Below are 223,600 nucleotides of genomic sequence, written 5' to 3' on the forward strand. Positions count from 1 at the left end.
CACCGCGATCCGCGCCGCCGGCGAGGCGATCATGGTCGACTACCGGCCGCTCGACGGACCCTACGAGGTCACGGCGCTCGGCGACGCCGGGCGCCTGCGGGCCGCCTTCGCCGGCTCGTCCGCGGACCGGCGGCTCGCGGCGCTGCGCGACCGGTTCGGGATCAGGTACGGCACGCGCCGCTCGGGCGCGCTGCGGCTGCCCGCCGCGGGCGCGTTCCGGCCGCGGTACGCCGTCCCCCGCGACGGGGGCGGCCGGTGAGCGGGGGAGGGGGGACCGGGGAATGATCGCGCTGATCGGGCTCGTCGTCGGCGTCACGCTGGGCCTGCTGATCCAGCCGGACGTGCCGCTCTGGCTCCAGCCCTACCTGCCGATCGCGATCGTGGCGGCGCTCGACGCCATGTTCGGCGGCGTCCGGGCCCGGCTGGAGGGGATCTTCGACGAGAAGGTCTTCACGGTCTCCTTCGTCAGCAACACCGTCATCGCCGCGCTGATCGTCTTCCTCGGGGACAAGCTCGGCGTCGGCTCGCAGCTGTCCACCGGCGTCGTGGTCGTCCTCGGCATCCGGATCTTCTCCAACGCCGCGGCCATCCGGCGGAAGCTGTTCGGCGCGTGACCGGCGGCGAGGCCACACGGCGCGACGAGGCGCCACCGGGCGGCGAGCAGATACCGGAGGACGAGCAGGCCCAGGAGGACGAGCAGGCCCGGGGAGAAGAGCAGGCCCAGGAGAAGGAGCAAGTCGGACCGGGGCCCGGAGGCCTGCGCGCCCTCGCCGATCTGCTGCGCCCGCGCGTCAGCCCGGGGCAGCTCGTCGGCGGGCTCCTGTGCCTGGTGCTGGGGTTCGCGGTCGCCGCCCAGGTGCGCTCGACCGAACGCGACACCACGTTCGCCACCGCGCGGCAGGACGAGCTCGTCGGCATCCTGGCTGACCTGGGCCAGCGCTCCGAGCGCCTGAGAGGCGACCTGCGCGACCTGGAGGAGACGAAGGCCCGGCTGGAGCGGGACGCCGAGGGCGGGACGGCCCTGCAGGAGGCGCGCGAGCGGGCGACCGCCTACGGCCTGCTCGCGGGCACGCTCCCGGCCGAGGGCCCCGGCATCGAGCTGCGCATCGACGATCCCGGCCGCGGGGTGAAGGCCCTCAACCTGCTGGACGCCCTGGAGGAGCTCCGCGACGCGGGCGCCGAGGTCATCCAGGTCGGCGACGTGCGCGTCGGCGTCGACACCCACTTCCTGGACGAACGCGACGGCATCCGCGCGGACGGCAGGCTCCTCACCGCCCCGTACCGGTTCCTGGCGATCGGCGACCCGCACACGATGACGACGGCGCTGGGCATCCCGGGCGGCCTCGTCCGCACGCTGGAGGGCGCCGGGGCCCACGTACTGATCACCCGGCGCGCGAAGGTGGCCGTCGGCGCGGTACGGTCTCCCTAGAGGGGACGGGGACGGTCGACCGACCGCCGGGCCGGGACGTCGTGATCGCGGCGGTCCGCGCGGCGGCATGGACCTGCGATCATCGGCGAATGTAGTTTGGTGCAGCCGGTTCACCGTTCCAGTTGACCCCTCGGGCAATACCCGCGTAAGTTGCGGCGACCGTCGTGTGAGCGGGCGGTGAGTTGGACCGTGGCCGGGGGCGGGTCCCCGGCGTGGGTTGGGTGAAGGATGCGCGTGGCGCAGGCGGTCCCCGCTACGGCGGGCGGTCCGCGGGCGGCACGCCGATGGTAGGAGGCCGAGCCGATCGATGCCGAGCGTCTACTGCACGCAGTGCGGTCACGCCAACCCGGATGATGCCCGCTTCTGCTCGAACTGCGGCACTCCGCTGAGGAGTTCGGCGCCGCCGCCTCCCCGGGAGTCGCCTGGCGAGTCCACGTCCACGATCTCCATCGGGGGGTTCGAGGCGCTGGACACCGACGCCGGCGCCGAGGAGCCGGTCGGGCCCGACCAGATGGCGATGGAGGCGCTCCCCCCGGGAACCGCGCTGCTCGTCGTCAAGCGCGGACCCAACGCCGGCAGCCGCTTCCTGCTCGACAAGGACCGCACGTCCGCCGGACGGCACCCCGAGAGCGACATCTTCCTGGACGACGTCACCGTCTCCCGCCGGCACGCCGAGTTCGCCCGGCAGGGCGGTGTGTTCTCCGTCCGCGACACCGGCAGCCTCAACGGCACCTACGTCAACCGGCAGCGGATCGACCAGGCCGGGCTGTCGGGCGGCGACGAGGTCCAGATCGGCAAGTTCCGGCTGGTGTTCCTGACCAATCCGGCCCACGGCTGACGGAACGCGGCGAGGTCGCGGCGAACGATGGGAGGGCCCTTGAGCGCGGAGCCGGCCCCGTCCCCGATGACCATCGGGGACGTCCTCGGGCTGCTCAGGCCCGAGTTCCCCGACATCACCATCTCCAAGATCCGCTTCCTGGAGTCCGAGGGGCTCGTCGAGCCCGAGCGCAGCCCGTCCGGCTACCGCAAGTTCGGCGAGGCCGACGTCGAGCGCCTGCGGTACGTCCTCACCGCGCAGCGCGACCACTACATGCCGCTGCGCGTCATCAGGCAGCACCTCGAGGCGCGCGACCGCGGCGAGAGCGTCCCGCCGCTCGGTGACCGCCGCCCCGGCCCCGCCGCGCCGGACCGGCGGCGCCCCCGCACGCTCGTGGCCGCCGACACCACCGCGCCGGACCCCGCCGTCCGGCTCACCCGCCGCCAGCTCCTGGACGGCGCCGGCATCGACGAGGCCCTCCTCGCGCGCCTGGAGGAGTACGGCCTCGTCCGCCGGACGGGCGCGCACTACGAGGGCGAGGCGCTGAACATCGCGCGCGTCGCGGCCGCGCTCGGCGAGTTCGGCTTCGAGGTCCGGCACCTGCGCGCCGTCAAGGCGGCCGCCGACCGGCAGGTCGGCCTGATCGAGCAGATGGTCGCGCCGCAGCTGCGCCGCCGCAGCCGCGGCGCGCACGAGCAGGCCGCCGAGACGGCGCGTGAGATCGCCGCGCTGTCGGTCCGGCTGCACGCCGCGCTGGTCGGCGCGGGTCTGCGCGAGAGCCTCGACCACTGATCGCGCGGCCGTGGAGGTTTTTGCCGCCCCCCGTGCGCCGCGAGCTGTCCGAGCCTGGGTGTACGTTGGCTACATGGTTCGGTCAGGAATCGATCCGCTGCACATGGTGATCGAGACAGCGAGAACCAGCAGGGAGCCGCAGTGAAGCAGATGGAGGTCGTCGGCGTCCGGGTCGAGATGCCCTCCAATCAGCCGATCGTCCTGTTGAAGGAGACGGAGGGCGATCGCTACCTGCCCATCTGGATCGGGGCGGTCGAAGCGACCGCGATCGCCTTCGCCCAGCAGGGGGTGCTGCCCGCCCGGCCCCTCACCCACGACCTGTTCCGCGACGTGCTGGACGCCCTGAGCGTCCAGCTCCGCACCGTCAACATCACCGCGCTGCGCGAAGGGATCTTCTTCGCCGACCTCATCTTCTCCAACGGCGTCGAGGTGAGCGCCCGCCCGTCCGACTCCATCGCCCTCGCCCTGCGCACCGGCGCCACGATCTTCGCCAGCGAGGACGTCCTGGAGGAGGCCGGCGTGGCCATCCCCGACGAGCAGGAGGACGAGGTCGAGAAGTTCCGCGAGTTCCTCGACACGATCTCCCCGGAGGACTTCGGCCGCGCCGGATAGGCCGCCCCCACGCCGGACGGGCCGCCCCTGCGCCCACCCCGAGGTGGGCGATTCCCGTGGCGTATGTCACTCTGGAGTGCGAGTTCATGCCATGGGGCGAATGGTCGCCCATTGCGCCGGACCTGGCGGTTTTTGCGGGGGAACCATCGGGGTATGGACTGCGTGGGTGGCGAAGGTGCGCAGTTTGCCCACGTGAAGCCGGTTCATCCGGGCATGCGACGCGCCGACGGTGAACGTTGACCACACCCTGACCGGCACCTACCGTGCTGGTGGAACACCCGTGGTGTAATTCGTCAAACCCCCTTGACGAACCGCCGCGGGATGATAGAAGCCGGAGGTCCGCGTGGCGGTGAGCAGCGGCGAGGGCAAGGCGACCCCCGACAGGCGCGTGGCGTCCCGCCGTGCCGGAGAGCAGGGTCTGCTCTTCGACACCCAGGTGTCGGTGCCGCCGGAGGATGTCGGCTACCGCGGCCCGACGGCGTGCGCCGCGGCGGGGATCACCTACCGGCAGCTCGACTACTGGGCCCGCACGAAGCTGGTCGAGCCCAGCGTGCGGTCGGCGCAGGGGTCCGGCAGCCAGCGGCTGTACAGCTTCCGCGACGTCCTGGTCCTGAAGGTCGTCAAGCGGCTCCTGGACACCGGCGTCTCGCTGCAGCAGATACGCACGGCCGTCTCCCACCTGCGCGACCGCGGCGTCCAGGACCTCGCCCAGATCACCCTGATGAGCGACGGCGTCAGCGTCTACGAGTGCACCTCGCCCGACGAGGTCGTCGACCTCCTCCAGGGCGGGCAGGGCGTGTTCGGCATCGCGCTCGGACGGGTGTGGCAGGAGGTGGAGGGCAGTCTGGCGGAGCTGCCCGCTGAACGCGCCTCCACCGGCGACGACGACCCCGCCGGACAGCACCACGACGAACTGGCCGACCGGCGGCGCGCCCGCCGCACCGGCTGAGGCCGGGCCTCAGAGCGCCTCCTTGCGCTGCAGGAAGGCGAACGCCCCCCACCCCGGCAGGACCGGCAGCCACAGCGTCAGGAGCCGGTAGAGCAGCACCGCCGACGTGGCCGTCTCCGCCGTCAGCCCCGAGATCGTCAACGCCAGCGTGAGCGCGCCCTCGACGGCCCCGAGCCCGCCCGGCGTCGGCGCCGCCGACCCGACCGCGTTGGCGGTGAGGAACACCAGCACCACCGTCGTCCACGGCAGCGACCCGCCGAACGCCCGGACCGACGCGTCGAGGCACAGCGTGAACGCCAGCGTCAGCAGCAGGGTTCCGCCCATCCCGGTGGACAGCTTCTTCGGCGACTGCAGCACGTCCACCAGGCGCGGCACCACGCCGGAGAACATGGCCCTCAGCCGGGAGGCGACCACCCTCCGCACCCGCGGCACCGTCAGCGCGAGCCCCGCGAGCAGCCCCAGGCCGAGCACCGCGAGGACGATCGTCCGGGACGGGGCCAGGTCCTGCGTCGCCTTCGCCGTCGAACCGGTCAGGAACCCGAACAGCACCAGCAGCAGGATGTGGGTGACCATCCCCACGAGCTGGGAGGCGCCCACGCTCGCGACGGCGAGGGCGGGCCGGACGCCCGAGCGCTGCAGGTAGCGCGTGTTGACGGCGACGCCGCCTACGGCCGCCGGCGCGACCAGCTTCACGAACGACGCCGCCAGCTGCACCAGGACCGTCCGCCACAGCGGCAGCCGCTCGGGGACGAACCCCATCAGCATGAACGCGGCGGCGACATAGGTGAGCGCCGCCGCCCCGAGGGCCGCCGCCACCCAGTGCCAGCTCGCCGTGGCCGCCAGACGGCCGATGTCCAGGCTCGTCACCTGCGGGATGACGATGTACGCCGCGACCGACAGCGCCACGATGCTGACGATGGTCCGGGGCCGGAACCGCTCCAGCTTGGCCGGGGGCGCCTCCGTCTCCGGCTTCAGCCGGACGATCTGCTCCCGGATGCGGGTCAGCAGGTCCTTGTGGCGCCGCAGCGCGGTGCGGGTCTCCCGCGACAGCGCCACCCGCTGGAGCAGCGGCACCGCCCCGCCGAGGGCCTCCTCGCCCAGCACCGGCGCCGCGGTCCGCACCGCCCGCTCCGGCCCCGTGCGCAGCGCCAGGGTCGTGAGCAGCTGCGCGAGGTCCAGGCGCAGCGCCAGGTCGCCGGCCGCGGTCTCCCCGGACCGCAGGTCGGTGAGGTAGGCGAGGCCGTCGTCGCCGACCAGGACCGCCTCGCCCTCCAGCCGCCGGTGCGCGAGCCGCCCCGCCTGCAGGGACCGGAACTGCCGCCACACGTCCGCCAGCAGCTCGTCGGTGACCTCCCCGTCGGGGACGTCCCCGAGCCGCCGCCCCGGGACGTGCTCGTAGGCCAGCAGCGCCGCCTCGGTGCCGACCTCGCACGTGCCGACGAGCCGCGGCGTCCGGGCGCCCGCGGCGTCCACCGCGTACGCCATCAGCGACTCCAGTTCCAGGGACCGGCGCAGCGACCGCAGCGTCCGCCCCGTCGTGGCGCCGCGCAGCCGCAGCAGCCGCCAGACCCGGTACAGCAGCCCGGCGGTCTGCTGGTCGCGGTCCAGGACGCGGACCTCGATGTCCCAGTCGCCGTGCGCCCCCCGGCCCGCCGGGAGCCGGGCGCCGTACCCGTCCTGGGGGCAGGAGGCGAGGGCGACGCCGTAGCGGCGGCTCTCGTCGGCGGCGTGCGCGTCGTCCAGGCGCGCCCCCCGCTGCGGGCGCAGGCCGAGCCGTTCGAGCGCGGCCACCACGGCCGCGCCGGACGGGCGCGGGTTCGGCGTCCCGACCGCGTAGAGGGTGCCGTGGCCGATGGCGCGGCCCAGCAGGTAGGTGGCCGCCAGCGCGGCGACGGAGGCGTAGGACGCGGTCAGCCCCGTCAGCGCCGCCAGCCCGATCATGGTCCAGGTCGCGGCCTGCCAGCGGGCGCGGCCCGCCATCCCGACCGCGCTGACGAACGCGATCACCGGGGCGATGTCGGTGTGCACCGGCGCGGTCTCGGTGCCGCCCCAGATCAGCGAGTCGAGCACGCCGCCCGGCGCGGCCCGCACCACCAGGTCGTCCAGGCCCACCGTGACGCCGAAGGCGATCATCGCGGCCAGCAGGGCGATCGCGACGCGCATGCCGTCCTTGTGGAACAGCCGCTCGATCGCGAACGCGATCGGGACGGCCAGCACCCCGAAGCTGGACACCAGCGTCGCCAGCGTCAGCAGCGGCCGCGGCGCGTGCGCGGTGCCCTGCGCGATGTCGGTCTGCAGGCCGTGGGTCGTCTGCTGCGCGATCGACACCAGCAGCATCACCGCCGCCAGCCCCACCACGGACGCCGCGAACCGGATGGCGTCGGAGGGCCGGCGGATCCGGTACGGCTGGGCGGGCTCGTCGACGGGCGCGGCCGCGGCGGCGCCCTGCGCCGGGCGCACCGCGCCGTCGTGGGTCTGTGTCACGCCGTACCGCCGCCCTGACCATCCGCCATCGTGATCAGCGTCCCAGACCCGGCGGCGCGCCGTCGAGTCGCGGGGCCGCCGCCGGGACGCGCGTCCATCCCGCAGCCTCATCTCCCCGCCCCCGTGCGGCCCGGAACCGTCGCGTCCCAGGTGAGTCAGCACATGGTACTCGCCGGTACGGCCCCGGCGCCCGGCGGCGCGGCCCCTTGCGGCGGGCCGGAACGACGTCGCGGACGCGCCTTTGGGTAGGGTTCGACCTAGGACATGCCGTCGACCCTGTGCGGGAGAGACCCCACGCCGCCAGCGTGGGGCGCCGAAGGGGCAACCTCCCCGGAACCTCTCAGGCAAAAGGACCGCGCGGGCGAGGCACCTCTGGAAAGCAGGCGCCGGTCCCCCCACGGGGGCGGGCGGCTCACCGAAGGGGAAACCCCGCCGCGCGGGTGAAGCTCTCAGGTGCCGATGACAGAGGGGGAGACCGGCCCGCCGGCCAGCGCCGGCGGCGCACCTGAGCGACCGCAGCAGCCAGGAGGCCCTCCATGACCGCCCAGTTCTTCGCCCCCGTGGCCGCGCCGCAGCATCCGCGGTCGGCGTTCGCCGACCGGCATGTGGGCCCCTCGCCGGACGACCAGGCGAGGATGCTGGCCGCCATCGGCTACTCCGGCGCCGAGGCGCTGATCGACAAGGCGGTCCCCGCCGCGATCCGCACGTCCCGGCCGCTGGACCTGCCGCCCGCGCTGAGCGAGACGGCCGCGCTGGACCGGCTCCGCGAGCTGGCGTCCCGCAACACCGTCCTGACGTCCATGATCGGGCTCGGCTACCACGGGACGACCACGCCCGGTGTGATCATGCGCAACGTGCTGGAGAACCCGGGCTGGTACACCGCCTACACCCCCTACCAGCCGGAGATCTCCCAGGGGCGCCTCGAAGCCCTGCTGAACTTCCAGACGATGGTGGGCGACCTGACCGGGCTGCCCGTCGCGAACGCCTCCATGCTGGACGAGGGCACCGCCGCCGCCGAGGCCATGGCACTCGCGCACCGCGTCTCCAGGCGCAAGGAGCCCGGGACGTTCCTCGTGGACGCCGACGCCCTCCCGCAGACGATCGAGGTCGTCCGGACCCGCGCGATCCCGCTCGGCATCGAGGTCGTCATCGCCGACCTGTCCGGCGGCCTCCCGGACGGCGACTTCTTCGGCGTGCTGCTGCAGTACCCGGGCGCGTCCGGCGCCGTCCGCGACCTGGAACCGGTCATCGCGCAGGCCCACGAGCGCGGCGCCAAGGCCGTCGTCGCGGCCGACCTGCTCGCGCTGACGCTGCTCCGCCCGCCCGGCGAGTCCGGCGCCGACATCGCGGTGGGCTCCGCGCAGCGGTTCGGCGTCCCCTACGGGTTCGGCGGCCCGCACGCCGGCTACATGGCGGTCGGCGAGGGCATCCAGCGCCAGCTCCCCGGGCGGCTCGTCGGCGTGTCCGTCGACGCGGACGGCGCCACCGCCTACCGGCTGGCGCTGCAGACCCGCGAGCAGCACATCCGCCGCGAGAAGGCCACCAGCAACATCTGCACCGCCCAGGTCCTGCTCGCCGTGATGGCGAGCATGTACGCCGTCTACCACGGCCCCGAGGGCCTGGCCGCGATCGCGCAGCGGACGCACCGCCGGGCCGCCGAGATCGCCGCGGGGCTGCGCGCCGGCGGCGTCGAGATCGTGCACGACTCGTTCTTCGACACCGTCCTGGCCCGCGTGCCCGGCCGCGCCGCCCAGATCGTCGCGGCGGCCCGCGAGCGCGGGATCAACCTGCGCCCGGACGGCCCCGACCGGGTCGCGATCGCCTGCGACGAGACGACGCTGCCCGAGCACGTCACGGCCGTGCTGGACGCGTTCGGCGCCGCCGCGGCCGGCGACGTCCCCGAGGCGTTCCCGGACGTCCTGCGCCGCGAGAGCCCCTACCTGACCCACCCCGTCTTCCACGCGCACCGCTCCGAGACCGCGATGCTGCGCTACCTGCGCAGGCTCCAGGACAAGGACATCGCGCTCGACCGCTCCATGATCCCGCTCGGCTCCTGCACCATGAAGCTGAACGCCACCGCCGAGATGGAGCCGATCACCTGGCCCCAGTTCGCCGACCTCCACCCGTTCGCGCCGCTCGACCAGGCGGCCGGCTACGTCGAGCTGATCGGCGAGCTGGAGGGCTTCCTCGCCGAGATCACCGGGTACGCCAGGGTCTCCGTCCAGCCGAACGCCGGCTCCCAGGGCGAGCTGGCCGGCCTGCTCGCCATCCGCGGCTACCACGCCTCCCGCGGCGAGGAGCACCGCGACGTCTGCCTGATCCCCTCCTCGGCGCACGGCACCAACGCCGCCAGCGCCGTCATGGCCGGGATGCGGGTCGTCGTCGTCACGTGCGACGAGGGCGGCAACGTCGACCTCGACGACCTGCGCGCCAAACTCGCCGCGCACGGCGACCGGCTCGCGGCGATCATGGTGACCTACCCGTCCACGCACGGCGTCTTCGAGGAGACGATCACCGAGGTGTGCGCGGCCGTGCACGAGGCCGGCGGCCAGGTCTACGTCGACGGCGCCAACCTCAACGCGCTCGTCGGCCTGGCCCGCCCCGGCGAGTTCGGCTCGGACGTCTCCCACCTCAACCTGCACAAGACGTTCTGCATCCCGCACGGCGGCGGCGGCCCCGGCGTCGGCCCGATCGGCGTCCGCGAGCACCTGGCCCCGTTCCTGCCCAACCACCCGCTGCGCGAGGAGGCCGGCCCCGGCACGGGCGTCGGCCCCATCTCCGCGGCCCCGTGGGGATCGGCCGGCATCCTGCCGATCTCCTGGGCCTACATCGCGATGATGGGCCCCGACGGCCTGCGCGCAGCGACCGAGGGCGCCATCATCGGCGCCAACTACCTCGCCGCCCGCCTCGCCCCGCACTACCCGATCCTCTACACCGGCCGCAACGGCCTCGTCGCGCACGAGTGCATCGCCGACCTCCGCAAGATCACCAAGGAGACGGGGGTCACCGCCGAGGACGTCGCCAAGCGCCTCATCGACTACGGCTTCCACGCCCCCACCCTCTCCTTCCCCGTCGCCGGCACCCTGATGATCGAGCCCACCGAGTCCGAGGACCTCGCCGAACTCGACCGCTTCTGCGACGCCATGATCGAGATCCGCCGGGAGATCCAGCGCGTCGCCGACGGCGGCTACGACGCCGACGACAACCCCCTCAAGAACGCCCCCCACACCGCCGCCTGCCTCGTCTCCGACGACTGGAAGCACGCCTACACCCGCGAGGAGGCCGCCTACCCCCTCCCGTCCCTCCGGGAGAACAAGTACTGGCCCCCCGTCCGCCGCATCGACCAGGCCTACGGCGACCGCAACCTCGTCTGCTCCTGCCCGCCCCCCGAAGCGTTCGAGGACTGAATTGGATTGTGGTTGTTCTGGGTGAGGCGCCTGGGGGCGCCTCACCCAGAACAACCACGTGCGATCGCTGTGTTTATTGCAGTGCTCTCCTCCTTCGGGCCTGGCGGCCCTCCATCGTCGGGCACCGCGTGCGATCGCTGGCATCGCTTCGACTCGCCTGGCGGCTCGCTGCGCGATCAGGTTCTCGCTTTGCTCGAACCTGCCTTCGGACGCGATCGCGGTGGTTCGGGTCGCTGGTGGCTTGGGGGTGGGCTGGGCGCCGTTCACGTCGTCTTGATGGTCGGCGATGATCGCGCGGGCCTGGGGGCCGCCGGTTGGGTGCTGTCGCGCGTGGCGCCGGGCTTGGCGGGGCGCGGGGGCGGCACGGGCGATGGATTTGTGATCTTGCTTGGGTTTTGGGTGTCGTCGCGGGACGGGGGCGGCGCGGATCGCTACGCTCTTTGCGGACCCCGACCCCCAGAGGGCAGAAGAGCGATGATCGAGTCTCCGGACGCGGTATCCGACGACGCGGCGCGACTGTGCGAGGAGGCCCGCGGCCTCGCCGAGGACGGTGAGGCCGAGCGGGCCGCACTGCTGTTCGAGAGGGTGCTCGCACTGGGCGACACCCCGTTCCGGGCGCGGGCGGCGCTGGGGCTGGCGGTCGTCCTCGACGACGCCGGGCACGTCGAGCGCGCCCGGGAGGCCGACCGGGCCGCGATCGCCACCGCCGACCCCGAGTACGGGCCGCGCGCCGCCTACCACCTGGCGCTCACCCACGAACGGGCCGGCGAGCAGGAGCGGGCGGCGCCCGCCTGGCGGGTCGTGGTCGACTTCGGCAACCCCGCCTACCTGCCGCCCGCCCACCTGGCCCTCGCCCGGATCGCCGACGACGCCGGCGACTTCGACACCGCCCGCGGCCACTGGGAGGCGGTGATCGCGACCGGGGACGCCGAGTACGGGCCGCCCGCCGCGCACGACCTGGCCCAGCGGCTGCTGGAGCGCGACGAGCCCGCCCGGGCCCAGCGAGCCCTGACCGCCGGGCTCAAACTGATCGACCGGGGCACCGACCCCTACGCGTACGGCAGGCTCGCCGTCGCGCTCGGCATCTCCTACCTCGACCAGGCGATCGGCGCGTTCGGCGCGGCGCTGGGGGAGGAGCCGACCGACCCGGAGGTCGGGCCGCTGGCCACCGAGCTGCTCGCGCGGACGCTGCCGCTGCGGGGGCGGGGCGCCGAGGCGGGCGAGGTGTGGCGGCGGGGGCTCGCCGAGCCCGGCACCGCCGGGCAGGTGCGGGCGCGGCTGCGCCGCGACTTCGGCGACTCCGACGACGACGGCGACCTGTGGTGGGAGCCGGTCGTCGAGCACGCCGTGTCCGACGGGACGCTCCCCGCCCTCGCCGGCGAGGCGTTCGGCGCCCTCGACCACATGTACGCGCTGCTCGCCGTCCGGTACGCCGAGCGCCGGGCGGGCGACGCCCGCGAGACCCTCGGCAGTGCCGTCCGGGTGCCGGGCGGCTACGCGTGGGGGCCGCTGCTGCACGAGAGCTTCGCCGAGCGGTTCCGCCTGGCGACCGGCTCGGCCGCCCCGGACCTGACCGAGGGCTAGGCGGTTTTTTCGCAGTCCCGGCCACTTCGCTCGCCTGGCGGCTCGCTGCGTGACCGTGCCTGGGCGAACGCGGCATCGCTTCGCGATCTGCCCGGTTCCGCTCGCCTCCGGCCTCGCTACACCGGGCAGTTCACGCGTTCGCGCGCGCTTCGAGACAGGCGCTAGCCGGCGATGGCGCGCTCGGCGATCACCTTGGTGATGCGGGCGCGGACGAGGTACTCGGTGGGGACGGCGTTGCGCCGCCCGAACTCCTCGGCCCGGTCGGCGCCCATGTAACGGCCGCCGATGACCGTCGCCCAGCGCAGCACCTCGTCCAGGTCCTCGACGAGGGACGCCTCGGCCTGGATCAGCACGTACGAGTACGGCGGCGTCTGGTCGTCGACGCACACGGACAGGCGCGGGTCGCGGGCGAGAACGCGGCCCTTGACGCTCTGGCGGCCCGTGTTGAACAGCAGGTCGTCGCCGTCGAGGACGAACCAGATCGGCGTCACGTGCGGCGTCCCGTCCTTGCGGGTCACAGCGGCCTTGCCCGTCCGGGTGCCCTCCATGGCGAACGCGCGCCACTCGCTGTCGGTCATCGTCTCCATAGGCCCAGTCTGCCGCACGGCCCCTCCGCGGCCGCCGCTACCGTGAGTCATATGAAGGTCGCGACGGTGCATGGGCCCGCCGAGGTGCTGCTGGACGAGGTAAAGGATCCGGCGTTCCTGCTGGTGCTGACGCACGGCTCGAACGGGGGAGTGGAGGCGCCCGACCTGCTGGCGGTGCGGGCGGAGGCGTTGCGGCTCGGCGGCGCCGTCGCGCGGGTGACGCAGCCGTTCCGGCTCGCCGGGCGGCGGGCGCCCGGCCCGGCGGCCAAGCAGGACGAGGCGTGGCTGGAGATCGTCGCGGTCCTGCGCGAGAGATTCGGGGACGTCCCGCTGGTGCAGGGCGGCCGCAGCAACGGGGCGCGGGTGGCGTGCCGGACGGCGGCGGCAGCCGGAGCGGCGGGCGTGGTGGCGCTGGCGTTCCCGCTGCACCCGCCGGGCAGGCCGGAGAAGACCCGCGTGGACGAGTTGCGGTCGGCGGGGGTGGAGGTCCTCGTCGTCAACGGCGACCGCGACCCGTTCGGCGTGCCCGCCCCCGTGGACGCGGCGGAGGTCGCGGTCCTGCCGGGAGAGCGGCACGACCTCGGCAAGGATCCCGCGGCGGTCGGCCGGGCCGTGGAGCCTTGGCTCAGACGTTGGACGGCCCGTCCGGTGCGGACGGGCCGGAAGTAGGGTCGCTCCGGGCCCGGTGCGGGCCCAGAGGCCGGTGGTGGGCGGGCGTGCCCCCGAGGATGATCACCCGTTTGAACTAGTCCCCCGTGGAGACCGCTCAAGCGGCGGACGTGGCCTGCGCGTCCGTCGGCCGGTGCGGCGCGATGACTCCCCCGTCGGGCAGCAGCTCACCGGTGTCCTCGAACAGCACGACTCCGTTGCACAGCAGGCTCCACCCCTGCTCGGGGTGCGAGGCCAGCGTGCGGGCGGCGTCGCGGTCGGGTGCGTTGTGGGAGGGACAGAGCGGCTGGTGCGGGCACATGGCGTGCCTCCGGTCTCAACTACTGGTCGGTCGTGGTGCTTTCCTGTTCTGACGCACCCCAGTGTGGAGTGGTTCGCCCCCACCGGCCATAGCCCGTTGGGACGGTTGTCCATTGGTACCGGAGTACCGGACGGATGTGATCCCTCCCACTCCGGGGTGCCACGCAGTAGCGTCCCGCCCGCGCGATAACGGACGAAGAACGACACGCCGCCGGAGCCTGAAACCCCTACGATGTTCGGCGGGGGAACGGGCTTTGCAGGGGTTGGGGGAGTGAGGCCGGTGCGGGTCGCGCTGTCCGTCGCGTGCTTCGAGGACGTGCTGTTCCCCGGCACCGCGAAGGCCGTGACCGTGCTGCTGGAGCGGCTCGGGCACGAGGTGGCGTTCCCGCCGGGGCAGACGTGCTGCGGCCAGTTCCACTGGACCGCCGGCTACCACCGCGAGGCCGCCGGGCTCGCCCGGTCCCACGCCGCCGCGTTCGAGGGCTGCGAGGTCGTGGTGGCGCCGTCCGCGTCGTGCGCCGCGACCGTCCGCGCCGACTACCCGAAGATCGCCCGGGCGGCCCGGGACCCCGGCCTGGCGCGCGCCGCCGAGGGCCTCGCCTTCTACGAGCTGACGGAGTTCCTCGTCGACGTCCTCGGGGTCACCGACGTCGGCGCGTACTTCCCGCACCGGGTCACCTACCACCCGTCCTGCCGGTCTCTGCGCACCCTCGGCGTCGGCGACCGGCCGGTGCGGCTGCTGCGCTCGGTGCGGGGCCTCGACCTGGTGGAACTGCCGTCCGCGGGGGAGTGCTGCGGGTTCGGCGGCGCGTTCGCGATGAAGAACGCGGACGTGTCGGTCGCGATGGTGGCCGACAAGGTCCGGCACGTCCGCGACACCGGCGCGGAGGTGGTCTGCGCGGTCGACGACTCGTGCCTGGCCCACATCGGCGGCGCGCTGTCGCGGCTGCGCGGCGGCGTCCGGACGATGCACCTGGCCGAGATCCTCGCGGAGACGGGGCCGGCGTGACGGCCTCCTCTCCGGGGACGACGCCGTCCTCCTCAGGCAGGAGCGGGCCCGTGCCGAGGCCGAAGTTCGCCGCCGCCGCGCGGCCGGAACTGGCCGACACCCGGTCACGCCGCAACCTGCGCGGCGCGACCGCCGCGTTGCGGGGGCGGGAGGCCGCCGCGGCGGCCGGGACCGCCGACTGGGAGGACCTGCGCGAGGCCGGGCGCGCCATCGGGGACGGCGCGCTGCTCGACCTCGACGCCCACCTGGAGGAGCTGGAGCGGGCCGTCACCGAGGCCGGCGGCACCGTGCACTGGGCGGCGGACGCGGCGGAGGCGCGCCTCGTCGTCACCGGCCTGGTCCGCGCCACGGGCGCCAAGGAGGTCGTCAAGGCGGCCTCCGCGACGACCCGGGAGATCGGCCTGAACGACGCGCTGGCCCGCGCGGGCGTGACCGTCCGCGAGACCGGCGTCGCCGAGATGGTCGTGCAGCTCGGCGAGGACGCGCCGTCCCACCTGCTGTCCCCGGCCGCGCACCGCGACCGCGCGGAGATCGCGGAGCTGCTCCGGCGGGCGGTCCCGGGCGCGGGGCCCGGCCTGGCCGACGATCCCGAGGCGCTGGCCGCCGCGGCCCGCACCCACCTGCGCGACCGCTTCCTGCGCGCCCGCGTCGCGGTCACCGGCGCGAACTTCCTGGTGGCCGAGACCGGCACCCTGGTCCTGCTGGAGTCCGAGGGCAACGCGCGGATGTGCCTGACGCTCCCCGAGACGCTCATCAGCATCGCCGGTATCGACAAGGTCGTCCCGACATGGGATGACATGGAGGTGTTCCTTCAGCTCCTCCCGCGCTCGTCGACCGGCGACCGGATGACCCCGTACGTGTCGTCGTGGACGGGCGTGACGCCGGGAGACGGGCCGCGCGCCTTCCACCTCGTCCTGCTCGACAACGGCCGCACCCGCGCCCTGGCCGACGAGGTCGGCCGCGCCGCCCTGCGGTGCATCCGCTGCTCCGCCTGCTCGAACGTCTGCCCCGTCTACGAGCGGACGGGCGGGCGCCCCTACGGGCCCGTCCATCCCGGCCCGATCGGCGCGGTGCTCACCCCGCTGACGCGCGGCGTGGAGAGCGCCGCCGACGCCTCGCTGCCGTACGCGTCCACGCTCTGCGGCGCCTGCGCCGACGTCTGCCCGGTGAAGATCGACATTCCGGACGTGCTGGTTCACCTGCGGGGGAAGGTGGTCGAGTCGCGCCGGCGGCGTCCGGTTCCGACGCCCGAGATGGCGCTGATGCGCGGTCTCGCCTGGACGATGGGCGACCCGCGCCGCCACGAGGCGGCGGTGCGGCGCGGGGTCCGGTGGGCGCGGCTGCTGTCGCGCGGAGGGCGGATCCGCCGCCTTCCCGGCCTGCTCGGCAAGTGGACCGAGGCCCGCGACCTTCCCGCGCCGCCGGCCGAGAGCTTCCGCGGCTGGTGGGACAGGACGCGCGCATGAGCTCGCGCGAGGAGGTGCTGCGCCGGGTCCGCGAGGCGCTCGGCGGGGCCCGCGGCACGAGTTCGCCGGTGCCGCGCGGCTACGCCCGGCGGCTGCCCGCGGCCGACGCCGAGACCCGGGCCGACGTCCTCGCGCTGTTCACCGAGCGGGCCGCCGACAACCGCGCGGCGGTCCGGCACGTCGCCGCGGACGAGGCGGGCACGGCCGTGGCGGCCGCGCTGTGGGGGCGGGAGGCCAAGCAGATCGTCGTCCCGGCCGACCTGCCCTTCGGGTGGCTCGCCGAGCTGGACGGCGTGCGGGCGCTGGCCGACGCCCCGGCTCTCGACCTCGACACGCTCGCCGGGTCGGACGCCGTCGTGACCGGCTGCGCGGTGGCCGTCGCGCAGACGGGCACGGTCGTCCTGGACGGCGGACGGGCGCAGGGCAGGCGGGCGCTCACCCTCGTCCCCGGCCACCACCTGTGCGTGGTGCACGCCGACCAGATCGTCGGAACGGTCCCGGAGGCGGTCGGGCGGCTCGACCCGGCGCGCCCGCTGACGTGGATCAGCGGGCCGTCCGCGACCTACGGCATCGAGACGGCGCGGGTCGAGGGCGCCCACGGCCCACGGCACCTGGAGATCATCCTCATCGAGGACTGACCGGTTCTAGCGCACGCCGCCGAGGACGACGCCGAGGCCCGCGCGGAAGCGGGCGTCCCAGTCGACCGCGCCGCCCTCGCCGCCCTCGCCGGAGGCGATCCGGGCGGCGGCGCCGTCCTCGGCGGTGCCGCGCACCTCGAGGGCCGCGTGGCCGATCACGTAGCCGAGCAGGGTGTGCGCGGCGACGGCCGCGGCGTCCTCGGCGACGCCGCCGCGGCGCAGCACCTCCCGCAGCGAGGCGAGGGTGGCGGTGAGCGCGGCCGGGTTGCGGCGCGTGACGACCAGCGGGAGGACGCCCGCGTGGGCCAGCAGGCGCTCGCGGTAGCCGCCCGCCCACGCCCGCAGGACGTCCTGCCAGCGTCCGGCGGCCGACGTGTCGGCCGGGGCCGCCGCGACGTGCGCGACCAGGCCGTCCAGGAGCTGCTCCTTGCCGCGGGGGAGGTGGTGGTAGATCGCCATCGCCTCGACCTCCAGCGCGTCGCCGAGGCGGCGCATCGTGAGGCGGCCGAGTCCCTGGCCGTCCACGATGTGCAGGGCCGTCTCGATGATCCGCTCGGTGGACAGCGGGGTGCGGTTCTGGGCGTTGATGCTGGGCTGCCTGACCATGAGGAGAGACCTTACTACGTAAAGGGCCGAAGCCGGGTGTCCGCCGCCACAACACGCCGGGACCCCGCGTACGCTTACCTCGATCGAACATTGCACGACCGTCGAGGGAGTACCGCCATGCCACTGGGCCGCCGGGTGAGCAAGGACGTCGCGGAGCCGTACGAGGCCGACCAGCGGCTGGCCGCCGAGTACGACGACCGGCTCGCGGCGGCGGGCGACGCGGAGCGGGCCCTGCGGGACGCGCAGGCGGCCGGCGCCGCCGAGCCGGAACTGGGCGAGCTGACGGTCGCGTTCGACAGGGCGATGACGGACGTGCTCGCCGCCGCCGAGGCGGCCGAGCGGGTCGCGATGGGCCCGAAGGTGTACTCGACGCAGGCGCAGGACGCCAAGACGCGCCGCGCCGCCGAGATCGCCTACCGCAAGGCCAAGGCGCGCCCGGCGGTGCGCCCGTGGACGGACGAGGTCGACCGGCTGCGCACGGCGCGCGAGGCGCACCGGCTGAGCTTCAGGACGCGGCCCGCGGCGAGCGTGTGAGCCGCCGCCGACGCGCGGCGACACAGCGTCACCGGGTGGCACGGGCCACCGAACTTTGAGAGTCTGCCCTCTCTGGGGAACGCCGGGGGTGCCCGCGCCGCACGTCGCGCCAGCGTGACGCGCGGCGGCACGTCCCGGCGGTGAGGGCACAGGGTGCTCTGGACGTTGGGGGATGTCACGTGGAGCGCACGCCGCCGGACCGGTGCCGCGTACTGGAGTCCTACCAGGACGGGGTGAAGGCGGTCCGCTCCCTGGCGGAGACCGTCGCGGACTGGGACGTGCCGACGCCCTGCGCCGACTGGCAGCTGATCGACCTGGCGGGGCACCTGCGGTGCGTCGCGGAGAACTTCCTGGAGTATCTCCAGGACGCGCCCGACAGCAGGCTGGCGAAGCTGTTCGCGCAGGACGCGGCCACGGCGGTGCTGATCAGGCAGCAGGCCCGGCAGAACGCGGCGGAGCTGGCGGTGCTGCCGCCCGAGCCCGGCCCGGAGCGGATCCTGGCGTTCGGGGTCTCGGCGGGGGCCTACGCCGACCTGCTGCCCGACATGTGGGACCGGACGCATCTGATCTACCGGGGGACCAAGTACACGGTCGGCGACCACGCGGGCGCGGCGTGCGTGGAGTGGCACCTGCACGCCTGGGACCTGGCCCGTGCGATCGGGGCCGACTACCGGCCGCGCGACCCTGACCTGCTGGTGTCGGCCTGGCACTGGGGCGTCCCGCACCTGCCGCTGGAGCCGGGGGACTCGTGGGAGGCGGTGCTGCGCTCCTCGGGCCGCTCGCCGCGGTGGCCGGACCCCTCGGAGGGGCCCGGCCGGGCGCGGCGGCGGCGTTCGGGGCGGCAGTCCTCCGTCAGACGCCCGCCGGCCTCCCCGGGCGGGGCCGCAGGTAGACCAGCCAGGTGAGCGCGCAGCACACGGCGTAGAAGGCGATGAACGCGACGTAGGCGCCGTCGCCCGTCCCGTAGGTCAGGAACGACTGCCGGAACACGATGTTGACCAGCACGCCGCCGAACGCGCCGACGGCGCCCGCGATGCCGATCAGCGCTCCGGCGAGGCGGCGGGCCTCGTGCTCGGCGGCGGCCGGGTCGCCGCCGGCCGCGACGCCGGCCTGGCCCTTCGCCCTGAAGATCGCCGGGATCATCTTGTAGGTGGACCCGTTGCCGAGGCCGCTGAAGGCGAACAGCAGCACGAAGCCGGTGAGGAACAGCGCGAGGGACCCCAGCCGCGAGGCGGTGAGCACGAGGACCGCCGAGACGGCCATCGCCACGAACGTCGCGAAGGTGACCCTCGCGCCGCCGAGCCGGTCGGCGAGCCACCCGCCGGCGGGGCGGATCACGGACCCGAGCGCGGGGCCGAGGAAGGTCAGGTAGGCGGCCTTGATCGGGGTGTCGAACTCGGCCTTGAACTGCACCTGCAGGACCTGGCCGAACGCGAAGCCGAACCCGATGAACGACCCGAAGGTGCCGATGTAGAGCACCGACATGATCCAGGTGTGGGCGTCCCCGCAGACGTCGCGCATGGCCCGCCTGTCGTTGCGGGCGTGCGCGAGGTTGTCCATGCCGAGCGCGGCGCCGAGGGCGGCGAGGACGATGAACGGGATGTAGACGCCCGCGACGAGGCCGGGGTGGTCCTTGCCCGCGGTGGCGAGGACGGCCAGCCCGACGAGCTGGACGACGGCGACGCCGAGGTTGCCACCGCCCGCGTTGATGCCGAGCGCCCACCCCTTGAGCCGCTGGGGGTAGAACGCGTTGATGTTCGCCATCGAGGACGCGAAGTTGCCGCCGCCGACGCCCGCGACGGCCGCCAGGACCAGCAGCGTGGTGAAGGAGACGCCGGGCTCGATGAGGACGGCGGCCAGCCCCGCCGGGACGAGCAGCAGCGTGGCGCTGAGGATCGTCCAGTTGCGGCCGCCGAACCGGGCGACGGCGAGGGTGTAGGGGATGCGCAGCGCCGACCCGATGAGCGCCGGGACGGCGGTGAGCGTGAACTTTCCGGCCGGGTCGATCCCGTAGGCGGGGCCGAGGAACAGCACGAGCACCGACCACAGCGTCCACACCGAGAACCCGATGTGCTCGGAGAAGATCGAGAACACGAGGTTGCGGCGGGCGGTCCGGGCCCCGCCGGCGGCCCAGAAGGCGGGGTCCTCGGGGTGCCAGTCGTCGATCCAGCGGCCCTTGCGCGGTCGGGCGCGCTCGGTTCGCGCGGCTTCGGTGGTGGCGGTCATCAGGCGGTCTCCTTGGGTCGCTCGGACGGCCCGACCGTAGGAATCCGGGGTTTCGCGCGTGTGTGACCGGTCATACGGCAGTGATAACTCCGCTGCACAGCGTGTCCCGCCCGCTGTGAGGCGCGGGTAGACCCGGGTTCGCCCGGGTAGGCACCGAAGGCGAGGCGGCGGGGGAACGGAGACGCTGACTATGGGAACCTGCGAGGTCTGCGGGAACGAGTACGCGATGGCGTTCGAGGTGCACGCGCAGGGCGAGGTGCACACGTTCGACTCGTTCGAGTGCGCGGTCACCAAGATGGCGCCGATCTGCGAGCACTGCCAGTGCCGCATCATGGGCCATGGCGTGGACGTGGGCGGGCACTTCTACTGCTGCGCCCATTGCGCCCACGCGGCCGAGCCCGAACGCGCCCGCACGATCCAGGACGCCGTGACCGTGTAGGGAGCGGTGTCTTCACACGCGTGGTGCGGGTGTAGGCGAAGGTGCCGGTGCGACCGCCCGGCCCGGGCTCAGGCGCGGGCGGTCCCGAACGCCTGCTCGCGGCCGTCCTCCAGGTAGACGGCGTTGCCGGCGGCCATGGCGCGGAGGCTGGGCTCCATCCGGCGCGACACGTGCGGCGGGGCGAGCTCGGGGACCTTCTCGGGAGCCACGAGGATGTGGTCGGACAGCTCCTCGGGCGGCAGCCGGATCGCCGCGATCTCCGCGCCGGTGATGGTGCCGCCGAACACGAAGACGTTCACCGCGTCGACGCCGTCGTCGCGCGGGGACCCCCAGTCGACGCAGGCCAGCCCGTGCAGCCGGGGGACGAGGCCGAGCTCCTCCTCGCATTCGCGCACGCACGCCGACAGCGGGGACTCGTCGGCCTCGATCACCCCGCCGGGCAGGAACCAGCCCTCGCTGTAGGTGGGCTTGACCAGCAGCACCCGCCCCAGGTCGTCCAGCAGCAGGGCCGCCGCGGCGCCGCGGGCCCGCGGCAGGGAGGCGTAGTAGGCAAGGTCGGGCAACATGCTCCGAGGTTAATTGTGATCACCCCGGGCCGGTTCCGGCCGCCGCGGGGCGGGGGCCGCATCCGTCCGCGGGATCGCCGGGCCACCGCGAATCCGTTCGGCAACCGGGCAAAAGGCAACGAATAGGCCATGACAGGGATCGACAACGCTTGACACGCGTTCGTCAAGGCGTGTCGCGATCCCGCGGGGCGAATCCTTGACATCGAGGGGCGTACGGCGTGAACGCCATTTAACGCCGGGGTCACACCCGGGACTCGGCGGCGAAACCGGGCACGCCGAGTCTCGGCGGATGGCCGCGACTCCCACGCACTGCCCGTACTGCGCGCTGCAGTGCGGCATGTCCCTGCACGACGGCGGCTCGGAGCCCCTGCGGGTGGAGCCGCGCGACGACGTGCCGGCCAACGCCGGCGGGCTCTGCCAGAAGGGGTGGACGGCGGCCGAGCTGCTCACCGTCCCCGACCGGCTGACCGCGCCGATGATGCGCCGCGGCCGGGACGCGCCGCTGGAGCCGTGCGGCTGGGACGAGGCCCTCGACCGGATCACCGCCGAGATCGGCCGGCTGCGCGGGCTGCACGGGCCGGACTCCGTCGCGGTGTTCGGCGGCGGCGGGCTGACCAACGAGAAGGCGTACCAGCTCGGCAAGTTCGCGCGGATCGCCCTCGGCACCTCCCAGATCGACTACAACGGGCGGTTCTGCATGTCGTCGGCCGCCGCGGCGTCCGGGCGGGCGTTCGGCATGGACCGCGGCCTGCCCGGCCCGGTCACCGACCTCGCGGCGTCCGGCGCGGTCCTGCTCGCGGGCGGCAACGTCGCCGAGACGATGCCGCCGTTCATGCGGCACCTGGCGCGGATGCGCGAGGGGGGCGGCGCCCTCATCGTCGTGGACCCGCGCCGCACCGCCACCGCGCGGCAGGCCGACCTGCACCTGCAGCCGACGCCCGGGACCGACATCGCCCTTGCCAACGGGCTGCTGCACCTGGCGCTCGCCGAGGGCCTGGCCGACGAGGAGTACATCGCGGCCCGCACCACCGGGTTCGACGCCGTCCGCACGGTCGCCAACGCCTACTGGCCCGACCGCGCCGAGCGCATCACCGGCGTGCCCGTGCCGCTGATGCGCGAGGCCGCCCGGCTGCTGGCCCGCGCCGCCCGCGCCCACGTCCTGACGGCGCGGGGATCGGAGCAGCACGCCCGCGGCACCGACACCGTCAGCGCCTTCATCAACCTGGCCCTCGCGCTCGGGCTGCCGGGCCGCGCGGGCTCCGGCTACGGCTGCCTGACCGGGCAGGGTAACGGGCAGGGAGGGCGCGAGCACGGGCAGAAGGCCGACCAGCTCCCCGGCTACCGCCGGATCGACGACCCGGAGGCCCGCGCGCATGTCGCCGGGGTCTGGGGCGTCGACCCCGGCGACCTGCCGGGACCGGGACGGTCGGCCTACGAGCTGCTGTCGGCGCTCGGCACCGCGGAGGGCCCGAAGGCGCTGCTGCTGTTCGGGTCGAACCCGGTCGTGTCGGCGCCCGGCGCCGCGGGCGTGGAGGAGCGGCTCGGCGCGCTGGACCTGCTGGTGGTGGCCGACTTCGTGCCGTCGGAGACCGCGCGGCGCGCCGACGTCGTCCTGCCGACCGCGCAGTGGGCCGAGGAGTCGGGGACGATGACGAACCTGGAGGGCCGGGTGCTGCGCCGCCGCCGCGCCGTCCGCCCGCCGGACGGCGTGCGCACCGACCTGGAGATCCTCGCCGCGCTCGCCGGGCGGCTCAAGGCGCCGGGGGAGTGGAGCACCGACCCGCGGGCGGTGTTCGGGGAGCTGCGCCGCGCCAGCGCGGGCGGCACCGCCGACTACTCCGGCATCAGCTACGAGCGGATCGAGGCCGAGGGCGGGGTGTTCTGGCCCTGCCCGTCGCCCGGCCACCCCGGCACGCCGCGGCCCTACCTGGACCGCTTCCCCACTCCGGACGGGCGGGCCCGGTTCGTCCCCGTCGAGCACCGCGGCGCCGCCGAGGACGTCGACGCTGACTACCCGGTGTACCTGACCACCGGGCGCGTCCTCGCGCAGTACCAGTCGGGCGCGCAGACCCGCCGCGTCCGCCGGCTGGCCGAGGCGGCGCCGGGGCCGTTCGTCGAGCTGCACCCCGACCTGGCCGGGCGCCTCGGCATCGAGGACGGCGCCGGCGTGCGGGTGGAGAGCCGCCGGGGCGCGGCCACCGTGACCGCCCGCCTGACCGGCGCGATCCGCCCCGACACCGTCTTCATCCCGTTCCACTGGGCGGGGGAGGGCCGCGCGAACCTGCTCACCAACCCCGCGCTGGACCCGGTCTCGCGGATGCCGGAGTTCAAGGTGTGCGCCGTCCGCCTGCGGGCCGTGGCGGAGGGGGACGGCGCCCCCGGCGCACGGTGAGCCCCTTTTAACACGGCGGTGACAAAGGAGACCCAACCGCGAAACCGCCCCTTCCGAGTATCGGACCACCGGACAGTTCCCCGCCAGGAGGTTGCCGCGCGATGACCACGACACCCGAAGCGACGATCGTCAGGGAGAGGGCGGGCCGCCCCGCGGCCCGCTGGTTCGACATCTGCTCCTACGCCGGCCTGACCCCCGAGCGGGGCGCCTGCGCGATGGTGGACGGCACGCAGGTGGCGATCTTCCGGACCTTCGACGGAGGCCTGTACGCGCTGTCGAACCTCGACCCTTTCAGCGGCGCCTGCGTGCTGTCGCGGGGGATCCTCGGCACCAGGGACGAGGCCCCGACGGTCGCGTCCCCCATGTACAAGCAGGTGTTCGACCTGCGGACCGGGGTGTGCCTGGACGATCCCCGGGTGGCGCTTCCGACCTTCCCGGTCCGCCGCTCCGGGGACCGGGTGGAGGTGGCGCTCACCGATGAGCACCGGCAGTGAGCCGCTGGCCGGGTTCGCCGTCGGCGTGACCGCGGCCCGGCGCCACGAGGAGCTCGCGACGCTGCTGGAGCGGCGCGGGGCGAGGGTCGTGCTGGCGCCCGCCATCCGCCTGGTCCCGCTCGCCGACGACGCCGAGCTGCTGGAGGCCACCCGGGCGTGCCTGTCCGGGCCGCTCGACCACGTCGTGGTCACGACCGGGATCGGGTTCCGGGCGTGGCTGGAGGCGGCCGACGGGCACGGCATGCGCGACGCCCTCATCGCCCGCCTGGCCGAGACCGACATCCTGGCGCGCGGCCCGAAGGCGCGCGGCGCGATCCGGTCGGCGGGCCTGCAGGAGCGCTGGTCGCCGGACTCGGAGGAGTGCGCCGAGGTGATCCGGCACCTGCTGGACCGGGAGCCGGCCGGGGCGCGCGTGGCCGTGCAGCTGTACGGGGAGCGCCAGCCGGAGCTGATAGCGGCGCTGCGCGCGGCCGGCGCCGAGGTGATCGAGATCCCGGTGTACCGGTGGTCGCGGTCGGAGGACTCCACGCAGCTGCGCCGCCTCGTGGGGCAGGCGGTCGCGGGCACGATCGACGCGATCACCTTCACCAGCGCGCCGGCGGTCGCCGCGACGCTCGCCGTCGCCGCGGAGGACGACCTGGAGGAGGCCCTGCTGGAGGCCATGCGCACCCATGTCGTGGCGGCGTGCGTCGGCCCGGTGACGGCGCAGGCGCTCACCGACCGCGGCGTCCCGACCGTCCAGCCCGAGCGCGCCCGGCTCGGCGCGCTCGTGCGGGCCCTGGTCGCCGACCTGCCGCGGCGCCGGTCGCGGCGGCTGTCGGTGCGGGGGTTCTCGCTGGAGCTGCGCGGGCACGCCGTCGTCCTGGACGGCCAGTTGCGGCCGATCGCGCCCGCGCCCATGGCGATCCTGCGGGCCCTCGCGCGGCGCCCCGGGCACGTGGTGTCGCGGGCGGAGCTGTGCGGGGTGCTGCCGGGCCGGCTCGCCGTCGCGCCCGGGATCAGGGACGCCTGGGCGCGGGAGGCGCGGCCCCGCGACGCCCGCCCGCAGGCGGACGAGCACGCGGTGGAGATGGCGGTGGCGCGGCTGCGGCGCGGCCTCGGCCGGCCCGGCATCGTCGAGACCGTCGTCAAGCGCGGCTACCGGCTGGCCTGCGACCCGCGGATCGCCGACCGGCTCCCGGCGGGCGCCGGTGGCTGAGGCCGGCGCCGGGCCGCCCGCGCTGCTCGCGGTGGCCCACGGCACCCGGGACCCGGCGGGGCCCGCGGTGGTGCGGGCGCTGCTGGACCGGGTGCGGGCGATGCGGCCGGGCCTGCGGGTGGCCGAGGCGTACGGCGAGCTGTCCGAGCCGTCGCTGGAGGAGGCGGCGGAGGGGCTGCGCGGCGGCCCGGTCGTCGTGGTCCCGCTGCTGCTGGCGCGCGGGTACCACGCGCTGATCGACGTCCCCGGCCGGGCCGGGAGCCTGCTGCCGGGGTCGGTGACGTCCCGGCCGCTCGGCCCGGACGCGCTGCTGGCCGGGGCGCTGGCCGCCCGGCTGGCCGAGCAGGACCGGACCTCGCCGCACCGCCGGGACGCCGTCGTCCTCGGCGCGGCGGGGTCCGCCGACCCGGCGGGCGCCGCCGACGTGCGCGCGGCCGCCCGGCTGCTGGCGCGGCGGCTCGGGCGTCCCGTCCCGCCCGGTTTCGTCGCGGCGGGAGGTCCGCCGCTGGACGAGGTCGTCGCGGGGTTGCGCAGAGGCGGCGCCCGCCGGGTCGCCGTGGCGTCCTACCTGCTGGCGCCCGGACGGTTCCACGACCGGATGCGGGCCTGCGGCGCCGACGTGGTCGCCGCGCCGCTCGGCGCGCACGGCGCGGCGGCCAGGCTGGTGCTGCGCCGTTACGACGAGGCGGCGCTGCCGCTCGAGATCCCGGCGCCGGTCCGCTGACCCGCCTCGTCCCGCCGGACCGGCCGCCCGTTCCCGTCCGGCTCCTCCGGCCGGAGCTGCGGGTCCGGGGCGCCGGTGAACCGTTCGTCGTGGTGGGCGAGGATCCGCAGCAGCAGATCCTTGAACAGGTGCGTCTCGTCGGGTGACAGCGCCTCGAACAGCGCTTCGTCGAGGCGGGCGCGGTCGTTCTGGCAGGCGCCGAGGAACAGCCGCCCGTTCTCGGTGGCGTCCAGCGCGTACCGTCGCCGGTCCTCGGGGTCGCGGCGGCGCACGACGTGCCCGGCCTTCTCCAGTGCGTCGACGATGCCGACGAGGTCGCCGGCGTCCATGCGCAGCCGCCCCGCGACCTGGCGCTGCGACAGCGGCCCGTGCCGCGCCACGCACGACAGGACCAGCAGGTAGGGCAGCCTCGGCTGCTCGGGGGACATCCGGGCGAAGGTGCGCCGCACCAGCCGCCCCGTCTCGAACAGCAGGTAGGTGGGCGACGCGTACAGGGGATCGGGCCGGTCCTCCACGACTGCTCCCTCGGGACTCTTGGCTGGTCCTATTTCTCTTGACCTGAGATATAGGTTACACCTACCGTTGGATAGTCCAAGATATGGGCGTTCGCCGCGTCGCGGAAGGAGGCCCCATGCCGGACGGGGGACCGGCCGTCGAGGTCGACGGCCTGACCAAGAGGTTCGGTGACGTGGAGGCCGTGCGGGGCATCGACTTCGCCGTGCGGCCGGGGGAGATCTTCGGCTTCCTCGGCCCGAACGGCGCGGGCAAGTCCACCACGATCAACATGCTGTGCACGCTGCTGCGCCCGAGCGACGGCAGCGCGCGGGTCGCCGGTTTCGACGTCGTGCGCGAGCGCGACGACGTCCGCCGCAACATCGGGCTGGTGTTCCAGGACCCGACGCTCGACGGCTACCTGTCGGGCGAGCAGAACCTGCGCTTCCACGCCGAGCTGTACGGGGTGCCGCGCTCGGTGACGGCCGACCGCATCCGGCAGGTGCTGGAGATGGTCAACCTGTGGGACCGGCGCGGCGACCTCGCGCAGACCTACTCCGGCGGGATGAAGCGCCGCCTGGAGATCGCGCGCGGCCTGCTGCACTCCCCGCGGGTGCTGTTCCTGGACGAGCCGACCGTCGGCCTGGACCCGCAGACCCGGGCGTCGATCTGGGAGTACATCCGGCACCTGCAGAGCGCCGAGGAGATCACGATCTTCATGACGACGCACTACATGGACGAGGCCGAGTACTGCGACCGCATCGCGATCATCGACTCGGGGCGGATCGTGGCGCTCGACACCCCCGAGGCCCTCAAGGCCGGCGTCGGCGAGGACCGGATCCGCATCCAGACCGCCGACGACGAGACCGTGATCGCCGCGCTGAAGGACAGGTTCGGGCTGGAGGCGGTCGTGTCGGAGGGCGCGGTCACGTTCTCGGTGGCCTCCGGCGAGGCGTTCGTCCCGCGGCTGTTCGCCGAGCTGAGCGTCCCGATCAAGTCGGTGAACGTGGCGCGGCCGTCCCTGGACGATGTGTTCATGTCCTTCACCGGCACCACGATCCGCGACGCCGAGGCCTCGGCGAGCGAAGGGATGCGCATGGCGATGCGCGCGAAGGGGAGGTGACGATGGCGAGCACGGCCGAGAGGGCGCCGGGCGCCGGGGTCGTCCGGGTCAGGGTGCCCGAGCGCGGCCTGCGGCGGGACCTGCGCGCCGTGAAGGTCGTCCTGCACCGTGAGCTGATCCGGTTCTGGCGCGACAAGCTGCGGATGGTTTCCGGGCTCGTCCAGCCGGTTCTGTGGCTGCTGGTGATGGGCACCGGGCTGTCCAACCTCATGGCCAGAAGCGGCGGCCCCGCGGGGACCGTCGACCTGAAGACCTTCATCTTCCCCGGCGTGTGCGCGATGTCGGTCATGTTCACCGCGATGTTCTCCGCCGGCTCGATCGTGTGGGACCGCGAGTTCGGGTTCCTGCGCGAGATGCTCGTCGCCCCGGTCAGCCGCGCCGCCATCGTCGTCGGCAAGTGCATCGGCGGCGCCGTGGTGGCGACCGCGCAGGGCACGGTGATCGTGCTGCTGGCGGGCCTGGCCGGGGTCCCCTACGACCCGGGGCTGATGCTGGAGCTGCTGGGCCTGATGTTCGTCGGGGCGTTCGCGCTCACCGGGTTCGGCGTCATGATGGCCGCGCGGATCAGCAGCATGCAGTCGTTCTTCGGCCTCATGCAGATGGCGATGATGCCGATGCTGTTCCTGTCCGGCGCCCTGTACCCGCTGAGCGGCCTCCCGGGGTGGCTGACCGTACTGACCCGGTTCAACCCGCTCACCTACGCCGTCGACCCGCTGCGGCACGCGGTGTTCTCCCGCCTCGACCTCTCGCCGGAGCTGATGCGGACGTTCGACCCGGGCGTCACGTGGGGCGGCTGGGTCGTCCCGATCTGGCTGGAGATCCTGCTCGTCCTCGGCATGGGCGTGGGGCTGATGGGCGTGGCCATCCTGGAGTTCCGCCGCGCCGACTGAGAAAACGCCGCCGTCACCCACCGTGATGAAGGATACTGGCCGCGTGCGCGACGCAGCGCACTCGGACGGATGCGAAGGGTGACGCGGACAACGTGAACGGGCACAGGACGATGTGGCGCGGGGCGGCGGCGACGGCCGCCGTCCTCGCGGCGGTGACGGGCGCGGCGGCGGTGGACGGACGGGTCCGCGCGCAGGCGGCGGACGGGGGCCGCCCGGCGGCCGCGGCGCAGGGGCTGCGGATCACGCGGTTCCTGGGGGAGCGGCGCCTGCCCCACATGGCGAAGTTCAGGGGCACCACGGTCGGCGGGCTGTCGGGCATCGACCGCGACCCGCGCACCGGGACCTGGTACCTGGTCTCCGACGACCGGTGGCGCTACGACCCGGCCCGGTTCTACACCGGCCGCCTGGCCATCGACCCCGCCACCGGCGCGTTCACCGGCGTCAGGATCACCGGGGTTTCCACGCTGCGCGGCCCGGACGGCCGCCCCTACCCCGCGTTCGGCAAGCCGGGGTCGGTCGACCCGGAGACGATCCGCTTCGACCCGCGTTCCCGGCGCGTCCTGTGGGGCAACGAGGGCGACCGCCCGGACGAGGCGCACCAGGGGATCCCCCTGGCGCCGATGTCGCTGCGGTGGGCGCGCGAGGACGGCCGGTACGCCGGGGCGCTGCCCCTGCCGCCGTCGCTGCGGCTGACCCCCGAGCACCGGGGGCCGCGCCGCAACGCCGGCATCGAGGCGCTGACGTTCACCCCGCACGGCGTCGCCGCGATGGCCGAAGGCCCCCGGTACGAGGACGGGGAGCCGCCGACCGTCCGGCACGGCGCCATGTCCCGCCTCACCCTGTGGGACCGCGCCGGGCGCGTGGCCGGCCAGTACGCCTACCCCGTCGACCCGCTCCCGGCCGCGCCGAAGCCGCCCACCGGCGCCGCCGACAGCGGCGTGTCGGAGATCCTCGCCGCGGGCGGCGACCGGTTCCTGGCGCTGGAGCGGTCCTGGCTGGAAGGCGTCGGCTACAAGGTCCGGCTGTACGAGTTCGACGTGAGGGGCGCCACCGACGTGCTGCGCCGCGACCGCCTCACCCAGGGCGGGCGGTTCCGCCCGGCGCGCAAGCGCCTCGTCGCCGACCTCGGCCGCTACGCCGCCCCCGCGCAGAACCTGGAGGCGCTGGCGTGGGGGCCCCGCCTGAAGACGGGGGAGTGCACGCTGGTGGTCGGCTCCGACGACAACTTCGACCAGCGCGAGGTCACCCAGTTCCTGGCGTTCGCCGTCCGGGGCTGCTGACCGTCCCCGCCGCGACGCGAAAGGGCCCGCGGGACCATGACGGTCCCGCGGGCCCTTCGCGTGCCGGGCGGACGGGTCAGACGGCGAAGTCCAGCAGCGGGCGGGCGTTGCTGGGGTGCCGCAGCTTGGACAGCGACTCCTTCTCCAGCTGCCGGATCCGCTCGCGGGTCAGGCCGAGGGCCTTGCCGATCTCGTCCAGGGTGCGCGGCGTCCCGTCGTACAGCCCGAACCGCATCGCCATGATCTTGGCCTCGCGCGGGGACAGGATGTCGAGGGTGCGGCGCAGCTGGTCGGCCATGAGCTGGCGGTCCACCAGCTCCGACGCCTCGGGGCTGTCGGTGTCCTCGATGAGGTCGCCGATGCGGGTCTCGCCGTCCTCGCCGATCGTGGAGTCCAGGCTGATCGGCTGGCGGCTGGTGCGCAGCAGCTCGCGGACCTGCTCGGGGCTCTTGTCCAGCTCGGCGGCCAGCTCCTCGGGGGTGGGCTCGCGGCCGAGGCGCTGGTGCATGTCGCGCTCGACGCGGCTCAGCTTGCTGAGCATCTCCAGGACGTGGACGGGCAGCCGGATCGTGCGGGCCGAGTCGGCGAAGCCGCGCTGGATCGCCTGCCGGATCCACCACATCGCGTAGGTGGAGAACTTGTAGCCCTTGGAGTAGTCGAACTTCTCGACGGCGCGGATCAGGCCGAGGTTGCCCTCCTGGACGACGTCCAGCAGCGACAGGCCGCGGTCGGAGTACTTCTTGGCGACCGACACCACGAGCCGGAGGTTGGCCTCCAGCATGTGGGCCTTGGCGCGGCGGCCGTCGGCGGCGACCCATTCCAGGTCGGCGCGCATGGCGGGGGACAGGTCCTCGCTCTCCAGCTTGTGCTCGGCGTACAGGCCGGCCTCGATGCGCTTGGCGAGGTCGACCTCCTGCTCGGCGGTGAGGAGCTGGCGGCGCCCGATGGCCTTGAGGTAGGTGTGGACGGAGTCGCCCATCGTGGTGGACTGGTCGTCCAGGTCGGCGGAGGTCTCCTCGGTCTCGACCTCGGTGACCTCGAACCCCTCGTCGACCGAGGCGTCGGCCTGCCCGCCCTGCCGCGCGGCCCTGCCGGGGGCGGCCTTGGCGGTGCTCTTGGCGGTGCCCCTGCGGGCGGCGCGCTTCCTGGCGGCGCCGGAGGCGTCCTGGGCGGTCTCCCCGCCTGCGTGGTCGGCGGCCGCGGCCATCTTGCGGACGGCGTCGGGCTCGCCCGCCAGACTGATGCCGGCCTCGGACAGCTCGCGCAGGATGGAGCGGCCCTGGGCCGGGCTGATCCCGGCGGTCTCGAAGGCCCCCCTCACCTCGTCGAGCGAGAGGCGCCCGTGGGCGCGGCCACGCTTGAGGAGGTCGTTGAGCGCGGGGCTCGGCGACTCCGTGAGCGGGGTCTCGACGGCGCTTCGCGGCATGGGGACACCCCCCTCCCTTCGGTGTGTGAGTGCGGCGCGGATTGTGTTCGCTCGTGGCGCACGCACTTAACGGAACGTCGCAGGACGGGCCTGTTGTTCCCGGCTCCGTCACCGGCAGCGTTCCGCCGGGGGATCGTGAAAGGAGCGATCCAGACGGTCGTGGTGCCCACGGCCAGCGGTTTCACACCGCCCGAACCGGTCCGATCTGACCTTACTTCGTAAAGGACTCCAGGCCGTGGCGACGTGAGAAAGACCACTACGCCTCCGAGTCCCTGGGCCGCAATGTCCGACCATAACGCGCGATGACGCGTTCGCGCAGCTCAGGGTCGTCGCGGGGAACGGGTTCGAGGAACACCTCGTCGATCTCCTCGTGCGCGTCGCGCAGCTCGCGGGCCATCCGGACGCAGGCGCGCTCCACCTCGGCGGCGCTGAGGGAGTCGCGGAAGTCGAGCCGGGCGCAGACCAGGACGCGGTCGGCGCCGAAGGTCACGGTGACGATGTCCACGACCCACTCGACCTCGTCCGCGCGGCCGAGGCGGGCGCGGACGTCGGCGACGATCCGCGGGTCGGCCTGCGATCCGATCAGCAGGTTCAGGTTGATCCGGCCGAGGACGAGCGCGACGGCGGTCAGCAGGACGCCGATGAGCAGGGAGCCCACACCGTCCCAGGTCGCCGATCCGGTGAGCTGGTGCAGGCCCAGCCCACCGAACGCGATCACCAGGCCGATGAGGGCGGCCGAGTCCTCCAGCAGGACGCTGATCGAGGTGGGCTCGTCGGTGCGGCGGATGTAGGCGCGCAGCGGCAGGTCCTCCTCCCGCGCGGCGGCCCGGACCTGCCGGACGGCCTGCTGCCACGAGACCGCCTCCAGCACGAACGCGACCGCGAGCACGGCGTAGCCGACGACCGCGCCGGACTCGGCGGCCCGCCGGTGCCCGGTGAGCGTCTCGATCCCCTGGTAGAAGGAGAACAGCGCGCCCATGCCGAAGATCGCGACGGCGACGAGCAGGGTCCAGATGTAGCGCTCCTTGCCGTAGCCGAGCGGGTGGCGGCGGTCGGCGGGCCGCCCGCTGCGGCGCAGCCCCACCAGCAGCAGCACCTCGTTGAAGGTGTCGGCGATGGAGTGCGCGGCCTCCGCCGCCATCGACGCCGACCCGGTGATCAGCGCGGCGACGACCTTGGCGACGGCGATGCCGAGGTTGGCGGCGAACGCGAGGGCGACGGTCAGCAGGCTCTCGTCCCGCGGTTCGCCGCCGTCCGGCCGCCCTTCGGTCCGCTGCCCGCCGCTCTGTGCCGCCATGGTCCGTCCTCTGCCCAGGTGGTGACCGAGCCATGCGCGGTACGGCCGCGCCCGCGATGCTCCGGCGTCAGTGCGCGCGAGCGCGGAGCCGGGCCCGGTCGGGCTTCCCGGACGCCAGCAGCGGGATCGCCTCCACCAGTTCCAGCTCGCGGGGCGCCGCGTGCGGGGGCATCGTCTCGCGGACGAACGCGCGCAGCTCGGTCAGCTCCGGCAGGCCGGACGCGGCGGGGACGACGACGGCGGTGACCCGCTCGCCCCACTCGGGGTCGGGGCGGCCGACCACGACCACGTCGCGGACCTTCGGGTGCCGCGACAGCACGGTGGCGATCTCGCCCGCGACGACCTTCTCCCCACCGGTGTTGATCACGTCGTCGAGGCGGCCGCGGACGCGGAGCCGGCCGTCCTCGACCGCGCCGAGGTCCTGGGTGAGGAACCAGTCGCCGTCGCGGACCCCGGCGGTCAGCTCGGGCCGCAGGCGGTAGCCGGTGAACAGCGAGGGGCCGGCGAGGCGGATCCGGCCGTCCTCCCCGACCGCGACGCGCATGCCGTCCAGCGGCGTGCCGTCGTAGACGCAGCCGCCGCAGGTCTCGCTCATCCCGTAGGTGGTGAACACGCGGGCGCCGCGCCCGCGCGCCTCGGCCAGCAGGCCGGGCGGGGCGGCGGCGCCGCCGAGGACGATGGCGCCGAGCCGCGCCAGGTCGGCGTCGGCGTCGAGCAGCCGGCGCAGCTGCGTGGGGACGAGCGAGACGTGGAACCCCTCGGCGGCCGCGACGGCGGCGGCGTCGAAGCGGGGGGCGATGACGGGGTCGGTTCCGGCGACGAGGGAGCGGACGAGGACCTGGACGCCGGAGATGTGGCTGGTGGGCAGGCAGCACAGCCAGCGGTCGCCGGGCCCGGCCTCGATGCGGGCGAGGGTGCCGGCGGCGGAGTGGCGCAGCGCGCCGGCCGTCAGCTCGACGAACTTGGGGGCGCCGGTGGAGCCGGACGTGGCGATGAGCACCGCCGCGTCGGCGTCGGCGGGTGCGTGCCCGCCGCCGGGGGAGTGCGGGGCGATGCCGCCGGCCGTCTCGACCGCGTCCGGCGCCAGGGCGTCCAGGAGGCCGCGCAGCGCGGCCTCGGGCAGGTCGGGGGGCAGGGGGCAGATCGCGGGGCCGCCGTCGAGGGCGCCGGCCAGGGCCTCCAGCAGGCGGGGGCCGGGCGGCAGGACGACGGCGTGCAGCGGGCGATCCATGATCTCATCAGCGTAGACGACCCCGCTGAACGCGTTCAAACGCGGGGCCGGTTGAATGGTGCCCGAGCGCCGCGCCCCCGGCCGCGGCGCGGTCGCCCCACGGAGAGGAAGACATGGTCTCGGAGCTGTTCGACGCGGACGCCTGGAAAGAGGTCGAGGGGTTCGGCTTCACCGACATCACCTACCACCGGGCCGTCGACCACGGGACGGTGCGGGTGGCGTTCAACCGCCCGGAGGTGCGCAACGCGTTCCGTCCCCACACCGTGGACGAGCTGTACCGTGCGCTGGACCACGCGCGGATGTCCAGCGACATCGGCTGCGTGCTGCTCACCGGCAACGGGCCGTCGAGCAGGGACGGCGGCTGGGCGTTCTGCTCGGGCGGGGACCAGCGGATCCGCGGCCGTGACGGCTACCGGTACGCCGAGGGCGAGACCTCGGACACGATCGACCCGGCGCGGGCGGGCCGGCTGCACATCCTGGAGGTGCAGCGGCTGATCCGCTTCATGGGCAAGGTCGTCATCTGCGTGGTGCCGGGCTGGGCGGCCGGGGGCGGGCACAGCCTGCACGTGGTGTGCGACCTCACCCTCGCCAGCCGGGAGCACGCGCGGTTCAAGCAGACGGACGCGGACGTGGCGAGCTTCGACGGCGGCTTCGGGTCGGCGTACCTGGCGCGGCAGGTGGGGCAGAAGTTCGCCCGGGAGATCTTCTTCCTGGGCGACGAGTACGACGCCGAGGCCGCGCACCGCATGGGCATGGTGAACGCCGTAGTCCCGCACGCCGAGCTGGAGACGACGGCGCTGGAGTGGGCCCGGAAGATCAACGGCAAGAGCCCGACGGCGCAGCGGATGCTGAAGTTCGCCTTCAACCTCGTCGACGACGGTCTGGTGGGGCAGCAGGTGTTCGCCGGGGAGGCGACGCGCCTGGCCTACGGCACCGACGAAGCCGCCGAGGGGCGGGACTCCTTCCTGGAGAAGCGCGCACCCAATTGGGCGCCTTACCCGTGGTACTACTAGGTGTTCTAGTGCACGGTGTGATCCGGATATGCCGTGATTAGACGGTCAGGTCAGGGGGTCGGCGGGTGCGGGTGTACTCCATCCCGATGCGGACGCGGTTCCGCGGCGTGACGCGGCGGGAGGGCGCCCTCGTGCGGGGCCCCGCCGGCTGGGGGGAGTTCTCGCCGTTCGCCGAGTACGGTCCGGCCGAGTGCGCCCGCTGGCTGGCCGCGGCCCGCGAGGCCGCGCGGGACGGCTGGCCCGAGCCCGTCCGCGACCGGATCCCGGTGAACGCGACGATCCCGGCGGTCGGTCCGGAGCGGGCCTTCGAGATGACCCGCGAGTCCGGCTGCCGGACCGCGAAGGTGAAGGTCGCCGAGCGCGGTCAGACCGACGCCGACGATCTGGCCCGGGTGGAGGCGGTCCGCGCGGCGATCGGCCCGGAGGGCAGGGTCCGGATCGACGCGAACGGCGGCTGGGACGTCGACCGCGCCGCCCGGATGATCCGGTCGCTGGACCGGTGGGAGCTGGAGTACGCCGAGCAGCCCTGCGCGACGCTGGAGGAGCTGGCGGCGGTGCGGCGGCGCGTGGACGTGCCGATCGCGGCGGACGAGTCGATCCGCCGCGCCGAGGACCCGCTGAAGGTGCGCGCGGCGGGCGCCGCCGACGTGGCGGTGCTGAAGGTGCAGCCGCTCGGCGGGGTCGCGGCGTCGCTGCGGGTCGCGGAGGCGTGCGGGCTGCCGGTGGTGGTGTCGAGCGCGGTGGAGACGTCGGTGGGGCTGGCGGCGGGGGTGGCGCTGGCCGCCGCGCTGCCGGAGCTGCGGTACGCCTGCGGGCTGGGGACGCTGTCGCTGCTGGAGGGCGATGTCGTGCGCGACCCGCTGCGTCCGGTGGCGGGGGAGCTCGAAGTGCGCCGGCCGGAGGTGGACGAGGAGGCGCTGCGCCGCTGGGAGGCGCCCGGCGCGTCCTGGCGGAGCCGGGCGCTGGCCGCCCAGGGCCATCTGGCCGGCCCCGCGGTGGTCGAGGTGGCTCCGTGAACCCGGCGACCGCGCTGGCGAGCGTCCTGGTCGACGAGCTGCAGCGCTGCGGGATGACCGACGTGGTGCTGGCGCCGGGGTCGCGGTCGGCGCCGCTGGCGCTGGCGCTGCACGCGGCCGAGGAGGCGGGCCGCCTCCGGCTGCACGTGCGGATCGACGAGCGGTCGGCGTCGTTCCTCGGGCTGGGCATGGCGAAGCGGTCGGGGCGCCCGGTCGCGCTGGTGTGCACGTCGGGCACGGCCGCGGCGAACTTCCATCCGGCGGTGGTGGAGGCGCACGAGTCGGGCGTCCCGCTCATCGTGATCACGGCGGACCGGCCGCCGGAGCTGCGCGACACGGGCGCGAACCAGACGATCGACCAGGTGAAGCTGTACGGGACGGCGGTGCGGTGGAGCACCGAGATCGGCGTCCCGGAGAACCGTCCGGGCATGGTGGCGTACTGGCGGTCGCTGGTGAGCCGCGCGTGGGGGCTGGCGCAGGCGCCCGTCCCCGGGCCGGTGCACATGAACGCGGCGTTCCGCGAGCCGCTGATCCCCGACGGCGACGAGACGTGGTGCGAGCCGCTGGACGGGGACGCGACCGGCGCGTGGACGAAGGTGCGTCCGGCGACCCCGGGGTCGGTGCTGCACGTTCCGCCGACGCGGCGCGGCGTCCTGGTGGTCGGGGACGGCGCGGTGAACGTCAAGCGGTACGTGGCGGCGGCGTCGATGGCCGGCTGGCCCGTGCTGGCCGAGCCGAACGGCAACGCCCGCTACGGCGATCACGCGCTGTCGTCGCATCACTTCCTGCTGGGCGTGCAGGAGTTCGTGGAGCGGCACCGCCCCGAGGTGGTGGTGACGCTGGGCAAGCCGGGCCTGTCGCGTCCGCTGTTGTCGCTGCTGCGCCGCGCGGAGGAGCACATCGTGCTGGCGCCGGACCTGGCGCACTGGCCCGATCCGGTCCGGTCGGCGACGCAGGTGGCGCCCGAGGTCGAGATCCCCGTGGTGTCGGGCGACGACGCGTGGCTGAAGTCGTGGCGGGCCGCCGACGCGGCCGCGGCCGCGGCGGTGGACGCCGTCCTGGACGCGGTCCCGGAGGTGAGCGAGCCGCGGCTGGCCCGCGACATGGTCGCGGCACTGCCGGGCGGGTCGCTGCTGTTCACGGCGGCGAGCATGCCGATCCGCGACCTGGACCAGGTGATGCGGCCGCGCCGCGGTATCCGGATCATGGCCAACCGGGGCGCCAGCGGCATCGACGGGCTGGTGTCGACGGCGATGGGCGCGGCGCTGGTGCACAGCGGCCGCTCCTACGCCCTGCTCGGCGATCTGGCGTTCCTGCACGACCAGAACGGCCTGATCATGGGTCCGCGGGAGCGCCGCCCCGATCTGGCGATCGTCGTGGTCAACAACCAGGGCGGCGGGATCTTCTCGCTGCTGCCGCAGGCGGCGCTGCGCGGCCCGTTCGAGCGGGTCTTCGGCACCCCGCACCAGGTGGATCTGGAGGCGGTCGCCGGCGCGCACGGCGTCCCGTACCGGCGGCTCACCGCGGCGGCGGACCTGCCGAAGGCGCTGGCGGGGGAGGGGTTGCGGATCATCGAGGCCCGCACCGACAGGGAAGCGAACGCGGCCCTGCACGCCGAGCTGCGCCAGGCCGCCCAGGCCGCCGTCCGCGACCTGCTCGCCTGAGCGGAGATCACCGCACGAAGGGCCGACGCCTCCGACCAGTACTTCAACCCTCAAATTACAATGTAAAGGCGTCGGGCTGAGAGCATCACCCTAATGATCCAGAACAACCACAAAAACCAGCGATCGCACCATCGCACGCACATCGGCCGTTGAGTTCTTCTGGACGAGACCGACTCGCCGACCTGCGGTTCGTGGGCCTCGTCGGGGAGGGGTGACGGCGCGGACCGTAGGGCCCGCCCGGCGCCCTCTATGTCGGCCGAGTGCGGTCGGCGCCGATAGCGACGCCGACGATCGTGCAGGGTTCGGTTCCGCGGTTGTACCAGGCGTGCCGGGTGCCGTTCTGGACGAGCACGTCGCCGGCCCGAAGGACCGTCCGCTCGCCGTCGTCGAGTTCCAGTGTGGCCTCGCCCGAGACGACCAGGACGTAGTCGATGCTGTCGGTGGTGTGCATCCCCGGCGCGCCGGGTTCGTTCGCGGCCATCGCGCCCGGCATCCGCCGTTCCAGTTCTTCCAGCGCCGCGGCCGTGTCGAGGTCCGCGGGCGGGATCGGCTCGCCCGGCGGCACCGTGTTGATCATGAAGCGTGAGCCGTCGCGGGGCGGGTACCACGACTCGGCGGGACGCGGTGAGCCGTCGTCGGGGAACGCGGGCCGCTCGTCCCGGCCCCACAGCCGGAAGAACGCGCATCCCGGCATCAGTTCCGAGGTGATGGGCTCGACGTCGCGATCGTCGACCACGCGGGCCCTGCCCTGCGCGTCGTGCCCGGTGACCACTCGGCGGACGGTCGTGTACTCCATTCGATCATTCCTTAGTACGGTGGCGTATGGATACTGCTGCGTATCAATACGCCACCGTATCCTCCGTTCCCGGGCCGGTCAATACGCTGGCGTATCCTGTGTCCCGTGGTGAACGAGTCGACCCGGCTTTCCGCCCAGGACTGGGCGCGAGCCGCGCTGAAGGCGATCGCGGACGGCGGGCTGGCCGCGGTCGCGGTCGAGCCGCTGGCGCGCACGCTCGGCGTGACCAAGGGCAGTTTCTACGCGCACTACCGGAACCGGGACGAGCTGATCGCGGCTGCGCTCACGGAGTGGTCGCGCGGCCACGGTGCGGACGGGCTCGCCGAGTTCGCGGCGATCACCGATCCGGCGCGGCGGCTGCGTGAGCTGCTCACCGTCGTCGTGCAGGCCGTCCAGCCGCTGGCTCCGTCGGTGCATCTGAGCCTGCTGGGTGATCGCAACGACCCCCGGGTCAGGGACGCGGTTCGCCGGGTGGACCAGGCCCGGTTGGAGCTCCTGGCCCGTACGTACCGCGAGCTCGGCCTGCCGCCGGACCGGGCGGCGTCGCGGGCGCGGGTCGCCTATGGGGCCATCCTCGGGCTGCAGCATCTGGCGCAGACCGATCCGGACGCTCCCCGTTCCGCCGTGCTCGCCGACGAGGCGGTCGCCGTCTTCCTTCCCTGACGGCGGTGCCCGCCGGGGGTCTCCGGGTCAGCCGAGGAGGCGCTCGCGGAGGGTGTCGGTGTCTTCGGTGGTCCAGCCGTGTCCGGAGAGCCACCCGATGGTGCCGCCGTGCTCCTCGTCGATGCGGGCGAGGAACTTCTCCATGATGGCCGCGTGGGGCTGGTGGGTGTCGGCCGGGCGGGAGTCGAGGTCGGCGGCGTAGGTCTCGCTGGCGCGGAGCCGGCCCAGGACGGCTTCGAGGCGTTCGCCGGTCTGGGCGTAGTCGGCGACGATCGCCTCGCGGGTGACGCCGGCGACGTCGAGGGCGAGGGCGCAGACGACTCCGGTGCGGTCCTTGCCGGCGGCGCAGTGGACCAGCGCGGCCCCGTCGGTGCGGGTCATGACGCGCAGGGCGGCGACGACGGAGTCGCCGCGGTCGGCGAGGTAGGCGAGGTAGTGGCCGGTCGAGCGGTCCTGCTCGGGGCCGTCGGACGGGCGTTCCTGCCAGGGCAGGGCCTTGGCGACGTCGGCGGCGACGTCGGTGTGGCGGCCGCCCTCGGCGAACAGCGAGAGCTGGTGGATCGTGACCGACGGCACGCGGGTGAGGGGGCCGGGGCCCTCCAGGCGTACTTCGGCGTCGCTGCGCAGGTCGATGACGTTCTTGAGGGCGTAGTCGTCGAGGAGGATCCGGACGTCGGTGACCGAGAGGTCCTGGAGGTTGTCGGAGCGCAGGACGCGCCCGAGCCGTGTGGCGCGACCGTCGGCCGTGGGGAGGCCACCGAGGTCGCGGGCATTGACGGCACCGTCCAGTTCGATCCACCGAGAGTCATCGTCCATGACTTGTGACCCTATATGGCTGCCCTGTCCGGACTTTGGCGCAGGGGCCCGGTGTGCCACGGGTGATCGACTTGTCGGATGACAGGGGCGGGTCGTACCGGGACCTGGGAGCCAGACGGTGAATGGCTCCACAGCGGGGTGACCCGGAGGCCTCACCGTCCGTAGCTTTCGAGGTGCCTTCTTCCGTGCGTTCCGCGCGAAGTTCCGCCCCCTGCTGAATGGAGTCTCCATGCTCGCGACCGTGTCCGCTCCGTCCCGGCCGTCCGAACGGTCGGTCGGCAGTGATTTCGCGCCGCTGGCGCGGCGCGTCCGCGGCAGCGGGCTGCTGGATCGGCGGCGCGGCTACTACGCGCGGGTGATCGGGTTGAACCTGGCGGCGACGGCGGCGCTGTGGGCCGCGGTCGCGTGGGCGGGGGACAGCTGGTGGACGGTCCTGCTGGGGATCCCGCTGGCGGTGCTGTCGGCGCGTACGGCGTTCCTGGGGCATGACGCGGGGCACCGGCAGATCGCGCGGAGTGCGCGGGGGAACCGGTGGCTGGGGTTGCTGCTGGGGAATCTGCTTCTGGGGATGGGGCACGGGTGGTGGAACGACAAGCACAACCGGCATCACGCTAATCCGAACCATGTCGGCAAGGACCCCGATGTGGGTGAGGGCGTCCTGGCGTGGACGCAGGAGCAGGCCGAGGGGAAGCGGGGCGCGCTGCGGTGGGTGGCGCGGCACCAGGCGGCGTTGTTCTTTCCGCTGCTGACGCTGGAGGGCGTGAATCTGAAGGTGGGGAGCCTGCTGTTCCTGCGGGGGCGTTCGCGGCGGGACCAGGTTCTGGAGGGTGGGCTGCTGCTGGTCCACGCGGTGGGGTATCTGGCGCTGGTGTTCGCGTTGCTTCCGGTGGGGCAGGCGCTGGCGCTGATCGCGGTTCAGCACGCGGTGTTCGGGGTGCACCTGGGTGCGGTGTTCGCGCCGAACCACAAGGGGATGGCGATGCCGGAGCCGGGGGAGCGGTGGGGGCACCTGCGGCGGCAGGTGCTGACGTCGCGGAACGTGCGGGGCGGTGTGGTGACGGACTGGCTGATGGGTGGCCTGAACTACCAGATCGAGCATCACCTGTTCCCGGGTGTTCCGCGGTGCAGCCTGCGGCGGCTGCGTCCGCTGGTGCGTGAGCACTGCGCGGCGGTGGGATTGCCGTACGCGGAGACGGGGCTGGTGGAGTCGTACCGGTTGGCGCTGGGGCACATGCGGGAGGTCGGGGAGCCGCTGCGTTAGGGCGGGCTATGCTCCGGGCCATGCCCGAGGGACACACGATTCACCGTCTGGCCGCCGAGCATCTGCGGATGTTCGGCGGTCTCGCCGTTGCCGCGTCGAGTCCGCAGGGGCGGTTCGCCGAGGGGGCGCGGTGGCTGGACGGGCGGGTGCTGTCGGAGGCGGACGCGCATGGCAAGCATCTGCTGCTGGGGTTCGACGATGACCGGACGCTGCATGTGCATCTGGGGATCTACGGCAAGTACGCGTTCGGGGAGGGGCCGGCGTCGGCTCCGGTCGGGGTGGTGCGGCTGCGGCTGGAGGGCGGCGGGTGGTACGGGGATCTGCGGGGGCCTAATACCTGCGAGCTACTGGAGCCGGGGGAGGTGAAGCTGCTGCGTGATCGGCTGGGGCCCGATCCGTTGCGCGGGGACGCCGATCCGGAGGTGGCGTGGTGGCGGGTCGGCCGGTCGCGGACGCCGATCGCGGTGCTGCTGATGGATCAGTCGGTGGTGGCGGGGCCGGGGAACATCTACCGGGCGGAGGTGCTGTTCCGGCAGGGGATCGATCCGCGTCTGCCGGGGCGGCGGCTGGGTGCGCGGCGGTGGGCGGCGTTGTGGGACGACCTGGTGGAGTTGATGGCGGCGGGGGTGCGTGCGGGGCGGATCGACACGGTGCGGCCGGAGCATATGCCGGAGGCGATGGGGCGTGCGCCGCGGGTGGACGGTCATGGCGGTGAGGTGTACGTGTACCGGCGGGCGGGGCTGCCGTGCCTGGTGTGCGGGACGGAGGTGGCGACGGTGGAGGTGGCGTCGCGGAATCTGTTCTGGTGTCCGGGGTGCCAGCCGCCGGCCGTGTGAGGGGGGACAGCCCCACTATTGATCTTGGGGTGTGCCTGATCGTGGGTGGTCGGGTGGCGGTTCTAGCGTTCGGTCATGACTTCGATTCTGCGAAAGCGCCTCGGTGTGGCGCTGGGTGTCGCCGCGTTGCTCGTCGCCGATGCGGCTCCGGCGGTGGCGCGTCCTGCTGGTCCTGTGGAGCGGTTGCGCCAAGACACCGAGGCGATTCGCGCTCTGGGCGTGAGTGGTGTTCAGGCCCGGGTGGTCGGGGCTGACGGGCGGGAGTCGGTCGCCGTGAGCGGGACCGCTGATCTGCGGACGGGGCGCCCGGTTTCTTCTGGCGGCTACTTCCGTATGGCGAGTACGTCCAAGACGCTGGTGGCGGTCGTGGTCCTGCAGTTGGAGGCCGAGGGCAGGGTCTCTCTGGACGACAGCGTCGACCGCTGGCTGCCGGGGGTGGTGCGGGGGAACGGCAACGACGGCCGCCGAATCACGATCCGCCAGCTGCTCCAGCACACCAGCGGTATCCACGACGATCTGCCCGGGTACACGACGCCGGGGGAGTACTACCAGCAGCGCTACGACGTCTACGAGCCCGAGGAGCTGGTGGCTCGTGCGATGGCTCATGCGCCGGATTTCCCGCCGGGGGAGGGCTGGGGGTATTCCAACACCGGGTACGTGCTGCTCGACATGGTCATCGAGAAGGTGACCGGGCGGCGCGCCCACCGGGAGATCGGGGATCGTGTCCTGCGGCGGGCGGGGATGGACCAGACCCGGTGGCTGGGGACGTCGCCGGTTTTGCCGCGGCCGCATGCCAGGGCGTACCAGCTCTTCGGTCCGGGTTCGCGGGTGGATGTCACTGATCAGGTCACGGTGGATTACGAGAACCTTTCGTGGGTGACGACCACGCGGGATGAGAACCGGTTGTTCCGTGCGTTGCTGGCGGGCCGTCTGCTGCCGGCGCGGCAGTTGGCGGAGATGAAGCGGACCGTTCCGGTGAGCGCGGAGGTTCAGCGGCTGTGGCCGGGGGGCCGGTACGGGCTGGGGCTGGTCGAGCGTCCTTTGAGTTGCGGGGGGACGTACTGGAGCCATGAGGGCGGGGACGGCGGCTACATCACGCTGAACGGGGTCACCGGTGACGGGAGGCGCAGCGCGGTGGTCTCGATGTCGGAGGCGCGGGGTGACGCGCTGGAGCACGTCGTGGAGCAGGAGGACGCGGCGAGTGCTCTGATCGACCACGCGTTGTGCGGTGGGGGAGCGGGTGCGGCGTGACCGGGGCTGTGGCCGCGGGTGCTCGTCAGTCCTCGTCGGGGGTGTAGCGGGCGGCGAGGGTGCGGGCGGTGGCGGCGATCATGTCGCGGAGGTGCGGGGGGTCGATGACCTCGACGTCGGCGCCGAGTTTGAGGAATTCGACGTGGGCGTGGCGGACGGATTCGATGGGGAGGGTGGCGTGGACCCAGCCGTCGGGGCCGGGTGGGGTGGCGGTGTCGAGGGCGGCGCGGGCCATGGTGGGCGGGAGCAGGATCTGGGTGCGGGTGAGGCCGTCGGGGGAGAGTTTGACGGTGGCGTGTTCCCGGTAGGCGTCGGCTTCGAAGCGTTCGGCGTAGGTGGCCCAGAAGGCGGCGAGGTCGAAGCCGTGGGGGCGGTCGAAGTGGCCGGGGAGGGCGCGCAGGGTGAGGACGCGTGAGACGCGGTAGGTGCGGGGGGCGGGTGCGGTGTCGGCGGGTGTCTCGGCGGTGCCGGTGCGGGGCGGGTCGCTGGGTGCGGGGCGGGCGATGAGGTACCAGGTGCCGGCCTTGAGGACGACGCCGAGGGGTTCGAGGTGGCGGGTGACCTGCTGGGGGCGGCGCCAGCGGCGGTAGAGCACTTCGATGCGGTGCTGGTTCCAGACGGCGTCGGCGATGGCGTGCAGGTGGGGGACGTCGTCGGGGGTGCGGAACCAGCCGGGGGCGTCGAGGTGGAAGCGTTCGCGGATGCGGGAGGCGCGGGTGCGCAGGTCGGGTGGGAGGGCGGCCATGAGTTTGAGTTCGGCGGCGAGGACGTCGCCGAGGCCGAGTTGGGAGGCGGGGCCGGGCAGGGCGGACAGGGTGAGGGATTCGGCTTCGGCGGCGGTGAGGCCGGTGAGGCGGGTGCGGTAGCCGCCCACGAGGCGGTAGCCGCCGTCGGGGCCTCGGTCGGCGTAGACGGGGACGCCGACGGCGCTGAGGGAGTCGACGTCGCGGTAGACGGTGCGGACGGAGACTTCGAGTTCGGCGGCCAGTTCCCGGGCGGTCATGCGTTCCCTGGTCTGCAGGAGCAGGAGGAGGGACAGCAGCCGGCTCGCGCGCATGGGTCCAGTGTGCCGGTAGGGGGTGCGGTGGTGGTGCGGGGGTCAGCCGTGCAGGGCGTACTGCATGGGGCGGAACTTGGTGCGGGCTTCGGCGAGTTCGGCGTCGGGGTCGGAGTCGGCGACGATGCCGCAGCCGGCGAACAGGCGGGCGCGGGTGCCGTCGATCTCGGCGCAGCGCAGGGCGATGCCCCATTCGCCGTCGCCGCGGGCGTCGACCCAGCCGACGGGGCCGGCGTAGCGGCCGCGGTCCATGCCCTCGAGTTCGCGGATGAGGTCCATGGCGGTGTCGGTGGGGGTGCCGCAGACGGCGGGGGTGGGGTGCAGGGCGGCGACGACGTCGAGGACGGAGCGGTCGGCGGCGAGGCGTCCGCGCAGGGGGGAGGCGAGGTGCAGGACGTTGGGGAGGGTGAGCAGTTCGGGTTCGTCGGGGACGGTGAGGTGGGCGCAGAGGGGGGTGAGGGCGTCGCGGACCATTTCGGCGGCGTAGCGGTGCTCTTCGCGGTCCTTGGCGGAGGTGAAGAGGCGTGCGGCGCGGGCCTGGTCGTCGGCGGGGGTGTCGCCGCGGGCGGTGGTGCCGGCGAGGACGAGGGATTCGATGTCGCCGCCGGTGCGGCGGATGAGGAGTTCGGGGGTGGCGCCGACCATGCCGGCGCAGGAGAAGGTGTAGCAGCCGGGGTAGCGGGTGGCGAGGCGCTGGAGGAGGACGCGGGCGTCGATGGGGGTGTCGGCGCGGACGGTGAGGTCGCGGGCGAGGACGACTTTGCCGAGGTGGCCGGTGTTGTCGGCGGGGCGCGGCGGGGGTGGTGCGGTGGTGTCGGCGGGGTCGGTGCCGGGGGCGAGGTGGCCGCGGCGGATGCGGTCGACGGCGGTGGCGACGGCGTGCTTCCAGGCGTGTTCGGGGAGGGCGCCGTCGCTCCAGCGCAGGCCGGTGGGGGGTTGGGGCGGGTTGGCGAGGGTGAGGGGGTCGGTGTCGTCGCCGATGGTGGTGAGCCAGGCGCGGCCGTCGCGGCGGCCGAGGATGCGGCGGGGGACGATGAGGGTGGAGTCGGGGGATTTGGGGTCGAAGCCGAAGGTGCCGAAGGCGACGGGTCCGGAGCCGGGGACGTTGACGGTGTCGTCGACGGCGGCGGCGCCGAACAGGTCGTGGAGCATGCGGGCGGCGGCGTCGAAGCGGTCGTGGCCGCCGGGGAGGGTGAGGCGGGCGGCTTCGCCCCAGCCGACGATTCCTTCGCCGTGGCGGATCCAGGCCAGTGCGGAGGGGTGTGGAAGCCGTGCGATGAGGTCGCCCGGGTCGGGGATCGGGGCGGTGCGGACGGTGAGTCGGTCCGGTGCTGTCACGGCGAGCTTCACGTGAGCCACTGTACGCCAGATTTGAACCTGTTCAAACGGGCGGGGTGGCGGTGGGTGGTGAGGTGTGCGCCACACCGGTCCCGGCGGGCGGCCGCGGGGTCTGGTTGCGCGTATGCCCGTCGGTCCCGTCCCCATGCGCGGGGACGGGACGCGGTGGCGCGGGGTCAGCGGCGGGCGGCGCCGGTGATCTTCCAGGCGGCGGGCAGCAGGCCGGCGGCCAGCAGGACCTTCAGGGCGTCGCCGGCCAGGAACGGTGTGACGCCGAGGTCGAGCGCCTTGGCGAGGTCGACGTGCAGGGCGGCCATCAGGTAGGGGACGCCGGCGGCGTACATGATGGCGGTTCCGGCGAGCATGGTGCCGACGGTGCGCAGCGGGGTGCGGTCGCCGCCGAGCTGGGCGAGGCGTCCGACGGCGGCGGCCGCGGCGACGAACCCGATGACGTAGCCGAGGGTGGGGAATCCGGCGCCGGAGGTGCCGTCGGTGAACCAGGGGACGCCGGCCATTCCGGCGAGCAGGTAGACCAGCATGCCCAGGCCGGCGCGGCCGAAGCCGAGGGCGGCGCCGGCGAGCAGGACCGCGAAGGTCTGCCCGGTGACCGGCACGGGGGTGCCGGGCAGCGGGACCGCGATCTGCGCGGCGATGCCGACGAAGGCGGCGGCGCCGATGACGAGCGCGGTGTCGCGGGCCAGCGAGCCGGGCAGCAGGTCGCCCAGGACGGCGGGACGCCGCCGGGTTGCGTGGGCAGTAGCCACAGATCCTCCCAAAACGGTTGTGTCAGGCCGAAACTTAGCGAACTGCCTGGCGGGGGTGGACGGCGCGGCCTACAGAAACGGGTGCCCCCGGTTTGTCGCCGCCCGCACGGCGGCGCCGGCGCGCCTCAGCCGGCGGCGGCGCGCGGGTCGCGGGCGAGGTAGACCACGTCGGGTTCGCCGCGCGGCACCGGGACGGGCCGGACCCGCACGGAGCCGAACCGGCCCCGCAGCAGCGCCTCGAACGCCGGTGCGGCGCCCGCGCTCCACACCGCGAGCACGCCGCGCGGCGTCAGCAGCGCGGCGAGGGCGTCCAGGCCGGTGGCGGCGTACAGGCGGGCGTTGCCGGGGGTGACGGTCCAGTCGGGGCCGTTGTCGATGTCCAGGCACACCGCGTCGAAGCGGCCCGCGCCCGGGGCGGTGACGTAGTCGAGGAGGTCGGCGCGCTCGACGGTGACGCGGGGGTCACGCAGGGCGTCCCGGGACCAGGGCCGCAGCGCGGTGGCGTGCCAGGCGATCACGGCGGGCTCGCGTTCGACGACGGTGACGTGCGCGACGTCGTCGCCGGTGAGGGCCTCGGTGAGGGAGAATCCGACGCCCAGGCCGCCGATGAGCACCCGCGCGGGTGCGCCGGGGCGGGCCGCGGCGGCGTCGAGGGCGGCGCGGACCAGCAGCCGCTCGGACTCGCCGTTGCGGGTGTCCATCAGGAACACGCCGTTGCTGATGATCTCGTAGTCGCCGTCCACGCGGCGCAGCACCAGCTCGCCGCCCAGGCCGGCGGCGCGCTCGACCACCGTCGCCGTGGCGTGTTCCCCGCGTGTGTCCGCAGCCGATCCCATGACCGCACCCTAGCCGCCGCGGGGCCCGGCCCGGGACTATCCCGGCCCGGGCCGGTGCGGGCCGGGGGCTGGGCGGGAAGGGCGGTGTCGGCTACGGTGCCGGGCATGCCCGAGATCGAACCGCCCGGCGGGCTGCTGCCGGGCCGCCGGATCCTGGTCGTCGGCGCGGGGACGCGCCCCAGCGACGATCCCGCCGCGCCGGTCGGCAACGGCCGAGCGATCGCGGTCGCCGCCGCGCGGGAGGGCGCGGCGGTCGCGTGCGCCGACGTCGACGAGCACGCCGCCGGGCAGACCGCGGCGATGATCGAGGCGGAGGGCGGCCGGGCATGCGTGGTGGCGGCGGACGTGGTCGACCCGGCGGCCTGCGACCGGGTGGTGACCCGGGCGGCCGAGGGCCTCGGCGGGCTGGACGGGGTGGTGTTCAACGCCGGGATCGGCATCGGGTACGGGCTGGCGGGCACGGCGCTGGCCGACTGGGACCGCGTCCTGCACGTCAACCTGCGGGCGCCGTTCCTGGTCGGCAAGGCGGCGATGCCGGCGCTGGAGGCGGGCGGGGCGATGGTGTTCATCGGTTCGCTGGCCGGGACCAAGCCGGGTTCGCGGTCCCCGTCCTATGACGCCTCCAAGGCGGGGCTGACCGGGCTGGTGCGCCACATCGCCGCCGAGGGCGCGCCGCGCGGCGTGCGCGCCAACGTGGTGGCGCCCGGCCTGATCGATACCGTGATGGGGCGCGACGCCTCCTCCGGGAACGGCGACCGCGACCGGGTCGCGGGCCTGATCCCCATGCGGCGGCAGGGCACCGCGTGGGAGGTCGCGGCCGTCGCGGTGTTCCTGCTGTCGGACCGCGCGTCCTACGTCACCGGGCAGGTCCTGCACGTCGACGGCGGCCTGTCCACCCTGCGCTGACCCTGGGGGAGCGGCATGAACGACACCCGTCGCGGGGGCGGGTCCGAGGAGGCGGACGGGGTGGCGCTGCGCCCGGTCGCCGAGGACGACCTGCCGCTCATCGAGCGGCTGCGCACCGACCCGGAGCTGGCCGGGCCGTTCCTGTGGGAGGGCTTCACCGATCCCCGCAGGTTCCGGCGCCGCTGGGAGTCCGACGGCATGCTCGGCGAGGAGACCGGGAACCTCGTCGTCGCCCGCGGCGCCGTGTTCTGCGGGATCGTGTCGTACCGGCGCGTGGCGACCACGGCGCGGGCGTGGTGCTGGAGCGTCGGCATCTCGCTGCTGCCCGAGGCGCGCGGCCGCGGCGCGGGGGCGCGGGCGCAGCGGCTGCTGGCCGAGTACCTGTTCGCGCACAGCCCCGCCCACCGGGTCCAGGCCGAGACCGAGACCGCCAACCTCGCCGAGCAGCGCGCCCTGGAGAAGGCGGGGTTCACCCGCGAGGGCGTCATGCGCGGCTGGAGCTTCCGCGACGGCCGGTACCGCGACGAGGTCCTGTACAGCATGCTGCGTTCGGACCTGCACCCGCCGGGGACGGCCCCCGGCTAGCGGGCGGGGGCGGCCTTCACGCGTCGTGGTGGCCGCGGAACGTCGCGCGGTAGGACGAGGGCGACACCCCGATCGCGGCGTGCAGGTGCCGGCGCAGCGACGCCGCGGTCCCGAACCCCGTCCGCTCGGCGACCCGGTCCACGGGCAGGTCGGTCTCCTCCAGCAGCCGCCGCGCCGCCTGCACCCGCTGCGCCGTCAGCCACACCTGCGGCGACACGCCCGTCTCCTGCCGGAACCGGCGCGTGAACGTCCGCACGCTCATCGACGCCCGCGCCGCGAGCCGCGCCAGCGTCACCGGCCGGTCCAGCCGCTCCAGCGCCCACGCCCGCGCCGCGCCCGTCGAGGAGACCCGCGCGGACCCTCGCGCCGGCGGCACCGGCAGCGCCGTGAACTGCGCCTGCCCGCCCTCCCGGTGCGGCGGCACCACCGTGCGGCGCGCCACGTCGCCCGCCACCGCCGCGCCGTGGTCACGGCGGATCATGTGCAGGCACAGGTCGATGCCCGCCGCCTCGCCCGCCGAGGTCAGCACCGCGCCCTCGTCGACGAACAGCACCGCCGCGTCGACCCGCACCCCGGGGAACGTCTCGGCGAGCCGGCCGCACGACAGCCAGTGCGTCGTGGCCCGCCGCCCCTCCAGCAGCCCCGCCGCCGCCAGCACGAACGCGCCCGTGCACACCGACGCCACCCGCGCGCCCCGCGCCGCGGCCGCCGCCAGCGCCCCCGGCACCGGCCCCTGCCCGGGACGGCTCTCGTCCAGCACGTGCGACGCCGGCACGACGATCGTGTCCGCCGCCTCCAGAGCCTCCAGCCCGTGCCGCACCGTCACCGCGAAATCGGCGTCCGCGCGCACCGCGCCGGGCCGCACGCCGCACGACACCACCTCGTACAGCGGCGCGCCTTCCGCCGACCGCGCCTGCCCGAACAGCTGGTGGACGATCCCGAGCTCCATCGGCAGCACGCCCTCGCGCACCAGCACCGCCACCCGGTGGATCCCGCCCGCCATGGCCCGATCCTTGCACACCATGGCCGACGGGCCACTCACCGCCGCGACCGCGCCACGGGCAGCATCGACACCAGACCGACCGACACACCGGGAAAGGAAGACGGCGCCGTGAACGTCCTGTGGATCTTCGCCCACCCCGAGGGCCGCTCCCTCAACGGCGCGCTGCGCGACCACGGCGCCGCCACCCTGCGCCGCGGCGGCCACCGCGTCCGCCACTCCGACCTGTACGCGATGGGCTGGAACCCCGTGGTCGGCCCCGCCGACTTCGGCCACGACCCCGCCGACCGCCTCATCGTCGGCGCCGCGTCCGAACGCGCCCACGCCGCCGGCGCCCTGGCCCCCGACATCCGCGCCGAACACGACAAGATCGCCTGGGCGGACGCGCTGGTCGTGCAGTTCCCCCTGTGGTGGTACGGGATGCCCGCCATCCTGAAGGGCTGGTTCGACCGCGTGTTCGTCCAGGGCTTCGCGTTCGGCGTCACCGGCGGCGACGGCCGCACCCTGCGCTACGGCGACGGCGGCCTGGCCGGACGCCGCGCCCTGGTCGTCACCACCGCCGGTGCCCGCGCCTCCGGCCTGGGCCCCCGCGGCGTGCACGGCGCCGCCGAGGACCTCCTGTTCCCCCTCCTGCACGGCACGCTGTTCTACACCGGCATGGACGTCCTGCCGCCTCTGGTCATCACCGGCGCGGACCGCGCCGGCCCCGCCGACCACGCCGCGGCCGCCGCCGCCCTGGACGCGCGCCTGCACGCCCTGCCCACCGCCGACCCCATCCCGTACCGCAGCGAGCACGGCGGCGACTACACCGGCGACCTCACCCTGCGTCCCGAACTGGCCCCCGGCCGCACCGGCCCCGCCGTTCACCGCCGCCCCTGCCCGGCCCGCTAGGCGGCCGGAGGGGACGGCCCCCGGCCGCGCGGGTGCCGGGTCCGCGACCCTGATATCAGGCGAAACGGGACGGTGAGGTATCACACGGGCGTCGGCGTTTCGTGCGTGGCATCCCGGCGCGTGCGTAACAATGGGCCGCTATGGCATGGCGATCCAGGACCCGGCAAGTGGCGGCGGCGTTGACGGCGGGAGCGTCGGCGGGCGCGCTCGCCGCCTGCGGCATCACCGCCTTCGGCGGCACGACCGGACGCGAGGACGGCCCCGCCCGCGACGGCGCCAGGGCCGAATGCCCGGGCGTCCCCGCCCCCGACGGCGCCAAGGGTCGCCAGCTGCGCGGCATGTGGATCGCCAGCGTCGGCAACACCGACTGGCCCAAGGACCCCAAGGCCTCACCCGCCGACCAGCGCGAGCAGTTCACCCGCCTCCTCGACACCGCCGCCGCGATGAACATGAACGCGGTGTTCGTCCAGATCCGCCCCAACTCCGACGCGTTCTACGACTCCCCGTACGAGCCGTGGTCGCAGTGGCTCACCGGCACCCCCGGCAAGAACCCCGGCTACGACGTCCTGGCGTTCATGCTCAAGGAGGCCCACGCCCGCAACCTGGAGTTCCACGCCTGGTTCAACCCCTACCGCGTGTCCCGCCACCACGACCTGAAGAAGCTGGCGCCCAAGAGCCCCGCCCGGCAGCATCCCGACTGGGTCCGCAAGTACGGCAAGGGCCTGTGGTACGACCCCGGCCTCCCGCAGGTCCGCGACCTCGCCACCAAGGCCGTCATGGACGTCGTCACCAAGTACGACATCGACGCCGTCCACTTCGACGACTACTTCTACCCCTACCCCGAGGACGGCGACTTCCCCGACGACGCCGCCTTCAAGGCCTACGGCAACGGCATGAAACGCGCCGACTGGCGCCGCCGCAACGTCGACACCCTCGTGGAGTCGCTGTCGGGCCGCATCCACGCCGCCAAACCCTGGGTCCGGTTCGGCATCAGCCCCTTCGGCGTGTGGCGCAACAAGAGCAGCGACCCCGACGGGTCGCCCACCGCCGCCCTGCAGAGCTACGACGACATCTACGCCGACACCCGCAAATGGATCAGGCAGGGGTGGCTCGACTACGTCACCCCCCAGTTGTACTGGCCCATCGGCGACGCCCGCGCCGACTACGCCGAACTCGCCCCCTGGTGGGCCCGCCAGGTCAAGGGCACCGGCGTGCAGCTCACCATCGGGCAGGCCGCCTACCGCGTCGGCGAGGACGCCACCTGGCGCAAGCCCGCCGAACTGTCGCGCCACCTCACCCTGAACGCCAAGTACCCGCAGATCAGCGGCGACGTGTACTTCAGCGCCTCCGACCTCGCCGCCAACCGCCGCGGCTTCGCCGCCCGCCTCCGCGACGACCACTACACCCGCCCCGCCGTCCCGCCCGTCCCCGCCCGCCGCGGCGGGCAGGCGCCCCCGCCCGTCCAGGGCACCACCGCCGCCCCCGCCACCGGCAAGGACGCCAAGAACGCCAAGGGCGTGAAGGTCACCTGGCGCGCCTCGCAGGGCGCCACCTCCTACGCCGTCTACCGCGTCGAGGGCGCCAAGCCCGGCTGCGCGCCCGTCGACCCCCGCCACCTCATCGCCGACGTCCGCGGCGGCGGCATCATCGACCCCACCGCCAAGCCCGGCCGCTCCTACACCTACTCCGTCACCGCCCTGGACCGCCTCCACCACGAAAGCCGCCCCGGCCGCGGCGCAACGGCCACCGCCCCCGAGGGATAATGATCATGCTCCGTGGGGAGGAACCTGACACCTGACCACCCCCCGGAGGTATGAAGCATGGCGCTGTCGATGGAGGAGCAGCGGATCCTCAGCCAGATCGAGATCCGCCTGAGAGAGGACGACCCGCGGCTGGCCCAGCGCCTCGCCCGCCTCGGCACCCCCCGCGGCCGCCGTGCCCGCACGATCGTCCTCGCAGCCGCCGCCGTCATCATCGTCCTGGCCGCGATCGGCGCCGGGATCGCCGCCGCGATCCTCTAGACCCGGCCCGGCCGGCCCGGCTCCCGTCCGCTCCCGCTCCCACCCCCGCTCGTGGCAGGTCCGGCGCCGCCCCACGCCCCGAGGCGACCGCGGAGGCGCACGCCGTCTCCGCGGTCGCCGCGACCCCGTCCGGCCGGATCAGCGGACGCGGTCGTAGACCAGGGCCATCTCACCCAGCTCGCCGGTCTCCCGGCGGCTGAGCGACCACCGGGTGGACGGCAGGCCGTCCTCGAACAGCCGCCCCCCGCCCCCGGCGATCTCCGGCAGCACCATCAGGTACAGCCGGTCGACGAGGTCGGCGGCCAGCAGCGGCTTGATCACGCTGGCGCTGCTGTTGACCAGGATGTCGCCCCCGCCCTCGGCCCGCAGCTCTCCGACGACGTCCGCGGCGGGCGCGTTCACCACACGGGTCCGTTCCCACGGCGCCTCCGCCAGGGTGGTGGACAGCACCACCTTCTCGGTGCCGACCAGCCACTCCGCATACCCGCGGTCGCGCGGATCGGCGCCGGCGTCCCCGGCGACCGCCGGCCAGAAACCCATGAAGCCCTCGGCGTTGCCCCTGCCCAGCAGCGCCGTCGTAGCGCCCTCGTAGATCCGGGTGAGATGATCGCGCGCCACCTCACTCGTCACATAAGGGACGAACATTCCGAAGTCGGCGGGGCCGCCGGGCCCGTGGTAGCGGCCGTCGAGAGTGAGGGCCAGGTTCGCGGTGACCTTGCGGCCGGTAGTGCCGGTCATTTCATGCTCCTTGCGTCATCGTCGTTTCCAGTGCCGTGCTCATCCGCGCCGTGCTCGCCCGCCGGCCCTGGATCCGCCGCGGCGAGGACCGCCGCGAGCCTGTCCAGGCTCTGCCCGAAGCCGATCTCGATGCCCGCGACGAAATCCGCGGACTCGACCGTGCTGCCGGTGATCCGGACCCGGGCGTCCAGGCCGGTGCCGTCGCCCTCGGGACGCAGGCCGAGCTCGACGTGGGCGGTGAAGGCCGCCTCCCCGTTCGGCAGCACCGGGGTGGAGCGGTAGCGCAGGCGCTCGCCCGGGCGTGCCTCCTCCACCACGCCCTCGGCGCGGCCGGCGACCGCGTCCACCCCGCCGGCGTCCTCGGCGTCGCGGTACTCCAGCAGCACCCTGCCGCCCGGGCGCGCCTCGAAGACGAGGGCCGACACCCGCAGGTCGTCCGGCGCCCACCAGTCCGCCAGCAGCGACGGCTCGGTGAGGTGCCGCCAGACCAGCCCGGGACGCCGCGGCAGCGACCGTGTGAAGGCGAACGCGCGGCCGTCGGCCCACCCCGCCTCCCGCGCGGCGAGCCGTTCCGCGCCGAGGGCGGCCCCGTAGCGGTCGAAGGTCTCGCCCGCGCCGCCGGGTCGGCCGGCGTCGTCGGCGAGGCGGCCGAGCGCCGCCGCCAGGTCGCGCAGCGGACCGGGCCGCAGCGCGTAGACGCGCCGCTGCCCGGCGCGCTGCGAGGTGACGACGCCGGCGCGCTCCAGCGTCTGCAGGTGCTTGGTCGTCTGCGGCTGCCGCGCGCCGGCGAGCCGCGCCAGGACGCCCACCGGCCGCGGCCGCTCGGCCAGCAAATTCACGAGCCGCCACCGGACCGGATCGGCCAGCGCACTGAGGATCTCCTCCATGCCCCGAAGCATTCCTCATGACGAATATTCTTGTCAAGGAATATTTGGTGCGAGGTGACGCCGACACGAACGAGGAGGCACAGGGGTGCGCGGTCAAGGAGGCACGGGCCGAAAGGGGCGAGGCCAGGGGGAGGGGAGGGCGTGCCGGGACGGCCTGCCGGGGGCGTGAACGCCAAAGGCCCCGGCGGGATCAACCCGCCGGGGCCTCGGCGTCAAGCCGGTGTGGTGGTCGCCTCACGGCGAAAGGCACAACGAAGCTCCAGCCCGGACCGCATGGGACCGGCGGTATTCCCCGAAGGCATCAGGTAGAGCCCGGGGGACACATGCCACACCGACGCACCCACTCTAGCGGCTCCGCGCCAGTGCCTCCTCCACCGCCACCCCGCACGTGAAGTTCACCTCACCCCGCGGTGAGGGTTGCCTGCGCCCGTGCACCACCCCGCCGGAAGAAGCGTCCACGCATATGAGTCGATGCGGGGAATACGGGGAGACCGGCCGGTCACCCCGCGGGGCCCCGCACACCGACCGCACACCGATCGGCGGCCAGACCCGGTACGGACGACCGGCACAGACGAGGAGACGGGTAGTGCGAACCACGGGGACGGGGACCACCAGGCCTGCGGGCGGCGGAACCGGAGAAGACGACGGCGGCGGCGCCACGGCGGTCTGGGACCTGGCCGCCGACACCCGCGCCGCGGCACGGGCCCGCGCGCTCACCCGCCGGTCGCTGCGCCGGTGGCGCGTCACCGGCACCGCCGACATCGACGACATCGTCCTTATCGTGGACGAACTGGTCACCAACGCCGTCGTGCACGGCACCGGGCCCGTCCACCTGGCCCTGCGCCTGGAGGCCACCCGGGCCGGAGTGCGCCTCACCGGCGAGATCGGCGACGCCGACCCCCGCGCACCCGGCGTCCCCGCCGGACCGCCCCCCGTCCTGGACTGGTCCGAGGCCGGCCGCGGCCTGCTCCTGGTCGCCTCCCTGGCCACCGAGTTCGGCGCCCGGCCCGCGCCGCCCGGCAAGACCATCTGGTTCACCCGCGACCTCGACCCCCTCGACACCCCCGCCCTCACCGCCGACGCGCCCGCCAGCTGACCCGACCGGGGGCCGGGGTCAGACCTGCAGGGGGCAGCGGTCCACCACCCACACCTCCTCCTCCCCGGCGCCGGGCGGCAGCGGCGGCTCGTCGGTGAGCCGGTCCAGATGCCACTCGATGTGGGCCAGCGGCCCCCGCCAGCCCGCCAGCAGATCGGCCAGCGGACGCGGCGGCCCCGGCGGCCCGTAGGGGCGCGGATCGGGCAGCTCGGCCTCCCACAGCGCGTCGTCGCAGCCGGCCGCCCAGTGCGCCACCGCCTCCAGCACCTGCTGCAGGTCGCGCGCCAGATCGCCCAGCGACCGCAGCGCCATCGCGTCCTGGATCATCCGCTCCCGCGCGTCGTAGGGCAACTCCCGCCCGAACGCCGGCGGGAACGGCGGAGGACGGCCCTCCAGCACCGGCTCCTCGCCCGTCGCCGCCGACCGGATCGCGGCCGCCTGCCACCGCGTCCACTCCGCCAGATGCCCCAGCACCCCCCGCAGCGCCGCCGCGCCCGACCCGCCGCCCCGGACCTCCGCGGCCGCCTCCCGCAGCCGCGACCGCACGAACTCCAGCCGGTCCAGCGTCCACGCCCGCGCCCGCGCCGCGGCCGCCGGGGCCCGCGGACCCGCCTCGGCCGCCGGGCGCGGCACCGGCACCCGCAGCGCCGCCAGCAGGTCGTCCAGGTCCCGCACCTCCGCGCCCCGCCCCGACAGCACCGCCGCCCCGATCCGGTCCAGCCGGAACATCCGCGGCCCGTCGCGCATGCGGCACCACCCCACCAGGTACTCCCCGTAGGGGGCCACGACCAGGCCGTGCGCCTCCACGTCGCGGAAGCTGCGCGCCCCCGCCTGGTCGGTGTAGGCCAGCCGCACGACCCGGCGGGCGCGGACCGCCTCGGCGAGCGTGTCGTGCACCGGGCCCAGCAGCGACCCCACCTCGCCCAGCGGCTCGCGCGCGGCGGGCTCCGGCAGCGCGTAGCCGCGGCCCTTGCGGGCCCGCACCGGCAGCCCGCCGTGCGTCAGCAGCTCCAGGTCGCGGCGCACGGTCCGCCCGCTGACCCCCAGCCGCGCCGCCAGCACCGCCGCGTCCAGCGGCTCGGGCGAGGCCGCCCGCAACTCCGCGACGAGCGCCAGCAGCCGATCCACGCGGTCCACGCACCCATCGTGACCCCGCCCGCGAGCGATTCACCCACCCGCAGGGGCTTAAAACCCTTACCGGCGCGGGGTTTCGGCCCCGCGCCGGGCGCGGGGCCGGCGCGGGGTCAGCGGCCCGACAGCTCCGCCGCCAGGCCCTGGAAGTCGGCCGCCGTCAGCGACAGCGCGCTGCCGATCGCCTGCGTGGCCTCCGCGCTGCCCAGATGCCGCGTCGCGGCCCGGTCCAGGTAGGCCTCCACGAGCCGCGCCCCGGCGAGCCGGCCCCGCGGGCGCAGCGAACCCACCTCGCGGTTCACCACCTCCCACGCGTCCGAACCCAGCCGCAGGCTGCGCTCCTCGGCCAGCAGCCGCACCAGCGCCGCGCGCGCCGGCGTCTCCGACAGGTCCGGCAGCCGCACCGCCCGCAGGTCCGTCACGAGTTCCGGCGACGCCGCCGACAGCTCTCCGACGCGGTCCGGCTCGCACGTGCCCAGCAGCGCCGTGTCGTTCACGCCCTCCAGCCGCGTCCGGTACAGCACCGACGCGTAGGCCGGGCCCTGAGACTCGTCCAGGATCAGCCCGTCCAGGCCGTCCAGCAGCAGGACGTGGCCCGCGTGCTCCTCCAGCGCCGCGCGCAGCCCGTCGGGACCGTGCTCGCGCAGGTCCTCGGCGTGGACGGCGTGGACCTCGCCGCTGGAGGCCTCCACCTCCGCCAGCGCCCGCGCCACCATCCGCGCCAGCCGCCGCTGCCCGCTGGAGGGCGCGCCGATCAGCAGCAGCGCCGGCGCCGACGCGCTCGACACCTCCTGCCCGCGCAGCCGCCGCGCCCACTTGCCGCGCCGCCGCACCTCGGTGACGACGCGCTCGATGTCGTCGGCGCCGCACAGGAACCGGACCCCGTAGGCCTCGGCGACCTGCGGGGCCTGCTCGGCCACGGGCGCGGGCGGCAGCGGGGGCGGCGGCTCGGGCACCGGGGCCGGGGGCGGCGGCAGATCCGCGTGCGGCGCGGGCGCCGGGACGGGGGAGGGCCGTGCGGGGGCCGGCGGCGCGTCGGATCCGGGCCACGCCGGGCCCGGGTCGAGCTGGGTGCGGAACGCGTCGGTGTCCAGCTGCGTCTGGTGCGGCTCCGACGGCCACACCGGCTCGGGGACCGGCTCGCTCACCGGCGGCCGCTCGGGGGCCCGGTCCTGCGCCGGGGCGGGCGGCTCGGGCGCCGGGGGAGGCGGGATCCGCGGCGGCGGCACGTCCGACCCGAACGGGTCCGGCGACGAAGCGGGCGGCGGCGGGGCGGGCTCGTGGCGGTGCTGGTCGGTGCGTTGCTGCTCGCCGTGGGGCAGGTCGGGCGGGCCCTGCTCGTGGCGGGAGTCCCGCTCCGGCTGCGACCCCGGCGGGGGCGGCGGCGTGTACCGGAAGGGCGGCTCCAGCGAGGCCGGGGCGGGCGGTTCGGGCGCGGCGGGCGGAGGCACCGGCGGGGCGGCCGGGGGAGGGGCGGGCGCCACCGCCGGCGGCGGGCCCGGGGCCTCCTGCGCCGGCTCGGGCACCGGCGCGACCGGCTGGTCGGCGCCGGTGGCGGCGCGCTCGGCGGCCATGTGGGCGCGGGCGGCCTTGATGATGTCCCACGCCGACAGCTCGTCGGTGGAGGGCGGGGTGTGCATCGCGGGGGACGTCAGCTCCGCCGCGACCGCCTGCGGGACCGCGAACCCCGTCGCCGGAGGCGGCACCTGCGCCAGCCGGCACCACGTCAGCCCGAGGGTGTAGCTGGTGGCCAGCAGCGCGGCGAGGGCGTCGGAGTCGTCGCTGCGCAGCGCGTCGGGAAGGCGCCCGTCGCGCGGCCACAGCGACCGCAGCGGGTTGGCCGGATCGGTCAGGACCGCCTGCAGCGTGCGGGCGCTGTCGGCGTCCAGCCAGTGCTGCAGCGCCTGCAGCGCGCCCGGCGAGGCCTGCAGGTCGGCGGCCAGCACCGCGATCCCGGCGCGGCGGACCTCGTCGTGGCTGCGTCCCGCCGCGGCCGGGCGCGGCCCGGTCAGCCCCGCGACGATCTCCTGCAGGTCGTACAGGGCCAGGCGCAGGTACTCCCCGGGCGCGGTGTCGCGGACCATCGGGGTGGCGAACTCGGCGGGGCAGCGGCGCCGCCACTCCTGCAGGATCGCCTCGGGCCCGTACCGGACGGTGGCCATGTCCTGGTTGACCATCCGCAGCGACGCCGCCGTCACCGCGGCCAGCGCGTCGGCGCCGGGGCGGAACCGCGGGTCGGCCTGGAGCCCGGCGGCGACCTCGTACATGACGCGGGCGATGTGCGCGGCGCCGCCGCCGTCGCCCGCGCCGAGCCGGTGGACGTAGTAGCCGGCCAGGGTGGCGAAGTCCGGCGGCATCATCCAGTGCAGGTGCTCGGCCGAGGTGGTCAGGAACGGGATGAACGACTCGATCAGGGGGTGCTCGGTCAGCACCACCGGGGACCCCGCGCACCACAGCAGCGCGCCCCACGCGGCGGCGACGGTGCTGGGCGTGCCGGGCTGGAACATCGGGTCGCGCTGGGTGAACTGCTGCGGGTTCACCGCCAGCGCGGTGGTCAGGGCCTGGGAGATGCGGGCGACGACGGCGGTGTCGGGGACGGGCCCGAGGAACCCCAGCGGCGCCACGCGCCCGGCCGACAGGTCCGGGCCGGTGGGGAACAGCTGCGGCGGGACGGGCGGCGTCCCGGCGCCCTGGGGCGCGGGGACGGCGACGCGGCGGTCCTCGAACTGCGCGGGGGGCGGGCAGGGGTGCCAGGTGCCGTCCAGGCCGCACCGGTACCAGCGTCCCCACGCGCCGTACAGCCACCACTCGCCGGCGCCCCACAGCATCCGCGCGGCGATCTGCGCCGCCCGGTCGGCCGGCTGGGCGCTCTGCCACCACGGTGAGGCCACCAGCTCGCGCACGTTGCCCTCGACCGAGGCGAACAGGTCGCCGCTCGGGCCCCCTCCGGTTCCGCCGGGCCCCGCCCCGGCCGACTGCCAGCTCATCCGGCGAATAGTAGTAGCAGCGGGCGTCGCGTCCGGCATCGCCCGCATTACGGGCCGGTATCCCGCCGTCGACGTGTAAGGAGCGTTATGGCAGGATGCTCATTAGCCCGCCGGGGAGCGGGCTCGGCGGCACACCGCACGACCCCGGGGGTGAGGATGGACGGCGCCGCACGGACCCGCGCCTGGGGCCTGGCCCTGGCGGTCCTGTCCTCGGTGTGCTTCGGCGCGTCCGGGCCGTTCGGCAAGGCCCTCATCGAGGCAGGTCTCAGCCCCCTGCAGGCGGTGTGGCTGCGCATCGCGGTCGCCGCGCTGGTCCTGGCGCCGCTGCCGTTCCTGCTGCGCGGGCGTGCCGCCGCCCGCGGCCTGCGCCCCCACCTGCCCGCCCTGGCCGTGTACGGCCTGACCGGCGTCGCCGGATGCCAGGCGTTCTACTTCGTGGCCGCCTCCCGCCTTCCGGTCGGGGTGGCGATCCTGCTGGAGTTCAGCGGCCCCGTCATCGTGCTGGCGTGGCTGCGGCTGGTGCGCCGCGCCCCCGTGCACCGCACCGCCGCCGCCGGCGTCGCGATCGCCATGGTCGGCCTCGCCCTGGTCGTGCAGGTGTGGACGGGGCTGTCGCTCGACCCGATCGGCCTGGCCGCCGGGCTCGGCGCCGCCGCCTGCCAGGCCAGCTACTTCCTCATCGTCGACCGGCTGGCCGGGAAGGTCGACCCCGTCGTCATCACCTCGGCCGGCGCCGTCGTCGCCGCGCTCGCCCTCACCGCGCTGGCCGCGCCGTGGACGCTGCCCTGGCAGGTGCTGCCCGCCCCGGTGCCCGTCGCCGGGCACGCCGCGCCCGGCTGGGCGCTGGTCGCCTGGATCGGCCTGGTCAGCACCGTCCTGGCCTACCTCGCCGGCGTCGCCGGGCTGCAGCGCCTGTCGGCGCAGGTCGGCGGCGCCATCTGCTACACCGAGGCCGTCGCCGCCGCCCTCATCGCCTGGGCCGTCCTCGGGGAGCGCCTCACCGCCGCGCAGATGGCCGGCGGCGCGATCGTGCTGGCCGGCGCCTACATCGCCCAGCGCGCCACCGTCGCCCACCCCGAGGTCCTGAACGCCGCCGCCGTCCCCGCGCACCGCCCGCCCGGCACCGCGCAGGGCGGCGGGACGAGCGGCGGGACGAGCGGCGGGACGGGCCCGCAGGCCCGGCCCGCCGCCCTGCCCCGGTGACCGGGCCGGGTCAGGCGTTCTCGCGGCGGAACCGGCGGGCGCCCAGCGCCACCGACGCCACCAGCAGCGCGACCGCCACCAGCGCCCCCTCCGCGACCGCCGCCGTCGCGTAGTCGCCCAGGAACGCCGCCCGCGCGGCGTCCACCAAGTACCGGAACGGCGTGAACCGCGACACCACGTCCAGCCACCCCGGCGCCAGGCTCATCGGCAGCAGGATCCCCGACAGCAGCATCAGCGGCAGCGTCACCGACGACAGGATCGGAGCGAACGCGTCCTCGCTGCGCGTGCGCAGCGCCACCACGTAGGACAGGGACGCCACGCTCACCGCCAGCGCCACCACCAGCGCCAGCCCGACGGCGATCCCGCCCACCGGGGCCCGCAGCCCCAGCGCCAGCCCGACCGCCACGACCACCGCGCCCTGGAACGCGACCACGACGGTGTCGCGCAGCACCCGCCCCAGCAGCAGCGCGGTCCGGCTGGCCGGGGTGACCCGCAGCCGCTCCACCACCCCCGACCGCAGGTCCGCGATCAGACCGAACCCCGCGAACCCCGCGCCGAACAGCGCCAGCTGGATCAGGACCCCGGGCACGAACACCTGCCAGGCGCTGCCCGCGCCGAACCCGCGCACGTCGACCAGGTCCGACAGCAGCGGCCCGAACAGCACCAGGTACAGCAGCGGCTGCACCGCGCCGAACACCACCGCGACCTTGCTGCGCAGCGTCTGCCGCATGGAGCGCAGGAAGATCAGGCGAGTGTCGGACGCGACCCGCCCGAGGGCGGCGACCCGTCCGGGCGCCGCGGCCCGTCCGAGGGACGCGGACTCTTCACAGGACGCGGACTCTTCACAGGACGCGGACTCTTCACAGGACGCGGACTCTTCACAGGACGCGGACTCTTCATAGGGCATGGGGGGACTCCTCGGTTCAGGCCGCGTCGCGCAGCGAGCGGCCGGTGACGGTGAAGAACACGTCGTCCAGCGTGGGACGGGCCAGGTTCAGCGACGCCAGCTCCACCCCCGCGCCGTCCAGCGCGCGGATCAGGGACATCAGCGCCGTCTCGCCGTCCTCGACGGTCAGGCGCAGCGTCCCGCCGGACACCGCGGCCTCGCGGACGGCCGGATGCGCCGCCAGCGCCTTGCGGGCGCCCTCGACGCCGGCGGCCTCGGCCAGCTCCACCGTGACGACGTCCCCGGCGACGCGGCGCTTGAGCTCGGCGGGCGTGCCCTCGGCGACGATGCGGCCCCGGTCGATGATCAGCAGCCGGTCGCACAGCGCGTCGGCCTCGTCCAGGTAGTGCGTGGTGAGGAACACCGTCGCGCCGTCCCGGTCGCGCATGGCGCGGATGTGGTCCCACAGGTTGCCGCGGCTCTGCGGGTCCAGGCCCGTGGTCGGCTCGTCCAGGAACAGCAGCGGCGGGCGGTGCACCAGCCCGAGCGCGATGTCCAGGCGGCGGCGCTGCCCGCCCGACAGCGACCCCGCCGGGCGCGGCTCCAGGCCCTCCAGGTCCAGCCGCGCGCACAGCTTCGCGATCCGCGCGGACCGGTCGCGCACCCCGTACAGGCGGGCCTGCAGGTCCAGCTCCTCGGCGACCGGGACGCCCGGGTCGGCGCCGCCGCCCTGCGCGACGTAGCCGATCCGGCGCCGCACCGCCGCCGGGTCGGCGCGCAGGTCGTGGCCGGCGACGGTCGCGGTGCCCGCCGTCGGTGCCAGCAGCGTCGTCAGCATCCGCAGCGTCGTGGTCTTGCCGGCCCCGTTGGGGCCGAGGAACCCGACGATCTCGCCGGGCGCGACCGACAGGTCCACGCCGCGGACGGCCTCGACCGTCCCGTGCCCGCCGGTGAAGGTGCGGGCGAGCCCGCGAGCCTCGATCACGTTGACCTCCCTCAGAACGATGGCCGCTAGCGTAACCCCAATTTTGCAGTCACACCAAGTTTTCAGTGACACCAGTGAAGGTATATTCCTGTGCATGGCTGAGGACCACGTCCCCGACGCAGCGCCGGAACTGGGACTGCGGGAACGCAAGAAGCGCGAGACGCGGCGCCGCATCGCCGACATCGCCACCGGCCTGTTCATGACCCGCGGGTTCGACAACGTCACCATCGCCGACGTCGCCCGCACCGCCGACGTGTCGGTCAACACCGTCTTCAACTACTTCAGGACCAAGGAGGACCTGTTCTTCGACCGGCAGGACGAGATCATCGAGGCCGCCGGGCGCGACTTCCGCGACCGCCGCCCCGGCGAGGGCGCCGTGGCGCTGTTCCGCCGCCGCTTCTTCGAGGGCCTGGACGCCCGCGCCCACCAGACCGCCTTCCACGAGGGCGCGGAGGTCTGGACCCGCACCGTCCGCGACAGCCCCGCCCTCATGGCCCGCCAGCGCGAGATCGGCCGCCAGGCCCAGGACCGCCTCGCCGACCTGCTCGCCGAGGCCACCGGCGCCGGCCCCGACGACATCGCCCCCCGCGCCGCCGCCGCCATGATCTTCGCCGTGCAGAACACGCTCGTCGAGCAGATCGCCGACCGCAAGACCGCGGGGGAGACCCTCCAGGAGATGGCCGAGGACGTCTACGCCGCCGCGGCCCGCGCCTTCGACCTGCTCGAACACGGCCTCGGCCACTACGCCGCCGCCCCCGCCGCCGCCACGGCCGGCACTCCGGACGACCCCCGGGCCGACCCCGCGGCAGGCGCCGGCGTCGAAAGCCCGGCCGCCGGAAATTGAGTGTCGGCCCACCGCAGATCATTCCTAGACTTCATGGTTGCGGAGGCCAACAACCATGGACACCCCCACGCTCCTTGCCCACCTGCACCACCACGACACGGCCCTGAGCCTGCCCCGGGGCGCCTGCCTGCGCTGGGACGACGCGGACCTGCACCGCGCCGCGCACACCGGCGACCCCGAGGGCTACGCCCTGCTCGGCCTGGCACCCGGCGTGCGGCCCTGGCAGCGCGCCCGCGTGCTGCTGCAGATCCTGGCCGCCTCCCAGGCCGGCCTGGACGACCGCGCCCGCGCCGTGCAGGCCCGCGTCGCCCGCGTCCTGACCCTGGGCCTGCCGCCCGCCCACGTCATCACCGTCCTGCTCGCGCTGCGGCGGCTGCGCGCCAACCACAAGCACACCACCCGCACCGCGCTGCGGTTCGTCCTGGAGCACCCCGCCGCCGACGCGCTCATCGCCGCGCGCCGCCCCGCCCTGCGCGACTGCTTCGAGCACGCCCTCGGCGCCGCCACCGCCCGCGGCTGCGCCGGCCGCATCGCCGGCGGCGACACCGCCTCGGACTACCTCCAGCGGCGCCTGCTGCGCTTCCTCACAGACCCCGCCGCCGCGCCCGCCCGCGTCCAGGCCCTCTACGACGCCGGCAAGGCCGCGGCCGCCACCCCGGGCGGCGACCACACCGCGGTGGGGGAGCCGGTGCTGCCCGTCGACACCGCCCGCCGGCGGCCCGCCACCATCACCGCCACCAACCGTGGCGACATCGCCGCCACCCTCGTCCACCTCTACCGGGGCGGGCCGTCCGAAGACCTCTACGCCGCCCTCGGCCGCTACGTCGGCGCCGCCGCCGCGGCGTTCCCCCGCTTCACCGGCACCGTCGCGCTCGTCCTGGACGCCTCGGCGTCCATGCGCGGCTACGGCGACCGCGAATGGGCCGCGCTGTCCCAGGCCGCCGCGCTGCGCATGGTGCTGTCGCAGGTGTGCGCCCGGCTGGAGGTCATCGAGACCGGCGGCGACGAACGCGCTCCCCGCGGCGCCACCGACCTCGCCACCGGCGTCCTGGACGCCCTGGGCGCCGGCCCCGACCTGGTCGCCGTCGTCTCCGACGGCTACGAGAACGTCTTCCCCGGCGACCTGGCCAGGGTCGTGGCGAGCCTGCCCGGCGCCGGCGTCACCACCCCCGTGGTGTTCTGCCACGCCCTGTTCACCAGCAGCGACGACCTGACGCTGCGGCGCCCCGCCCCGTCCCTGCCACAGCGCGGCTTCTGGCACCAGGACGACTTCGCCGAACTGCTGCCCTGGATGTTCGGGCACTGCGAGGCCGGCGCGCCCTGGCTGCGCGCCGCCCTGCACGACCGCCTGGACGCCCTCGACCGGCAGGCCGACACCCTCACCGCCCGCATCGCCGCCTGAACCGCCCACCCGCACCGGCACGCGCCGCGCCGCCCACACGCCCGCCCACACGCCCGCCCACACGCGACCCGCACGCCCTTTGCGTGCCCGCCGCACGCCCGCCGACACCGACCCGAAGGGAGCACCGCATGACCCAGATGACGGCGCTCGACACCCTCGTCCCCGGCCCCCTCAGCCTCGCCGGGCACCGCCTGGGCACCCCCCAGCAGGCCGGCGCGCTCACCATGGTGCCCATCTCCGGGCCCGCCCACCGCGGCTACGTCCCGCCTCGCACCGGACTCAAACTGACCCGCGTCGCCGGCTACGGGCAGGTCGAACTGTCCAACCGCGCCGACTCCGGCGTCGCCATCGTCCCCCTGCACATCGGCTACATCCAGGACCGCGCCCAGAACCACGCCCTGTGCCGGTCGGCGTTCCTGGCCCCCGGGCAGACCGTGCGCTTCGACGACGCCTGCTGCGTCCAGCAGAGCCAGGGCGGCCTCCTCAGCGAGCGCGACCAGTGGTTCTTCGTCCTGCCGCTGGAACTGCGCGCCCGCGCCCTGGACCTGCGCGGCGTCACCGGCTACAGCAAGCTGTGGGACGACATCGCCGCCCTCAACGCCCGCCACGGCCTGCCCCGCCGCGGCCACCTGGAGCAGATCCTGTCCCGCAAGCGGGCCGTGCTGACCCAGTTCCAGTCCCGGCTGGAACCGCAGCCCGCCCAGCTCGGCGCCCTGTTCTTCGTCTCCGGACGCTTCGCCGGCCTGGAGATCGCCCCCGACCCCCGCTACTTCGCCGAGATGTGGACCGCGCTGGTCTGCTTCGCCTACGGCGTCGCCGCCTGGCACGCCGAACCCGCCCCGCCCGGCCCCGGCACCGCCCCCTTCGACCTCGCCCCCCGCGACGGGACGCCCTACCAGGGGACGCCGTACCAGGGCGCCGGGCTCGCCGGGCTGCGCGCCGCCCTGGACCGCGACCGCTCCGTCCGCCTCACCGAGATCGGCGGCTGGCTCGCCGACGCCCCCACCGGCCCCGTCGAACTCCGCGAAGAGGAGCGCTACCTCGACGTGCGGCTGTCCACCGTCACCGCCCCCCACCTGGCCGGGCAGATCGTCACCGACGGCGACCGCACCGTCTACGCGTCCCTGTTCGCCCGCTGACCGCCCGCCCCCCTGCGGCGCCCCCGGCGGCGCCCCCGAGAAAAAAAGGGGTTGCCCCGGGGGCGCGGCGCCCGGTTGAATCAGAACCGCGGGAACTGTGCCGGGCGCGTCAGGCCGAAACCCGATTCCAAATCCGGGAAGACGCGCGATGCTCAAGACATCGTCAAGGCGAATGTGAACCTGACGAGGCGCCGGCCGCCTGTCCCGCCGTTCCGTCCAGGTAAGGCTCCAGAACCGACCTCACCTGCGGCGGCATCTCCTTCTTGGCCTTGGACGCCGGGTCGATGAACACGTGCCGCACCTCCCCGTCGGCGATCAGCCGCCCCGCCACCCGGAACACCGGACGCACGATCATGCTCGTCGTCCCCAGATGCGCCACCGGCATCGACACCTCCAGCAGATCGTCGAACCGCGCGCCCTCCCGGAAACGGATCCGCGCCTCGGCCACCACCAGGTCGTAGCCCTGCTCCACCATTCCCGCCCAGTCGCCGAACAGCGCCCGCCACATCTCCGTCAGCGCCACGTCGTAGAAGAACAGGTAATGGCCGTTGAACACCACCCCCTGCTGATCGCACTCGCTGTACCGGACGCGCAGCCGATGCGCGAAGATCTCACTCATACCCGGCATTGTGCACGCCGCCGGACGCGCCCGGGCGCCGCCGCCGCAGCACCAGCCACCGGCCGCCCAGCCCCACCGCGAACATCACCGCCCCCGCCAGCACCGACGTCCACGGCAACGCCGCCACCAGGACCACGCACCCGGCGGCGCCGAGCACGTTCAGCGCGCGCGGCCAGCGGCGGTCCCGCGCCGGCTGGGTGAACGCGCTCGCGTTGGCGACCGCGTAGTACACCAGGACGCCGAACGAGGAGAACCCGATCACCCCGCGCAGGTCCACCGCCGCGACCAGGCCGCACACCACGACCGCCACGGCGACCTCGGCGTGGTGCGGCACCCGGTACCGGGGATGCACGGCCGCCAGCCACCCCGGCAGATCGCGGTGCCGCGCCATCGCCAGCGACGTGCGCCCGATCCCGGCGATCAGCGCCAGCAGCGCCCCCAGCGACGCCAGCGCGGCGCCCGCCCGCACCACCGGCGCCAGCGCCCCGGCCCCGGCCGCCTCGACCGCCGCCGCCAGCGGCGCCGCCGCGCCCGCCAGAACCCGCGGACCCGCCGCCAGCAGCGCCGCCGCCCCCACCACCAGGTACACCGCCACCGCGATGAACAGCGCCACCGGGATCGCCCGGGGGATCGTGCGCTCCGGGTCCCGCACCTCCTCGCCCATCGTCGCGATGCGGGCATAGCCGGCGAACGCGAAGAACAGCAGCCCCGCCGCCTGCAGCACGCCGTAGGCGCCGCCCTCGCCCACCGCCGCCCACCCGCCCAGACGCGCCGCGCTCGCCTGCCCGCCCACCGCGATCCCCGCCACCACCACGGCCAGCGCCGACAGGCTGGCGACCACCAGCACCCGCGTGAGCAGCGCCGTCCTGGTCACGCCCCGGTAGTTCAGCGACGCCAGCGCCACCACGGCCGCCGCCGCCACCGCGCGGCGCACCCACCCGGGACCCGGCACCGCGTACGAGGCGAAGGTGAGCGCCATCGCCGCGCACGAGGCCGTCTTGCCCACCACGAAACCCCACCCCGCCGCGAACCCCCACCACGAACCCAGGCGCTCGCGCCCGTACACGTAGGTGCCGCCGGACGTCGGATACACCGCCGCCAGCTGCGCCGAGGCCACCGCGTTGCAGTACGCGACCACCGCCGCGACCACCAGCCCCACCAGCAGACCCGTGCCCGCCACCCGCGCCGCGGGCCCGAACACCGCGAAAACGCCCGCCCCGACCATCGACCCGAGCCCGATCAGCACCGCGTCCCCGGTGCCCAGCCGCCGCGCCAGCGCATCGCCACCATCGGACGCCCCGCCCGCGCCCTGTCCGTCCCCGCCAGGCCCGTCCCCGCCAGGCCTGCCCGCACCGGACGCCGCCGTCTCGGGCCCGCCCCGGTTCCGGCGCCGGAACGCCATCGCCCACCCCCGCCTATTCCATCAAACTCATTTGATGTATCGTCCGGGCATGGCGTCACCGAGTCAAGCCGCCCCGGCGTTCGTGCGGCTGGCCGCCCACCCGCTGCGCTGGCGGCTGCTGACCGCCCTGGCCGACGGCGACCTGCGCGTCCGCGAGCTCACCGACCTGGCCGCCGCGCCGCAGAACCTGGTCTCCTACCACCTGCGGCTGCTGCGCGACGGCGGCCTCGTCACCGCCGCCCGCAGCAGCCACGACGGCCGCGACAGCTACTACCGCCTCGACCTGGACCGCTGCGCCCACGCCCTCGCCGGCACCGGAGCCGCCCTGCACCCGGCGCTGCGATGCGCCCCCGCGCCGCCGCGGCTCTCCGAGGACCCCCGGTTGCCCGGCGGTCCCGAGGGCCGGGCGGCCCCGGCGGTGCTGTTCGTGTGCACGGGCAACAGCGCGCGCTCACCGATCGCCGAAGCCCTCCTGCGCCACCACTCCGGCGGCCGCGTCGCCGCGGCCAGCGCCGGCACCCGTCCCAAACCCGAGATGCACCCCCGCGCCGTCCAGGTCCTGCGCGAGCGGTACGGCATCGACATCTCCGGGCAGCGGCCCCGCCCCCTGGACGCCCTGCGCCGCCGCTTCGACCGCGTCATCACCCTGTGCGACAAGGCCCGCGAGGCCCGTCCCGGCCTCGGCGACCACGCGCGGCACGCCCACTGGAGCACGCCCGACCCGGCCGCCGCGGTGCCCGACGGGCTCGCCGCCTTCGGCCAGGTGGCGGCCGACCTCGACACCCGCGTCCGCCACCTGCTGCCCCTGCTCGCCCAGAACCCGCAAGCCGCCCAGACGACGGAGGCGCACCCATGACCGAACCCGAGAAGTACGCAGGCGTCCGCTACCTCGTCGACGACGTCAAGGCCGCCGTCGACTTCTACACCACCCACCTCGGCTTCACTCTCAACCTCGACGCGTCGCCCGCCTTCGCCGACGTCGTGCGCGGCCCGCTGCGCCTGCTGCTGTCGGGACCGGCCAGCTCCGGCGCCCGCGCCACACCCGCGGACGCGGCCGTCCCCGGAGGCAACCGCATCCACCTGATCGTCGACGACCTCGACACCGAGATCGCCCGGCTGCGCGGCGCGGGCCTGGCCTTCCGCGGCGACCTGGTCACCGGGCCCGGCGGCCGCCAGATCCTGCTCGCCGACCCCGCCGGAAACCTGGTCGAACTCTTCCAGCCCGCATAAGCATCGCTTCTGGAATCCAGAAGAATCATCTCTTGGACTTCTCGACCCGGGGTGACCACGATGGGAGGTGACAGCACACACGACCTGGGGGAATCCATGACGCAGTACGAGAAGGCCATGCGGCCCGAGGACATCACCCGCCTGTTCGTCGAACGGTCCAACGCCGGCGACGCCGCCGGAGTCGCCGCCCTCTACGAGCAGGACGCGGTCATGGCCTACCCGCCCGGCTCCCAGACCGTGGGACGCCGGGCCATCCGCGAACTGTGGGAGAAGGTCCTGGCCGCGCGTCCCCGCTTCACGCCCGAGGAGCCGCTGCCCACCCTGATCAGCGGCGACCTCGCCCTCACCTCCACCCCGCCCAGGGACGGCGCCGGAGCGCGCGCGCAGGTCGCCCGCCGCCAGCCCGACGGCAGCTGGCTGCGCGTCCTGGACCAGCCCGAGTTCGTGACGCCCCCCGGAACCGGCGCCTAGCACCCCGCCCAGATCGGATAGTCGACATACCCGCGCGCGCCGCCGCCGTAGTGGGTGCTCTCGTCGCCGCGCGCCACGGCATGGCCGAGCGCGAACCGCGCGACCAGATCGGGATTGGCGATGAACGGCCGCCCGAACGACACCGCGTCGGCGATCCCCGCCTCGACCACCGCGTTCCCCGACACCCGCCCGAACCCGTGATTGGCGACCAGGGCGCCGTCGAACAGCTTGCGGTAGCGGGCGAACTCCTCGAAGTCCGGCACCGCGCCCGGCCCGGCCACGGCCCGCCCGCGCAGGTGAAGGTAGGCCAGGGGACGGGTGGCGAGCTCCGCGACCAGGGCGTCGTAGGCGGCGAGCGTGGCCTCGTCGGCGGTGTAGGGGTAGCCGGCGCGGCGCGCCCGGGGCGAGGTGTCGTCCACGGTCCAGTACGGCGACAGCCGGACCCCGGCGCGGCGCCCGTCCCACGCCGCCGTCACCGCGTCCACGACCTCCAGCAGCAGCCGGCCCCGGTCGGTGCCGTAGGCGTCGGCGCGGCGGTTCAGGCGCGGGTTCAGGAACTGCGCGATCAGGAACGTGCCGTTCGCGGCGACCTCCACCCCGTCGAACCCCGCCCGCCGCGCCCGCGCGGACGCCGCGCCGTACTCGGCGACCGTCTCCTCGATCTGCGCGCGCATCATCTCCACCGGCGTGACCGTCGCCTTGGGGCCCGCCGCCGTCCACGACACCTCGCCAGGATCGACCGCCGAAGGCCCCGTGGGCCTCGCCCCGCCGCGGTGGTCGGGATGGGAGTGGGCGCCGGCGTGCCACAACTGCAGCACGATGCGCCCGCCCAGCGCGTGGACGAGCCCGGTGACGCGGCGCCAGCCCTCCACCTGCCGCTCGCCGAAGATGCCGGGGACGCCGGGGAACCCGACCGCCCCCTCGCCGACCCACGCCCCCTCGGCGACGATCAGCCCGGCCGTGGCGCGCTGCCCGTAGTAGGCGGCGTGCAGATCCGTCGGCGCCAGCCCGGGACCGGACGCCCGCGACCGCGTCAACGGGGCCATCACCACCCGGTTGGGCAGCTCCAGGTTCCCCAGTGCCACCGGCCGCAGCAGCGGCTGCCCGCCCGGCTCGCTACCCTCGTCATGTCGGACCATCCGTCCTCCCGCCGTCGCCGTCTCTCCGATGCCACGAAGCAGACGCAACACGGCACGGAAAGGTGACCGATGCACGACCGACTCGCCGAACGTTTCGAAGCGCACCGCCCCGCCCTGCGCGCGGTCGCCTACCGGATGCTCGGCAGCCCCGGCGAGACCGACGACGCCGTCCAGGAGGCGTGGCTGCGGCTCACCCGCCATGGCCCCGCCGGGATCGACGACCTGAAGGCGTGGCTGCGCACCGTCGTGGCCCGCATCTGCCTCGACATGCTCCGCGCCCGCACCTCCCGCCGCGAGGAACCCTACGGATGGCACTCGCCCGTCCAGACCGGCGACGGCGACCCCGAGACCGAGGCCGTCCTCATCGAATCGGTCGGCCGCGCCATGCTCGTCGTCCTGGACGCCCTCGGACCCGCCGAACGCGTCGCCTTCGTCCTGCACGACGTGTTCGCCGTCCCCTTCGACCAGATCGCGCCGATCGTCGAGCGCACCCCGGCCACCGCCAAGAAACTCGCCAGCCGCGCCCGCCGCCGCGTCCGCGGCGCCGACCGCACCGCCCTCACCCCCGGCCGCCCCGCCGTCCTGCGCGGCGCCGGCCCCGTCGCCCGCGAGATGCAGCTGTTCGGCCGCCGCGCCCGATACGCCGGACCCGCCCTCATCGGCGGGACGGTCGGTGCCGTCGTCGCCCCGCACGGCCGTCTCCTGCTCGCCCTCGCCGTCACCGTCCACGACGGCCGCGTCACCGGCTACGAGATGATCGCCGACCCCGCCCGCCTCACCGCCCTCCACATCACCGTCCCCTGACCGATTCCTACAAGACCGCGCCGCCCCACCCGTCCTACGTTGGCCCCATGAGCAGCGAACTCTCCGAACTGGTCAACGTGGGACCGGCCGTCGCCGCCCACTTCGACCGCATCGGCGTCACCACCGTCGCCCAACTCGAAGGCCAGGACCCCGTCGAGTTGTACGAGCGGATGTCGGCCGCCCACGGCCGCCGTCTCGACCCCTGCCTGCTCGACACCGTCATGTCCGCCGTCGACCAGGCCGAAGGAAGGCCCGCCCGCCCCTGGTGGGACTACACGCCCGAACGCAAACGCCTCCTCGCCGGCACCCGTCCCTGATTCCCCGCCGCGCGCCCGCGCCGGGGCCGTAGCCTGGAGGGCGGGAGCCTCACGAGGAGGTGCGGGCGATGCACCAGGAGACCACCGGCGCCCGACTGCGCGCCCTGCGCCGCTGGCGCGGCATGACCCTCGACCAGCTCGCCGGGCAGGCGGGGTTATCGAAGTCCTTCCTGTCCATGGCCGAACGCGGGCAGCGCAGCCTCGACCGCCGCTCCCACATCGCCGCCCTCGCCGACGCCCTCCACGTCTCCGAAACCGACCTCGTCGGCGGCCCCCACCTCGGCCCCGACCACGGGCAGTCCGACCCCCACGCCGTCATCCCCCCGATCAGGCTCGCCCTGCAGACCAACGACCTGAGGAACCCCGCCGTCGAGCGCGCCCGCCCCCTGCCGGAACTGGTCGCCGAGATGGCGCGCGTCGAGCCCTACCACCAGGCCTGCGACTACGTGCGCGTCGGAAACCTGCTGCCCGGCCTGCTGGACGAGTTGCACCTGCACACCGCCGACCCCGCCGACGAAGCGGCCCACCGCACCGCGCTGGAGACCCTCGTCGACGCCTGCGTCGCGGCCACCTTCACCGCCAAGGACCTCGGCTACCCCGACCTGGCCCACCTGGCGGCCGTTCGCGCCGAACAGGCGGCGACCGTCCTGGACGACCCCGTCCGGCGCGGCCAGTGCGACTTCCTGCGCATCCACACCATGCCGCGCGCGGGCTCCTGGGACCGGACCCTGCGCGCCACCGAACGCTCCGCGGACCGCCTGGAACCGCACTCCGGCAGCCGGCTCGGCGCCCAGGTTCTCGGCATGCTCACCCTGTCCGCCGCCCTGGCGGCAGCCGTCACCCACGACGCCGCACGCGCCACCGACTGGACGGCCGAGGCGGCCCGCCTCGCCCGGAGGATGCCCGACGCCCCCGACGAGAACTGGATGAGCTTCTCGGCCAGCAACGTCGGCGTATGGAACGTCGCGGTCAACGTCGAATGCGGCCAGCGAGGCGGTGCCGTCCTCGACCTCGCCCGCCGCGTCGACGAGACCAAGCTCTCCGGCAGGAAGGGCAGGCACGCCGCCTTCCTCGCCGACGTCGGACGCGGCCTGGCCCGCGACCGCAAGACCAAGGACCAGGCGATCCGCTGGCTCCGCCGAGCCGAGAACACCGCACCCCAGTGGATCCGCAACAGCACGCCAGTACGGGAATCGGTCGCCGTCCTGCTCAGCCAGGCCCGCACCGACGCCGGTGGCCGCGAGCTGCGCGGCATGGCGGCCCGCATGGGCCTGCCCCACTGACCACCACGCGGCGACCTCCTCGCCGCAGGTTCGCACCCGTGAAGGACGGCCCGGTTCACCACAGTGAACGCACAACGTGCCCATTTAACTACGTTCCGTGGCCATGGAGACGACGAACGCACTGCGGTGGCTTGCCGCCGAACTCGACGCGCGCGGATGGCGGACGGCCCTGCGCGCCGGGACCCTCACGGTCACCAACCCTGACGCGTCCCGCCTCACCGACGCCATCACCTGCGACGGGCGCGTCTTCTGGTGGACGTGGGGCCAGGAAGCCGGACCGGCCGACGACATCGTCGGCGCGGCCGACCGCATCGTCCACGTCCTGCGGTCGGTCGCGCCATGACCTGCCCCCGGCCCGGGACCGTTCGTCACGCACCGCGCCGCCCTCGCGTCATCACCTGGTACGGCAGGGCCACGGGCCGCTGGTGGGCCCTGGTGCCCTGGCCCTCCGCGCCCCACGGCGCCCTGCTCATCGAGGCGCCCGACCGGGCCGTCCTCGACGAGCACGTCGCCCACCTCCTCGCGGCCCTCCGCTCCCGGGCGGGCGTCCCGTGACCATCCGGCAGGGCGGGCACCGGCCGAGCCCACCGCCTCGCGCGATCACGCTGCTGGATCGCGGCGCCGCAGGACGAGGGTGGCGGCCCCGGTGGCCACCGCGATGGCGGCGATCTGCGCCAGGATCCGGTCCCGAGGTGGGCCGGCTCCTTGGCCGCGAACAGCCGCGTCCAGTCCTGCCAGTAGTGGACCGGCAGCAGGACGGCGATGGAATGCAGGGCGGACTGGCCGTCGAGGATGTTGGCCGCGATCACGAAGGCGATGGAGGCGCCGACGGCCTTGGCTCCGCGCGGGAGCAGCAGCGCGAGGGCGAACGCGATCGCGGCGATGCTCAGCAGGCACAGCGTGATGTACCCACAGGCGGCGATCAGCCGGCCGGCCGCGTCGCCGGTGCTCAGCACGGGCGAGCCGATGATGTGGAACGGGTGCCGGCCGAACCACGCGAGGCCCGCGACCAGCCCGGCCGCCACAACGCAGGAAGTGGTGGCGGCGGTGGCGATGAGGACCGCGCCGAGTTTCCCGAGGAGAAGCCGCGACCGGCTGACCGGCGCGATGTAGAGGTAGCGCAGAAACCCCCAGTCGCGGTCGGAGGAGCCGATCGCGCACGCCAGCATCGCCACCACCACGGGCATCAGCAGGTTCGCCATGAACTCCAGACACGCCATGGTGTGGTTGAGGGCCGAGAACGGGGACGCGCCGTAGAGCCCGCCCTGAGCGCCGTTACGGTGTCCTGCGTGGGGGCCGCGCTCGTCCTCCTCGCAACGGGCCTCGCGTGCGCGTCACTGCAGAACGTACTGGTGAGCATCAAGACCGGTTCCGTCACCGGTTCACCCGCCGCGACCGCCGCGACCGTGGCGCTCGGCCTGCTCGCCGCGGCGACCATCAGCGCCGGCCACGACCTGCGGCCGCTCCGCACGTGAGCGTCCGGTCCGCTCGTCCCGGCGTCGGCGTTTCACCGCAACCCCGGGTCAGGCCGCACGCCTGCCCCGCGACTCCGAAGCGCGCCGGCGCCGGGATCCGCGAGCGCTACCGCAGCTGGTCGCGGCGGCGCGTCAGGTAGGCGGTCTCGGCGGTGTTGCCCGCCAGCTCGATGGCCCTGTCGTAGGCCGCGCGCGACTCGTGACCGCGGTGCAGCCGGCGCAGCAGGTCGGCGCGGGTGGCGTGGTAGGCGTGGTAGCCGGCCAGCTCGCCCTCGAGACGGTCGACGGCCGCCAGCGCCACCTGCGGGCCGTCGAGCTCGGCGACCGCGACGGCCCGGTTGAGGGCGACGATCGGCGAGGGGTCGCGGCGGACGAGCTGGTCGTAGAGGGCGAGGATCTGCGACCAGTCGGTGTCGCGGACGTCGCGGGCGGAGGTGTGCACGGCGTTGATCGCGGCGAGGATCTGGTAGCGGCCCGGAGCGGCCCCGGCGGCGGCAGCGGCGAGGCGCTCGCGCACCAGCCGATGCCCCTCGGCGATCAGCGCCGCGTCCCAGGCCCCGCGGTCCTGCTCGGCGAGCGGGACCAGTTCGCCGCCGGCCGAGACCCGGGCGGTGCGGCGGGCCTCGGTGAGCAGCATCAGCGCCAGCAGCCCGGCCACCTCACCGTCGCCCGGCATCAGGGTACGGAGCAGGCGGGTGAGCCGGATCGCCTCGGCGGTCAGGTCGTGACGTACCGGATCGGTGCCGGGGCCGGTCGCCAGGTAGCCCTCGTTGAACACCAGGTACAGGACGGCGAGCACGCCGGAGACACGCGCCGGGAGATCCTCGGCGGACGGCACCCTGTAGGGGATGCGCGCCGCCTTGATCTTGGCCTTCGCGCGGGTGATCCGCCGCTCCAGGGCGGTGTCGGCCACCAGGAACGCGCGGGCGATCTCGGGCACGGTCAGGCCGCCGACCATGCGCAGCGTCAGCGCCACGCGGGTCTGCGCCGCCAGCGCCGGATGGCAGCAGGTGAAGATCAGCCGGAGCCGGTCGTCGTCGATGGCGCCGACGGGCTCGGGCGGCTCGTCGTCGTACACCATCGCGGCCTCCTTGTGCTTGTCGTCGCGCCTGCTCTCGCGCCGGATCCGGTCGATGGCCTTGCGGGCGGCGGTGGTGGTCAGCCAGCCGCCGGGGTTGGGAGGCACCCCGTCGGCCGGCCACCGCTCGACGGCGGTCGCGAACGCCTCGGCGGCCGCCTCCTCGGCGATGTCGAGGTCACCGAAGCGCCTGGTCAGCGCGGCGACCACCCGCGCCCACTCCTCGCGGTGCACCCGGGTGACCGCCTCCTGGACGTCGCTCACTGGAACGGCCGCACCTCGATCTTCCGGTCGCAGACCCTCGACGCCTCGGCGGCCAGCCTGAGCGCCACGTCCAGATCGGGGGCCTCCCACACCCAGACGCCGGCGAGATACTCCTTCGACTCCACGAAAGGCCCGTCGCTGAACACCGCCTGCTCGCCCCGGTTGTCGACGACCGTGGCCGCGTCGGTGTCCGCGAGCCCGCCCGCGAACACCCAGTACCCATCGGCGATCAGCTGTTCGTTGAACCGGCTGATCGCAGGCTGCCTGTCCGTGCTGCCGGGGTCGTCCTTGTCGTCGATCACGGAAACCAGATAACGCATCTGAGAATCATCTCCTGTGGTGCCGCGCCGTCGCGGTCCGGTGGTGGGGGACTTCAAGCCGTTGCGTCGGGGAACAGCCGCGCGCCCTGCCCGACGACCACCGGAACGGTGATCAGGTGCACCACCCCGTCGACGGTGACCTGAGTCATGGTCGTCAGCTTCATGATCGCGTTTCCTTCGCCTCGGCGCCGCCCCTCGCGGGCGGCCTCACCCCTTCCACGAACACCACCGCCCCGATCCGACACCGCGTCCCGGAATTCTTCGAAGAGATTTCCGGGACGGCGGCCCGGCGACGCGGCGGCTCCGTAGTGAACGGTGCGCCGGTCAGTGCCGTGCGCGGCGAAGGATCAGTAGCTGACCGATCTCGGCGGCGTTCTTCGTGAGCTCGACGTTCACCCACGCGCACATGTCGGCGACGGTGCGGCCCGCCTCTTCGGGCCAGGGGAACGCCGACGGGTCGTCGAGGCGGTCGGTGGCCGACAGCGCCGTCCGCCATGCCTCGTGGATCTCTCCCAGCCATTCGGTGATCGAGGCGCACGTGCCCGGCCAGGCGATGTCCTCGCGTGCGGGGACGTCGGTCTGCTTCAGATGGGCGAGTGCCGTGGACCACCACCAGCCGATGTGCCAGGTCAGCCAGGCGATCGTCGGAGCCGGGACGGGAGTGGGCTCCACATCGGCGAAGTCGGGGGCCCAACCGCCCTCGACCTGGTGCATGGTCCAGTGCGACGGCGCCGGCTCCCAGAACAGGTCGTCGTCATGCCACCGCTGCACGTGGTAGTCGAACAACGCCCAGGTGGTGGCGAGCTGCTGTTGGAGCACCTGCTTGACGTCGGTCATTCAGTCCACCTTCGTTTCGTCCGCGTTCACCCTGACCAGCTGCTTGCCCAGGTTGGCGCCGTCGAACAGGCGCTGCAGCGCGGCGGGGGCGTTGGGAAGGCCGTCGACGACGTCCTCGGCCCAGCGCAGCTCGCCCGCCCCCACCCAGCCGACGAGACGCGACAACGCCTGGGGGAACAGCGCCTGATGGTCGAGGAACACGAAACCCTCCATGCGCGCTCGGCGGAACGCGAGCTGCATGTAGTTGGCGGGGCCCGCGCCGTATCCCGCGGCCGTGTAGCCGGACGAGATCGACCCGCACAGTGCGATGCGCGCGTGAAGAGCGAGCCGGTCGAGCGCGTTCTCCAGCAGCACACCGCCCACATTGTCGAAGACGGCGGTGAGCCCGTCGGGCGCGAAGTCGCGCAACGCGTCCGGGACGCTGTCGGCGCGGTAGTCCACGCAGGCGTCGAACTTCGCCACGTCCCTCACCCAGGCGGCCTTCTCGGCCGAACCGGCAGTGCCGATCACCCGGGCGCCCAGAAGCCGCGCGATCTGCCCGGCCAAGGAACCGACACTGCCCGCCGCGCCCGTGACCAGCACCGTGTCCGCGTCGGTGATGTCCAGGACGGCGGACATGCCGACGAACGCCGTCAGCCCGCTCACGCCGAAGACGGTGAGCATGTGACGCGGATCGATGCCCTCCGGCACCGGGTTGACCCCGAACAGGCCGCCCTCGCGCGCCACGACGTACTCCCGCCAGCCCAGGACGCCGTAGACCCACTGTCCCTCCGGCAGCGCCGGGTTCCGGGACGCCACCACACGCCCGACACCGCTGCCGCGCATCACCTCACCGATCTCGACCGGTGCGATATAGGTGGCGTCAGGGTTGAGCCACGTGCGCTGAGTGGCGTCGATGCCCAGCCAGACGACCTCGACCAGGGCCTCGCCCTCGTCCAGGACCGGCATGGGGCTGCGCCGCTCAGCGAACGTGCCCGGGGTGATCCCACCGGTCGGACGTTCACGGAGCACCATCTCGCGGAAGGTCCGCACGGGCATGACTTCAGCCTCTCGATCAGGGGGCCGAGCGTGTCGCTCGGACGAAAGTGGCGATCAGCTCGTCGCCGACGGCATCCACGGGAGCGCCGCGGGCGACCCGCAGCCCCTCGGCGTCGAGGGTGCGGCGCAGCATCGAGGCCATCATCACGAGGTCGAAGCGGCGCAGCTCGCCGGTGCGCTGCCCCTCTTCCAGCAGCGCGACGACGTCGGCGAGCGACGCCGCCACGAGCTCGTCGTAGACGTCGGCCGCCGCGGCGCGGTGCGAGATGACCGCGACCAGGGCGCGCGTCTCCACCGGCCGCCGCGCGCAGTACTGGAGGAAGCCGCGGACATAGGCCGCGAGCCGCTCCAGGACGCCGCCCTGACCGCGCAGCACGGCGACCAGCTCCGGGCCGAGACTCCCGACCACGCGAGCGACGACGGCGTCGAGGATCTCCTCCCTGGTCTCGAAGTTGCTGTGGTAGGCGCCGCGGCTGTACCCGGCCGACTCGGCGATCGCCTCGACCGAGGTCGCGGCGACACCCTGCTCGGCGAACAGCCGCGTCGCCGACGCCACCAGTTCCTCACGCGTGCGCTGCCGGCGTTCGACGCGCGTCTCCCGTGCCATGACGACAAGATACAACCTCGTATCCGCATACATCGTCGTATGTAAAAATCGCCCGGCCCAAGGGCTACCGTGGTTTCGCATGACGCATGCCGAGATCGAGATCACCGCTGAGCTCGTGCGGGACCTGCTGCGCGACCAGCACCCCGATCTGGCCGACCAGCCGGTGCGGCTCGGCGCGCGCGGCTGGGACAACCAGCTGTGGCGCGTCGGCGACGACCTGGCCGTCCGGCTGCCCTGGGCGACGCAGTCCGCGGACGAGCTGCTCCGCAAGGAGCACACCTGGCTGCCCGCCCTCGCCCCTCACCTGCCGCTGCCAGTCCCCGTCCCGCAACGTCTCGGCGAGCCCTCCCCGCGGTTCCCGCGACCCTGGATCGTCACCACGTGGGTGCCGGGCACGCCCGCCGACCGCGCCCCCGCCGCCCGCGCCGCAGAGGCGGCCGACGCCCTGGCCGCCTTCCTGACGGCGCTCCACCGGCCCGCCCCCGAGCACGCGCCCGCCGGCCGGGGCCGCGGAGGGCCCCTGGCCGGCCACTCCGAGTGGGTGATCGAGCAGCTCGACTCGGCCGCCGGCCTCGGGCTCGTCCCCGACCCCGGCGCCGTCCGCGCGGTCTGGGAGGACGCCGCCGCCGCGCCCGGCTGGGACGGCCCGGCACTCTGGCTCCACGGCGACCTGCACCCGGCCAACGTCCTCACCACCGACGGCACCGTCAGCGGCGTGGTCGACTTCGGTGACCTCTTCGCGGGCGACCCGGCGTTCGACCTCGCCTCCGCCTGGATCCTCCTGCCGGACGGCGCGGTCGACCGCTTCCACGCCGCCTACCAGCCGGCCCCGGACGCCGCCACGCTGCGCCGCGCCCGCGGATGGGCCGTGGGCCGCGCCCTGGCCTGCATCCTCATCGGGGACGCCGGCGTCCGCGGCCGGCCCGGCGGCAAGCCCACCTGGGGCCCGCCCGGCCATGCCGCGCTGCGCCGCCTCCTCGCCACCGCGCGCTGACCGGACCGGCCGGGCGTCAGCGGCCGGTCGCGCCGTCGATCTGCTCCCGGAGGATGTCGGCGTGGCCCGCGTGGCGGCCGGTCTCCTCGATCATGTGGGTCAGGGCCCAGCGGACGCTGGGGGAGGGGCGCCCCGGCCGGGGGAGGGGTGCGCCGAGGTCGGCGCACCGGTCGAGGACCTCGTCGGCGCGCTCGACCGCGTCCCGGTAGCGGGCCACGACCTCGTCCACGCCGTCCGAGGCCGCCGCCTGGAACGTCGCCTGCCAGTCGGCGACCTCCTCCCCGAGGAACATCGAGCGTTCGACGAAGGTCAGGTGGTTGAGCAGGCCGAGCAGGTTCGTGCCCGACGGCACCCCGGCCGTCCGCACCTGCGGTTCGGGCGCGCCCTCGACCTTCGCGGCGACCGAGGCTCGCAGATAGTCGAGGAACCCGCGCAGGGTCTCGGCCTCGGTGCCCCCGGTCCGGGGCGGCGGCGTGTCCCGCCGCCGGGCGCGGCGCGTGCTGCTGGGCACAGTGATCTCCTTCTGCGCGGGACGGGCCCGCCGGCCGGCGGGCCCGTGGTGCGGGGCTGCGGCCAGTCTCGGCATCCGCGCCGCGACCCGGCACGAAATCTTGCCGTTCCGGCAAACAGCGGGCCCGATGGCGGCGTTCACCGGCGCGATCGTCGCCCGCCAGGTCCCGGGCCCGCCGGAGCCTCACACGCGTCCGCCCAGGGGAGTGCGGTGCGCGCGGACCGTCCGGTGGCTGATCCGCCAGCCGCGCGGGGTGCGGACGACGGTGTCCTCGTAGGTCACGCTGCCGACGGTGCCGTCGGCGTTGACGCCGAGCCCTTTGGAGCACGCGCGCACCCGGTCGCCGGCGGTCTCGGTGAGGACGATGTTGGTGACGTGATGCCCGACGGGGTTGAGGTCGCCCAGCGCCCGCGCGGCCTCGGCGCAGGCCGCCACGCCGAGAAGGGGCCCGCCCCCGAAGTCGGAGACGTCGTAGACGACGTCGGGGGTGAACAGCTCGCCCAGCCGGTCCAGGTCCCCGCTGTCGCACAGGTGGCCGTGCAGGGAGATCAGCTCGGTGATCTCCGTGCGATCGTCGGCGGTGAACGCCATCGCCCCTCCTCGCCGATAAGTGGGGAAGTCCCCGTTTAGTGGCCCCGGCTAGGCTAACCGGGGACGTCCCCGCTCGACAACCAGGGAGCCGCGATGACCGCCGTCCCCGGCCGGGCGCGCCGCGCCGATGCCGAGCGCAACGCGCGCCTGCTCGTCGCGGCCGCCCGGGATGTGTTCGACGAGCGGGGCCCCGGCGCGCCCCTGGACGAGATCGCCAAGCGCGCGGGCGTCGGCAACGCGACCCTCTACCGGCACTACCCGACCCGCGACGACCTGCTCGCCGCCGTCTATGCCGACGAGGTCGCGGCCCTGTGCGAGCGGGGCGCCGCCCTCCTGGCCGAGGCCGACGCGGGTGAGGCGCTCCACGCCTGGCTGGAGTCCTTCGCCGTCCAGGTCGCGACCGGGCGCGCCCCGGCCTTCGCCGGCGCGGACGGCGACGGCGCGCGGCGCACCGAGCAGTTCGCGCGCTGGCACGCCGCCCTGACCCGCGCCGCCGAGAGGCTCCTCGCCAGAGCGCAGCGGGAGGGCGCCGCCCGGGGAGATCTCACCGTGGCCGAGGTGCTGACCCTGGCCCACGCCATCGCCACCTCCAGCACCGACCCGGACCGGGTCCGCCGCCTCCTCGCGATCGCCCGGGACGGCCTAACCGGCCGGTGAGAGCGGGCGGCCCTCGGCCAGTTCGAGGTGGGTGCCGGTGAAGGCGGCGCGCAGGCGCCGGTCGTGCGTGACCACCACCAGCGCACCCTGGTAGGAGGCCAGCGCCTCTTCCAGCTGCTCGGTGAGCATCGGCGACAGGTGGTTGGTCGGCTCGTCGAGCAGGAGCAGGTCCCGGGGCTCGCTCACCAGCCGCGCCAGCTCGACCCGGCGCCGCTGCCCGTGGGACAGCTCCGCGAGGCGCAGCTCCAGGTCGCAGGGGCGGAACAGGCCCAGGGCGAGCAGGGCGTCCGCGTGCTCGTCGGGACTGCCCGGACGGCCGTGCGCGTAGGTCTGCAGGACGGTCCGGTGCCCTGCGCCGGCCGGCCCGTCCTGCCGGAGGAACCCGACCCGGCCGGTGCGGCGCACCTCGCCCTCCGCCGGGCGCAGCTCCCCGGCGAGGACGCGCATCAGGGTGGTCTTGCCCGCTCCGTTCGGGCCGGTGACGAGGAGCCGCTCACCGGCGCGGACGGTCAGGGACTCCACGCGGAGCCGTCCCGGCACCACCACGCCTGCGAGCGCGGCCACCTCGTCACCGGCGGCGCCCGCGGCGGCCGGGACGGCGGTGAAGCGCAGCGGCTCGGGAGGCGGCGGCGCGGGGTGGTCGACCAGCCACCGCAGCCGCTGCCGGGACTGCCGGATGCGCCCGGCGGCCCCGTGGGTGCGCGAGCGCGCCCGCCAGGCGCCGGTGCCCATGCCCGCCTTGACCGTCTTGCGCGGGATCGCGGCGAGGCGGCCCGCGTTGGCGTCCACCAGCGCGGCGTGCCGGTCCAGCTCGGTCCTCCACTCCTCGTGCGCCCGCGCCTGCGCGGCGCGGTCGGCGGCCTTGGCGGCGAGGTATCCGGCGTACCCGTCGCCGTAGCGGCGCACCTGCCCGCCGTCCACCTCGACGACGGCGGTGGTCACCCGCTCCAGGAACGTCCGGTCGTGCGTGATCGCCACGACCGTGCCCCGGTGGGCGCGCAGGCGCCGTTCGAGCCACGCCGTGGACTGGTCGTCCAGGTCGTTGGTCGGCTCGTCGAGCAGCAGCAGCTCGGGGGAGGACGCCAGTGTGGCGGCCAGGGCGAGCCTGGAGCGCTCGCCGCCCGAGAGCGTGCCCAGCGGGCGGCCCCGGTCGAGCCCGGGCAGGCCGAGCCCGTGCAGCGCGAGCTCCACCCGGACGTCGGCCTCGTAGCCGCCCCGCGCCTCGAACTCCGCCACCAGTTCCGCGTAGGCGTCCAGGTCCGGGCGCTCCCGCCCGCCGGTGGCGCCGAGCGAGCGTTCGGCGGCCCGCATCCGGGCTTCGAGGTCGCGCAGGTCGGCCAGCGCGAGGTCGACGGCATCGGCGACGGTGGCGTCCGGCGGCAGCGCGAGCGACTGCGGCAGGTACCCGACGCCGCCGGGCGCGACGGCCACGACCTCGCCGTTGTCGGGACGCTCGGCGCCCGCCATGAGCCTGAGCAGCGTGGACTTGCCGGACCCGTTGTCGCCGATCACTCCGAGGCGCTCGCCGGGCTTGACGCTGAGCGAGACACGGTCCAGGACGGTGCGGGTCCCGTAGCGCTTGGTGATCTGGTCGAGTGCCAGTTGGGCAGGGGCGCGCAGAGCGCCACCTCCTTTTCGTCAGGTTTGGACGGGTGTCGCGGGTCAGCCCGGGGCCTTGCGGCTGAGGTGCTCCCAGGCTCGGTACTCCTCGGTGCGCGCCCGGTCCATCTGCTGGACCATGTCGTAGGAGGCGGCGCCGACGATCAGCCGCAGCGGCGGTTCCTCCAGAGCGGCGAGCTCCATGACCACCGGGGCGGCGGTGCCCGGATCGGGACCGGCGTCCTCGCCCCACATCTCGGCCATCCGGACGCGCAGCGGCTCGTACTCCGGGAGCGGCGAGGTCGCGGTGGTGCCGCGCGTGAACAGGTCCGTGCCGTACCCGCCGGGCTGCACGATCGTCACCTTGATCCCGAACGGCGCCACCTCCATCGCCAGCGCCTGGCTGAGCGAGTCGAGCGCGCTCTTGCTCGCCGCGTAGAACCCGGCGGAGGCGACGCCGCCGCCGGTCCCCATCGTGGTGACCTGCAGGATGTGGCCGGAGCCCTGCCTGCGCAGGTGCGGCACGGCGGCCTGGGCCACCCAGACCGCGCCGAAGAAGTTGACGTCGAACTGGGCGCGGATCTGCTCCTCGGTCGCCTCCTCCACCATGCCGAGCAGCATGGCGCCGGCGTTGTTGACCACGACGTCCAGCCGCCCGAACCGGGCCGCCGCCCGGTCGACCACCGTCCGGACGGCGGCGCGGTCGCGGACGTCCAGCGTCAGCCGCGCGAGGCGGTCCGGGTGGTCGGCGGCCAGGCCGTCGAGCGGGGTCAGGTCGCGCGCGGCCGCCACGACGCGGTCGCCGGCGGCGAGCGCCGCCTCGGCGAAGGCCCTGCCCAGGCCCCTCGACGCGCCGGTGATGAACCATACGCGGGCGGTCGTCATCCACGCTCCTCGCTTCCTGGAGACGAGACGGTTCGTCTCGCTGAAGGAGTATGCGGCCGTGCCACCCTCCTGTCAAGACGGACCGTCTCGTCTCGTTTGCGGTACACTCCCGGCGTGTCCAGCACCAGAAAGCCCGACCCCGCGCGGCGCAGCGAGCGATCCCGGCAGGCCGTCCTCACCGCCGCGCGCGAGGTGGTCTCCGAGCTCGGGTACGCCAAGGTCACGATCGAGGCCATCGCGGCGCGCGCGGGCGTCGGCAAGCAGACCATCTACCGCTGGTGGCCCTCCAAGGGCGCGGTGGTCTTCGACGCGTTCCTTGCGCTCAGCGAGGGGGAGGAGGGCGTCCGGCTGCCCGACACCGGCGACATCGCGGCCGACCTCAGGACCGTCATGCGGGCGACGGCCGCCGAGTTCGCCGACCCGGCGTTCGAGGCGCCCCTCAGGGCGCTCAACACGCAGATCATCGACGATCCCGACCTGGCCGCCCTGTACCGCGAGAAGCTGGCCGACCCTCTCGACCGGGCGAAGAAGGACCGGCTGCGCAGCGCCCAGCAGGCGGGCCAGCTGCGCGCGGACGCCGACCTCGACCTCGTGCTCGAAGTGCTGTACGCCCCGCTCTTCCAGCGCTGGCTGCACCGCTCGGGGCCGCTCACCCCCGCGTACGCCGACGCGCTCGTGGACGTCACCCTCCGCGCGTTCGCCCCCTGAACCGCGCGACGAGAACCCCCACCCCCGGCAGGGCCGGCGGGGCTGAAATCCCGGCAAAACTTGCCCATGCCGCGGTGCGGGACGTCCGGAATGCCCGCCCGGACGCCGTTAACGTGCAGGAATGCCCCAGACGCCCGGCGAGCCGCCCGGCGACGAGCCCGGCGCCACGCCCGCCCGTGAACCGGCCGGCGCCGCCCCCGCCGCCGAGCAGGCCGCCGGGCAGGACGCCGAGCGGTCGCACCAGATGCCGCCGTGGCTGCCCAAGGCGTTCGCGCTCGCCGGCGGGAGCGTGCTGGCGTTCCTGGCAGGGCTGTGGCTGCTGGAGCGGCTGCGCGAACTGCTGCTGCTCCTGCTGATCTCGCTGTTCCTGGCCTTCGCGATCGAACCGGCGGTGAACTGGCTCGCCGCGCGCGGCTGGCGCCGCGGCGTGGCGACCGCGGCGATGTTCGTGGTCGTGGCGCTGCTGATGGCCGGGTTCCTCGGCGGCATCGGGTCGCTGCTGGCCGCCCAGGCCAACAACCTGATCACCGGATTCCCCGGCTACGTCCGCCGGTTCGTCGGATGGGTGAACTCCACCTTCGGGACGCACCTGTCGCAGCGGACCGTCTTCCAGCGGCTCCCCACCGTCACCGACGCGCTCTCACGGCACCTGTCGGGCCTCGCCGCGAACGTGTGGGGATTCGGCACCACCGCCTTCGGCGTCATCTTCAACGCCCTCGGCGTCCTGCTGTTCACCTTCTACCTGTCCGCCGAGGGCCCCCGGTTCCGCCGGACGGTGTGCTCCGTGCTGCCGCCGCGCCGCCAGCGCGAGGTCCTGCGCGCCTGGGAGATCGCCGTCGACAAGACCGGCGGCTACATCTACTCCCGGGGACTGCTCGCCCTCATCTCCGGCATCGCCCACTACGCCGCCATGGCCGGGCTCGGCGTCCCGTACGCGGCGGCCCTGGCGCTGTGGGTGGGCGTGGTCTCGCAGTTCATCCCCGCCGTCGGCACCTATCTGGCCGGCGCCGTGCCGGTGCTCATCGCGCTGACCAAGTCGCCGAGCACCGCGCTGTGGATCCTGCTGTTCATCATCGCCTACCAGCAGTTCGAGAACTACCTGCTGCAGCCCCGCATCACCGCCCGCACCCTGGACATGCACCCGGCGGTCGCGTTCGGGCTCATCCTCGCCGGCGCCGCCGTCGCCGGGCCCATCGGGATCCTGCTGGCGATCCCGCTCGGCGCCAGCCTCCAGGCGTTCGTCAGCGCCTACGTGCGACGCTACGAGGTGGAGGAGCATCCCCTGACCAAGCCGGACGCGCCCCCCGGTCGGTGGTGGCGGTGGCTGCGCCGCTGACCCTTTACCGGATCGGGGGCGGTTCCGGGACGGATCGTCGAGCATTGCCGTGGACGGGAGCCGCCCCCCGCGGCTACCGTGCCGGGAGGAACCTTGATCATCAGCCAGCTCGGGGGCGGGAGGGAGCCGTCATGTACCGTCCCCGCACGCGCCGCCGCAGGTGGCTCGCCGGCCTCGCGGCCGGGGCGCTCGCGGTGACCGGCCTCGGCGGCGTGGACGCGTCCGCCGCGCAGGCCGCGCCGCACGCCGGCAAGGATCCGCGGCTGATGCGGATCCTGCGGTCGATGTCGCTCCAGGACAAGGCCGCGCAGCTGTTCGTCCTGCAGGTCTACGGCAAGAGCGCCACCACCGCCGAACCGGCCGACGTCGCCGCGAACCGCAAGCTGTACGGGGTCGACAACGCCGCGCAGGTCGTCGCCCGCTACCACCCCGGCGGCTTCATCTACTACGGCGACAACGTCACCGACCCGCGGCAGCTCGCCGCGTTCTCCAACGGCATCCAGCGCGCCGCCGCGGCGCAGCCCCTGCGCGTCCCCGCCACGATCGCCATCGACCAGGAGGGCGGCATCGTCGCCCGCGTCCAGCCGCCCGCGACGCAGTCGCCCGGCAGCATGGCCCTGGCCGCCGGGCGCCGCACCGGCGACGCCCGGGCGCTCGCCCGCATTACCGGCGGCGAACTGCGCGCCGTCGGCGTCAACCAGGACTACGCGCCCGACGCCGACGTCAACGTCAACCCGGCCAACCCCGTCATCGGCGTCCGCTCCTTCGGCTCCGACTCCGCCCTGGTGTCGGACATGGTGACCGCGCAGATCGGCGGCTACCGGGCCGGGGGCGTCACCCCGACCGTCAAGCACTTCCCCGGGCACGGCGACACCACCACCGACAGCCACACCGGCGTCCCGCAGATCGACCACACCCGCGCCGAATGGGAGAGGCTCGACCTGCCCCCGTTCCGCGCCGCGATCAAGCAGCGCGTCGACTCCATCATGACCGCGCACATCGTCGTGCCGTCGCTGGACCCCTCCGGCGACCCCGCCACCCTCTCGCGGCCCATCCTCACCGGCATCCTGCGCGACCGCCTCCACTACCGGGGCGTCGTCGTCACCGACGCCCTCGACATGCAGGGCGTCCGCGACAAGTACGGTGACGAGAACATTCCCGTCCTGGCCCTCAAGGCCGGCGTGGACGTCCTGCTGAAGCCGCCCGCCGACGCCCAGGGCGACGGCGTGTTCCCCCGCCAGCTCGCCGCCGTCGTCAACGCCGTCAGGTCCGGGGAGCTGACCGAGAAGCGCATCGACGAGTCGGTCTACCGGATCCTGGAGCTGAAGCAGCGCCGCGGGCTGTTCCGCGACCCCTACGCCGACGAGTCGAAGATCGGCCAGGTCGTCGGGACCCCCGAGCACCTGGCCGTCGCGCAGCGCGCCACCGACCGCACCACCACCCTGGTCAAGAACGGCGCCGGGATCCTGCCCCTGCGCCCCGGCGCCCGCAAGGCCCTGGTCACCGGATGGGGCGTGTCCACCACCGCGACCCTCGGCACCGAGATCGCCCGCCGCGGCGCCACCGCCACCATCCGGCAGACCGGCCTCAGCCCCGGCCAGCCCCAGATCGACGAGGCCGTCGCCGCCGCGCGGGACCAGGACCTGGTCGTCGCCGTCACCAACCGCGCCTGGGACGTCAAGCAGGAGCCGGGCCACAACGGGCCCGGGCAGGCGGACCTCGTCAAGGCGCTCGTCGCCACCGGGAAACCGGTCGTCGTCGTCGCCGTCCGCGACCCCTACGACATCGCCTGGTTCCCCGAGACGACCACCTACCTGGCGACCTACTCCTACACCGCCGAGGCGCTCCGGTCGGCCGCCAAGGTGCTGTTCGGCGAGCTGGACCCGAGCGGGCGGCTGCCCGTCGCCATTCCCGCCCGCGACCAGCCGGGCACCGTCCTCTACCCGTTCGGGCACGGCCTGGGCTACTGAGCCCCCGGCCGGGCCGCACGCGCGGCGGCCCGGCTCCGGGACGGCAGCCGCAGCCGCACCGGAACCGGGCCGGGTTCGCACCGGGGGACGCGCGGGCGCGTCACACCTTCCGCGCGCCGATCGACTTCATCAGCGTCGGCCACACCGCGCCCGCCTCACGCACCCACGCCGGCCAGTTGTGCCGGCCGTCGCCGTAGATGTGGGCGGTGTAGGGGATGTTCAGCTCGTTCAGCCGCTTCTGGAAGTCCCTGTTGTTCGCGCCGACCGCGATCTCGCTGAGCAGGCCGATGTCCCACGGCGCCACGTCGGGGTCGCCGGGGCCGGGACGCCCGGTCGTGCCGGCGGAGAAGAACAGGCCGGTGCCGCGCAGCTTGGGCGCCAGCGAGTACGGGTCGTGCGCCGCCCAGTTGGCGTCGTCCGACCACGGGACGCCCCAGATCGCGAACGGGTCCTGGCCGTTGCCCGCGTTGGTGAACATCAGCAGCGCCGGCATTCCGATCGAGCGCATCGACAGGATGCCGCTCAGCGACGCCGCGTACTTGAACATCCCCGGGTGCCGGGCCGCGTAGGACATCGCGCCGGCGCCGCCGGAGGAGTTGCCGATCACCGCGCGCAGCGCGCCCGCGTGGTAGTTGCGCTCCATCAGCTGGCGCACCTCGGCGGTGTGGAAGGTCTCCCACCTGGGCGTCCCGCCCTTGCCGTAGTTGTACCAGTCGGTGTACGAGCCGTTGTCGCCCTCCGGCATGACGACGATGACGTTGTACTTGGCCGCCCACGCCTCGATGTCGGTGTTGCGCGTCCAGGAGGTGTAGTCGTCCTGGCCGCCGTGGTAGGCGTACAGCACCGGCCACGTCGCCGTCGCGTTCCGCGTCCAGTTCTTCGGCAGCAGGATGCGGGTCTTGACCGCCCGGCCCAGGGCGGGGGAGTCGATGGCGACGTCGACCTCGCGGGAGGCGATCTTCTTCTCCGCGGTGATGCGCGCCCCGTCGTCCGCCCGGACCGGTCCCGCGAGCGCCTGCGCGGGACCGGCGCCGACCGCTCCGAGACCGGCCGCCAGCACGACGGTGATCGCCCCGGAGGCCAGCGAGCGCCGCCAGGTCACCCGGTGCGGGCGGCGGCGGCCGGTCGGTGTCGTGTGCAAGGCTCACCTCGCGGATCAGGCCCGACCCCCGCGGCCGCGCGACTTCCGCAGAGTGTCCTCGCCTCCGGCGAAATGATCTACGTGGGCGGCTGACAAGATTTCTCCGCGCCGCTGTGGAGAAGTGAGTGATTCTCAGGCCCCGCCGGCGGCGGCCTCGGCCAGCAGCGCGGCCAGATCGCGGGGCCGGGAGAGCATCGGCCAGTGCCCGGTCGGCAGCTCGTGGTAGGTCCAGCCGGGCCCGGTCATCATCGAGAAGACCGGGTGGCCGCTCTCGCCCATCTGCTTCACCGCGGCCAGCGGGATCGTGGAGGCGATGAGCGTGCGGGGCGTGGCCGGCACCGGGTCGGGGCGGGTGAGCGCCTGCGTCACGGTGCCGAACGGCTGGGGCGTCCCGCGCTCGCGCATCGCGGCCAGGTGCTCGCCGGTCAGGCCCGCGAGGTTGGCCGGATCCTGATCCGGGTCGAACGCCGGCACCGGGAGCCTCCAGCCGTCGCCGTGCTCGTCGACGGCCTTCTCCAGTTCCGCGCGCGAGGCGGGATCGTGGAAGTCGATGCCGGCCAGCCCTGACGGCATGGGGCCGGTGTCGACGTAGACGATCCGGGCGATGCGCTCGGGGATCCGGTCGGCGGCGCCGGTGACCGCCATGTTCGCGCCGCTGTGCGCGACGAGCACGACCCCGGTCAGGTCGTCGTCCTCGATGAGCCGCACCAGGTCGTCGGCCTGCCCGTCGACGTCGGTGCCGGGGGCGGCTTCGTCGGCCCGCTCGGCCTGCCCGGCCGGCGTCACCGCGCGCACCTCGTGGCCCGCGGCCCGCAGGTCCGCCGCCACCTCGTCCCACGCCCAGGCGCCGAGCCAGTGCCCCGGGACCAGTACGAACGTCGCCTTGCCAGCTGCCATGTTCAGCCGTCCTCTCGGTGGATGTGATCCCACGCTAGGGTCGATACCGGACAAGAACCGCCCGGATTAAGCGAGTGACCCGTGCCACACCCCGCGCCGTCCCATCCGACTACCCGCGTCCTGGCCATGCTGGAGCTGCTGCAGGCCAACCCGCGCATGGGCGGGGCGGAACTGGCGCGGCGGCTCGGCGTGGACGAGCGGACCGTCCGCCGCTACGCCGCCCGCCTGGACGATCTCGGCGTCCCCGTCGTCGCCGAACGCGGCCGGTACGGCGGCTACCGGCTCATGCCCGGCTACAAGCTGCCGCCGCTCATGCTCACCGACGACGAGGCCACCGCCGTGGTGCTCGGGCTGCTGGCCGGACGGCGGCTGGGGCTGCCCGGGCAGGCCACCGAGAGCGCGCTGGCCAAGGTGCAGCGCGTCCTGCCCTCGGTCCTGCGCGACCGCGTCCAGGCACTGCGGGACACGCTCGGGTTCACCCTCGCCGCCCGGGACTCCGCCGCGCCCGACACCGGCGCCGTCCTGACCCTCGCCGCGGCGGCGAGGCAGAGGCGCCGCGTCCGGATGCGCTACCGGTCCTGGCAGGGCGCCGAGACCGAGCGGGATCTGGACCCCTACGGCCTGGTCTTCCACTCCGGCCGCTGGTACGTCACCGGCCACGACCACCGCAGCGGGGAGATCCGCACGTTCCGCGTCGACCGCGTCGCCGCGGCCGAACCCGGCACCGCCCGCTTCGAGCCGCCCGATGACGTCGACCCCGTCCAGCACGTCACCCTGTCGCTGGCGCGGGTGCCCTACGCCCACGAAGTGGAGGTGCTGCTGGAGACCGATCTCGCCGAGGCGCGGCGCCGGATCCCCGCCACGACGGCGACGCTGGCCGAGGCCGCCGGGGGAGTGGTGATGACCACGCGCGCCGAACGCCTGGACGGCATGGCGCGGATGCTGGCGGGCCTGGGTTTCCCGTTCGTCATCCGGCGGCCCGACGAGCTGCGCGACCACGTCCGCGAACTGGCGCAGGCCCTGCAAGAGCAGGCCGGGCGGTGACCGCCGGCCGGGCGTCGCTCAGGACTCGGCGCGGGCGTCCCACTCGCGGCGGAGCATCGCGTAGACGACCTCGTCGCTCCACTCGCCCTTGACGATCTCGTTCTGCACCAGGTGCGCCTCACGGCGCATCCCGAGCCGCTCCAGGACGCGGGCGGACGCGGCGTTGCGGCCGTCCAGCCGCCCGCAGACGCGGTGCAGGTCCAGCCCCTCGAAGCCCAGCCGCAGCACGACCTCGGCCGCCTCGGTGGCGAACCCCTTGCCGTGGTAGGCGGGATTGAAGATGTAGCCGATCTCGCCCTGCCGGTGCTCCCGGCTGCGCCACTGCAGGTTGACCTCGCCGATCAGCTCACCGGTCTCGCGCCACTCCACCGCCAGGACCAGCCAGTCGCCCTCCTTCTCCACGGTGGACGCGCTCATCTTCTGCTTCAGGAACGACCGCGACTCCTCCACGGAGCGTGGTTCCCAGTACAGGAAGCGTGCCACCTCGGGCAGGGACTGGTAGGCGTACAGGCCCTCCAGGTCGGTTTCGCGAAACGGCCGCAGGATCAGCCGCTCGGTCTCGATCGGGTAGGCGGGACGGAGCATGCGTTGATCCTATTCAGGGGATTCGGTCTTGTGCGACCCGTAATTCCCCGGTAGCACCCTCCGTCCCGGCGCCCGCTACAGCCGATGGGCCCCGTGCTCGTCCTCGGCGCCCTCCTCGACGTCGTTCTCGACGTCGTTCTCGCGGCGTTCCTCCTCGTCGAAGGCGCGGGTGTCGCGGAACTCCACGTACGGCTCCTCCTTGGGGGGCTGCCCGGCGGCGATCGCGCGGCTGCGTTCGAGCTCGGCGTCCAGCTCGGCGCCCAGCAGGATCGCCAGGTTCGTGATCCACAGCCACACCAGGAAGATGATGATCCCCGCGAGGCTGCCGTAGGTCTTGTTGTAGGACGCGAAGTTCGCCACGTACAGCGCGAACAGCCCGGACGCCGCCAGCCACAGCAGGATCGCCAGCGCGCTGCCCGGCGAGACCCAGCGGAAACCGCGCTTGGCGTTGGGGGAGGCCCAGTACAGCAGCGAGAACAGGAAGCCGACCACCACCACCAGGATCGGCCACTTGGCGATGCCCCAGACGGTGACCGCCTGCGAACCGAAACCGAGCGTGTCGCCGAGCTTGCGCGCCAGCGGCCCGGACACCACCACCGCGATGACCGACCCCGACAGCAGCACCAGCGTCAGCAGCGTGACCCCGATGCGCAGCGGCACCGTCTTCCAGAACGGGCGGCCCTCGGGGACGTCGTAGACGGCGTTGGAGGCGCGCATGAACGCCCCGACGTAGCCCGACGCCGACCAGACGGCGGCCGCGAGGCTCAGCACGGCGACGACGCCCGCGCCTCCGGCGCCGCCCTCGAGCTGCCTGATCGAGCTGACGAGCAGGTCCCGGACCGCGCCCGGCGCCAGACTCCCGACGTTCTTGACCAGGCTGTCGGTGGCCGACTGGCCGGCCATGCCCACCAGCGACACCACCACCAGGATCGCCGGGAAGATCGACAGGATGGAGTAGTAGGTGAGCGCGGCGGCCCAGTCCGAGAGGTTGTCCTTCTGGAACTCGCCGAAGGTGCGTTTGAGCGTCTGCCACCACGACCGAGCGGACAGGTCGGTGGGCGCTCCGGGCTTGCGCATGCGCGTCCTTCCCGGCCACTCAGCGCCGGCCGGTGCGGCGTACCGTGACGGCGCGCTTCTGCCCGGTGCGCATCCGCACCTGCACCGGCGCCCTGCGGCCGCGTCCCCGCCGCATCCGCGACACGTCCCGCAGCACGTCTCGCGGTGTGGTCCGGGACGTGCGGCGGCGGCGCAGCCACACCGCGCCGAGCGCGAGCGCCCCGGCCGAGACGATGACCACGCCGCCCTGGCGCGCCCTCGCCTTGCCCTGCTCCGACCCCGCCATCTCCCGCGCCGACACCGCCGCGTCGCGGGCCCTGCCGCGCGCCTGCTCGACCTTCTGCCGCGCCATGGCCTTCACGTCGGCCTTGGCCGCGAGCTGCTCCACCGTCTCACCGAGCTCATGCCGGGCCCGGTCGACCTCCTGACGCAGTTCCTCGGTGCCCGCCTCGGCGCCGTGCTTGCCCTGCATCGTCATCGGTGCGTCGCCCTCTCCTTCAGTTCGGCCACGGCCAGCTTGGCCTCGTCCATGGCCTGCTCGGGCTTGGGCGGTGTGGCCCGCCTGGTCTGCGCCCGGCCCATCAGCGCCAGCACGCCCGCCACCACCAGCAGGAACCCGCCGATGATCAGCGCGGCCGCCCACACCGGCAGCGCCAGCGCGATCGCGGCGACCGCCGCCGCCAGCAGCACCGCCACCCCGTAGAGCGCGACCAGCGCCGCGCCGCCGAACAGGCCGGCGCCGGTGCCCGCGTGGCGGCCCTTGTCCTTCAGCTCGGCGACGGCCAGGCGCATCTCCGCCCGCATCAGGTCCGACACCTGCTGCGCGGCCTGCCGCACCAGCTCGCCCGTTCCCGCCTCGTGGCGCTCGGCGCGGAACTCCGTCGCGTGTCCCACGTCCTGCCGGTGCACGCCGGTCGTTCCGGCCTGGCCGTCGCCGTCGTGTTGCTGCCGCACGATGCTCATGCCTCCAGGCCCCCCTCCACGTTTCGAAACCTGGAAAAGGGCGTTCCCCGTGCGCATGGGCTAAACGTGGCGGCGCCCCGACACGCGGTGAGCAGCAAGGGTCCGGCCGCGGCGGGCGCCCCCGCCGGCCGGCTCAGGCCGTGCTGAGCCAGTGGACCCGGTGCGCCTCGGTCGGGTCCGGGGTCTCCCACCGGCGCACCAGCCGGTCGATCACCGCGTCCGGGACGGGCGAGCTGCGCGCCCGGTTACGGTCCCGCAGCACCCGCGGCGGCGCCTCCAGCGCGACGACCTCGACCCGCCCCCGGTACCCGGCGACGAGGCCGGTGCACAGCTCGCGCTGCTGCCGGGACACGTTGGTGGCGTTCCAGACGAACGACCGTCCGGCGCGCAGGTGGTCGCGGGCCAGCTCGTACGCGGCGGCCGCGACGGCGCGCTGGTCGCCGGACGGGTCGACGCCCATCTCGGCGCGGAGCCGGTCGAGGCTCACGACGGGCACCTCCGGGCGGTGCGCGGCGATCCAGTGGTCCTTGCCGACGCCCGGCAGCCCGGACAGGACGGTCACGGTGCAGCGCGTGTCGTCGTAGGCGGCGTAGCCGGGGTCGCGGTCGGGCTTGCGGAAGTACCAGAACCGCGCGTGGTCGGAGGGGAAGGCCCGCGGTGCGTCCAGGCAGTCCTGCTCGGCGCAGTACTCCCCGTACAGGGCGACGTTGTCGAGCAGTTCCTCGGTGTCGGGGCAGATCCGGCCGAGGATGTCGGCGGAGGCCAGCAGCACCAGGTCGTCGTTCCGGGCCAGCAGGCTGACACGAAACGCGATCTGCCGCAGGTCGGGCCGCTCCAGGGCCCAGAAAGGCACCTGGTGGTGGCGGATCAGCGCCGCCACGTGCTCGCGCCAGGCGACCGGCGCGCCCAGTTCCCACAGGATGCGCCGCACCATCAGGTCGCCGCGGCGGGAGTGGCCCCGCGCGGTGATGCGCCCGTCGTCGTCCAGGGCGGTGCAGTGCGGCTTGGCGATGTCGTGCATCAGCACGGCGGTGAACAGGCGGACCCGCTCCTCCGGGGGCCGCTCGCGCCATCGCGGCAGCGCCGCCAGCGCCTCGCACGCCATCCGGGTGTGGGTCTCGACGTCGCCTTCGCCGTGGTAGACGGAGTCCTGCGGGACGTTCGCCATGTCGCGCACCCAGGCGAAGGCGTCCCGGATCCGCTCCCACGGGACGGTCCAGTGCGGCGGCGCCGGGCACAACTCCTCAAACACCCGCATACAGCACCTCCGGATCGGCCAGGCCGTTGGCGACGATGGGCCGCTCCTGCCAGTGGGTGCCCGAGTCGAGGATCGCGGTCAGGAAGCTCGGCCGGACCCACTTGTAGCGGTCCACAGTCTTCCCGTCCTCCTCCACCTTGATGTAGAGGCCTTCCATCTCCTCGGAGGCGTCGGTCTCCGCGGCGACGCGGCCGGGGTCGGCGCCGCCCGCCTCGGCCGCCGCGCGCAGCGCGTCCCGCCATCGCGGGCTGCGGCAGGTGGAGGGACCGGCCAGCCTCGTCAGCGCGGCCAGATTCGGCAGCGGGCCCTCGTGCAGGACGGGCACCGACACCACCGGCGTCCCGGCGAGCAGCTCGCGGCGCCGCTCGGTCGACAGGAACGTCCCGTCGGTCTGGTCGAGGACGTCGAACTCGCAGAAGTAATGGGGAAGCGCGTCGTAGAAGACCGTGTGCTTGGCGTACAGCCATTCCCCGTACAGGACGTAGCGGTCGCGCAGGCGCTCGCGCAGGACGTGCTGGACCGACGCCGCCCACGCCTTCAGCGGACCGAACTGCCGCTCGCGCGGCCCGCCGGTCAGGTAGTGGCCGCGGCTCTGCAACCGCAGTTCGCCCTCGGGGGAGAAGCTGATGCCGGAGTTGGCGCCGTCGAGCTTCTCCTCCACCACCAGGTACCGCCCGGCGATCGCCTCGAACGGCACGGCGGCCAGATCGTGGTCGCCCGGTTGGAGCCGGGAGCCCGCGATGTGCCGGGTCCGGGGGTACTTGTGCAGCATGCGACCGTTCTAAGGCCGGGCGGCCGGTCCTGCCAACCGGTTTTCGGTCCGTCAGCGGGCCGGGACGGCGCGGGTGAGCGCCAGCGCGGCCAGCCACAGCGCCACGCTCGCCCAGGCCAGGACGTGCAGGCCCGTGGCGAACCCCGGTCCCGGGGCCGGACCGGCGACCGCCCCGTAGACGGCGACGCCGAGCGCCGTCCCGACCTGCCGGGCGGTGTTGTTGAACCCGCCGGCCAGCCCGGCGTGCGCCGGGGGGACGGCGCGCATCGCGGCGGCGACCACCGCGGTGACGATCAGGCCGTCCCCGATCCCGATGCCGAGCAGCGCCGGGAGCAGGGGCGCGTAGCCTCCGCCGGGACCGGCGCCGAGCAGGGACAGGCACCCGGCCGCGGCGACGGCGGCGCCCGCGGCGAGCGGGACCCGCGTCCCGAACCGGGCGGTGAGGCGCCCGCCCACCGGGGCCAGCACCGCCAGCGGAACGGCCATCGGCAGCAGCATCGCCCCGGCGACCAGCGCGGAACGGTGCCCGGCCTGCTGCAGCCGCAGCGTCGCCACGAACAGCACCCCGTTGGTGACCAGGTTCATGATGAGCGCGATGCCCCCGGCGCCGAGGAACGCCGGGGCCCGCAGGAGCCCGCCCGGGAGGATCGGCGCGGCCGCGCGCCGCTCCGCCAGGACGAACGCCGTCCCGGCGGCCAGGGTGAGGGCGGCGGCCGCGGCGGCGCCGTCCCGGTGCCCGTGGCCCGCGGCGATGACCGTCCAGACCAGGCCGCCGAGGGTCAGCGGAGCGAGCACCGTCCCCGCCCGGTCCGGCGCGGCGCCCGGCCGGGCGCGGCGGGGCTCGCGGACCAGCGCGCGGACGCCGCCGACCGCCGCCGCGGCGATCGGCGCGTTCAGCAGGAAGATCCACCGCCAGCCGACCGTGTCGACCAGCAGCCCGCCCAGCAGCGGCCCGGCCGGCAGCGCCGTGGAGGAGATCCCGGCCCACACCCCGAGCGCCCGTGCCTGCTCGGCGCGTCCCGGATAGTACGCGGTGATCAGGGCGAGGCCGCCGGGCAGCAGCAGCGCGGCGCCCGCCCCCTGCGCGACGCGCGCCGCGATGAGCGGGCCGGCGCCGGGCGCGGCCCCGCAGGCCAGCGACGCCAGCCCGAACAGCGCGAACCCGGTGAGCGTCATCCGGCGGTGCCCGATCCTGTCCCCGAGCGCGCCGCCGCCCAGCAGCAGGCCCGCGATCGTGACGGCGTAGCCGTCCACGACGCCCTGGAGGCCGGGCAGGCCCGTGCCGAGCGCCCGGCCGATGCCGGGGAGCGCGACGTTGACGATCGTCACGTCCAGCAGCACCAGGAACATCCCGGCGCACAGGATCGCGAGCACCGCCCCGCGCCGGGGCGCGGGGCGTGACCGCCGGGTGCCGGGGACCTCGGTCGCGTGCGTTGGGGAACCCATGCCGCCCACGGTGGCCCGCGGACGTTTCGGCGCGGCTCGAACCGTCCGGTCCCCGAGGGCGGCGGCGGGTCAGGCGACGGCGACGCGGGCGAGCGCGCCGGTCTCCAGGGCCACCCACAGGGCGCCGTCCGGACCGACCGCGATGCCGTGCGGCTCGGAGCCGGGCGTCGGCAGCGGGTGCTCGTCGATGCGGCCGTCGGGGCTGATGCGGCCGACGTGGGCGGTGGCCCACTCGGTGAACCACAGGTCCCCGCCGGGCCCGGCGACGATGGCGTGCGGGCGGGCGCCCCGATCGGGCAGCGGGAACTCGGTCACCTTCCCGTCGGTGGTGATCCGCCCGATGTGCCCGGCGCCGATGCCGGTGAACCACAGCGCGCCGTCCGGCCCGGCGGCGATGCCGACCGGCGCGGAGCCCTCGGTGGGCAGCGGGTGGACGGAGACCTCCCCGTCCGGCGCGATCCGCCCGATGGCGTTGCCCTGGTTGAGGGTGAACCACAGGGCCTCGTCCGGACCCGCCGCGATCATCGAGGGCATCGCGCCCTCTCCCGGCACCGGATAGGCGCTGACCTGGCCGTCCACGGTGATCCGGCCGACGCCGCCGGCGTGCATGCGGGTGAACCACAGCGCGCCGTCCGGCCCGGCGGCGATCCCGCACGGGCCCCACCCTTCGGGCAGGGCGAACGGCGTGACCTCGCCCGCGGTGGTGATCCGGCCGATCGCGTCGCCGGTGAACGCGGTGAACCACAGCGCGCCGTCCGGCCCCGCCGTGATGATCATCGGTTGGGCGGGGACGGGCCCGTGTACGGTGACGCCCCCGTCCGGCGTCACCCGCGCGATCCGGCCCTCATGGACGAGCGTGCACCACAGCGCCCCGTCCGGCCCGGCGGCGACGCTGTACGGCCCCGCCTCCGGGCCGGACACCTGGAACTCCTTGATGGTGGTGTGCGAACCGTCTGGCATGAATGTCGTCCCCCCTCGTCCCTCCATTGCTGTTTCCGTCCGAGGACGAAGTTAACGCAACTTGAGTTGCGTTACGATCGGATCATGGAGACCGTCCGGGATCACGGGACCGCGCGGTGACCGCCTCCGAGCCCGGGACCGTGCGCCCCGGCGGCCGCACCGCGCGGGTGCGCGACGCCGTCCGCGAGGCGACCCTCGCCGAGCTGTCCGGGCGCGGCTACCAGGGGCTCACCGTCGAAGGGGTCGCGGCCCGCTCCGGAGTGCACAAGACCACCGTCTACCGGCGGTGGGGCAGCGCCGACGGCCTCATCGCCGACGCCCTCGGCATCGCGGCCGCGGAGCCGTGGCCGATCCCCGACACCGGCACCCTCGCCGGCGACCTGCGCGCCCTCGCCCGGCTCGTCGTGGCCGGATTCGCCGATCCCGTCGAGGGACCGATCGCCCGCGCGTTCGTGCTGGCCGCGGCGCAGAGCGGCGACGCCGCCCGCTCCCTGCACGCGTTCTTCGCCCGGCGCCACGAGCAGTCCGCCGTCATCGTCGGGCGTGCCGTCGAGCGCGGCGAGGTCCCCGCTGACACGGACGCCGCCGAGGCCGTCCGGCTCGCCGTCGCGCCCCTGTACTACCGGCTGTTCATCACCGGGGAGCCGGTCGACGAGCAGGCCGCCGACCGGGCCGCCGCGTCCGCGGAGGCCGCCGCCCGCGCCGGCGTCCTCAGCGCCGCGCCGGACTCGTGACGGCCGGCGTGACTCGAGACGGCCGCGTTCCGGGTCGCGAGCTCAGGGGGCGTTGAGGACGGTGCGCAAAGCGGCGGCGTAGGCGCGCGGGTGGGTGGTGTTTCCGTTGTGGCCGCCGGGGAACTCGTGCAGGTCCGCGCCTAGCAGGTCGGCCAGCGCGAAGGCGCACTTGTTGTCGAAGACGGTGCGCGGAGTGGTGCGCCCTATGGCCGGAACGATCCGGGTCGGGGTCTCGGTGAGCGCGGAGACGTCGAGGGTGTCGTCGATGACCGCCGTGAAGTCGTGCTCGACGAAGAAGTCGAAGTTGCGCGCCCGCTGTGGCGTCATGGGGTGGCGGGTGAGGCCCGGCTCGGCGTCGGGGGCGGCAGGGTCGATGCCCAGCACCTCGGCGATCGTCGAGAACGTGGCGGCCAGCCCGTCGCGTCGGTGGACGCGCTGGACGTGCGCCAGCTCCCGCTCGTGGTGGGCGCGCTGGGCGGCGGGCAGCAGCCGCGGGGTGACGGGCTCGTGGGCGACGAGCACGCTGATCTGCTCAGGGTGGTCGACGGCCAGATGGAACCCGATGGAGGCGCCCAGGCTGCACCCCAGCATGAGCACCGGTTCGTCCGACAGTTCGGCGAGCAGGCGGTGGACGTCGTCGGCGTGCGCGGCCAGGCTCACTCCCCGGTCGGGGACGTCCAGCACGCTGCGCGACAGGCCGCGGCGGTCGTAGGTCACCACGGTGTAGTCGGAGACGAGCCGGTCGACCAGGTCCGCGCTGCGCCCGGCGTCCCCCTCGCCGCTCTGGGAGATCAGCAGCATCGGGCCGGCGCCGCGCACCTCGTAGTAGAGCGTGGCGCCGTCGGTCCGGAGCGTGCCCGTGGCCGTGGGGGCCGGGGTCGTGGCGGTGTCCATCGCAGGGTCCTCTCGGTCGGGGCGTTTCGGCCCGTGCGAGATCGACCGTAAAGCATCAAACTTGATACATCAAGCCTGATGCATCAGAAATGATGTAACTTGGCGGCATGGACGGAGTCGAGCTCTTCCTGCTGGGACGGACGCTGATGAAGATCGGCGAGGAGGCCCTGCCCACCGAGGGCATCGGCCGGCACTCCACCAGCGTGCGGACCGTCCTGATCGTCGCGAGCGACGTGCGCGCGCACCCCGGCAGCGCCGTCGGAGAGATCGCCACCCGGACCGGCCTTCCGCAGAGCGCCGTGTCGGCGGCCGTCGCCCGGCTCCGCGACACGGGCGCCGTCGTCACCGAACCCGATCCGGACGACCGCCGCCGGGTCCGCATCCGCCCCGCGCCCCGGCCCTCGGCCAGGGTGGAGGAGGTCAGGTCGAGCACCGTCGACGCCGCCCTCGCGGCAGCCCTGGACACGGACGACCCGCGACGGGTCGCCGAGATCGCCGGCCTCCTGGAGGAGCTGGCCCGGCACCTGACCCCGCAGTCGATCACCCGCCTGCGCGGCTAGGACGCCCCGTCATCACGCCGATGACCTACGGCCGCGCGGTCACGCCTCCAGGTCGGCGCGCCCCTCGACGATCGGCCGCAGGTCCGTGTAGGCCCGTGCCCGCACCGCCTGCGGTCCTGGGCACCGCGCGAGCCGCGCCGCGATCTGCGAGGCGCGGTCGAAGCCGTCGCACTCGATGACGGTGTATCCGGCGAGCACCTCGGCGGTCTCGGGGTAGGGGGCGTCGGTCACGGCCGGCTCCCCGTCCTGCATGTGGAACCGGCGGGTGTGGACGGGCGCGGCCAGGCCCTGGGCGTCCACGAACTCCCCGGACTCGACCAGGTCCCGGTTGAACTTCTCCATGAACGCCTGCATCTCGGCCAGCTCCCCGGCGGACCAGACGGCCTCGCCCCCGGGCACCTTGCCCGCCATCTCGTCGTAGTCCCGCTGTGACGCGTACAGCATGAGCATGTACTTCACGGTGGTCTCCCCTCCGGCCAAGCGCCCCGGTCGGCGCCTCGCGCGCGAGGCGCCGGAGCCGCTCAGGCCGCTTTCGACACCCCTCCCCTTTTTCTCGCGGCTCCATGTCGAGAACCGCGCGCCCGCTCCGACCACCCCGTGACACGTGAGCCGACCCGAAGGGGAGTACGGATATGGAGCACGAAGGGCAGGGCGCCGGGAGCGTCCGCGCCGGGACGCGCGGGTGGCTCGCACTGGCCGTCCTGGCGCTGCCGTCGCTGCTGATGGCCATGGACATGACGGCGCTGCTGCTCGCGCTGCCGCAGCTGAGCACCGACCTGGGAGCGAGCGGCACCGAGCAGCTGTGGATCAGCGACGCCTACGGGTTCATGGTCGCCGGATTCGTGATCACCATGGGGACGCTCGGCGACCGGATCGGCCGCCGCCGCCTGCTGCTCACCGGCGCGGCCGCGTTCGCCGTCCTGTCGGCCGTCGCCGCCTACGCCCCCGACCCGGGGACGCTGATCGCCGCCCGGGCCCTGCTGGGCGTGGCGGGGGCCACGCTGATGCCCTCGACGCTGGCGCTCATCATCAACATCTTCCGCGACGAGCGCGAGCGCGGGAAGGCCATCGCGATCTGGGCCACCTGCCAGTTCGCGGGCGGCGCGTTCGGCCCGGTGCTGGCCGGGCTCCTGCTCCAGCGCTTCTGGTGGGGATCGGTGTTCCTGGTCGCCGTCCCGGTCATGGCGCTGCTGCTGGCGGCCGGCCCGGTCCTGCTGCCGGAGTTCCGGGACCGGTCGGCCGGACGGCGGATCGACCCGCTCAGCGTCGCGCTCTCCCTGGGCGCCGTCCTGCCGATGGTGTACGGGATGAAGCAGCTGACGCTCGCCGACGGCCACGGCGTGGCCGCCCCGGCCGCGGCGCTCGTCGGCGGGGCGCTGGTCGGCGCCGTGTTCGTCCGGCGCCAGCTCGCGCTCGACCACCCGCTGCTGGACCTGCGGCTGCTGCGCAGCCGCCCGCTCAGCGCCGTCCTGATCTCGCTGGTCTTCGCGGGCGTCGCCATGGCGGGGACGGGCCTGATGGTGACCCAGTACCTGCAGGACGTGCTGGGGCACTCGCCGCTCGCCTCGGCCGTGCTGTTCGCTCCGATGGGGCTGGGCGTCGCAGCCGGGACGATGGCCGCGCCCGCGCTGGCCAAGCGGGTCCGCCCCGCCACCGCGATCGCTTCCGGACTCTCGCTCTCGGCGGCGGGCTGCCTCCCGCTCCTGGCGTCGGACGGGCTCGTGCCCGTCATCGCCGGCATCACCGTCCTGGCCCTCGGCACCGGCCCGCTGTTCGCGCTGGGAACCGGTCTGGTGGTCGGGTCCGTCCCGCCCGAACGCGCGGGCTCGGCGGCGTCGATGTCGGAGACCGGCAACTACCTCGGCGGATCGCTGGGCCTGGCGGTCATCGGCGTGATCGGCGCCTCCGTCTACCAGGCCCGGATGGACCACGTCGGCGGGGCCGCGGCCCGCACCCTGGCCGGCGCCGTCGCCGACGCCGGCCACCTGCCGCCCGCGCGGGCCGGGGAGCTGCTGGACGGCGCCCGCGCCGCGTTCACCGCGGGCCTGCACGTCACCGGCGCCATCGCCGCCGCGATCTTCGCCGTGCTCGCCGTCCTCGTGGCGGCGTCGGCGCGGCGGGGCGCGGCCCCGCAGCCCGCGCCGGCCTCGGAAGCCGAGGCCCGGCCCGCCGGGGTGTGAGGGGGCGTCAGGAGGGAGCCGTCCACTCCTGCTCCTTCCACGCCGGGTCGAGCGGCGTGTGGGCGATGTGGTTGGTGTAGTTGGACAGGGTCTTCATGCCGACGCCGAGGACCACGTCCAGGACGTGGCGGCGGGTGTGGCCGGCGGCGAGGAACGCCTCGACCTCCGCGTCGTCCACCCAGCCGCGCTGGGTGACCATGGCGCCGGTGAGGCGGCGGACGGCCTCCAGCGCGGGGTCGTCCAAGGGACGCCCCGCGCGCAGCGCCTCCACGACCTCGGCGGGGACGCGGGCCCGCAGCGCCACGGTGGAGTGCGCGGCCACGCAGTACTCGCAGCCGTTCAGCACGCTGGCCGTGATCAGCACGGCGTGCTTGGCGTGGCCCGGCAGCGACGACTTGTTGAACTGCTCCGACAGGGCGTTGTAGCCGGCGAGCAGTTCCGGCGACTCGGCCATCACGCCGTTGAGCGTGGTGACGAACCCCATCCGCTTCTTGGCGGCCTCCAGTTGCGGGCGCGCGTCAGCGGGGGCGTCGGTCTCGTCGTACACGGTGAACTCGGCCATCGTCATCTCCTCAACGGGTCGTCAGGGGAGCGGGGAGAGGGAGCGCAGGGCGGCTTCCACCGTGCCCGCCAGCTCGCCCGGGTCGGCGCCCGCGCGAGAGCGCAGGTTCACCCCGTAGGCCAGTAGCGCCAGCATCTGCGCGGAAGAGCGCACGTCCACGTCAGCGCGCAGCTGCCCGTGCTCGCGGGCGGCGAGAAGGGCGGTGCGCATGGCGGTGCACAGCGCCTCGTGGTGGGCGTCGAGCACCTCCCGCTCGTCGGCGTCGCTCCCGTCCTGTGCGGCGTGGGCGTTGGACACCAAGCAGCCCCAGCGGGCGTACTCGCCGGAGCACCGCGCGGTGACGAGCCCGTCGAAGAACGCGGCGATGCCTGGCAAGCCCCGCCCGTCGGCGGCGAGCCGGTCGAACACCGGGCGCGACCACCGGTCGGCGTAGCGGCGCAGCGCCGCCACGTACAGGTCCCGCTTGCCGCCGAACGTCGCGTACAGGCTGGACCGGCTGAGCCCGGTCTCGGCCACCACCTCGGCGATCCCGGCGGCGCCGCCGCGCCGCCAGAACAGGCGCACCGCCCGGTCCAGGACGGCGTCGGGATCGAAGTGCTTGACGTCCGGCATCGCCCCGCCTCCCCAACTTGGAATGATCGTTCCAAGATTGGCACGCGGCCCCGAGGCGCGCAAGAGGGGGGCGACGGTCCTGTTATCGCGGGCGTATCGGAAAGCGCATACGCCACCGCAACAGACCCTCGTCTTCGCTGGACCCATGGACCACAGCGGTCCCGTGCCGGGCGCTTAGCGCCCGGCCGCGGAAGGTGATCAGGAAATGGAGCGCTTGGTGTCACACAGGAACGTTCGCCCGCTGCTGAGGGCCGGTCTCGCCGCAGGCGTCGCCATGACGATGGCGGCGCAGGCCGCACCTGCCACCGCCGCCCCGGCCCGGGTCGGGAACGTGCAGAAGGCGATGGAGGAACTGGCCAGGACTCCCGGGGTCGTGGGGGTCGTCGGCGGGGCCTACGTCGACGGCAGGCCCGTCGGGACGGCCAGCGCGGGCTCCCGGCTGCTGGACGGCCAGGGCGGGAGGATACCCGCGGACGCCCGCTTCCGGATCTGGTCGCAGACCAAGCAGATGGTGGCCGTCGCAGTGCTGCAACTGGTCGAGGAGGGCCGGTTGGGCGTGGACGACAAGCTCGGCGACCTGCTGCCCGTGGTGGTGGAGAAGGACCTGGTGGAGCGGGCCGACGAGGTCACGGTACGGCAGATGCTCCGGCACACCTCCGGGATCCCCGACTGGTACGCCGGCAAGCCGAACCCGGACGGGAGCGAGGGAGACGACCCCTCGTTCGACGTGTTCGACTTCACGACCCGCTACCAGCCGCTCGATCTGGTGAAGTGGAGCCGCGGCCGGCCGCGGACCGGCGAGCCGGGCGAGAAATGGACCTACTCCAACACCAACTACACCCTCCTCGGCTTGATCATCGAGCGGCTGACCGGTCACGACCTGGCCACCGAGCTGCACGAGCGCCTGTTCGGCCCCCTCGGGATGACCAAGAGCTACCTCATGGTCGAGCCGCCGGACGGCGTCAAGGGGCCGCACGGACACGGGTACTACCCCGACGCCGGCGGCACGCCGCGCGACGTGGACCGGTTCAACGCCGGCTACACCGGCGGGGCCGGAGGGGTGGTCTCCACCGCGCACGACGTCAGCGCCTTCCAACGGGCCTTCGCCCAGGGCAAACTGCTGCCGCCGGAGCTCCAGCGGGTCCTGACCGACCGGCTGCCCAGTGATTCGCGCACCCAGGGCAAGAGCCGCAGCGGTTGCAGCGACGATTTCTACATCACGGGCGGGCTGGCCCCAGGCTCCATCGCCATGACCTTCTACTCGGCGGACGGCCGCCGCCAGTTCGCGATGTCGTTCACCCTGAGCGTCAAGCCCAGCGCCGTGGAGGTCGACGCGGGCAGGGCCGTGGAGACGGTCTTCTGCCCGTCCTCGTAGCGGCCGCTCCGGGCACCCCGCGCCGGGACGTTCAGGCGAGGCCCGCGTCGTGGGCCAGCAGCGCGATCTGGGTGCGGTTGTCCAGGTCGAGCTTGGTCAGGACGCTGGACACGTGCGCCTTGACCGTGGCCACGCTCATGAACAGCTCGGCGGCGATGTCGGCGTTGGAACACCCGCGCGCGATCGCCAGGACGACCTCGTTCTCGCGGGGGCTCAGCCGGGCGAGCGCCGCGCGGGCGCGCTGGTAGGCGCCGGCCTCCACCGCCGCGCGGTCCATGAGGCGGCGGGTGATGCGCGGCGACAGGATCGGGTCGCCGGCGGCGACCTGCCGGACGGCGTGGACGATCTGGTCGGGCGGGGTGTCCTTCAGCAGGAACCCGCTGGCGCCCGCGCGCAGCGCGTGCAGGATGTTCTCGTCGGAGTCGAAGGTCGTCAGCACGACGACCTCCGGCGGGTTCGGCCGGGCCCGCAGCCTGCGGGTCGCGGTGATGCCGTCCACGCGCGGCATCCGCAGGTCCATCAGCACGACGTCGGGGGAGTGCGCGTCGGCGGCGGCGGGCACCTCGTCGCCGTCGGCGGCCTCGCCCGCCACGGTGATGCCGCCCGTCCCGTCCAGCATCATCGACAGCCCGGCTCGGACGAGGGCGTCGTCGTCCACGATCAGAACGCGCAGGGGGCGGGTCACGCGGGCCATGGTAGCCAGGCGCGCAGCCGGAACTCGCCCTCTGCGGCCTGGTGGTCGAGCCGCCCGCCCGCCAGCCGCACCCTCTCGGTCAGCCCCACCAGTCCCGTGCCGCTGCCGGGCGCGAGCGGCTCCGCGCCGCCCTCGGGCAGCGGGTTGCGGATGTCGACCACGAGCCGGGCCCCCGGCCGGCCCTCCAGCACGACCCGGACGGGACGTCCCACGGCGTGCTTGCGGGCGTTGGTCAGCCCCTCCTGCACGACCCGGTACGCGGTGCGCCCGGCCGCCGCCGGAAGCGCGGACGCGCCGACCGTCTCGTCACGCAGCTCCACCTGCCCGCCCGCGTCGCGGGACTCCTCCACCAGCCGGGGCACGTCCTGCAGCACGGGCTGGGGCCGGTCCTCCTCATCGGTGTCCTCGGCGCGCAGCAGCAGGATCACCTCGCGCAGCTCGTCGAGCGCCTGGTGCACCCCGGCGCGGATCACCCCGGCGGCGTGCGACAGCTTCTCGGGCGGCGCGTCCGGCCGGTACTCCAGCGCGCCCGCGTAGGTCGCCAGCAGCGACAGCCGGTGGGCGAGCACGTCGTGCATCTCCCGGGCGATGCGGGTCCGCTCGGCCATGCGGGCCTCGGCGATCCGGCGTCCCTGCTCCGCCTCGGCGCGGCGGGCCCGCTCGCGCAGCGACCACAGCAGTTCCCGGCGCGCCCGCGCCAGCGCGCCCCAGCCGACCATCGCGCCGTAGCCGAGGGTGATGAGCAGCAGCCACCAGCCGAAGGAGATCCCCCGGTTCGGCTGCCACAGCCCCTGCACGACGTGCGACGCGACCCCGACCGCGCAGACCAGTGCCGCCACCCGGAACGGGCGACGCTGCGCGACCTGCAACACGCCGATGCTGGCCGCCGGGGTGGCGGTGGGGGACAGCGCCCCCAGCACGGTCAGGGCCAGGGTGACGCCCACCGGCCGCCAGAGCAGCAGCGGCGACAGCAGCCAGCTCAGCAGGGCGACCGCGACGTCCAGCGCCAGGACGGTGCCGCCCACGTCCGCGCTGAAACGGCCCCACAGTGTGAGCCCGCCGAGCGCGCCGGCCGTCGCGGCGACGCCGGCCGCCCACCACCGCATGCGCCGGGCATCGTCTCTCGCCTGGTCGAACGTCTCGCTCACGGGCCGAGGCTAGCCGCAGCGGCCTCGGTGCCGACACCGACCAAAGTCGGTGCCCTCCCGTACCGCGGACGGACCGGCTCTCGCCCCGCGCCCGATGCGCCGGCCGCGGTCGGGCGGCCACGCTTCCGGACATGAACGAGCCGCGACGAAGGGAGAAGCACATGTCCGGAGGTACTGGTGCACGGCGGGCGCTGACCGTGGCGGGAGCGGTCGCCGCCCCCCTCGCGCTGTGGGTGGTGACCGGCCCGGTGACCGGGCTCGATCCGTCCGCGGAGACGGGCGGGGAGGTCCAGCCGGTCGGGGCGGGCCTGGTGATCGCGGGCAGCCTGATTCCGGGGCTGGCCGCCTGGGGCCTGCTCGCGCTGCTGGAACGCGTGACCGGGCGGCCGGGGCGCGTGTGGACCGTCATCGCCGTGGCGGCGCTGGTCCTGTCGATGTCCGGACCGCTCAGCGGTGCCGCCGACGGCGCGTCCATGGCGGTCCTGGCCGGGATGCACCTGATCGTGGCGGCGATCCTGATCCCCGGCCTCGGCCGTACGGCCCGCCCGACGTCCCGGCGAGACGAGCCGCCGGTCCCCGCATGACCGGCCGGAGAGCAGGAGGACCGGACGGGGCGGCCGCCCTCACCCGGCGGCGCCGGCCAGGCCGGACTCGTAGGCGATGATCACTAGCTGGGCGCGGTCGCGGGCGCGGAGCTTCGTCAGCAGGCGGCCGATGTAGGTCTTCACGGTGGCCAGGCTCAGATGCAGGTGGTCGGCGATCTCGGTGTTGGACAGGCCGCGGGCGACAAGGGCGAGGACCTGGCGTTCCCGCTCGGTGACGCCGTCGAGGGCGCGCGGGAGCGGGCTCGCGGTCCGGGGCCGGCGGGTGAACTCGGCGATGAGGCGGCGGGTGACCGTGGGGGCCAGGAGTGCCTCGCCGGCGGCCACGACGCGGACGGCGTTGAGCAGGTCGGCCGGTGGGGTGTCCTTGAGCAGGAAGCCGGCGGCGCCGGCGCGCAGGGCCGCGAAGACGTGGGCGTCCAGGTCGAACATGGTCAGCATGAGCACCCGGACGTCCGCGGTGTCGGTGGCCTGGCGGATCCGCCGAGTCGCCTCGATGCCGTCCAGGCGGGGCATGCGCACGTCCATCAGGACGACGTCGGGCCGCAGGGCGCGGGCGAGGTCGACGGCCTCGGCACCGGTGGCTGCCTCGCCGACCGAGGTGAGGTCGGAGGTGGTGTCGATGAGGGCGCGGAAGCTGCCGCGCAGCAGCGCCTCACCGTGACCCGGCAACAGGCCGGAGCCGCGTGCTCGGCCACGTTGGTCAGCACTGCTCACCGGCGCCGTCTGCTGCTGTTCGGGGGTGCTCCTCAGAGCGATCGTCTCCTCCCTGGGATGAGAATGGGGCGTCCGGGCACTTGGCGGATGCCTTTCCCGGGCTTTCGGTGCGCGGGTTGACGAGAGCGAAGCGCGCATGTCATCCTGGTTCCGGCATCGAGGTTGACAATTCTCATAGGTGTGGACAGCTATCGGCATTTTGGCTTATGCTGCCGTTCCGCGCCCGTCCTTTGACGTCCCCTCCCTCCGTATCGGCCGTGATGTCGTCGGCGTGCGCGCCTCCAGTTCGCCGCGAGCCCTCGGAAGGACACCTGTTGGCAGCCTCGCGCACCAGTTCCGCCGTACCCGCCGGTCCCCGCCGCGTCTCTTTCTCACGCATCCACGAACCCCTCGAGGTTCCCGATCTGCTCGCCCTGCAGACCAACTCCTTCGACTGGCTGGTCGGCAACGAGCGCTGGAAGGCCCGGGTCGAGGCTGCTCGCCAGGAGGGACGCAGGGACGTCCCGACGCAGTCGGGGCTGGAGGAGATCTTCGAGGAGATCAGTCCGATCGAGGACTTCTCCGGGACCATGTCCCTGTCGTTCCGGGATCACCGGTTCGAGCCTCCGAAGTACTCCGTGGAGGAGTGCAAGGACAAGGACATGACCTACTCCGCCCCGATGTTCGTCACGGCGGAGTTCATCAACAACACCACCGGTGAGATCAAGAGCCAGACGGTGTTCATGGGCGACTTCCCGCTCATGAGCCCCAAGGGGACGTTCATCGCCAACGGCACCGAGCGGGTGGTGACGTCCCAGCTGACGCGTTCGCCGGGGGTGTACTTCGACCGGGCGCTGGACAAGGCGTCGGACAAGGACATCTACGGGTGCCGGGTGATCCCGAGTCGGGGTGCCTGGCTGGAGTTCGAGATCGACAAGCGTGACAACGTGGGTGTGCGCATCGACCGCAAGCGCAAGCAGCCGGTGACGGTGCTGCTGAAGGCGCTGGGGTGGGACGAGGCGCGGATCCGGGAGCGGTTCGGCTCGTATGAGTCGATCAATGTGACGCTGGAGAAGGACCACACGTCCGGGCAGGATGACGCGCTGCTGGACATCTACCGCAAGCTGCGGCCGGGTGAGCCGCCGACGCGGGAGTCGGCCCAGACGCTGCTGGAGAACCTGTACTTCAATCCCAAGCGGTACGACGTGGCGAAGGTCGGCCGTTACAAGATCAACAAGAAGCTCGGTCTGGACCTGGACATGAACCAGGGGACGCTGACCGAGGACGACGTGGTCGCGACGATCGAGTACCTGGTGCGTCTGCACGCGGGTGAGGAGGAGGCGACCCTGGGCAGTGTGGCGGTGCCGATCGAGGTCGATGACATCGACCACTTCGGCAACCGGCGGCTGCGCACGGTGGGGGAGCTGATCCAGAACCAGGTGCGTCTGGGGCTGGCCCGCATGGAGCGGGTGGTGCGGGAGCGGATGACGACGCAGGACGTCGAGGCGATCACGCCGCAGACGTTGATCAATATCCGGCCGGTGGTGGCCTCCATCAAGGAGTTCTTCGGCACCAGCCAGCTGTCGCAGTTCATGGACCAGACCAACCCCCTGGCCGGCCTCACCCACAAGCGGCGCCTGAACGCGCTCGGCCCCGGTGGTCTGTCGCGTGAGCGGGCGAGCATGGAGGTCCGTGACGTCCACCCGTCGCACTACGGGCGGATGTGCCCGATCGAGACGCCCGAAGGCCCCAACATCGGCCTCATGGGGTCCCTGTCGTCCTACGCCCGCGTCAACCCCTTCGGCTTCATCGAGACGCCCTACCGCAAGGTCGTCGAAGGCCGCGTGACCGACGAGATCGACTACCTGACCGCCGACGTCGAAGACCGCTACGTCATCGCGCAGGCCAACACGCCGATCGGCGCCGACGGAACCTTCGCCGAGCAGCGCGTCCTCGTCCGGCGAAAGGGCGGCGAGATCGAGGCCATCCGGCCCGACGAGGTCGACTACATGGACGTCTCACCGCGGCAGATGGTGTCGGTCGCGACGGCGATGATCCCGTTCCTGGAGCACGACGACGCCAACCGTGCGCTGATGGGGTCGAACATGCAGCGGCAGTCGGTGCCGTTGCTGCGCAGTGAGGCGCCGCTGGTCGGGACGGGTATGGAGTACCGTGCCGCGACCGATGCCGGTGATGTGATCACGGCGGAGAAGGCGGGTGTGGTCGAGGAGGTCTCGGCCGACTACGTGACGGTGATGAACGACGACGGGACCCGGACGACGTACCGGGTGTCGAAGTTCAAGCGGTCCAACCAGGGCACGTGCTTCAACCAGAAGCCGATCGTGGACGAGGGTCAGCGCGTCGAGGTCGGTCAGGTGATCGCCGATGGGCCGTGCACCGATGACGGTGAGATGGCGCTGGGCAAGAACCTGCTGGTGGCGTTCATGCCGTGGGAGGGCCACAACTACGAAGACGCGATCATCCTGTCGCAGCGGCTGGTGCAGGACGACGTCCTTTCCTCGATCCACATCGAGGAGCACGAGGTCGACGCCCGTGACACCAAGCTGGGCCCCGAGGAGATCACCCGCGACATCCCGAACGTGTCCGAGGAGGTCCTGGCCGACCTGGACGAGCGGGGGATCATCCGGATCGGCGCCGACGTGGTGCCCGGTGACATCCTGGTCGGGAAGGTCACCCCGAAGGGGGAGACCGAGCTGACCCCGGAGGAGCGGCTGCTGCGGGCGATCTTCGGTGAGAAGGCGCGCGAGGTGCGCGACACCTCGCTGAAGGTGCCGCACGGCGAGCAGGGCAAGGTCATCGGCGTGCGGGTGTTCTCCCGCGACGACGGCGACGAGCTCCCGCCCGGGGTGAACGAGCTGGTCCGGGTGTACGTGGCGCAGAAGCGCAAGATCACCGACGGGGACAAGCTCGCGGGCCGGCACGGCAACAAGGGCGTCATCTCCAAGGTGCTGCCGGTGGAGGACATGCCGTTCCTGGAGGACGGCACCCCCGTCGACATCGTCCTGAACCCCCTGGGCGTGCCCGGCCGCATGAACGTCGGACAGGTCCTGGAGACCCACCTCGGCTGGATCGCCTCCCGCGGCTGGGACATCGGCGGCGTGGAGGAGGAGTGGGCCGAGCGGCTGAAGGACAAGGGCCTCGACCGCGTCGAGCCGCGCACCAACGTCGCCACCCCCGTGTTCGACGGCGCCGGCGAGCAGGAGATCATCGGCCTGCTGGGCACCACGCTGGTCAACCGCGACGGCGACCGCATGGTGATGCCGACCGGCAAGGCGCGGCTGTTCGACGGCCGCACGGGCGAGCCCTACCGCGATCCGATCGCCGTCGGCTACATCTACATCCTCAAGCTCCATCACCTGGTCGACGACAAGATCCACGCTCGTTCGACCGGCCCGTACTCCATGATCACCCAGCAGCCGCTCGGCGGTAAGGCCCAGTTCGGCGGCCAGCGCTTCGGTGAGATGGAGGTCTGGGCACTGGAGGCCTACGGCGCCGCCTACGCCCTCCAGGAGCTGCTGACCATCAAGTCCGACGACGTCCTCGGCCGCGTGAAGGTCTACGAGGCCATCGTCAAGGGCGAGAACATCCCCGAGCCCGGCATTCCCGAGTCCTTCAAGGTGCTCATCAAGGAGATGCAGTCGCTGTGCCTCAACGTCGAGGTGCTCTCCAGCGACGGCATGTCCATCGAGATGCGCGACACCGACGAGGACGTCTTCCGCGCCGCGGAGGAGCTCGGCATCGACCTCTCCCGCCGCCCGAACGAGGGCGCGATGAACGTCGACGAGATCTGAGGCGCGGCGGCCCCGGCCCGAGCGCTCGCCTCCCGTCGCGGGATGCGGCCGCCCGGGCCGGTGACCACCGGGCCGCCGGGGACGGTCACCGCCGCAGGTCGAACGACAGGTGCGCGGACAGCGCGCGCAAGAAGTCGGCGGCGTCGAACATCTCCCCGGCGGAGGCGGCACCGGTCGTCCTGGTCCGGCCGGTGAGGATGCGGTCAACCGCCTCCACCGCCAGCGGCGCGCTGACGGCGTAGATGTCCCGGCCGCTGGCCGTGGCGCGCCGTTCCTCGCCGCCGGAGCGCACGACGACGTCGACCAGGAACCTCTGGTCGGAGCGTCCGCGCTGGTCGGCCGCCGCCGGCGCCGGCGTGTCCGGGGCCGACAGGTCCTCGACCGCCTCGACAGTCATGTACGAGCGCACCTCGGGGACCGCCAGGTGGCTGGGGATCGTCACGACGTCGGCCATGCTGAACTCCCCGATGACGGGCCGGACGCCCATCGGCTCGGGGAACGTCCACTTCAACGAGGGGAGCGTGTCCTGGTGGTACTCCAGCTTTCCGCCGGTGTGGCGGACCCTCTGCCCGTCGCGGCGTTCGTGGGAGACCGCGCCCGCGGCACGTGTGCCCGCGGTGGGGTGCCAGCTGCTCAGCCCGTAGGCGACGTGCACCTCGTCGGCGGCGGTCCAGTCGCCCATCGCGGCGGTGGCCAGCAGGTCGCCGAGGCCGCCGAAGAAGGCCATCGCGGGAACGACCGCGGTCCGCGCGTCGCGGGCGCGTTCGGCGAAGTGCGCGAGCGTGTCGGCGTTGGCCTCGATCTCGGCCGCCACGTCCACGTAGGGGATGCCGGCGCGCAGCGCCGCCTCGGCCACCGGGGCGGCCGTCGCGGCGAAGGGCCCCGCGGAGTTGACGACGGCGGCGGCGCCGGCGAGCGCGCGGTCGAGCGACGCCGGATCGTCGGCCGCCGCGGGCCGGACGTCCAGGCCCGCGAAGGACTCCGCCAGTGCTCGCAGCTTCCCGGCGTCGCGGCCGGACGCCACCGGGACGAACCCGCGTTCCCGCAGCTCCGCCACCACGAACCGCCCGGTGTGCCCGTACGCGCCGAACACCGCGACCGTCTGCCCCGATCCCATCGTCTCTCCCGTCGTCTTCGCTCGAACCACTGGACCGATCATGGCGGCGGCGGACGTAGCGCACGAGCGTCTGGAACGCCATGACTCGTACAATTCCGGACATGAGGACCGTCGCGGTCGCCGTCACCGACGGGATGCTGCACTTCGAGCTGTCGGTGGCCTACGAGGTGTTCGGCGGCGCGCCGGCCGGGGTGGCCGGGCCCTGGTACCGCCTCCTCGGCTGCGGGCCCGGCACCGTGCGGGCCGGCGGTTTCCGGCTGGAGCCCGACCACGGGCTGGACCGGCTGGCGAGCGCCGACACCGTGATCGTCCCGGGGTGGGCCGACGTCGACGCGGAACCGTCCGGCGATCTCGTCGACGCGGTGCGCGCGGCCCATGAGGCGGGCGCCCGCGTGGCCTCGCTCTGCACGGGCGCGTTCGTGCTGGCCGCCGCCGGCCTGCTGGACGGGCGGCGCGCGACCACCCACTGGGCGCACACCGGGGCGCTGGCCGCGCGCTATCCCCGGGTGGAGGTCGATCCGGACGTCCTGTACGTGGACAACGGCAGCGTGCTCACCTCGGCCGGCAAGGCCGCCGCGATGGACCTGTGCCTGCACCTGGTCCGTCTCGACCGCGGCTCGGCGGTCGCGAACGTCGTCGCGCGCCGCCTGGTCGTGCCGCCGCACCGCGCGGGCGGCCAGGCCCAGTTCGTCCCGTCACCGGTGCCCGCCCAGGAGAGCCACCCGCTCGCCGAGCTGTTCCCGTGGGCGATCGAACGGCTGGACCGCCCGCTGACCGTGGAGGACCTGGCCCGCCGGGCCGCCATGAGCTCGCGCAACCTGGCCCGCCAGTTCAGGTCGGTGACCGGCACCACGCCGCTGCAGTGGCTGCTGACCCAGCGGATCCGCCGCGCCCAGGAGCTGCTGGAGACCACCGACGACAGCGTCGAGGCGATCGCGGCGGCCACCGGCATGGGGACCGGCGCGACGCTGCGCCGCCACTTCAACCGCACGGTCGGCGTCCCGCCCGACACCTACCGCCGCACCTTCCGGCGCTCTCACGCCGAGGGCGCCGCGGACAGGACTCCGTCCGGCGAAAGGCAGGCCGCGACATCGCGGACGTAGCACCACCCGTTCCCGGACGCCTCCCGGCGCACCCGCCCCGGAGGACCTTCCTGCTCCTGGCGTAGGCGATCCGCCTGCCCGGTTTTCAACGCGGCCCGCGTCATGGCCGTGACCGAGACACGACCCGGCTCGTGCCGCGGGCGCGGCGCGATGCCGTTCAATCGAGGGAGAGTGCATGGACGCCGATGTGATCATTGTGGGCGCCGGTCCGACCGGGCTGATGCTGGCCTGCGAGCTGCGGTCGGCGGGGGTGAGGCCGCTGGTCCTGGAGCGCCGGCCGCAGCGCCGCGACACCCCGAAGGCCGGGGGACTGGGCGGGCAGATCCTGGAGCTGCTGCGCTACCGGGGGCTGCTGGAACGCTTCGAACAGGCCTGCACCGATCCCGTTCCGGCCCCCCGGTTCCCGTTCGGCGGGGTGCACCTGGACTTCACCCGCCTGCCGGACCCTCCGATGCACGCCCTGCCGCTGCCGCAGCAGCTGCTGGAACGGCTCCTCGACGAGCGCGTGGAGGAACTCGGCGCCGAGGTGCGCCGCGGGCACCAGGTCGCCGGGGTGAGCCAGGACGCCGCCGCGGTGACCGCGGAGGTGCGCGGCCCGGACGGGACCTACCGGGTGAGCGCCCGCTACCTGGTGGGGTGCGACGGTGCGCGCAGCCGCGTCCGTGACCGGGCCGGGATCGGCTTCCCCGGCACGACCTATCCGGAGGTCAACCGGCTGGCCCAGGTCACCCTGCCCGACACGGTGACGGTGCTGGGCGACGGCGGCCTGGACGTTCCCGGGTTCGGCACGATCCAGGCGGGGTTCACCCAGACCGAGCGCGGCATGTTCGGGCTCGGCTCGTCCCCGGACTCCAGGATCGTCTCCCTCTACACCAACGAGGACGAGGCCACCGAGTACGACGACGACGCGCCGATGACCGTGGCCGAATTCCAGGCCAGTATCCGGCGCGTGCTCGGCGCGGACCTGCCCGTCGGAGAGGCGCACCGGCTGTCGCGGTTCACCTTCCAGGCGCGGCAGGCCGAGCGCTACCGCCACGGGCGGATCCTGCTGGCCGGCGACGCGGCGCACCTGTTCCCCGCCACCGGTGTGGCGATCAACGCGGGCATGATGGACGCGGTCAACCTGGCGTGGAAGCTCGCCGCCGCCGTCGCGGGCGGGGCGCCGTCCGGGCTGCTGGACACCTACCACCGCGAGCGCCACCTCGCCGGCGCCCGCACGCTGCTGCACACCCGCGCCCAGGTGGCGTTGAGGCGCGCGCACGATCCCGCCGCCGAGGCGCTGCGCGAGCTCTTCCAGGAACTGCTGACCGACGAGCAGCCGCTGCGCCGCATGGGGGCGCTCCTGTCCGGCGCCGACATCCGCTACCCGATGCCCGGCGCCGCCCACCACCCGCTGGCCGGCGCCTTCGCGTCCGACCTCACCCTGCACACCGACCAGGGCGTCACCAGCGTCGCCGAACTCATGCGGCCGGCGCGGCCCGTCCTGCTCGATCTCGCCGACCGGTCGGACCTGCGCGAGTCGGCCCAGGGCTGGGAGCGCCGCGTCGACGTTCGCACCGCCAAGACCGGGGAGCGCCCGGCCGACGTCCTGCTGATCCGCCCGGACGCCCACATCGCCTGGGCCGCGGCCGTCGACGAACCCGCCGGCACCGCGGCACCCGCACTGCGTCAAGCGTTGTCCGACTGGTTCGGCGCCCCTGACGCCGACGACGCCTGAGGGCGGGGGCCAGCAGTGCCCATACGTTCACGTCCGGGACGGAACGTCGTGCCCGGTGGGGCGCCAGCCAGCGGTCACGTCGTGCGAGTACAACCAGGAGACGCCGCGTTCGTAGAAGAGCTTCATCGCCGCGGGCATGACGAGGTTGCGGGCTTGGCGGGTGAGGAATCCCGCGGTCTTGGCGTCCCGGTTGGCGCCGGCTGATCGCACCATCTTGGCGATCCGTGCCCGCCGTCTCTGCTCGTAGAGGGCCAAGGCGGCGGGCACGCCGGCCTCCTGGAGCGCCCGTGCCAGGACGACGGCGTCCTCGATCGCCATGGACGCGCCCTGCCCGGCGCCGACCGGGTGGCCGGAGTCGCCGACGAGCACGGTCCGGTCGTCGCGCCAGACCGGGACCTCGGGCAGCACGTGCATGAGGGTGGGCCGGTGCCATTCGGTGACCCCGGCGAGCACTTCGGTGGGCATCTGCTCGCGCCGGTAGAGCTCTTTGACCAGGTCCAGGTCGATCGAGGCCGGGTCGGGCCGCCGGGGGGAGGCGACCTGCGCCGCCCACCAGACCGCGCCGTCCGGTGCGGCGAGGTAGATGAACGCGCCGTTGCGGCCGAAGACCATGTTGAACGCGCCGGGCTCCACGTCGACGCCGCGAGCGACCCCGGACGCCGTGTAGAGCCCTGCGTACCGGGGCTCCGGGGCCTCGGGGTCGAGGATCCGCCGGGTCGCCGACCAGATCCCGTCCGCTCCCACCAGCAGGTCGGCCTCGGCGGCGAGACCGCCGGCGAACTCCGCGCGGACCGCCGCGCCCTCGGTGGCCGCGCCCACCAGGCGCTCCCCGGTCACGACCCGGGCTCCGGCCCGGACGGCCTCCGCGCGCAGCGCCTCCACGAGCCGTCCGCGCATCAGGGTGACGCTCATGAGGGAGTCGCCGGCCAGCCGTCCGCGCGGTGTGTCGCCCAGCCGCCTTCCCGTCTCGGCCCAGAGGCGCTGGCGAGGCACGGCGAAGCCCGCCCGCTGGACGGCCTCCAGGCAGCCGAGCGCGTCCAGACCGCGCAGCCCGTTGACCGCCAGGCTCAGGAACGATCCGACCCGACCCGCCGGGTCGGCATACGCCTCGTACACCGTCACCTCGGCTCCGATGCGCCGCAGCGCGACGGCGCCGGCCGCTCCGGCGACCCCACCACCGATCACGATGACTCGCACGACCCCTCCTGAATCCAGATTCACCGAATCTGTATTCGGTGAATTCTGGCTCAGTATTTGGGATACTGCGTGTGCTGTCAACGGCGACCCGGAGGAGCCTCGTGAGCGGCGTGCGGAAGGCGAAGGCGGCCGAAACCCGGGCCGCCCTCAAGGACGCCGCGCGTCAGGTGTTCATGGAGCGCGGCTACCTGAACACCAAGATCACGGACATCACGGCCGCGGCCGGCCGCGCCACCGGCTCGTTCTACGACCACTTCGCCGGCAAGGAGGAGCTCCTGCAGGCCCTCATGGCCGACTTTGAGGAGCAGGCGGACGCGGAGGTCGCGGCCTCCGAGCACCCCCGCGACCACGACCTGTCCGACCGGGACCAGCTGCGCTGGCACCTGGCGATCGCCTGGCGCGCCTACCGGGAGCACCTCCCGGTGATCGCCGCCCGGCTGCAGTCGATCATGGCCGACGGTCCCGCGTCCGGACGTGCCTGGACCGCCCTGGCCACCGAGACCGGCACCTTCCGCGACCACCTCGAATGGCTTCGCGACCGGGGCCACCCGCTCCCCGGAGACCCGGCGCTGGTGGCCGCCGCCATCGGCGCGATGCTCTCGATGTTCGGCTACTCCGTCCTCGCCGCCGGAGACAACGCACCGGACGTCACCGACGACGAGATCATCGACACCCTGACCGACCTGCTCCTCCACGGTCTCGCCGGCCCTGCGGACCCCCGCCCCTGAACGATCCGGGCGTCCGGGCCGCCGGAGCCCCGCCGGGCCGGGGACCTCCGCGGGCTTCGCCCGCCCAGGCGGCGAGCCCTGCGGCCATGAACGCCGCGCCCGTCGCCGAGACCGCGGCCCATCCACCGGACCGGTAGGCGGCCGCGCCCGCGGCGGAACCCGCCACGCCCCCGAGGGTGTAGAAGGTCATGTACACCGAGGCGACCCGCGACCGCGCCCCGTCCACGAGGCCGTAGACCACGCTCATGTTCAGCAGATGGGTGCCGTGGACCGCGACGTCCAGCACCAGGAGCCCGGCGATGAGCCATGCCAGCCCGTGGCCCCCGGCCGCCGTCGCACCGAACGAGGCCACGCCCAGGACGAGCAGCACGCCGGTGGACGGGCGCTGCCACCCCCGGTCCGCGGCCCGGCCCGCGGCCTTCGCCGCGAACGCGCCCGCCACACCGACCAGCGTGAACAGTCCGATCTCCGCTTCGCCGTACCGGTACGGCGGGCCCGCCAGCACGAACGCCACGGTCGTCCAGAAGACCCCGAAGGCTCCGAAGACGCAGGCGCCGATCAGCGACCGCCGTCTCAGCAGCGGCTCGCACCTCGCCAGGCGGAGGGTCGCCCGCAGTTGCGCGGCGTAGCCGATCGGAACCTCCGCGGCGGACGGCGGCATGACGCGCGCGAGCGCGGCGGCGAGCAGCAGCGTGACGGCCGCGGCCGCCAGATAGAGCACGCGCCAGCCGAAGAACTCGGCGGTCAGACCGGCGATCGTGCGCGAGAGCAGGATGCCGACCAGCCCGCCGCTGAGCATCGTCGCGACCGCCCGGCCGCGCTCGTGGTCGGCGGCGACGGTGGCCGCGTAGGGCACGAGGACGTTCACCACGCCCGCGCCCGCCAGCCCGACCACCGTCCCCGCGACGAGGAGCGCGCCGGCGGTCGGCGCCGTCGCCGTCGCCACCAGCGCCGCCGCTTCGGCTAGGAGCATGAGGAAGACCAGGGGGCGCCTGCGGACGATGTCGCCGAGCGGCACCACCAGCACCAGCGCCAGCGCGTAGCCGACCTGCACGACGGTGGGCAGGTATCCGACGGAGGAGGCCGAGTACGAGCGCGCCATCTGCGGAAGGAGCGGCTGGCAGTAGTACAGGTTCGCGATGGTGAGGCCGTAGGCGACGGCCAGCAGCCAGACCGTGCGGCGCGGCGTGCGGCGCTCCCCGCCGGACCACCGTCCCAGCAGCTCAGCAATGATCACGAGCGCGACGCTACGGCGGGTACGGGGCGGGGATAAGGTCCGCTTCCGTTCCAGGATCTTGGCCCACTTGCGGCGCTGCTCCGCCTCGGGCCACGGCGGTCGCTACCGCGTGAGCAGGGGGAGCGCTGGGACGGCTGGGCGAGCCCGAGGACGTCGCGGACGTCGTCGGATTCCTGGCGGGACCGCAGGGCCGGTGGGTGACCGGCCAGACCGTCGACGTCTCGGGCGGGACGTTCCTCGGCCCGATCGCTCCGTGATCCATGCCGGTGGATAATCACCGGCATGCGGTTCGGGATCCTCGGCGAGACCAGGGCGTGGCACGGCGACGGCCGCGAGGTCCCGCTGGGCGGTCCGGCCCGGCGGGCGCTACTGGCCCTGCTGCTGGTGCGCCCCGGAGTGGTCGTCTCGTCGGACCGGCTGCTCGACGAGATCGACCCCGCCGGGGCCCTGTCGGCGCATTCGCTGCAGTCCCAGGTTTCCCGGCTCCGTGCGGCTCTGGGCGCCGGAGCCGCGATCGAACGGGCCGGAGCGGGCTACCGGATCGTGGTCGATCCGGACGACGTCGACGCCGCCCGGTTCGAACGGCTGGCCGGGGCGGGCCGGGCGGCGCTGGCCGACGGCGACGCCGGACGGGCGGCCGCCCTGCTGCGCGAGGCCCTGGAGCTGTGGCGGGGACCGGCGCTCGCCGACCTGCCCGAGAGCGGTACGGCCCGGGCCGCCGCCGCACGGCTGGAGGAGCGGCGCCTCACGGCGCTCGAAGACCGCATCGAGGCCGGGCTCCGGCTCGGCGAGCACGGCGCGGCCGTGCCCGAGCTGCGCGAGCTGGCCGGCCGCCACCCGCTCCGGGAACGGCTCGCCGGGCTGCTGATGCGGGCGCTCTTCGCCGCGGGCGGGCATGCCGAGGCACTGGTGGTGTTCGAGGAGACCCGCCGCCATCTGGCCGACGAGCTGGGCGCCGACCCGTCGGCCGAGCTGACCGCGTTGCACCGGGAGTTGCTCAGCGCCGATCCGGCGCCCGCGCCCGCCGCGCCGCCCGCCCAGCTGACGAACTTCGTGGGCCGCGCCGGTGAGGTGGCCGAAGTCGCCGGGCTGCTGCGCGTGGCCCGGCTGGTCACCCTGACCGGGCCCGGCGGCGTCGGCAAGACCCGGCTGTCGGTCGAGGTCGCGGACGCCGAGGCGGCGGCCGGGGTCTGCTTCGTGGAACTGGCGCCGCTGCGCGACGCAGCCGGGCTGCCGCAAGCCCTGCTGGGCGCGCTCGGCCTGCGCGAGAACGGTCTCCAGATGGACGGCGGCGCGCGGACGCCGGTCGACCGCCTGATCGCGGCGCTGGCGGACCAGGTGCTGCTGCTCGTCCTGGACAACTGCGAGCACGTCATCGACGACGTCGCGAAGCTGGCGGCACGGCTGCTGGCGGCCTGCCCGCGGCTGCGCGTGCTGGCGACGAGCCGGGAGCCGCTCGGCATCATCGGCGAGCACCTCTTCCAGGTGCGGCCGCTCGACGCGGACGCGGCCGTCCGGCTGTTCACCGAGCGGGCCGGCGCCGTGCGGCGGAGCTTCACCGCCGACCCCGGACTCCTCCGGCGGATCTGCGCGGCGCTCGACGACCTGCCGCTGGCCATCGAGCTCGCGGCGGCGCGGTCGCGCACCCTGGACGTCGACGACCTCGCCGGACGGCTGGACGATCTGCTCGGCGTCGCCGCCCGCGGCAACCGCACGGCCGACGAGCGGCACCGCACGCTGCGCTCGGTGGTCGCGTGGAGCTGGGACCTGCTCTCCGAGCCCGAACAGCGGGCGGCGCGGCGGTTCACGGTCTTCGCCGGGGGCGCGACTGCCGAGTCCGCGCTGCGCGTGTGCGGCACCGACGGCGAGACGCTGGAGTCACTGGTCGACAAGTCGCTGCTGGAGTTCGCCAACGGCCGCTACCGGATGCTGGAGACGATCCGCGCCTATGGTGCCGAACAGCTCGATGCCGCGGGGGAACGCACGTCCCTGCGGCGCGTCCACGCCAAGCGCGTCCTGGAGCTGGTCCGGACGGCCGACCCGCATCTGCGGCGGGCCGAGCAACTGGAGTGGCTGCCGGTCGTAGCCGCCGAGCACGGCGACCTCGTGGCGGCGCTGCACTGGGCGGTCGAGGAGCCGGAAGTGCGGACGGCCTTCGAACTGCTCGCCTCGGCGTTCAGCTACCTGTGGATCCGGGGCGCGTCCGCGTCGGCCGCGCCGCAGGCGACCGCTCTCCTCGCGGCGGTCGGCGAGGCGATCCCCGACGGGCTCGGCGAGGAGTACGCGGCGTGCGCGCTGCTCGCCGCGTCGGCGTCGGCATCGGGCGACGAGGGGCAGCGGATATGGCAGCGCCATCGCGCGGCGGCCGCGAAGGCGCTGGCGGCCGCGTGGCCCGGCGACCGGCCGGGCCGCTACCCCGTCGTCCTGCTGCTGTGGATGATGCGCAACGCGATCGGACCCGACCCGGAGGGCGCTTTCGCGCTCGTCTCGTCGCAGCGCGACTGCGCCGAGCCGTGGGCTCAGGCCGTCGCGCACTACGTGTCAGGGTTCGGGCATCTCGGCGAGGGGGAGTCCGCGGCGGCCGAGGCCGCCTTCGGCGAGGCCCTGCGAGGCTTCCGCTCCCTCGGTGACCGGTGGGGGATCGCCCTGGCCCTGGACACGCTCGCCGGGACGGCCTCCGCCCGCGGCGACCGCGGGCGGGCGGTCGCGTTGACCGAGGAGGCCCTCGCGCTCACCGAACGGCTCGGCGCCCTGGAGGACAGCGCCGACCTGCTGGTCAACCGGGGCGACTACCGCGCCGCCGACGATCCGGCGGCGGCCCGGGCCGACTACGCGCAGGCCGCCGTGCTCGCCCGCCGCGCCGGCAGCTCCACCTACCTGGCGGCGGCCCTGCGCGGCCTCGGCGACATCGCCCTGGAAGACGGCGACCTGGGCGAGGCGGAACGGCTGTACGGGGAAGCGCTGGACCGGATCGACCCGCACTGGATCAAGAGCCTGGGGCCCCGCCTGCGGACGCTCATCGGACTGGGGCGCGTCGCCGACGCCCGCGGCCACGACGCCGAGGCCCGCGAGCGTTACCGGGAGGCCGCCGCGGCCGCGGACGGGATGGGGACGCCCGCACGGGAAGTGCTGCGGATTCTGGGGCTCTCCGAGGAGGTCGTCGACACCGCGCTGAGCGCGGTGAGCGCACGGTGAGCCCGCGGTGAGCGTCCCCCGAGAAGCTCCGAGGCATGACGAACCTCAAGGTACTGATCTCCGGCGCCTCCGTCGCCGGTCCCGCGCTCGCCTACTGGCTTCACCGGCACGGGTTCCAGGCCACCGTCCTGGAACGTGCCCCCGCCCTCCGCGACGGCGGCTACGCCGTGGACTTCCGCGGCGAGGCCCACCTGACGGTCCTGCGCCGCATGGGCATCCTGGCCGACATCGAACGCGCCCGTACCGGCGTGGGCTCCATGTCGTACGTCAACAGCGAGGGCAAGCAGCAGGCCAAGCTGCCCGCCGACCTGTTCGCCGGGGACGTCGAGATCCTCCGGGGCGATCTGGCCAGGATCCTGTACGACGCGACCAGGCAGCACACCGACTACGTCTTCGGCGACTCCATCACCTCGCTCACCGAGGACGCCCACGGCGTGACCGTGACCTTCGAGCGGGGCGCGCCGCGCCGGTTCGACCTGGTGGTCGGTGCGGACGGGCTGCACTCCAACACCCGCCGCCTGACGTTCGGGCCGGAGGAGCGGTTCGTGAAGCACCTCGGCGTCAACTGCGCGATCTTCACCACGGCCAACCATCTCGGCCTCGACCACACCGGCCACGCCTACCGCACCGCGGGCAAGCTCGTCGCGATGTACAGCGCCCGCCACAACGCCGAGGCGAAGGCGGTCTTCTACTTCGCCTCGCCGCAGCTGGACCTGGACCGCCGTGACGTGGCGGGCCAGCAGGCCGTCCTCACCGAGACCTTCACCGGCAACGGCTGGCAGAGCGACCGGTTGCTGCACGACATGCGGTACGCGCCCGACTTCTACTTCGACTCGGTCGGCCAGGTCCACATGGACACCTGGTCGCGCGGCCGGGTGGCGCTGGTCGGCGACGCCGCCTACTGCCCATCCTCCCTGTCCGGCATGGGGTCGGGGCTCGCCCTGGTCGGCGCGTACGTGCTGGCGGGCGAACTGGCCGCGGCGGACGGCGACCACCGGGTCGCGTTCGCGCGGTACGAGCAGGAAATGCGCGAGTACGCGGTGGGCTGCCAGAAGATGGGCGACGGCGTCGCCAAGCTGATGGTCCCCGGGAACCGCGCCCTGGCCACGCTCCTCAACCGGTACTACAAGGTCGTGCCGTACCTGCCGGGCAAGAACATGGCCGCCAAGATCGCCCGCAAGGCCGCGGAGAACATCACCCTCCGCGACTACCGCGAACCCGCCCAACGCTAAGCGCTTCGGCGGTGACCCGCGGTGCCTGCTGCGGCCGACGCGGTACTGCGACCGGGATCGGAGTGAGCCGCCTGCGCCCAGTATGAGACAGTTGTGTCTCATATGAGGTACGGTCGACTCATGGGCTTCGATCGTGATCAGGTGCTGCGTGCCGCCGCCGATCTGCTGGCGCGCAAGTCCACGGCGACGACCGAAGAGGTCGCCCGGGCCGCGGGGATCAGCAGGGCGACGCTGAACCGGCACTTCCCCGGACGCGATGCCCTGATACGCGCCTTGGAGGACTTCGGCATCGCCGAGGTCAAGGCGGCCCTGGACGCGGCCCGCCTGGAGGAGGGCACGGCCGAGGGGGCGGTGCGCCGCCTGGTTCGCGCGATCGAACCGTGTGCGGGTCTCCTTGCCTTCCTCTACTCCGAGAACCAGCTCTTCGAGGGCGAGGATCAGAACGAGGGCTGGTCGCTCATCGACGAGCGGCTCACCGATCTGTTCCGCCGGGGCCAGGAAAGCGGCGTGTTCCGCATCGACCTCAGTGCGGCGTGGCTCGCCGAGGCCCTCTACGGCCTGTTGGCCGCCGGCGGCTGGGCCGTCATCGAAGGCCGGGTGGCCCGCAACGACATCGCCCACATGATCGTCGAGCTGCTGCTCGGCGGCGCGATGCGGCGAGACGGATCATGACCTCTCTCCCGCGGCAGGCTGAGCGGGGCATCGCACAGCGGGCTCCGGGCCGCTGGATCGCCCTCGGCGTCCTCGTCCTGGCCGTGCTGCTCGTCGCGGTGGACGCCACCGTTCTCGGACTGGCCACGCCCTACCTCAGCGAGGACCTGCGGCCTTCGGGCACCCAGCTGCTGTGGATCGGCGACGCCTACTCGTTCGTGATCGCCGGCCTGCTCGTCTCCATGGGCGGTCTGGGCGACCGTGTCGGCCGCAAGCGCCTGCTGCTGGCCGGAGCGACCGCGTTCGGGCTGGTCTCGGTCCTGAACGCCTACGCGCAGACCCCCGAGATGATGATCGTCGCCCGGGCGCTGCTCGGCGTCGCCGGCGCCACGCTGATGCCCTCCACCCTCGCGCTGATCCGCAACGTCTTCGAGGACCCCCGTGAGCGCACCCTCGCCATCGGCATCTGGAGCGCCGCCGCCTCGGCGGGCATGGCGGTCGGCCCGATCGTCGGCGGCCTGCTGCTGGAGCACTTCTGGTGGGGCTCGGTGTTCCTGATCAACATGCCCGTGATGGCGCTGCTGGTCGTCGTCGGGATCAAGATGCTGCCGGAATCGCGCAACCCCTCCCCGGGGCCGTGGGACCTGCCGAGCGTCGTCCTGTCGCTGGTCGGCATGGTCGGCGTCGTGTACGCGGTCAAGGAGGCCGCCGCCGGCGGGTTCACCTGGCCCGCCCTCGCGGCGGGCCTGCTCGGTGCGGCGGCTCTCCACGCGTTCGTCCGGCGTCAGCGCAGGCTGCCCGTCCCGCTGGTGGACGTCCGGCTGTTCCGCAACCGCGGCTTCAGCGCCGCCGTCCTGGCGAACCTGCTGACCATCCTCGGGCTTTCCGGACTGCTGTTCTTCCTCTCCCAGTACCTGCAACTCGTCCAGGACCGGTCTCCCTTCCGTGCGGGCCTCGCCGAGCTGCCGGTCGCCGCCGGCGCGGTGGTGGCCGGCCTGATCGCCGGCGCCGCGGCGCGACGCTTCTCGGCGCGCACGGTCGTCTCCGGCGGCCTGGCCGTCATCGGCCTGGCCCTGGCCGCACTCACCACGATCACCCAGTCGACCGGCTATCCCCTGCTGGGCACCCTGTTGCTGCTGGTCGGCTTCGGCGCCGGGCTGTCGTTCACGATCACCTCGGACATCATCCTCGCCGCCGTCCCCAAGGAGCAGGCCGGCGCCGCATCCGCGGTCTCGGAGACGGCATACGAACTGGGCACCGCCCTGGGCATCGCCCTGCTGGGCTCGATCGTCACCAACATCTACCGGGACTTCCCCGGACCGGCCGCCACACCGGAGGCGGCACGCGAATCACTGGCCGGAGCCGTCGTGGCCGCCGCGCACATGCCCGCCGACACGGCAGCGGCGTTGCTGCGGGCGGCACGCGAGTCCTTCGTCGACGGAGTGGCTCTCGCCTCCGGAGTCGGCGCCGGCCTGCTGCTTCTCGCCGCCGGCATGGCCTGGTTCCTGCTGCGCGGCCAGAAGCCGATCAGCGAAACCGTCCAGCCAACAGCGACAACGGGATCAGTCGCGCACCGCCGATAGATGCGTGAATCTCCCAGGCCCGGCAGTGCAAGAGCTCCTGCGGAGTCGGATCGAGGTGGTCTCCTCCTCGCGGACGACATCGGCTACCGGGGTATCACTTCGACTTGGCTCCCCGGCGTGACGTCTTCGTCCCGACCGTCTTCCTACCCTGCCCGGCCAGCTTGGACGTGACTGAGGGAGAAGGACGGATGCGCCCGTTGCAGAACAGCTCTGCCACCGCCCGAATCGGCCACCGCGAGGCAGCGCCCTCCGGGCACGCGCGGCCGGCAATAGGCTGGCGCTCATGACGCCCGAGGAACCCCCGCGTGCGCTGCTCGCCGGGGCGTCGCGTCGGTCGGTGCGGCTGCTTCCGTGGGGGTTGGCGTTCGTGCTGTGCGCGGCCCTGCTGCCCACCACGCTCACGGTGCTCAGCGTCGACTACGGTCTGAACGGCGGCATCGCGGGCGCGCTGGCCATGGCGCAGGCGGCGCCGCTGCTGCTCGCCGTCGTCCGCCCGCTGCGGGCCTGGTACGTGATCTTCGCGGCGGACGTGGCCGGTGCGCTCGCGCTGCTCACCGTCGACTTCGAAGAGCGGCTCCTCTGGCCGTTCCCGCCCATGGAGATCGTCGGGTACGTCGGCCTCTGCCTCGCGCTCGGCCTGCGCGAGTCGCGCAGGACGCTGCTGGCGGTGTGGCTGGCGACGGCGGGCGCGAGCGTCGGTCTGGGGTTCGTCGCGCCGCACGGCACGAGCGCCAGGGAGACGCTGCTCCCGATCCTCGGCGGCGTCGCGCTCGTGCTCGGCGGCGCGCTCCGCGCGTGGCACGAGGCGCAGCGCAGGCTGACCGAGCAGCAGACGATCAGCGAGGCCGAGCGTGACCGGCGAACGCTGCTGGAGGAGCGCGCCCGCATCGCGCGCGAGCTGCACGACGTGGTGGCGCACCACATGTCCGTCATCACGGTGCAGGCGGACACCTCGGTGTACCGACTCGACGGGCTGCCGCCGGACGCGCAGGAGGAGTTCACCTCCATCGCGGCGACCGCCCGCGAGTCGCTCGGTGAGATGCGCCGCCTCCTCGGCGTGCTGCGCGACGAGGAGACGCACGGCGAGCTCGCGCCCCAGCCGGGCCTTGAGCGGATCGGGCAGATGGTGAAGGCGACGGTCAGGGCGGGCATACCGGTGGAGTTCGCCTCCTGCGACGCCGAGGTGCCCGACGCGGTGGGGCTCACCGCGTACCGCATCGTCCAAGAGGCCCTCGCGAACGTCGTACGGCACGCGCCGGGCGCTCCGACGCGCGTGTCGGTGGCGGAGGACGAGGGCCGGCTCGCCGTCCTCGTCGTCAACGGCCCTCCGCCCGAGCCGCCCGCCGCGCCGTTGGAGGACCGCGGCACGGGCCACGGCCTTGTCGGCATGCGGGAACGGGTGCGGCTCAGCGGCGGCACCCTCGAAGCGGGGCCGCTGCCGGACGGCGGCTTCCGCGTGGCCGCCCGGCTCCCCCTGACGGAAAGGGACCTCACGTGACGACGCGCGTCATCATCGTCGACGACCAGGCCATGGTGCGGGCCGGGTTCGCCGCACTGCTGGCCGCCCAGAACGACATCGAGGTGGTGGGCGAGGCCGCCGACGGTGCGCAGGGCGTCGAGCTGAGCCGGCGCACGCATCCCGACGTCGTGCTGATGGACGTCCGCATGCCCGAGATGGACGGCCTGGAGGGCGCGCGCCGCCTCCTCGCGCCACCGCCCGGCGTGACGCACCGGCCGCGCGTCCTGATGCTCACCACGTTCGACGTCGACGACTACGTCTACGAGGCGCTGCGGGCGGGCGCGAGCGGTTTCCTGCTGAAGGACGCGCCGCCGGCCGACCTCATCGCGGCGGTGCGCGTCGTCGCATCGGGCGACGCGCTGCTCGCGCCCTCCGTGACGCGCCGCCTCATCGCGGACTTCGCCCGCCAGCGTCCCCCCACCCTGGGCAAGCCCGCGCTGCGGCTCAAGGCCCTGACGGAACGCGAGACCGAAGTCCTCACCCTGGTGGCCCGCGGCATGTCCAACTCGGAGATCGCGGAGATGCTGGTGCTGGCCGAGCAGACGGTGAAGACGCACGTGAGCCGTGTCCTCACCAAGCTCGACCTGCGCGACCGCGCCCAGGCGGTGGTCTTCGCGTACGAATCGGGGCTGGTGACCCCGGGCGAATAGGCCGCCCTCTCCACCACCCCCCACCGCCGTAGCACCTCCACATCGGCTCCCGGGTATGACGCCCGGCGCGCGACCGTCCTCGCAGACTCCACCCGGTCGGTAAGCGAGACGAAGGGCGGATGAATGAGGCAACGCAGCGGCAAACGGTTCATCGCGGTCATGGACCTGTCCGGATCCGGTGGGCCCCTCCTGCACTGACCGAGGCGCCGGTCGGCGACCGCGGTGGGCGTGGCTCCGCGACCACATTGATCCCGATGACGCACGGCACGACCGGTGAGACGTCCCCGCACGTGCCCCCTCTGGACCGCGCATCTTTCGCGGTAGCCCCCGTCGATCTGGCGCACGCCCGAGGGCGGGAACCGCATCCGCCCCGCACCACTTCTCCCGAAACGAAGGAGGTATGGACATCCATGCCCGCAACTCTGGCTCCTCCCGTGTCCCCGCCCCGCATCCGGAAGGGCGCCGTCTGGGCCCTCGGCCTGCTGGCGGCCGCCACCGGGACCCTGGAATCGGTGGTGGCGCCGACGCTCCCGCTGCTTCAGCGCGAACTGTCGATGAGCCCTGCTCAGGGGGCCCTGCTCAGCATCGCGATGCTCATCACCGGTGCCCTCGTCGCGCCCGTCGCGGGCGGTCTCGGTGACCGGCATGGCGGGAAGCGCGTCATGATCCGGCTGATGGCGGTGGTCGCGGCCGGCGGCCTGGTGTCCTCGGCGGCGCCGAACCTGCCGGTGCTGCTGCTGGGGCAGGTACTGCAGGGCGCGATGGTCGGCGCGATGCCGCTCTCGTTCATCCTCGTGCGCAAGCACCTACCGGTGGGCGAGTCGCAGGTGGCCATCGGGGTGGTCAGCGGCATGTTCGTGGGCGGCGGCATGCTCGGCACGCTGATCGCAGGGCCCATCGCGGAAGGCCTGTCCCGGCACTGGATGTTCGCGGTCCCGACGCTCGCGATCGTCGTGGCGACCCTGTCCGTCCACCTGCTGATGCCGGACGATCCGCCGGCCCGTTCGGGCGGCCGGATCGACTGGCCCGGCCTGGTCCTGCTGAGCGGCATCCTGCTGACGCTCATGCTCGGGCTTGCGCTGGCGCCCGACCTCGGCTCGCGGCCCCTCGCGCTCGGCGGGCTCGTCCTCGTCCTGGCCGCGTTCGTGGCCGGATGGACGGCCGTCGAGCGTCGTGCGGCCTCGCCGATGGTCGATCTGCGCCTGCTCGCGAAGCCCGCGATCTGGAGCTCGTATCTGATCACGTTCGCGGTCTGCGCCGGCACCGCGGTGTCGATGTACCTCGTACCGCAACTGTTCGCGGTGTCCGGCGACGGCTACGGCTTCGGCGCCGGCTCCACCGACATCGGGCGTTACCTGCTGCCCGGCGCCGTCGCTGCGGCGATCAGCGGGCCCCTCGGCGGGGCCGCGGTGCGGCGCTTCGGCGCGGGCGCGGCGGTCACCACCGGAATCGGCGTCATGGCGGCCACGCTGGCCGGGCTGGCGATCCTGCACACCGAGGTCTGGCACCTCGTCGCGGGCAAGGCGCTGATCGCCCTGGCCAGCGGCGTCTGCGTCACGGCGATGGTCGTCCGGACGGCCACCTCCGTCGAGCACGGCGACACCGGAACCGCCACCAGCCTGGTCCTGGTGACGCGGGTGATCGGCTTCGCCGCGGGCGCCCAGGTCAGCGGCGCCCTTCTCACCTCAGGCACCCCGTCCGGGTCGGACGTCCCGGCCGAATCGGCCTTCGTCACCGGTTTCGTCATCGCCGGCGCCGTCACAGCACTGTCCCTGCTCGCCGTCCGCACCATGAGCAAAGGAGCCAACAAATGACCCGAATGACGGCCGCTCGTACCGCGCCGAAGCGCGAGGTCCTGATATCGGGGGCCGGAATCACAGGCCTCGCCCTCGCTTTCTGGCTGAACCGTCACGGACTCGCCGTCACGGTGGTGGAGAAGGCGGGCACGCTTCGCAGCGGTGGTTATCCCATCGACGTGCGCGGCAGTGCACTTGAGGTCGTTCGACGGATGGGAATCCTGCAGCGGCTGCGGGACGCGCACGTCGACTTGCGGCGGCTGACCTTCCTCGACGGGGACGGCGGAGAGGTGGCCTCGGTCGACCCCCACGCCGTCACCGGCGGCGTCGCGGACCGGGACCTGGAGGTGCGGCGCGGCGATCTGACTGACGTTCTGTACGCGGCGGTCAGTGACGACGTGGAGATCCTGTTCGACGATTCCATCGCCACCCTCGACCAGTCTGGCCACGGAGTGGACGTCACCCTCCACGGGGGCGGCGCGCGTACATTCGACATGGTGTTCGGTGCGGACGGCACGCACTCCCGTACCCGGGAAATGCTGTTCGGCCCCGAAGAACGGTTCCACCGATACCTCGGCTACTGCTTCGCCGTGTTCACCATGCCCAACACCTTCGGACTTTCCCACGAGACCGTCATGTGGAATACGCCAGGCAGGGCCGCGGCACTCTACGCCGTTGGCGACGACGACGAAGTGCACGCGTTCCTGAACTTCGCTCGGCAAAGGCCACCGTCCGACGCGTGGAGGAACCCGGAAGCCCAACGGGAGATGGTCGCCGCCGTCTTCGCCGACGCGGGATGGGAGGTCCCGAGCATGCTGGACGCCCTGCGCGACACGTCCGACCTGTTCTTCGACGGAGTCGGCCAGATCCGGATGCCCCGCTGGTCCAGCGGCAGGGTCGCGCTGGTGGGAGACGCCGCGTACGCACCCTCGTTCCTCACGGGGCAGGGCACCAGCCTCGCGCTCGTCGGCGCGTACATGCTCGCCGGTTCCCTGGCCGGTCGGGACCACACCGCGGGCTTCGCCACCTACGAACGCGACACCCGTGAGTTCGTGACCCTGAACCAGGACCTGGTCGGCGAGGGCGGTGCCGCCCTGTTCCCGACCACCGCCCAAGCCCTGGAACAGCGAAACGAAAGGCTGCGCAAGCTCGGAGCCACGCCCGCCACGGGCGGACGAGCAGCCCACTCGGCCCTCACTCTGCCCGAGTTCACGCCCTCAACATGAGCGCGAGCCCCTGCGGCAAACGCGGCGGCGTCGCCGAGGGCTGGCTGCTGGCGGAGCGTCCCGCAGTGTGTGCGGGACGCTCCACCACCGGGCATCTCGCCGGCGGCGAGCGCGCCTCCGCTGATGCACCGCCTGGCGCGCGGGCCCGCCTAGGACTACGAGCACGCCCAGGACTTCGCGGCCGCCGCCATGGGCGGCGCGGGCCCGGAGGGCGCGCTGCACGGGCCCATGAGCCTGCTGGTCAGCGCCCGGCTCGGGCAAGCGGGTCGCGCGGGGTGCCGGGCATCGGACTGAGGACGGCCGCGCGAGCAGCGCGCAGCGGTCGGCGCGCCGCAGCGGGCTGTCGCTGCTTGCGCCGACTGCTAGCCAGGCCGCAGCCGGAACCGGGATGTGGTTGCGCCCGTAGGGCCGCCCAGCCGGGCACGGATCGGCCGCGCGCGCCGCGATGGCCCGGTCCGTGACCATCCAGACCAGCAGATCAACCCCGCCCGCCGAACAGTCCCAGTCGACGCAGGCGATCCCATCGCTGGTCCCGGAACGCTCCTTGCGACCGCGACGCGGGGAGGCCTACGGCGACCGCCCGCTCACCCGCTACGCGGCGGAGCTGATCGTCCCGCGGGCGCAGCGCCTGGAGAACGCCCTGCTCAAGTGCGCGGATGGCGCGGCCGGTCGCGATCAGGACAGAGCAGGTCGGCACACACTACGGACTCGGCGGGGACGGATCTGCCCGCCGAGGGCGGTGGCGGCGGGTAGGCGGGTCATGGCCCACCGGAGCCCTCCCGAAGTCCGGAACCGGAGGCATGCGCGGCAACGGCCAGCATGGCGCGGGCGAGGTCACGGGCCTCCTCGAAGCTCAGCCGCTCGTCCACGCCCGCCAGGTGCAGCAACCCCTCGGCGGCGGTCACGGTGACGCCGCCGGCGCGTAGGCCCGTAACGCCCTCGACATCGCCGACCGGGGGGAGATGCAGTGCCGCCCGCAGCCGATCGGCGTCGGCGGCCAGGCGGTCGGCGCGCTCGCTCGCCCGGTCGGCTCGCGTGGCGGCCTCCTCGGCACGCGTGATCGCCCGGTCGGCGCGCTGCTCTGCCTGGTCAGTGCGGGCTTGGGACTCCTGGGCGCGTGTGGACGCCTGGCTGGCCTGGGTGTGCGCGGCGTCGCGCGCGGTTTCGGCCTCGGCGAGGCGGCGGCGGGCGTCGGCCAGCGCGGTCTCGGTGTGCTGCAGGGTCTCGGCGGAGGTCGTGGCGCGCTGCTCGGCTCCCTCGGCGTGCTGTTTGTAAGCGTCGCGCTCGTCGCTGGCGGTTTGCAGCTCCGCCGTTAGCCGGGCGGCCTGCTCCTCGACGGCCCGCAGCCGCTCGGCGGCGTCCCGGAGTGCCCGTTCGGCGTCGGCTTGGGCGTGCCGGGCCTGCTCGGCTACGCGGGCGGCAGCCGTGGCCTGCTCCTCGGCGCGGCCGCGGGCCCGGTCGTGTTCGGCGACCCGCCGGTCGGCCAGCCGCTGGGTCTCGGCGGCCCGCGCGTCGGCGTCGTCGGCGCGGGCCACCGCGAGCTGAGTGCGCTGCTCGGCTGCGGCCACCTCACGTTTGGCCTGTGCCTCGGTCTCGGCGACGCGTCGGTCGGCGTCCTGGACGGCCTCGCGGATGCGGCGGCGGGCGTCGGCCTCCACGTCGGCGTTGCGTTCGGTGAGCCCGTCGATCTGGGCTTCCAGCGCCTCCCGCCCGTCGAGTTCGTACAACAGCTGTTGGTGGCGGGCGGCGTGCTCGGTCAGCAGTCGGGCGACCTCGGTGAGGGTGGGCGCAGCCTGGGCCGCGACCTGATCGTGCGAGCGCAGCACCGCGGCTACACCGCTCCGGTTCTTGCTGCGGCGGGTGTTGTTGTGCGCCATGCGGCACTTCTTCTCGGGGCCGGGACAGTACTCCAGCCGGCGGCCTCCGCGACGCAGCGGAGCAGGCAGCGGATCGCCACAGTGCGCGCACCTGCCGTAGGGGGCGTCCGGGTCCGCGCCGCCCGCCCCGCTCTCCGCGCCGGTGGCGCCCGCGCCTCCGGCGGCCTTCCCGACCGCGGCGGAGTCCTCGGCGCCTGGTGTGGGTGCGGTGCCCTCGGCGGGAGGGACGCCGGCCGCATCGGAGTCGCCGGTCGCCGTCCCGTCCCAGTGCTCAGAGTGCTGGTCGACCATGGCCCGACCTTAGCACGTATACGCATCACGCAATCGTTTCCTGAAACGTTTCCTTTGATTAGATTGCAGGGGCGCTTAACTGGCGTTAAGCGCTCCTGCTAGAGTGATCAACACGCGGGGCTTCGTCCCGCCGACCGCGCCGCCAGCTCAAGGGAAAGCCCCGCCGATGCCTCCGAGTCCGCTCGCCGCCGTGACTAGAACGCTCACCGGGGTCCGCAATGACTGACGCCGGACTGGTCGCAGCGGGCCGGTCGGTGCCGGCGGCCGCAGTGCCGCCGCTGCTGCACGATGCGCTCACCACGCTGGACGCCGACCTGGGGGAGCGGTGCGTGGGGTGGGCCGATCTCACCGAACCGTCCGGCCGCGCCCGCAAGCAGCGGGTCTACCGGCGGCGGCTAGAGCTGCTGGCCGAGGCGCTGGAACCCGCCACCCTGCCGGTGGTGGTCGGGTGGCTGTCGTCCGCCAGGCGAACGTCGGTGGCCACCCGGCGCGGCTACTGCGACGATCTGCTGACGGTCTGGGCGCCACTGGCCCGCGAACTCGGCCACGACCGCTTCTTCGTCGGCTGCCTGAGCACCGCCCACCTGCAGATGTGGCGAGCCCGGGTCACCGGCCGCGCCGCCCGTCCTCTCACGGCGCGCAGCATCGCCCGCTACGTCAAGACGCTGTCCAGCCTGCACGCCTACGCCGCCGGCGTGCTGGACCCGCCGCCGCCCAACCCGGTCAGCGAGGACGTCCGCCCGGTCATCGACGAGGAGGACCCCTCCACCGCGACCCCGATCCTGGAGGAGGACGAGGTCGCCGCGGTGTTCGCCGCCGCCCGGTCGGCCGCGTCGCCTGGGCCGCGTCCCGGCCCGGACCGTGCGCAGTTGCGGGACCTTGCGCTGGTCACGCTGCTGTACGTGGTGGCGGGCCGGGTCAGTGAGATCTGCGCGGCCGACATCGAGGACCTGCGGACCTCCGGCGACCGCAGCTTCCTGCGGGTGCGGCGCAAGGGTCACCAGGTCCGCGACCTGGAGATCCCGCCGACGCTGGCCGGGCTGCTGCGCGCCTACCTGGGCGACCGCACCACGGGCCCGCTCCTGCTCGACGACGCCGGCCGGAGGCTGGACCGGCACGACGCCGACCGCATCAGCACCCGGCTGGGTCGCGCCGCAGGCGTGCTGGGCGGCGACCACCTCACCCCGCACGTGTGGCGCGCCTCCCGGATCACTCACCTGCTCGACGCGCTGGAGCAGGCCGGCGGCGAGGAACGCGTGATGGCCGGCCTGCACCACGTGATGATCTACGCGAATCACAAAGATCCCAAGACCACCCTGCGGTACTGGATTCGCCGTTCCAAGGCCAGGAAGAACGCCGAACTCTCCCGAACAGGCGAGGAGCTCTTGGTCGACCTGGTGCCCAACTGGCTTCACTCCGACCTTCCGGAGCAGAACATCCACTGATCAGCCGACCCACGAAGCCCCTCACCTGGCTCGCTCTACCTTTCCTTCCTCGCCGACCGCCGACACACGTGGCGCGATCAACGCCATCCAATTGGCGCACGGCAGCTAACCCGGACGGCTCCGCAGCGCGTCACCGTCGCCCGCGCCCGAAAGCCCCGGGCACAGGCGGATCAGTGATCGGCACCCTGGATAGGTGCATCGCCGCTGGTCAGCAAGCCCGGACAAAGCAACAGCCACGTCCCGCTTGTCGAGATCTATCTATGGAGCGCCGAATAAGGGGGCGTCAAGAAACGCGTCATGAGCCCTAAACGAGCGGATGCAGGGGTCTTGGCTGCTGTGACGCGGGTGGCGTACACCTGGCGGCGGCCTTGCGTTCGGCAGGCCCGGTGTCTCGGGCGGCGAGGGCGGTGCTGTGGTGCAGCGCGGCGCGGTGGAGGGTCAACGGGGCGGTGAGGCGTACCGGGTGGCCTTGGCCGCGGCGGATGGTCCGGCCAGCGGCGAGTGCCTCGCGGACGGAGTCGTCACCGGAGGTGTTCAGGCAGTTCGCAAGCGCGGGCGCTGTCCAGGCTCCGGCGGATGGTCTTGGGGGCGACGTGGTGCAGTTCCTGGAGGCTCTCCAGAGACTTCTCCAGCTCCGTTCCCTGCCTCCGAAGAGTAAGCTCCCCGTGGTGATCAACAAGGAGGCTTGCCGGCTCGGACGCGAAGCCGCGCGGCGCCTTGCCCGGCGAGGCAGCATCGAGATCGCACCTGGCCTCACCGAGGCCGAGTTCGAGAAAATCGAGCAGACCTATGGGTTCGAGTTCGCTGACGATCACCGAGCGTTCCTGGCAGAGGGGCTTCCGCTCAGCGGGCCTTCATGGCCACGGCGAAGTGGGAGGACGCCCTGGCCGAACTGGCGCAACGGCGTTCCTGCGGAACTGCGGAACTGCGCAAGCATCTCGAGTGGCCGGTTGAGGGGGCCCTCTTCGACGTTGAGAGAAACGGACTCTGGTGTTCGGCCTGGGGGCTGCGGCCGCCCGACCCTGCGGCAGCGATCGACCTTGCCCGATCCCACCTGGAGCAGGCCCCGAAGCTCGTGCCTGTCAGGGGACACCGCTATCTCCCTGCTGGTCGCGGTGCTTTTGGGCATCCCGTCTTGTCTATCGTTCAGACCGACATCGTCTTCTACGGGACCGATATCGCCGACTACATCACCAACGAGTTCGACGGCGGGCACATCAGCGCTGCTGGTAGGACGGCTTCGCGGATCGTCGAAAGCTGGTGGAGCACTACGACACGACCGCTTGATCGAACCGCGCATCTCCCGCCGACCGTTCTTGCGCAGCCATGGCAGCGAACACGCCGCCTTTTTGAGGTCTGAGCGGGCGACGGCCGTCGCCGACTCAGTTAGCGCGCGTCGCTCACTTGGCCTGCCGGCGCCTTCACTGTGCCGCTGGTCGGCGTGATCGGCCTGTTGAACCAGGTCAAGATCGGGCGCGACATACGCGTTATGGCCGACGACGTCATCCGCACCTGCTCTGGAACCAGGGCCTTATGACTCGGTCCGGGTGACGGCGAGGCCGAATTGCGGGGCTACTGGGACAAGTTGGCCAGCGTCGCGACCATTCTCCAGGCCCTGGGGCCGTCGCGGTGGGCTGCGCCAACGGATCACCGACCGCTTGGGCGTGACTTGGGTGCTTGACATCGCCGTGCGGCATTCCGCGGCCTTACACGCTGAACGCGGCGGGTGTGGTGAGAGTCTTCGCCCGCCGCGTTCGTGTGGTTCGTGGACCGTGCCGCGCCGTGGTGGTCAGTCCAGGACTGCGGTGGCCTCGACCTCGACGAGAACGTCCGGCTCGAACAGTGCCTCGACACCGATGAGCGACGCCGGCGGCATCGGCGAGCCGAGGCCGGTCTCGTCGGCGACGGATTCGACGCCGGCCATGAATTCCGCGATCTTCTCCGGGCTCCACTGGGTCACGTAGAACGTCAGCCGCACCACGTCGTCGAAGGTCGCACCGGCCCCGGCGAGTCCAGTGGCCGTGTTCCGCAGGGCCTGCGCGACCTGCCCGGCCAGGTCGGACGGGACCGGCGAGCCGTCGGGCCGGTGGGCGACTTGACCTGCGACGTGGACATGCCGGGTCCCGGCGGCCACGGCCACGTGGTGATACGGGGCGGGCTGAAGCATCCCTGCGGGGGTGAAGCGCTGAACGGTCATGACGAATGTCCCCTCTTTTAGGTATCGTCAAGATACTTAGGCGCGAGAAGACACTTCAACGAGACCAGGTTTCACCATGGATACCCCCGCCGAGCTGCGGATCAGTACCGCGCACCGAGAGCTCCTCGACCAGGTGCTCGACAAGTGGTCGCTCAGCATCCTGAACGAGCTCTGCGAACGGCCCTGCCGCTTCAACGAACTCCGGCGCGCCATCCCCGAGGTCACGCAGAAGTCGCTCACCGGGACGCTCCGCCGGCTCGAACGCAATGGCGTCGTCGAACGCAAGGTGACCTCGACTCGCCCGGTCGCCGTGACGTACTCCATCACGCCGCTGGGCAAGACCCTCCGCGGCCCGGTCGACGTGTTGTTGGACTGGGCGGACCAGCACCTGCCGGCCATCGAGGCCGCACGGGACGCATTCGACGGCGCGGGCGACGCTTAACCGCTACGACCCCGGCGACCACATGGTCAGCGAAGCCAACCCCTCGCCGAAGCTCACGTACCTGAATACGCTGCTCCACCAAGCCGAGCGCTCCGGAAAGTGGAAGGCGTGAGATTACACGCTGGCGGGGCCACGCACCCGTACGCAGGAGTGACAGATGTGCCAGGTGTGCGAGACCCTGCAACAACCTAGGGTGAGGCCAGGGCGCCCGCGAGCCCACGCGGCCCGTCAGCCTGCGCGCCACCGCATGAGCTCGGCGCGGTTCCGCGGATCTGCCGTGGCGAGCCTGGCGCACAGTCGGCGGGCGGACTGTTGCCCCCCAGCGGACGTCCGCCAGAACAGCGTCACCAAGCCTTATCCGCGGGGGTCCCTTTGCGGACCGGGATCGCACGGTCGAGACCAACCCCCTGTAGCGCCCGTCGATGAGCGCGCTGTCCACGCACACCGACACAGGATTCGTACAGCCGCAACGCGACTGGAGTTGTGGCTCCGCGGGATCCCTGGAGTTCCAGGCCAACGAGCTGCGCTGGCTCCACACGATGACCCCTGCCCTCGAACGCGCCCTCAGCGGACGAGGCGTCGCCAGCAGATGATGGCTGCGGCAAGGGTCATCAACGCTCCGTGGACGTCGTCGCGGATAGCGGCTCGATCCGCTCCCAGAGACTGTCCCGCACGATCCACGGCGACTGCTCGCCCTTCCTCACGAAGGGTGGTCAAACCGGCGAACAGGCCCTGAGGTCACCGCAGTGATCATTGTGTTATGACCTCTTAGGTGCAGCTCCTTCTCAGGGAGCTGCTGAGCTGGACGGACGGGTCGTCAAAACCAGCCTCGTCCAAAATGGTTCGCGCTTGGGAAGGCGGCCGGGCAGGCTGCCGGGCGATGGATGACGAAGAAAACTTCTACGCCCATCCCAGCACCCTGCTGGGCGCCCTTCAACGCGGAATGGGCCGGGGTGTGATCCAAGCGATGGACGACCCTGCCGCCGCCGTCGAAGCGGTGTTGTCCTGCCTGCGGCGCGACCACCGCTGGTCGTGGGACGTCGATGAGCGTGCCGTCTATCTGGCTCGCCTGGTCTGCGACCTGGAGATCCCGATCGACCGCCTTCTGGCGGTGCTGGATCAGACACCACTCGAGGACGACGAGAACGGCGCGGCCCTGACTCTGGAGGTGCTGGAGACCCTCGGCCGCGCCGGACACCAACAGGCAATCGACGGTGTGCGCCGCCACATCATCCAAGGCCCGCACTGGCTCCAGGCCCTGCACGTGGTGGGTCCCAGTTGGGACGCCGAACTCTGGGAGGATCTGTATCCGCATTTGCGGGATCGCATCGCCACTGTCGACCGCCGCCTGATCCTGTGCAGATCCTTGCCGTGGACACGGTGGGCCGCACAAGACGAGCGCGTCGCAGCAGCGATCGTGGACGCTCGAAACGCCTCTGCCCGGCCGCTGTCTGAGCCGCCCGCAGATCCTGAGCTGGCGCAGGCCCGCCGGTGGGCAGCGACACCAGATCATCCCCAGTACTGGCTTTCCGTCTGGGTTTTGGCCACGACGGGTGACGAGCATGATGTCCCGGCCTTGCTGGGGGCAGTGGGCCGGGTGCGTACACGCGATGGGGGCCTCGGCTGGTGCTACCGCGACCTGGTCGCGGGGCTGACCCGCATCGGAGGCGACCGGGCGGCACAGATCGTGCCGCGGCTGAAGCGACTGTGGTTCTCCCCCCACACCTACGAACGCGCCGCCGTCCTCAAGGCGCTCGTGGCGTTCGCACCTGCGGGAGAGCCTCCCTGGCAGTTGCTCGAGGGGCTGTGGGACTGCGAGGCCAACGTCCGGGAACTGGCCGCCGCGCACGTCCAGCTCACCGGCACCACCCGCGCACGCCTGCGCTACCTGCGAGACGACCCCATGGAAACTCCCGAGGTTCGCGGCGCCGCCGCACAGCGCCTCGGCTGAACCGCTGAGGGGCCGCCGATGGGTGCAGTTCTGCTCCAGCAGCCGACTGCACTAGGCGGGCAGGTTCCGTACAAGTGCTGGGCCCGTCCGGCCCGGGTGCGGCTCGCTCTCGAGGACGATTTCATCTGGGCGGATAGGTCCTGCTGGGGCCGCTGAAGAAGAGCCAAACCCACCTAGGTTCGGCTGACCTGCGAAACACGCGGACGGCTTGCCGGTGGCCTGACACGATGAGGATCTGCCGAGGTCGAGGCAGAACCGCTAGCAGCCAAGCCGTCCGAGCGAGCGTCAATGGGGGGCCGCATGGCCGACGTCATCTATAGGGTGGCGGGCGCCACGGAACGGCCAGCCGTGGCGGAGCTGTGGCGCAGGGTCGAGAGTGACGCCGCGTTCATGCTCGCGGAACCCGGCGAGAGGGCCGCCCCGATGGAGGATCGGTCATTCGAGGTCGTGGCCGGCGGCGACCCGCTGCTCGGCGCGCTGCGCGTGGCCGTCGGGCGGTTCCATCGGGTCGCGCACTGCGGGCATCTCGTCCTCGGAGTGCTGCCCTCACACCGAGGACAAGGAATCGGGACAGGCCTGCTGCACACGCTTATCAAGCACGAAGCCCCCGAACGGGGCCTGACCCGGCTGCAGTTGAACGTAGCCGTCGAGAACCCAGCGCACCGGCTGTACCAGCGCACCGGCTGTACCAGCGACTGGGGTTCACGATCGAGGGCATACGCAAGCACGCAGTCATCATGGACGGGATTCCGCGCGACGAGTACGCGATGGCTCTCCTGCTGTAGCCAGGCGCGCGGCCAGCGCGACCCCGCCTCACAAGCTCCTCACATTCAGTGTCGAGCAGTGAACGGTGAGCATGAACGTCGTCTCGGTGTCCAACGCGCGGCGAAGCTCGGCAAGGGCCTCGCCGTGGTCGCCGGGTTGTCATGGCTGCAGGATGCCTGCCAGGGCATCACGTTCCGGTGCTCGCGGTTCTCAGAAGCAGGCAGCCAGTGTGAGTGCTCACCCGTCATGGGGCGGTCGGTCGATCGCGTTGGCCAAGGCGCGAGCGCCGCAGCCGCCCCGGCGTGCTGTTGCCTGCCCGATACATGTGGCCTCCCCGTCGTGGCCGCTGGTCCGCACGCTGGTCAAGGTCGGCGCTGGTTTCCGTCGGATGCGCAGCGACCGCGGTCGGTCTCCCAGCGGGCGTCGACTGTCGTGGGGGTTCGGGCGCGTTCGGTCTTGAGGTGGCCGTCTGGTCTCTACGATCGGCGGCATGGCAGCAGGGCCGCGGATGCGGGAACTGGTGATCGGCTCGCGGGGGAGCCGCCTGGCGTGTGCGATGGTGGCCGAGTTCCGCGCGAGGCTGGGGTATCGCGGACCGGTGCGGACGGTGACGGTCATGACGGCCGGCGACCGGGATCGCCGCCGGCCGCTGGGGGAGATCGCGGAGGACGGGGCGTTCTCCGGTGCGCTGGAGCAGGCACTGCTGGACGGCCGGGTCGACGTGGCGGTGCACTCGGCCAAGGATCTTGCGGCGGGTGGGCATCCGGACCTGGCATTGGCGGTCACTCCGCCGCGCGGCGATGTCCGCGACGCGCTGTGTGGGGCGACGCTGGAGACGCTGCCGCTTGGGGCCCGGGTGGGGACCAGTGCCGCGCGTCGCGTGGCCCAACTGCGGGCGCTTCGTCCTGACGTGCGCACCGTCGCGATCCGCGGGAACGTTCCGCCGAGGCTGGCGCGCGCTCGTGCTCACGGCGGGACCTTGGACGCGGTGATGCTGGCCGCAGCGGGGCTGGACCGTCTCGCGCTGGCCGACGCCGCCACCCAGCGGCTGCCCGCCGATGAGTTCCTGCCCGATCCAGGCCAGGGTGCGCTGGCGATCCAGGTCCGCCGGGACGACGTTGACCTTCTTGCCGCGATGTCGCAGGCCGGGGACGCGGTCACCGACGTCGCGGTGCGCGCGGAACGCGCGATGATGCGCGCCTTGCACGGCGGCTGCACCCTGCCGATCGGCGCCCACGCCGAGCACTTGTCCGCGGGGCTGCGTCTCACCGGGAGCGTCACCAGCCTCGACGGCCGCCACCAGATCCGCGCCTCAGACACCGCCGAGCGGGGTGAATCTCCGGAGGAGCTCGCTGGCCGGCTGGCCGACCTGCTGCGTGCTCGTGGTGCCGACGCTCTGCTGCCCCGAACAAAGGAGTGAGAGGCAGCCTCTGTCGGCCCGGCGCGGTCAGGCTGGGAGACATGGAACTCGACCGTCGTGGCGCCGAGCTGCTGTTTCAGGTTCTGACCGAGCGCGATCGCCTACCGAACCAGCCAGACGCGCGCCCGCGAACACGTCGCCGACTGGCCTCTTGTGCCCTCCCAAGAGCGGGAGCGCAATGGAAGTGAGGTGGAAGAAAGGCCCATTCTCGGTGGTGTTACGCCACCTGTTGCCGATCCTCAGGGGTCCCGGGGGCCGTGCCGGAGATGGAAGTGCACGTCTGTAGCGGCAGCAGGGGCTGGATTGCCGTGAGGGTCGCTGATCGCGGTCACGGTTAGGCCGGCCGCTGCGGCCAGGGCCTGGAATCCGTTGCGCGTATACCAATGCAGCACCCACGGGCGCTCGTCGACGAAGTGGTCCCGGCCGTGGCGACGTTCATAACGCAGCAGCGTCGTCTGCGTCCGTGCGGCCTCGTCCCGTTGTTCAGCCACGACGGATACCCGAAGCTCGGCGCCGTCAGGTGCGGTCGCCGTGCGCGCCTGACCGATCTGCTCGGCCGGGGTCGGACGTGGGACGAACAGGGTATCAGGGCCGCGCCGGCCTCGGCCAGGTGAGCGCGGATGCCGTGCAGGCACGCCAGCGCGGCGGCGTCGTCGGGGAGCAGGGTGAAGGTCGGTCCGGCCAGGAAGATCGCGCGATAGTGGTGGGGCAGATTCAGCGCCTCCATGCGCTGGCAATAGACAGTGGCACTGATGCCTTGCTCGTGTGCCCGGCGACGGAGGCGTTCCAGCATGTCAGCGGAGGAGTCGACGCCCTCGACCTCCAAACCGCGTGCGCGCAGCTCAAGTAAGGGATCGCCATCCCCGCAGCCCAACTCCAGCGCCGGCGTGCCGGATTGTTCAATGAAGGCCGCATAGGCCTTGGGATCTTGGGAGAAGGACTTCAGTGGTCCGTAGAGCTCCGCGACGATGCCCGTGTAGAAGTCGGCCGCGTCCACGCCGTCACCTTAAACAGGCCCCTCCTGCACAGCACTCCAATTTTCAGCGAGCTCTCACCGAACGGGCGGAGCTCTCCAGGGCCTTATGAGATGTTGAAGTTGGGACGCAGTACCGCTGTGGCGGTCGTGCGGACTCCTGACTCCACGAGGGGGCCCTGGTTTCCTCCGATCGTGCTGAGCCTGCCGTGGCCGAGATTGCGGACCACGATGTTGATGTGGGCGTTGTCGCCGTAGATGGCCAGGTCGCCTGGTCGTGCTTCGCTGACGGGGAGGGACCTGCCTGCGGCACGCCACTGCCAGACGCCCGCCCACCGGTGGGCCGGTGTTCCGGTCGGGCTGTTCCAGTACGCCTGCGTGGCTCCGGCTTTGTCGATCACCCAGCTGACGAAGTCGGCGCACCAGGGCTCGCCGTTGTACTGGTTGTACTGGTTGAGGTTGTTGTCGCGGCCGCCTCTGTCCCCCGTCCCGATCAGTGAGGTGGCCACGCTGATGACTTTCGCGGCGGATCCGTCGCCGCCTTGGTAGACCGGTGTCGACGGGGAGAGCGGCGTGCCGGACAGGCTCTTGCCGGCGCTGTCGAACGGGGGAATGACGCCGCCGAAGAACCAGGCGTATTCGACGGCGATCCTCTGCAGGGGGAGGGTCACGCTCTCGGACGTGCCGAGACGCGACCAGGCGTCACTGTCCTGTGAGTCGACCGGCACGTTGATCTCCTTCGAGGGGCGTGGTGCCAGCCGCGGGATCACCAGGCTGTCCCGGCCGGGTGCCGGATCGATGCGCTTATTGGCCTCCTCTCTGGCCTGGTAGAAACTGGCCAGGCCCTTGAGGTCGGCGGCGTCCACGCCGCTGGACAGATCCGTGGCGATCCGGGAGAGCGTGGCGCTGTACCCCGCCGACCAGGAACCGACGACGCAGGCTTTGTCGTCGACCGGATCGGTGATGCCGTAGGCCGTTTCCAGGGATTCCAATTTCGGCTCCCAGGTCGTGCGCAGCGCCTCGGTGTCCGGGGGGTCCTGCAAGGTGGCGAAGGCCGTCGAGTGCGGAGCGATCGCCGTCAGGAACCGTCTCATCACCGTGGTGCACGCGGCCGACGCGGTGAAGTCCTCCTGCGCGGGGCCGACCTTGGAGAAGAGGCCGAGGTCGTTGCCCATGGCGACGCCGATCTTCTGCCAGCCGCCGATCATCGGCTGGAAGACGCCGAGGTCGTGCGGGCGCTCCTTGGGCGGGACCTTCTCGACGGACAGCTCCAGAGTGGCGGCGCCGGCGATGTTCTTGTCCACGTCGCACCGGTTCTTGATGTGGGCCTCCTCCGCCTCCTCCTTGGTCATCGGGAAGACGCCTTCGCGGTCGTCCTTGGAGTCGTCGCACTTGTCGGTCTTCCAGTGGCCGGCTCCGTAGCTGACCGCCAGCGCCTCGTTGATGAGGATCCCGATGGCGGTGGCCCGGTCGTCCTCGACGGCGTAGCCGAAGTCGCCCTTCTGGTCGTAGGAGCCGCCGCTGACCAGGTAGAGATCCTGGAGGCGGGTGGCCTCGCAGCGCCAGATCGAAATGATCTTGAAGCTGACCGGCCACGGTTTGTTCGGGTCGTCGGGTGGTGGGACCGCGCAGGGGGCGCCGGGGTCGGGGCTGCGGTCCATGAAGATCCCGGAGGTCTCGATGACCTTGCTCCAGTACTTGCGGGCGTTGGCCTGGTCCTTCTTGTCGCCGTCGGCCTTCCACGCGGGGCTCTTGGGGTCGCGGTGCACCTTCTCCGCCGCCTTGACGAGCTCGAAGGCGACGAAGTAGGAGGACTGGCAGGGGTTCTGCGGGGCGAGGCCGTGCATGCGCATCTGGCCCGCCGCCGCGGGCGTGAGCAGGTACGGCCCGCTGCCCTGGTCGTCCTTGCCGCCGATATCGGGGTTCGGGTCGGCGACGTCGCACCCGTCCGCGTAGAGGCCGGTATCCGGCCTGTCGGCCCGGAACGCCGCGCGCCGGACACCGGGACCGCCCGGAGCGACGCGGAACGAGGCGGGCTGCACGCCGCCCGGGCTGCCGCTCTCCGGGTGGTCCCGTGCCGCGGCCCGCATCTTCGACATCACGCCGTCCGCGTACTTCCATGCCGACGGGTTGAAATCGCATGCCCCCGGGCACTGGTGCCATTTCCCGGGAGAGTCCCCCCAGCTACCGGTGAAGTGTTCGACCGCGACCTGCTGCCACTTGTGGAACCTGTTCCAGTTGGCGAGGACGTCTTTCTTGGCCCGGCGGTCCTGCACGCTCGGCGGGGCCTGGCATGCTCTCCGGTAGCCCGCGTAGTTGCCCCAGGTGCTGGTGATGTACTGGTAGGCGCCGCAGGCGCTGCTTTCGTCCGTCCCGGCTTCCTTGGTGTAATTGCCGCCCGATTCCTGCATGCGCAGTGCCCAGAGGAACCAGCCGAGCTGGTGGCTGAGATCGCCGTCCGGCGGCGCGACGTGCTCGCTGCCGGTGCCGGGGACGGTGGCGGCCGAGCCGGCTCCGGTGACTCCCTGGACGGGTCCCGGGCCCGCGCCGACGGTGTTGCTGACGTTGGTGTTCGTGTTGCCGCCGTCGCCGGGGTCCTCCCCGCCGGGGACGTCCTTCGCCTTGCGTCCCGGGTCGCGGTCGATGTTGTCGTACGGGCTGTAGCGGGCGAGGTCGGTCTGCGCCTTGGCCAGCCCCGCCAGAATGGTCCAGGGCACTTCGGAGTATTCCTGCGCACTGCCCGACGTCTGCTCTGACGCCTGTTTCAGGATCCGCTGCCAGTTCCCGGGTAAGTACTCGGCGACCTTCTCGTCCGAGCGCGTCTGCGGCTGCGAGTCCGGGTCGTCGTCGACGTCGACCCCCAGAATCATTGCGGCGATCAGCACGATGCACAGGAACGGGATGAGGATCGGCAGGCCGCCGACCAGAAGCAGCTTGAGCTTCCCGTGCTGCTTCTCTTTGTCTGAACCGGAACCGTCGGCCTTGTCCTTCTTCTTGTCGCCAGAGGTGTACCTGGCCTGGAAACCTTCCCAGAACGAGTGCGGGACGAGCCGTCCGGCGGGTGACCCCTTGAGCCTGCGCATCACGAGCCAGCGGCCGAGCCCGTTGCTCATGACCTTGTCGAAGACCCCGGGCGCGTACCGGTCGAGGTAGCGGCCGACAGCGAAATTGGCGCCCTGGCCCACGCCGTGGGCGATCTTTTCGCCCTTGGTCTCGCCTTCCGGCATCGACAGGCCGTATCGGCCGGCGACTTCCTCGGCCGCGTTCCTGGCGGCGTTCTTCGCGGCGTCCGCCGCCACTTTCTTGACCCCGCCCGAGGAGTTCTCGCCGCTCTCGGAGGCACCGGTCGCTCGCCGGCCGGTGAGCGGGTTGGCCCTGGACGGAGGCTTGACCGGCCCCCCGCGCGACGCGGCAGCGCCGTAGGGGGCTTGCCCCCGGCCGTCCACGCCTCGATCGCTTCGCGACTGCTGGGCGAGGATGTCCTGGACGTTCTCCGGCCTCTGGGCCGCCGCCGCGATGCGCGGGTCCGACTCCAGCGCGGAAGCTTCTTCTGGGGCGAGCTCAGCCACATCGTCCGGTGGCGCGCCCTTTGGCGCCGGACGCAATTCCGCCGCCCCGGGCGGAGGCGAGTCCGACGGAGGCTCGCCATCGTCCAGGGGCCGCGGGACTAACTCCCCTTCTGACCTGGTCTCGTCGTCCATTCAGCCGCCGCCACCTCGGTTTAGGTGCCTTGCTCAGCTCCGGGCCCTCGGCACAGGAAGCTGATCAGCCATGACCGTCCGTCATTTCGCGGCTGGCGCAAGCCGGGTACCTGAGCACGGCCATTCGGAAACCGTCAGGACGACGCCGGCGCGGTCACTCGTCATCGCCCGAGGCTGACACGCCGCTGAAATCGCGGAGAACGATCGATAAACGGATGTGTCTGTTTGACAGGTCGCGCGGTCGCTGGGCTACGGTCCCACCGTGGCTGATCAACTTGAGCGGGTGTTGCTGGACCGGTACCGGCTCTTGGGTCCGCTGGGACGCGGTGGCATGGGCACGGTCTGGCGCGCGTACGACGAGCGGCTCGGCCGCGAGGTGGCGGTCAAGGAGCTGCGCCTGCCCGAGGACCTGGACGCCGAGCAGCGGCAGGCCTGGACCGCGCGCGTCGATCGGGAGGCACGGGCCGCGGCCCGTCTCCGGCATCCGGGCATCGTCACCGTCCACGATCTCGTCACCACGGCGGACGAGCAGCCCTGGATCATCATGGAGCTGGTGCCCGGCAGGTCCTTGGCCGACCTGCTCGCCGAGCACGGCCCCCTGCCGCCCGGGCGTGCCGCCGCTCTCGGACTGGAGGTCCTGGACGCCCTTCGCGCAGCGCACCGGGTGGCATCGTCCATCGCGACATCAAGCCCGCCAACGTTCTCCTGGAAGGGGAACGCGCCGTGCTGACCGACTTCGGCATCGCCGCCGTCGACGGCGACACGACGCTGACGCGTTCGGGTGCGCTCCTTGGGACCCCGGCGTACATGTCTCCTGAACAGGTCCGCGGCCTGCCCGCCACCGCGGAGTCGGACCTGTGGTCGCTGGGGGCGACGTTGCACGCCCTGGTGGAAGGCCGTCCGCCCTTCCCCGGTCCGAGCACCGGGGCCGTGTTCGTCGCCATCGCGACGCAGGAACCCGCTCCGGCCCCGAACGCCGGCCCTCTCGCTCCCGTTCTGACCGGGCTGCTGCGCAAGAACCCGGCCGAGCGGATGACCCTTGATCAGGCGCAGGCGATGCTGGCCCCGCTCGCGTCGTCCCAGGCCGGGCCCGTTCCCGCGCCGGTCGTTCAGCAGGTCCGGCCCGCCGCCCCTGGCCACGGAGGGCGCTCCTCTCCAGGCTCGCCGTCCCCGGCCGGACTGATCGCGGGTGTGCCGTCTTCGCCTGGCAGAAGCCGTTGGGCCGGGTTCGCGGTCGCGGGGGCCGCGGCGCTGCTGATGGTCGCGGTGATGCTGCCCTGGCTGAAGGTTTCCGCGTCCCTGCCAGAGGTCTCCGGCGCCCGCGGGGTGACGGCGACGTCCAGCGGCCTCGCCGCCGGCTGGGGCTGGGGGACGCTGGCCTGCGGGGCCGCCGCGGCCGTTCTCGGCATGATCGGTGGCGTCCGGAACAAGGGCGGCCTGGCGGCGAGTGCTGCCGCGCCGGCTCTGCTCAGCCTGCTCATGCTGGGCATCGTCGCCGTCCTGTCGCGGATCGACAAGCCGACGGTCCCGGTCCCGAAGTCGCTGCCGCCGGCGCTGGGCGCCGCCCTGAACGCGCACGCGAAGGAGTCCCTGGGATTCGGCTGGTATCTCGCGGTGCTCCTGACACTGCTGGTCATCGGTCTGAGCGTCGTCGCCTTCGCTCTCGCGAACCGAGATCGCGCGCGGCCGCCCGTGCACTGAGGGCGCCGGCCCGCATCCGCAGCGCGCCCCCGTCACGCGCGACGGCGCGGTCCGGCGGTGCCGTTCAGTGTCCGCGTCGAGACACCTCGGGCACCGCCGGACCGCGCCGCCGGCGTGACGGACGCCGTTATCGCTGGACGACCCCGAGGTCGGGTTCGATGGTGATCGAGTCCAGGTTGACGTTGCCGTTGTCGTTCGGTCCGTAGACGAAGGTCAGCGGCGTGGACGGGGCGAGGCGGATGCCGGCCCGGTGCTCCGACCAGGTGTCCCAGGACGCGAGGTCGGGGAGCTGGAGCTGGACGGACTGCGTCCCTCCGGCGAGGGTCATGGTCCGCGTCGAGCCCATGCCGTTGGCGTAGCGGAGGCGGACCGTGTAGAGGCCCTCGGCGGTGACCGGGGCGTCGACCCGCACGCCGCTGTCCTTGGTCTTCAGGCAGGCCACGAATCCGGTGCCGGTGTAGCCGGTGTGGTCGGTGCGCCGGCAGGCGCCGCTGACGAGTTGCGCGGTCTCCGCCTCGATCGTGCGTGGTTCGGCGGCGAGCGCCCGGCTCGCGGCGAGCAGGCCGGCCGCGACGTCCGGGGAGATCGGCGCTGCCTTGACCAGGGCGTCGAACCGGTCGAGGGCCTTCCTCATGCCCGCGGCGTCGCCCGCGGACGCGGCGTGGACCGCGGCCTTGATCTCGGCGGCGAGCTTGCCGGACAGGGCCGCGTCGACGGCCCGGTCGTCGGCCGCCCCCCGTACCTTGAGCGCGAGGGAGACGAGCCCCTCCGGTGCGCCGAGCCGGGCGGTGAGCCGGTCGTCGATCGCGGTGCGGGCCGGCGCGCTCACTTCGTCGAGCGGAAGGCGGTAGAGGGCGAGCCGCACGTCCTGCAGGGCCAGGAGGCGGCCGGTCGCGTCGCCCCGGCGGAGCATGGCCTCGCCCTTGACGATCGAGGGCTGGAGTTCGGCCGCCGCCGACGGGGTCAGCGCGCCGGACCGCCGCAGGTCCCGGACGAGTTCGAGCAGTGGACGCGGCTGCTCCACCTTGACCGGTTTGCCGTGCTCGCCCGCCGCGACCTGGAAGTCCCCGTCGGGCACCTCGGAGGCGGGCAGCGTCCACTCGACGGTCCGGGTCCCGCCGCCCGCCACGCGGACGCGCTGGGGCTCGCCGGCGGCGCGGCCGTCGAGGAACACCCGGGCCTGGAATTCGGCCACGGTGCTGCCCTCGTTGGTGAGCGGGGCCTTCACGGTGAGCCGCTGGGTTTCCTGGTCCAGGACGGCCTCGGCGGCGCCGTAGTCCGCGCGGGGCGGGGCGTACCGGGAGAGGCCGCGGAGGTCGTCGGCGGTCGCGGGCCTGAGCTTGACCGCCTGCCCGCCGCCGCCGACGAGTGACATCGACAGCCGGGTGGAGGACCTGACCAGCGTCTTGTGGATCTCGACGGGCAGCGGGTCGCCCTTCCAGGTGGTCTCCTGGGCGTCGGCGTAGGTCTCCGCCACGAACGTGCCGGGCGGCAGGAACGACAGCGGCACCTGGAGGGTCCGGTCGTTCTCGTCGGTGACCGCCCCGAGGTACCAGGTCCGGCCGCTGCGCCGGGCCGTCGTGGTGTAGTCCCCGATGGCGCTGTCCAGGACGCGGGTCTCGTCCCACGTGGCGGGCATGTCCTTGAGGAACGCGAACCCGGGGTGGGCGGCGTAGTTCTCGGGGGTGTCGGCGAGCATCTGCATCGGGCTGAAGAACGTCGGATACAGGGCGAGCTGCGCGGCGGAGGTGGTCTGGACGCGGGTCCCGAGGCGGGCCGGGTCCCAGGTGACGTTGAGGACGCCGGGCGTGTAGTCGGCGGGCCCTCCCATGAACCGGGTGAAGGGGAGGATCGTGGCCTGCGCGGGCGGGTTGCCGCCCGCGCCCATGTAGTTGTGCTGCTCCATGCCCGCGACGCCCTCGCCCGTCATCATGTTCGGGTAGGTGCGCGCGAGGCCGGTGGGCTTGATCGCCTCATGGGCGTCGACCGTGATGCGGTGCCGGGCCGCCGTGTCGACCACCCGCTGGTAGTGCCGGACGGCCTCCTGGTCGTAGTGGCTGCGGTTGACGCCGCCGAGCAGGTACTTCGTGGCGTAGCCGGTCTTGATCGAGTGGATGCCGAGGGCCTCGTACCTGGAGAAGATCTTCTCCAGGTTGCGGTCGTAGTAGTCGACGTCGCCCCGGGTCTCGTTGTGCGCGATGAACCCGACGCCGTTGGCCTTGGCGTACCGCAGTACCTCGGGGAGGTCGAGGTCGGCCTGCGGGGTGAGGAAGTCCTGGCCGCTCCACGAGCCGCCGGAGCCGGTGTTCCAGCCCTCGGCGAGCACGAACTTGGCGCCCGCCTGCTTGGCGAGGTCGATGTACTGCTTGACCCGCGCGGTGGTCGCGCCGTGGTTCGGCCCGGCGTTCCAGGTGGTGGCCCGCCGTTGCAGTTCCCACCAGACGCCGACGTAGGTCGCGGGCTCGATCCAGGACGTGTCGTCGCAGATGGCGCACGCGTCGTTGAGGTTCTCGATCAGGTGGGACTCGCCGAGGTCGCCGGGCCGCTCACCCGTGGTCAGGGTGCGCCAGGGGGTGGAGAACTCGCCGTTCAGCTTGGCCTTCGTGCCGTCGGGCAGGCCGATCAGGTCGCTGGAGAAGGCGCCGGGGCGTCCCGGTACCGCCTTCAGGGTCATGCTGGGGTAGTCGGTCAGGTCGGCCTCGTGCACCACCACGTAGGAGTCGGAGGCGGGCGAGGCGGTGATGGGCGTCTGCGCGGTGGGGACGCTGGACAGGGGCAGGTCGCGGTAGTGCTTCTCGTCGGCGGTCCAGTTGGTGCCGGCGGCGATCGACCAGCTCCGCGCGCCGGGCTCGAAGGTGAACTCGGTCTGCTCGGCGGTGACGGTGTAGGCGCCGAGGCCGGGCTGCCCGGGGAAGTGGTAGCGGAACCCGACACCGTCGTCGAACACCCGGAACACCAGGTCGAGCTTGAACCCGGTCCCGTCCTGTACGGCGTGGACGGTGAGCTCGTTCGCGTGGTTCCTGACCTTGCTGGACGTGCCCCAGACGGGCTTCCACGTCTCGTCGATCGTGCGCCGTTCGACGGACTCGATGGACATGTCCCGCGTGAGGCTGGGCCGTCCCGCGAGGTCCATGCCGAGTCCGGACGCGCCGACGAGGACCCTGCCGCGCTCCTTCACGCTGTAGGTGAGGCGCCCGTCGTCGGTGGCGACCGTCACCCGCAGGTCCCCGTCCGGTGACCGGACGGCCCGGGCGTCCTTCCCGGAGGCCTCGGCGAGTCCGCCGGAGGGGGCGGGCTCGCCTGCCCGGGCCGGGGCCGCCGCGAGCGCTCCCGGAACCATGAGGGCCGCCGCCGTGACGAGCGATACCGCCCGTCTTCTTCGCCATTTCGTGCCTGCACGGCCCATCGCGTCTCCCTGGGGGTGGGGGTGGAACGCTCCACAACAGTCCGGTGATCGTAAGTTGAGCGAAACTCTATGGTCAACACTCTTAAAGACCGATATTTTTAACATTCAGCGCTCTAATTCGCTATCGTCGTCGGGTGCCCACCTCACCGAACACCAGGGTCGAACGCGGCAGGCGCGCGATCCTCGACGCGCTGAACCAGTCCTTCCCCGCGACCCGGCAGGAGCTGAGCCGCCGGACCGGGCTCGCGCCGAGCACGGTGGCGGGGATTGTCCGGGGGCTGCTGGCCGAAGGGCTGGTGCACGAGCACGCGGCCACCGAGCGCGCGGGCCGGGGCAGGCCGTCCTCCCCGCTGTCGCCGCACCGCCCCCCGGGGTATCTGGTCGGCATCGACTTCGGGCACACGCACGTCTCCGCGGCCCTCGCCTCGACCGCGCAGCAGGTCGTCGCCGAGGACCGGGTGCCCGTGGACGTCGACGGTTCGGCGGGCCACGCGCTCGACCGGGCGGGGGCCCTGGTCGCGGGCCTGCTCGACCGGTCGAAAGTGCCGGCCGGTTCGGTGCTGCGGACGGTGGCGGGGATCCCGGGGCCGATCAACCAGGCGACCGGCCGGATCCAGTCGGCCACGATCCTCGCGGGCTGGGCGGGCGTCCGGCCGCGGGAGGAGCTCACCGCCAGGCTCGGCGGCGAGGTGACGATCGCCAACGACGCGGAGCTCGCCGCGCTGGCCGAGCACACGCACGGGGCCGCCCGCGGCGTGTCGGACCTGATCTACGTCAAGGCGTCCCACGGCATCGGGGCCGGGCTGATCCTCGCGGGCCGCCGGTACACCGGGGCCTACGGGGCGTCCGGGGAGATCGGGCACACGCTGGTCCAGGAGGGCGGGGCGCAGTGCCGCTGCGGGCAGCGCGGCTGCCTGGAGTCGGTGGTGTCGATCGGCGAGGTGTGGCGGCAGCTCATCGCGGCGGGCCTGCCGCTCCCCGAGCAGCCCGACGAGCTCTCCCTGGACGCACTGGTCGGCGATCCGGTGGTGGCCCGGATCGTCGCCGACGCGGGGCGCCGGCTCGGACGCGTCCTGTCCGACCTGTGCAACGCCCTGGACCCCGCGATGCTCGTCATCGGCGGTGAGCTCGCGACGGGCGGCGAGCCCCTCCTGGAGGGGATCCGCGAGTCGCTGCGCCGCTTCGCCCAGCCCGCGATCAGCGACCGGGTCCATGTCCGGTCCTCGGCCCTGGGCGCGCGGGCGGCGCTGGTCGGCGCGCTGGCCCTCGCCGCCACGGAGGCCATCATCTGAAAAACGACGGGTGAGGGTCCGGGCGTCCGGGCTGGCGGGCCTAGGGTGGGGCGGCATGGCGCTGCGACTTGTCCAGGTGAACTTCAAGGCTCGGGACGATTCGGCGCTCGGCCGGTTCTGGGCGGAGGCGCTCGGCTGGGGCACCGACAGCGAGGCGCCCGGGGTGACCAACCTTGAGCCCGCGGGCTTCGACTGGCCCGACCCCACCGCCGTCTGCGTCGACCTCGTCACCGTGCCGGATCCCGAGTCGGTGAAGGACCGCGTGCACCTCGATCTCGCCACCGCTTCCGCGGCCCATCAGGCCGAGCTGGTCGCGCGCCTGAAGGATCTCGGTGCGACGCCCGCGGATGTGGGCCAGGGCGATGTCCCGTGGACGGTCCTGGCCGACCCGGAGGGCAACGTGTTCTGCGTGCTGGAGCCCCGGGAGGTCTACCGGGACACCGGGCCGATCGCCGCGGTGGTTGTCGACTGCGCCGATCCCCGGGCCATGGCCCGGTTCTGGGGCGAGGCGATGGACTGGACCCTGCACGAGCTGACCGACGACCGTGCGGTGATGCGTGCCCCCGAGGGCGTCGGCCCGTATCTGGAGTTCCTCCGCACGCCCGCCGAGAGGACGTGGTGGAACCGCGTGCACCTCGACCTGCTGCCGTACGTCGTCAGCGACAAGGAGGCGGAGGTGGACCGGCTGCGGGGCCTGGGCGCCACAGACCTCGACGTCGGTCAGGGCGACGTGCCGTGGACGTGCCTCGCCGACCCGGAGGGCAACGAGTTCTGCGTCCTCGGCCGGAGCACCGACGAAGCCTCGGCGTGAAAACCGCTTGAGCTTCCCTTCCGCGGTCCCGTAGGTTGCCCGCGGCTCCATCGCAGTGAAGGCAAAGGACAGAACCGCGTGACCCCGCCTGCTCTTCAGACCTGACATCTTCTTTCGCTCACCTGTAGCCGACGCTCCCGTCGGTCCTGCCGGGCCGCACTTGCGCGCCCGGCCCTGCAGCGTTTGAGGCCGCGCGTAATCGGCCTCGTGTCAGGTCTAGAGAGCTCATGTCTTCACAACCTCATATCGTGCTGCCCTGGGTCGTCCGTCGGACCAGGCTGCCTCTGCTGTCGTCGCGGTGCGTGGACTGCGGGTCGCGGTCGGCCACCACCGGCGAGGGCAGGTTCCGCGTCAACGCCAACGGCAAGCTGCTGGACGTGTGGCTGCTGGTCCGCTGCGTCTCCTGCGATCGGACGGGCAAGGTCCCCGTCCACGAGCGGGCGCCGGTCAGATCCCTCGATCCGGCCGAGCTCCACGGCTACCGCGTCAACGATCCGGAGCTGGTGGCGTCCACGCTGCTGGATCCGTTGCTCGCCCGGCGCAGCCGCTTCACCCTGGACTGGACGGAGGCCTGGCGGTTGGAGGCCCCCTCGCCGCGGCTCGACGAGGCATGGCCGGTCCAGGTGGAGGTGGTCTTCGAGGATCCGGTGCCGCTGCGCCCGGACCGGCTCATCGCGCAGGGGCTCGGCCTCAGCCGGAACGAGGTCCTGCGCCGGATCAAGTCCGAGACCTCGTTGCGCCGTCCGAGGAACACCGGATTCACCTTCACGGTGCTGCCGATGCGGTAGCGGGGATGGAGCCGGGCGGGTCACCCGGCCCGCCCGGCTTCCCCCTGCGAGCGCGGCCGCCCTGGGCGTGCTCAAGCCGTTCGGGCCGGTGGTGGAACGCGCGCTGGTAGCGTCTGCGGCGTGCGTGACCGGTTCGAGGCGTCGTTGCCGGCGCGGTGGAAGGCGCCGCTGGTGGCGGGCGCGCTGGCGGCGCTGTCGCCGGTGCTGCTCCTGGCGCCCCGCGGGGTGCCGGCTGAGGCGGGGCGTCCGCTGGTGACGGCGTTCGTCGTCGTCCAGGCCGCGGCGCTGTGGTGGCTGGGCGCGCGGCCCGCCGTGGTCACCGCCGTCGCGGTGGTCTCCGGGGCGGCCCTGCAGTTCCTGGTTCCGACGGCCGGGCCGGGGATCGCGCTGGTCGTGCTGAGCACGTTCGCCTGGCTGCGGCCCGCGCGGACGTCGCTGTGGGCGGCGGCGGGAGCCGCCGCCGTCCTCGGCGCGACGGCCGGTGCCGGCGGGCACGGCGTCGCGGCGGTCCTGTGGCCGGTCGCGGCGGTGCTGGCCTGGAGCTGGGGCGCGCTCGGACGGGCGTGGGCGGCGCGGCGGCAGGCCGAGGCGCGCAGGGTGGTGCTGGAGGAGCGGGCGCGCATCGCGCGTGAACTGCACGACGTCCTGGCGCACACGGTGTCGGTGATGGTGGTGCAGGCCGCCGCCGCGGACGACGTGTTCGACAGCAGCCCCGAGAAGGCGCGGCAGGCGGTGCGGAGCCTGGAGGCGTCGGGCCGGGAGGCGCTGGTCGAGCTCCGCCGCTTCGTGCGCACCGTGCGCCTGCTGGACGGGGAGACCGCGGCGGTCCCCGAAGGCGACGCCCTGGTGCCGCAGCCGTCCCTGGCGGATCTGGACCGGCTCGCCGGGAGGGTGGAGTCCGCGGGGCTGCCCGTCCGCGTGGTGCTGGACGGCTTGGAGGACGCCGACGTCCCGCCGGGCGTGGCCCTGTCGGCGTACCGGATCGTGCAGGAGTCGCTCACCAACGCTCTGCGGCACGCGCGCGCGTCCGTCGCCGTCGTCACGGTCCGCGCGCGGGACGGCGGGCTGACCGTGGAGGTCCGCGACGACGGGAAGGGCGGCCGGTCGGCCTGGACGGGCGGCTCCGGGCAGGGCGTCGCCGGTATGCGCGAGCGCGCGGCGCTGCTCGGCGGGACGCTGGAGGCCTCGCCGGATCCGGCGGGCGGGTTCCGGGTCCGCGCCCATCTGCCGCTGGAGGACACCGCATGACGATCCGGGCGCTGCCCGGGGTGCCCGCCTACGACCCCGGAGTGGTCCGGCCCCGTCTCTCCGTCTGAGGACGGAGGCCGCAGACCAATCCGCCGCCGGAGGCGCGGGGGCGGGTCGCGTCCCTAGCGTCGGGGCATGGTCCTTTCTCGAAACCGGCCGCCCCGGGCGGGCCGCGCGCAGCGGCGGCGGCAGCGGCGCGCCGCGCTCGCGCTGGTGCTCGTAGCGCCCGCCGTCGCCGAACTCACCCTCGGCTCGATCTCCGTGAGGATGCTGTGGCTGGTCGTCCTCTACGTGCCGATCTACGGGGCGGGGGTCCTGCTGATCCGCGAGGCGGTCCGCCGGACGGGCGGCGGGGCGGGCGCCCTGCTGCTGATGGGCCTCGCCTACGGGCTGGTCGAGGAGGGCCTGGCGTTGCAGAGCCTCACCAGCCCCCATCTGTACGGTGCCGCGGGCTGGGGGCCGAGGCCGTGGGGCGTCAACGCCCCCTACGCCGAGCTGAACCTGCCGTACCACGCGGTGTTCAGCGTCCTGCTGCCGGTGACGCTCGTCGAGTTGATGTTCCGCGACCTGGGCCGGAGGCCGTATCTGCGGCGCGGGGGGCTCGTCGGGACGGCCGCCGCGGCGCTGCTGGGGGTGGGGCTGCTGCGGGTGTCGGTGCCCCCGTCGCAGGACTCCGGCTACCTGCTGTCGGGGCGCGCCGTCCTGGTGGTCCTGGGGCTGGCGGCCACGGCGGTGGTGGCGGCGGTGGCGGCGGCGCTCGTCCGGTTCCCGCGCCGCGCGGGCCGGCGTCGCGCCGGCGTGGCGGGTCCGGTCCCCGGTCTGTTCCGGCTCGGCGCCGTGTGCGCCGTGGCGGCCTTCGCCTTCCTGGCGCTGCTGTTCCCGTTCGCCGGCGCGCACCATCCCGCGTTCCTGCCCCGCGCGTGGGCGCCGCTGCCGATGGCGGCCGCGGCGGTGGTCGCCGCGGCCGCCGCCTGGGCGGTGCGCCGGTGGAGCGCGGCGGACGGCTGGACCGCGCGCCACCGGCTGGCGGCCGTGACCGGGGCGCTGGTCGCCCACACCGCCTTCGGCCTGGTGTCCCACACTCGCGACCCGCTCGACACCGCGGGCCTGGCCGTCATCGGGGCGGTGATGGTCCTGCTGCTGCACCGCCTCGACGACCGCCTCGCCACCGGTCCCGCGGCGCCGATCCCCGATTACCGCTGATCGCTGTCGTGAGTCCGTCTGCTCAATCGGTGGGGTCGCCGAACCATTCGGCCAGGTGGCCGTCCAGGTCGGTCTGGTCGTCGCCGACCCATGCCACGTGGCCGTCCGGCCGCAGCAGGGCCGCGGGCACGTCCAGTTCCTCACTGGTGTCGGCGACGTGGTCGACGCGGTCCTCCCAGCCCTCGGCCGACAGCCGGCCGGTCTGGTCGAGGAGCAGTCCGCGGCCGTCGTGCGTCAGCTCGAAGAGGCGGCCCCGCTTCAGTGCGACGTCCCGGAGCCTGCGGCCGACGAGCGGGTGCCCGCCGCCGAGGTCGTAGCGGACCCCGATCGCGATGATCTTCTCGGTCAGGTGCCGGTTCACCTCGTTGAAGTCCATGAGCTCCGACAGCAGCCGCCGCACGGCCAGGGGGCCCGGCTCGGTGGACAGCAGCTCCATCTGCACGCGGGTGTTGTCCAGCACGTCGGCCGCCACCGGGTGCCGTTCGGCGTGGTAGGTGTCCAGCAGTCCCTCCGGTGCCCGGCCGCCGACCTCGGCGGCCAGCTTCCAGCCGAGGTTGAAGGCGTCCTGGATGCTGAGGTTGAGTCCCTGGCCGCCGACGGGCGGGTGGATGTGCGCGGCGTCGCCGGCCAGCAGCACCCGTCCGGTCCGGTAGCGCTCCACGAGCCGGGTGGCGTCGCCGAAGCGGGAGAGCCAGCGCGGCGAGTGGACGCCGAAGTCGGTGCCGGCGACCGCCCGGAGGCGCCGCTTGAACTCCTCGAGCGTCGGCGGGGCCGAGCGGTCCTCGGCCACTCCCTCGGCGGGCACGATGACGCGGTGGACGCCGTCCCCGATCGGTCCGATGCCGAACCGCTTCTCGGTCTCGCGGACTTCGGCCGTCACGGCGGCCATCTCTTCGGGCGGCGCGGTGGCCCGCATCTCGCCCAGGAGCGTCTCGACCCGGGTGGGCTCGCCGGGAAAGCCGACGCCGAGCAGCTTGCGGACGGTGCTGCGGCCGCCGTCGCAGCCGACGAGGTAGCGCGATCGCAGCCGTGTGCCGTCGGCGAGTTCGGCGGTCACCCCGTGCTCGTCCTGGCTCACCCCGGCCACCTCGCTGCCGCGCCGTATCTCGGCGCCGAGTTCGGCGGCGCGCTCGGCCAGCAGCCGGTCAGTGACGGGCTGCGGGATGCCGAGGACGTAAGGGTGCGCGGTGTCCAGCCCGTCGGGCGCGGGCTTGCGGATGGCGGCGAAGAAGCCGCCGACCGGGTGGGTCTTGCCGTGTGCGAGGAACCGCTCCAGCAGGCCGCGCTGGTCCATCACCTCGATGCTGCGCGCGTGCAGGCCGAGCGAGCGCACGAACGGGGCCGGCTCCGCGTCCTTCTCCAGGACGAGCACGCGCACCCCGTGCAGCCGCAGTTCGGCGGCAAGCATCATGCCGGTCGGCCCGCCGCCGACCACGATCACGTCGATCATGAGTCCCCGTTCGTGAGAGTGTCCGTCGGCCGGCTGCCCCGGCGGCGTCCCGGTGCACGCCGCGTCCCGTTCACGCAGGTACCGGCCTCGGCCGACGATTCTGGGGGACGACCCGGGTCTTGCCGCAAGCCCCCCGGCCCGCTATAACTTGAAAATGGAGGGAGTGAGTTCGTCCTCCTTCCCGCGCCGCGCGGAGCGCAATATCCGGTGGTGCCGGATTTCCCGGCCCGGGCCTTCCCCGATTGATAATCTCAACGTTGAGATTGTCGCGGGAGGGTGGGCATGGCGGACGCGGTGGACGCGATCCTGGCGCAGTGGGGCCGCGAGCGTCCCGACCTGGACGTGTCGGCGATGGGCGTGGTCGGGCGGATCTCGCGGGCGCAGTCGCTGCTCGGCCGGGAGCTGAAGGAGTTCTTCGCCGCGCGGGGGCTGGAGAGCTGGGAGTTCGACGTGCTGGCGACGCTGCGGCGGCACGGCGCCCCCTACGAGCTGACGGCGGGGGCGCTGCTGCGGGCGGCGATGGTCACCTCGGGGGCGATCACCAACCGGATCGACCGGATGGAGGCCAAGGGCCTGGTGGAGCGGGTGCGCGACACCGGTGACCGGCGGTCGGTGCGGGTCCGGCTGGCGCCGCGCGGCCTGGAGATCGTGGACGAGCTGGTCGGCCTGCACGCCGCCAACGAGGAGCGCCTGCTGGCGGCGCTGTCGCCGGCCGAGCGCGGGCACCTGGCCGCCGCCCTGCGCACCCTGCTGGAGTCGCTCGGCGACACGACCCTCGGCTCCCCGCCCGGCGAACGCTGAGGTCCCCGGCCGCGCGGGCGGGCGGCGCGGCCTCTCGCGCCGTGGTCAGGGTGCGGTGAAGGGTCGGATGGCGCGGGTGGCGCGGTCGGCGATGGCGGCCAGGTGGCCGGCGAGTTCGGGCGGGTCCAGCAGGGTGTAGTCGATGGGCAGCAGGGTGACGCGGTAGGCCAGGAAGCGCATCGAGTCCGACCGGGTGTGCAGGAGGCAGGTGCGGTCGCCTGCGGGTTCCAGGACGCCCTGCCATGCGGTGACGTGCTCGGCGGCCTCCTCGACGGGGGCGTGCAGCAGCAGCCGGGCCCGGATCGTGCCCGATCCGCCGGCCAGGGCGTCCATGGCCCAGGCGGCGGCGTCGGCGCCGCCGGGCAGGCGGAGTTCGGGGCCGCGCATGCCGGTGCGGTGCGGGTCGGTGAGGCGGTCGACGCGGAAGGTGCGCCAGGCGGCGCGGTCCTCGTCGTGGGCGACCAGGTACCAGCGGCGGCCGGCGGTGACGAGGCGGTGGGGCTGGGCCAGCCGGCGGGTGCCGCGGCCGTCGGCGGCGGTGTAGGTGAAGCGGACCTTCTCGCGGGTGAGGCAGGCGGCGGCGAGCAGGGCCAGGACGGAGGGGTCGGCGGCGGGCGGGGCGCCGTCCTGCGGCGGGAGGGGCACGGCGGCCTCGGTGAGGGCGGCGACGCGGTGCCGCAGCCGGTGGGGGAGGACCTGTTCGAGCTTGGCCAGGGCGCGCAGCGAGGTGTCCTCGATGCCGGTGACGGCGGCCGCGGCGGCGGTGCGCAGGCCGATCGCGACGGCGGTGGCCTCGTCGTCGTCCAGCAGCAGCGGCGGCATCGCGGCGCCGGCGGTGAGCCGGTAGCCGCCGGCGCTGCCGTGGGTGGCGTGGACGGGGTAGCCGAGCTCGCGCAGGCGGTCGACGTCGCGGCGGATGGTGCGGGCGGTGACGCCGAGCCGCTCGGCCAGCTCGGTGCCCGACCACTCGCGGGGGGTCTGCAGGAGGGACAGCAATCGCAGGAGCCGTCCGGACGGATCGCGCATGACGTCCATCCTGCCGGGCCTCTAGGACGTTGGGTGACCTATTGGCCGTCTAGCGTCGTGGGTGTCGGGGCCGGAGCGTCCGGTTCCCGGTGATCGGAGGCACGACATGCTGCGGGGATTCGCGACCATCAGCTTCTGGGCGGACGACGTGGAGGCGGCCAAGGACTGGTACGCCGAACTGCTGGGGATCCAGCCGTACTTCCGTGTCGCGGGCCCGGACGGCGGCGCCGCCTACTACGAGTTCCGGGTGGGCGACTACGAGCACGAGCTGGGGTTGATCGACGCCCGGTACCGTCCGGGAGGGCCGCCGGCGGGTCCGGGCGGGGCGGTGACGTTCTGGCACGTGGACGACCTGGAGGCGGCGGTGGAGCGGCTGCTGGCGATGGGCGCGCGGCCGCACGAGGAGATCACCGAGCGGGGCGAGGGGACGGGGTTCGCGACCGCGTCGGTGGTGGACCCGTTCGGCAACGTGCTGGGCGTGATGTCCAACCCGCACTACCTGGAGGTGCTGGCCAAGGCGACTCCCCGCTGACGGGGCCCGGCCGGCCCGCCGGAGGCGGGCGGCGGGCCGGGGCGGGGCGGGTCAGGCGTCGTGGACGTAGTCGCGCAGGTGGCGGGCGGTGAGGGTGTCGGCGCCGGCGACAAGGTCGGCGGGCGTGCCGGTGAACACGACGCGGCCGCCGTCGCTGCCGGCGCCGGGGCCGAGGTCGATGATCCAGTCGGCGTGGGCCATGACGGCCTGGTGGTGCTCGATGACGATGACGGTGTTGCCGCCGTCGACGAGCCGGTCCAGCAGGGCCAGAAGCTGGTCGACGTCGGCCAGGTGCAGGCCGGTGGTGGGCTCGTCCAGGACGTAGGTGGCGGCCTTCTCGGCCATGTGGATGGCGAGCTTGAGCCGCTGGCGCTCCCCGCCGGACAGGGTGGTGAGGGGCTGGCCCAGCCCGAGATAGCCCAGGCCGACGTCGGCGAGGCGGTCCAGGACGGCGCGGGCCTGCCCGGCGGTGAAGAACTCGCGGGCCTCGGCGACGCGCATGGCCAGGACCTGGCTGATGTCCTTGCCGCGCAGGGTGTAGGTGAGGACCTCGGCGGTGTAGCGGCGGCCCTGGCACTGCTCGCACACCGAGGCGACGCCGGCCATCATCGCCAGGTCGGTGTAGACCAGCCCGATGCCCTTGCAGGCCGGGCAGGCGCCTTCGGAGTTGGCGCTGAACAGGGCGGGTTTGACGCCGTTGGCCTTGGCGAAGGCGGCGCGGATGTGGTCCAGCAGCCCGGTGTAGGTGGCGGGGTTGCTGCGGCGGGATCCGCGGATGGGGGACTGGTCGACCACGACGACGCCGTCGCGGCCGGGCAGCGCCCCGTGGATCAGGGAGCTCTTGCCGGATCCGGCGACGCCGGTGACGACGGTGAGGACGCCGAGGGGGATCTCGGCGTCGACGTTCTTGAGGTTGTGCAGGTTCGCGCCCGTGATGGTGAGGTGCCCGGACGGTTCGCGGACCTTCTCGCGCAGCCGGGCGCGGTGGTCCAGGTGGCGCCCGGTGAGGGTGCCGGACGCGCGGAGCCCGGCGAGGTCGCCGGTGTAGCAGACATGTCCGCCCTCGGCGCCGGCGCCGGGCCCGAGGTCGACGACGTGGTCGGCGATCGCGATGGTCTCGGGCTTGTGCTCGACGACCAGGACGGTGTTGCCCTTGTCGCGCAGGCGCAGCAGCAGGTCGTTCATGCGGGCGATGTCGTGGGGGTGCAGGCCGGCGGTGGGCTCGTCGAAGACGTAGGTGATGTCGCTGAGGCTGGAGCCGAGGTGGCGGACCATCTTGACGCGCTGGGCCTCGCCGCCCGACAGGGTGGGGGACTCGCGGTCCAGGCTGAGGTAGCCCAGGCCTATCTCGACCAGGGAGTCCAGGGTGCCCTGCAGGGCGGCCAGCACCGGCGCGACGGACGGCTCGGTGATCTCGCGGACGACGGCGGCCAGGTCGCTGATCTGCAGGGCGGCGCAGTCGGCGATGTTGAGCCCGCCGATGCGGCTGGCGAGGGCGGCGGCGTTGAGGCGGGTGCCGCCGCACGCCTCGCACGCGCTGAAGGCGACGGCGCGCTCGACGAACGCGCGGATGTGGGCCTGCAGCGACTCGGTGTCCTTGTCCAGGTAGAGCCGCTTGACCCTGAGCAGCAGGCCCTCGTAGGTGATGTTGACGCCGCTGCTCTTGACCTTGGTGGGGGGCTTGTGGAGGAGGTCGTCCCACTGGGCGGGGGTGTAGTCGCGCAGCTTGGCGTCCGGGTCGAACAGCCCCGAGTCGGCGATCACGTTCCAGTACCAGGACCCGACGCCGAAGCCCGGGACGGTGAGGGCGCCCTCGTTGAGCGAGAGGTCCCGGTCGACCAGCTGGTCCAGGTCGACGCGGGAGGTGCGGCCGAGTCCCTCGCATTCGGGGCACATGCCCTCGGCGTTGTTGAAGCTGAACGCCGAGGAGGTGCCTGCGTGCGGTTCGCCGATCCGGCTGAAGATGATGCGCAGCATGGTGTGGGCGTCGGTGGCGGTCCCGACGGTGGAGCGGGAGTTGGCGCCCATCCGCTCCTGGTCGACCACGATCGCGGCGCTGAGGTTGCGCAGCGCGTCGACGTCGGGGCGGCCGACGCTCGGCATGAAGCCCTGCACGTACGCGGTGTAGGTCTCGTTGATGAGCCGCCGCGACTCGGCGGCGATGGTGCCGAACACCAGGGACGACTTGCCCGATCCCGACACGCCGGTGAACACGGTCAGGCGGCGCTTGGGGACGTCCAGGCTGATGTCGGCGAGGTTGTTCTCCCGCGCGCCGCGGACCTCGATCAGCTCGTGGGCGTCGGCGGCCCGGAGCGCTTCGGCGTGCGGCCCGGGTTCGGCGGTCGTCTGCTGGAGGGGCATGGGCGGCTTCCTCACTCGCTTGATATCTTAGGGCGTAAAGAGATCCTCGATCCGGTTAGTTTATGGCATAAGGAGATGCAGGTTGGTCGTCTTCGCCGGGCAGGGCGATCCGCGCCGCTCGATGGACCTGCTGTGGCGCGGCGCGCCTGCGCCCCGCACGGGGCCGGGGCCGCGGCCGGGGCTGAGCGTGGAGCTGATCGTCGACACCGCGATCGCCGTCGCGGACGCCGAGGGGATGGCGGCGCTGTCGATGCGCGCGGTCGGGGAGCGGCTCGGCCGCACGGCGATGGCCCTGTACACCTACGTGCCGGGCAAGGCCGAGCTGGTCGATCTGATGTACGACCGCGCGCTGGCCGAGCTGCCCGGCGGCTACGACTCCGCGGACGGCTGGCGCGCGGCGCTGACCCGGTGGGCGCAGGACTCCTGGGAGTTCTACCTGCGGCACCCGTGGATGCTGCAGGTGTCGCAGGCGCGCCCGGTGCTCGGCCCGAACGAGTACCGGGCGCTGGAGGCGCTGCTGGGCGTGCTGGCCGGCACCGGGCTGCCGGCGCGGCGGGTGCGGCGCGCGGTGTCGGCGCTGTCGAGCGTGGTGCGCGGCGCGGCGCAGACCCTCGCCGAGTCGCGGCAGGCGGTGCGGGCGACGGGCCTGTCGGAGGAGCAGTGGTGGTACGGCCGGGCCGGGGCCCTGGAGGCGCTGGCGCCCGGGTTCGCCGAGCGCTTCCCGCTGGTGGCCTGGCTGGACGCCGAGGACGCCGTCGGCGGCGCCGAGGACGTCCCGTTCCTGGAGCAGGCGGCGCGGGAGGCGTTCGAGGGCGGCCTGGCCCTGGTCCTGGACGGCATCGCCGCGGCCCTCGACGCCGGCGGCGGCTGACCGGGCGCCCCGCGGCGTGTGACGTGCGTCTCTCGGGCGCGCGGGACGTCACATCGGGGGACGCCGAAGGCCTCCTATTGGCATGGAGACCTTCGCGGTCCAGCCGCGCGACACGACCTGCCGCACCCTCCTGCACGCCGCCCACCACGCGTTCCGCCGGGATCTGGACCGGCTCGCGGCGGCCGCGGCGGCGGGCAAGGGCGGGGCGTCGCACGTGCGCGCGGGCTGGGAGAACCTCAAGGAGCAGATCCGGCTGCATCAGGAGCTGGAGGACGGGTGGCTGTGGCCGCGGGTGGAGCGCGCGGTGGCGGGGCGCCGGGTGGAGCGCGCGGTGCTGGAGGAGATGCGCGCCGACCACGTCCGCCTGGCCCCGCTGATCGCGCGCGTCGACGCGGCGATGGGCACCGCGCCGGGCCGGGGTTCGGCGGTGGGGGAGGGCGGTGAGCTGTCGGCCGCGGCGCGGGAGCTGCGCGAGGCGCTGGAGCGGCACCTGCTGCACGAGGAGATGAGCGCGCTGCCGCTGGCGGAGTCGGTGCTGGCCGACGCGCAGTGGCGGGAGCTGGCCGCCGAGGCGCGGGGCCGCTGCGAGGCGGGGACGCCGCTGTTCGTCCCGTGGGTGGTGGACGGGATCGGGCCTGTGGAGCGGAGCCGGTTCCTGACGTCGCTGCCCGCGCCGCTGCGGGACCTGAACCGGGTGATGTGGGAGCCCCGGTACCGCAAGCGCCGCCTCTGGAGCGTCTGACCCCGCCGCGGCCCGGGGGCGCGGCCCTGGGGTCAGAAGCGTGCGGTGAGCAGGGCCAGGACGGCGACGCCCGCGGTGAGCCAGGCGGCGTAGTCGCCGACGTGGCCCGAGTGCAGCGCGTGCAGGCGGCGGGTGGCGGCGCCGGCGGCGCGGGCCAGGGCGGCGCGCGCAGGGGCCGGGGCCGCCGGGCGGGTCCGGGCGGCGCGGCGGACGCCGGCGGCGGCGACGGCCAGCGCGAGCAGCACGGTGGCGGCCGCTCCGGCGAGGCCCGCCGGTGTCCAGGGCTCGGCGGGCGCCGCGTGCGGGTGGGTCAGGCGGCCGTCCAGGACGAGGGCGGCGTAGGCGCCGCGGTCGGTGAACATCGCGGCGGCGTCGGCGACGGGTCCGCCGGGCAGCAGCCCGGCCGCCAGGCCGGCGGCCAGCAGCGCGACCGCGGGCGCGACCATGACCCAGGGGATTGAGGCGAGGATGCCGGGCGTCTCGGGCCCCTCGTGCTCGCCCAGGTCCGAGGATCCGCCCGGGGCGCCGGTCTCGCCAGGATCGCGGCGCAGGGGCAGGCCGCGCCACACCACCAGCCACACGCGCAGGACGGCGCCGGCGGTGACGGCGGACGCGGCGATGGACAGGGGGGTGAACCACCACCAGCCCTGCTCCAGCACGGCGTGCTCGGTCACGGAGTGCCCGGCGAACAGCCCCGACGGCGGGAGCCCGGCCAGGCACAGCCCGCCGACCAGGACGACGGCGCCGGTGACGGGCATGACGCGTCCGCGTCCGCGCAGGTCGCGGGCGTCGACGCTCTGGTACCGGTTCAGCAGCGCCCCGGCGGCCAGGAACAGGGCGCCCTTGACGCCGGCGTGCCCGGCCAGGGAGTAGGCGGTGCCCGCCAGCGCCGCGGGGGCGCCGGCGGCGACGCCGACCAGCAGCAGCCCGGCGTGGCTGATGGTGGAGTAGGCCAGCAGCCGCTTGACGTGGTGCTGCAGGAGGCACATGACCGCGCCGAGCAGCGCCGCGGCGGCGCCCAGGACGGCGACGGCGCGCAGCGGCACCAGCCCGGGGAACACCGCCCAGTAGGTCCGCGCGACCCCGTAGACGCCGAGTTCGACCATGACGCCGGAGAACAGGACGCAGACGGGGGTGGGGGCGACGGCGTGGGCGTCGGCGAGCCAGAAGTGGAAGGGGACGGCGGCGGCCTTGACCAGGTATCCGGTGCAGATGAGCACGAACGCGGCGGTGATCAGGGCGCCGGGGCGCCCGTGGGGGGCGGCGCCGCTGAGGTGGCGGCCGAGGGCGGCGAGTCCGAGCTGCCCGGTGCGTCCGTAGACCAGGGCGATGCCGGCGAGGGTGAGGTAGGCGCCCAGGGACTGGACGATGCCGAAGTTGAGGGCGCCGTGGACGGTGGCGGGCTCCTCGGAGCGGTAGCCGGTGAGCGCGAACGCCACGACGCTCATCAGCTCGAAGAACACGAAGGCGTCGAACAGGTCGCCGGTGTAGACGAACGCGCACATGGAGGCCAGGAACAGCAGGATGAGCGCGTGGAAGATCGCCTGGATCTCGGTGAAGTACCGCCAGGAGAACGCCAGCGCGGCCAGGGTGAGGGCGGCGGCGACGCAGGCGAGCCCGGCGGCGAGGGGGTCGGCGGCCAGGGGGATGCCGACGCCGGTGCCGGGGCCCCAGCCGCCGAGCCAGGTGACCTGCGGGTGGCGGGGGGCGCGGGCGAGGGTGAGGGCGGTCAGCGCGGTGACGGCGGCGGCGGTGGCCAGGGCGGTGATGTCGACGACCGGGCGCGGCAGCCACCGTCCGGTCGCGGCGAGGAGGGCGGCGGCCAGGACGGGCAGCGCGACGGTGGCCTGCAGGATCACGGTTCGAGGGTGCGCAGGGCGCCGGGGTCCAGGGTCGCGCGCCGCTTGGCGACCTGCACGGCCAGGGCGAGCAGCAGCGCGGTGACGGTGGCGCCGACGACGATGTCGGTGAGGGTCATGGCCTGCACGACGGGGTCGGTGACGGGCCTGCCGGCGGGGGGCGGGGGCCGGTCGGAGAACACCGGGGCGGTGGCGCCGGAGCGGTAGCCGATGGCCAGCAGCAGCACGTAGGTGCCGGACTGGGTGACCGACACGCACACCACGGCGTGCACGAGGTCGCGGGAGGTGACGACGCCGTAGAGGCCGGCGAGCATGATCCAGCCGGCGGTGAGGTAGGGCAGGGTGCTCACGCGGTCTCCCGGGTGTCGCCGGTTTCGCGGTGCTCGCGGATCAGGAGGGCCTGTTCGAAGAACTTGCCGAGCAGCAGGACCAGGGCGCAGCCGACCTCGATGCCGACGGCGGTGTTGAGGGCGGGGACGCGCTGGGCGGGGGAGGCCCCGGCGGCGGCCAGGGCGAGCAGGACGAACGCGGCGGCGGCGACGGCCTCGGCGGACTCGAACACCGGGATGGGCCGCAGCCGCTGCAGGGCGGGGTAGTCGCCGGCGAGGTAGAGCAGGTGGATCGCGGTGCCGAGGATGACGCCGCCCTGGAAGCCGCCGCCGGGGGACTGGGCGCCGTGCGCGACGATGTAGACGCCGATGAGCAGGGTGAGGGGGAGCAGCAGGTGGCCGACGATGCGCAGCGCGTCGGAGACCTCGGCGGGCCCGTGCCGCAGGGTGGCGCCGTCGCGCTCGTCCTCGCGGCGGACGACGCGCAGCAGCGCCACGGCGGCGATCGCGGCCGACAGCAGGATGAGCTCCTCGCCGAGGGTGTCGAAGGCCCGCTGGTCGAAGTTGACGGAGGAGACGACGTTGGGGGTGCCCCGCCGCACGGCCTGGTGGACGGCGCGGTCGGCGTAGGGGTGCAGGGTCCCGCCGAACGCGGGCAGGCCGAGCGTCCCGGCGGTGAACAGGGCGGCGGTCCCGGCGGCGCCGCCGGCGAAGACCAGGACGCGGGTGCGGGGCCTCACCGGGGCGTCCGTCCGCCGCCCGCGCCCTTGCGGCCGCTCTTGGAGCGCGCGGTGCGGCTGTCTGTCGTTGTGGTGTGGCGGTAGCGGCGGGTCGCGTGCAGGGCGAGCACGACCAGCAGCGGCAGCAGGACGGTCCCGACCCCGATCTGTGACATCGCGACGTCGGGCGCCTGGAGGATGAGGAACAGCAGGCCGAGGACCATCCCGTAGCCCGACAGGACGATCGCCTGGCGGACGGTGTCGCGGGTCAGGACGACGGCGGTGGCCATGAGCGCGACCAGGCCGAGGGCGGCGGCGATGAGCGCGTCGGCGAGCGGCCCGGACAGCGCGTCGAGCGCCGCCGCCGGCGCGGCGCTCGCGGTGCTGAGGGCGGTCGCGGTGGCGGTCATGGCGGGTTCACTCCGATCGGCCGGCGGCGCGTTCGACGGCCTGCCCGGCGGTGACGACGGTGGCGGGGCCGGTCGCGGCGAGCAGGACGGCGATGACGGCGAGCTTGGCGACGTCGTGCCAGGAGGACCAGGGGCGCAGCGCCAGCCCGGCGATCAGCAGCGGCGCGGCCAGGACGGTGACGGGCGCGACGGTGTGCAGGCGGGCGGCGGCGCCCGGGGTGAAGGGCAGCCGCAGCCCGGCGGCGACGGCCAGGGCCGTTCCGGCCCAGGTCAGCGCGTCGGCGAGCAGGTCCAGACTCATCCGGTCGCTCCCCCTCTCACAGGGTCCGGCTCAGGAACCGGGCGAACACCAGGGACCCGGCGAACGACAGCAGCGCCAGCACCAGGGCGACGTCGAGGTAGGCGGGCCGGCCGTAGGCGGCGGCCAGCAGCACCAGCGCGAGGGTGACCAGCGGCCCGGTGACGATCAACCCGGCCAGCCGCCCGTCGGGCCGCCCGCGCAGGGTGGCCAGCAGCGCCGGCAGCAGCGCGCCGACCATGACGGCCAGGGCGGGGATCGCGGTGCCCGCGACGTCGGGCTTCACCCGCGGCCTCCTTCATGCGGGCCTCCTTCATGCGGGCCTCCTTCGTGCGGGCCTCCGTCATGCGGGCCCTCTGCGGGCGGGTCGCCGATCAGGCCGGTGCGCCGCAGGCTCCGTTCGAACGGCGACGGGCCGGTCAGGCGGTGCACGCGCAGCAGTCCGCGTTCGGGGTCGACGCCGCCGACGTAGGCGCCGGGGGAGGCCGACATCAGCAGGGTCGCGGCGCCGCGTCCGGCGGGGCCGGGCGGGCAGCCCTGCGCCGTCCAGGATCCGCCGGACGCGCCGCGCGCGGTGACGCGGGCGGTGTCGGCGACGATCTGGCCGGGCAGCCGCGCCAGCGGCGGGAGGAGCCGGACCGGCGCGACGGGACGGGACGGGCCGCCTTCGGGGCGGCGGGCGGTGCCGGTGGTGGTCCCGGTGGTGAGCAGGGCGCGGCGCGCGGCGACGGCGGCGGCTGCGCCCGCGGCGGCCGTCAGCGCTCCGACCGCGATCTCGGTGAGGGAGATCGCCGACACCAGAGCCAGGTACAGCGCCAGCAGCACCGTCCACCAGGCCAGCGGCTCCGCGGCGCGCCGGGCGGGGCCGGGTCGCGGCGCGTCCGGCGGCTCATCGGGTGGCATGGCGTTCGGCATACCCGGAGCGAGGGTTCCAATCGTCGGCGCGGGCAGCCCGCCGCGTCCCGCGCTGCCCGGCCCGGCGGCTCCCGGGGGCGGCCCGGATGTTTGCGGTGGCCGGGTGGGGTAGCCCGTGTTACGGCCGACGAACGCGATTCCCCGCCGGTTCGGCAGCACGATCCCCCCGACGGAAGGACGGATGATGGAGACCCCCTCGGTCCCGGGCAACGGGTCCGGACAAGCGAGCAAGAACGTCAGCGGCGCGGCGGGCAAGGCGACGAGCAAGGCGACGGGCACCGCCGAGGCCGCGGGCACGGGCGCCAAGAGCACCGCGAAGGGCACCAAGGACACCGCGCAGAACACGGCCAAGAGCACGGCGGGCACCGCCAAGGACACGGCCGGCACCGCCAGGGACACGGCGAAGGGCGCCACGGGCACCGCGAAGGACACCGCGCAGGGCGTGGCGAAGACCGCGGGCACGGGAGTCGCGCGGGCCGGCGGCCAGGTGGCGGCGCTGCCCGGCCGCGTGGCCGGGGTCGCCAAGCTCCTCACGCTCGGCCGGTTCCTGCGGGCGGTGCCGGTGGCGGGCGCGGCCGTCGCCGGAATCGTCGTCGGGCGTTTGACCGCCCGGAAGCGCTGAACCCTGGCATCCCGGAAATCCTCCGGCGAGCGCGACGCCCCCGCGGAAAAAGTTCTGCGGGGGCGTCGCACGTGCCGGGACGGGCCTTTCGCCCTGACTCGTCCATGACCGGAACCAGATCTCCTGTTTAGGGAGGTTGAGGGGGGTACATCGGGGTTCATGCTTCACCCCCAAACGGGTCAACCCCGAGAAGGAGCGATCACATGACTGGGCCGGTCGCCCAGCAGACTTCGGGCAGCAATGTCGTACAGCGCGGCGGCTCGGGCAGCGGCCTCGCCGACGTGGTCGACCTGATCCTGGAAAAGGGTCTGGTCATCGACCTGTACGCGCGAGTCTCGCTGGTGGGAATCGAGATCCTCACGATCGACGTGCGGATCGTGGTCGCGAGTGTCGACACCTACCTGCGGTTCGCCGAGGCGGTGAACCGTCTGGACATCGCTCACGACGGCACCTCGCAGGGCCTGCCGGAGTTCGTTGGCGGAATGCAGGAGTCGGGCGCCAAGAAGAAGACGCGCGGTGCCCTGGAGGGAGCCCAGGAGCGGCTGAAGGAGACCTTCGGCGGCGACTCCGACGATGAAGAGGACGACAAGGAACCCGCGCGGCGCCGCTCGTCGCGCAAGAAGGAGGACGAGGAAGAATGAGCACGCCTCAGACCCCCGGCGGCTCTGAGGCCGGGGACCGGATCCCGCAGTACGTGTACGGGGTCACCCGGTCGGGCGCGTCGCTGCCACCGGACCTGGCCGGCCTGGACGACCGGCCGGTGTCGCTGATCGAGGACGGCGGCTCGGCCGCCGCGGTCGTCAGCGACCTGCCCGCCGACCGCGCCCTGGGCGAGCGCGCCGACCTGGTCGCGCACCAGCGGGTCCTGAACGCGCTGGTCGACGCCGGAACCGTCGTCCTGCCCTTCCGCTTCGGCGCCGCGCTCGCCGACCGCGGCGCGGTCGAGAAGGAACTGCTGGCCGACAACTCCGAACGCTTCGAGCAGGTCCTGGACCAGCTCGAGGGCCGCGTCGAGCTGCGCGTCAAGGGCACCTACGTCGAGGACGCGGTGCTGCGGGAGATCATGCAGAACGACCCCGAGGTCGCCGAGCTGTCGCAGCGGCTCCGGGAGGTCCCGGCCGACGCCGCCGACGCCGTCTACTACGACCGCGTCCGGCTCGGCGAGCTGATCGCGCAGTCGATGCAGCGGCTCCGGGAGAACGACGAGCAGGTCCTGCTGGACGGGGCCGCCTCGGCCGCCGAGGCGTTCACGCGCAAGACCCCGGCCAGGGAGGAGGACGTCCTGGACGCCTCGTTCCTGGTCCGCGCCGACCGCCGCGCCGCGTTCGAGGAGGCCGTGGAGAAGCTGGGCCAGCAGCACGGCGACCGCATCCGCATCCGGCTGATCGGGCCGCTGCCGCCCTACGACTTCGTACCGGAGGCGTAATACGCGATGGGATTCTTCAGCGGGCTGGTCACGGCGCCCCTGGCACCCGTCAAAGGCGTGATGTGGCTGGCCGAGACCCTCACCGAGCAGGCCGAGGCGCAGCTGTACGACCCGGGGCGGATCGCCGCGGAGATGCAGCAGGTGGCGGACGAGTCCGCCGCCGGCGAGATCACCGAGGAGGAGGCCGCCGAACGCGAGGAGGAGCTCATCCGCCGGCTGAACGAGGGCCGCGCCCGCGGCTACCAGCCCGGCGGCTAGGAGGCCGGTGATGTTGTCCGCGTCCAAGGCCGCCGAGATGGCGGTGGAGCACGTCACGGCGATGACCGGCCGCCGCGCCGAGAGCGTCGTGGGAATGGAGCGCACGGAGGAGGGCTGGCGCGTCACGGTGGAGGTCGTGGAGACCCACCGCATCCCCGACTCCGCGGACATCCTCGCGGTCTACGACACCGAGGTGGACGCCGAGGGGGAGCTGGTGAGCTACCGGCGCGCCGGCCGCTACTCCCGCGGACGAGTGGAGAGGAACTGAGCGGCTGTGAGTGAGATCTCCTGGACCGGCCAGCGATCCCCGTCGCGGTCGATGGCCGGGGAACGGCAGGGCGCCAACCTGGCCGACCTGCTGGAACGCATCCTCGACAAGGGGATCGTGATCGTCGGAGACGTCCGGGTGAACCTGCTGGACATCGAACTGCTGACGATCAAGCTTCGGCTGCTGGTCGCATCGGTGGACCGGGCCAAGGAAATGGGCATCGACTGGTGGGAACACGACCCGTCCCTGTCCTCCAAGGCCCGGCAGAAGGAGGTGGACGGCCAAGGCGACCGCGAGCAGCTGGAGGAGGAGAACCGGCGCCTGCGCGAACGCCTGGCCGCCCTCGAGGCGGGCGCCGACGGCGCCGCCGAACGGACCGGAGACGGGAAGGAGTCCTCATCATGACCGCCCCCGGGCTCGCCGGCCAGACCGCCGGCGCCCACGGCACCGCCGGCCCGTCCGACACCGGCGTCTACCTGTACGGGGTGGCGCGGGGCCTGGACCCGGCCGCCCTGGGCGACACCACCGGGGTGGCCGGAGCGCCGGTGCGCGGCGTGGCCGCCGCCGGGCTGACCGCGCTGGTCAGCACCGTCCGCCTCGCCGAGTACGGCGAGGCGGCGCTGCGCGCCAACCTGGAGGACCTGGAGTGGCTGGAGGCCACCGCCCGCGCCCACCACGACGTCGTCGACCGCGCCGCGCACGCCGCCCCGACCGCACCGGTGCGCATCGCGACCATCTACCGCGACGACGCCCGCGTCGCCGAGGTGCTCACCGACGAGGGCGGCCGGTTCACCGAGGTCCTGGACCTCATCGCCGGCCGCTCGGAGTGGGGCGTGAAGGCCTACGCCGATCCCGCGCTGCTGCGCGGCGACACCGGCCAGGACGCCACCGACCCCGGTGGGGGGCTCGCGCCGGGCGCCGAGCCCCCCACCGGCCCCGCCCCCGCGCACACCCCCGGCGACGCCTCGCCGGGCGGGGTGGGAACCGCGTACCTGCGGCGCCGGCAGCAGGAGCGCCGACGCCGCGCCGACGCCGGGCGCCGCGTCGGCGAGCAGGCCGACGCGGTGCACGCCGAACTCGCCGACCACGCCGTCGCGTCCCGGCACCACCCGCCGCAGGACCCGCGGCTGTCGGGCCGGGACGGCACCCAGATCCTCAACGTCGCCTACCTGCTGGACGAGGAGCAGGTGGAGGGGTTCCTCGCGGTGACCCGCGCGGCCGCCGAGAAACTGGCGGGCATCGAGGTGGAGGTGACCGGGCCCTGGCCGCCCTACTCCTTCATCGAGCCGGGGGAGGTGTGACCGCCGTCCTGGACCAGGGCCGCGACGCCCCGATGCAGCGGATCGCGCTGGTCGACCTCCTGGACCGGCTCCTGGCCGGCGGCGTCGTCATCACCGGCGACCTGGTCATCTCGATCGCGGGCGTGGACCTGGTGGAGGTGTCCCTGCGGGCACTGATCACCTCCGTCCGCGACGAGCTGCTGCCCGAGGAGGAACGACCATGAGCCGACCCGACCGCGACACCCCCGACCGCGACACCCCCGCGCGCGGCGACCGCGAGCGGGGGACCCGCGAACCGGTGAGCGGGGAGGTGTCAGTGCACGACCCCGCCCCGGGGGACCCGTTCACCGACGACATCCTGGCCGGACGCACCGAATCCTCCGGGGACGCCCCGGTGCGCGCCGCGCCCGTGCGGGAGGCGGACCTGCGGGAGCGCTCCTCCCGCACGATGCAGCGGCTGCGCTCGGACCCCGAGACCGTCGAGCGCGACCTGGTGAAGCTCGTCCTGACCCTGGTCGAACTGATCCGGCAGCTCATGGAGCGGCAGGCGCTGCGCCGCGCCGAGGGCGGCGACCTCACCGACCAGCAGGTCGAGGACCTGGGCCTGGCGCTGATGCGCCTGGACGAGGCCATGACCCGGCTCAAGGACCACTTCGACCTGGACGACCACGACCTCAACCTCGACCTGGGCCCACTCGGCCCGCTCCTGCCCGACCACTGACCCGCCCCGCCCCGCCCGGCACCGGTCACCGCGGGGCGGCGGTCACCGCGGGTTCACAGCGGTCGCCTTGAAGAAGGTGTAGTGGAACGTGCCTTCGGGGCCCGCCGCGCGGCGCAGGTCGGCCACCGCCCGGTCGAAGTCGGCCGGGGTGGCCAGCCCGGCCGCGACGGCCTCGTCACGGACCGACTCGATCATCGCGGTGAAGGTGTCGCGGGTGAAGGCCCGCGCCAGCTCGGGCCGCGCCCCGTCGGCGTAGACCGTCCGCGGGACGACCTCCACCCGCCCGTACCCAGCCTCGCCCAGCAGCGGCCCCAGCCGCCGCCCGAGCAGCGCGTCACCGCCCGCCGCCGCCTGCAACGCGACCTGATGGGCGATCGCGGCGCGCGCGTGCGCGCTGTCGGGGTGGAAGAACGCCGACCCGTGGTCGCCCTCGATCACGGTGAGGGTCCCCCAGGCCGCAGCACCCGCCGCAGCGCCACCAGCGCACCGCGCGGGTCGGGCACGTGCTCCAGCACGAAGCACACGAACACGTGGTCGAACGCCGCGTCGGGGAACGGCAGGTCCCGCAGGTCGGCGCACCGCCACCGCACCCGCGCCGCCGGGAACGACGCCCGCACGCGGGCGCGGGCCTGGTCCAGGGACGCGGGTGACAGGTCCACGGCCGTCAGCCGCATGCCGGGGGAGCGCGCCACCAGGTGCACCGTCTGCGCCCCGACACCGCAGCCGGCCTCCAGCACCCGGCTGCCCGCCGGGTAGGCGGTCCCCTCGTGCAGCAGCGCGGCCAGCGCGTCGGCCTGGTCGCCGAGCCGCCGCGCCTCCCGCCCCGAGTACCCGTGCACGTAGCCGCCGGCCGTCATGCTCTCCGACGTGCTCTCCGTCGTGGTGTCCATGGGTCCACCGTGGCCGCACAATGGCCTGATGGACAGATCCAAAGACGGCGAACACGACGGGTCCATAACGCGCGGGTCGGACTTCCTGCAGCTCGACCCCGCCGACGCCCCGCCCGGCGGGCTGGCCGACTGGCTCGCCGGACGGCTCCGCGACGCCGTCGCCGACGGCCGCCTGCCCGTCGGCGCCCGCCTGCCCGCCACCCGCGTCCTCGCCGCCGAACTGCGCGTCTCCCGCGGCGCCGTCACCGAGGCCTACCAGCGCCTCGCCGACGAGGGCCACCTCGCCGGACGCGGCCGCGCCGGCACCATCGTCGTCGCGGCACCCCTCACCCCGGCACCCCCCGCCCGGCCCCCGCACGGCATCACTGGGACCGCTGGCACCACCGGTGAGGCCTCCGCCCCGCCGCCGGCCCCCGCGCCGTTCCCGCCACGGCCCGGCGCGGACGTGTTCGACGTCCTGCGCGACCAGCCCGCCCGCATCGACCTGTCACCCGGACTGCCCGACCTGGCCGCGTTCCCCCGCGCGGCCTGGCAGCGCGCCGAACGCACCGTCCTGCGCGACCTGCCCGCCACCGGCCTCGGCTACGGCGACCCCCGCGGCACCCCCGCACTGCGCCTCGCCGTCGCCGCGTGGCTCGCCCGCTACCGCGGCATCCGCACCGACCCCGCCGGCATCGTCATCGTCGCCGGCACCGCCCAGGCGCTCGGCCTCATCACCCGCGTCCTGGCCCGCGACGGCATCGACCGGATCGCCGTGGAGGACCCCGGCTCCCTCGGCGTCCGCCAGCATCTGGCGCACTGGGGGATGGGCACCCCGCCCGTCCCGGTCGACACCGCCGGGATCCGCGTCGACCGCCTGCGCGCCACCGGCGCCCCCGCCGTCCTGCTCACCCCCGCCCACCAGTTCCCCACCGGCGCCGTGCTCGGCGGCGACCGCCGCCGCGACCTCACACGCTGGGCCGCAGAAGGCGGCCTGGTCATCGAGGACGACTACGACGCCGAGCACCGCTACGACCGGCCCCCGGTCCCCGCACTGCGCTCCCTGCTCACCGACCGCGCCTACTACGCCGGAAGCGTCTCCAAACTCCTGGCCCCCGCCCTGCGCATCGGCTGGATCCTGCCGCCGCCCCGGCACCTGGACGCCCTCGTCGCCGAGAAACGCTTCGCCGACCTCGGCAACGCCGCCCTCCCGCAACTCGTCCTCGCCGAGCTGATGAACTCGGGGGAGATGGAGCGCACCCTGCGGCTGCTGCGGCGCCGCCACCGCCGCCGCCGCGACACGATGATCGAAGCCATCGCCGCGCAGCTGCCCGCGGCGGCCGTGCACGGCGCCGCCGCCGGCCTGCACCTCACCGTCACCTTCCCCGGCCGCCTCCCCGACGGCCTGCACGACACCGACCTCGCCGCGGCGGCGCTGGAACTCGGCGTCAAAACCCACCCGCTGTCATGGCACGCGCAACGCCCCCACCCGCCCGGCCTGGTCCTCGGCTACGCCGCCGCCCCCACCTCGGCCATCCCCGACGCCATCGCCGCCCTCGCCCGCGCCCTCCACCACCTCACCACCGGCACCGGCCGCCGCGGCGGACATCAGGCCGCCACCGCCCGGGACGCCAACAACTCGGCCCCCCACAGGTCACGGTAGGCGCCCGCCACCGTGAGCAACTCCTCGTGCCGGCCCCGCTGCACCACCCGCCCCCGATCCAGCACCACCACCTCATCGGCCGACCCCAGCGCCGCCAGCCGATGCGTCACCAGCAGCAGCGTCCCCCCACCGGGAGCCTCCAGCAGCCCCCGCGTCACCTCGTCCGCCACCACGGGATCCAGCCCCTCCGCCGGCTCGTCCAGCACCAGCACCGGCGGATCGGCCAGCAGCGCCCGCGCCAGCAGCAGCCGCTGCCGCTGACCACCCGACAGGCCGCGCCCACCCGCCCCCACCACCGTGTCCCACCCGTCCGGCAGCGCCCGCACCACCTCGGCGAACCGCGCCCGCTCCGCCGCCGCCCACAACCGCGCCTCATCCGCGTCCGGACACGCCAGCAGCAGATTCGCCCGCACCGACGCCGCGAACACATGCGCGTCCTGCGCCAGCCCCCGCACCGCCGCCCGCACCTCCCCAGGCGCATACCCGCCCACATCCCGCCCACCGAGCAACACCGCGCCCGACACCACCGGCACATCACCCGACACCGCCGCCAGCAGCGTGCTCTTGCCCGCCCCGCTCGCCCCCACCACCGCGACCCGCCGGCCCCGACCCACCCGCAGATCCACCCCGTCCAGCGCCACCCCGCGCCCGTAGTCGACCCGCACCCCCAGCAACTCCACCTCCAGCGGCCCCCGCGGCACCGCCACCGCACCCGCCGGGCACGGCGCCGGGGGAGCGGCCAGCACCGCCCCGACCCGCCGCACCGCCGGAACCACCTCCCGCAACCGCTGCGCCGCACCCGCCAGCGGCAGCACCGACTCCACCGCCACCAGCGCCGTCAACGCCAGCACCGCCGAACCCACCTCACCCACACCCGCACCCAGCCCCACCCACACCACCGCCGCGACCGTCACGCCCTGCACCACGAAACCGGCCGCACCCACCACCGCCGACACCCGCGCCGCCGACCGCTCCGCCCGATCCAGCCCCCGCACCGCACCCCGCGCCCGCTCCCCGAACCGGGCCGACGCACCGAACATCGCCAGATCCCGCGCACCCTCCAGCACGTCCAGCGCCCGCACCGCCAACACCTCACGACCGTCCGCCATCCGCGCCGCCGCGCGCCCACCGGCCACCGCCGCCGCCCCCGGCAGCACCACCCCCGCCACCAGCAGACCCACCGCCAGCACCACCGCCGCCGGCGCCTCCACCAGCGCGCACACCCCCACCCCGGCCGCACCGCACACCACCGACGCCGCCACCGGCAGCACGCACCGCAGCAGCAGATCCTGCACGGCGTCCACATCCGACACCATCCGCGTCAACGCGTCACCGTCCCGCACCCGCCGCGCCCCCGGACGCGCCGCCGCCAACGCGTCGAACACCCGCCCCCGCAACTCCGCCAGCACCCGCAACGCCGCGTCATGCCCCGCCAGCCGCTCCACATACCGCAGCGACCCCTTCGCCAACGCGAACCCCCGCACCGCCACGATCGCCACCGACAAGGCCGCCAACTCCGGACGCTGCGACGCCCGCGCGATCAACCACGCTGCCGCCGCGACCAACCCCAGCCCGCACAGCTCCGCCGCCGCCCCCGCCACACCCGCCGCCACCAGCCGCACCGCGTGCGGACGCACCGCACCCCACACCCCCCTCACGCCGCCTCCTCACCCACACGACCACCCGCCGCCGCGCACACCCGGCCGCCCTCCAGCCGCACCACCCGATCCGCCGCCCGCAGCAACGCCGGACGATGCGCCACCAGCACCGCCGTCCGCCCCGCCAGCAACCGCACCGCCGCATCCACCAGCACCCGCTCACTGTGCAGATCCAGCCGCGCCGTCGGCTCGTCCAGCAGCATCACCGGCCCCCCCGACAGGAACGCCCGCGCGATCGCCAGCCGCTGCCGCTGCCCCGCCGACAACCCCGCACCGCCCTCACCCAGCACCGTCGCCAACCCCTCCGGCAACTCCCCGACGAAATCCGCCGCGGCCGCCCGCACCGCCTCCTCGACCCGCTCCACCCCAGCACCCGGATCACCCAGCCGGACGTTGTCGGCCACCGACGCCGCGAACAGATGCGGACGCTGCGGCACCCACCCCACACGCGCCCGCCACGCCTCCCCGTCCAACTCCGCCAGATCCACCCCGTCCACCAGCACCCGCCCCGAATCAGGGGCCACCAAACCCGCCAGCACCAGCAGCAACGTCGACTTGCCCGCCCCCGACGGCCCCGTCACCGCCACCCGCTCACCCGGCCCCACCCGCAACGACACCCGATCCAACGCCGCCCCGGCCGCACCCGGATACCGGACCGTCACCTCCTCCAGCACGATCCCCGGCGCCCCCGCACCCACCACCACCCGGCCCCCGAACCCCGAAACCGGCGACGCGTCCAGCACCGCGAACACCTCCCGCGCCGCCGCCACACCCTCCGCACTCGCATGGAAACGCTGCCCCAGCGCCCGCAACGGCAGATACACCTCCGGCGTCAACACCAGCACCAGCAGACCCGTCACCAGCGCCATCTCCCCGCCCAGCAACCGCAACCCCACCGGAACCGCCACCAACGCCACCGACAACGCGCACACCAGCTCCAGCACCAGCGACGACAGGAACGCCACCCGCAGCGCCCGCACACTCGCCCGCCGATGCTCACCCGCCAGCTCCCGCACCACCACCGACTGATGACCGGTCCGCCCGAACGCCCGCAACGTCCCCAACCCCGCCACCACGTCCCGGAAATGCCCGCCCAGCCGATGCAGCAGCCCCCACTGCCGGCCCGTCAAAGCCGCCGTCCGCATCCCCACCAACGCACCGAACACCGGCACCAGCGGAACCGTCACCGCCACCACCAGCGCCGACGCCCAATCGGCCGCCACCAGCCGCACCAGCACCACCACCGGCACCACACACGCCGCCACCACCTGCGGCACATAACCCGTGAAGAACGGATCGACCGCGTCCAACCCCCGCGTCAGCAACGTCACCCGCGCCCCCGCATCACCCGCCTCCCTCTCCAGCAGCGCCCCCCGCAGATCCCGCTTCACCCGCGCCGCCGCCCGGCCCGCCACCAGCGCCACCACCCACGCCAGCACCGCCCGCCCGGCCACCACCACCGCCAGCCACGGCAACGGCCCCGCATCCAGACCCGCCACCGCCCGCACCAGCAACTCCGCCTGCACCACCAGCAGGACACCCTGCCCCGCCGCCAACACCACCAGCAGCACCATCACCCGGCCGGCGACCAACCGCAGCAAACGCCGCTCGACACCCTTCACCCCGACCCGCCTACAGGTACGAGGGCGACTCCACACGCCCCCGGAACGTCCACCACACCAGCGCCTGCGACGCCAACAGCAACGGCAGCACCACCACCGTCACCACCGCCGTCATCGTCAGCCCCGCACCCTCCGCCACGACCCGCGACCACTCCACCTGCACCCCGGCCACCACCGGCGCCCCCGCCATCACCAGCGCCGACAACCCGTACCGCGCCGGAACCCGCCCGGCACGCTCCGCCAGCCCTGCCGGAAGGCGCCAACGAGCGAAACCCGCACCATGCCAGGCGAACAGCGCCGCCAACGGCAACCCCGCAACACTCCCCACACCCAGCCCGCCACCGGCCAGCACCGACCCCAGCACCGACCCCCACGCCAGCGCCAGCGCCCAGCTCCCCGCCACGATCGCCGCGTCCCACACACCACGCCACGCCGCCGCGTCCACCCGGCCCCGCAACCACAGGCCCATGTCCCGCACGACCCACCCGAACAGCAGCACCGCGAACAGCGGATACAGCTCCTCCACCAGCCCGTGCTCCAGCCCCGGGAACGCGCCCGCCACCAGGCCCGCCGCCGCCACCAGCCACACCTCGTTGCCCAGGAAGAACGGCGCGAACGACGCGATCACCAACCGCCGCTCCCGCTGGTCCCGCCCCAGCCACGGCAGCAGCATCCCCACCCCGACATCGGCGCCCGCCAGCACCAGATAGCCGGCCGAGAACACCGCCAGCAACACCACCGCGAGAGAATCCATCACCAGGCTCCAGTCAGAACGTCGGGCTCATCAACGGCGCGGCCGGCTCCGCCGGGGGAGAGGCACCCAGCCCCGCACCCTCCGGCCCCCGCCGCGCGAACCGCGCCAGCAGCCACGCGTTCACCCCGAACAGCACCGCGAACAGCACCGAGAACGCCACGAACGACACCGTGATCGCCCCCGACCCCACACCCGGCGACAACGCGTCCCGCGTCTTCAGCACCCCGTACACCATCCACGGCTGCCGCCCCACCTCACGGAACACCCACCCCGCCAGCATCGCCACATACGGCAGCGGCACCGCCGCGATCATCAGCACGTGGAACACCCGCCCCCGCACCAGCCACCGCCCGAACGGGAACTTCACCAACGCCACCGCCGCCACCAGCAGCATCAGCAACCACACCGTCACCATCACCGCCTCGCCGACCCCCGCCAGCACCGGCGCCCGATAGTCGTCCGGCCCGAACCGCGCCGTGAAATCCGCCACCGCGGCAGCCGCCTCATGCCCACCCGTCTTCGTCGGCTGCGCGTACTGGAACTGCATCCCGCCGAACACCACCACCGGCATCACCGACACCATCACCGTCAGCAACCCGATCCGCATCGACCGCCGGAAGAACTCCACCTCCGACGTCCGCCGCAGCAGATGAAAACCACTCACCCCCGCCATGAAGAACCCCGCCGTCAGCAACCCCCCGAACAGCACATGGAAGAACGCCAGCAACGCCGTCGGATTCGCCAGCAGCGCCCCCACGTCGTCCAGCCGCGCCACACCGTCCACCATCACGAACCCCACCGGACGCTGCAGCCACCCGTTCGCCACCAGCACGAAGTACGCCGACAGATACGCCGTCAACGTCACCACCCAGATCAGCGCCAGATGCACCCACCGGTTCAGCCGATCCCACCCGAAGATCCACAACCCCAGGAACGTCGACTCCACGAAGAACGCCACGATCGTCTCCAGCGCCAACGGCGCCCCGAACACGTTCCCCGTCACCCGCGACAGCCCCGACCAGTTCAACCCGAACTGGAACTCCATCACCAACCCGGTGACGATCCCCACCGCATAGTTGATGACATACAACTGCCCCCAGAACCGCACCATCCGCGCATGCACCGCACTGCCCGACACCACCGCACGCGTCTGCGTCAACGCCACCAGCGTCGCCAACCCCAGCGTCAGCGCCACGAACAGAAAATGCGTGCCGGCCGTCAACGCGAACTGCACCCGCGCCAGAACCAGCGGGTCCGCACCCATCAGCACACGCTCCAAGAATCGATCCGCAACGACCCCACGATCCTCGGCCCGCACCCGCCACCCGCGAATCCGGCGAGAGCGTTCAACCGCCATGCGCCTTTCGCGTACCGACCACCCGCCGCCTACGCCTCCGGATGTACACCGCCGCACCAAGCCCCCAACCCCAGCACGACCGCAACCCCCAGCTACGGCAGCGCCGCCACCCCATCAACACCCGGCCCCGCCCACCGCGACCCCGCGCATAGCCCGCGACGGTGGACTGCACCACCAGCACCGTCGCCCGCGCCCCGCCACCCACCCGCCCCTGCAACCGCGCGCCCGCCGCCATTGCCCAATCGACGACTCGGTCCACTTCGAAGAGCAGGCTGACACCTCCAGTCGCCTGCACCCACTCCAGCGCCCGGCGCTCCGCGACGAGCTGCTCGCCTACGCGCGGACCGGCGACACCGCGCACATCTCCGAGATGTTCCGCCCGGTGCGCGGCAACCAGCACATCCTGGACGTCCTCTAGGTCCAACACGCCCACCGTCTGCGCATTCACGACGGCGCGTTCTCCGCGATGGACCTCACAGCCCGCCACCCCCGCACCGGCGACTGCCGTCCACGGTCAAGTTCCTGGGCCAAACCCTTACGTCCGCCGGCGAACCCCAACGCGACCTGCAGCGGGAAACGACCTACGACGGACTGCGCGCCGCCCAAGCCAAGGTCAACCGGCGCGGCCGCAGACACCGCCAGCGTCCGCTCCGCCTACTCCGCCGGAACCTCCATCGCCGCCCTCGCCCGCCAGCACCGAGTCGCGCCGTTGCGCCATCCGAACCGCCGTCGCCGACCTGCTGCCCAACCACATCCTCGAAGCCCGTCAAGGGCGCCCCAGCCAGGGCCGACACCGAGTGCCGGCCACGTCGACATGCCCGGCAAGGGTCGCCGACCTCCTGCGCGCCGCCGACCGACGACACCGAAGAGGCCGCGCTCGACCCTGGCCAGGCCCAACGGCGCGGCCAGTGCTACACCCTGCGCATCAACGCCTCGCCCACCGTGCACCACCAACTCCTGGGCCGCCCAGCGCAAAGCCCACCGCGAGTACGCCAAGCGCGTCAACGCCCTCCCGGCCGCCACACCCTGACCCAAGACCACGACCTCAGCAACGGACGCACTCGCAGCTAACCCCTGGCGCCTACTGCTGATGGCTGCACTCGGCCTCCTCGCGGGCCGAAATGACGCTAGGGCTTCGATATCAGAAGCGCTAGCGGGTGTCTTCGGAATCGGCGGGGGAGAGGGTCGCGGCCCACTCTTCGGACCACCGGACGAGCGGGCGCAGCGCGCGGCGGGCGCTGTGGCCCAGCTCGGTGAGGGCGTAGGTGGTGTCCGGAAGTTGCTCGACGACGGCGGCGTCGAGCAACTCGGTCAGCCGTTGCCGCAGCACGCTGGAGGACATGTTGTCGCAGCGCTCCTGCAACGCACGGAACCCGACCGGCCCGTCTCGCAGTTCCCAGACGATCCGCAGGTTCCACCTGCGGCCGAACAGGTCGAGGGCGGCCATCAGTGGCCGGCCGGTGCTCGACCCTCGGACCGCCCGTCCCGGCCTGGGTGCCGCCATCCGTCGTACCGTCCCATCTTGCTGCTTCGATATCCGACACACTATCGTGGATCCCAACGATTCGATTTCCGAAGCACTGAGCGAGGCTTCACCGGGACACGAACCGGCAGCCGCGGGCGGCAGAGCCGAACCAGGCCGTATCGGCACGTCCTCACAAGCGCCTGGCGCTCCGGTCTCCGGGATCGATCGATCTGAGTGTCATTTCGAAGTCGGACACGTCCGGCCGAACACAGGAGGTTTCCATGACTAAGGGCTACTGGGTCAGTGTCTACCCCGCCAATTCCGACCCTGAGAGGCTGACTGCCTACGACAAGCTGGCCGGTCCGGCTGTCCAGGCTGGGGGCGGGCGGGTCCTGTCCCTCCTCCCGTCCCGTGGCGGTCGAGTCGTCGCCTACGAGGCCGGGATCACGCAACGCGTCGTTCTGATCGAGTTCGACAGCTTCGAAAAGGCCGTCGCGGCATACGAGAGCGAGGCATACCAGAAGGCGCTGGCGGCCTTCCCCGACGGCGTCGAGCGCGACTTCCGCATCATCGAAGGCATCGATTGACCGGCGGGCCCAGCCATCGCTGAGCATCCGTCACCCGATACGCACGCCACCGGCGGTGCGTCATCATCCACTATCCGGTGCAGGACGGCACCGGATGAGACAGGACGGTACGCTCCGCGACGCGTTCGGTCGGCTGTTGCGGCCAGGCCCGGCTATCGGCGGACGCCGTTCGCGGTTGCCGGTTCGTTGAGCGTCACTTGAGCGTCGAAGGTGGGTCGATGTCCTGGCCGGATGTCACGGTGGTTGATGCGTGCGTGCGGCGCGACGGCCGGGGCGGTAGCCCCACGTCCGTCACCGACGACGACCCGGCGGCGACGGACGCGGACCGGCGTGCGGTCGCGGCTGCGGCCGGCACCTCGCACGCGGCGCTCCTCGGCCCGCGGCGGACGCCGGACGGCGCCTGGCCGATCCGGTTCTTCACCGCCACCGCCGAACTGTCCGGCTGCGGCCACGGCACCGTTGCCGCGCAGGCCGTCCGGTTGACGCGCACCACGCTGAACGAACTGAACGACCGCCAACACACGGGCAGGCGTACGTTCGACACCGTCGCGATCCGCCGCCCCGCCGGCATCGAGGCGTGGTTCGACCAGGGCCTCGTCGCGCTGCGTCACCCGGCACAGGACGAGCGCGCCGCGATCAGCGCCGCGCTCGGGCTCACCGCGGACGACCAGCATCCGACCGACGCGCCACGGATCGCCGCGCCTGGCGCCCCACGCATGCTGGTACCGGTCCACGATCGGTCGGCGCTGCTCCGGGTCCGCCCGCACTTCGGCAGGCTGACAGCGGCGTGCCAGCGGTACGGGCTCCTCGGCTGTTTCGTGTACGTCCCGCCGGTGGGCGACCGGCCGGGTGCGGCGCGGATGTTCGCGCCAGCGATCGGTGTCGACGAGGACGTCGCCAATGCCAACAGCACCGGTTGCCTTGCCGCCCACCTGCTCGACACGACGGGGGCACGGACGGTCGCGATCGAGGTGGAGCAGGGTGACGCCCTCGGTCGACCGGCCAGCGTGCTCGCCTCGGCCCGACGCGGGCCGGCGGGCATCACGACCCGGGTCGGCGGGTTGGCGGTGGTCCGTGACGGACCCAGAGGCGACGACTAGACCGTCCCCCTCTGCGATCCGCGATGGGCTGGGGCTGTCCGCCAGAACCCGGTCCGATCCTTCTCGCGGGCCAGCCCGCGCCCGCCAGCGGGGGAGCGGCCACCAGCAGCAACCGCCGCGAGAGCACAACTGCCCGCAAACCGGACGGCAGCTCTAGCGCGAAGGCCCTGACCGACCGGATCACCAGCGACGACGAGACGGCGGCGGGGGAGAGCCCGGTCTCGGTGAACAGCGCCGCGTACACCGAGTACAGAAGGACGAGATCCTCGAGGAACGCGCAGCCGTACAGCCTCCGCGCGAGCCTCGCCTCAGGTGAAGATCAATGTCGTCGGCGCATGCCCGCACTCTGACCGGAGCGAGTCCGCCCCCGCGCCAGGAGAACGACGGGGGAGAGGACCCGGCCGAGCACGAACATCGTCACTCTCTGTAACGAACCTCGCTGACCTCACGCACCCGCAGGGGAGCGGCCGAAGAGCGCCAGCAAGCGCGCCTGGTCGTCGGCGTCCTCGGGGACCGCGACCTCGGGCCCCAGCATGCCCGCCTCACGACCGCCGGGCGCCATCCGCCGCGCGGTCTCCAGCGCGGGAGCGACCAGATCGGCGTCGAAGACGACCCGCTGCCCGGTGGCCTGGGCCAGATCCCACGCGTGGACGAGCAACTCCAGCGGATAACCCTCCAGCCATTCGCCCAACGTCATCTCCAGCCCGAGAGCCAACCGCACAGGAAGCGCCAGCGCCTCAGGCGTCAGCTCGGCCGTCATCCGCGCCCGCACCTGCCGCCAGGACGCCAGCGGATCCGCGCCGGCGACCTCGCGCCAGTCCGGATCGTCCTCAGGCAGCGGACGCCCGGCGGCCCGCATCTCGACCACCAGCAGCCCGGCCGTCACATGCCCGGCCACGTCGACCGCCGCCCAGCCCTCGCACGGCGAGGGGGACAGCCACCGATCCGCGGGCGTCGCGGCCAGCACCGCCTCGAAGACGTCCAACGCGCGAACGAACCGCTCCGGTACCACCCGAACCACCTCTACTTAACATAATGTTCATTATCGACCAACGATCAGACCTGTAGGAAGCGGGCGATCGACGCATTATTGTCGCTCGCCAGCGATCACGGCCATTGTCGCGGTACTTGGCCAACTAGTTGGCCAAGGATCACGGGATTGGCCACCTTTCGTGGCGAGCCACCATCACAACAACTCCGGTTGGCAGGCGGCAGTCAGCACGAACCCGCCGGTGAGATGGGCGCGGTTCGCCGAGACTTGTAACCCGTCCTTGTCTGCCAGTCGGGCGAACGGCACCATCCCCAGCGCCAGGACTCCGAGCACCGCCGCCAAGACCATCAGCCATGCCCACCAAGCCTTGCTGTTACGCATGGTCGCGATCCTGGTCCCGGCCCCGCCTGCTGGCGGCTGAAGTCCACAATCCGCCCGTGCACGTGCCCGATCAAGCGGGCATCGAGGCGAGCGCTGCCATCCCTCTATGCTGGCCGACCGATGCCGACCGGTTGGAAGGCGCCTACCAGGAGCGCCACAGTGTGCGGTGAGAGAGCGACTGAGCCCCTGATAGCGATCAGTGTCTAGTAGGTGAGACAAATCAGCGAATGCCTCGTGATCAACGAGTCTGCCTCAGGTTCGAAGAGCCACAATTATGCGGCGCATTCACGCGGTGCGCGCCGCGCGCTCGGCTAGGTCGATCCAGAAGCGATCCTCGCCGCGAGCGCGTCCGTCGCGAAGGCCGCCGTTGGCGAGGATGACCCGACGGGACGGCTCGTTGTCGACGGCGCACGTCAGCAGAACGCGCTCCAGGCCGAGCCGGCGAGATTCGGCCAGTCCCGCCGCGAGCATCCGCGTGGCGTGGCCTCGCCTCCGCCACGGGAACACGACGTGATACCCGATATGTCCGCCGACCTCGGCGAGCTCCGGCGTCAGGCGATGCCGAACGATCAGCGTCCCGATGTAGTGCTCGCCCGAGACGTACCAGAACGTCGTGGACGGGACGCCCCAGCGTTCCCGGACACCGCGCCGCCGCTCCACGAACGCCTCGAAGTCCCGGTCGGCCTCGTCCATCCAGTCCATGGGATCGCCGGTCGCCAGATGGTCGGCCCTCTCTCCGGCCAGGAACGACTCGCGCACCTCAGCCGTGGGCGGCACCAGGCGCGGCGGCTCCGCGAGATCATCCACCGGGCCAGTCTGACCCAAGTTCGGTGCCGACGGAAACGGCTCGATCTCCGGTCAGGGCGCGAACGCCTGGGCGACGGCAAGGCTGTCCTCGTAGACGTGGTGCCGGACGACCAGACCGTCCTCGACCGTGAGGTGCAGCGCGAACCGGGCGCGATAGGCGCGCCCGGTCGACCTGGCCGTCAACCGGATCTCGCCGAGCACCACCGCGTCATCGCCGTCCACCAGGATGCGCTCCACCCGCGTGTCCGCCTTCTCGGGCACGTGATGCCCGGCGATCTGCCGGTAGTGCGCGGCGGCATCGGCGCGACTGGACCGGTGCCGGATCCAGGGCGTGGCGGCACGGCCGTGCTCCGCCTCGGGCCAGTCCAGCTTCCAGTCGCTGCGCTCGGCGTACATGGCGGCGATCCGCTCGGGGTCGCCTTCGCCGATCCGGCGCAGCAGCTCCTCCACGACGGCGCGCGTGCTCGTCGGCGTCCTGGGTTCGGACATGGTCGACCTCCGGTGATGCGGGTTCGGCTCGACCTCCGACCTTGCCAGCGCCGGCGATGCCGAGGCGATGACCTCCCACGTCATGGATAACGCCATCTCTCCTCCGCGCGAGGTTTCGCCCCCTTTCGCCCCTAAACCGTACAGAAGCTAGATTCTGTCCGGTTTGAGGAACGCGGTCGGATCGCTGCTGCGCCGTCCGTGCGGGCCGATGAGTTTCCCGGCGGGTTCGGGTCATCACCTGGGTGGGGTGTACCACCTGCCCGGAGGATGTGCCGGGTCGGCTCGGCTGCGTCAACGGCGCGGGGCCGGCCAAGGATCATGATCAAAGGATGTGACATGTTCGACCGTGAACCCGATGCCGAACTCGGGCCCTTCTCCTCTCCGGACGCGCAGGCGACGCCGTGGGCGTCGGCCCTGGCGGTGCTCGGTGAGGCGGAGGTGTTCTGGCTTTCCACGGTGCGGCCGGACGGGCGGCCGCACGTGACGCCGTTGCTGGCGGCTTGGAGCCTGGGCGGCATGTGCTTCACCACGGGTGCCCAGGAGCGCAAGGCGCACAATCTCGAGCACAATCCCCGGTGCGCGCTGACGACCGGCACGAATGCCCTGACCGGCGTGGACGTCGTCATCGAGGGCCTCGCGTCCGTGGTGGACGAGCGGTCGGATCGTGAACAGGCCGTCGCGGACTTCGAGCGGAAGTACGGCGCGCATCTGACCAGCCCTGAGGGCACCTGGTACGGGCTGGGCGAGGCCGTGGTCGCCGGTGATGTGAGGCTGTACCGAGTCGCGCCCACTGTCGGTTTCGCGTTCGGCAAGCTGCCGGTGGCCAGCCAGACCCGCTACACGTGGCCGAGCAGGTGACGGCGATGGCCTCACTGCAGCAGAAGGTTCAGAGCGTCCTTGACGAGCTCGTTGGCACCGGAGCCGAAACGGGGCTGCAGGTGGCCGTCCACCACCGCGGCGCTCTGGTCGCCGATGCCGTTTCCGGCGTGGCGGACGGCGAGACCGGGCGCGAGGTGACCTCGGAGACCCCGTTCTTCAGTTTCTCCGCCGGCAAGGTCATGACGTCGCTCATCGCTCACCTGCTCGTCGGGTCCGGTGCCGTCGGGTACGACATGCCGGTGGTCGACCTGTGGCCGGAGTTCGGTGCCCACGGCAAGGCGGCCGCGACCTTCCGGCACGTGCTCACGCATTCGGTAGGCGTGCCGGGGATGCCCCGGGGCGTCGGTCCCGGTGACCTGGCCGACTGGTCGCGGGTCTGCGCCGCGATCGCCGACGCCGAACCGAGGTGGCGGCCCGGGGCTGAGACGGGGTACCACTCGTTCACCTATGGCTTCCTGGTCGGCGAGGTCGCCCGCCGGGCCACGGGCAAGTCGATGCGGCAGCTCTTGCGTGAATGGGTCACCGCGCCGCTGGGCATCGAGGGCGACCTGTATTTCGGTGTCCCCCGAAGCGAGCTGGCCCGGCTGGCGCGGCTCGAAGACGCCGTGCCTCCCCCGGCCTCTCCCCCTGACGTTCCGCCTGGCGGCGATGCCTTTCTCGCGCCCTGGGAGTTGCAGCCGACTGCGGCCATGGGCAACAGCCACGAGATCCTCCAGGCGGACGTCCCGTCGGTCGGCACGTTCACCGCGCGGGGCATGGCCGCCGTGAACGCCGCGGTCCTGGACGGTCGGCTCGTCGGTTCACGTCAGTTGGAGGAGTTGACGGCGGTGGCCTTCGAGGGCACTGACCGGGTCTTCGGTAATCGCGTGCGGTTGGGGCTGGGCTTTCCGCTCGGCCGCATCGGTACGCGGCCGGATGAGACGCCTACCGCGTTCGGTTGGGTCGGTGGTGGCGGCAGCTACGTTTACGCCGAGGTCGCCACCGGTACGTCTTTCGCGTTGACCAAGACGCGTCTCACTCCCCATTTCGATACCGCGCAACGGCTCGCGGACCTGACCGCGTCGGTGCTCACCTGATGAGGTCGGTGAAGCGCAGGGCGTTGCGGACGGCGGCGCCGCCGGGGTCGTTGTTGAAGTAGACGTAGGCGTCCTGCTCTCCCCCGCCGAGCTCGTCCGCCCAGCGTTGGAGGGTCTCGTCGTCGTACTCCGGCCAGGGTTCGGCGGGCCCCTCGTGCAGGCGCAGGTAGAGCCAGTCGGTCGTGCGCCATAGGGGTGTCTGCGCCTCGCCGAGGCTGTCGGCCCAGCACAGGGCGGCGCCGTGGTGTTCCAGGGCGCGGCGGGTGTGGTCCGTCCACCAGGACGGGTGGCGGGGTTCGACGGCGACGCGGACGCCTTTCGGGAAGCGGCGCAGGCATGCGGTGAGGCGGTCGGTGTCGGCCTGCAGGGTGGGTGGGAGCTGGAGCAGGACGGGGCCGAGCCGCTCCCCCAGGCCGCGGGCGGCGTTCATGAGGCGCGCGACCGGTTCCGCCGGGTCTTTGAGGCGTTTCATGTGGGTGAGGTAGCGGCTGGCTTTGACCGCCATGACGAATCCGGGTGGGGTGTCGTCGCGCCAGTGCTCGAACGTTTCGCGTGTGGGGAGGCGGTAGAAGGCGTTGTTGTTCTCGACGGTGGCGAAGGTGTCGGCGTAGTGCCGCAGCCAGTGTCGTTGGGCGAGGCCGGGCGGGTACAGGACGTCGCGCCAGTCGGTGTACTGCCATCCCGATGTGCCGATGAGCACGGGCCCCCTCCCCTGTCCGGTGGACGCGTGCGGGTGGTCATACCCGTTTTCGGTGGGGTTCCAGGGCGCGGATGTAGTCGACGAGGCGGACGCCGATCTCGAAGGGGATGTCGGGGCCGGTGAGGTCGGTGTCGGGCCAGGTCTCGGAGATGCGGCGCCAGGTGGTGCGGCCGAGGAAGGGGCCGGTTTGGGGGTCGTCGCCGAGGTCGGCGCGCCATGCGGGTTCGGTGGTGAGCAGGTGGGTGAGGGCGGCCTGGTTGTCGGGTTCGGCGGGGTGTTCGGCGTGGAAGCCGATCTCGATGGCGTGGTGGTGGGCGCCGGGGGCGAGTGCGGCGGGGATGATCTGGGCTTCGTAGTGCTCGCGCTGGGGTGCGGGGTCGCCGAACCAGACTTTGACGCCGTTGTGGCGGACGTGGAGGTGGGGGTGGCCGAGGCGGGGTGGGGTGGAGCCGCGGACGATCTCGCTGATCTGGTCGAACAGTGCCCGGTCCCCCATGTTGTCGATCTTACGGGGGTTCTGTCGGTGGCGGGGGGTAGCGTCCGGCGGGTGCGTCCTGCCGATGTTCAGCGTGTGTCCGTGGCCGAGTGTGTGGATCGTTATGCGGAGATGGTGCGTGCGAAGGCGTCGACGGGTGCGCTGGCGCCGGCGTCGGCGGAGGTGTACGTGCGGGACGTGGTGACGTTCGCGGCGCTGGCGGGTGAGGGTCGGGTGCTGGACGATCTGACGGGCGAGGACGTGGATGAGGTTCTGCTCAGGTTCGCGCGCAAGCCCGATGAGCGGCGGCGTCGGGGGGCGCGGCCTGTGGTGGCGGGGGGTGCGCCGTTGCAGAGTGCGGCGTCGCAGGCGCGGTTCCGGCGTTCGGTGTCGGCGTTCTTCCGGCATGCGGTGGTGGCGGGGTGGGTGCAGTTGAATCCGATGCAGGCGGTGACGGTGCGGCCGAAGCAGCGGGGTGGGTTGCGGGCGGAGCGGCGTGCATTGACGGTGGAGCAGGCGGAGGGGTTGCTGGGGGCGGCGCGTGGGCTGGCGGAGGAGCCGGAGGCGGGGGCCGGTGGGGCGGGGGCGCGGCGGCGTGCGGATCAGCGGACGGAGTTGCGGGACGGGCTGGTCGTGTTGCTGCTGGCGGCGGTGGGGCCGCGGGTGTCGGAGTTGACGGGGGCGAATGTGGAGGATTTCTTCGTCAACGGGGGGACGCGGTATTGGCGGATCTTCGGTAAGGGTGGGCGGACGCGGGATGTGCCGCTTCCCCGTCCGGTGGTGGAGGTGCTGGACGCGTATCTGGCGGAGGGGCGGGGGCTGCTGGATCGGGGGCGGGAGCCGAAGGCGTTGCTGTTGTCGTGGCGGGGGCGGCGGTTGGCGCGGGGTGATGTGCAGGGTGTGATCGATCGGGTGCTGGAGCGGGTGGACGGGGGGCGGCGGCGGAGTGTGACGCCGCATGGGTTGCGGCATACGACGGCGACGCATCTGCTGGCGGCGGCGACGGACATGGATGCGGTGCGGCGGGTGCTGGGGCATGCGGATCTGTCGACGTTGGGCCGGTATCGGGATGAGCTTCCGGGTGAGTTGGAGGCGGCGATGCGGGTGCATCCGCTGCTGGGTCCGGTGGAGGGCCGGCGGGGTGGTTGAGGTGGGGCGGTTTTCAGCCTTGGCCGATGACGCGCACGGTCGGTGGGGTCAGGCGGCGTGGTTCGGTGGGGAGGGTGTCGCGGGCGTGGTTCCTGATGGTGATCAGTTGGTCGTCCCAGTGGGCGTCGCGGAGTTCGGTGTCCGTCATGCTGAGGCCGTCGGGGTGTTGTCCGATGGCGGCGAGGTGGGCGAGGTGGCCCCAGGCGAGGCGTTCGACTTTCCAGCCGGGCCAGGTGGTTTCCATCTGTGCGATGAGCCCTGGTGGGATGGTGTCGGTGGTCCAGTAGCGCAGGCGGCGGGCGGGTAGGTCGATGACCGCGCCGTCGGTCACGGCGTCTTCGGCGGCCAGGGGGAAGGGTGCGCCGGCGGCCAGGGTGGTGGGGAGGGATTCCCCGTGGTGTGCCAGTAGCGGGGCGATGGTGTTGGTCAGTTGCCAGTGGGTGAGGGTCGCGTCGGCGGTGATGACGCTGATGAGGCAGGTGGCGTGGGCGAAGGCGTCGGCGATCAGTTCGTCGTGGCGGACTGTGATCTGGTGGGCGTCCGGGTCCCAGTCGACGAACCAGTAGTCGCGTGAGGCAAGGTTCACTTCTACGGCCTCGGTCTTTGCGGGTTCGGTGGGGAGTTCGGGGAAGAGCAGGCGGCGGAGTTCGTCGTCTCCGCCCCAGGCGTGGGCGACGTCCCAGTCCTCCCAGCCCGGCGTCGCCGCCAGGCGCAGGGCCATGCTTTCGCGGTGGCTGACGCCCGCGGACGGCATGTTCAAGGCGCAGCTGTAGAACCGGTACCGGCGTGTGGGCAGGTCGAGGGCGATGCCCTGGCAGGACCGTGCCGTTTTCGGTGCTCCGTCGACGGGTCTGCCGTCGGTCAGGATCCGTTTCACGAGGTCGGCGCGGTCGTCGGCCCCTGTGAGGTGCCACCGGCCGTACTTCTCGTCCATCTCCCGGTGGGAGCCGTCGTCGAGGCGGAGGAGGTAGGCGGTCCAGCATCCCATGCGCGAACAGTACTGATCGTGGGCGTACCGGATCTGGTGGGCGCCGGACCGCGCCGCTCCCCCGCCTGTTCGGGTCAGGTTTCGAGGTAGGCGGCGAGGTGTTCGCCGGTGAGGGTGGAGCGGGCGGAGGCGAGCTGTGCCGGGGTGCCTTCGAAGACGATGCGGCCTCCGTCGTGGCCGGCGCCGGGGCCGAGGTCGATGATCCAGTCGGCGTGGGCCATGACGGCCTGGTGGTGCTCGATGACGATGACGGACTTGCCGGAGTCGACGAGGCGGTCGAGGAGGCCGAGGAGGTGTTCGACGTCGGCGAGGTGGAGGCCGGCGGTGGGTTCGTCGAGGACGTAGACGCCGCCGTCCTCGGCCATGTGGGTGGCGAGTTTGAGGCGTTGGCGTTCGCCGCCGGACAGGGTGGTGAGGGGCTGGCCGAGGGTGAGGTAGCCGAGGCCGACGTCGGCGAGGCGGCGCAGGACGCGGTGGGCGGCGGGTGTGCGGGCCTCGCCGGTGGCGAAGAACTGTTCGGCCTGGTCGACGGGCATGGCGAGGACGTCGCTGATGTTCTCGCCGCCGAGGGTGTAGTCGAGGACGTCGGCCTGGAAGCGTTTGCCTTCGCATTCCTCGCAGGTGGTGGCGACGCCGGCCATCATGGCGAGGTCGGTGTAGATGACGCCCGCGCCGTTGCAGGTGGGGCAGGCGCCTTCGGAGTTGGCGCTGAACAGTCCGGGTTTGACGCCGTTGGCCTTGGCGAAGGCCTTGCGGATGGGGTCGAGCAGTCCGGTGTAGGTGGCGGGGTTGCTGCGGCGGGATCCGCGGATGGGGCTCTGGTCGATGGAGACGACGCCGGCGCCCTTGGGGATGGAGCTGTGGATGAGGGAGCTCTTGCCGGAGCCGGCGACGCCGGTGACGGTGACGAGGACTCCGAGGGGGATGTCGACGTCGACGTCGTGGAGGTTGTGGGCGTTGGCGCCGCGGATCTGCAGGGTGCCGGTGGGGGTTCGCAGGTCGGTTTTGAGGGGGGTCCGGTCGTCGTAGTGGCGGCCGGTGGTGGTGCCGCTGGTGCGCAGGCCGTCGACGGTGCCTTCGAAGCAGATGGTGCCGCCCGCGGTGCCGGCGGCCGGGCCGATGTCGACGACGTGGTCGGCGATGGCGATGGTCTCGGGTTCGTGTTCGACGACCAGGACGGTGTTGCCCTTGTCGCGCAGGCGCAGGAGGAGGTCGTTCATGCGCTGGACGTCGTGGGGGTGCAGGCCCATGGTGGGTTCGTCGAAGACGTAGGTGACGTCGGTGAGGGAGGACCCGAGGTGGCGGATCATCTTGGTGCGTTGTGCCTCGCCGCCGGACAGGGTGCCGGAGGGGCGGTCGAGGGAGAGGTAGCCGAGGCCGATCTCGACGAAGGAGTCGAGGGTGTCGCCGAGGGCTTTGAGGAGGGGGGCGACGGTGGGTTCGTCGAGGGCGCGGACCCAGGTGGCGAGGTCGCTGATCTGCATGGCGCAGGCGTCGGCGATGCTGATGCCGTTGATCTTCGATGAGCGGGCGGTGTCGCTGAGGCGGGTGCCGCCGCAGTCGGGGCAGGGGGTGGTGGTGACGGCGCGGTCGACGAAGGCGCGGATGTGGGGTTGCATCGAGGCGCGGTCTTTGCTGAGGACGGATTTCTGGATTTTGGGGATGAGGCCTTCGTAGGTGACGTTGACGCCTTCGACCTTGACCTTGGTGGGTTCCTTGTGGAGGAGGTCGTGGAGTTCGGTGGGGGTGTAGTCGCGGATGGGCTTGTCGGGGTCGAAGTAGCCGCAGCCGCGGAAGATGCGGCCGTACCAGCCGTCCATGCTGTGGCCGGGGACGGTGAGGGCGCCCTGGTTGAGGGAGAGGGTGTCGTCGTAGAGGGCGGTCAGGTCGAAGTCGTTGGTGGTGCCGGTGCCTTCGCAGTGGGGGCACATGCCGCCGGTGACGTTGAAGCTGCGGCGTTCTTTGACGGTCTTCCCGGCGCGTTCGAAGGCGACGGCGCCGGATCCGCTGATGGAGGCGACGTTGAAGGAGTAGGCCTGGGGTGAGCCGATGCGGGGTTCGGCGAGGCGGCTGTACAGGATGCGCAGCATGGCGTTGGCGTCGGTGGCGGTGCCGACGGTGGAGCGGGCGTCGCCGCCCATGCGCTGCTGGTCGACGATGATGGCGGTGGTGAGGCCTTCGAGGACGTCGACGTCGGGGCGGGCGAGGGTGGGCATGAAGCCCTGGACGAAGGCGCTGTAGGTCTCGTTGATCATGCGTTGGGATTCGGCGGCGATGGTGCCGAAGACCAGGGAGCTCTTGCCGGAGCCGGAGACGCCGGTGAACACGGTGAGGCGGCGCTTGGGGAGCGTGACGTCGACGTCCTTGAGGTTGTTCACGCGTGCGCCGTGCACGCGGATCAGGTCGTGGCTGTCGGCGGCGTGGGGCGCGGGCGGGTGGGCGTCCGTGCTCGTGGCCATGCTCATCGTGTCGTGTCTCCCTGGGTGGGGCGCGTGGCGGTGGCACCTGTCTACCCGATCGTGGGTGCGGGCGGGGTGCCGTGGGGTTTCAGGTTAGGGGCGGGGTGTCGGTGGGGGCTTCTCGATTCCTGATCGGTCTGGTGACCTGTTTTTCCAGGCAGGACGGTACGCCGACGGCGGTGCCGGAGGAGGTGGGTCCTGCGGCGTGGGCCGCTTGGCGGCGGTAGGCGCCGGGGGGTGTGCCGACGAGTTCGGTGAAGCGGGTGGTGAAGGTGCCCAGGGAGGAGCAGCCGACGGCGAAGCACACTTCGGTGACGCTGAGGTCGCCGCGGCGCAGCAGGGCCATGGCGCGTTCGATGCGGCGCGTCATCAGGTAGGAGTAGGGCGATTCTCCGTAGGCCTGGCGGAACTGGCGGCTGAGGTGGCCGGCGGAGATGTTGGCGCCGCGTGCGAGTGCCTCGACGTCCAGGGGTTGGGCGTAGTCGCGGTCGATGCGGTCGCGGACGCGGCGCAGCAGCGCGAGGTCGCGCAGGTGTTGCTGGTCGGCGGGTCTGCTGGTCACGTGGGTGATCGTGCCATGGGTGGCGGGGTCGGGGGTGCGGTGGGGCGGGTCTTGTCGTCCCGCTCCCCCAGGTCAGCGGCCGGGTGGTGGGGCGGGGTGTTCAGGTGGTGTGGAGGGTGCGGGCGAGGGTGTAGGCGGCGTGGAGGTCGGTGCCGCGGTAGTCGAGGGCGGCGATGCCGGCGAGGTGGTGGTCGGCGTTGACGGCGACGGTGTTGGTGAGGTGGCGGAACAGGGGCGCGTCGGACATGGAGTCGCCGTAGGCGGTGCACTGGTCGGTGGTGAGCCGGTGGCGGGCGAGGAGGTCGTCGGCGATGCGGACCTTGTCGGCGGGGGTGAGGATTCCGGCGGGGTCGAGGGTGCCGGTGAAGGGCATTGGGGGGAAGCGGGAGGCTACGACGTCGTCGAAGCCGTGGTCGAGGAGGTGGTGGGCGAAGAAGTCGGGCGACATGGTGATGACGGCGGAGTGCTCGCCGCGGGCGCGGATGTCGGCGCAGACGTCGGTGATGCGGGTGAGCCAGGTGGCGGCGTGGTAGGCGGCGGCAACGACGGCGGGGGTGAGGTGGCGCCACAGGCGGTGGATCTCGGTGGAGAAGCCGCGGGTGTCGAGTGTGCCGGCGGCGAAGCGGGCTTCGAGGTCGTGGAGTTCGGGGAGGGTGCCGAGGTGGCGGGCGATCTCGAGGTTGGCGGTGGTGCCGGTGAGCAGGGTGCCGTCCATGTCGAATATGTGCAGGTGTCCCACAGGGTGTGAAGTGTGGTGGAAGCGGGGCCGGGACGCCAATCGTTTCCTTCGGGCGGGGCCGGGTGCGGGCCGGGTGCGGGGTGTGGCCGGGTGCGAGGTCGGGTGGTGCGGGGGTCGTCCTCGGGGGTGAGGGCGTGGTGGTCCTTGGCTCCTGTGGGGGTGGGCTCCTCCCCTGCCGAAAGTCGGGGGTGAACGGGGTCTTTCGCGGGATCCGCCGGGTGGTGGCGCTTCCTTAGCGTCGTGGCCATGGACGGACTCATGGGTGTGGTGGACACGGCGGTGACGTCGCCGTGGTTCTATCTGGCGCTGTTCGCGGTGGCGTTTCTCGACGGGTTCTTCCCGGTGGTGCCGAGCGAGAGCATGGTGATCACCGCGGGGGTGTACGCGGCGTCGGGGCGGCCGGAGCTGGTGCCGGTGGTGTCGCTGGCGGCGGCGGGCGCGTTTCTGGGCGATCATGTGTCGTATCTGGTGGGACGCCGGGCGGGCGGGCGGCTGGTGCGGGGGGCGCGGCCCGGGACGCGGCGGCACGCGGCGTTCGGATGGGCGCGGCGGACGATGGACGAGCGGGGCGGGCTGATCCTGGTGGTGGCGCGGTACGTGCCGGGCGGGCGGACAGCGGTGACGCTGACGATGGGCGCGGTCGGGTACCGGTTGCGGTCGTTCTCGCTGTTCGCGGCGGTGGCGGCGGTGTCGTGGGCGCTGTACGGGGCGCTGCTGGGCTATGTGGGCGGGGTGGCGTTCGAGGACGATCCGCTGAAGGGCGTGGCGGTCGGGCTCGGGCTGGCGCTGGGGGTGACGGGGGCGGTGGAGGCCGTGCGGTTCGCGCGGCGGCGCCGGCGCGGAGCCCGGGATCGCGAGGGTTCCCTGGAGGGGGCCGGGGCGGTGCGGCCGGGGCAGGGGCCGGGTGAGCGGAGGCCGGCCGCACGAGTGGGGCCAATGCCCGGCGAGTGATCCCCCTAAGGTGAAAGGGTTGTCCTCCTATGGCCGGAAGGTGAACATCAGCGGGCTTTTCGGTGTCTGACAGATGACGGGCACGGGGCCGCTGCGAGCGTGAGGGAGAGCATGGGAGCGCCGGATTTCAGCGCCGATCTGTACCGGGAGATCACCGAGTTCGCGCAGGGCACGCCCTCGTGGGTGCACGAGGCGGCGGACGTGGGCACGGACGCGGGGCTGCTGCTGTTCGCGGTGCTGTTCGTGGTGGGCTGGTGGCGGGCCCGGGGCCTGGAGGCGCGGGCGATGGGGCTGGCGCTGGCGGCGCCGTTCGCGGTGGTGTCGGCGTATCTGGTGAGCGAGGTGTCCAAGAGCTTCATCCAGGAGGAGCGGCCGTGCCGCGCGGTGGCGGGCGCGGTGCACATCGCGGCGTGCCCGGCGCAGGGCGACTGGTCGTTCCCGAGCAACCACGCGACGATCGCGGCGGCGTCGGCGGCGGCGATCGTGGTGGCGTGGCGGGCGATGGCGCCGCTGGTGCTGCCGCTGGCGGCGCTGATGGCGTTCTCGCGGGTGTTCGTGGGCGTGCACTACCCGCACGATGTGGCGGCGGGGTTCCTGGTGGGCGTGGTGGTGGCGCCGGCGGCGGCGCTGGTGCTGGTGCTGGCGGCGCGGCCGCTGGTGGAGGCGCTGCGAGGGTGGACGGCGGGTGCCGTGCTGCTGGGGGCGGGTCCGTCGGCGCCGGAGGGCCCGGGTCTCGGGGTGCCGCTCGGGACGCCGCGGCCCGCGGTCGCGGGGGCGCCGATGATGGGCGCGTCCGCTCCGCTGGACGACGCGTCGGTGACGATGCCGGACGTGATGGGCGGGGTGCCGCCGCGCCGGGGTCCGCTCCGCTGACCGGCCGCAGGGCCGGGGCAGGGTTTCACGGGCCGTCTCGGGTGGTGCTTCGGCGCCGCCTGGGGCGGCCCGTTCGCTTGCGCCGCACGGGTGCGCCACCCGGTGGTGCCGGGCGGCCCCGGGGTCAGGCGGGGTCCTCGATGCCGTCGACGAGTCCGGCCTGGTAGGCCAGCACGGCGGCCTGTACGCGGTTGCGGACGTCCAGGCGGGTCAGGATGGCGCTGACGTAGGCCTTCACGGTGCCCTCGACGACGTGCAGGCGCCCGGCGATCTGGGCGTTGGACAGGCCGGCGCCGAGCAGCGCGAGCACCTCCCGCTCGCGGGGGGTGAGGGCGGTGATGCGGCGGCGGGCGCGGGCGCGGCCGTCCAGGCGGCCGCCGCCGATCTGGGTGATGACGCGGTGGGCGACCTTCGGGGACAGGTAGGCGGCGCCGCCGGCGACGGCGCGGACCCCGGCGATCAGCTCGCGGGGGTCGCCGGACTTGAGCAGGAAGCCGCTGGCGCCGCCGGCCAGGGCGCGGGCGATGTACTCGTCCTCGCCGAAGGTGGTGAGCATGACGACGCCGGTGGCGGGGGCGAGGCGGCGCAGTTCGGCGGCGGCGGCCAGGCCGTCCAGCCGCGGCATGCGGATGTCCAGGAGGGCGACCGCGGGGCGGTGCCGCAGCGTCAGGTCGACGGCCTCGCGGCCGTCGCCCGCCTCGGCGACGACCTCGATGCCGGGGTCGGCGGTCAGGATGGCGCGCACGCCCGCGCGGATCATCGCCTCGTCGTCGGCGAGCAGGGCCCGGATCACTGGTCCTCCTGGTCGTGGATGCGCCGGTCGTTCAGCCGGTGGGTGTCGTAGGCGTTCTTGGCGGTGAGGCGCCCGCCGGCGAAGCACAGCCGGTAGATGCGGCCGACGCCGAGCACGTTGGCGTCGGGCCGGTAGTAGCGGCAGTCGGCGCCGGCGGGTTCGGGGACGGCGGCGCGGACGGTGCCGGCGTCGGGGGTCTGCATCGGCGGCAGGGCCCGCTCGACGCGGTCCTGCGGGTCGCCGACGGTCAGGGACCCGTAGTCGGCGGGCCGCAGGACGGAGTTGAGGGTGACGAAGACGTAGTGGCCGGCCATGATCGTGCCGAGGACCGCCATGAGGGCGGTGGGGGCGGCGATCGCGGTGATCAGGCCGCGGCGGACCTGGCGGCGTTCGCGGGCCAGGTGGCGGGCCGATTCGGAGGGCCACTCCCCCGCGCCGGCGGGGGTGAGGCCGAGGGCGGTGCGCAGGGCGTCCCGGGCGGTGGGTCTGGCCCGTCCCGGGGCCCGGCCGGGGGTGGGGTCGGGGGTCGCGGGGACGTCGGCGGTGAGGCGGAAGCCGCCGCCGGGGGTGGGCGCGGCGTGCAGGGTCCCGCCGAGCAGGCGGACGCGGTCGGTGAGGCCGGCCAGGCCGCGGCCGCCGGAGGGCAGCAGCGGCGGCCCGTCCGGCGGGGGGTCGTTGGCGACCGTGACGGTGATCCCGCGGGTGCCGGTGCGGGCGAGGGCGACGGTGACCGCGGCGCCCGGGGCGTGCTTGGCGGCGTTGGTGATGGCCTCCTGCACGACGCGGTGCGCGGTGAGCGCGGCCATCGTCCCGAGCTCGGCGGGGGCCCGGGCGTCGCCGGTGAGGCGGACGGGGACGCCGGAGGCGCGGGCGCGGTCGACCAGGTCGGGGATGCTCTCGCGTGCGGGCCGCGCCGGCGGCTCGGGGGCCCCTCCCCCGGCCGCCGCGTCGGCGGGATCGGCGGCGAGGTCGGCGGCGGGGTCGGCGGTGTCGTCGCGCAGGACGCCGATGATCTCGCGGAGGTGGTCGGTGGCGTCGGCGGCGCCGGTGCGCAGTTGCGCGGCCGCGGCCCGGTGCCGGTCGTCCAGTCCCGGCGCGACCTCCAGCGCGCCGGCGCGAACGGCGATCAGGGCCAGTTCGTGGCCGAGGGAGTCGTGCATGTCCTGGGCGATGCGGGCGCGCTCGCGGAGCCGTTCGCGTTCGGCGGCGATGCGCTGCTGCTGTTCGAGGCGTTCGGCGCGTTCCCAGCCGGCGCTCAGCAGCTCCTGGTACTGGCGCCAGTAGCGGCCCACCAGCCAGGGCAGGACGCCGAGCAGGACGAGCCAGACGGTGGAGGGGAACCAGGTGGTGACCTGCGTGCCGCGGACCGCCGACAGCAGCGCCCCGCCGACGAACACCCCGGTGAAGCCCCACAGCAGCGGCCGCGCGCGGGTGCTGCGCAGGCCCGCCAGGTAGGACAGGACGGGCATGGCGAACACGAAGTTGCCGTGGACGAGGGTCAGCGCGATCACGGTGAGCAGCGCCGGGGCCGGCCAGGCGCGTCCCGCCGCGATCGCGGCGGCCAGCACGCCGAGCCCGGCCGCCTGCAGCCACCACGACGCCCGCGCGGGCTGCGGCGGGGAGATCATCCCGACCACGACCGGGAACGCCAGGACCCCGTACAGCAGGACGTCCTTGACCAGCGCGGCGCGGGACGGCCGGCGCACGAGCGCCCGCAGCCGGGACGGCGGCGGCGCGGGTGCGGGGGGACCGGGGGCCGCGGAGTCGTTCACGGGCCCCACGCTACTGGCCTGTGAACTGGGCCGTTACTGACGAAAGTCAGGGGCGCGCGCGGCCGCGCCCCGACGGGATGATCTCCGGTGGGGGCGCGGGGCGGTGCGGGGCTGAACTACGGTTGGCGCGTGACAGCGACCCCGCCCCGCCCCCGGCGCCGGACCGGCGCGTCCGGCGCGGCGGGCCGGGGCGCGGCGGTGGCCGGGGTCTTCGGCAGGATCGCGGGCGGGGCGTGGTGGCCGCGCGGGCGGGCGGCCGACGCGCTGCTGGCGGCGGCGGTGCTGGCGGTGACGGTCGCGATGAGCGAGGCGGCGGTCAAGCCCGGGGACCGGCCCCTGTGGCCGGGCGGCCTGGCGCTGATCGTCGCGGCGGCGGCGGCGCTGGCGTGGCGGCGCCGCCACCCGGTGGCGGTCCTGGTGGTCGCCGTGGTGGTGCCGCCGCTGTACTACCCGCTGGGGTACCCCGACGGGCCCGTCGCGGTCGTGCTGTGGCTGGCGCTGTTCAACGCGGCCGTGGAGTGCCGGGTGGCGGTGCCGCTGGGCGCGGTCATCGTCGTCAACGCCGGATTCCTGGCGGCGGCGTCGGTGCGCGGCAGCGGCGAGGACCCCGACGCGGTCACCGACGCCCGCGGCGTGGCGTCGCTGTCGCTGGGGCTGCTGGTCACGGTGGCGGTCGGGCAGTACGTGCGCGGCCGGCGCGCGCTCGCCGAGGCCGCCGAGCGGCGCGCCGCCGCCGCCGAACGCGACCGCGAGGCCGAGGCGCGGCGCCGCGCGGTCGCCGAGCGGCTGCGCATCGCGCGGGAGCTGCACGACGTGCTCGCCCACCAGATCTCGCTGATCAACGTGCAGGCGGGGGCGGCGCTGCACCGCCGCGACGACCCGGGCCGCGCCTACACGGCGCTGGAGGCGATCAAGTCGGCGAGCAAGGACACCCTGCGGGAGCTGCGCGGGATCCTGGGCGTGCTGCGGCAGGTCGACGCCGAGGGGCCGGACGGTCCCGGGGCGGACGGGCCGGTGGCGCCGCCGCCGTCGCTGGCGCGGGTCGGTGAGCTGCTGGACCAGACCGCCGCGGCCGGGCTGGCGGTCCGCCGCGCCGGTGACCTGCCCGAGCCCGGCTCGCCGGGGACGGCGGCGCTGGAGGACCTGCCGGCCCCGGTCGGGCTGGCCGGGTACCGGATCGTGCAGGAGGCGCTGACCAACGTCGTGCGGCACTCGGGGGCCGCCGCGGTCACGGTCGAGGTGCGGCTGTTCCCCGGCGAGGTGATCGTGCGGGTGGACGACGACGGAACCGCCGCGCACGCCGATGGCGCGGCGGGCGGCAACGGGGTGCGGGGCATGCGCGAGCGGGCGGCGTCGGTCGGCGGGGAGTTGACCGCCGCACCGAATCCGGCGGGCGGTTTCCGGGTGTGGGCGCGGCTGCCGCTGGACGCCGCCGCCGAACCGCCCGTCGCGGGCGGCACGAGAGACGACAGCGGGCTGGGCGATATGGAGGAGAGCGCGTGATCCGGGTGATGCTGGCCGACGACCAGACACTGGTCCGGGCGGGGTTCCGGTCGATCCTGGAGGGCGAGGACGACATCGAGATCGTCGCCGAGGCCGGGGACGGCGAGCAGGCCGTGGCGCGGGCCCGGGAGCTGCGGCCCGACGTGGTGCTGATGGACATCCGCATGCCCGTCCTGGACGGGCTGGAGGCCACCCGGCGGATCATCGCCGACCCCCGGCTGGCCGACGTCCGCGTGGTGATCTTGACGACGTTCGACCTGGACGACTACGTCTACGGCGCGATCAAGGCCGGGGCCAGCGGGTTCCTGGTCAAGGACACCGAACCGACCGAGCTGATCCACGGGGTGCGGGTGGTGGCGCGCGGCGACGCGCTGCTGGCGCCCACGGTGACGCGGCGGCTCATCGCCGAGTTCGCCTCCCGGATCACCGCGCCGCCGCCCGCCGCCGAGCTCAACTCGCTGACCGACCGGGAGAGCGAGGTGCTGCGGCTGGTCGCGGCGGGCCTGTCCAACGAGGAGATCGCCGGCCGCCTGGTGCTGTCGCCCGCCACCGCCAAGACCCACGTCAGCCGTATCCTGGGCAAGGTCGGCGCCCGCGACCGGGCGCAGCTGGTGGTCCTGGCCTACGAGACGGGGATGATCCGCCCCGGCTGGCTCGGCTGACCACCCGCCCGGCCCGCCGCTCGCCTGGGCACACCGCCGCAACCGGGCCGGTCGCGGCGGTGTTTGAACGGATGTGACGGTTACGGACGAAGCCCTCAGCCACGCCCCCGGCGCCGCGGGCGGCGACAGGAGCGGCCCGGGGGGCGACACCGCCGGGGCGCGGGTCGCCGCCGCCCTCGCCCGCGACCTCGACGAGGGGTTCGCCGCCCTGTACGAGGCGTACCGGGGCGCGGTGTTCTCCACCGCGCTGCGCCTGTGCGGGCGGTGGGCCGAGGCCGAGGACCTGTCCGCCGAGGCGTTCCTGCGCGCCTACCGCGCCCTGACCGGCTACGAGGAGGCGCGCATCGCCGGGCTGCGGCCGCGGGCCTGGCTGCTGACGATCCTGACCAACGTGTGGCGCAACAGCCTGCGCTCGGCCGCGCGGCGCCCGCCGCCGGGCCCCATCGAGGACGCCCCCGACCCGCCCGACCCGGGCGAGGGCGTCGAGGACGCCGCCGCCCGCCACGAGACCGGCCGCGAACTGGCCGGCCTGCTGGCCCGGCTCCCCCACCAGCAGCGCGCCGCGGTCGTGCTGCGCCACGTCACCGACCTGCCCGTCGCCGAGATCGCCGCCGTCCTGGACCTGCCCGAGGGCACCGTGAAGTCCCACATCTCCCGCGGCCTGGCCCGCCTGCGCGCCCTGCGCGCCGCCCCCGGCCCGCCCGAAGCCGACCACGTCCAGCCCGACCGCGTCCAGCCCGACCGTTCCGCGCTCGACCCCGAGCAGAAAGGGGGCACCCGATGAACCGCACCGACCCCGCCGGCGGCACTCCCGACCCGCTGGCCGGTGAACTGGCGGGACTGGCCGCCGACGCGCCCCCGGCCCTGCTGGACCGCATCGCCGCCCGCCGCCTCCACGTCCCCGGCCCCCTGGAGGGCCTGCAGGTCGCCTTCACCGACCACGGCGTCGCCTACCTGCGCGCCGGCATGGACGACCGGGAGTTCGCGGCGGCGTTCCGCGCCCGGTTCGCGCGGCCGCTGCTGCCCGCCGACCGCCCCCCGGCCGGGCTGCTGTCCGCCCTGCGCACCGGCCGGCTCGGCCCGCTGCGCCTGGACCTGCGCGGACTCAGCGACTTCGAGGCCGCCGTGCTGCGCGCCGCCGCGCAGATCCCCCGCGGGCAGACCCGCCCCTACGCGTGGGTGGCCCGGCACGCCGGACGCCCCAAGGCCGTCCGCGCCGCCGGGTCGGCGCTGGGCCGCAACCCCGTCCCGCTGCTCATCCCCTGCCACCGCGTGACCCGCTCGGACGGCACCCTGGGCGACTACGTGTTCGGCTCCGAGGCCAAGGAGCGGCTGCTGCGCGCCGAGGACGTCGACGTCGAGGAGGTCACCGATCTGGCCCGGCGCGGCGTGCGGCTGGTCGGCTCCGACACCACCGGGATCGTGTGCTACCCGACCTGCGCGGACGCGCGCCGGATCACCCCCGGGCACCGGCGCGGGTTCGGGGACCTGGCCGCCGCGCGCGCCGCCGGGTACCGGCCGTGCCTGCACTGCCGCCCCGGCGACGCCCTCCCCGCCTGACCCGCGGCCCCGCCGGCCGAGCCCGGCGGCACGGCCCGGCGGTGGGCGGGGCGGTGGGCATACATCGGCGCGGGACGGGAATGGGGCCGTCCACCTGCGGGGACGAGCCCGCGGGCGAACCGCCGACGAGGGGGAGATCGCCATGCGCGTCGTCGTCACCGGCGCCACGGGCAACATCGGGACCAGCACCGTCCGCGCGCTCGCCGAGGACCCGGCCGTCACCGAGATCACCGGACTGTCCCGCCGCGAACCCGGCCCCGGCGCCGCCCGCGAGGCCGACCCCGGCGGCACCGGCAAGCTTCGGTGGGCCGAGGCCGACGTCACCGACACCGACCTGGTCCCGCTGATGCGCGGCGCCGACGCCGTCGTCCACCTGGCGTGGCTGTTCCAGCCCACCCACCGGCCCGCGGTGACCTGGGACTCCAACGCCGTCGGCAGCGCCCGAGTGTTCGACGCCGCCGCCCGCGCGGGCGTGCCCGCGCTGGTGTACTCCTCCTCCGTCGGGGCCTACTCTCCCGGCCCCAAGGACCGCGCGGTCGACGAGTCCTGGCCCACCCACGGGTGGCCCGAGGCCGCCTACAGCCGCGAGAAGGCCTACGTCGAGCGGCTCCTGGACGCCTTCGAGACCGCCAACCCCGACTGCCGCGTCGTGCGGCTGCGGCCCGGTTTCATCTTCGAACGGCAGAGCGCCAGCGAGCAGCGCCGCCTGTTCGCCGGGCCGCTGCTGCCCGGACGCCTCGCCCGCCCCGGCCTCATCCCGGTCGTGCCGGACCTGCCCGGCCTGCGGCTGCAGGTCCTGCACTCCGCCGACGCCGGGCAGGCGTTCCGGCTCGCCGCCACCGGCCAGGCCCGCGGCGCCTTCAACCTCGCCGCCGAACCCGCCCTGGACGCCGCCGAGCTCGCCGACCTGCTCGGCGCCCGGATCGTGCGGCTGCCCGCGCGGGGCGTGCGGGCCGCGCTCGCCGCCGCCTGGAGCCTGCACCTGGTGCCCGCCTCCCCCGCCCTGCTCGACCTGGCCCTGCAGGTCCCGCTCATGGACACCGCCCGGGCCCGCGACGAGCTCGGCTGGACGCCCCGGCACACCGCCCGCGAAGCGATCACCGAGTTCCTGGAGGGGCTGCGCACCGGCGCCGGCCGCGACACCCCGCCGCTGTCCCCCGACACCGGCGGGCGGATGCGCGGCCGCGAGTTCGCCACCGGCGTCGGCCGCAAACCCTGACCCCCCGCCGCCACGACATCACCACATCACGATGACCGGCGGCACGGTCCGGCGCGTCCGCCGGGCACCGATCCGCCGACAACCGATCCGGAGGTCACCCGATGCCGACGATCACAGCCGAGCACCTGCACACCCTGCTGGCCTCCACCGACCGCGGCGCCGCGCTCGTCGTCGTCGAGGGCCGCGCCGCCGTCGTCCCGTCCGGCCCCGGCCGCGGCGAGGGCCCCGAGGACGCCATGGTGATCACCACGCGGGACGCCGTCATCGCCGAACTCGACACCGGCGCCAACGAGGAGCAGCTCGAGGCCCTGGCCCAGCGGCTGGACACCGCCCTGGACAGCCTCGGCGGCTGACCCGCCGCACGCCACACCTCGCGGCCGGGCCGGCAGCGGATCAGCGGGCCGGGTCAGTGGGCCGGATCAGTCGCGGCGGCGCCGGCGGTGGCTGGTGTCGCAGAACGGGTAGGCGCGGCTGCGGCGGCACGCGCACAGCGCGACCAGCCAGCGGTCCGACACCGCCGTCGACCCGTCCTCCATCACGACCTCCACCGGGCCCTCCACCAGCACCGGCCCGCCCGGCACCATCCGCACCCGCCGCCGCTCCCGGCCACCCGGCCCCTCCCCGGCCGCGCTCTGCGGCCGCGCCGCGGACGGGTTCTCAGGCGGCCTCCCGGTCACGCTCATCGCACGCCTCCTCCCCGATCCGGTCGGCGCGCACCACCACCAGGTCCTCATGCCGCTGCCCGGCCACCAGCAGGCCCCGCGCCCGCAACCCGTCCGCGCGGCCCCGCATCACCGGCCCGAACGGCTCGCGGTGCCGCGCCACCACCGACGCCCGCATCCCCGCGCGGCGCAGCCCCACCAGCGTGGACGCCACCCCGTTCAGCGCCGAATGCACCACCAGCAGCGTCCCCGACGGCGACAGGTGCCGGGGGGCCTGCGCGCAGATCCGGTCCAGCAGCACCCGGCCGTCCAGGCCCGCCTCCCACGCCCGCGCCCGGCCCCGCACCGACGCCGGGTCGACGTCCCCGGCCACGTACGGGGGGTTGGCGACGATCACGTCGAACTCCAGCCCTGCGACCGGCGCGAACATGTCGCCGCGCAGCACCCGCACCGGCAGCCCCCGCATCCGTGCGTTCACCCGCGCCGCCAGCACCGCCTGCGCCGAGGCGTCCACGGCGACGACCTCGCAGCCGGCCCGCGCCGCGGCCAGCGCCACCGCGCCCGTCCCGGTGCCGAGCTCCAGGACCCGCGCCCCCGGCGGCGCCCCCGTCCGCGCCAGCGACGCCAGCAGCGCCCGCGTCAGCAGCGAGGTGTCGGCCTGCGGCCGGTACACGCCCGGCGGCCTGAAAAGCATCATCGCCCGCCCCTCCCCCTTCACCGCGCCACCCCGGCGACCGTCTGCGCGCCGCCCGAAGCACCGGTCACCGCATCGGTCACCGCATCGCCCGTCTCCGGCGCGAGCGGGCGCCGCAGCGCCGGGCGGCCCGCCCGCCAGCACTCCAGCAGATGCCCGCCCAACCGGTCCTCCAGCAGGCCCGTCGCGCGCACGCCCAGCACCACGTCCCCGGCCAGGCCCGGCTCGGACTCCAGCAGCCCGCCGATCACCTCGTGGCGCAGCACCTGCTCGTGGACGGCGTCGGCCTCGATGTGCTCGGTGTGGAACAGCAGCGCGCGCGGCCCGGCGCCCAGCCGCTCCAGCGCCCGCGCCATCCGCCGCGCCGACGGCGCCGTCGTGATCTCCGCCGCCGCGAAGTGCCCCACCAGCGCGGCCCGCAGCGACCGGTGCAGCCCGAACAGCGACATCATGTTCACCGTCGCCAGCATCACCGCCGGCGCCGCGTCCACGTACGCGCCGTAGGACGGGTCCAGCCCCAGGTCGTCCAGCAGATCGGCGTACAGGCCCTGGTGCGTCATCTCCGGGCGGCCGCCGCCGAACTCGTCGAACTCGACCGCCACCAGGGCCGCCTTGGCCCGCCCCCGCAGCCGCGGGATCACCCACGCGTGCGGGTCGGCCTCCTTCAGGTGGTACACCGACCGCAGCGCCGCGTACTCGCGCATCTGCCCCCGGGTGCCCTCGTCGAGCAGATGGTGGGAGACGCCGCGGGCGTCCACGGGCTCGACCAGCAGTTCCTCCAGCGCGCCGTGCACGTCGCGGGCCGCGTCCGCGCCGCCCGCCCGCCCCACGTCGCGGCGCAGCGCCGCCAGGAACACCGCCTCCATCGCCCCGCGCAGCCGCAGCAGTCCCGTATCCCACTCCCAGTCCGGGTCCACGCCCGCGAATCCCTGGTAGTGCAGCTCGTAGCAGGTGTGCAGTGCCAGCTGCAGATCCTCGCCGTAGGGGTCGCAGGACCGCACCTCGGCGACGCGGCCGGCGATCCCGGCCGGGCCCGGCGGGTCGTCGAGGGGGGCGTCGAGTGGGTCCGGGGGCCGGCCCGAGGCCAGGGCGTCCGTCACGGCCCGCGACAGCGGCCCGCGCGGCGCCGGCAGCACAGGCGCCCGGTCCGCGCGCGCCCGCACAGGCCCGAGCGTCGACCCGAACGCAGAACCCGTCCCGCGGTCTGACGCGGGGCCCGTCCCGCGGCCGTTCCCCGGGCCGGGCTCGGGACCGCGGGAGGGCGGCCGGTCCTGGTGAGCGGTCATATCTCCTCCGTCGTCAAGGGGCATCCGGCTCCGGTACCCGCTCACCCGCGTCCCATACGCCCGGTTCTTCCCCTGAAATCCCGTCCGGTGCGTCCGCCGTGCCCCCGTCGGCGCCGCCCACCGGCCCACCCGGCCCCGCACCGGTGTCCGGCCCGGGGGCCAGGTCGCCGGACTCGGTCTGCCGGGCCAGCATGTCCACCACCGCGCGCGGGCCGCCGCGCCGCGCCGCTCGGCGCTGCCGGTCCGCGCCCGTCCCCGCGCGGCGCACGCCCTCCACCAGCGTGAGCACCGCGCCCAGGTCACCGGCCTCCTCCAGGGCCGGGGCCGCGCGGGCGACCAGGCCGTCGACCAGCCGCCACGCCGGGACGGCCCGCCGCGCCACCGGGTCCACCATCGCGCCGTCCAGCCCGTGCCGGGCCGCGTTCCACAGCGCCGCCGCGCACACCTGCCCGTCGGCTTGCGGCGCCTCCCGGCCCGCCGCCAGATCCGCCAGCGCGGCGCCGACCAGGCCCCGCACCAGCGCGGCCTGCAGCACCGCCTCGTCCGCGGTCGCCGCCGCGTCCCCGGCCCGCACCTCCACCGTCGGCCACCGCGGCGACGGCCGCGCCAGCCAGAACGTCATCGCCCCGTCCACCAGCGCGCCCGACTCCACCAGTGCCGCGACCCGTGCGTCGTAGTCGGCCGCCGACGCCGACCACGGCGGCACGCCCGCGCCCGGGAACCGGGCCATCTCCATCATCCGGCGCGCCGCGTAGCGGGTGGGGCGCCCGCGGTCGAACGGCGAGTTGGCCGCCAGCGCCACCAGCACCGGCAGCCACGGCCGCAGATGGTTCACCACCGCCACCGCCGACTCGCGGTCGGTGACGCCGACGTGCACGTGGCAGCCGCAGGCCTGGTAGTCCTCGACCACGTCGCCGTAGGCGGACACGATCGCGGCGAACCGCTCGCCCCGCGCGGCCGGCGGCGGGCTGCCGCCCAGCACCGGCGTCCCCGACGCCACCAGCAGCGCGCCGTCCTTCCGCGCCGCCTCCGCCAGCCGCGCCCGCCCGTACCGCAGCTGCGCGCGCAGGCCCGCCAGGTTGTGGCACACCCCCGTCACCGCCTCCACCTGCGACCCCAGCAACTCGGTGTGGAACGATCCACCCGAGGTCCGCCACCGGTGCGGCCCGGCCCTTTCCAGGACGTCCTCGGCATGCGCGACGCACTCCCCCGACACCGCGTCCACCAGCAGGAACTCCTCCTCCACCCCGAGACTGACGCCCGGCGCGTGCCCCTTCACGCCTCCGCCCATGCCGAGTCCCCCTCACTCGTACAGACCCCCTCACCCCGGGGGATTCCCGTCCAGAACGTCCCCTCCCTCCCCTGCCCGAGATCCTTTACCCCGCCCCGGACGGCCGCCCTGACCGGATCGTTCCGCATCCCGCCGCGATGGTGCCTGCCCGGCGGCGCCTCGCCCGGCCAGGATCGACACCATGAACCGCGCGCTCCTCGTCATCGACGTCCAGGAATCCTTCCGCCGCCGCCCCAACTGGGAGGCGGTCTCGGCACCCGACATCGACGCCCGCGCCGCGCGCCTGGCCGAGGCCGCCCGCGCCGCCGGCGACCTGGTCGTGTGGATCCTGCACGCCGAACCCGGCAGCGGGGGCGCCTTCGACCCCGAGCTCGGCCACGTCCGGCTCATGGACGGCCTGGCCCCCGCGGCCGGCGAACCCGTCATGACCAAGACCTCACGCAACGCCTTCACCACCACCGGCCTGCAGCAGTTCCTCACCGGACGCGGCGTGACCGAGGTCGCCGTCTGCGGCATCCAGACCGAGCAGTGCTGCGAGACCACCGCCCGCCTGGCCGCCGACCTCGGCTACCGCGTCACCTTCGTCACCGACGCCACCGCCACCTTCCCCATCGAGCACCGCGACGCCCCGCCCGGCCGTCCCCTGGCCGAGATCCTCGCCGACCCCGCCACCCTGCCCACCGACCAGATCATCGCCCGCACCGAGTACGCCCTGGCCGGGCGGTTCGCCGCCATCGCCTCGCTCGACGACCTCGCGCCCGTCCCGGTAGGCTGACCGGATCGTGACCCGCGTCGTCTTCCTGCTCGTCCCCGGCCTGCACCTGCTCGACCTGGCCGGGCCCGCCCAGGTGTTCGGGACGGCCGCCGACGCCGGCCTGCCCTACCGGCTCGCCTACGTCGCCGACCACCCCGCACCCGGGGACCCGCAGGAGACCCCGCACCCCTCCCCCGCGACCGTGCCCACCGCGCAGGGCGTCCCCCTCCAGGCGCCCACCGCCTGGCCCGACCTCACCGCGGGCGACATCCTCCTGGTCCCCGGATGGCGCTGGGGCCGCGGCGAACCCCACGCCCCGCCCGTCTCCGACCACGCCGCCCGCCGCCTGGCCGGCCACCACGCCGCGGGCGGCACCGTCGCCAGCGTCTGCGCCGGCGCGTTCGCCCTCGCCCACGCCGGGCTCCTGGACGGGCGCCGCTGCACCACCCACCACCAGCTCCAGGACGACCTCGCCCGCCGCCACCCCCGCGCCACCGTCGTCCGCGACGTCCTGTACGTCACCGACGGCCGCGTCATCACCTCCGCCGGCATCGCCTCCGGCATCGACCTCGCCCTGCACCTGGTCGCCTCCCGGCACGGGCCCGGCGCCGCCGCCCGCACTGCCCGCGCCATGGTCGTGTACGCGCGCCGCAACGGCGACGAACCCCAGGCCAGCGCCCTGCTGCGGCACCGCGCCCACGTCAGCGACGCCGTCCACCGCGCCCAGGACCTCATCGACGCCCGCTACGCCCGCCCCCTGCCCCTGCACGTCCTGGCCGCCGAGGCCGGCGTCAGCGAACGCACCCTCACCCGCCGCTTCACCGCCGTCACCGGCCTGACCCCGCTGCGCTACCAGCAGGAACTGCGGCTGGAACGCGCCGAGCACCTCATCGGGCAGGGCGCCACCGCCGAGGCCGCCGCCCACGCCGTCGGATTCACCGACGCCCGCATGCTGCGCCGCCTGCGCGCCCGCACCTGACCGGGCCGCTCAGCCGCGCAACGCCACGTACGGGGCCAGCGCCAGCAGGCTCACCACCAGCGCCCCCCTGAGCGCCCCCGCCGGCACCGCCCGGGCGATCACCCACCCCGCCAGGACCCCCGCCAGCTCCGGGACGCCCACCAGCGCCGCCAGCGGCCAGTCGACCGCCCCCGCCGCGACGTACCCGACCGTCCCGGCACCGGCGATCACCACCGACTGGGCCTGCGCCGCCGCCAGCGCCGACAGCACCGGCACCCCCAGCGCCACCAGCAGCGGAACGCACAGCATCGGCCCCCCGACCCCGAACATCGCGCCCGCCGCCGCCACCCCCGCGCCCACCGCCGCGGTCACCCGCCAGCCCGGACCGCCCTCCCCCGAACCGTCCGCGCCCGGCCCCCGCGCGCCCGGACGCCGGGCGAGGACCAGCACCGCCGTCGCCGCGACCAGCGCCCCCAGCAGCACCCCGAACACCCGGCCCGTCACCAGCCCGTTCAGCAGCACCCCCACCGGCGTCCCGGCGACCGCGCCCCCGCACAGCAGCACCGCCGTCCGCCGCGCCGGCGGCTCGCGCAGCTGCCCCGACCGCCAGTACACCGCCGTGCCCAGCACGCCCGTCGCGACGTTGGTGACCAGCGCCGTGCCCGCCACCTGCGCCGGGTCCAGCGGCGTCAGCGCGAACAGTCCCGCGGTGATCAGCACCCCGCCCGGCCCGACCGCCGTGATCCCGATGCCCGCCGCCACCGCCAGCAGCACCAGCCCCGCCACCACGCCCGGCTCCAGCCCCGTCACCGGCCCGGCCGCCCTGTGCGCGGCCCCTCATCCCGCGGCGGCGTGCCACCGCACGCCCTCAACCGGTGTGGAGTACCCATTCTCGACATTGTGCGAGCTTCCCCTCCCCGGTCAACGGCGTCCGGGAAGCCCGAGGCCCGACCCGGCGACAAGCCCGAACCCGGCCGCTGGATGGGCCTCGGCGAAGGGTCCGAACTCCCCTACGACGTCGGCGTCATCGGCCAGGGGGGAGATGGAGGGACGCGCCCGCGGCGCGGCCCAGGCCCTCGCGTCGTCGCGGGTCTGGGATGCTGCTGTGCGGACGGGCCCCCGTCCCCCAGGACACCCGGTCAGCGGAGGAACCGTGCGCTACGTGCTGATGATCTGCAGCGACGAGACCGCCGGCACCGACCCCGAGCAGGCCGCCGCCACCGGCTGCGGCGGCTGGTCGCGGGAGATGGAGCGGCGCGGCGTCATCCGCGGCGGCGCCGGGCTCGCGCCCAGCGACCGGGCCACCACCGTCAAGGTCCGCGGCGACGAGGTGCTGCTCACCGACGGGCCCTTCGCCGAGACCAAGGACCAGATCGGCGGGTTCACCGTCATCGAGTGCGGCGGGCTGCGGGAGGCCGTCGAGATCGCCGCCCGGCACCCCTGGGCCGCCCTCGGCCAGATCGAGATCCGCCCGGTCGAGGAACCGGGCCCCGCGACCGCGTGACCACCCCGCCCGCGGGCGCCGCCGACGCCGTCGCGCGGGCCTTCCGCGCCGAATGGGGTCAGGTCGTGGCCACCCCGCCCGCAAGCTCGCCCAGGCCGCCCGCACCGCCGGGACGCCCCCGCCGCCCGAACCGGACGCCTTCGGCGACGACCGGCTGCGGCTGATGTTCACCTGCTGCCATCCCGCGCTGCGCCTCGACGCCCGCGTCGCCCTCACCCTGCGCACCCTCGCCGGCCTCACCACCGGCGAGATCGCCCGCGCGTTCCTGGTCGAGGAGGCCGCGATGTCCAAACGGATCACCCGCGCCAAACGCAGGATCCGCGACGCCGGCATCCCCTACCGCGTCCCGCCGCCCGACCTGCTGCCCGAACGCACCACCGCCGTCCTCGGCGTGCTGTACCTGCTGTTCAACGAGGGCTACAACGCCGCCGGCGGGCAACCGCGGCGCCGCGCGCTGTGCGGGGAGGCGATCGGCCTCGCCCGGCTGCTGGTCTCGCTGCTGCCCGGCGAGCCCGAGGCGCGCGGCCTGCTGGCCCTGATGCTGCTGCACGACGCCCGCGCCGGCACCCGCACCGACGCCCGCGGCGCGCTGGTCACCCTGGAGCACCAGGACCGCTCCCGGTGGGACGCCGCCGAGATCGCCGAGGGCGTCGCCCTGCTGGAGGACGCCCTGCGCCCCGCGCCCGGCAGGCCGCCGCCCGGCCCCTACCAGGTGCAGGCCGCCATCGCCGCCTGCCACGCCACCGCACCCGACGCCGCCGCCACCGACTGGCCCCAGATCGCCGTCCTGTACGGGCGGCTCGCGGAGCTGGTCCCCTCGCCGGTGGTGCGGCTGAACCGGGCGGTCGCGGTCGCCATGGCCGACGGTCCCGCCGCCGGCCTGGAACTGGTGCGGGACCTGGAGCGCTCCGGCGCCCTGGACGGCTACCACCTGCTGCCCGCCACCCGCGCCGACCTGCTGCGCCGCATGGGCCGCGACGGCGAGGCCGCCGCCGCCTACCGCGCCGCCCTGGCCCTGGTCGCCGACGACGCCGAGCGTCGCTACCTCGCCCGCCGCCTCGCCGAGACCGCCCCGCACGATTTCCGCTGAAAAAGGCCGTCCCGAGGTGTCCGTCGCGGCGCGTCGCGTTCGTCGGTGGGACGAACGGCCGCACAAAGCCGGCCACCTGGGAAGGAACCCCTCATGGACACCACGCACTCCAAGGACGGCACCCGCATCGCCCTCGACCGGACCGGCGAGGGTCCCGCCCTGATCCATGTCGGCGGCGCCCTCAACGACCGCGGCTCCGGCGCCGCGCTCGCCGGGCTGCTGGCGCCGCACCGCACCGTCGTGACCTACGACCGCAGGGGACGCGGCGACAGCGGCGACACCCCGCCCTACGCCGTCGAGCGCGAGATCGAGGATCTGGCCGCCGTCATCGAGGCCGCCGGCGGGTCCGCCGCGGTGTACGGGATGTCGTCCGGCGCGGTCCTGGCGCTGCGCGCCGCCGCGCACGGCCTGCCCATCACCCGGCTCGCGCTGTTCGAGCCGCCCTTCAACCCCGCCCACGACGACCGCCTCACCCGCGCCCGCGCCTACAGCACCGAGCTGACCGGCATACTGGCCGACGGGCGCCGCGGGGACGCCCTCGCCCTGTTCATGACCGCCGTCGGGATGCCGGAGGAGATGGTCGGCCAGATGCGGGGCGCGCCGATGTGGCCCGCGCTGGAGGCGCTCGCGCCCACCCTCGCCTACGACTCGGCGGTCATGGACGACGCCGCCACGGGCGCCGAGCTGCCGGAGGACCTGCTCGCGAGCGTCACCGTCCCGGCCCTGGTGCTGGACGGCGGCGACAGCCCCGCCTGGATGCGCGACATCGCGCGCCGCACCGCGGCGCTCCTGCCCGCCGGGACGCACCGCACCCTGGACGGCCAGACCCACGACGTCGACCCCGCCGTGCTGGCCCCCGCCCTGGAGCGGTTCCTCACCGGCTGAGCCGCCCGCACGGCGGGAACGGTCAGGGGACGGGCACCTCGATGTGGCCGGGCGCGCCGCGCCGCGTCCAGGCGCGGCCGGCCGTGACCTCCGCGGCCCACGCCTCGAACGCCTCCAGCTCCGGGACGGGCACCGCCACGTCGGCCTGCACGCCCGTCCCGTAGCGGACGTCGCCGGGCTGGTGGCCGCGGGCGTGCAGGTCGCCCAGGAATCGTCCCGCCAGGGCGTGGTCCACGCCGACGGTGACCGTCACCACCGGGCGCAGCTCCACGACCCCGACGGCGTCGAGGGCGGCGGAGACCGCCTGCCCGTAGGCGCGCACCAGGCCGCCCGCGCCGAGCTTCACCCCGCCGAAGTAGCGGGTGACGACCGCGGCGGTGCCGGTCAGCCCGCGCCGCACCAGCACCTCCAGCATCGGGATCCCGGCCGTCCCGGCCGGCTCGCCGTCGTCGCTGCTCTTGGTGATCTCGCCGTGCTCGCCGACGACGTAGGCGGTGCAGTTGTGGGTGGCGTCGCGGTGCGCCCGCCGGTGCGCGGCGATGAACGCCGTCGCCTCGGCCTCGTCTGCGGCGCGGGCGAGCGTGCAGGCGAACCGGGACCTGCGGACTTCCAGCTCCACCGAGCCGCCGTGTCTGATCGTGCGCATGGCGGCTGCGAGTCTACGGCCGCGCCGCCCGGGCGCGGGCTAGGACCTGTCGCAAGGTGGCCCCGGCCATGCCGCGCGAACGCGTGACCTGGCCGGTGGAGCGAAGCCGGAGGCGAGCGGAGCCGGCCAGATCGCGAAGCGATGCCGCGTTCGCCCAGTGCCGGTCACGTAGCGAGCCGCAAGGCGAGCGAAGTGGGCCGGGACTGAATCAACACAGCCGCAAGGCGAGCGAAGTGGGCCGGGGCTTTGAAACACAACCTAGACCAGGTCGACGAGGTCGGCGATGGACGCCACGACGCGGTGCGGGCGGAACGGGAAGCGGGCGATCTCGTCCTTGCGGGTGACGCCGGTCAGCACCAGGATCGTCTCCAGCCCGGCCTCGACGCCGGCGACGATGTCGGTGTCCATGCGGTCGCCGATCATCGCGGTGCTCTCGCTGTGCCCGCCGACCACGTTCAGCGCCGTGCGCATCATCAGCGGGTTCGGCTTGCCGACGAAGTAGGGGTCCACCCCCGTCGCCCGGGTGATCATCGCGGCGACGGCGCCGCACGCCGGCAGCGAGCCCTCCGGGGACGGGCCGATCGGGTCGGGGTTGGTCGCCACGAACCGGGCGCCGCCCTCGATCAGCCGGATCGCGCGGGTGATCTGGGAGAAGCTGTAGGTGCGGGTCTCGCCGAGCACCACGTAGTCGGGGTCGATGTCGGTGAGGACGAAGTCGGCCTCGTGCAGCGCCGTCGTCAGGCCCGCCTCCCCGATCACGTACGCCGACCCCTCGGGGCGCTGGTCGGCCAGGAAACGGGCGGTGGCCAGCGCGGAGGTCCAGATCGACTCGGCCGGGACGGCCAGCCCCGCCGCCGCCAGGCGGGCCGACAGGTCCCGCCGGGTGTAGATCGAGTTGTTGGTCAGGATGAGGAACGGCTTTCCGGACGCCGCCAGGCGGCGGACGAACTCCTCGGCGCCGGGGACGGGCCGGCCCTCGTGCACGAGGACGCCGTCCATGTCCGACAGCCAGTACTCGATCGGCTTGCGCTCGGTCATGCCCCCATTGTCGCAGGCAGGGATCTTCCCTGGGACCGTCCGCCGGGACCGTTCTCCCCCGGGCCCGGCGGCGCGGGGGCGTTGACCCGCGTGTGACGTGGACCATACATTCTCGGACACGGCGCACCGAATCATGTTCGGCGGACGGGTCGCCCGGCGGTGCGCCCCACCCCGCGGGAGGCGCGACGTGCAGGATCGGGACGTGCAGGACACCGGGCGGCCGGCGGGCACCGGAATGGCCGGCAACGGGATGGCGGGCCCCAGACTGGCGAGCATCGCCGAGGTCAGGGCCGCGATGACGGCGCCGGGGCAGCCGTTCGAGATGGACGAGGCCCGGATCCGCGGCGTCCGGACCCGGGTGTGGAAGAACGCCCCGCCCACGCTGCGCGACGTCCTGGAGATCTCCCGCCTCCACGGCGACAAGGACTTCCTGGTCTACGGGGACGACCGGCTCACCTTCGCCGAGCACCGCGCGCGGGCGGCCGCGTTCGCGCGGCGGCTCGTCGACCGGTACGGGATCGCCAAGGGCGACCGGGTCGCGATCGCCATGCGCAACTACCCCGAGTGGTCGGTGGCCTTCTTCGGCGCCGCGGTCGCCGGGGCCGTCGTGGTCCCGCTGAACGCCTGGTGGAGCGCCGCGGAACTGGAGTACGGGCTGGCCGACAGCGGCGCCAAGGTCCTGGTCGCCGACGCCGAGCGCGCCGAGCGGCTCGCCGGGGTGCTGCCGGGCCTGGGCGTGGCGTGCCTGGTCGCGAGGGCGGACGGCGCCGTGCCCGCGGGAGCGGAGGCGTTCGAGGACGCCGCCGGCGCCGCCGGAGACCCGGCCGACGCGACCCTGCCCGACATGACTCTGCCCGACGTGCCGCTCGGTCCCGAGGACGATGCCACGATCTTCTACACCTCCGGCACCACCGGACGGCCCAAGGGCGCCCTCGGAACGCACCGCAACATCGCCGGCAACCCCATCAGCCTCGCCTACGGGATCATGTCGGCGGGGGTGCGCGCCGGCCGCACGGTCGAGGAGCTCGCGACGCCGCAGCCGCGCGTGACGCTGCTGAGCGTCCCGTTCTTCCACGCCACCGGCTGCCACTCGGTGCTGGTGTCCAGCGCCCTGCAGGGCGGCACCGTGGTGCTGATGTACAAGTGGGACGTCCGCCGGGCGCTGGAGCTGATCGAGCGGGAGAGGGTCACCGGGTTCGGCGGCGTGCCGACGATGGCGTGGCAGGTGCTGACCTCCCCCGAGTTCGGCGAGTTCGACACCTCCAGCCTCACCGGCGTCAGCTACGGCGGCGCGCCCGCCGCGCCCGCCCTCGTCGACAAGATCAGGGAGCGGCTGCCCGAGCGGATGCCCGGCAACGGCTACGGCCTCACCGAGACCTCCTCGGTCACCACCTACAACGGCGGCGTGAACTACCTGGAGCGGCCCGAGAGCGTCGGCCCGCCCGTCGCGGTCTGCGACGTCCGGGTCGTGGGGCCCGCCGGGGAGGAGCTGCCGGCCGGCGAGGTCGGCGAGCTGCTCATCAAGGGGCCCAACGTCATCAAGGGCTACTGGAACAAGCCCGAGGCGACCGCCGCGGCGTTCGTGGACGGCTGGTTCCACAGCGGCGACCTGGCCCGCCTGGACGCCGACGGGTTCGTCTACATCGTCGACCGGGCCAAGGACATGCTGATCCGCGGCGGCGAGAACATCTACTGCGCCGAGGTCGAGGCCGCCCTCTACGAGCATCCCGCCGTCGCCGACTGCGCCGTGATCGGCGTCCCGCACCAGGTGCTCGGCGAGGAGGTCGGCGCGGTGATCGTGCCGCGCCCCGGCGCCGCGGTGTCCGAGCGCGAGCTCCGGGAGTTCCTGGGCGGGCGGATCGCGGCGTTCAAGGTGCCCGTGCACGTGTGGTTCCGGGAGGAGGGCCTGCCCCGCAACCCCGGCGGCAAGATCCTCAAGACGCGGCTGCGGGAGGAGCTGCTCGCCCGCCCGCCGGTATCGTGATCTTGTGATGAGCGACGAGCCGGGCCCCGCCCACCGCCAGATCGACGCGCCGGGCCTTCCGCCCGGCCCCGGGTACAGCCATGCCGTCTCCGTCGACGTGCCGGGCCGGCTGGTGGTGATCAGCGGGCAGATCCCGCTGGACTCGGACGGGAACCTGGTCGGCCCCGGCGACCTGGAGGCCCAGACCCGGCAGGTGTTCGCCAACCTGGAGACCGCGCTCACCGCCGCGGGCGCCCGCTGGGAGCACGTCGTGCGGCTCGGCTACTTCCTGCGGGACGCCGGCGGCGCCCCGGTCGTGCGCGCCGTGCGCGCCGAGTTCGTCCCCGCGGGCGTCGCGCCCGCCGCGTCGCTGGTCGAGGTGTCGCGCCTGGTCCGCGACGACCTGCTGGTGGAGATCGAGGCCCTCGCCGTCGTCCCCGCGGGCTGACGGGCGCCCGGGCCGGACGCGCGACGGGGCGCCCCCACCGGTGGGGGCGCCCCGTCCACGTGCGGAGAGGGTCAGACGTTCACCCCGAAGTCGGAGGCGATGCCCGACAGGCCCGAGGCGTAGCCCTGGCCCACCGCGCGGAACTTCCACTCGGCGCCGTTGCGGTAGAGCTCGCCGAACACCATCGCGGTCTCGGTCGAGGCGTCCTCCGACAGGTCGTAGCGCGCGATCTCGCTGTTGTCGGCCTGGTTCACCACGCGGATGAAGGCGTTGCGGACCTGCCCGAAGCTCTGCTGGCGCTTGTCGGCGTCGTAGATCGACACCGGGAACACGATCTTGGCGATCTCGGCGGGGACGGTGTTCAGGTTCACCTTGATCGCCTCGTCGTCGCCCTCGCCCTCACCGGTGAGGTTGTCGCCGGTGTGCTCGACCGAACCGTCGGGGCTCTTGAGGTTGTTGAAGAACACGAAGTGCTGGTCCGACAGGACCTTGTTCTCCGCCGAGCACAGCAGGGCGCTGGCGTCCAGGTCGAAGTCGGTTCCGGTCGTGGTCCGCACGTCCCACCCCAGACCAACCACGACGGCGGTCAGTCCGGGGGCCTCCTTGGTCAGCGAGACGTTGCCGCCCTTGCTCAGACTGACTCCCACTGTGTCTACCTCCGTATCGGCTGCGGGTGACACCACCCGCGTGCGGTATGTCTAACGAGAACGGTAGCCACCTTGCGCTGGTTCCCCCGCCTCCTTGGCGAATTCGCGGCGTGGCGTGCCCTTTCTTCCCGCGCGCGGGCCCTCAGGCCAGGAACGCGGCGGGCGCGGTGACGGGGGCGGGAAGGTCGAACGCGGCGGCCAGCTCCGCCGCGCGGGGGGCCAGCTCGTCGCACGTGCGGCGCCGCGCGTCGCCCAGCTCGTCCAGGATCCCCGGCGGGACGACCCCCTCGTCGAGCAGGACGGCGGCGCGGCGCTCCAGCCGGTCCAGCGCGTGCAGGCGCAGGACGGGCCCGAGCGCCTTCGGCCCGGTGCCGGAGGCCGCGGCGAGGATCTCCAGGATGATCCGGTCGGCGCAGGCGGTGGCGGTCCGCCGGGCCAGCGCCAGGTTGCCGTTCCAGGCGGTGAAGGCGTCCTGCCCGTCGCGCAGGGCGGCCTCGACCCGTCCGGCGAGCCGGTCGCGCGTGCGGCGCTCGGCGTCGCGCGCCAGGAACAGCCACACGCGCGGGGAGTCCAGGTCGCCGTCGTCAGGCGGACCGAGCTCCGGCTCGGGCGGGACGTAGCGGTCGCGGTCGGCCATCGCGCGGGCGGTGTCGTAGAGGATGAGCTCGTTGTCGCCGCCGGCGTTCTGGTAGGCGTGCGTCAGGCCCCGGTAGGCGTTGAGGCGCTCGACGGCGGCGAAGCCGGGGGCGCCGCTGTGCACCCGGCACGCCGACACCGTCTCCTGCGCCTGGGCGGTGGCGGCGGCCTTCAGCAGCGCCAGGTCCCGGTCGACCGCCGACCACGGCGCCCACGCGGTCGCCGGCCCGCCCGTATCGCCGGCGCCCTCGCCGTCGCCCGCCGTCTCGCCCGGGGGGCGGGGGGTGGTGACGTGCGCGGCGACGGCGGTGAGGGCGTAGGCCGACGCCAGCGCGCCCAGCACCGCCTCCTGCTGGTTGCGGTAGTCGGTCAGCGGGCGGCGCGGCGCCAGCCGGCCGAGGGTGGTGCGGCCCGCCGAGTGAGCGAGCAGCATCCCGGCGGACGCCCGGGTGATCGCGGCGGAGGCCGACACGACCGCCCGCCACACCGGCGGGGCGATGCCCATCGAGCGGGTGAGCCGCGCCGCCGCGGGCCCGTGCGGGTCGTGGAAGGCCCCGTCGGCGCCGATGGCGGCGCCGTCGCGCAGCCACGCCTCGTAGGGGACGCGGACGTCCTCCAGCAGGACGGCGGCGTAGTCGATCTGCAGCCCGGTGGTCTCGGGGGCCGCGACGATCCGCACGCCGGGCGGGACGGCGCCGCCGGGGCCGCGCAGCGGCACCGCGAACACGAACACGCCGCGCTCCTGGCCGCCGTGGACGAGGGTGGCGTAGACGGCGGCGGTCTTGGGCAGGTCCGGGTGGCCGGTGTTGGTGGGGAACTTGGCGGCCTGGGTGTCGGGGGTGCTGAGCACGAACCCGCCCGTGGCGGGGTCGTGGCGGGCGACGGTGCGGGGCGACAGGTGGCTGTTGCTGCGTCCCACCTCGGTCATCAGCAGCGTGCCGAACGAGTCCATCGACTCCAGGGAATCGCGCAGCGGCCGCGTCTCCTCCTGCCCGGCGCCGAACCGCACGATGGGGCCGAGCGCGAGCGTGTAGTGCAGCAGCATCATGTGGAACAGGGGCGGGTCGGCGATCGCGGCGCGCTCCAGCAGCGCGCACAGCGCCGGCGGGTCGGCCAGCAGCTCGCCCGCGGGCGGCGCGGCCAGCCCGGCGCGGCGCAGCCGCTCGTAGGTGAGGGCGTGCCGGTCGGGCGCGGTGAGCCCGCCGGGGACGGTGAAGAACTCCTCGGGGACGGCCTCCTCCAGCCGCGCGCGCGTCTTGGCGTCGGGTAGGGGGCCGTGCACGAACTGCCGCAGACCGTCGGCGTCGGTGGTCACGAGGGGTCCTTTCGTTCGCCGGAGGGGGTGACGCCGGGGGCGGCCTTGCCGGTGAGCCCGTGGCGGGGGCGGTCGCGCAGCGGCGCCATCGTCCGCACGCCCGGCAGGGTCAGCCGGGCGCACTGGCACAGCGCGTTGCCCGCGCCGGCCTCGGTGAACACCGTCGCGCCCGCCGCGTGCACGGCGCGCAGGGCCTCCGGCAGCCGGACGGGTCTGACGATGCAGTCGGCCATGGCGCGGTGCAGGTCGTCGTCGTCGCGGTAGGCGCGGCCGCGGACGGGCGAGTGGACGGTCAGCTCCAGGGGCCGCTGCGGGAAGCCGCGGATCATGGCGTACCACTCCTCGTCGGCGCCGGCCATCGCGGGATGGTGGGACAGGTAGGGCACCGCGAGCCGCACCGCGTTCACTCCCTCCCCGCGCGCGGCGTCCAGGACGGCGTCCAGGGGCCCGTCGGGACCGGACACGACCGTGACCTGCGGGGCGTTCAGGCACGCGACGACCACCTCGGGGGCGCCGGCGGCCTCGATGCAGGCGAGGGTGCGGTCCTCCCCGGCCTCCAGCAGCCCCATGCCGCCGCCCCCGCCGTGCCGGGCCAGGACGCCGACGGCGGCCACGCCCATGCGGGCGCCGTCGGCGATGGAGAACGCGCCCGCGCACACCAGCGCGGCGATCTCCCCGAAGCTCTGCCCGACGGCGAAGCGGGGGTGGACGCCGTGCGCGCGCAGGGCGCGGTCGACGGCGACGGACGCGGCGTAGCCGGCTAGCTGGGCGACGCCGGGGGTGCGGGCGGCCTCCCGGTAGCCGCCCGGGTCGTCCATGAGGATCGAGCGCAGGCGCGGCCATCCGTTGGGGGGCAGTCCCTCCTGCACGGCGTCCAGGACGTCGGCGACGGCGCGGGCGGCGCCGGGCCCGGTGCGGGCGAGGGCAGGCAGGTCGGGGACCCCGGCGGAGCCGGTGCCGGGGAACAGGAAGGCGCAGTTGTCGTCGGGTTGGAGCTCTTCGGCCGGGCGGAATCGGGGTGCGGGCACGCGGGGTCTCCTTACCTGGAGGGAAGGCTGCCTTTTCCTTTACGACAACGGCCGCTTAGCTTTCAGTTATGGACCAAAACCCTGAAATGGGATTATTCACTTATGGGATGGGACTGACAACCGCCAGTCCGGTGATGGGGAGAGGACCCGCATGACCGTGCCCGACACGCACCGGCCTGCCCGGGCGGACGACAGCGGAGCGGCGCGGGACGGCGGGCGGGGGTGGGCCATCCGCGGAACCGGCGCCCACCTGCCCCGCGACGTCGCGCACAGCGCCGACCTGTCCCGCTCGCTGGGCCTGGAACCGGACTGGATCGAGGGCCGCACCGGGATCAGGAAGCGGCACGTCGTCGCGCCGGGCGAGGCCGCCTCCGACCTGGCCGCGGCCGCCGCCGGGCGGGCGCTGGAGGCCGCCGGGCTGGACGCCGCCGACCTCGGCCTGATCGTGCTCGGCACCTCCACGCCCGACGTGATCGCCCCGTCCACCGCCTGCCGCGTGCAGACGATGCTGGGCGCCCACCGCGCCGCCGCGTTCGACATCTCCGCCGCCTGCACCGGGTTCGTGTTCGGGCTGCAGACCGCGGTCGGCTGGCTGGCCACCCAGCGCGGCGCGCCGCCCTACACGCTGGTCATCGGCGTCGAGGTGTACTCGCGGTTCCTCAATCCCGCCGACCGCGCCACCGCCGCCCTGTTCGGCGACGGCGCCGCCGCCGTGGTCGTCGGGCCCGCCCCGCCCGGGCACGGCATCGGCCCGATCACCCTCGGGTCGGACGGCTCGGGCGCGGACGACGTGCTGATCCCCGCGGGCGGCAGCCGCCTGCCCGCCAGCGCCGAGACCCTCGCGGGGCTCGGCCACACCATCCACATGGACGGCCGCGCCGTCCGCGACTTCATCACCGCGATCTTCCCGCGGCTGGTCGCCGAGGCGACCGAGGCCGCCGGGATCAAGCCCGCCGACCTGGCGCTGGTCGTCCCGCACCAGCCCAACCCGAAGCTGGTCGCCGCGCTGGCCGGGGACGCCGGGCTGGACCCGGGGCAGCTGGCGATCGTCGGGGACGAGGTCGGCAACATCGGCGCCGCCAGCATCCCCTACGCGCTCGACCGCGCCGTGCGGACGCGGCGGATCGGCCCCGGCGACCTGGTGCTGCTCGCCGGGTTCGGCGCGGGCCTGACCTGGGGGCACACCCTCATCACCTGGCCCCCGCCCTGACCGTCCGCCGCGGGGGGGCGTCCGGTCAGCGCGTCAGCCGGCGCAGCACCTGCCGGGTCTCGGCGCGGCGGTCCCAGGCGACGGCGGCGAACACGACCGCGAACCCCAGGGGCAGCAGCGCCCACGCCGGCTCCAGCACCAGCAGCTGGGTGAGGGCGGCCCCGCCCATCAGCCCGATCAGCCCGGCCGCGGCGAGCCCCGCCAGCCGCGGGACGACCAGCCCGATCGCGCCCGCGGCCTCGACGGCGCCGGTCACGTAGCGCAGCCACTGGCCCCAGCCGATCTCCTCGAAG

The 223,600-nt window shown here is 73.9% G+C and carries 219 protein-coding genes, 2 pseudogenes and 2 riboswitches (2 of these 223 only partly in view); of the genes and pseudogenes, 119 read left to right on the forward strand and 102 right to left on the reverse strand.

Annotated features, from left to right (window positions below; genetic code table 11):
- The 7 genes from BJY14_RS42985 to BJY14_RS43015 form a co-directional block, all read left to right on the forward strand.
- Positions 1-259, forward strand: partial view of a DUF881 domain-containing protein gene (locus BJY14_RS42985; RefSeq protein ID WP_179848849.1) — the end only. It extends 620 nt beyond the left edge of the window; 259 of the gene's 879 nt are visible here — the last part of the coding sequence; the start codon falls outside the window, past its left edge; it ends in the stop codon at positions 257-259.
- Positions 260-281: 22 nt separating this feature from the next.
- Entirely contained in the window at positions 282-614 is a 333-nt protein-coding gene (locus BJY14_RS42990) for a small basic family protein (protein WP_179848850.1), read from the forward strand.
- Positions 611-1,429, forward strand: coding sequence for a DUF881 domain-containing protein (locus BJY14_RS47595; RefSeq protein ID WP_179848851.1), 819 nt, complete (start codon positions 611-613; stop codon positions 1,427-1,429). The genes BJY14_RS42990 and BJY14_RS47595 overlap by 4 nt, the downstream gene beginning before the upstream one ends.
- A 307-nt stretch (positions 1,430-1,736) precedes the next feature.
- Entirely contained in the window at positions 1,737-2,267 is a 531-nt protein-coding gene (locus BJY14_RS43000) for a double zinc ribbon and FHA domain-containing protein (RefSeq protein WP_179848852.1), read from the forward strand.
- A 39-nt stretch (positions 2,268-2,306) separates the two neighbouring features.
- Positions 2,307-3,038, forward strand: a complete 732-nt coding sequence (gene ftsR / locus BJY14_RS43005; protein ID WP_179848853.1) for a transcriptional regulator FtsR — start codon at positions 2,307-2,309, stop codon at positions 3,036-3,038.
- 141 nt (positions 3,039-3,179) lie between these two features.
- Entirely contained in the window at positions 3,180-3,650 is a 471-nt protein-coding gene (locus BJY14_RS43010; protein ID WP_067468341.1) for a bifunctional nuclease family protein, read from the forward strand.
- Positions 3,651-3,993: 343 nt separating this feature from the next.
- On the forward strand, positions 3,994-4,599 hold the full coding sequence (locus BJY14_RS43015; protein WP_179848854.1) for a MerR family transcriptional regulator: 606 nt from the start codon (positions 3,994-3,996) through the stop codon (positions 4,597-4,599).
- A gap of 9 nt (positions 4,600-4,608) precedes the next feature.
- Here the strand turns inward: BJY14_RS43015 and BJY14_RS43020 are convergent, their stop codons facing one another.
- A complete protein-coding gene (locus tag BJY14_RS43020) occupies positions 4,609-7,083 on the reverse strand; it encodes a lysylphosphatidylglycerol synthase domain-containing protein (RefSeq protein ID WP_312879747.1) in 2,475 nt (824 codons plus the stop codon).
- A gap of 271 nt (positions 7,084-7,354) precedes the next feature.
- A riboswitch (glycine riboswitch) is annotated at positions 7,355-7,449 on the forward strand.
- Positions 7,450-7,559: riboswitch (glycine riboswitch) on the forward strand.
- Between the two features lie 60 nt (positions 7,560-7,619).
- Between BJY14_RS43020 and gcvP the strand changes: the two genes are divergently transcribed.
- Positions 7,620-10,490 carry an aminomethyl-transferring glycine dehydrogenase gene (gene gcvP, locus BJY14_RS43025; protein WP_179848856.1) on the forward strand — a complete coding sequence of 957 codons (2,871 nt, stop codon included), beginning with the start codon at positions 7,620-7,622 and terminating at the stop codon, positions 10,488-10,490.
- A 474-nt stretch (positions 10,491-10,964) separates the two neighbouring features.
- Complete coding sequence (locus tag BJY14_RS43030) at positions 10,965-12,074, forward strand: tetratricopeptide repeat protein (protein WP_179848857.1); 1,110 nt, start codon at positions 10,965-10,967, stop codon at positions 12,072-12,074.
- 161 nt (positions 12,075-12,235) lie between these two features.
- Here the strand turns inward: BJY14_RS43030 and BJY14_RS43035 are convergent, their stop codons facing one another.
- Complete coding sequence (locus BJY14_RS43035; RefSeq protein WP_179848858.1) at positions 12,236-12,661, reverse strand: PPOX class F420-dependent oxidoreductase; 426 nt, start codon at positions 12,659-12,661, stop codon at positions 12,236-12,238.
- A 51-nt stretch (positions 12,662-12,712) separates the two neighbouring features.
- On the opposite strand from BJY14_RS43035, the gene BJY14_RS43040 reads away from it, so the two are divergent.
- Complete coding sequence (locus BJY14_RS43040; RefSeq protein ID WP_179848859.1) at positions 12,713-13,330, forward strand: alpha/beta hydrolase family protein; 618 nt, start codon at positions 12,713-12,715, stop codon at positions 13,328-13,330.
- Between the two features lie 97 nt (positions 13,331-13,427).
- On the opposite strand, the gene BJY14_RS43045 is transcribed toward BJY14_RS43040, so the two are convergent.
- Complete coding sequence (locus BJY14_RS43045) at positions 13,428-13,631, reverse strand: DUF5999 family protein (RefSeq protein ID WP_179848860.1); 204 nt, start codon at positions 13,629-13,631, stop codon at positions 13,428-13,430.
- A gap of 279 nt (positions 13,632-13,910) precedes the next feature.
- Here BJY14_RS43045 and BJY14_RS43050 point away from each other — a divergent pair, with 279 nt between their 5' ends.
- The 3 genes from BJY14_RS43050 to BJY14_RS43060 are packed head-to-tail and all read left to right on the forward strand — an operon-like array spanning position 13,911 to position 16,743.
- Positions 13,911-14,639 carry a (Fe-S)-binding protein gene (locus tag BJY14_RS43050; RefSeq protein WP_179848861.1) on the forward strand — a complete coding sequence of 243 codons (729 nt, stop codon included), beginning with the start codon at positions 13,911-13,913 and terminating at the stop codon, positions 14,637-14,639.
- Between the two features lie 50 nt (positions 14,640-14,689).
- Positions 14,690-16,105: a lactate utilization protein B gene (locus tag BJY14_RS43055; protein ID WP_179848862.1), complete on the forward strand. Its 1,416-nt coding sequence runs from the start codon at positions 14,690-14,692 to the stop codon at positions 16,103-16,105.
- On the forward strand, positions 16,102-16,743 hold the full coding sequence (locus tag BJY14_RS43060) for a LutC/YkgG family protein (RefSeq protein WP_179848863.1): 642 nt from the start codon (positions 16,102-16,104) through the stop codon (positions 16,741-16,743). Before BJY14_RS43055 ends, BJY14_RS43060 begins: the two co-directional genes overlap by 4 nt.
- A 6-nt stretch (positions 16,744-16,749) precedes the next feature.
- On the opposite strand, the gene BJY14_RS43065 is transcribed toward BJY14_RS43060, so the two are convergent.
- Positions 16,750-17,349, reverse strand: a complete 600-nt coding sequence (locus BJY14_RS43065; protein WP_179848864.1) for a TetR/AcrR family transcriptional regulator C-terminal domain-containing protein — start codon at positions 17,347-17,349, stop codon at positions 16,750-16,752.
- A 117-nt stretch (positions 17,350-17,466) separates the two neighbouring features.
- Here BJY14_RS43065 and BJY14_RS43070 point away from each other — a divergent pair, with 117 nt between their 5' ends.
- Together BJY14_RS43070 and BJY14_RS43075 are read left to right on the forward strand one after the other, a co-directional pair.
- Positions 17,467-17,883, forward strand: a complete 417-nt coding sequence (locus BJY14_RS43070; RefSeq protein WP_179848865.1) for a plectin — start codon at positions 17,467-17,469, stop codon at positions 17,881-17,883.
- A 179-nt stretch (positions 17,884-18,062) separates the two neighbouring features.
- Positions 18,063-18,788 carry a maleylpyruvate isomerase N-terminal domain-containing protein gene (locus BJY14_RS43075; RefSeq protein WP_179848866.1) on the forward strand — a complete coding sequence of 242 codons (726 nt, stop codon included), beginning with the start codon at positions 18,063-18,065 and terminating at the stop codon, positions 18,786-18,788.
- Here the strand turns inward: BJY14_RS43075 and BJY14_RS43080 are convergent.
- Positions 18,736-20,109 carry a nitrate/nitrite transporter gene (locus BJY14_RS43080; protein ID WP_179848867.1) on the reverse strand — a complete coding sequence of 458 codons (1,374 nt, stop codon included), beginning with the start codon at positions 20,107-20,109 and terminating at the stop codon, positions 18,736-18,738. The genes BJY14_RS43075 and BJY14_RS43080 overlap by 53 nt on opposite strands.
- Before the next feature lie 190 nt (positions 20,110-20,299).
- On the opposite strand from BJY14_RS43080, the gene BJY14_RS43085 reads away from it, so the two are divergent.
- Positions 20,300-20,548: a metallothionein gene (locus tag BJY14_RS43085; protein WP_179848868.1), complete on the forward strand. Its 249-nt coding sequence runs from the start codon at positions 20,300-20,302 to the stop codon at positions 20,546-20,548.
- A gap of 68 nt (positions 20,549-20,616) precedes the next feature.
- Here BJY14_RS43085 and BJY14_RS43090 read toward each other — a convergent pair whose 3' ends face one another.
- Positions 20,617-21,114, reverse strand: a complete 498-nt coding sequence (locus tag BJY14_RS43090; RefSeq protein ID WP_179848869.1) for an NUDIX domain-containing protein — start codon at positions 21,112-21,114, stop codon at positions 20,617-20,619.
- Between the two features lie 289 nt (positions 21,115-21,403).
- Between BJY14_RS43090 and BJY14_RS43095 the strand changes: the two genes are divergently transcribed.
- From BJY14_RS43095 to BJY14_RS43110, 4 genes are all read left to right on the forward strand, one after another.
- Complete coding sequence (locus tag BJY14_RS43095; RefSeq protein WP_179848870.1) at positions 21,404-23,506, forward strand: molybdopterin oxidoreductase family protein; 2,103 nt, start codon at positions 21,404-21,406, stop codon at positions 23,504-23,506.
- 101 nt (positions 23,507-23,607) lie between these two features.
- Positions 23,608-24,000, forward strand: a complete 393-nt coding sequence (gene nirD / locus BJY14_RS43100) for a nitrite reductase small subunit NirD (protein WP_179848871.1) — start codon at positions 23,608-23,610, stop codon at positions 23,998-24,000.
- Positions 23,984-25,198: a uroporphyrinogen-III synthase gene (locus BJY14_RS43105; RefSeq protein ID WP_179848872.1), complete on the forward strand. Its 1,215-nt coding sequence runs from the start codon at positions 23,984-23,986 to the stop codon at positions 25,196-25,198. The genes nirD and BJY14_RS43105 overlap by 17 nt, the downstream gene beginning before the upstream one ends.
- Positions 25,191-25,922, forward strand: coding sequence for a sirohydrochlorin chelatase (locus tag BJY14_RS43110; RefSeq protein WP_312879748.1), 732 nt, complete (start codon positions 25,191-25,193; stop codon positions 25,920-25,922). Before BJY14_RS43105 ends, BJY14_RS43110 begins: the two co-directional genes overlap by 8 nt.
- Here the strand turns inward: BJY14_RS43110 and BJY14_RS43115 are convergent.
- Positions 25,874-26,437 carry a MarR family winged helix-turn-helix transcriptional regulator gene (locus BJY14_RS43115; RefSeq protein WP_179848873.1) on the reverse strand — a complete coding sequence of 188 codons (564 nt, stop codon included), beginning with the start codon at positions 26,435-26,437 and terminating at the stop codon, positions 25,874-25,876. The two genes, BJY14_RS43110 and BJY14_RS43115, sit on opposite strands and share 49 nt — an antisense overlap.
- Positions 26,438-26,553: 116 nt before the next feature.
- Here BJY14_RS43115 and BJY14_RS43120 point away from each other — a divergent pair, with 116 nt between their 5' ends.
- The 3 genes from BJY14_RS43120 to BJY14_RS43130 all read left to right on the forward strand — a co-directional run bounded on the left by BJY14_RS43120 (position 26,554) and on the right by BJY14_RS43130 (position 29,707).
- The gene (locus BJY14_RS43120; protein WP_179848874.1) at positions 26,554-27,537 is read left to right on the forward strand and encodes an ABC transporter ATP-binding protein; all 984 of its coding nucleotides are present in this window, start codon (positions 26,554-26,556) and stop codon (positions 27,535-27,537) included.
- A gap of 2 nt (positions 27,538-27,539) precedes the next feature.
- On the forward strand, positions 27,540-28,427 hold the full coding sequence (locus tag BJY14_RS43125; RefSeq protein WP_179848875.1) for an ABC transporter permease: 888 nt from the start codon (positions 27,540-27,542) through the stop codon (positions 28,425-28,427).
- 92 nt (positions 28,428-28,519) lie between these two features.
- Positions 28,520-29,707: an esterase-like activity of phytase family protein gene (locus tag BJY14_RS43130; RefSeq protein ID WP_312879749.1), complete on the forward strand. Its 1,188-nt coding sequence runs from the start codon at positions 28,520-28,522 to the stop codon at positions 29,705-29,707.
- A gap of 76 nt (positions 29,708-29,783) precedes the next feature.
- On the opposite strand, the gene BJY14_RS43135 is transcribed toward BJY14_RS43130, so the two are convergent.
- From BJY14_RS43135 to BJY14_RS43145, 3 genes are all read right to left on the reverse strand, one after another.
- Positions 29,784-31,133, reverse strand: a complete 1,350-nt coding sequence (locus tag BJY14_RS43135; RefSeq protein ID WP_246396328.1) for an RNA polymerase sigma factor — start codon at positions 31,131-31,133, stop codon at positions 29,784-29,786.
- Between the two features lie 256 nt (positions 31,134-31,389).
- Positions 31,390-32,430 (reverse strand): cation diffusion facilitator family transporter, encoded by a 1,041-nt coding sequence (locus BJY14_RS43140; protein WP_179848876.1) that lies wholly within the window; start codon positions 32,428-32,430, stop codon positions 31,390-31,392.
- Between the two features lie 67 nt (positions 32,431-32,497).
- Positions 32,498-33,661 carry an AMP-binding protein gene (locus BJY14_RS43145; protein ID WP_179848877.1) on the reverse strand — a complete coding sequence of 388 codons (1,164 nt, stop codon included), beginning with the start codon at positions 33,659-33,661 and terminating at the stop codon, positions 32,498-32,500.
- A gap of 113 nt (positions 33,662-33,774) precedes the next feature.
- On the opposite strand from BJY14_RS43145, the gene BJY14_RS43150 reads away from it, so the two are divergent.
- The 3 genes from BJY14_RS43150 (at position 33,775) to menD (ending at position 37,354) form a co-directional block, all read left to right on the forward strand.
- Positions 33,775-34,674, forward strand: a complete 900-nt coding sequence (locus tag BJY14_RS43150) for a 1,4-dihydroxy-2-naphthoyl-CoA synthase (RefSeq protein ID WP_179848878.1) — start codon at positions 33,775-33,777, stop codon at positions 34,672-34,674.
- 65 nt (positions 34,675-34,739) lie between these two features.
- Positions 34,740-35,690 carry an o-succinylbenzoate synthase gene (locus tag BJY14_RS43155; RefSeq protein WP_179848879.1) on the forward strand — a complete coding sequence of 317 codons (951 nt, stop codon included), beginning with the start codon at positions 34,740-34,742 and terminating at the stop codon, positions 35,688-35,690.
- The gene (gene menD, locus BJY14_RS43160) at positions 35,687-37,354 is read left to right on the forward strand and encodes a 2-succinyl-5-enolpyruvyl-6-hydroxy-3-cyclohexene-1-carboxylic-acid synthase (protein ID WP_179848880.1); all 1,668 of its coding nucleotides are present in this window, start codon (positions 35,687-35,689) and stop codon (positions 37,352-37,354) included. The genes BJY14_RS43155 and menD overlap by 4 nt, the downstream gene beginning before the upstream one ends.
- A gap of 247 nt (positions 37,355-37,601) precedes the next feature.
- On the opposite strand, the gene BJY14_RS43165 is transcribed toward menD, so the two are convergent.
- Positions 37,602-38,150, reverse strand: coding sequence for a cupin domain-containing protein (locus tag BJY14_RS43165; protein ID WP_179848881.1), 549 nt, complete (start codon positions 38,148-38,150; stop codon positions 37,602-37,604).
- A 108-nt stretch (positions 38,151-38,258) separates the two neighbouring features.
- Between BJY14_RS43165 and BJY14_RS43170 the strand changes: the two genes are divergently transcribed.
- Positions 38,259-38,813 carry a TetR/AcrR family transcriptional regulator gene (locus BJY14_RS43170; protein WP_218905852.1) on the forward strand — a complete coding sequence of 185 codons (555 nt, stop codon included), beginning with the start codon at positions 38,259-38,261 and terminating at the stop codon, positions 38,811-38,813.
- Positions 38,814-38,840: 27 nt separating this feature from the next.
- Here BJY14_RS43170 and BJY14_RS43175 read toward each other — a convergent pair whose 3' ends face one another.
- On the reverse strand, positions 38,841-39,629 hold the full coding sequence (locus BJY14_RS43175; RefSeq protein WP_179848883.1) for a tyrosine-protein phosphatase: 789 nt from the start codon (positions 39,627-39,629) through the stop codon (positions 38,841-38,843).
- Between the two features lie 229 nt (positions 39,630-39,858).
- Between BJY14_RS43175 and BJY14_RS43180 the strand changes: the two genes are divergently transcribed.
- The 3 genes from BJY14_RS43180 (at position 39,859) to BJY14_RS43190 (ending at position 42,977) form a co-directional block, all read left to right on the forward strand.
- Positions 39,859-40,890 (forward strand): fatty acid desaturase family protein, encoded by a 1,032-nt coding sequence (locus BJY14_RS43180; protein WP_179848884.1) that lies wholly within the window; start codon positions 39,859-39,861, stop codon positions 40,888-40,890.
- A gap of 20 nt (positions 40,891-40,910) precedes the next feature.
- Positions 40,911-41,726 carry an Fpg/Nei family DNA glycosylase gene (locus BJY14_RS43185; RefSeq protein WP_179848885.1) on the forward strand — a complete coding sequence of 272 codons (816 nt, stop codon included), beginning with the start codon at positions 40,911-40,913 and terminating at the stop codon, positions 41,724-41,726.
- A 75-nt stretch (positions 41,727-41,801) separates the two neighbouring features.
- Positions 41,802-42,977 (forward strand): serine hydrolase domain-containing protein, encoded by a 1,176-nt coding sequence (locus BJY14_RS43190; protein WP_179848886.1) that lies wholly within the window; start codon positions 41,802-41,804, stop codon positions 42,975-42,977.
- Between the two features lie 25 nt (positions 42,978-43,002).
- Here BJY14_RS43190 and BJY14_RS43195 read toward each other — a convergent pair whose 3' ends face one another.
- From BJY14_RS43195 to BJY14_RS43210, 4 genes are all read right to left on the reverse strand, one after another.
- Complete coding sequence (locus BJY14_RS43195) at positions 43,003-44,034, reverse strand: helix-turn-helix transcriptional regulator (protein WP_179848887.1); 1,032 nt, start codon at positions 44,032-44,034, stop codon at positions 43,003-43,005.
- Between the two features lie 42 nt (positions 44,035-44,076).
- Positions 44,077-45,384 carry an isochorismate synthase gene (locus tag BJY14_RS43200; protein ID WP_312879750.1) on the reverse strand — a complete coding sequence of 436 codons (1,308 nt, stop codon included), beginning with the start codon at positions 45,382-45,384 and terminating at the stop codon, positions 44,077-44,079.
- A gap of 164 nt (positions 45,385-45,548) precedes the next feature.
- Entirely contained in the window at positions 45,549-46,136 is a 588-nt protein-coding gene (locus BJY14_RS43205; RefSeq protein WP_179848889.1) for a biotin transporter BioY, read from the reverse strand.
- Positions 46,137-46,261: 125 nt separating this feature from the next.
- The gene (locus BJY14_RS43210) at positions 46,262-46,972 is read right to left on the reverse strand and encodes a spermidine synthase family protein (RefSeq protein WP_179848890.1); all 711 of its coding nucleotides are present in this window, start codon (positions 46,970-46,972) and stop codon (positions 46,262-46,264) included.
- Between the two features lie 105 nt (positions 46,973-47,077).
- Here BJY14_RS43210 and BJY14_RS43215 point away from each other — a divergent pair, with 105 nt between their 5' ends.
- Together BJY14_RS43215 and BJY14_RS43220 are read left to right on the forward strand one after the other, a co-directional pair.
- Positions 47,078-47,878: an SDR family NAD(P)-dependent oxidoreductase gene (locus BJY14_RS43215; RefSeq protein ID WP_179848891.1), complete on the forward strand. Its 801-nt coding sequence runs from the start codon at positions 47,078-47,080 to the stop codon at positions 47,876-47,878.
- A 15-nt stretch (positions 47,879-47,893) separates the two neighbouring features.
- Positions 47,894-48,463 (forward strand): GNAT family N-acetyltransferase, encoded by a 570-nt coding sequence (locus tag BJY14_RS43220; RefSeq protein WP_179848892.1) that lies wholly within the window; start codon positions 47,894-47,896, stop codon positions 48,461-48,463.
- A 16-nt stretch (positions 48,464-48,479) separates the two neighbouring features.
- Here the strand turns inward: BJY14_RS43220 and BJY14_RS43225 are convergent, their stop codons facing one another.
- Complete coding sequence (locus tag BJY14_RS43225; protein WP_218905854.1) at positions 48,480-49,466, reverse strand: GlxA family transcriptional regulator; 987 nt, start codon at positions 49,464-49,466, stop codon at positions 48,480-48,482.
- 108 nt (positions 49,467-49,574) lie between these two features.
- Here BJY14_RS43225 and BJY14_RS43230 point away from each other — a divergent pair, with 108 nt between their 5' ends.
- The 3 genes from BJY14_RS43230 to BJY14_RS43240 all read left to right on the forward strand — a co-directional run bounded on the left by BJY14_RS43230 (position 49,575) and on the right by BJY14_RS43240 (position 52,375).
- On the forward strand, positions 49,575-50,354 hold the full coding sequence (locus BJY14_RS43230; RefSeq protein ID WP_179848894.1) for an NAD(P)H-dependent oxidoreductase: 780 nt from the start codon (positions 49,575-49,577) through the stop codon (positions 50,352-50,354).
- Between the two features lie 167 nt (positions 50,355-50,521).
- The gene (locus BJY14_RS47015) at positions 50,522-52,117 is read left to right on the forward strand and encodes a glycoside hydrolase family 10-like protein (RefSeq protein WP_312879751.1); all 1,596 of its coding nucleotides are present in this window, start codon (positions 50,522-50,524) and stop codon (positions 52,115-52,117) included.
- Positions 52,118-52,174: 57 nt separating this feature from the next.
- A complete protein-coding gene (locus BJY14_RS43240; protein ID WP_179848896.1) occupies positions 52,175-52,375 on the forward strand; it encodes a DUF3040 domain-containing protein in 201 nt (66 codons plus the stop codon).
- Between the two features lie 138 nt (positions 52,376-52,513).
- On the opposite strand, the gene BJY14_RS43245 is transcribed toward BJY14_RS43240, so the two are convergent.
- Together BJY14_RS43245 and BJY14_RS43250 are read right to left on the reverse strand one after the other, a co-directional pair.
- A complete protein-coding gene (locus BJY14_RS43245; protein WP_179848897.1) occupies positions 52,514-53,113 on the reverse strand; it encodes a dihydrofolate reductase family protein in 600 nt (199 codons plus the stop codon).
- The gene (locus BJY14_RS43250; RefSeq protein ID WP_179848898.1) at positions 53,110-54,000 is read right to left on the reverse strand and encodes a metalloregulator ArsR/SmtB family transcription factor; all 891 of its coding nucleotides are present in this window, start codon (positions 53,998-54,000) and stop codon (positions 53,110-53,112) included. Before BJY14_RS43250 ends, BJY14_RS43245 begins: the two co-directional genes overlap by 4 nt.
- A gap of 586 nt (positions 54,001-54,586) precedes the next feature.
- Here BJY14_RS43250 and BJY14_RS43255 point away from each other — a divergent pair.
- The gene (locus BJY14_RS43255; RefSeq protein WP_179848899.1) at positions 54,587-55,096 is read left to right on the forward strand and encodes an ATP-binding protein; all 510 of its coding nucleotides are present in this window, start codon (positions 54,587-54,589) and stop codon (positions 55,094-55,096) included.
- An 18-nt stretch (positions 55,097-55,114) separates the two neighbouring features.
- Here BJY14_RS43255 and BJY14_RS44725 read toward each other — a convergent pair whose 3' ends face one another.
- Both BJY14_RS44725 and BJY14_RS43265 read right to left on the reverse strand, forming a co-directional pair.
- A complete protein-coding gene (locus tag BJY14_RS44725) occupies positions 55,115-56,233 on the reverse strand; it encodes a helix-turn-helix transcriptional regulator (RefSeq protein ID WP_218905855.1) in 1,119 nt (372 codons plus the stop codon).
- A gap of 107 nt (positions 56,234-56,340) precedes the next feature.
- Positions 56,341-59,214 carry a hypothetical protein gene (locus tag BJY14_RS43265; protein WP_179848900.1) on the reverse strand — a complete coding sequence of 958 codons (2,874 nt, stop codon included), beginning with the start codon at positions 59,212-59,214 and terminating at the stop codon, positions 56,341-56,343.
- Between the two features lie 156 nt (positions 59,215-59,370).
- Here BJY14_RS43265 and BJY14_RS43270 point away from each other — a divergent pair, with 156 nt between their 5' ends.
- Positions 59,371-60,417: an EamA family transporter gene (locus BJY14_RS43270; protein ID WP_179848901.1), complete on the forward strand. Its 1,047-nt coding sequence runs from the start codon at positions 59,371-59,373 to the stop codon at positions 60,415-60,417.
- A 10-nt stretch (positions 60,418-60,427) separates the two neighbouring features.
- On the opposite strand, the gene BJY14_RS43275 is transcribed toward BJY14_RS43270, so the two are convergent.
- Positions 60,428-61,324 carry an ABC transporter permease gene (locus tag BJY14_RS43275; protein ID WP_179848902.1) on the reverse strand — a complete coding sequence of 299 codons (897 nt, stop codon included), beginning with the start codon at positions 61,322-61,324 and terminating at the stop codon, positions 60,428-60,430.
- Positions 61,325-61,340: 16 nt separating this feature from the next.
- Entirely contained in the window at positions 61,341-62,288 is a 948-nt protein-coding gene (locus BJY14_RS43280) for an efflux ABC transporter ATPase subunit, DrrA-related (protein WP_179848903.1), read from the reverse strand.
- Between the two features lie 94 nt (positions 62,289-62,382).
- Here BJY14_RS43280 and BJY14_RS43285 point away from each other — a divergent pair, with 94 nt between their 5' ends.
- From BJY14_RS43285 to BJY14_RS43295, 3 genes are all read left to right on the forward strand, one after another.
- Positions 62,383-63,132, forward strand: a complete 750-nt coding sequence (locus BJY14_RS43285) for a TetR/AcrR family transcriptional regulator (RefSeq protein WP_179848904.1) — start codon at positions 62,383-62,385, stop codon at positions 63,130-63,132.
- A gap of 55 nt (positions 63,133-63,187) precedes the next feature.
- Positions 63,188-64,534, forward strand: a complete 1,347-nt coding sequence (locus tag BJY14_RS43290) for a VWA domain-containing protein (RefSeq protein WP_179848905.1) — start codon at positions 63,188-63,190, stop codon at positions 64,532-64,534.
- A 128-nt stretch (positions 64,535-64,662) separates the two neighbouring features.
- Positions 64,663-65,673: an ARPP-1 family domain-containing protein gene (locus BJY14_RS43295; RefSeq protein ID WP_179848906.1), complete on the forward strand. Its 1,011-nt coding sequence runs from the start codon at positions 64,663-64,665 to the stop codon at positions 65,671-65,673.
- A 163-nt stretch (positions 65,674-65,836) separates the two neighbouring features.
- On the opposite strand, the gene BJY14_RS43300 is transcribed toward BJY14_RS43295, so the two are convergent.
- Together BJY14_RS43300 and BJY14_RS43305 are read right to left on the reverse strand one after the other, a co-directional pair.
- Positions 65,837-66,292 (reverse strand): acyl-CoA thioesterase, encoded by a 456-nt coding sequence (locus BJY14_RS43300; RefSeq protein WP_179848907.1) that lies wholly within the window; start codon positions 66,290-66,292, stop codon positions 65,837-65,839.
- Complete coding sequence (locus BJY14_RS43305; protein ID WP_179848908.1) at positions 66,285-67,694, reverse strand: APC family permease; 1,410 nt, start codon at positions 67,692-67,694, stop codon at positions 66,285-66,287. Before BJY14_RS43305 ends, BJY14_RS43300 begins: the two co-directional genes overlap by 8 nt.
- Before the next feature lie 49 nt (positions 67,695-67,743).
- On the opposite strand from BJY14_RS43305, the gene BJY14_RS43310 reads away from it, so the two are divergent.
- The 3 genes from BJY14_RS43310 (at position 67,744) to BJY14_RS43320 (ending at position 69,395) form a co-directional block, all read left to right on the forward strand.
- The gene (locus tag BJY14_RS43310) at positions 67,744-68,550 is read left to right on the forward strand and encodes an arsenate reductase/protein-tyrosine-phosphatase family protein (RefSeq protein WP_179848909.1); all 807 of its coding nucleotides are present in this window, start codon (positions 67,744-67,746) and stop codon (positions 68,548-68,550) included.
- Positions 68,547-68,924 carry a VOC family protein gene (locus tag BJY14_RS43315; RefSeq protein ID WP_179848910.1) on the forward strand — a complete coding sequence of 126 codons (378 nt, stop codon included), beginning with the start codon at positions 68,547-68,549 and terminating at the stop codon, positions 68,922-68,924. Before BJY14_RS43310 ends, BJY14_RS43315 begins: the two co-directional genes overlap by 4 nt.
- A 96-nt stretch (positions 68,925-69,020) precedes the next feature.
- Positions 69,021-69,395, forward strand: a complete 375-nt coding sequence (locus tag BJY14_RS43320) for a YybH family protein (RefSeq protein WP_179848911.1) — start codon at positions 69,021-69,023, stop codon at positions 69,393-69,395.
- Here the strand turns inward: BJY14_RS43320 and BJY14_RS43325 are convergent.
- On the reverse strand, positions 69,392-70,534 hold the full coding sequence (locus tag BJY14_RS43325) for an oxidoreductase (RefSeq protein ID WP_179848912.1): 1,143 nt from the start codon (positions 70,532-70,534) through the stop codon (positions 69,392-69,394). The two genes, BJY14_RS43320 and BJY14_RS43325, sit on opposite strands and share 4 nt — an antisense overlap.
- 69 nt (positions 70,535-70,603) lie before the next feature.
- On the opposite strand from BJY14_RS43325, the gene BJY14_RS43330 reads away from it, so the two are divergent.
- The 4 genes from BJY14_RS43330 to BJY14_RS43345 all read left to right on the forward strand — a co-directional run bounded on the left by BJY14_RS43330 (position 70,604) and on the right by BJY14_RS43345 (position 73,281).
- Positions 70,604-71,338 carry a sigma-70 family RNA polymerase sigma factor gene (locus BJY14_RS43330; protein ID WP_179848913.1) on the forward strand — a complete coding sequence of 245 codons (735 nt, stop codon included), beginning with the start codon at positions 70,604-70,606 and terminating at the stop codon, positions 71,336-71,338.
- A 47-nt stretch (positions 71,339-71,385) separates the two neighbouring features.
- A complete protein-coding gene (locus BJY14_RS43335) occupies positions 71,386-71,655 on the forward strand; it encodes a helix-hairpin-helix domain-containing protein (RefSeq protein ID WP_179848914.1) in 270 nt (89 codons plus the stop codon).
- 68 nt (positions 71,656-71,723) lie between these two features.
- A complete protein-coding gene (locus BJY14_RS43340) occupies positions 71,724-72,938 on the forward strand; it encodes a helix-turn-helix domain-containing protein (protein ID WP_179848915.1) in 1,215 nt (404 codons plus the stop codon).
- 103 nt (positions 72,939-73,041) lie between these two features.
- Positions 73,042-73,281 carry a hypothetical protein gene (locus BJY14_RS43345; RefSeq protein WP_179848916.1) on the forward strand — a complete coding sequence of 80 codons (240 nt, stop codon included), beginning with the start codon at positions 73,042-73,044 and terminating at the stop codon, positions 73,279-73,281.
- Between the two features lie 25 nt (positions 73,282-73,306).
- Here the strand turns inward: BJY14_RS43345 and BJY14_RS43350 are convergent, their stop codons facing one another.
- Entirely contained in the window at positions 73,307-74,158 is an 852-nt protein-coding gene (locus BJY14_RS43350) for an ABC transporter permease (RefSeq protein WP_376770033.1), read from the reverse strand.
- Positions 74,159-74,227: 69 nt separating this feature from the next.
- On the opposite strand from BJY14_RS43350, the gene BJY14_RS43355 reads away from it, so the two are divergent.
- Entirely contained in the window at positions 74,228-74,413 is a 186-nt protein-coding gene (locus BJY14_RS43355) for a hypothetical protein (RefSeq protein ID WP_179848918.1), read from the forward strand.
- Between the two features lie 106 nt (positions 74,414-74,519).
- Here BJY14_RS43355 and BJY14_RS43360 read toward each other — a convergent pair whose 3' ends face one another.
- The 5 genes from BJY14_RS43360 to BJY14_RS43380 all read right to left on the reverse strand — a co-directional run bounded on the left by BJY14_RS43360 (position 74,520) and on the right by BJY14_RS43380 (position 78,557).
- Entirely contained in the window at positions 74,520-75,755 is a 1,236-nt protein-coding gene (locus tag BJY14_RS43360; RefSeq protein ID WP_179848919.1) for an RNA polymerase sigma factor, read from the reverse strand.
- A complete protein-coding gene (locus BJY14_RS43365) occupies positions 75,752-76,075 on the reverse strand; it encodes a YciI family protein (protein ID WP_179848920.1) in 324 nt (107 codons plus the stop codon). Before BJY14_RS43365 ends, BJY14_RS43360 begins: the two co-directional genes overlap by 4 nt.
- Positions 76,076-76,399: 324 nt before the next feature.
- Positions 76,400-76,912, reverse strand: a complete 513-nt coding sequence (locus BJY14_RS43370; protein ID WP_179848921.1) for a DinB family protein — start codon at positions 76,910-76,912, stop codon at positions 76,400-76,402.
- A complete protein-coding gene (locus tag BJY14_RS43375; protein WP_179848922.1) occupies positions 76,913-77,950 on the reverse strand; it encodes an NADP-dependent oxidoreductase in 1,038 nt (345 codons plus the stop codon).
- A 16-nt stretch (positions 77,951-77,966) separates the two neighbouring features.
- The gene (locus tag BJY14_RS43380) at positions 77,967-78,557 is read right to left on the reverse strand and encodes a TetR/AcrR family transcriptional regulator (protein ID WP_218905857.1); all 591 of its coding nucleotides are present in this window, start codon (positions 78,555-78,557) and stop codon (positions 77,967-77,969) included.
- A 79-nt stretch (positions 78,558-78,636) separates the two neighbouring features.
- Here BJY14_RS43380 and BJY14_RS43385 point away from each other — a divergent pair, with 79 nt between their 5' ends.
- Positions 78,637-79,551 (forward strand): phosphotransferase, encoded by a 915-nt coding sequence (locus BJY14_RS43385; protein ID WP_179848924.1) that lies wholly within the window; start codon positions 78,637-78,639, stop codon positions 79,549-79,551.
- A gap of 16 nt (positions 79,552-79,567) precedes the next feature.
- Here BJY14_RS43385 and BJY14_RS43390 read toward each other — a convergent pair whose 3' ends face one another.
- Both BJY14_RS43390 and BJY14_RS43395 read right to left on the reverse strand, forming a co-directional pair.
- Positions 79,568-80,062: a DinB family protein gene (locus BJY14_RS43390; RefSeq protein ID WP_312879752.1), complete on the reverse strand. Its 495-nt coding sequence runs from the start codon at positions 80,060-80,062 to the stop codon at positions 79,568-79,570.
- Positions 80,063-80,245: 183 nt separating this feature from the next.
- Positions 80,246-80,653 carry a nuclear transport factor 2 family protein gene (locus tag BJY14_RS43395; RefSeq protein ID WP_179848925.1) on the reverse strand — a complete coding sequence of 136 codons (408 nt, stop codon included), beginning with the start codon at positions 80,651-80,653 and terminating at the stop codon, positions 80,246-80,248.
- Between the two features lie 93 nt (positions 80,654-80,746).
- On the opposite strand from BJY14_RS43395, the gene BJY14_RS43400 reads away from it, so the two are divergent.
- A complete protein-coding gene (locus BJY14_RS43400; RefSeq protein WP_179848926.1) occupies positions 80,747-81,310 on the forward strand; it encodes a TetR/AcrR family transcriptional regulator in 564 nt (187 codons plus the stop codon).
- Here BJY14_RS43400 and abc-f read toward each other — a convergent pair.
- On the reverse strand, positions 81,296-82,930 hold the full coding sequence (gene abc-f, locus BJY14_RS43405; protein WP_179850001.1) for a ribosomal protection-like ABC-F family protein: 1,635 nt from the start codon (positions 82,928-82,930) through the stop codon (positions 81,296-81,298). The two genes, BJY14_RS43400 and abc-f, sit on opposite strands and share 15 nt — an antisense overlap.
- A 42-nt stretch (positions 82,931-82,972) precedes the next feature.
- Positions 82,973-83,794: an SDR family NAD(P)-dependent oxidoreductase gene (locus BJY14_RS43410; protein WP_179848927.1), complete on the reverse strand. Its 822-nt coding sequence runs from the start codon at positions 83,792-83,794 to the stop codon at positions 82,973-82,975.
- A gap of 114 nt (positions 83,795-83,908) precedes the next feature.
- Between BJY14_RS43410 and BJY14_RS43415 the strand changes: the two genes are divergently transcribed.
- The 3 genes from BJY14_RS43415 to BJY14_RS43425 all read left to right on the forward strand — a co-directional run bounded on the left by BJY14_RS43415 (position 83,909) and on the right by BJY14_RS43425 (position 87,808).
- Positions 83,909-84,502 (forward strand): TetR/AcrR family transcriptional regulator, encoded by a 594-nt coding sequence (locus BJY14_RS43415; protein ID WP_179848928.1) that lies wholly within the window; start codon positions 83,909-83,911, stop codon positions 84,500-84,502.
- Positions 84,503-84,623: 121 nt separating this feature from the next.
- A complete protein-coding gene (locus BJY14_RS43420; RefSeq protein WP_246396331.1) occupies positions 84,624-85,838 on the forward strand; it encodes an AI-2E family transporter in 1,215 nt (404 codons plus the stop codon).
- 131 nt (positions 85,839-85,969) lie between these two features.
- Entirely contained in the window at positions 85,970-87,808 is a 1,839-nt protein-coding gene (locus BJY14_RS43425) for a glycoside hydrolase family 3 protein (RefSeq protein WP_179848929.1), read from the forward strand.
- A gap of 100 nt (positions 87,809-87,908) precedes the next feature.
- Here BJY14_RS43425 and BJY14_RS43430 read toward each other — a convergent pair whose 3' ends face one another.
- Together BJY14_RS43430 and BJY14_RS43435 are read right to left on the reverse strand one after the other, a co-directional pair.
- The gene (locus BJY14_RS43430; protein WP_246396333.1) at positions 87,909-88,949 is read right to left on the reverse strand and encodes an alpha/beta hydrolase; all 1,041 of its coding nucleotides are present in this window, start codon (positions 88,947-88,949) and stop codon (positions 87,909-87,911) included.
- Positions 88,950-89,081: 132 nt separating this feature from the next.
- Positions 89,082-89,846 (reverse strand): alpha/beta fold hydrolase, encoded by a 765-nt coding sequence (locus tag BJY14_RS43435; protein ID WP_179848930.1) that lies wholly within the window; start codon positions 89,844-89,846, stop codon positions 89,082-89,084.
- An 81-nt stretch (positions 89,847-89,927) separates the two neighbouring features.
- On the opposite strand from BJY14_RS43435, the gene BJY14_RS43440 reads away from it, so the two are divergent.
- Complete coding sequence (locus BJY14_RS43440) at positions 89,928-90,890, forward strand: helix-turn-helix transcriptional regulator (RefSeq protein WP_312879753.1); 963 nt, start codon at positions 89,928-89,930, stop codon at positions 90,888-90,890.
- 18 nt (positions 90,891-90,908) lie between these two features.
- On the opposite strand, the gene BJY14_RS43445 is transcribed toward BJY14_RS43440, so the two are convergent.
- From BJY14_RS43445 to BJY14_RS43480, 8 genes are all read right to left on the reverse strand, one after another.
- Positions 90,909-91,475 carry a GNAT family N-acetyltransferase gene (locus BJY14_RS43445; protein WP_179848931.1) on the reverse strand — a complete coding sequence of 189 codons (567 nt, stop codon included), beginning with the start codon at positions 91,473-91,475 and terminating at the stop codon, positions 90,909-90,911.
- Between the two features lie 75 nt (positions 91,476-91,550).
- A complete protein-coding gene (locus tag BJY14_RS43450) occupies positions 91,551-92,552 on the reverse strand; it encodes a YihY/virulence factor BrkB family protein (protein ID WP_179848932.1) in 1,002 nt (333 codons plus the stop codon).
- Between the two features lie 19 nt (positions 92,553-92,571).
- On the reverse strand, positions 92,572-93,009 hold the full coding sequence (locus BJY14_RS44730) for a DUF3618 domain-containing protein (protein ID WP_218905859.1): 438 nt from the start codon (positions 93,007-93,009) through the stop codon (positions 92,572-92,574).
- Positions 93,006-93,494 (reverse strand): phage holin family protein, encoded by a 489-nt coding sequence (locus BJY14_RS43460; protein WP_179848933.1) that lies wholly within the window; start codon positions 93,492-93,494, stop codon positions 93,006-93,008. The genes BJY14_RS44730 and BJY14_RS43460 overlap by 4 nt, the downstream gene beginning before the upstream one ends.
- Positions 93,495-93,627: 133 nt before the next feature.
- Positions 93,628-94,752, reverse strand: coding sequence for an AAA family ATPase (locus BJY14_RS43465; RefSeq protein WP_179848934.1), 1,125 nt, complete (start codon positions 94,750-94,752; stop codon positions 93,628-93,630).
- Positions 94,739-95,524 (reverse strand): RNA ligase family protein, encoded by a 786-nt coding sequence (locus BJY14_RS43470; RefSeq protein ID WP_179848935.1) that lies wholly within the window; start codon positions 95,522-95,524, stop codon positions 94,739-94,741. The genes BJY14_RS43465 and BJY14_RS43470 overlap by 14 nt, the downstream gene beginning before the upstream one ends.
- A 51-nt stretch (positions 95,525-95,575) precedes the next feature.
- Positions 95,576-96,970, reverse strand: a complete 1,395-nt coding sequence (locus tag BJY14_RS43475) for an MFS transporter (RefSeq protein WP_246396334.1) — start codon at positions 96,968-96,970, stop codon at positions 95,576-95,578.
- Positions 96,971-97,039: 69 nt separating this feature from the next.
- Positions 97,040-97,930 (reverse strand): Vgb family protein, encoded by an 891-nt coding sequence (locus BJY14_RS43480; protein ID WP_179848936.1) that lies wholly within the window; start codon positions 97,928-97,930, stop codon positions 97,040-97,042.
- A gap of 116 nt (positions 97,931-98,046) precedes the next feature.
- On the opposite strand from BJY14_RS43480, the gene BJY14_RS43485 reads away from it, so the two are divergent.
- The gene (locus BJY14_RS43485; RefSeq protein ID WP_312879754.1) at positions 98,047-98,664 is read left to right on the forward strand and encodes a TetR/AcrR family transcriptional regulator; all 618 of its coding nucleotides are present in this window, start codon (positions 98,047-98,049) and stop codon (positions 98,662-98,664) included.
- Positions 98,665-98,706: 42 nt separating this feature from the next.
- Here the strand turns inward: BJY14_RS43485 and BJY14_RS43490 are convergent, their stop codons facing one another.
- Positions 98,707-99,558 (reverse strand): alpha/beta fold hydrolase, encoded by an 852-nt coding sequence (locus BJY14_RS43490; RefSeq protein ID WP_179848937.1) that lies wholly within the window; start codon positions 99,556-99,558, stop codon positions 98,707-98,709.
- Positions 99,559-99,665: 107 nt separating this feature from the next.
- Here BJY14_RS43490 and BJY14_RS43495 point away from each other — a divergent pair, with 107 nt between their 5' ends.
- Complete coding sequence (locus BJY14_RS43495) at positions 99,666-100,118, forward strand: MarR family transcriptional regulator (RefSeq protein WP_179848938.1); 453 nt, start codon at positions 99,666-99,668, stop codon at positions 100,116-100,118.
- A gap of 39 nt (positions 100,119-100,157) precedes the next feature.
- On the opposite strand, the gene BJY14_RS43500 is transcribed toward BJY14_RS43495, so the two are convergent.
- On the reverse strand, positions 100,158-100,568 hold the full coding sequence (locus BJY14_RS43500; RefSeq protein ID WP_246397857.1) for a YciI family protein: 411 nt from the start codon (positions 100,566-100,568) through the stop codon (positions 100,158-100,160).
- A gap of 182 nt (positions 100,569-100,750) precedes the next feature.
- On the opposite strand from BJY14_RS43500, the gene BJY14_RS43505 reads away from it, so the two are divergent.
- Positions 100,751-102,298, forward strand: a complete 1,548-nt coding sequence (locus BJY14_RS43505) for an MFS transporter (protein ID WP_179848940.1) — start codon at positions 100,751-100,753, stop codon at positions 102,296-102,298.
- A gap of 7 nt (positions 102,299-102,305) precedes the next feature.
- Here BJY14_RS43505 and BJY14_RS43510 read toward each other — a convergent pair whose 3' ends face one another.
- Together BJY14_RS43510 and BJY14_RS43515 are read right to left on the reverse strand one after the other, a co-directional pair.
- Positions 102,306-102,860 carry a carboxymuconolactone decarboxylase family protein gene (locus tag BJY14_RS43510; RefSeq protein WP_179848941.1) on the reverse strand — a complete coding sequence of 185 codons (555 nt, stop codon included), beginning with the start codon at positions 102,858-102,860 and terminating at the stop codon, positions 102,306-102,308.
- Positions 102,861-102,881: 21 nt separating this feature from the next.
- Entirely contained in the window at positions 102,882-103,472 is a 591-nt protein-coding gene (locus BJY14_RS43515) for a TetR/AcrR family transcriptional regulator (protein WP_179848942.1), read from the reverse strand.
- Positions 103,473-103,689: 217 nt separating this feature from the next.
- Between BJY14_RS43515 and BJY14_RS43520 the strand changes: the two genes are divergently transcribed.
- Complete coding sequence (locus BJY14_RS43520) at positions 103,690-104,847, forward strand: serine hydrolase domain-containing protein (protein WP_179848943.1); 1,158 nt, start codon at positions 103,690-103,692, stop codon at positions 104,845-104,847.
- Positions 104,848-104,878: 31 nt separating this feature from the next.
- On the opposite strand, the gene BJY14_RS43525 is transcribed toward BJY14_RS43520, so the two are convergent.
- Together BJY14_RS43525 and BJY14_RS43530 are read right to left on the reverse strand one after the other, a co-directional pair.
- Complete coding sequence (locus tag BJY14_RS43525) at positions 104,879-105,541, reverse strand: response regulator transcription factor (RefSeq protein WP_179848944.1); 663 nt, start codon at positions 105,539-105,541, stop codon at positions 104,879-104,881.
- The gene (locus BJY14_RS43530; RefSeq protein WP_312879755.1) at positions 105,529-106,689 is read right to left on the reverse strand and encodes a sensor histidine kinase; all 1,161 of its coding nucleotides are present in this window, start codon (positions 106,687-106,689) and stop codon (positions 105,529-105,531) included. Before BJY14_RS43530 ends, BJY14_RS43525 begins: the two co-directional genes overlap by 13 nt.
- 161 nt (positions 106,690-106,850) lie before the next feature.
- Between BJY14_RS43530 and BJY14_RS43535 the strand changes: the two genes are divergently transcribed.
- A complete protein-coding gene (locus tag BJY14_RS43535; RefSeq protein ID WP_179848945.1) occupies positions 106,851-107,273 on the forward strand; it encodes a DUF6069 family protein in 423 nt (140 codons plus the stop codon).
- Positions 107,274-107,312: 39 nt separating this feature from the next.
- Here BJY14_RS43535 and BJY14_RS43540 read toward each other — a convergent pair whose 3' ends face one another.
- The gene (locus BJY14_RS43540; RefSeq protein ID WP_376770065.1) at positions 107,313-107,966 is read right to left on the reverse strand and encodes a response regulator; all 654 of its coding nucleotides are present in this window, start codon (positions 107,964-107,966) and stop codon (positions 107,313-107,315) included.
- A 356-nt stretch (positions 107,967-108,322) separates the two neighbouring features.
- On the opposite strand from BJY14_RS43540, the gene rpoB reads away from it, so the two are divergent.
- Positions 108,323-111,799, forward strand: a complete 3,477-nt coding sequence (gene rpoB, locus BJY14_RS43545; protein ID WP_179848947.1) for a DNA-directed RNA polymerase subunit beta — start codon at positions 108,323-108,325, stop codon at positions 111,797-111,799.
- An 85-nt stretch (positions 111,800-111,884) separates the two neighbouring features.
- Here rpoB and BJY14_RS43550 read toward each other — a convergent pair whose 3' ends face one another.
- Positions 111,885-112,916, reverse strand: coding sequence for a saccharopine dehydrogenase NADP-binding domain-containing protein (locus BJY14_RS43550; protein ID WP_179848948.1), 1,032 nt, complete (start codon positions 112,914-112,916; stop codon positions 111,885-111,887).
- 101 nt (positions 112,917-113,017) lie between these two features.
- Between BJY14_RS43550 and BJY14_RS43555 the strand changes: the two genes are divergently transcribed.
- Together BJY14_RS43555 and BJY14_RS43560 are read left to right on the forward strand one after the other, a co-directional pair.
- Complete coding sequence (locus BJY14_RS43555; protein WP_218905860.1) at positions 113,018-114,019, forward strand: helix-turn-helix domain-containing protein; 1,002 nt, start codon at positions 113,018-113,020, stop codon at positions 114,017-114,019.
- Between the two features lie 175 nt (positions 114,020-114,194).
- Positions 114,195-115,736 (forward strand): FAD-dependent monooxygenase, encoded by a 1,542-nt coding sequence (locus BJY14_RS43560; RefSeq protein WP_179848950.1) that lies wholly within the window; start codon positions 114,195-114,197, stop codon positions 115,734-115,736.
- 27 nt (positions 115,737-115,763) lie between these two features.
- Here the strand turns inward: BJY14_RS43560 and BJY14_RS43565 are convergent, their stop codons facing one another.
- Complete coding sequence (locus BJY14_RS43565) at positions 115,764-116,933, reverse strand: FAD-dependent oxidoreductase (RefSeq protein ID WP_179848951.1); 1,170 nt, start codon at positions 116,931-116,933, stop codon at positions 115,764-115,766.
- A gap of 101 nt (positions 116,934-117,034) precedes the next feature.
- Here BJY14_RS43565 and BJY14_RS43570 point away from each other — a divergent pair, with 101 nt between their 5' ends.
- Entirely contained in the window at positions 117,035-117,661 is a 627-nt protein-coding gene (locus BJY14_RS43570; protein ID WP_312879756.1) for a TetR/AcrR family transcriptional regulator, read from the forward strand.
- On the opposite strand, the gene BJY14_RS43575 is transcribed toward BJY14_RS43570, so the two are convergent.
- Positions 117,597-118,898 (reverse strand): MFS transporter, encoded by a 1,302-nt coding sequence (locus tag BJY14_RS43575; RefSeq protein ID WP_179848952.1) that lies wholly within the window; start codon positions 118,896-118,898, stop codon positions 117,597-117,599. The two genes, BJY14_RS43570 and BJY14_RS43575, sit on opposite strands and share 65 nt — an antisense overlap.
- Before the next feature lie 134 nt (positions 118,899-119,032).
- Between BJY14_RS43575 and BJY14_RS43580 the strand changes: the two genes are divergently transcribed.
- From BJY14_RS43580 to BJY14_RS43620, 9 genes are all read left to right on the forward strand, one after another.
- Positions 119,033-119,155, forward strand: a complete 123-nt coding sequence (locus BJY14_RS43580; protein ID WP_281382495.1) for a hypothetical protein — start codon at positions 119,033-119,035, stop codon at positions 119,153-119,155.
- A gap of 25 nt (positions 119,156-119,180) precedes the next feature.
- Positions 119,181-122,093, forward strand: coding sequence for an ATP-binding protein (locus BJY14_RS43585; protein ID WP_179848953.1), 2,913 nt, complete (start codon positions 119,181-119,183; stop codon positions 122,091-122,093).
- Positions 122,094-122,128: 35 nt separating this feature from the next.
- Entirely contained in the window at positions 122,129-123,325 is a 1,197-nt protein-coding gene (locus BJY14_RS43590; RefSeq protein ID WP_179848954.1) for an FAD-dependent monooxygenase, read from the forward strand.
- A gap of 120 nt (positions 123,326-123,445) precedes the next feature.
- Positions 123,446-123,997: a TetR/AcrR family transcriptional regulator gene (locus BJY14_RS43595; protein WP_179848955.1), complete on the forward strand. Its 552-nt coding sequence runs from the start codon at positions 123,446-123,448 to the stop codon at positions 123,995-123,997.
- Positions 123,994-125,559, forward strand: coding sequence for an MFS transporter (locus tag BJY14_RS43600; RefSeq protein ID WP_179848956.1), 1,566 nt, complete (start codon positions 123,994-123,996; stop codon positions 125,557-125,559). The genes BJY14_RS43595 and BJY14_RS43600 overlap by 4 nt, the downstream gene beginning before the upstream one ends.
- Positions 125,560-125,842: 283 nt before the next feature.
- Positions 125,843-127,057 carry a sensor histidine kinase gene (locus tag BJY14_RS43605; RefSeq protein WP_179848957.1) on the forward strand — a complete coding sequence of 405 codons (1,215 nt, stop codon included), beginning with the start codon at positions 125,843-125,845 and terminating at the stop codon, positions 127,055-127,057.
- Positions 127,054-127,728, forward strand: coding sequence for a response regulator (locus BJY14_RS43610; RefSeq protein ID WP_179848958.1), 675 nt, complete (start codon positions 127,054-127,056; stop codon positions 127,726-127,728). Before BJY14_RS43605 ends, BJY14_RS43610 begins: the two co-directional genes overlap by 4 nt.
- A gap of 410 nt (positions 127,729-128,138) precedes the next feature.
- A complete protein-coding gene (locus BJY14_RS43615; RefSeq protein WP_179848959.1) occupies positions 128,139-129,542 on the forward strand; it encodes an MFS transporter in 1,404 nt (467 codons plus the stop codon).
- Positions 129,539-130,750, forward strand: coding sequence for an FAD-dependent monooxygenase (locus BJY14_RS43620; RefSeq protein ID WP_179848960.1), 1,212 nt, complete (start codon positions 129,539-129,541; stop codon positions 130,748-130,750). Before BJY14_RS43615 ends, BJY14_RS43620 begins: the two co-directional genes overlap by 4 nt.
- A gap of 758 nt (positions 130,751-131,508) precedes the next feature.
- On the opposite strand, the gene BJY14_RS43625 is transcribed toward BJY14_RS43620, so the two are convergent.
- The gene (locus tag BJY14_RS43625; RefSeq protein WP_179848961.1) at positions 131,509-132,918 is read right to left on the reverse strand and encodes a coiled-coil domain-containing protein; all 1,410 of its coding nucleotides are present in this window, start codon (positions 132,916-132,918) and stop codon (positions 131,509-131,511) included.
- Positions 132,919-133,136: 218 nt separating this feature from the next.
- Here BJY14_RS43625 and BJY14_RS43630 point away from each other — a divergent pair, with 218 nt between their 5' ends.
- A complete protein-coding gene (locus tag BJY14_RS43630; protein WP_179848962.1) occupies positions 133,137-134,363 on the forward strand; it encodes a tyrosine-type recombinase/integrase in 1,227 nt (408 codons plus the stop codon).
- 521 nt (positions 134,364-134,884) lie between these two features.
- Here the strand turns inward: BJY14_RS43630 and BJY14_RS43635 are convergent.
- Positions 134,885-135,178: a hypothetical protein gene (locus BJY14_RS43635; protein WP_179848963.1), complete on the reverse strand. Its 294-nt coding sequence runs from the start codon at positions 135,176-135,178 to the stop codon at positions 134,885-134,887.
- Positions 135,179-135,219: 41 nt separating this feature from the next.
- On the opposite strand from BJY14_RS43635, the gene BJY14_RS43640 reads away from it, so the two are divergent.
- Complete coding sequence (locus tag BJY14_RS43640) at positions 135,220-135,723, forward strand: hypothetical protein (protein WP_179848964.1); 504 nt, start codon at positions 135,220-135,222, stop codon at positions 135,721-135,723.
- 429 nt (positions 135,724-136,152) lie between these two features.
- On the opposite strand, the gene BJY14_RS43645 is transcribed toward BJY14_RS43640, so the two are convergent.
- Positions 136,153-136,560: a RidA family protein gene (locus BJY14_RS43645; protein ID WP_179848965.1), complete on the reverse strand. Its 408-nt coding sequence runs from the start codon at positions 136,558-136,560 to the stop codon at positions 136,153-136,155.
- Positions 136,561-136,636: 76 nt separating this feature from the next.
- On the opposite strand from BJY14_RS43645, the gene BJY14_RS43650 reads away from it, so the two are divergent.
- The 4 genes and pseudogenes from BJY14_RS43650 (at position 136,637) to hemC (ending at position 141,138) form a co-directional block, all read left to right on the forward strand.
- Positions 136,637-137,002, forward strand: a complete 366-nt coding sequence (locus tag BJY14_RS43650; protein ID WP_179848966.1) for a winged helix-turn-helix transcriptional regulator — start codon at positions 136,637-136,639, stop codon at positions 137,000-137,002.
- 880 nt (positions 137,003-137,882) lie between these two features.
- Positions 137,883-138,953, forward strand: a complete 1,071-nt coding sequence (locus BJY14_RS43655; protein WP_179848967.1) for a hypothetical protein — start codon at positions 137,883-137,885, stop codon at positions 138,951-138,953.
- A gap of 483 nt (positions 138,954-139,436) precedes the next feature.
- Positions 139,437-139,577: pseudogene (locus tag BJY14_RS47945) on the forward strand (GNAT family N-acetyltransferase); the annotation flags it as partial.
- Positions 139,578-140,208: 631 nt separating this feature from the next.
- Positions 140,209-141,138, forward strand: coding sequence for a hydroxymethylbilane synthase (gene hemC, locus BJY14_RS43665; protein WP_246396338.1), 930 nt, complete (start codon positions 140,209-140,211; stop codon positions 141,136-141,138).
- A gap of 334 nt (positions 141,139-141,472) precedes the next feature.
- On the opposite strand, the gene BJY14_RS43670 is transcribed toward hemC, so the two are convergent.
- A complete protein-coding gene (locus tag BJY14_RS43670; RefSeq protein WP_218905861.1) occupies positions 141,473-142,135 on the reverse strand; it encodes a class I SAM-dependent methyltransferase in 663 nt (220 codons plus the stop codon).
- 83 nt (positions 142,136-142,218) lie between these two features.
- Positions 142,219-145,680 carry a CHAP domain-containing protein gene (locus tag BJY14_RS47600; RefSeq protein WP_179848968.1) on the reverse strand — a complete coding sequence of 1,154 codons (3,462 nt, stop codon included), beginning with the start codon at positions 145,678-145,680 and terminating at the stop codon, positions 142,219-142,221.
- A gap of 415 nt (positions 145,681-146,095) precedes the next feature.
- Between BJY14_RS47600 and BJY14_RS43680 the strand changes: the two are divergent.
- A pseudogene (locus BJY14_RS43680) lies at positions 146,096-147,513 on the forward strand (serine/threonine-protein kinase).
- 127 nt (positions 147,514-147,640) lie between these two features.
- On the opposite strand, the gene BJY14_RS43685 reads toward BJY14_RS43680, so the two are convergent.
- Positions 147,641-150,853 carry a glycoside hydrolase family 97 N-terminal domain-containing protein gene (locus BJY14_RS43685; RefSeq protein WP_179848969.1) on the reverse strand — a complete coding sequence of 1,071 codons (3,213 nt, stop codon included), beginning with the start codon at positions 150,851-150,853 and terminating at the stop codon, positions 147,641-147,643.
- Positions 150,854-151,053: 200 nt separating this feature from the next.
- On the opposite strand from BJY14_RS43685, the gene BJY14_RS43690 reads away from it, so the two are divergent.
- The 5 genes from BJY14_RS43690 to BJY14_RS43710 all read left to right on the forward strand — a co-directional run bounded on the left by BJY14_RS43690 (position 151,054) and on the right by BJY14_RS43710 (position 156,261).
- Positions 151,054-152,211, forward strand: a complete 1,158-nt coding sequence (locus BJY14_RS43690) for an ROK family transcriptional regulator (protein ID WP_179848970.1) — start codon at positions 151,054-151,056, stop codon at positions 152,209-152,211.
- Positions 152,212-152,266: 55 nt separating this feature from the next.
- Positions 152,267-153,022, forward strand: coding sequence for a VOC family protein (locus BJY14_RS43695; RefSeq protein WP_179848971.1), 756 nt, complete (start codon positions 152,267-152,269; stop codon positions 153,020-153,022).
- Positions 153,023-153,270: 248 nt separating this feature from the next.
- Positions 153,271-153,810, forward strand: coding sequence for a DUF1062 domain-containing protein (locus tag BJY14_RS43700; protein ID WP_312879757.1), 540 nt, complete (start codon positions 153,271-153,273; stop codon positions 153,808-153,810).
- 120 nt (positions 153,811-153,930) lie between these two features.
- Positions 153,931-155,058, forward strand: a complete 1,128-nt coding sequence (locus tag BJY14_RS47025; protein ID WP_179848973.1) for a sensor histidine kinase — start codon at positions 153,931-153,933, stop codon at positions 155,056-155,058.
- A 135-nt stretch (positions 155,059-155,193) separates the two neighbouring features.
- On the forward strand, positions 155,194-156,261 hold the full coding sequence (locus tag BJY14_RS43710) for an AF_0692 family protein (RefSeq protein WP_179848974.1): 1,068 nt from the start codon (positions 155,194-155,196) through the stop codon (positions 156,259-156,261).
- Positions 156,262-156,283: 22 nt separating this feature from the next.
- Here BJY14_RS43710 and rox read toward each other — a convergent pair whose 3' ends face one another.
- The gene (rox, locus tag BJY14_RS43715; RefSeq protein WP_179848975.1) at positions 156,284-157,711 is read right to left on the reverse strand and encodes a rifampin monooxygenase; all 1,428 of its coding nucleotides are present in this window, start codon (positions 157,709-157,711) and stop codon (positions 156,284-156,286) included.
- A 282-nt stretch (positions 157,712-157,993) separates the two neighbouring features.
- Here rox and BJY14_RS43720 point away from each other — a divergent pair, with 282 nt between their 5' ends.
- A complete protein-coding gene (locus tag BJY14_RS43720) occupies positions 157,994-158,512 on the forward strand; it encodes a MarR family winged helix-turn-helix transcriptional regulator (RefSeq protein WP_179848976.1) in 519 nt (172 codons plus the stop codon).
- A gap of 45 nt (positions 158,513-158,557) precedes the next feature.
- Here BJY14_RS43720 and BJY14_RS43725 read toward each other — a convergent pair whose 3' ends face one another.
- On the reverse strand, positions 158,558-159,538 hold the full coding sequence (locus BJY14_RS43725; RefSeq protein ID WP_179848977.1) for a helix-turn-helix transcriptional regulator: 981 nt from the start codon (positions 159,536-159,538) through the stop codon (positions 158,558-158,560).
- A 106-nt stretch (positions 159,539-159,644) separates the two neighbouring features.
- Here BJY14_RS43725 and BJY14_RS43730 point away from each other — a divergent pair, with 106 nt between their 5' ends.
- Positions 159,645-160,070 (forward strand): VOC family protein, encoded by a 426-nt coding sequence (locus BJY14_RS43730; RefSeq protein ID WP_179848978.1) that lies wholly within the window; start codon positions 159,645-159,647, stop codon positions 160,068-160,070.
- 51 nt (positions 160,071-160,121) lie between these two features.
- Here BJY14_RS43730 and BJY14_RS43735 read toward each other — a convergent pair whose 3' ends face one another.
- Positions 160,122-162,431: an ATP-binding cassette domain-containing protein gene (locus BJY14_RS43735; protein ID WP_179848979.1), complete on the reverse strand. Its 2,310-nt coding sequence runs from the start codon at positions 162,429-162,431 to the stop codon at positions 160,122-160,124.
- Between the two features lie 82 nt (positions 162,432-162,513).
- Here BJY14_RS43735 and BJY14_RS43740 point away from each other — a divergent pair, with 82 nt between their 5' ends.
- Positions 162,514-163,302 carry a TetR/AcrR family transcriptional regulator gene (locus tag BJY14_RS43740; protein WP_179848980.1) on the forward strand — a complete coding sequence of 263 codons (789 nt, stop codon included), beginning with the start codon at positions 162,514-162,516 and terminating at the stop codon, positions 163,300-163,302.
- Between the two features lie 82 nt (positions 163,303-163,384).
- Positions 163,385-164,044 (forward strand): hemerythrin domain-containing protein, encoded by a 660-nt coding sequence (locus BJY14_RS43745; protein ID WP_179848981.1) that lies wholly within the window; start codon positions 163,385-163,387, stop codon positions 164,042-164,044.
- Between the two features lie 32 nt (positions 164,045-164,076).
- Here BJY14_RS43745 and BJY14_RS43750 read toward each other — a convergent pair whose 3' ends face one another.
- Genes BJY14_RS43750 through BJY14_RS43780 form a run of 7 tightly spaced genes read right to left on the reverse strand, consistent with a single transcriptional unit; the run spans position 164,077 to position 168,562 of the window.
- On the reverse strand, positions 164,077-165,903 hold the full coding sequence (locus tag BJY14_RS43750; RefSeq protein ID WP_218905863.1) for a complex I subunit 5 family protein: 1,827 nt from the start codon (positions 165,901-165,903) through the stop codon (positions 164,077-164,079).
- Positions 165,900-166,253 (reverse strand): sodium:proton antiporter, encoded by a 354-nt coding sequence (locus tag BJY14_RS43755; RefSeq protein WP_179848982.1) that lies wholly within the window; start codon positions 166,251-166,253, stop codon positions 165,900-165,902. The genes BJY14_RS43750 and BJY14_RS43755 overlap by 4 nt, the downstream gene beginning before the upstream one ends.
- The gene (locus BJY14_RS43760) at positions 166,250-166,972 is read right to left on the reverse strand and encodes an MnhB domain-containing protein (RefSeq protein ID WP_179848983.1); all 723 of its coding nucleotides are present in this window, start codon (positions 166,970-166,972) and stop codon (positions 166,250-166,252) included. Before BJY14_RS43760 ends, BJY14_RS43755 begins: the two co-directional genes overlap by 4 nt.
- Positions 166,969-167,361, reverse strand: a complete 393-nt coding sequence (locus BJY14_RS43765) for a Na(+)/H(+) antiporter subunit B (RefSeq protein ID WP_179848984.1) — start codon at positions 167,359-167,361, stop codon at positions 166,969-166,971. The genes BJY14_RS43760 and BJY14_RS43765 overlap by 4 nt, the downstream gene beginning before the upstream one ends.
- A gap of 7 nt (positions 167,362-167,368) precedes the next feature.
- Complete coding sequence (locus BJY14_RS43770) at positions 167,369-167,662, reverse strand: monovalent cation/H(+) antiporter subunit G (RefSeq protein WP_179848985.1); 294 nt, start codon at positions 167,660-167,662, stop codon at positions 167,369-167,371.
- A gap of 16 nt (positions 167,663-167,678) precedes the next feature.
- Positions 167,679-167,945, reverse strand: a complete 267-nt coding sequence (locus tag BJY14_RS43775) for a monovalent cation/H+ antiporter complex subunit F (protein ID WP_218905864.1) — start codon at positions 167,943-167,945, stop codon at positions 167,679-167,681.
- Positions 167,942-168,562, reverse strand: coding sequence for a hypothetical protein (locus BJY14_RS43780; RefSeq protein WP_179848986.1), 621 nt, complete (start codon positions 168,560-168,562; stop codon positions 167,942-167,944). The genes BJY14_RS43775 and BJY14_RS43780 overlap by 4 nt, the downstream gene beginning before the upstream one ends.
- A gap of 193 nt (positions 168,563-168,755) precedes the next feature.
- Here BJY14_RS43780 and BJY14_RS43785 point away from each other — a divergent pair, with 193 nt between their 5' ends.
- From BJY14_RS43785 to BJY14_RS46195, 9 genes are all read left to right on the forward strand, one after another.
- Positions 168,756-169,196, forward strand: a complete 441-nt coding sequence (locus BJY14_RS43785) for a hypothetical protein (protein ID WP_179848987.1) — start codon at positions 168,756-168,758, stop codon at positions 169,194-169,196.
- Between the two features lie 203 nt (positions 169,197-169,399).
- Complete coding sequence (gvpJ, locus tag BJY14_RS43790; protein WP_179848988.1) at positions 169,400-169,837, forward strand: gas vesicle protein GvpJ; 438 nt, start codon at positions 169,400-169,402, stop codon at positions 169,835-169,837.
- Positions 169,834-170,622 (forward strand): GvpL/GvpF family gas vesicle protein, encoded by a 789-nt coding sequence (locus BJY14_RS43795; protein ID WP_179848989.1) that lies wholly within the window; start codon positions 169,834-169,836, stop codon positions 170,620-170,622. The genes gvpJ and BJY14_RS43795 overlap by 4 nt, the downstream gene beginning before the upstream one ends.
- A 6-nt stretch (positions 170,623-170,628) precedes the next feature.
- Positions 170,629-170,880, forward strand: coding sequence for a gas vesicle protein GvpG (locus BJY14_RS43800; RefSeq protein ID WP_179848990.1), 252 nt, complete (start codon positions 170,629-170,631; stop codon positions 170,878-170,880).
- Between the two features lie 10 nt (positions 170,881-170,890).
- Positions 170,891-171,148 carry a gas vesicle protein GvpO gene (gvpO, locus tag BJY14_RS43805; RefSeq protein WP_179848991.1) on the forward strand — a complete coding sequence of 86 codons (258 nt, stop codon included), beginning with the start codon at positions 170,891-170,893 and terminating at the stop codon, positions 171,146-171,148.
- A 6-nt stretch (positions 171,149-171,154) separates the two neighbouring features.
- Complete coding sequence (locus BJY14_RS43810) at positions 171,155-171,553, forward strand: gas vesicle protein (protein WP_372505208.1); 399 nt, start codon at positions 171,155-171,157, stop codon at positions 171,551-171,553.
- On the forward strand, positions 171,550-172,449 hold the full coding sequence (locus BJY14_RS43815) for a GvpL/GvpF family gas vesicle protein (RefSeq protein ID WP_179848992.1): 900 nt from the start codon (positions 171,550-171,552) through the stop codon (positions 172,447-172,449). The genes BJY14_RS43810 and BJY14_RS43815 overlap by 4 nt, the downstream gene beginning before the upstream one ends.
- A complete protein-coding gene (locus tag BJY14_RS43820; protein WP_312879758.1) occupies positions 172,446-172,652 on the forward strand; it encodes a gas vesicle protein in 207 nt (68 codons plus the stop codon). Before BJY14_RS43815 ends, BJY14_RS43820 begins: the two co-directional genes overlap by 4 nt.
- Positions 172,649-173,149 carry a gas vesicle protein K gene (locus BJY14_RS46195; RefSeq protein WP_179848993.1) on the forward strand — a complete coding sequence of 167 codons (501 nt, stop codon included), beginning with the start codon at positions 172,649-172,651 and terminating at the stop codon, positions 173,147-173,149. Before BJY14_RS43820 ends, BJY14_RS46195 begins: the two co-directional genes overlap by 4 nt.
- A gap of 42 nt (positions 173,150-173,191) precedes the next feature.
- Here the strand turns inward: BJY14_RS46195 and BJY14_RS44745 are convergent, their stop codons facing one another.
- Entirely contained in the window at positions 173,192-173,587 is a 396-nt protein-coding gene (locus BJY14_RS44745; protein ID WP_218905865.1) for a hypothetical protein, read from the reverse strand.
- On the reverse strand, positions 173,584-174,039 hold the full coding sequence (locus BJY14_RS44750) for a class I SAM-dependent methyltransferase (RefSeq protein WP_218905866.1): 456 nt from the start codon (positions 174,037-174,039) through the stop codon (positions 173,584-173,586). The genes BJY14_RS44745 and BJY14_RS44750 overlap by 4 nt, the downstream gene beginning before the upstream one ends.
- A 28-nt stretch (positions 174,040-174,067) precedes the next feature.
- Here BJY14_RS44750 and pdxR point away from each other — a divergent pair, with 28 nt between their 5' ends.
- Complete coding sequence (gene pdxR / locus BJY14_RS43835) at positions 174,068-175,681, forward strand: MocR-like pyridoxine biosynthesis transcription factor PdxR (RefSeq protein ID WP_179848994.1); 1,614 nt, start codon at positions 174,068-174,070, stop codon at positions 175,679-175,681.
- On the opposite strand, the gene cydC is transcribed toward pdxR, so the two are convergent.
- The 5 genes from cydC to BJY14_RS43860 form a co-directional block, all read right to left on the reverse strand.
- Positions 175,627-177,339, reverse strand: a complete 1,713-nt coding sequence (gene cydC / locus BJY14_RS43840; protein ID WP_312879759.1) for a thiol reductant ABC exporter subunit CydC — start codon at positions 177,337-177,339, stop codon at positions 175,627-175,629. The genes pdxR and cydC overlap by 55 nt on opposite strands.
- A complete protein-coding gene (gene cydD / locus BJY14_RS43845) occupies positions 177,336-178,961 on the reverse strand; it encodes a thiol reductant ABC exporter subunit CydD (RefSeq protein ID WP_312879760.1) in 1,626 nt (541 codons plus the stop codon). Before cydD ends, cydC begins: the two co-directional genes overlap by 4 nt.
- Positions 178,962-178,971: 10 nt before the next feature.
- Complete coding sequence (locus tag BJY14_RS43850; RefSeq protein ID WP_179848995.1) at positions 178,972-179,715, reverse strand: cytochrome d ubiquinol oxidase subunit II; 744 nt, start codon at positions 179,713-179,715, stop codon at positions 178,972-178,974.
- A 13-nt stretch (positions 179,716-179,728) separates the two neighbouring features.
- Positions 179,729-180,985 carry a cytochrome ubiquinol oxidase subunit I gene (locus tag BJY14_RS43855; RefSeq protein ID WP_312879820.1) on the reverse strand — a complete coding sequence of 419 codons (1,257 nt, stop codon included), beginning with the start codon at positions 180,983-180,985 and terminating at the stop codon, positions 179,729-179,731.
- 1,237 nt (positions 180,986-182,222) lie between these two features.
- Positions 182,223-182,576 carry a winged helix-turn-helix transcriptional regulator gene (locus tag BJY14_RS43860; protein WP_179848996.1) on the reverse strand — a complete coding sequence of 118 codons (354 nt, stop codon included), beginning with the start codon at positions 182,574-182,576 and terminating at the stop codon, positions 182,223-182,225.
- Between the two features lie 242 nt (positions 182,577-182,818).
- Here BJY14_RS43860 and BJY14_RS43865 point away from each other — a divergent pair, with 242 nt between their 5' ends.
- Complete coding sequence (locus BJY14_RS43865) at positions 182,819-183,124, forward strand: DUF1330 domain-containing protein (RefSeq protein ID WP_179848997.1); 306 nt, start codon at positions 182,819-182,821, stop codon at positions 183,122-183,124.
- 218 nt (positions 183,125-183,342) lie between these two features.
- Positions 183,343-184,224 (forward strand): PhzF family protein, encoded by an 882-nt coding sequence (locus BJY14_RS43870; protein ID WP_179848998.1) that lies wholly within the window; start codon positions 183,343-183,345, stop codon positions 184,222-184,224.
- Between the two features lie 445 nt (positions 184,225-184,669).
- On the opposite strand, the gene BJY14_RS43875 is transcribed toward BJY14_RS43870, so the two are convergent.
- The 4 genes from BJY14_RS43875 to BJY14_RS43890 all read right to left on the reverse strand — a co-directional run bounded on the left by BJY14_RS43875 (position 184,670) and on the right by BJY14_RS43890 (position 186,892).
- Positions 184,670-185,209 carry a TIGR03086 family metal-binding protein gene (locus tag BJY14_RS43875; protein ID WP_218905867.1) on the reverse strand — a complete coding sequence of 180 codons (540 nt, stop codon included), beginning with the start codon at positions 185,207-185,209 and terminating at the stop codon, positions 184,670-184,672.
- A gap of 201 nt (positions 185,210-185,410) precedes the next feature.
- Positions 185,411-185,596, reverse strand: a complete 186-nt coding sequence (locus BJY14_RS43880; protein ID WP_179849000.1) for a hypothetical protein — start codon at positions 185,594-185,596, stop codon at positions 185,411-185,413.
- Positions 185,597-185,881: 285 nt separating this feature from the next.
- Positions 185,882-186,403 (reverse strand): GNAT family N-acetyltransferase, encoded by a 522-nt coding sequence (locus tag BJY14_RS43885; RefSeq protein WP_218905868.1) that lies wholly within the window; start codon positions 186,401-186,403, stop codon positions 185,882-185,884.
- Between the two features lie 51 nt (positions 186,404-186,454).
- Positions 186,455-186,892 carry a nuclear transport factor 2 family protein gene (locus BJY14_RS43890; protein WP_179849001.1) on the reverse strand — a complete coding sequence of 146 codons (438 nt, stop codon included), beginning with the start codon at positions 186,890-186,892 and terminating at the stop codon, positions 186,455-186,457.
- Positions 186,893-187,228: 336 nt separating this feature from the next.
- On the opposite strand from BJY14_RS43890, the gene BJY14_RS43895 reads away from it, so the two are divergent.
- Together BJY14_RS43895 and BJY14_RS43900 are read left to right on the forward strand one after the other, a co-directional pair.
- Positions 187,229-187,750: a pyridoxamine 5'-phosphate oxidase family protein gene (locus BJY14_RS43895; RefSeq protein WP_179849002.1), complete on the forward strand. Its 522-nt coding sequence runs from the start codon at positions 187,229-187,231 to the stop codon at positions 187,748-187,750.
- The gene (locus BJY14_RS43900; RefSeq protein WP_312879761.1) at positions 187,735-188,847 is read left to right on the forward strand and encodes a serine hydrolase domain-containing protein; all 1,113 of its coding nucleotides are present in this window, start codon (positions 187,735-187,737) and stop codon (positions 188,845-188,847) included. Before BJY14_RS43895 ends, BJY14_RS43900 begins: the two co-directional genes overlap by 16 nt.
- On the opposite strand, the gene BJY14_RS43905 is transcribed toward BJY14_RS43900, so the two are convergent.
- Together BJY14_RS43905 and BJY14_RS43910 are read right to left on the reverse strand one after the other, a co-directional pair.
- Positions 188,840-189,547 (reverse strand): DUF72 domain-containing protein, encoded by a 708-nt coding sequence (locus BJY14_RS43905; protein ID WP_179849003.1) that lies wholly within the window; start codon positions 189,545-189,547, stop codon positions 188,840-188,842. The genes BJY14_RS43900 and BJY14_RS43905 overlap by 8 nt on opposite strands.
- A 37-nt stretch (positions 189,548-189,584) precedes the next feature.
- On the reverse strand, positions 189,585-190,043 hold the full coding sequence (locus tag BJY14_RS43910; RefSeq protein ID WP_179849004.1) for a hypothetical protein: 459 nt from the start codon (positions 190,041-190,043) through the stop codon (positions 189,585-189,587).
- Positions 190,044-190,094: 51 nt separating this feature from the next.
- Between BJY14_RS43910 and BJY14_RS43915 the strand changes: the two genes are divergently transcribed.
- Positions 190,095-191,171 carry a tyrosine-type recombinase/integrase gene (locus BJY14_RS43915; RefSeq protein ID WP_179849005.1) on the forward strand — a complete coding sequence of 359 codons (1,077 nt, stop codon included), beginning with the start codon at positions 190,095-190,097 and terminating at the stop codon, positions 191,169-191,171.
- A 13-nt stretch (positions 191,172-191,184) separates the two neighbouring features.
- Here BJY14_RS43915 and BJY14_RS43920 read toward each other — a convergent pair whose 3' ends face one another.
- The 4 genes from BJY14_RS43920 to BJY14_RS43935 form a co-directional block, all read right to left on the reverse strand.
- A complete protein-coding gene (locus BJY14_RS43920; protein ID WP_179849006.1) occupies positions 191,185-192,159 on the reverse strand; it encodes a hypothetical protein in 975 nt (324 codons plus the stop codon).
- 74 nt (positions 192,160-192,233) lie between these two features.
- A complete protein-coding gene (locus tag BJY14_RS43925) occupies positions 192,234-194,624 on the reverse strand; it encodes an ATP-binding cassette domain-containing protein (RefSeq protein ID WP_179849007.1) in 2,391 nt (796 codons plus the stop codon).
- A gap of 82 nt (positions 194,625-194,706) precedes the next feature.
- Complete coding sequence (locus BJY14_RS43930) at positions 194,707-195,180, reverse strand: helix-turn-helix transcriptional regulator (RefSeq protein ID WP_179849008.1); 474 nt, start codon at positions 195,178-195,180, stop codon at positions 194,707-194,709.
- Between the two features lie 100 nt (positions 195,181-195,280).
- The gene (locus tag BJY14_RS43935) at positions 195,281-195,895 is read right to left on the reverse strand and encodes an HAD family hydrolase (protein WP_218905869.1); all 615 of its coding nucleotides are present in this window, start codon (positions 195,893-195,895) and stop codon (positions 195,281-195,283) included.
- A gap of 270 nt (positions 195,896-196,165) precedes the next feature.
- Here BJY14_RS43935 and BJY14_RS43940 point away from each other — a divergent pair, with 270 nt between their 5' ends.
- Together BJY14_RS43940 and BJY14_RS47030 are read left to right on the forward strand one after the other, a co-directional pair.
- Positions 196,166-196,870 (forward strand): DedA family protein, encoded by a 705-nt coding sequence (locus BJY14_RS43940; protein ID WP_246396341.1) that lies wholly within the window; start codon positions 196,166-196,168, stop codon positions 196,868-196,870.
- 111 nt (positions 196,871-196,981) lie between these two features.
- On the forward strand, positions 196,982-197,743 hold the full coding sequence (locus tag BJY14_RS47030; RefSeq protein ID WP_179849010.1) for a phosphatase PAP2 family protein: 762 nt from the start codon (positions 196,982-196,984) through the stop codon (positions 197,741-197,743).
- Between the two features lie 124 nt (positions 197,744-197,867).
- On the opposite strand, the gene BJY14_RS43950 is transcribed toward BJY14_RS47030, so the two are convergent.
- Both BJY14_RS43950 and BJY14_RS47035 read right to left on the reverse strand, forming a co-directional pair.
- The gene (locus BJY14_RS43950) at positions 197,868-198,536 is read right to left on the reverse strand and encodes a response regulator (protein ID WP_179849011.1); all 669 of its coding nucleotides are present in this window, start codon (positions 198,534-198,536) and stop codon (positions 197,868-197,870) included.
- Positions 198,533-200,308, reverse strand: a complete 1,776-nt coding sequence (locus tag BJY14_RS47035; protein ID WP_179849012.1) for a sensor histidine kinase — start codon at positions 200,306-200,308, stop codon at positions 198,533-198,535. Before BJY14_RS47035 ends, BJY14_RS43950 begins: the two co-directional genes overlap by 4 nt.
- A gap of 129 nt (positions 200,309-200,437) precedes the next feature.
- Between BJY14_RS47035 and BJY14_RS43960 the strand changes: the two genes are divergently transcribed.
- The 6 genes from BJY14_RS43960 to BJY14_RS43985 all read left to right on the forward strand — a co-directional run bounded on the left by BJY14_RS43960 (position 200,438) and on the right by BJY14_RS43985 (position 205,605).
- Positions 200,438-201,811 (forward strand): sensor histidine kinase, encoded by a 1,374-nt coding sequence (locus BJY14_RS43960; protein WP_312879762.1) that lies wholly within the window; start codon positions 200,438-200,440, stop codon positions 201,809-201,811.
- The gene (locus BJY14_RS43965) at positions 201,808-202,473 is read left to right on the forward strand and encodes a response regulator transcription factor (RefSeq protein WP_179849013.1); all 666 of its coding nucleotides are present in this window, start codon (positions 201,808-201,810) and stop codon (positions 202,471-202,473) included. The genes BJY14_RS43960 and BJY14_RS43965 overlap by 4 nt, the downstream gene beginning before the upstream one ends.
- Positions 202,474-202,546: 73 nt before the next feature.
- A complete protein-coding gene (locus tag BJY14_RS47040; RefSeq protein WP_179849014.1) occupies positions 202,547-203,257 on the forward strand; it encodes an RNA polymerase sigma factor in 711 nt (236 codons plus the stop codon).
- Positions 203,254-204,033, forward strand: coding sequence for a methylated-DNA--[protein]-cysteine S-methyltransferase (locus BJY14_RS43975; protein WP_179849015.1), 780 nt, complete (start codon positions 203,254-203,256; stop codon positions 204,031-204,033). The genes BJY14_RS47040 and BJY14_RS43975 overlap by 4 nt, the downstream gene beginning before the upstream one ends.
- Positions 204,034-204,175: 142 nt before the next feature.
- Positions 204,176-205,252, forward strand: a complete 1,077-nt coding sequence (locus BJY14_RS43980) for an NAD-dependent epimerase/dehydratase family protein (RefSeq protein WP_179849016.1) — start codon at positions 204,176-204,178, stop codon at positions 205,250-205,252.
- 101 nt (positions 205,253-205,353) lie between these two features.
- Positions 205,354-205,605 carry a hypothetical protein gene (locus BJY14_RS43985; protein WP_179849017.1) on the forward strand — a complete coding sequence of 84 codons (252 nt, stop codon included), beginning with the start codon at positions 205,354-205,356 and terminating at the stop codon, positions 205,603-205,605.
- 66 nt (positions 205,606-205,671) lie between these two features.
- Here BJY14_RS43985 and BJY14_RS47985 read toward each other — a convergent pair whose 3' ends face one another.
- The 4 genes from BJY14_RS47985 to BJY14_RS44005 all read right to left on the reverse strand — a co-directional run bounded on the left by BJY14_RS47985 (position 205,672) and on the right by BJY14_RS44005 (position 209,185).
- The gene (locus BJY14_RS47985) at positions 205,672-205,836 is read right to left on the reverse strand and encodes a CDGSH iron-sulfur domain-containing protein (RefSeq protein ID WP_221493748.1); all 165 of its coding nucleotides are present in this window, start codon (positions 205,834-205,836) and stop codon (positions 205,672-205,674) included.
- Positions 205,837-205,909: 73 nt separating this feature from the next.
- Entirely contained in the window at positions 205,910-206,611 is a 702-nt protein-coding gene (locus tag BJY14_RS43995) for a HemK2/MTQ2 family protein methyltransferase (RefSeq protein WP_179849019.1), read from the reverse strand.
- Between the two features lie 17 nt (positions 206,612-206,628).
- Positions 206,629-207,771, reverse strand: coding sequence for an iron-containing redox enzyme family protein (locus BJY14_RS44000; RefSeq protein WP_312879763.1), 1,143 nt, complete (start codon positions 207,769-207,771; stop codon positions 206,629-206,631).
- Between the two features lie 136 nt (positions 207,772-207,907).
- Positions 207,908-209,185: a carboxylate-amine ligase gene (locus tag BJY14_RS44005; protein WP_179849021.1), complete on the reverse strand. Its 1,278-nt coding sequence runs from the start codon at positions 209,183-209,185 to the stop codon at positions 207,908-207,910.
- A gap of 181 nt (positions 209,186-209,366) precedes the next feature.
- Here BJY14_RS44005 and BJY14_RS44010 point away from each other — a divergent pair, with 181 nt between their 5' ends.
- Together BJY14_RS44010 and BJY14_RS44015 are read left to right on the forward strand one after the other, a co-directional pair.
- Complete coding sequence (locus BJY14_RS44010; RefSeq protein ID WP_179849022.1) at positions 209,367-209,960, forward strand: cysteine hydrolase family protein; 594 nt, start codon at positions 209,367-209,369, stop codon at positions 209,958-209,960.
- A 7-nt stretch (positions 209,961-209,967) separates the two neighbouring features.
- A complete protein-coding gene (locus BJY14_RS44015; protein ID WP_179849023.1) occupies positions 209,968-210,918 on the forward strand; it encodes a GlxA family transcriptional regulator in 951 nt (316 codons plus the stop codon).
- A 9-nt stretch (positions 210,919-210,927) separates the two neighbouring features.
- On the opposite strand, the gene BJY14_RS44020 is transcribed toward BJY14_RS44015, so the two are convergent.
- Positions 210,928-211,707 carry a sulfite exporter TauE/SafE family protein gene (locus tag BJY14_RS44020; RefSeq protein ID WP_179849024.1) on the reverse strand — a complete coding sequence of 260 codons (780 nt, stop codon included), beginning with the start codon at positions 211,705-211,707 and terminating at the stop codon, positions 210,928-210,930.
- A gap of 343 nt (positions 211,708-212,050) precedes the next feature.
- On the opposite strand from BJY14_RS44020, the gene BJY14_RS44025 reads away from it, so the two are divergent.
- The 3 genes from BJY14_RS44025 to BJY14_RS44035 all read left to right on the forward strand — a co-directional run bounded on the left by BJY14_RS44025 (position 212,051) and on the right by BJY14_RS44035 (position 214,376).
- Entirely contained in the window at positions 212,051-212,401 is a 351-nt protein-coding gene (locus BJY14_RS44025; RefSeq protein ID WP_179849025.1) for a YciI family protein, read from the forward strand.
- Between the two features lie 52 nt (positions 212,402-212,453).
- Positions 212,454-213,491 (forward strand): RNA polymerase sigma factor, encoded by a 1,038-nt coding sequence (locus BJY14_RS44030; RefSeq protein WP_218905870.1) that lies wholly within the window; start codon positions 212,454-212,456, stop codon positions 213,489-213,491.
- 93 nt (positions 213,492-213,584) lie between these two features.
- On the forward strand, positions 213,585-214,376 hold the full coding sequence (locus BJY14_RS44035; protein ID WP_179849026.1) for an alpha/beta fold hydrolase: 792 nt from the start codon (positions 213,585-213,587) through the stop codon (positions 214,374-214,376).
- A gap of 22 nt (positions 214,377-214,398) precedes the next feature.
- Here BJY14_RS44035 and BJY14_RS44040 read toward each other — a convergent pair whose 3' ends face one another.
- Entirely contained in the window at positions 214,399-215,022 is a 624-nt protein-coding gene (locus BJY14_RS44040) for an IMPACT family protein (protein WP_179849027.1), read from the reverse strand.
- A 258-nt stretch (positions 215,023-215,280) separates the two neighbouring features.
- Positions 215,281-216,060: an HAD-IIA family hydrolase gene (locus BJY14_RS44045; RefSeq protein WP_179849028.1), complete on the reverse strand. Its 780-nt coding sequence runs from the start codon at positions 216,058-216,060 to the stop codon at positions 215,281-215,283.
- Positions 216,061-216,247: 187 nt separating this feature from the next.
- On the opposite strand from BJY14_RS44045, the gene BJY14_RS44050 reads away from it, so the two are divergent.
- The gene (locus BJY14_RS44050) at positions 216,248-218,044 is read left to right on the forward strand and encodes a class I adenylate-forming enzyme family protein (RefSeq protein ID WP_312879764.1); all 1,797 of its coding nucleotides are present in this window, start codon (positions 216,248-216,250) and stop codon (positions 218,042-218,044) included.
- 7 nt (positions 218,045-218,051) lie between these two features.
- Positions 218,052-218,471, forward strand: coding sequence for a RidA family protein (locus BJY14_RS44055; protein ID WP_179849029.1), 420 nt, complete (start codon positions 218,052-218,054; stop codon positions 218,469-218,471).
- A 71-nt stretch (positions 218,472-218,542) separates the two neighbouring features.
- Here the strand turns inward: BJY14_RS44055 and BJY14_RS44060 are convergent, their stop codons facing one another.
- From BJY14_RS44060 to BJY14_RS44070, 3 genes are all read right to left on the reverse strand, one after another.
- Positions 218,543-219,118, reverse strand: coding sequence for a TerD family protein (locus tag BJY14_RS44060; protein ID WP_179849030.1), 576 nt, complete (start codon positions 219,116-219,118; stop codon positions 218,543-218,545).
- Between the two features lie 142 nt (positions 219,119-219,260).
- Positions 219,261-221,069: an acyl-CoA dehydrogenase family protein gene (locus BJY14_RS44065; protein ID WP_179849031.1), complete on the reverse strand. Its 1,809-nt coding sequence runs from the start codon at positions 221,067-221,069 to the stop codon at positions 219,261-219,263.
- Positions 221,066-222,097: an ACP S-malonyltransferase gene (locus tag BJY14_RS44070; RefSeq protein WP_179849032.1), complete on the reverse strand. Its 1,032-nt coding sequence runs from the start codon at positions 222,095-222,097 to the stop codon at positions 221,066-221,068. The genes BJY14_RS44065 and BJY14_RS44070 overlap by 4 nt, the downstream gene beginning before the upstream one ends.
- A gap of 151 nt (positions 222,098-222,248) precedes the next feature.
- Between BJY14_RS44070 and BJY14_RS44075 the strand changes: the two genes are divergently transcribed.
- Positions 222,249-223,307 (forward strand): 3-oxoacyl-ACP synthase III family protein, encoded by a 1,059-nt coding sequence (locus tag BJY14_RS44075; RefSeq protein ID WP_179849033.1) that lies wholly within the window; start codon positions 222,249-222,251, stop codon positions 223,305-223,307.
- A gap of 25 nt (positions 223,308-223,332) precedes the next feature.
- On the opposite strand, the gene BJY14_RS44080 is transcribed toward BJY14_RS44075, so the two are convergent.
- A protein-coding gene (locus BJY14_RS44080) for a DoxX family protein (RefSeq protein ID WP_179849034.1) crosses the window boundary here: on the reverse strand, positions 223,333-223,600 show its 3' portion. 185 nt of this gene lie beyond the right edge of the window; the window shows 268 of its 453 coding nt (coding positions 186-453); the start codon falls outside the window, past its right edge; the stop codon is at positions 223,333-223,335.

Source organism: Actinomadura luteofluorescens (assembly GCF_013409365.1).
Lineage (GTDB): Bacteria > Actinomycetota > Actinomycetes > Streptosporangiales > Streptosporangiaceae > Spirillospora > Spirillospora luteofluorescens.

Bases quoted from the DNA above. Each gene is read 5' to 3' on its own strand.
- BJY14_RS43165 (WP_179848881.1), bottom strand. From the start codon at position 38,150: ATGGAGTACACGACCGTCCGCCGAGTGGTCACCGGGCACGACGCGCAG.
- BJY14_RS43425 (WP_179848929.1), top strand. From the start codon at position 85,970: ATGTACCGTCCCCGCACGCGCCGCCGCAGGTGGCTCGCCGGCCTCGCG.
- BJY14_RS43295 (WP_179848906.1), top strand. From the start codon at position 64,663: ATGACCCAGATGACGGCGCTCGACACCCTCGTCCCCGGCCCCCTCAGC.
- gcvP (WP_179848856.1), top strand. From the start codon at position 7,620: ATGACCGCCCAGTTCTTCGCCCCCGTGGCCGCGCCGCAGCATCCGCGG.
- BJY14_RS43585 (WP_179848953.1), top strand. From the start codon at position 119,181: ATGCGGTTCGGGATCCTCGGCGAGACCAGGGCGTGGCACGGCGACGGC.
- BJY14_RS43465 (WP_179848934.1), bottom strand. From the start codon at position 94,752: ATGCGGGTGTTTGAGGAGTTGTGCCCGGCGCCGCCGCACTGGACCGTC.
- BJY14_RS43040 (WP_179848859.1), top strand. From the start codon at position 12,713: ATGAAGGTCGCGACGGTGCATGGGCCCGCCGAGGTGCTGCTGGACGAG.
- BJY14_RS43105 (WP_179848872.1), top strand. From the start codon at position 23,984: ATGAGCACCGGCAGTGAGCCGCTGGCCGGGTTCGCCGTCGGCGTGACC.
- BJY14_RS43860 (WP_179848996.1), bottom strand. From the start codon at position 182,576: ATGGCGGCACCCAGGCCGGGACGGGCGGTCCGAGGGTCGAGCACCGGC.
- BJY14_RS43345 (WP_179848916.1), top strand. From the start codon at position 73,042: ATGGAGACGACGAACGCACTGCGGTGGCTTGCCGCCGAACTCGACGCG.
- BJY14_RS43395 (WP_179848925.1), bottom strand. From the start codon at position 80,653: ATGGCGTTCACCGCCGACGATCGCACGGAGATCACCGAGCTGATCTCC.
- BJY14_RS43400 (WP_179848926.1), top strand. From the start codon at position 80,747: ATGACCGCCGTCCCCGGCCGGGCGCGCCGCGCCGATGCCGAGCGCAAC.
- BJY14_RS43595 (WP_179848955.1), top strand. From the start codon at position 123,446: ATGGGCTTCGATCGTGATCAGGTGCTGCGTGCCGCCGCCGATCTGCTG.
- BJY14_RS43980 (WP_179849016.1), top strand. From the start codon at position 204,176: ATGCGCGTCGTCGTCACCGGCGCCACGGGCAACATCGGGACCAGCACC.
- nirD (WP_179848871.1), top strand. From the start codon at position 23,608: ATGACCACGACACCCGAAGCGACGATCGTCAGGGAGAGGGCGGGCCGC.
- BJY14_RS44055 (WP_179849029.1), top strand. From the start codon at position 218,052: ATGAGCGACGAGCCGGGCCCCGCCCACCGCCAGATCGACGCGCCGGGC.
- BJY14_RS43420 (WP_246396331.1), top strand. From the start codon at position 84,624: ATGCCCCAGACGCCCGGCGAGCCGCCCGGCGACGAGCCCGGCGCCACG.
- BJY14_RS43780 (WP_179848986.1), bottom strand. From the start codon at position 168,562: ATGCCACCCGATGAGCCGCCGGACGCGCCGCGACCCGGCCCCGCCCGG.
- BJY14_RS44040 (WP_179849027.1), bottom strand. From the start codon at position 215,022: ATGCGCACGATCAGACACGGCGGCTCGGTGGAGCTGGAAGTCCGCAGG.
- BJY14_RS43785 (WP_179848987.1), top strand. From the start codon at position 168,756: ATGATGGAGACCCCCTCGGTCCCGGGCAACGGGTCCGGACAAGCGAGC.
- BJY14_RS43650 (WP_179848966.1), top strand. From the start codon at position 136,637: ATGGATACCCCCGCCGAGCTGCGGATCAGTACCGCGCACCGAGAGCTC.
- BJY14_RS43330 (WP_179848913.1), top strand. From the start codon at position 70,604: ATGCACGACCGACTCGCCGAACGTTTCGAAGCGCACCGCCCCGCCCTG.
- BJY14_RS43865 (WP_179848997.1), top strand. From the start codon at position 182,819: ATGACTAAGGGCTACTGGGTCAGTGTCTACCCCGCCAATTCCGACCCT.
- BJY14_RS43045 (WP_179848860.1), bottom strand. From the start codon at position 13,631: ATGTGCCCGCACCAGCCGCTCTGTCCCTCCCACAACGCACCCGACCGC.
- BJY14_RS43995 (WP_179849019.1), bottom strand. From the start codon at position 206,611: ATGATGCTTTTCAGGCCGCCGGGCGTGTACCGGCCGCAGGCCGACACC.
- BJY14_RS44030 (WP_218905870.1), top strand. From the start codon at position 212,454: ATGGGGTCAGGTCGTGGCCACCCCGCCCGCAAGCTCGCCCAGGCCGCC.
- BJY14_RS43795 (WP_179848989.1), top strand. From the start codon at position 169,834: ATGAGCACGCCTCAGACCCCCGGCGGCTCTGAGGCCGGGGACCGGATC.
- BJY14_RS43735 (WP_179848979.1), bottom strand. From the start codon at position 162,431: ATGCCCCTCCAGCAGACGACCGCCGAACCCGGGCCGCACGCCGAAGCG.
- BJY14_RS43720 (WP_179848976.1), top strand. From the start codon at position 157,994: ATGGCGGACGCGGTGGACGCGATCCTGGCGCAGTGGGGCCGCGAGCGT.
- BJY14_RS43800 (WP_179848990.1), top strand. From the start codon at position 170,629: ATGGGATTCTTCAGCGGGCTGGTCACGGCGCCCCTGGCACCCGTCAAA.
- gvpJ (WP_179848988.1), top strand. From the start codon at position 169,400: ATGACTGGGCCGGTCGCCCAGCAGACTTCGGGCAGCAATGTCGTACAG.
- BJY14_RS43060 (WP_179848863.1), top strand. From the start codon at position 16,102: ATGAGCTCGCGCGAGGAGGTGCTGCGCCGGGTCCGCGAGGCGCTCGGC.
- BJY14_RS43090 (WP_179848869.1), bottom strand. From the start codon at position 21,114: ATGTTGCCCGACCTTGCCTACTACGCCTCCCTGCCGCGGGCCCGCGGC.
- BJY14_RS43240 (WP_179848896.1), top strand. From the start codon at position 52,175: ATGGCGCTGTCGATGGAGGAGCAGCGGATCCTCAGCCAGATCGAGATC.
- BJY14_RS43370 (WP_179848921.1), bottom strand. From the start codon at position 76,912: ATGACCGACGTCAAGCAGGTGCTCCAACAGCAGCTCGCCACCACCTGG.
- BJY14_RS43385 (WP_179848924.1), top strand. From the start codon at position 78,637: ATGACGCATGCCGAGATCGAGATCACCGCTGAGCTCGTGCGGGACCTG.
- BJY14_RS43325 (WP_179848912.1), bottom strand. From the start codon at position 70,534: ATGGTCCGACATGACGAGGGTAGCGAGCCGGGCGGGCAGCCGCTGCTG.
- BJY14_RS43850 (WP_179848995.1), bottom strand. From the start codon at position 179,715: ATGGATTCTCTCGCGGTGGTGTTGCTGGCGGTGTTCTCGGCCGGCTAT.
- BJY14_RS44045 (WP_179849028.1), bottom strand. From the start codon at position 216,060: ATGACCGAGCGCAAGCCGATCGAGTACTGGCTGTCGGACATGGACGGC.
- BJY14_RS43725 (WP_179848977.1), bottom strand. From the start codon at position 159,538: ATGCGCGATCCGTCCGGACGGCTCCTGCGATTGCTGTCCCTCCTGCAG.
- BJY14_RS43710 (WP_179848974.1), top strand. From the start codon at position 155,194: ATGGTCCTTTCTCGAAACCGGCCGCCCCGGGCGGGCCGCGCGCAGCGG.
- BJY14_RS43035 (WP_179848858.1), bottom strand. From the start codon at position 12,661: ATGGAGACGATGACCGACAGCGAGTGGCGCGCGTTCGCCATGGAGGGC.
- BJY14_RS43815 (WP_179848992.1), top strand. From the start codon at position 171,550: ATGACCGCCCCCGGGCTCGCCGGCCAGACCGCCGGCGCCCACGGCACC.
- BJY14_RS43085 (WP_179848868.1), top strand. From the start codon at position 20,300: ATGGGAACCTGCGAGGTCTGCGGGAACGAGTACGCGATGGCGTTCGAG.
- BJY14_RS43625 (WP_179848961.1), bottom strand. From the start codon at position 132,918: ATGGTCGACCAGCACTCTGAGCACTGGGACGGGACGGCGACCGGCGAC.
- BJY14_RS43510 (WP_179848941.1), bottom strand. From the start codon at position 102,860: ATGGCCGAGTTCACCGTGTACGACGAGACCGACGCCCCCGCTGACGCG.
- BJY14_RS44075 (WP_179849033.1), top strand. From the start codon at position 222,249: ATGACCGTGCCCGACACGCACCGGCCTGCCCGGGCGGACGACAGCGGA.
- BJY14_RS43870 (WP_179848998.1), top strand. From the start codon at position 183,343: ATGTCCTGGCCGGATGTCACGGTGGTTGATGCGTGCGTGCGGCGCGAC.
- BJY14_RS43185 (WP_179848885.1), top strand. From the start codon at position 40,911: ATGCCCGAGGGACACACGATTCACCGTCTGGCCGCCGAGCATCTGCGG.
- BJY14_RS43030 (WP_179848857.1), top strand. From the start codon at position 10,965: ATGATCGAGTCTCCGGACGCGGTATCCGACGACGCGGCGCGACTGTGC.
- BJY14_RS47030 (WP_179849010.1), top strand. From the start codon at position 196,982: ATGGGAGCGCCGGATTTCAGCGCCGATCTGTACCGGGAGATCACCGAG.
- BJY14_RS43175 (WP_179848883.1), bottom strand. From the start codon at position 39,629: ATGGACGATGACTCTCGGTGGATCGAACTGGACGGTGCCGTCAATGCC.
- BJY14_RS43525 (WP_179848944.1), bottom strand. From the start codon at position 105,541: ATGGCCCGCGTGACCCGCCCCCTGCGCGTTCTGATCGTGGACGACGAC.
- BJY14_RS43550 (WP_179848948.1), bottom strand. From the start codon at position 112,916: ATGGGATCGGGGCAGACGGTCGCGGTGTTCGGCGCGTACGGGCACACC.
- BJY14_RS43120 (WP_179848874.1), top strand. From the start codon at position 26,554: ATGCCGGACGGGGGACCGGCCGTCGAGGTCGACGGCCTGACCAAGAGG.
- BJY14_RS44750 (WP_218905866.1), bottom strand. From the start codon at position 174,039: ATGGACACCACGACGGAGAGCACGTCGGAGAGCATGACGGCCGGCGGC.
- BJY14_RS43685 (WP_179848969.1), bottom strand. From the start codon at position 150,853: ATGGTTCCGGGAGCGCTCGCGGCGGCCCCGGCCCGGGCAGGCGAGCCC.
- BJY14_RS43195 (WP_179848887.1), bottom strand. From the start codon at position 44,034: ATGCGCGCGAGCCGGCTGCTGTCCCTCCTCCTGCTCCTGCAGACCAGG.
- BJY14_RS43125 (WP_179848875.1), top strand. From the start codon at position 27,540: ATGGCGAGCACGGCCGAGAGGGCGCCGGGCGCCGGGGTCGTCCGGGTC.
- BJY14_RS43460 (WP_179848933.1), bottom strand. From the start codon at position 93,494: ATGAGCATCGTGCGGCAGCAACACGACGGCGACGGCCAGGCCGGAACG.
- BJY14_RS43515 (WP_179848942.1), bottom strand. From the start codon at position 103,472: ATGCCGGACGTCAAGCACTTCGATCCCGACGCCGTCCTGGACCGGGCG.
- BJY14_RS43470 (WP_179848935.1), bottom strand. From the start codon at position 95,524: ATGCTGCACAAGTACCCCCGGACCCGGCACATCGCGGGCTCCCGGCTC.
- BJY14_RS43000 (WP_179848852.1), top strand. From the start codon at position 1,737: ATGCCGAGCGTCTACTGCACGCAGTGCGGTCACGCCAACCCGGATGAT.
- BJY14_RS43215 (WP_179848891.1), top strand. From the start codon at position 47,078: ATGCCCGAGATCGAACCGCCCGGCGGGCTGCTGCCGGGCCGCCGGATC.
- BJY14_RS43375 (WP_179848922.1), bottom strand. From the start codon at position 77,950: ATGCCCGTGCGGACCTTCCGCGAGATGGTGCTCCGTGAACGTCCGACC.
- BJY14_RS43490 (WP_179848937.1), bottom strand. From the start codon at position 99,558: ATGGACACCGCCACGACCCCGGCCCCCACGGCCACGGGCACGCTCCGG.
- BJY14_RS43975 (WP_179849015.1), top strand. From the start codon at position 203,254: ATGAACCGCACCGACCCCGCCGGCGGCACTCCCGACCCGCTGGCCGGT.
- BJY14_RS43935 (WP_218905869.1), bottom strand. From the start codon at position 195,895: ATGGACGGCACCCTGCTCACCGGCACCACCGCCAACCTCGAGATCGCC.
- BJY14_RS43300 (WP_179848907.1), bottom strand. From the start codon at position 66,292: ATGAGTGAGATCTTCGCGCATCGGCTGCGCGTCCGGTACAGCGAGTGC.
- BJY14_RS43605 (WP_179848957.1), top strand. From the start codon at position 125,843: ATGACGCCCGAGGAACCCCCGCGTGCGCTGCTCGCCGGGGCGTCGCGT.
- BJY14_RS43535 (WP_179848945.1), top strand. From the start codon at position 106,851: ATGTCCGGAGGTACTGGTGCACGGCGGGCGCTGACCGTGGCGGGAGCG.
- BJY14_RS43880 (WP_179849000.1), bottom strand. From the start codon at position 185,596: ATGCGTAACAGCAAGGCTTGGTGGGCATGGCTGATGGTCTTGGCGGCG.
- BJY14_RS43925 (WP_179849007.1), bottom strand. From the start codon at position 194,624: ATGAGCATGGCCACGAGCACGGACGCCCACCCGCCCGCGCCCCACGCC.
- BJY14_RS43220 (WP_179848892.1), top strand. From the start codon at position 47,894: ATGAACGACACCCGTCGCGGGGGCGGGTCCGAGGAGGCGGACGGGGTG.
- BJY14_RS43910 (WP_179849004.1), bottom strand. From the start codon at position 190,043: ATGGGGGACCGGGCACTGTTCGACCAGATCAGCGAGATCGTCCGCGGC.
- BJY14_RS43225 (WP_218905854.1), bottom strand. From the start codon at position 49,466: ATGGCGGGCGGGATCCACCGGGTGGCGGTGCTGGTGCGCGAGGGCGTG.
- BJY14_RS43615 (WP_179848959.1), top strand. From the start codon at position 128,139: ATGCCCGCAACTCTGGCTCCTCCCGTGTCCCCGCCCCGCATCCGGAAG.
- BJY14_RS43450 (WP_179848932.1), bottom strand. From the start codon at position 92,552: ATGCGCAAGCCCGGAGCGCCCACCGACCTGTCCGCTCGGTCGTGGTGG.
- BJY14_RS43380 (WP_218905857.1), bottom strand. From the start codon at position 78,557: ATGGCACGGGAGACGCGCGTCGAACGCCGGCAGCGCACGCGTGAGGAA.
- BJY14_RS43245 (WP_179848897.1), bottom strand. From the start codon at position 53,113: ATGACCGGCACTACCGGCCGCAAGGTCACCGCGAACCTGGCCCTCACT.
- gvpO (WP_179848991.1), top strand. From the start codon at position 170,891: ATGTTGTCCGCGTCCAAGGCCGCCGAGATGGCGGTGGAGCACGTCACG.
- BJY14_RS43145 (WP_179848877.1), bottom strand. From the start codon at position 33,661: ATGGATCGCCCGCTGCACGCCGTCGTCCTGCCGCCCGGCCCCCGCCTG.
- BJY14_RS43275 (WP_179848902.1), bottom strand. From the start codon at position 61,324: ATGCCCTATGAAGAGTCCGCGTCCTGTGAAGAGTCCGCGTCCTGTGAA.
- BJY14_RS43620 (WP_179848960.1), top strand. From the start codon at position 129,539: ATGACCCGAATGACGGCCGCTCGTACCGCGCCGAAGCGCGAGGTCCTG.
- BJY14_RS43080 (WP_179848867.1), bottom strand. From the start codon at position 20,109: ATGACCGCCACCACCGAAGCCGCGCGAACCGAGCGCGCCCGACCGCGC.
- BJY14_RS42990 (WP_179848850.1), top strand. From the start codon at position 282: ATGATCGCGCTGATCGGGCTCGTCGTCGGCGTCACGCTGGGCCTGCTG.
- BJY14_RS43350 (WP_376770033.1), bottom strand. From the start codon at position 74,158: ATGGCGTGTCTGGAGTTCATGGCGAACCTGCTGATGCCCGTGGTGGTG.
- BJY14_RS43210 (WP_179848890.1), bottom strand. From the start codon at position 46,972: ATGGGATCGGCTGCGGACACACGCGGGGAACACGCCACGGCGACGGTG.
- BJY14_RS43640 (WP_179848964.1), top strand. From the start codon at position 135,220: ATGGCCACGGCGAAGTGGGAGGACGCCCTGGCCGAACTGGCGCAACGG.
- BJY14_RS43335 (WP_179848914.1), top strand. From the start codon at position 71,386: ATGAGCAGCGAACTCTCCGAACTGGTCAACGTGGGACCGGCCGTCGCC.
- BJY14_RS43600 (WP_179848956.1), top strand. From the start codon at position 123,994: ATGACCTCTCTCCCGCGGCAGGCTGAGCGGGGCATCGCACAGCGGGCT.
- BJY14_RS46195 (WP_179848993.1), top strand. From the start codon at position 172,649: ATGAGCCGACCCGACCGCGACACCCCCGACCGCGACACCCCCGCGCGC.
- BJY14_RS43365 (WP_179848920.1), bottom strand. From the start codon at position 76,075: ATGCGTTATCTGGTTTCCGTGATCGACGACAAGGACGACCCCGGCAGC.
- BJY14_RS43340 (WP_179848915.1), top strand. From the start codon at position 71,724: ATGCACCAGGAGACCACCGGCGCCCGACTGCGCGCCCTGCGCCGCTGG.
- BJY14_RS43190 (WP_179848886.1), top strand. From the start codon at position 41,802: ATGACTTCGATTCTGCGAAAGCGCCTCGGTGTGGCGCTGGGTGTCGCC.
- BJY14_RS43555 (WP_218905860.1), top strand. From the start codon at position 113,018: ATGAGGACCGTCGCGGTCGCCGTCACCGACGGGATGCTGCACTTCGAG.
- BJY14_RS43475 (WP_246396334.1), bottom strand. From the start codon at position 96,970: ATGGGTTCCCCAACGCACGCGACCGAGGTCCCCGGCACCCGGCGGTCA.
- BJY14_RS43150 (WP_179848878.1), top strand. From the start codon at position 33,775: ATGGTCTCGGAGCTGTTCGACGCGGACGCCTGGAAAGAGGTCGAGGGG.
- rox (WP_179848975.1), bottom strand. From the start codon at position 157,711: ATGATCGACGTGATCGTGGTCGGCGGCGGGCCGACCGGCATGATGCTT.
- BJY14_RS43140 (WP_179848876.1), bottom strand. From the start codon at position 32,430: ATGGCGGCACAGAGCGGCGGGCAGCGGACCGAAGGGCGGCCGGACGGC.
- BJY14_RS43270 (WP_179848901.1), top strand. From the start codon at position 59,371: ATGGACGGCGCCGCACGGACCCGCGCCTGGGGCCTGGCCCTGGCGGTC.
- BJY14_RS44035 (WP_179849026.1), top strand. From the start codon at position 213,585: ATGGACACCACGCACTCCAAGGACGGCACCCGCATCGCCCTCGACCGG.
- BJY14_RS43290 (WP_179848905.1), top strand. From the start codon at position 63,188: ATGGACACCCCCACGCTCCTTGCCCACCTGCACCACCACGACACGGCC.
- BJY14_RS43655 (WP_179848967.1), top strand. From the start codon at position 137,883: ATGGATGACGAAGAAAACTTCTACGCCCATCCCAGCACCCTGCTGGGC.
- BJY14_RS43410 (WP_179848927.1), bottom strand. From the start codon at position 83,794: ATGACGACCGCCCGCGTATGGTTCATCACCGGCGCGTCGAGGGGCCTG.
- BJY14_RS43065 (WP_179848864.1), bottom strand. From the start codon at position 17,349: ATGGTCAGGCAGCCCAGCATCAACGCCCAGAACCGCACCCCGCTGTCC.
- BJY14_RS43765 (WP_179848984.1), bottom strand. From the start codon at position 167,361: ATGACCGCCACCGCGACCGCCCTCAGCACCGCGAGCGCCGCGCCGGCG.
- BJY14_RS43285 (WP_179848904.1), top strand. From the start codon at position 62,383: ATGGCTGAGGACCACGTCCCCGACGCAGCGCCGGAACTGGGACTGCGG.
- BJY14_RS43895 (WP_179849002.1), top strand. From the start codon at position 187,229: ATGTTCGACCGTGAACCCGATGCCGAACTCGGGCCCTTCTCCTCTCCG.
- BJY14_RS43095 (WP_179848870.1), top strand. From the start codon at position 21,404: ATGGCCGCGACTCCCACGCACTGCCCGTACTGCGCGCTGCAGTGCGGC.
- BJY14_RS43480 (WP_179848936.1), bottom strand. From the start codon at position 97,930: ATGCCAGACGGTTCGCACACCACCATCAAGGAGTTCCAGGTGTCCGGC.
- BJY14_RS43645 (WP_179848965.1), bottom strand. From the start codon at position 136,560: ATGACCGTTCAGCGCTTCACCCCCGCAGGGATGCTTCAGCCCGCCCCG.
- BJY14_RS43940 (WP_246396341.1), top strand. From the start codon at position 196,166: ATGGACGGACTCATGGGTGTGGTGGACACGGCGGTGACGTCGCCGTGG.
- BJY14_RS43560 (WP_179848950.1), top strand. From the start codon at position 114,195: ATGGACGCCGATGTGATCATTGTGGGCGCCGGTCCGACCGGGCTGATG.
- BJY14_RS43445 (WP_179848931.1), bottom strand. From the start codon at position 91,475: ATGCTCCGTCCCGCCTACCCGATCGAGACCGAGCGGCTGATCCTGCGG.
- BJY14_RS43320 (WP_179848911.1), top strand. From the start codon at position 69,021: ATGACGCAGTACGAGAAGGCCATGCGGCCCGAGGACATCACCCGCCTG.
- BJY14_RS47985 (WP_221493748.1), bottom strand. From the start codon at position 205,836: ATGGTGCCGGGCGGGCCGGTGCTGGTGGAGGGCCCGGTGGAGGTCGTG.
- BJY14_RS44730 (WP_218905859.1), bottom strand. From the start codon at position 93,009: ATGACGATGCAGGGCAAGCACGGCGCCGAGGCGGGCACCGAGGAACTG.
- BJY14_RS43505 (WP_179848940.1), top strand. From the start codon at position 100,751: ATGGAGCACGAAGGGCAGGGCGCCGGGAGCGTCCGCGCCGGGACGCGC.
- BJY14_RS43590 (WP_179848954.1), top strand. From the start codon at position 122,129: ATGACGAACCTCAAGGTACTGATCTCCGGCGCCTCCGTCGCCGGTCCC.
- BJY14_RS43250 (WP_179848898.1), bottom strand. From the start codon at position 54,000: ATGGAGGAGATCCTCAGTGCGCTGGCCGATCCGGTCCGGTGGCGGCTC.
- BJY14_RS43070 (WP_179848865.1), top strand. From the start codon at position 17,467: ATGCCACTGGGCCGCCGGGTGAGCAAGGACGTCGCGGAGCCGTACGAG.
- BJY14_RS43305 (WP_179848908.1), bottom strand. From the start codon at position 67,694: ATGGCGTTCCGGCGCCGGAACCGGGGCGGGCCCGAGACGGCGGCGTCC.
- BJY14_RS43770 (WP_179848985.1), bottom strand. From the start codon at position 167,662: ATGAGTCTGGACCTGCTCGCCGACGCGCTGACCTGGGCCGGAACGGCC.
- BJY14_RS43135 (WP_246396328.1), bottom strand. From the start codon at position 31,133: ATGCCGCGAAGCGCCGTCGAGACCCCGCTCACGGAGTCGCCGAGCCCC.
- BJY14_RS43985 (WP_179849017.1), top strand. From the start codon at position 205,354: ATGCCGACGATCACAGCCGAGCACCTGCACACCCTGCTGGCCTCCACC.
- BJY14_RS43310 (WP_179848909.1), top strand. From the start codon at position 67,744: ATGGCGTCACCGAGTCAAGCCGCCCCGGCGTTCGTGCGGCTGGCCGCC.
- BJY14_RS43265 (WP_179848900.1), bottom strand. From the start codon at position 59,214: ATGAGCTGGCAGTCGGCCGGGGCGGGGCCCGGCGGAACCGGAGGGGGC.
- BJY14_RS43745 (WP_179848981.1), top strand. From the start codon at position 163,385: ATGGAGACCTTCGCGGTCCAGCCGCGCGACACGACCTGCCGCACCCTC.
- BJY14_RS43315 (WP_179848910.1), top strand. From the start codon at position 68,547: ATGACCGAACCCGAGAAGTACGCAGGCGTCCGCTACCTCGTCGACGAC.
- pdxR (WP_179848994.1), top strand. From the start codon at position 174,068: ATGGACAGATCCAAAGACGGCGAACACGACGGGTCCATAACGCGCGGG.
- hemC (WP_246396338.1), top strand. From the start codon at position 140,209: ATGGCAGCAGGGCCGCGGATGCGGGAACTGGTGATCGGCTCGCGGGGG.
- BJY14_RS43630 (WP_179848962.1), top strand. From the start codon at position 133,137: ATGACTGACGCCGGACTGGTCGCAGCGGGCCGGTCGGTGCCGGCGGCC.
- BJY14_RS43730 (WP_179848978.1), top strand. From the start codon at position 159,645: ATGCTGCGGGGATTCGCGACCATCAGCTTCTGGGCGGACGACGTGGAG.
- BJY14_RS43920 (WP_179849006.1), bottom strand. From the start codon at position 192,159: ATGGGATGCTGGACCGCCTACCTCCTCCGCCTCGACGACGGCTCCCAC.
- BJY14_RS43180 (WP_179848884.1), top strand. From the start codon at position 39,859: ATGCTCGCGACCGTGTCCGCTCCGTCCCGGCCGTCCGAACGGTCGGTC.
- BJY14_RS43500 (WP_246397857.1), bottom strand. From the start codon at position 100,568: ATGCTCATGCTGTACGCGTCACAGCGGGACTACGACGAGATGGCGGGC.
- BJY14_RS43435 (WP_179848930.1), bottom strand. From the start codon at position 89,846: ATGGCAGCTGGCAAGGCGACGTTCGTACTGGTCCCGGGGCACTGGCTC.
- BJY14_RS43890 (WP_179849001.1), bottom strand. From the start codon at position 186,892: ATGTCCGAACCCAGGACGCCGACGAGCACGCGCGCCGTCGTGGAGGAG.
- BJY14_RS43495 (WP_179848938.1), top strand. From the start codon at position 99,666: ATGGACGGAGTCGAGCTCTTCCTGCTGGGACGGACGCTGATGAAGATC.
- BJY14_RS44010 (WP_179849022.1), top strand. From the start codon at position 209,367: ATGAACCGCGCGCTCCTCGTCATCGACGTCCAGGAATCCTTCCGCCGC.
- BJY14_RS43695 (WP_179848971.1), top strand. From the start codon at position 152,267: ATGGCGCTGCGACTTGTCCAGGTGAACTTCAAGGCTCGGGACGATTCG.
- BJY14_RS44005 (WP_179849021.1), bottom strand. From the start codon at position 209,185: ATGGGCGGAGGCGTGAAGGGGCACGCGCCGGGCGTCAGTCTCGGGGTG.